The organism is Micromonospora sp. WMMD708, assembly GCF_049315245.1.
Lineage (GTDB): Bacteria > Actinomycetota > Actinomycetes > Mycobacteriales > Micromonosporaceae > Micromonospora > Micromonospora wenchangensis.
Map to the genome: position 1 here is coordinate 4,043,997 of NZ_CP186060.1, position 230,686 is coordinate 4,274,682.

At 72.6% G+C, this 230,686-nt stretch carries 206 protein-coding genes, 1 tRNA gene, 3 rRNA genes, 3 pseudogenes and 1 riboswitch (2 of these 214 only partly in view); of the genes and pseudogenes, 46 read left to right on the plus strand and 167 right to left on the minus strand.

Features of this window, described 5'->3' with window-relative positions:
- Together ACN260_RS17895 and ACN260_RS17900 are read right to left on the minus strand one after the other, a co-directional pair.
- Positions 1-1,051: the 5' portion of an ATP-grasp domain-containing protein gene (locus ACN260_RS17895; protein ID WP_422752211.1), read on the minus strand. Its footprint begins 170 nt before the window's first position; the window shows 1,051 of its 1,221 coding nt (coding positions 1-1,051); it begins with the start codon at positions 1,049-1,051; the stop codon falls past the left edge of the window.
- The gene (locus tag ACN260_RS17900) at positions 1,048-2,001 is read right to left on the minus strand and encodes a glycosyltransferase family 2 protein (protein WP_422752212.1); all 954 of its coding nucleotides are present in this window, start codon (positions 1,999-2,001) and stop codon (positions 1,048-1,050) included. Before ACN260_RS17900 ends, ACN260_RS17895 begins: the two co-directional genes overlap by 4 nt.
- Before the next feature lie 284 nt (positions 2,002-2,285).
- On the opposite strand from ACN260_RS17900, the gene ACN260_RS17905 reads away from it, so the two are divergent.
- From ACN260_RS17905 to ACN260_RS17925, 5 genes and pseudogenes are all read left to right on the plus strand, one after another.
- Positions 2,286-4,067, plus strand: coding sequence for a carbamoyltransferase (locus ACN260_RS17905; protein WP_422752213.1), 1,782 nt, complete (start codon positions 2,286-2,288; stop codon positions 4,065-4,067).
- The gene (locus tag ACN260_RS17910; RefSeq protein ID WP_422752214.1) at positions 4,064-4,741 is read left to right on the plus strand and encodes a hypothetical protein; all 678 of its coding nucleotides are present in this window, start codon (positions 4,064-4,066) and stop codon (positions 4,739-4,741) included. Before ACN260_RS17905 ends, ACN260_RS17910 begins: the two co-directional genes overlap by 4 nt.
- Positions 4,742-4,812: 71 nt before the next feature.
- Positions 4,813-5,079: pseudogene (locus tag ACN260_RS17915) on the plus strand (hypothetical protein); the annotation flags it as partial.
- Between the two features lie 154 nt (positions 5,080-5,233).
- The gene (locus ACN260_RS17920) at positions 5,234-5,374 is read left to right on the plus strand and encodes a hypothetical protein (RefSeq protein WP_422756885.1); all 141 of its coding nucleotides are present in this window, start codon (positions 5,234-5,236) and stop codon (positions 5,372-5,374) included.
- 415 nt (positions 5,375-5,789) lie between these two features.
- On the plus strand, positions 5,790-6,968 hold the full coding sequence (locus tag ACN260_RS17925; protein WP_422752215.1) for a PKD domain-containing protein: 1,179 nt from the start codon (positions 5,790-5,792) through the stop codon (positions 6,966-6,968).
- A 179-nt stretch (positions 6,969-7,147) separates the two neighbouring features.
- Here the strand turns inward: ACN260_RS17925 and ACN260_RS17930 are convergent, their stop codons facing one another.
- Positions 7,148-8,242, minus strand: coding sequence for a UDP-galactopyranose mutase (locus tag ACN260_RS17930; protein ID WP_422752216.1), 1,095 nt, complete (start codon positions 8,240-8,242; stop codon positions 7,148-7,150).
- Positions 8,243-8,411: 169 nt separating this feature from the next.
- On the opposite strand from ACN260_RS17930, the gene ACN260_RS17935 reads away from it, so the two are divergent.
- Positions 8,412-9,434, plus strand: a complete 1,023-nt coding sequence (locus ACN260_RS17935) for a hypothetical protein (RefSeq protein ID WP_422752217.1) — start codon at positions 8,412-8,414, stop codon at positions 9,432-9,434.
- Here ACN260_RS17935 and ACN260_RS17940 read toward each other — a convergent pair.
- From ACN260_RS17940 to ACN260_RS17955, 4 genes are all read right to left on the minus strand, one after another.
- Complete coding sequence (locus tag ACN260_RS17940) at positions 9,406-10,719, minus strand: phenylacetate--CoA ligase family protein (RefSeq protein ID WP_422752218.1); 1,314 nt, start codon at positions 10,717-10,719, stop codon at positions 9,406-9,408. The two genes, ACN260_RS17935 and ACN260_RS17940, sit on opposite strands and share 29 nt — an antisense overlap.
- Before the next feature lie 92 nt (positions 10,720-10,811).
- On the minus strand, positions 10,812-14,726 hold the full coding sequence (locus tag ACN260_RS17945) for a helix-turn-helix domain-containing protein (protein ID WP_422752219.1): 3,915 nt from the start codon (positions 14,724-14,726) through the stop codon (positions 10,812-10,814).
- A 212-nt stretch (positions 14,727-14,938) separates the two neighbouring features.
- On the minus strand, positions 14,939-15,400 hold the full coding sequence (locus ACN260_RS17950; protein ID WP_422752220.1) for a hypothetical protein: 462 nt from the start codon (positions 15,398-15,400) through the stop codon (positions 14,939-14,941).
- A gap of 405 nt (positions 15,401-15,805) precedes the next feature.
- Positions 15,806-16,453 (minus strand): DUF998 domain-containing protein, encoded by a 648-nt coding sequence (locus ACN260_RS17955; protein WP_422756741.1) that lies wholly within the window; start codon positions 16,451-16,453, stop codon positions 15,806-15,808.
- 180 nt (positions 16,454-16,633) lie between these two features.
- Between ACN260_RS17955 and ACN260_RS17960 the strand changes: the two genes are divergently transcribed.
- Complete coding sequence (locus tag ACN260_RS17960) at positions 16,634-17,224, plus strand: TetR/AcrR family transcriptional regulator (protein WP_422752221.1); 591 nt, start codon at positions 16,634-16,636, stop codon at positions 17,222-17,224.
- Between the two features lie 66 nt (positions 17,225-17,290).
- Here the strand turns inward: ACN260_RS17960 and ACN260_RS17965 are convergent, their stop codons facing one another.
- The 27 genes from ACN260_RS17965 to ACN260_RS18095 form a co-directional block, all read right to left on the minus strand.
- Positions 17,291-17,803: a Pycsar system effector family protein gene (locus ACN260_RS17965; RefSeq protein WP_422752222.1), complete on the minus strand. Its 513-nt coding sequence runs from the start codon at positions 17,801-17,803 to the stop codon at positions 17,291-17,293.
- Complete coding sequence (locus tag ACN260_RS17970) at positions 17,800-18,231, minus strand: hypothetical protein (RefSeq protein WP_422752223.1); 432 nt, start codon at positions 18,229-18,231, stop codon at positions 17,800-17,802. The genes ACN260_RS17965 and ACN260_RS17970 overlap by 4 nt, the downstream gene beginning before the upstream one ends.
- A complete protein-coding gene (locus ACN260_RS17975) occupies positions 18,206-20,182 on the minus strand; it encodes a hypothetical protein (RefSeq protein WP_422752224.1) in 1,977 nt (658 codons plus the stop codon). The genes ACN260_RS17970 and ACN260_RS17975 overlap by 26 nt, the downstream gene beginning before the upstream one ends.
- Positions 20,179-20,958, minus strand: a complete 780-nt coding sequence (locus ACN260_RS17980; RefSeq protein ID WP_422752225.1) for a hypothetical protein — start codon at positions 20,956-20,958, stop codon at positions 20,179-20,181. Before ACN260_RS17980 ends, ACN260_RS17975 begins: the two co-directional genes overlap by 4 nt.
- Positions 20,959-21,059: 101 nt before the next feature.
- Positions 21,060-21,731: a Crp/Fnr family transcriptional regulator gene (locus ACN260_RS17985; protein WP_422752226.1), complete on the minus strand. Its 672-nt coding sequence runs from the start codon at positions 21,729-21,731 to the stop codon at positions 21,060-21,062.
- Between the two features lie 498 nt (positions 21,732-22,229).
- A tRNA-Pro gene (locus ACN260_RS17990) sits at positions 22,230-22,303 on the minus strand.
- Between the two features lie 173 nt (positions 22,304-22,476).
- Complete coding sequence (gene der / locus ACN260_RS17995) at positions 22,477-23,874, minus strand: ribosome biogenesis GTPase Der (protein ID WP_422752227.1); 1,398 nt, start codon at positions 23,872-23,874, stop codon at positions 22,477-22,479.
- The gene (cmk, locus tag ACN260_RS18000; protein WP_422752228.1) at positions 23,871-24,551 is read right to left on the minus strand and encodes a (d)CMP kinase; all 681 of its coding nucleotides are present in this window, start codon (positions 24,549-24,551) and stop codon (positions 23,871-23,873) included. Before cmk ends, der begins: the two co-directional genes overlap by 4 nt.
- Positions 24,552-24,742: 191 nt before the next feature.
- On the minus strand, positions 24,743-25,513 hold the full coding sequence (locus ACN260_RS18005) for a pseudouridine synthase (RefSeq protein WP_204962026.1): 771 nt from the start codon (positions 25,511-25,513) through the stop codon (positions 24,743-24,745).
- Positions 25,500-26,510 (minus strand): SMC-Scp complex subunit ScpB, encoded by a 1,011-nt coding sequence (gene scpB, locus ACN260_RS18010; RefSeq protein ID WP_422752229.1) that lies wholly within the window; start codon positions 26,508-26,510, stop codon positions 25,500-25,502. Before scpB ends, ACN260_RS18005 begins: the two co-directional genes overlap by 14 nt.
- Positions 26,510-27,481 carry a segregation and condensation protein A gene (locus tag ACN260_RS18015; RefSeq protein WP_422752230.1) on the minus strand — a complete coding sequence of 324 codons (972 nt, stop codon included), beginning with the start codon at positions 27,479-27,481 and terminating at the stop codon, positions 26,510-26,512. Before ACN260_RS18015 ends, scpB begins: the two co-directional genes overlap by 1 nt.
- A 65-nt stretch (positions 27,482-27,546) precedes the next feature.
- Positions 27,547-28,470 carry a ParA family protein gene (locus tag ACN260_RS18020; RefSeq protein WP_088644512.1) on the minus strand — a complete coding sequence of 308 codons (924 nt, stop codon included), beginning with the start codon at positions 28,468-28,470 and terminating at the stop codon, positions 27,547-27,549.
- Positions 28,471-28,641: 171 nt separating this feature from the next.
- Entirely contained in the window at positions 28,642-29,667 is a 1,026-nt protein-coding gene (locus tag ACN260_RS18025; protein ID WP_422752231.1) for a site-specific tyrosine recombinase XerD, read from the minus strand.
- A 50-nt stretch (positions 29,668-29,717) separates the two neighbouring features.
- On the minus strand, positions 29,718-30,833 hold the full coding sequence (gene ald / locus ACN260_RS18030) for an alanine dehydrogenase (RefSeq protein ID WP_422752232.1): 1,116 nt from the start codon (positions 30,831-30,833) through the stop codon (positions 29,718-29,720).
- Between the two features lie 341 nt (positions 30,834-31,174).
- Positions 31,175-31,780, minus strand: coding sequence for an NUDIX domain-containing protein (locus ACN260_RS18035; protein WP_204962031.1), 606 nt, complete (start codon positions 31,778-31,780; stop codon positions 31,175-31,177).
- Positions 31,777-33,558, minus strand: a complete 1,782-nt coding sequence (locus tag ACN260_RS18040; RefSeq protein WP_422752233.1) for a CTP synthase — start codon at positions 33,556-33,558, stop codon at positions 31,777-31,779. The genes ACN260_RS18035 and ACN260_RS18040 overlap by 4 nt, the downstream gene beginning before the upstream one ends.
- Before the next feature lie 125 nt (positions 33,559-33,683).
- Positions 33,684-36,104 (minus strand): hypothetical protein, encoded by a 2,421-nt coding sequence (locus ACN260_RS18045; protein ID WP_422752234.1) that lies wholly within the window; start codon positions 36,102-36,104, stop codon positions 33,684-33,686.
- Complete coding sequence (locus ACN260_RS18050; protein WP_422752235.1) at positions 36,104-37,279, minus strand: glycosyltransferase family 4 protein; 1,176 nt, start codon at positions 37,277-37,279, stop codon at positions 36,104-36,106. The genes ACN260_RS18045 and ACN260_RS18050 overlap by 1 nt, the downstream gene beginning before the upstream one ends.
- Entirely contained in the window at positions 37,276-38,946 is a 1,671-nt protein-coding gene (gene murJ, locus ACN260_RS18055) for a murein biosynthesis integral membrane protein MurJ (RefSeq protein ID WP_422752236.1), read from the minus strand. Before murJ ends, ACN260_RS18050 begins: the two co-directional genes overlap by 4 nt.
- 1 nt (position 38,947) lies before the next feature.
- Entirely contained in the window at positions 38,948-39,814 is an 867-nt protein-coding gene (locus ACN260_RS18060) for a hypothetical protein (RefSeq protein ID WP_204962036.1), read from the minus strand.
- 58 nt (positions 39,815-39,872) lie between these two features.
- The gene (locus ACN260_RS18065; RefSeq protein WP_422752237.1) at positions 39,873-40,808 is read right to left on the minus strand and encodes a copper transporter; all 936 of its coding nucleotides are present in this window, start codon (positions 40,806-40,808) and stop codon (positions 39,873-39,875) included.
- A gap of 27 nt (positions 40,809-40,835) precedes the next feature.
- Positions 40,836-42,014, minus strand: a complete 1,179-nt coding sequence (gene steA / locus ACN260_RS18070; RefSeq protein WP_422752238.1) for a putative cytokinetic ring protein SteA — start codon at positions 42,012-42,014, stop codon at positions 40,836-40,838.
- 119 nt (positions 42,015-42,133) lie between these two features.
- A complete protein-coding gene (gene recN, locus ACN260_RS18075) occupies positions 42,134-43,891 on the minus strand; it encodes a DNA repair protein RecN (RefSeq protein WP_422752239.1) in 1,758 nt (585 codons plus the stop codon).
- 137 nt (positions 43,892-44,028) lie between these two features.
- Entirely contained in the window at positions 44,029-44,913 is an 885-nt protein-coding gene (locus ACN260_RS18080) for an NAD kinase (RefSeq protein WP_204928604.1), read from the minus strand.
- Between the two features lie 109 nt (positions 44,914-45,022).
- A complete protein-coding gene (locus tag ACN260_RS18085) occupies positions 45,023-45,868 on the minus strand; it encodes a TlyA family RNA methyltransferase (protein ID WP_422752240.1) in 846 nt (281 codons plus the stop codon).
- Positions 45,869-45,886: 18 nt separating this feature from the next.
- Positions 45,887-46,156: a hypothetical protein gene (locus tag ACN260_RS18090; RefSeq protein WP_422752241.1), complete on the minus strand. Its 270-nt coding sequence runs from the start codon at positions 46,154-46,156 to the stop codon at positions 45,887-45,889.
- Positions 46,157-46,178: 22 nt separating this feature from the next.
- Positions 46,179-46,886: a phasin family protein gene (locus tag ACN260_RS18095; RefSeq protein ID WP_422752242.1), complete on the minus strand. Its 708-nt coding sequence runs from the start codon at positions 46,884-46,886 to the stop codon at positions 46,179-46,181.
- A gap of 112 nt (positions 46,887-46,998) precedes the next feature.
- Between ACN260_RS18095 and ACN260_RS18100 the strand changes: the two genes are divergently transcribed.
- Positions 46,999-47,334: an SCP2 sterol-binding domain-containing protein gene (locus ACN260_RS18100; RefSeq protein ID WP_204962042.1), complete on the plus strand. Its 336-nt coding sequence runs from the start codon at positions 46,999-47,001 to the stop codon at positions 47,332-47,334.
- 71 nt (positions 47,335-47,405) lie between these two features.
- On the opposite strand, the gene ACN260_RS18105 is transcribed toward ACN260_RS18100, so the two are convergent.
- From ACN260_RS18105 to tyrS, 7 genes are all read right to left on the minus strand, one after another.
- On the minus strand, positions 47,406-48,425 hold the full coding sequence (locus ACN260_RS18105; protein WP_422752243.1) for an HAD-IIA family hydrolase: 1,020 nt from the start codon (positions 48,423-48,425) through the stop codon (positions 47,406-47,408).
- Positions 48,422-49,531 (minus strand): hypothetical protein, encoded by a 1,110-nt coding sequence (locus ACN260_RS18110; RefSeq protein ID WP_422752244.1) that lies wholly within the window; start codon positions 49,529-49,531, stop codon positions 48,422-48,424. The genes ACN260_RS18105 and ACN260_RS18110 overlap by 4 nt, the downstream gene beginning before the upstream one ends.
- Positions 49,465-51,048 carry a hypothetical protein gene (locus ACN260_RS18115; protein ID WP_422752245.1) on the minus strand — a complete coding sequence of 528 codons (1,584 nt, stop codon included), beginning with the start codon at positions 51,046-51,048 and terminating at the stop codon, positions 49,465-49,467. Before ACN260_RS18115 ends, ACN260_RS18110 begins: the two co-directional genes overlap by 67 nt.
- 308 nt (positions 51,049-51,356) lie before the next feature.
- Positions 51,357-51,473, minus strand: a 5S ribosomal RNA gene (rrf, locus tag ACN260_RS18120).
- A gap of 97 nt (positions 51,474-51,570) precedes the next feature.
- Positions 51,571-54,679: ribosomal RNA gene (locus tag ACN260_RS18125) — 23S ribosomal RNA — on the minus strand.
- Positions 54,680-55,071: 392 nt separating this feature from the next.
- Positions 55,072-56,586, minus strand: a 16S ribosomal RNA gene (locus ACN260_RS18130).
- Together the 16S, 23S and 5S rRNA genes form the textbook arrangement of a ribosomal RNA operon.
- A 925-nt stretch (positions 56,587-57,511) precedes the next feature.
- Positions 57,512-58,798: a tyrosine--tRNA ligase gene (gene tyrS, locus ACN260_RS18135; protein ID WP_422756742.1), complete on the minus strand. Its 1,287-nt coding sequence runs from the start codon at positions 58,796-58,798 to the stop codon at positions 57,512-57,514.
- 116 nt (positions 58,799-58,914) lie between these two features.
- On the opposite strand from tyrS, the gene ACN260_RS18140 reads away from it, so the two are divergent.
- The 4 genes from ACN260_RS18140 to ACN260_RS18155 all read left to right on the plus strand — a co-directional run bounded on the left by ACN260_RS18140 (position 58,915) and on the right by ACN260_RS18155 (position 61,293).
- A complete protein-coding gene (locus tag ACN260_RS18140; RefSeq protein ID WP_422756743.1) occupies positions 58,915-59,289 on the plus strand; it encodes a PaaI family thioesterase in 375 nt (124 codons plus the stop codon).
- A gap of 99 nt (positions 59,290-59,388) precedes the next feature.
- On the plus strand, positions 59,389-60,615 hold the full coding sequence (locus tag ACN260_RS18145) for an NRAMP family divalent metal transporter (protein WP_422752246.1): 1,227 nt from the start codon (positions 59,389-59,391) through the stop codon (positions 60,613-60,615).
- Entirely contained in the window at positions 60,612-60,989 is a 378-nt protein-coding gene (locus ACN260_RS18150) for a hypothetical protein (protein ID WP_422752247.1), read from the plus strand. The genes ACN260_RS18145 and ACN260_RS18150 overlap by 4 nt, the downstream gene beginning before the upstream one ends.
- Complete coding sequence (locus tag ACN260_RS18155) at positions 60,976-61,293, plus strand: PRC-barrel domain containing protein (protein ID WP_422752248.1); 318 nt, start codon at positions 60,976-60,978, stop codon at positions 61,291-61,293. The genes ACN260_RS18150 and ACN260_RS18155 overlap by 14 nt, the downstream gene beginning before the upstream one ends.
- Positions 61,294-61,304: 11 nt before the next feature.
- On the opposite strand, the gene ACN260_RS18160 is transcribed toward ACN260_RS18155, so the two are convergent.
- From ACN260_RS18160 to ACN260_RS18170, 3 genes are all read right to left on the minus strand, one after another.
- Positions 61,305-62,627, minus strand: a complete 1,323-nt coding sequence (locus tag ACN260_RS18160; RefSeq protein ID WP_422752249.1) for a hemolysin family protein — start codon at positions 62,625-62,627, stop codon at positions 61,305-61,307.
- A 213-nt stretch (positions 62,628-62,840) separates the two neighbouring features.
- Positions 62,841-63,479 (minus strand): hypothetical protein, encoded by a 639-nt coding sequence (locus tag ACN260_RS18165; protein ID WP_422752250.1) that lies wholly within the window; start codon positions 63,477-63,479, stop codon positions 62,841-62,843.
- A gap of 9 nt (positions 63,480-63,488) precedes the next feature.
- Positions 63,489-63,992: a GNAT family N-acetyltransferase gene (locus ACN260_RS18170; RefSeq protein WP_422752251.1), complete on the minus strand. Its 504-nt coding sequence runs from the start codon at positions 63,990-63,992 to the stop codon at positions 63,489-63,491.
- A gap of 142 nt (positions 63,993-64,134) precedes the next feature.
- Here ACN260_RS18170 and ppdK point away from each other — a divergent pair, with 142 nt between their 5' ends.
- The 4 genes from ppdK to pflA all read left to right on the plus strand — a co-directional run bounded on the left by ppdK (position 64,135) and on the right by pflA (position 70,427).
- On the plus strand, positions 64,135-66,795 hold the full coding sequence (gene ppdK / locus ACN260_RS18175; RefSeq protein WP_422752252.1) for a pyruvate, phosphate dikinase: 2,661 nt from the start codon (positions 64,135-64,137) through the stop codon (positions 66,793-66,795).
- A gap of 11 nt (positions 66,796-66,806) precedes the next feature.
- On the plus strand, positions 66,807-67,259 hold the full coding sequence (locus tag ACN260_RS18180) for a hypothetical protein (protein ID WP_422752253.1): 453 nt from the start codon (positions 66,807-66,809) through the stop codon (positions 67,257-67,259).
- Between the two features lie 142 nt (positions 67,260-67,401).
- Positions 67,402-69,645 carry a formate C-acetyltransferase gene (pflB, locus tag ACN260_RS18185; RefSeq protein WP_422752254.1) on the plus strand — a complete coding sequence of 748 codons (2,244 nt, stop codon included), beginning with the start codon at positions 67,402-67,404 and terminating at the stop codon, positions 69,643-69,645.
- Positions 69,642-70,427: a pyruvate formate-lyase-activating protein gene (gene pflA, locus ACN260_RS18190; protein ID WP_422752255.1), complete on the plus strand. Its 786-nt coding sequence runs from the start codon at positions 69,642-69,644 to the stop codon at positions 70,425-70,427. Before pflB ends, pflA begins: the two co-directional genes overlap by 4 nt.
- A gap of 17 nt (positions 70,428-70,444) precedes the next feature.
- Here the strand turns inward: pflA and ACN260_RS18195 are convergent, their stop codons facing one another.
- Complete coding sequence (locus ACN260_RS18195; RefSeq protein WP_204961429.1) at positions 70,445-70,666, minus strand: helix-turn-helix transcriptional regulator; 222 nt, start codon at positions 70,664-70,666, stop codon at positions 70,445-70,447.
- A 218-nt stretch (positions 70,667-70,884) separates the two neighbouring features.
- Between ACN260_RS18195 and ACN260_RS18200 the strand changes: the two genes are divergently transcribed.
- Positions 70,885-71,061, plus strand: a complete 177-nt coding sequence (locus tag ACN260_RS18200; RefSeq protein WP_422752256.1) for a hypothetical protein — start codon at positions 70,885-70,887, stop codon at positions 71,059-71,061.
- An 8-nt stretch (positions 71,062-71,069) separates the two neighbouring features.
- Positions 71,070-71,429 (plus strand): hypothetical protein, encoded by a 360-nt coding sequence (locus ACN260_RS18205; protein WP_422756744.1) that lies wholly within the window; start codon positions 71,070-71,072, stop codon positions 71,427-71,429.
- On the opposite strand, the gene ACN260_RS18210 is transcribed toward ACN260_RS18205, so the two are convergent.
- Entirely contained in the window at positions 71,344-71,814 is a 471-nt protein-coding gene (locus ACN260_RS18210) for a cyclic nucleotide-binding domain-containing protein (RefSeq protein WP_067305204.1), read from the minus strand. The two genes, ACN260_RS18205 and ACN260_RS18210, sit on opposite strands and share 86 nt — an antisense overlap.
- Before the next feature lie 324 nt (positions 71,815-72,138).
- Here ACN260_RS18210 and ACN260_RS18215 point away from each other — a divergent pair, with 324 nt between their 5' ends.
- Both ACN260_RS18215 and ACN260_RS18220 read left to right on the plus strand, forming a co-directional pair.
- Positions 72,139-73,023 (plus strand): universal stress protein, encoded by an 885-nt coding sequence (locus ACN260_RS18215; protein WP_422752257.1) that lies wholly within the window; start codon positions 72,139-72,141, stop codon positions 73,021-73,023.
- A gap of 108 nt (positions 73,024-73,131) precedes the next feature.
- Positions 73,132-74,016, plus strand: a complete 885-nt coding sequence (locus tag ACN260_RS18220) for a universal stress protein (protein WP_422752258.1) — start codon at positions 73,132-73,134, stop codon at positions 74,014-74,016.
- Between the two features lie 3 nt (positions 74,017-74,019).
- Here ACN260_RS18220 and ACN260_RS18225 read toward each other — a convergent pair whose 3' ends face one another.
- The 3 genes from ACN260_RS18225 to ACN260_RS18235 all read right to left on the minus strand — a co-directional run bounded on the left by ACN260_RS18225 (position 74,020) and on the right by ACN260_RS18235 (position 76,234).
- The gene (locus ACN260_RS18225) at positions 74,020-74,646 is read right to left on the minus strand and encodes an FMN reductase (RefSeq protein WP_422752259.1); all 627 of its coding nucleotides are present in this window, start codon (positions 74,644-74,646) and stop codon (positions 74,020-74,022) included.
- Positions 74,643-75,788 carry an LLM class flavin-dependent oxidoreductase gene (locus ACN260_RS18230; RefSeq protein ID WP_422752260.1) on the minus strand — a complete coding sequence of 382 codons (1,146 nt, stop codon included), beginning with the start codon at positions 75,786-75,788 and terminating at the stop codon, positions 74,643-74,645. Before ACN260_RS18230 ends, ACN260_RS18225 begins: the two co-directional genes overlap by 4 nt.
- Before the next feature lie 113 nt (positions 75,789-75,901).
- The gene (locus ACN260_RS18235) at positions 75,902-76,234 is read right to left on the minus strand and encodes a hypothetical protein (protein ID WP_422752261.1); all 333 of its coding nucleotides are present in this window, start codon (positions 76,232-76,234) and stop codon (positions 75,902-75,904) included.
- A gap of 183 nt (positions 76,235-76,417) precedes the next feature.
- On the opposite strand from ACN260_RS18235, the gene ACN260_RS18240 reads away from it, so the two are divergent.
- Positions 76,418-76,627 carry a type II toxin-antitoxin system HicB family antitoxin gene (locus ACN260_RS18240; RefSeq protein ID WP_422752262.1) on the plus strand — a complete coding sequence of 70 codons (210 nt, stop codon included), beginning with the start codon at positions 76,418-76,420 and terminating at the stop codon, positions 76,625-76,627.
- A 24-nt stretch (positions 76,628-76,651) separates the two neighbouring features.
- Here the strand turns inward: ACN260_RS18240 and ACN260_RS18245 are convergent.
- Together ACN260_RS18245 and ACN260_RS18250 are read right to left on the minus strand one after the other, a co-directional pair.
- A pseudogene (locus ACN260_RS18245) lies at positions 76,652-76,825 on the minus strand (DNA-3-methyladenine glycosylase); the annotation flags it as partial.
- A gap of 532 nt (positions 76,826-77,357) precedes the next feature.
- Complete coding sequence (locus ACN260_RS18250; RefSeq protein WP_422752263.1) at positions 77,358-78,023, minus strand: hypothetical protein; 666 nt, start codon at positions 78,021-78,023, stop codon at positions 77,358-77,360.
- A 157-nt stretch (positions 78,024-78,180) separates the two neighbouring features.
- Here ACN260_RS18250 and ACN260_RS18255 point away from each other — a divergent pair, with 157 nt between their 5' ends.
- On the plus strand, positions 78,181-78,525 hold the full coding sequence (locus ACN260_RS18255) for a hypothetical protein (protein WP_422752264.1): 345 nt from the start codon (positions 78,181-78,183) through the stop codon (positions 78,523-78,525).
- Between the two features lie 40 nt (positions 78,526-78,565).
- On the opposite strand, the gene ACN260_RS18260 is transcribed toward ACN260_RS18255, so the two are convergent.
- The 3 genes from ACN260_RS18260 to ACN260_RS18270 all read right to left on the minus strand — a co-directional run bounded on the left by ACN260_RS18260 (position 78,566) and on the right by ACN260_RS18270 (position 79,969).
- Entirely contained in the window at positions 78,566-78,799 is a 234-nt protein-coding gene (locus ACN260_RS18260) for a hypothetical protein (RefSeq protein WP_422752265.1), read from the minus strand.
- Positions 78,800-78,936: 137 nt separating this feature from the next.
- Positions 78,937-79,596 carry a DNA-3-methyladenine glycosylase gene (locus ACN260_RS18265; protein WP_422752266.1) on the minus strand — a complete coding sequence of 220 codons (660 nt, stop codon included), beginning with the start codon at positions 79,594-79,596 and terminating at the stop codon, positions 78,937-78,939.
- The gene (locus ACN260_RS18270) at positions 79,541-79,969 is read right to left on the minus strand and encodes a hypothetical protein (protein ID WP_422752267.1); all 429 of its coding nucleotides are present in this window, start codon (positions 79,967-79,969) and stop codon (positions 79,541-79,543) included. The genes ACN260_RS18265 and ACN260_RS18270 overlap by 56 nt, the downstream gene beginning before the upstream one ends.
- A 95-nt stretch (positions 79,970-80,064) precedes the next feature.
- On the opposite strand from ACN260_RS18270, the gene ACN260_RS18275 reads away from it, so the two are divergent.
- Positions 80,065-80,472, plus strand: coding sequence for a DNA-binding protein (locus ACN260_RS18275; protein WP_422752268.1), 408 nt, complete (start codon positions 80,065-80,067; stop codon positions 80,470-80,472).
- Positions 80,473-80,902: 430 nt separating this feature from the next.
- Positions 80,903-81,253: an MmcQ/YjbR family DNA-binding protein gene (locus tag ACN260_RS18280; RefSeq protein ID WP_422752269.1), complete on the plus strand. Its 351-nt coding sequence runs from the start codon at positions 80,903-80,905 to the stop codon at positions 81,251-81,253.
- Between the two features lie 137 nt (positions 81,254-81,390).
- On the opposite strand, the gene argH is transcribed toward ACN260_RS18280, so the two are convergent.
- The 7 genes from argH to argC form a co-directional block, all read right to left on the minus strand.
- Positions 81,391-82,854 (minus strand): argininosuccinate lyase, encoded by a 1,464-nt coding sequence (argH, locus tag ACN260_RS18285; protein WP_422756745.1) that lies wholly within the window; start codon positions 82,852-82,854, stop codon positions 81,391-81,393.
- Positions 82,855-82,942: 88 nt separating this feature from the next.
- A complete protein-coding gene (locus ACN260_RS18290) occupies positions 82,943-83,452 on the minus strand; it encodes an arginine repressor (RefSeq protein ID WP_204927557.1) in 510 nt (169 codons plus the stop codon).
- Positions 83,449-84,378, minus strand: a complete 930-nt coding sequence (gene argF / locus ACN260_RS18295) for an ornithine carbamoyltransferase (RefSeq protein WP_422752270.1) — start codon at positions 84,376-84,378, stop codon at positions 83,449-83,451. The genes ACN260_RS18290 and argF overlap by 4 nt, the downstream gene beginning before the upstream one ends.
- Positions 84,375-85,577, minus strand: a complete 1,203-nt coding sequence (locus tag ACN260_RS18300) for an acetylornithine transaminase (protein ID WP_422752271.1) — start codon at positions 85,575-85,577, stop codon at positions 84,375-84,377. The genes argF and ACN260_RS18300 overlap by 4 nt, the downstream gene beginning before the upstream one ends.
- Positions 85,574-86,500, minus strand: a complete 927-nt coding sequence (gene argB / locus ACN260_RS18305) for an acetylglutamate kinase (RefSeq protein WP_422752272.1) — start codon at positions 86,498-86,500, stop codon at positions 85,574-85,576. The genes ACN260_RS18300 and argB overlap by 4 nt, the downstream gene beginning before the upstream one ends.
- Positions 86,497-87,669 carry a bifunctional glutamate N-acetyltransferase/amino-acid acetyltransferase ArgJ gene (argJ, locus tag ACN260_RS18310; RefSeq protein WP_422752273.1) on the minus strand — a complete coding sequence of 391 codons (1,173 nt, stop codon included), beginning with the start codon at positions 87,667-87,669 and terminating at the stop codon, positions 86,497-86,499. The genes argB and argJ overlap by 4 nt, the downstream gene beginning before the upstream one ends.
- A complete protein-coding gene (argC, locus tag ACN260_RS18315) occupies positions 87,666-88,667 on the minus strand; it encodes an N-acetyl-gamma-glutamyl-phosphate reductase (RefSeq protein ID WP_422752274.1) in 1,002 nt (333 codons plus the stop codon). The genes argJ and argC overlap by 4 nt, the downstream gene beginning before the upstream one ends.
- 218 nt (positions 88,668-88,885) lie before the next feature.
- On the opposite strand from argC, the gene ACN260_RS18320 reads away from it, so the two are divergent.
- Entirely contained in the window at positions 88,886-90,619 is a 1,734-nt protein-coding gene (locus ACN260_RS18320) for a beta-1,3-glucanase family protein (RefSeq protein ID WP_422752275.1), read from the plus strand.
- Positions 90,620-90,705: 86 nt separating this feature from the next.
- Here ACN260_RS18320 and ACN260_RS18325 read toward each other — a convergent pair whose 3' ends face one another.
- The 3 genes from ACN260_RS18325 to ACN260_RS18335 form a co-directional block, all read right to left on the minus strand.
- Positions 90,706-91,503, minus strand: a complete 798-nt coding sequence (locus ACN260_RS18325) for a hypothetical protein (RefSeq protein ID WP_422752276.1) — start codon at positions 91,501-91,503, stop codon at positions 90,706-90,708.
- Positions 91,500-93,620, minus strand: a complete 2,121-nt coding sequence (locus ACN260_RS18330) for a hypothetical protein (RefSeq protein ID WP_422752277.1) — start codon at positions 93,618-93,620, stop codon at positions 91,500-91,502. The genes ACN260_RS18325 and ACN260_RS18330 overlap by 4 nt, the downstream gene beginning before the upstream one ends.
- Positions 93,621-94,024: 404 nt before the next feature.
- Complete coding sequence (locus ACN260_RS18335; RefSeq protein ID WP_422752278.1) at positions 94,025-94,849, minus strand: hypothetical protein; 825 nt, start codon at positions 94,847-94,849, stop codon at positions 94,025-94,027.
- Between the two features lie 171 nt (positions 94,850-95,020).
- On the opposite strand from ACN260_RS18335, the gene ACN260_RS18340 reads away from it, so the two are divergent.
- Positions 95,021-95,899 (plus strand): Crp/Fnr family transcriptional regulator, encoded by an 879-nt coding sequence (locus ACN260_RS18340; protein ID WP_422752279.1) that lies wholly within the window; start codon positions 95,021-95,023, stop codon positions 95,897-95,899.
- 59 nt (positions 95,900-95,958) lie between these two features.
- Here the strand turns inward: ACN260_RS18340 and pheT are convergent, their stop codons facing one another.
- From pheT to ACN260_RS18385, 9 genes are all read right to left on the minus strand, one after another.
- Positions 95,959-98,505, minus strand: a complete 2,547-nt coding sequence (gene pheT / locus ACN260_RS18345; RefSeq protein ID WP_422752280.1) for a phenylalanine--tRNA ligase subunit beta — start codon at positions 98,503-98,505, stop codon at positions 95,959-95,961.
- 40 nt (positions 98,506-98,545) lie between these two features.
- Complete coding sequence (gene pheS / locus ACN260_RS18350) at positions 98,546-99,625, minus strand: phenylalanine--tRNA ligase subunit alpha (RefSeq protein ID WP_422752281.1); 1,080 nt, start codon at positions 99,623-99,625, stop codon at positions 98,546-98,548.
- 171 nt (positions 99,626-99,796) lie between these two features.
- Positions 99,797-100,678 (minus strand): TrmH family RNA methyltransferase, encoded by an 882-nt coding sequence (locus tag ACN260_RS18355; RefSeq protein WP_422752282.1) that lies wholly within the window; start codon positions 100,676-100,678, stop codon positions 99,797-99,799.
- 31 nt (positions 100,679-100,709) lie between these two features.
- Positions 100,710-101,102, minus strand: a complete 393-nt coding sequence (gene rplT, locus ACN260_RS18360; protein ID WP_091087503.1) for a 50S ribosomal protein L20 — start codon at positions 101,100-101,102, stop codon at positions 100,710-100,712.
- A 32-nt stretch (positions 101,103-101,134) separates the two neighbouring features.
- A complete protein-coding gene (gene rpmI, locus ACN260_RS18365; protein WP_026267805.1) occupies positions 101,135-101,329 on the minus strand; it encodes a 50S ribosomal protein L35 in 195 nt (64 codons plus the stop codon).
- A gap of 18 nt (positions 101,330-101,347) precedes the next feature.
- Complete coding sequence (gene infC / locus ACN260_RS18370) at positions 101,348-101,998, minus strand: translation initiation factor IF-3 (protein WP_194822221.1); 651 nt, start codon at positions 101,996-101,998, stop codon at positions 101,348-101,350.
- A 465-nt stretch (positions 101,999-102,463) separates the two neighbouring features.
- Positions 102,464-102,934 (minus strand): PH domain-containing protein, encoded by a 471-nt coding sequence (locus ACN260_RS18375; protein ID WP_422752283.1) that lies wholly within the window; start codon positions 102,932-102,934, stop codon positions 102,464-102,466.
- Positions 102,935-103,191: 257 nt separating this feature from the next.
- The gene (gene hisG, locus ACN260_RS18380; RefSeq protein ID WP_145918948.1) at positions 103,192-104,037 is read right to left on the minus strand and encodes an ATP phosphoribosyltransferase; all 846 of its coding nucleotides are present in this window, start codon (positions 104,035-104,037) and stop codon (positions 103,192-103,194) included.
- A gap of 46 nt (positions 104,038-104,083) precedes the next feature.
- Entirely contained in the window at positions 104,084-104,365 is a 282-nt protein-coding gene (locus ACN260_RS18385; protein WP_204927713.1) for a phosphoribosyl-ATP diphosphatase, read from the minus strand.
- Positions 104,366-104,585: 220 nt separating this feature from the next.
- On the opposite strand from ACN260_RS18385, the gene ACN260_RS18390 reads away from it, so the two are divergent.
- Genes ACN260_RS18390 through ACN260_RS18400 form a run of 3 tightly spaced genes read left to right on the plus strand, consistent with a single transcriptional unit; the run spans position 104,586 to position 107,079 of the window.
- Positions 104,586-105,458 carry an ABC transporter substrate-binding protein gene (locus ACN260_RS18390; RefSeq protein ID WP_422752284.1) on the plus strand — a complete coding sequence of 291 codons (873 nt, stop codon included), beginning with the start codon at positions 104,586-104,588 and terminating at the stop codon, positions 105,456-105,458.
- 5 nt (positions 105,459-105,463) lie between these two features.
- Positions 105,464-106,333, plus strand: a complete 870-nt coding sequence (locus ACN260_RS18395; protein ID WP_422752285.1) for an amino acid ABC transporter permease — start codon at positions 105,464-105,466, stop codon at positions 106,331-106,333.
- Between the two features lie 2 nt (positions 106,334-106,335).
- Positions 106,336-107,079 carry an amino acid ABC transporter ATP-binding protein gene (locus ACN260_RS18400; RefSeq protein WP_422752286.1) on the plus strand — a complete coding sequence of 248 codons (744 nt, stop codon included), beginning with the start codon at positions 106,336-106,338 and terminating at the stop codon, positions 107,077-107,079.
- A 121-nt stretch (positions 107,080-107,200) separates the two neighbouring features.
- On the opposite strand, the gene ribH is transcribed toward ACN260_RS18400, so the two are convergent.
- From ribH to rpe, 7 genes are all read right to left on the minus strand, one after another.
- Positions 107,201-107,701 carry a 6,7-dimethyl-8-ribityllumazine synthase gene (gene ribH, locus ACN260_RS18405; protein WP_422756746.1) on the minus strand — a complete coding sequence of 167 codons (501 nt, stop codon included), beginning with the start codon at positions 107,699-107,701 and terminating at the stop codon, positions 107,201-107,203.
- Positions 107,702-107,703: 2 nt separating this feature from the next.
- Entirely contained in the window at positions 107,704-108,981 is a 1,278-nt protein-coding gene (locus tag ACN260_RS18410; RefSeq protein ID WP_145918945.1) for a bifunctional 3,4-dihydroxy-2-butanone-4-phosphate synthase/GTP cyclohydrolase II, read from the minus strand.
- A complete protein-coding gene (gene pnuC, locus ACN260_RS18415; RefSeq protein WP_422752287.1) occupies positions 108,978-109,673 on the minus strand; it encodes a nicotinamide riboside transporter PnuC in 696 nt (231 codons plus the stop codon). The genes ACN260_RS18410 and pnuC overlap by 4 nt, the downstream gene beginning before the upstream one ends.
- Positions 109,670-110,335, minus strand: a complete 666-nt coding sequence (locus ACN260_RS18420; RefSeq protein WP_422752288.1) for a riboflavin synthase — start codon at positions 110,333-110,335, stop codon at positions 109,670-109,672. Before ACN260_RS18420 ends, pnuC begins: the two co-directional genes overlap by 4 nt.
- Before the next feature lies 1 nt (position 110,336).
- On the minus strand, positions 110,337-111,398 hold the full coding sequence (gene ribD / locus ACN260_RS18425; protein WP_422752289.1) for a bifunctional diaminohydroxyphosphoribosylaminopyrimidine deaminase/5-amino-6-(5-phosphoribosylamino)uracil reductase RibD: 1,062 nt from the start codon (positions 111,396-111,398) through the stop codon (positions 110,337-110,339).
- A 139-nt stretch (positions 111,399-111,537) separates the two neighbouring features.
- Positions 111,538-111,708, minus strand: a riboswitch (FMN riboswitch).
- Positions 111,709-111,770: 62 nt separating this feature from the next.
- Positions 111,771-112,730: a response regulator gene (locus ACN260_RS18430; protein WP_088645203.1), complete on the minus strand. Its 960-nt coding sequence runs from the start codon at positions 112,728-112,730 to the stop codon at positions 111,771-111,773.
- Between the two features lies 1 nt (position 112,731).
- Complete coding sequence (rpe, locus tag ACN260_RS18435; RefSeq protein WP_422752290.1) at positions 112,732-113,412, minus strand: ribulose-phosphate 3-epimerase; 681 nt, start codon at positions 113,410-113,412, stop codon at positions 112,732-112,734.
- A gap of 256 nt (positions 113,413-113,668) precedes the next feature.
- Here rpe and ACN260_RS18440 point away from each other — a divergent pair, with 256 nt between their 5' ends.
- Complete coding sequence (locus ACN260_RS18440; RefSeq protein WP_422752291.1) at positions 113,669-114,559, plus strand: septum formation family protein; 891 nt, start codon at positions 113,669-113,671, stop codon at positions 114,557-114,559.
- 144 nt (positions 114,560-114,703) lie between these two features.
- Here the strand turns inward: ACN260_RS18440 and ACN260_RS18445 are convergent, their stop codons facing one another.
- The 18 genes and pseudogenes from ACN260_RS18445 to pyrR all read right to left on the minus strand — a co-directional run bounded on the left by ACN260_RS18445 (position 114,704) and on the right by pyrR (position 135,987).
- Positions 114,704-116,230 (minus strand): RsmB/NOP family class I SAM-dependent RNA methyltransferase, encoded by a 1,527-nt coding sequence (locus ACN260_RS18445; RefSeq protein WP_422752292.1) that lies wholly within the window; start codon positions 116,228-116,230, stop codon positions 114,704-114,706.
- A complete protein-coding gene (fmt, locus tag ACN260_RS18450) occupies positions 116,227-117,153 on the minus strand; it encodes a methionyl-tRNA formyltransferase (RefSeq protein ID WP_422756747.1) in 927 nt (308 codons plus the stop codon). Before fmt ends, ACN260_RS18445 begins: the two co-directional genes overlap by 4 nt.
- An 8-nt stretch (positions 117,154-117,161) precedes the next feature.
- On the minus strand, positions 117,162-117,722 hold the full coding sequence (gene def, locus ACN260_RS18455) for a peptide deformylase (protein WP_422752293.1): 561 nt from the start codon (positions 117,720-117,722) through the stop codon (positions 117,162-117,164).
- Positions 117,723-117,832: 110 nt separating this feature from the next.
- Positions 117,833-118,816: an AAA family ATPase gene (locus ACN260_RS18460; RefSeq protein ID WP_422752294.1), complete on the minus strand. Its 984-nt coding sequence runs from the start codon at positions 118,814-118,816 to the stop codon at positions 117,833-117,835.
- Between the two features lie 191 nt (positions 118,817-119,007).
- Positions 119,008-121,074, minus strand: coding sequence for a primosomal protein N' (locus ACN260_RS18465; protein WP_422756748.1), 2,067 nt, complete (start codon positions 121,072-121,074; stop codon positions 119,008-119,010).
- The gene (gene metK, locus ACN260_RS18470; protein WP_422752295.1) at positions 121,071-122,264 is read right to left on the minus strand and encodes a methionine adenosyltransferase; all 1,194 of its coding nucleotides are present in this window, start codon (positions 122,262-122,264) and stop codon (positions 121,071-121,073) included. Before metK ends, ACN260_RS18465 begins: the two co-directional genes overlap by 4 nt.
- 89 nt (positions 122,265-122,353) lie before the next feature.
- Positions 122,354-123,562, minus strand: coding sequence for a bifunctional phosphopantothenoylcysteine decarboxylase/phosphopantothenate--cysteine ligase CoaBC (gene coaBC, locus ACN260_RS18475; protein ID WP_422756749.1), 1,209 nt, complete (start codon positions 123,560-123,562; stop codon positions 122,354-122,356).
- A gap of 14 nt (positions 123,563-123,576) precedes the next feature.
- A complete protein-coding gene (gene rpoZ / locus ACN260_RS18480) occupies positions 123,577-123,840 on the minus strand; it encodes a DNA-directed RNA polymerase subunit omega (protein ID WP_007075826.1) in 264 nt (87 codons plus the stop codon).
- Between the two features lie 61 nt (positions 123,841-123,901).
- A pseudogene (locus ACN260_RS18485) lies at positions 123,902-124,433 on the minus strand (guanylate kinase); the annotation flags it as partial.
- 25 nt (positions 124,434-124,458) lie between these two features.
- Positions 124,459-124,776: an integration host factor, actinobacterial type gene (mihF, locus tag ACN260_RS18490; protein ID WP_067309448.1), complete on the minus strand. Its 318-nt coding sequence runs from the start codon at positions 124,774-124,776 to the stop codon at positions 124,459-124,461.
- A gap of 174 nt (positions 124,777-124,950) precedes the next feature.
- Positions 124,951-125,790, minus strand: a complete 840-nt coding sequence (pyrF, locus tag ACN260_RS18495; protein WP_422752296.1) for an orotidine-5'-phosphate decarboxylase — start codon at positions 125,788-125,790, stop codon at positions 124,951-124,953.
- 89 nt (positions 125,791-125,879) lie between these two features.
- Positions 125,880-127,154: an adenosylmethionine--8-amino-7-oxononanoate transaminase gene (locus tag ACN260_RS18500; protein WP_422752297.1), complete on the minus strand. Its 1,275-nt coding sequence runs from the start codon at positions 127,152-127,154 to the stop codon at positions 125,880-125,882.
- A gap of 82 nt (positions 127,155-127,236) precedes the next feature.
- Entirely contained in the window at positions 127,237-128,286 is a 1,050-nt protein-coding gene (locus ACN260_RS18505; protein WP_422752298.1) for a quinone-dependent dihydroorotate dehydrogenase, read from the minus strand.
- 64 nt (positions 128,287-128,350) lie between these two features.
- Complete coding sequence (gene carB / locus ACN260_RS18510; RefSeq protein WP_422752299.1) at positions 128,351-131,746, minus strand: carbamoyl-phosphate synthase large subunit; 3,396 nt, start codon at positions 131,744-131,746, stop codon at positions 128,351-128,353.
- Positions 131,739-132,938: a glutamine-hydrolyzing carbamoyl-phosphate synthase small subunit gene (gene carA, locus ACN260_RS18515; RefSeq protein ID WP_245854753.1), complete on the minus strand. Its 1,200-nt coding sequence runs from the start codon at positions 132,936-132,938 to the stop codon at positions 131,739-131,741. Before carA ends, carB begins: the two co-directional genes overlap by 8 nt.
- Positions 132,939-133,059: 121 nt before the next feature.
- Positions 133,060-134,391, minus strand: a complete 1,332-nt coding sequence (locus ACN260_RS18520) for a dihydroorotase (protein ID WP_422752300.1) — start codon at positions 134,389-134,391, stop codon at positions 133,060-133,062.
- Positions 134,388-135,356, minus strand: coding sequence for an aspartate carbamoyltransferase catalytic subunit (locus ACN260_RS18525; RefSeq protein ID WP_422752301.1), 969 nt, complete (start codon positions 135,354-135,356; stop codon positions 134,388-134,390). Before ACN260_RS18525 ends, ACN260_RS18520 begins: the two co-directional genes overlap by 4 nt.
- A gap of 49 nt (positions 135,357-135,405) precedes the next feature.
- A complete protein-coding gene (gene pyrR, locus ACN260_RS18530; protein WP_422752302.1) occupies positions 135,406-135,987 on the minus strand; it encodes a bifunctional pyr operon transcriptional regulator/uracil phosphoribosyltransferase PyrR in 582 nt (193 codons plus the stop codon).
- 287 nt (positions 135,988-136,274) lie between these two features.
- Between pyrR and ACN260_RS18535 the strand changes: the two genes are divergently transcribed.
- Positions 136,275-136,763, plus strand: a complete 489-nt coding sequence (locus tag ACN260_RS18535) for a transcriptional regulator (RefSeq protein WP_013285505.1) — start codon at positions 136,275-136,277, stop codon at positions 136,761-136,763.
- A 92-nt stretch (positions 136,764-136,855) separates the two neighbouring features.
- Here the strand turns inward: ACN260_RS18535 and nusB are convergent, their stop codons facing one another.
- The 25 genes from nusB to ACN260_RS18660 form a co-directional block, all read right to left on the minus strand.
- Complete coding sequence (gene nusB, locus ACN260_RS18540; protein ID WP_204927718.1) at positions 136,856-137,266, minus strand: transcription antitermination factor NusB; 411 nt, start codon at positions 137,264-137,266, stop codon at positions 136,856-136,858.
- A 23-nt stretch (positions 137,267-137,289) separates the two neighbouring features.
- Entirely contained in the window at positions 137,290-137,847 is a 558-nt protein-coding gene (efp, locus tag ACN260_RS18545) for an elongation factor P (protein WP_088645221.1), read from the minus strand.
- A 140-nt stretch (positions 137,848-137,987) separates the two neighbouring features.
- On the minus strand, positions 137,988-138,431 hold the full coding sequence (aroQ, locus tag ACN260_RS18550; RefSeq protein WP_422756750.1) for a type II 3-dehydroquinate dehydratase: 444 nt from the start codon (positions 138,429-138,431) through the stop codon (positions 137,988-137,990).
- Positions 138,432-138,442: 11 nt separating this feature from the next.
- Positions 138,443-139,519 carry a 3-dehydroquinate synthase gene (gene aroB / locus ACN260_RS18555; protein WP_422752303.1) on the minus strand — a complete coding sequence of 359 codons (1,077 nt, stop codon included), beginning with the start codon at positions 139,517-139,519 and terminating at the stop codon, positions 138,443-138,445.
- Between the two features lie 108 nt (positions 139,520-139,627).
- Positions 139,628-140,134, minus strand: coding sequence for a shikimate kinase (locus tag ACN260_RS18560; RefSeq protein ID WP_422752304.1), 507 nt, complete (start codon positions 140,132-140,134; stop codon positions 139,628-139,630).
- Positions 140,135-140,162: 28 nt separating this feature from the next.
- On the minus strand, positions 140,163-141,341 hold the full coding sequence (gene aroC, locus ACN260_RS18565; protein ID WP_422752305.1) for a chorismate synthase: 1,179 nt from the start codon (positions 141,339-141,341) through the stop codon (positions 140,163-140,165).
- A 97-nt stretch (positions 141,342-141,438) separates the two neighbouring features.
- The gene (locus tag ACN260_RS18570; protein ID WP_422752306.1) at positions 141,439-142,326 is read right to left on the minus strand and encodes a sulfotransferase domain-containing protein; all 888 of its coding nucleotides are present in this window, start codon (positions 142,324-142,326) and stop codon (positions 141,439-141,441) included.
- A gap of 13 nt (positions 142,327-142,339) precedes the next feature.
- Positions 142,340-143,938, minus strand: coding sequence for a lipopolysaccharide biosynthesis protein (locus ACN260_RS18575; RefSeq protein WP_422752307.1), 1,599 nt, complete (start codon positions 143,936-143,938; stop codon positions 142,340-142,342).
- Positions 143,935-146,022, minus strand: coding sequence for a hypothetical protein (locus ACN260_RS18580; protein ID WP_422752308.1), 2,088 nt, complete (start codon positions 146,020-146,022; stop codon positions 143,935-143,937). Before ACN260_RS18580 ends, ACN260_RS18575 begins: the two co-directional genes overlap by 4 nt.
- Positions 146,023-146,029: 7 nt before the next feature.
- The gene (locus ACN260_RS18585) at positions 146,030-146,959 is read right to left on the minus strand and encodes a glycosyltransferase family 2 protein (RefSeq protein WP_422752309.1); all 930 of its coding nucleotides are present in this window, start codon (positions 146,957-146,959) and stop codon (positions 146,030-146,032) included.
- The gene (locus ACN260_RS18590; protein WP_422752310.1) at positions 146,952-148,592 is read right to left on the minus strand and encodes a Wzz/FepE/Etk N-terminal domain-containing protein; all 1,641 of its coding nucleotides are present in this window, start codon (positions 148,590-148,592) and stop codon (positions 146,952-146,954) included. Before ACN260_RS18590 ends, ACN260_RS18585 begins: the two co-directional genes overlap by 8 nt.
- Positions 148,593-148,781: 189 nt before the next feature.
- The gene (locus tag ACN260_RS18595) at positions 148,782-150,788 is read right to left on the minus strand and encodes a delta-60 repeat domain-containing protein (protein ID WP_422756751.1); all 2,007 of its coding nucleotides are present in this window, start codon (positions 150,786-150,788) and stop codon (positions 148,782-148,784) included.
- Between the two features lie 134 nt (positions 150,789-150,922).
- Positions 150,923-151,867, minus strand: a complete 945-nt coding sequence (locus ACN260_RS18600; protein ID WP_422752311.1) for a glycosyltransferase — start codon at positions 151,865-151,867, stop codon at positions 150,923-150,925.
- 89 nt (positions 151,868-151,956) lie between these two features.
- Entirely contained in the window at positions 151,957-152,796 is an 840-nt protein-coding gene (locus ACN260_RS18605; protein ID WP_422752312.1) for a hypothetical protein, read from the minus strand.
- A gap of 318 nt (positions 152,797-153,114) precedes the next feature.
- Positions 153,115-154,350 (minus strand): hypothetical protein, encoded by a 1,236-nt coding sequence (locus tag ACN260_RS18610; protein WP_422752313.1) that lies wholly within the window; start codon positions 154,348-154,350, stop codon positions 153,115-153,117.
- Between the two features lie 115 nt (positions 154,351-154,465).
- Positions 154,466-155,866 carry a family 16 glycosylhydrolase gene (locus tag ACN260_RS18615; RefSeq protein ID WP_422752314.1) on the minus strand — a complete coding sequence of 467 codons (1,401 nt, stop codon included), beginning with the start codon at positions 155,864-155,866 and terminating at the stop codon, positions 154,466-154,468.
- Positions 155,867-156,189: 323 nt separating this feature from the next.
- On the minus strand, positions 156,190-156,999 hold the full coding sequence (locus ACN260_RS18620) for a shikimate dehydrogenase (RefSeq protein ID WP_422752315.1): 810 nt from the start codon (positions 156,997-156,999) through the stop codon (positions 156,190-156,192).
- Positions 156,996-158,231: an endolytic transglycosylase MltG gene (mltG, locus tag ACN260_RS18625; protein WP_422752316.1), complete on the minus strand. Its 1,236-nt coding sequence runs from the start codon at positions 158,229-158,231 to the stop codon at positions 156,996-156,998. Before mltG ends, ACN260_RS18620 begins: the two co-directional genes overlap by 4 nt.
- On the minus strand, positions 158,228-158,689 hold the full coding sequence (gene ruvX / locus ACN260_RS18630) for a Holliday junction resolvase RuvX (RefSeq protein WP_422752317.1): 462 nt from the start codon (positions 158,687-158,689) through the stop codon (positions 158,228-158,230). Before ruvX ends, mltG begins: the two co-directional genes overlap by 4 nt.
- A gap of 72 nt (positions 158,690-158,761) precedes the next feature.
- On the minus strand, positions 158,762-161,440 hold the full coding sequence (gene alaS / locus ACN260_RS18635) for an alanine--tRNA ligase (protein ID WP_422752318.1): 2,679 nt from the start codon (positions 161,438-161,440) through the stop codon (positions 158,762-158,764).
- A complete protein-coding gene (locus tag ACN260_RS18640; RefSeq protein WP_067312326.1) occupies positions 161,437-161,742 on the minus strand; it encodes a hypothetical protein in 306 nt (101 codons plus the stop codon). Before ACN260_RS18640 ends, alaS begins: the two co-directional genes overlap by 4 nt.
- 33 nt (positions 161,743-161,775) lie before the next feature.
- On the minus strand, positions 161,776-162,237 hold the full coding sequence (locus ACN260_RS18645) for a DUF948 domain-containing protein (protein ID WP_088647310.1): 462 nt from the start codon (positions 162,235-162,237) through the stop codon (positions 161,776-161,778).
- A 148-nt stretch (positions 162,238-162,385) separates the two neighbouring features.
- Positions 162,386-162,985: a hypothetical protein gene (locus ACN260_RS18650; RefSeq protein WP_422756752.1), complete on the minus strand. Its 600-nt coding sequence runs from the start codon at positions 162,983-162,985 to the stop codon at positions 162,386-162,388.
- A gap of 3,185 nt (positions 162,986-166,170) precedes the next feature.
- Positions 166,171-167,670 (minus strand): replication-associated recombination protein A, encoded by a 1,500-nt coding sequence (locus ACN260_RS18655; protein ID WP_422752319.1) that lies wholly within the window; start codon positions 167,668-167,670, stop codon positions 166,171-166,173.
- A gap of 75 nt (positions 167,671-167,745) precedes the next feature.
- Complete coding sequence (locus ACN260_RS18660) at positions 167,746-167,958, minus strand: hypothetical protein (RefSeq protein WP_067307861.1); 213 nt, start codon at positions 167,956-167,958, stop codon at positions 167,746-167,748.
- 129 nt (positions 167,959-168,087) lie between these two features.
- On the opposite strand from ACN260_RS18660, the gene ACN260_RS18665 reads away from it, so the two are divergent.
- Positions 168,088-168,831: a GNAT family N-acetyltransferase gene (locus ACN260_RS18665; protein ID WP_422752320.1), complete on the plus strand. Its 744-nt coding sequence runs from the start codon at positions 168,088-168,090 to the stop codon at positions 168,829-168,831.
- Here the strand turns inward: ACN260_RS18665 and ACN260_RS18670 are convergent.
- The 8 genes from ACN260_RS18670 to ACN260_RS18705 all read right to left on the minus strand — a co-directional run bounded on the left by ACN260_RS18670 (position 168,802) and on the right by ACN260_RS18705 (position 178,259).
- Positions 168,802-170,091 carry an MFS transporter gene (locus ACN260_RS18670; RefSeq protein WP_422752321.1) on the minus strand — a complete coding sequence of 430 codons (1,290 nt, stop codon included), beginning with the start codon at positions 170,089-170,091 and terminating at the stop codon, positions 168,802-168,804. The genes ACN260_RS18665 and ACN260_RS18670 overlap by 30 nt on opposite strands.
- Positions 170,088-170,693 carry an ArsR/SmtB family transcription factor gene (locus tag ACN260_RS18675; RefSeq protein ID WP_422752322.1) on the minus strand — a complete coding sequence of 202 codons (606 nt, stop codon included), beginning with the start codon at positions 170,691-170,693 and terminating at the stop codon, positions 170,088-170,090. Before ACN260_RS18675 ends, ACN260_RS18670 begins: the two co-directional genes overlap by 4 nt.
- A 91-nt stretch (positions 170,694-170,784) precedes the next feature.
- Positions 170,785-171,108: an NAD-dependent epimerase/dehydratase family protein gene (locus tag ACN260_RS18680; protein WP_422752323.1), complete on the minus strand. Its 324-nt coding sequence runs from the start codon at positions 171,106-171,108 to the stop codon at positions 170,785-170,787.
- 198 nt (positions 171,109-171,306) lie between these two features.
- Positions 171,307-173,112, minus strand: a complete 1,806-nt coding sequence (gene aspS, locus ACN260_RS18685) for an aspartate--tRNA ligase (RefSeq protein WP_422752324.1) — start codon at positions 173,110-173,112, stop codon at positions 171,307-171,309.
- 164 nt (positions 173,113-173,276) lie between these two features.
- Positions 173,277-174,329, minus strand: coding sequence for a S1 family peptidase (locus ACN260_RS18690; protein WP_422752325.1), 1,053 nt, complete (start codon positions 174,327-174,329; stop codon positions 173,277-173,279).
- An 809-nt stretch (positions 174,330-175,138) separates the two neighbouring features.
- Positions 175,139-176,074: an acyl-ACP desaturase gene (locus tag ACN260_RS18695; protein WP_422752326.1), complete on the minus strand. Its 936-nt coding sequence runs from the start codon at positions 176,072-176,074 to the stop codon at positions 175,139-175,141.
- A 73-nt stretch (positions 176,075-176,147) separates the two neighbouring features.
- Complete coding sequence (hisS, locus tag ACN260_RS18700) at positions 176,148-177,470, minus strand: histidine--tRNA ligase (RefSeq protein WP_422752327.1); 1,323 nt, start codon at positions 177,468-177,470, stop codon at positions 176,148-176,150.
- Between the two features lie 69 nt (positions 177,471-177,539).
- Positions 177,540-178,259: an MBL fold metallo-hydrolase gene (locus ACN260_RS18705; RefSeq protein WP_422752328.1), complete on the minus strand. Its 720-nt coding sequence runs from the start codon at positions 178,257-178,259 to the stop codon at positions 177,540-177,542.
- A gap of 261 nt (positions 178,260-178,520) precedes the next feature.
- Between ACN260_RS18705 and ACN260_RS18710 the strand changes: the two genes are divergently transcribed.
- Positions 178,521-179,405: a peptidylprolyl isomerase gene (locus ACN260_RS18710; protein WP_422752329.1), complete on the plus strand. Its 885-nt coding sequence runs from the start codon at positions 178,521-178,523 to the stop codon at positions 179,403-179,405.
- A gap of 61 nt (positions 179,406-179,466) precedes the next feature.
- Positions 179,467-180,309, plus strand: coding sequence for a peptidylprolyl isomerase (locus ACN260_RS18715; RefSeq protein ID WP_422752330.1), 843 nt, complete (start codon positions 179,467-179,469; stop codon positions 180,307-180,309).
- Between the two features lie 82 nt (positions 180,310-180,391).
- Here ACN260_RS18715 and ACN260_RS18720 read toward each other — a convergent pair whose 3' ends face one another.
- The 12 genes from ACN260_RS18720 to ACN260_RS18775 all read right to left on the minus strand — a co-directional run bounded on the left by ACN260_RS18720 (position 180,392) and on the right by ACN260_RS18775 (position 194,002).
- Complete coding sequence (locus ACN260_RS18720) at positions 180,392-182,848, minus strand: RelA/SpoT family protein (RefSeq protein ID WP_422752331.1); 2,457 nt, start codon at positions 182,846-182,848, stop codon at positions 180,392-180,394.
- Between the two features lie 254 nt (positions 182,849-183,102).
- On the minus strand, positions 183,103-183,669 hold the full coding sequence (locus ACN260_RS18725; RefSeq protein ID WP_088644004.1) for an adenine phosphoribosyltransferase: 567 nt from the start codon (positions 183,667-183,669) through the stop codon (positions 183,103-183,105).
- A 99-nt stretch (positions 183,670-183,768) separates the two neighbouring features.
- Positions 183,769-184,965, minus strand: coding sequence for a protein translocase subunit SecF (gene secF / locus ACN260_RS18730; protein WP_422752332.1), 1,197 nt, complete (start codon positions 184,963-184,965; stop codon positions 183,769-183,771).
- A 1-nt stretch (position 184,966) separates the two neighbouring features.
- The gene (gene secD / locus ACN260_RS18735; protein ID WP_422752333.1) at positions 184,967-186,889 is read right to left on the minus strand and encodes a protein translocase subunit SecD; all 1,923 of its coding nucleotides are present in this window, start codon (positions 186,887-186,889) and stop codon (positions 184,967-184,969) included.
- Positions 186,890-187,118: 229 nt separating this feature from the next.
- The gene (gene yajC, locus ACN260_RS18740) at positions 187,119-187,484 is read right to left on the minus strand and encodes a preprotein translocase subunit YajC (RefSeq protein WP_422752334.1); all 366 of its coding nucleotides are present in this window, start codon (positions 187,482-187,484) and stop codon (positions 187,119-187,121) included.
- Between the two features lie 120 nt (positions 187,485-187,604).
- On the minus strand, positions 187,605-188,669 hold the full coding sequence (gene ruvB, locus ACN260_RS18745; RefSeq protein ID WP_204927624.1) for a Holliday junction branch migration DNA helicase RuvB: 1,065 nt from the start codon (positions 188,667-188,669) through the stop codon (positions 187,605-187,607).
- A 34-nt stretch (positions 188,670-188,703) separates the two neighbouring features.
- Complete coding sequence (gene ruvA, locus ACN260_RS18750) at positions 188,704-189,306, minus strand: Holliday junction branch migration protein RuvA (protein ID WP_422752335.1); 603 nt, start codon at positions 189,304-189,306, stop codon at positions 188,704-188,706.
- Positions 189,303-189,830, minus strand: a complete 528-nt coding sequence (gene ruvC / locus ACN260_RS18755; RefSeq protein WP_422752336.1) for a crossover junction endodeoxyribonuclease RuvC — start codon at positions 189,828-189,830, stop codon at positions 189,303-189,305. The genes ruvA and ruvC overlap by 4 nt, the downstream gene beginning before the upstream one ends.
- Before the next feature lie 97 nt (positions 189,831-189,927).
- The gene (locus tag ACN260_RS18760) at positions 189,928-190,536 is read right to left on the minus strand and encodes a TetR/AcrR family transcriptional regulator (RefSeq protein WP_422752337.1); all 609 of its coding nucleotides are present in this window, start codon (positions 190,534-190,536) and stop codon (positions 189,928-189,930) included.
- A gap of 12 nt (positions 190,537-190,548) precedes the next feature.
- A complete protein-coding gene (locus ACN260_RS18765) occupies positions 190,549-192,114 on the minus strand; it encodes an MFS transporter (protein ID WP_422752338.1) in 1,566 nt (521 codons plus the stop codon).
- A 136-nt stretch (positions 192,115-192,250) separates the two neighbouring features.
- The gene (locus tag ACN260_RS18770) at positions 192,251-192,874 is read right to left on the minus strand and encodes a transcriptional regulator (protein WP_422752339.1); all 624 of its coding nucleotides are present in this window, start codon (positions 192,872-192,874) and stop codon (positions 192,251-192,253) included.
- Positions 192,875-192,964: 90 nt separating this feature from the next.
- Positions 192,965-194,002: an aminotransferase class V-fold PLP-dependent enzyme gene (locus ACN260_RS18775; RefSeq protein ID WP_422752340.1), complete on the minus strand. Its 1,038-nt coding sequence runs from the start codon at positions 194,000-194,002 to the stop codon at positions 192,965-192,967.
- A gap of 151 nt (positions 194,003-194,153) precedes the next feature.
- Here ACN260_RS18775 and ACN260_RS18780 point away from each other — a divergent pair, with 151 nt between their 5' ends.
- Positions 194,154-195,014 carry an SPFH domain-containing protein gene (locus ACN260_RS18780; protein WP_422752341.1) on the plus strand — a complete coding sequence of 287 codons (861 nt, stop codon included), beginning with the start codon at positions 194,154-194,156 and terminating at the stop codon, positions 195,012-195,014.
- A gap of 36 nt (positions 195,015-195,050) precedes the next feature.
- On the opposite strand, the gene dnaE is transcribed toward ACN260_RS18780, so the two are convergent.
- The 3 genes from dnaE to ACN260_RS18795 all read right to left on the minus strand — a co-directional run bounded on the left by dnaE (position 195,051) and on the right by ACN260_RS18795 (position 201,110).
- A complete protein-coding gene (gene dnaE / locus ACN260_RS18785; RefSeq protein ID WP_422752342.1) occupies positions 195,051-198,581 on the minus strand; it encodes a DNA polymerase III subunit alpha in 3,531 nt (1,176 codons plus the stop codon).
- A 284-nt stretch (positions 198,582-198,865) separates the two neighbouring features.
- A complete protein-coding gene (locus ACN260_RS18790) occupies positions 198,866-200,446 on the minus strand; it encodes an MDR family MFS transporter (protein WP_422752343.1) in 1,581 nt (526 codons plus the stop codon).
- A 10-nt stretch (positions 200,447-200,456) separates the two neighbouring features.
- Positions 200,457-201,110, minus strand: a complete 654-nt coding sequence (locus ACN260_RS18795; protein ID WP_422752344.1) for a TetR family transcriptional regulator — start codon at positions 201,108-201,110, stop codon at positions 200,457-200,459.
- Between the two features lie 150 nt (positions 201,111-201,260).
- On the opposite strand from ACN260_RS18795, the gene ACN260_RS18800 reads away from it, so the two are divergent.
- A complete protein-coding gene (locus ACN260_RS18800; protein ID WP_422752345.1) occupies positions 201,261-201,800 on the plus strand; it encodes an RNA polymerase sigma factor in 540 nt (179 codons plus the stop codon).
- The gene (locus tag ACN260_RS18805; protein ID WP_422752346.1) at positions 201,793-202,323 is read left to right on the plus strand and encodes a hypothetical protein; all 531 of its coding nucleotides are present in this window, start codon (positions 201,793-201,795) and stop codon (positions 202,321-202,323) included. The genes ACN260_RS18800 and ACN260_RS18805 overlap by 8 nt, the downstream gene beginning before the upstream one ends.
- Here the strand turns inward: ACN260_RS18805 and ACN260_RS18810 are convergent.
- A complete protein-coding gene (locus tag ACN260_RS18810) occupies positions 202,320-203,720 on the minus strand; it encodes a protein kinase domain-containing protein (RefSeq protein WP_422752347.1) in 1,401 nt (466 codons plus the stop codon). The genes ACN260_RS18805 and ACN260_RS18810 overlap by 4 nt on opposite strands.
- 134 nt (positions 203,721-203,854) lie before the next feature.
- On the opposite strand from ACN260_RS18810, the gene ACN260_RS18815 reads away from it, so the two are divergent.
- From ACN260_RS18815 to ACN260_RS18825, 3 genes are all read left to right on the plus strand, one after another.
- Positions 203,855-204,469 carry a hypothetical protein gene (locus tag ACN260_RS18815; protein ID WP_422752348.1) on the plus strand — a complete coding sequence of 205 codons (615 nt, stop codon included), beginning with the start codon at positions 203,855-203,857 and terminating at the stop codon, positions 204,467-204,469.
- Between the two features lie 117 nt (positions 204,470-204,586).
- Positions 204,587-204,928 (plus strand): PadR family transcriptional regulator, encoded by a 342-nt coding sequence (locus tag ACN260_RS18820; RefSeq protein ID WP_422752349.1) that lies wholly within the window; start codon positions 204,587-204,589, stop codon positions 204,926-204,928.
- On the plus strand, positions 204,925-205,884 hold the full coding sequence (locus ACN260_RS18825) for a permease prefix domain 1-containing protein (protein ID WP_422752350.1): 960 nt from the start codon (positions 204,925-204,927) through the stop codon (positions 205,882-205,884). The genes ACN260_RS18820 and ACN260_RS18825 overlap by 4 nt, the downstream gene beginning before the upstream one ends.
- Before the next feature lie 122 nt (positions 205,885-206,006).
- Here ACN260_RS18825 and ACN260_RS18830 read toward each other — a convergent pair whose 3' ends face one another.
- From ACN260_RS18830 to pgsA, 7 genes are all read right to left on the minus strand, one after another.
- Positions 206,007-206,759 carry a YebC/PmpR family DNA-binding transcriptional regulator gene (locus ACN260_RS18830; protein ID WP_422752351.1) on the minus strand — a complete coding sequence of 251 codons (753 nt, stop codon included), beginning with the start codon at positions 206,757-206,759 and terminating at the stop codon, positions 206,007-206,009.
- 315 nt (positions 206,760-207,074) lie between these two features.
- Complete coding sequence (gene pdxT, locus ACN260_RS18835; protein WP_422752352.1) at positions 207,075-207,680, minus strand: pyridoxal 5'-phosphate synthase glutaminase subunit PdxT; 606 nt, start codon at positions 207,678-207,680, stop codon at positions 207,075-207,077.
- A 31-nt stretch (positions 207,681-207,711) separates the two neighbouring features.
- Positions 207,712-208,629 (minus strand): pyridoxal 5'-phosphate synthase lyase subunit PdxS, encoded by a 918-nt coding sequence (pdxS, locus tag ACN260_RS18840; protein ID WP_422752353.1) that lies wholly within the window; start codon positions 208,627-208,629, stop codon positions 207,712-207,714.
- A 171-nt stretch (positions 208,630-208,800) separates the two neighbouring features.
- The gene (locus tag ACN260_RS18845) at positions 208,801-209,304 is read right to left on the minus strand and encodes a hypothetical protein (protein WP_422756753.1); all 504 of its coding nucleotides are present in this window, start codon (positions 209,302-209,304) and stop codon (positions 208,801-208,803) included.
- An 8-nt stretch (positions 209,305-209,312) separates the two neighbouring features.
- Positions 209,313-210,482, minus strand: a complete 1,170-nt coding sequence (locus ACN260_RS18850) for a glycosyltransferase family 4 protein (RefSeq protein ID WP_422752354.1) — start codon at positions 210,480-210,482, stop codon at positions 209,313-209,315.
- A 14-nt stretch (positions 210,483-210,496) separates the two neighbouring features.
- A complete protein-coding gene (locus ACN260_RS18855; RefSeq protein WP_422752355.1) occupies positions 210,497-211,438 on the minus strand; it encodes a phosphatidylinositol mannoside acyltransferase in 942 nt (313 codons plus the stop codon).
- Positions 211,435-212,055, minus strand: a complete 621-nt coding sequence (gene pgsA / locus ACN260_RS18860; RefSeq protein ID WP_145918868.1) for a phosphatidylinositol phosphate synthase — start codon at positions 212,053-212,055, stop codon at positions 211,435-211,437. The genes ACN260_RS18855 and pgsA overlap by 4 nt, the downstream gene beginning before the upstream one ends.
- Before the next feature lie 251 nt (positions 212,056-212,306).
- On the opposite strand from pgsA, the gene ACN260_RS18865 reads away from it, so the two are divergent.
- Positions 212,307-214,457: an elongation factor G-like protein EF-G2 gene (locus tag ACN260_RS18865; RefSeq protein WP_422752356.1), complete on the plus strand. Its 2,151-nt coding sequence runs from the start codon at positions 212,307-212,309 to the stop codon at positions 214,455-214,457.
- On the opposite strand, the gene ACN260_RS18870 is transcribed toward ACN260_RS18865, so the two are convergent.
- The 5 genes from ACN260_RS18870 to thrS form a co-directional block, all read right to left on the minus strand.
- A complete protein-coding gene (locus ACN260_RS18870) occupies positions 214,454-215,368 on the minus strand; it encodes an IS5 family transposase (RefSeq protein ID WP_422756754.1) in 915 nt (304 codons plus the stop codon). The genes ACN260_RS18865 and ACN260_RS18870 overlap by 4 nt on opposite strands.
- Positions 215,369-215,601: 233 nt before the next feature.
- Positions 215,602-216,660: an aldo/keto reductase gene (locus ACN260_RS18875; RefSeq protein ID WP_422752357.1), complete on the minus strand. Its 1,059-nt coding sequence runs from the start codon at positions 216,658-216,660 to the stop codon at positions 215,602-215,604.
- Between the two features lie 142 nt (positions 216,661-216,802).
- Entirely contained in the window at positions 216,803-217,441 is a 639-nt protein-coding gene (locus tag ACN260_RS18880) for a CG0192-related protein (RefSeq protein ID WP_422752358.1), read from the minus strand.
- Between the two features lie 103 nt (positions 217,442-217,544).
- Complete coding sequence (locus ACN260_RS18885; RefSeq protein WP_422752359.1) at positions 217,545-218,117, minus strand: HIT family protein; 573 nt, start codon at positions 218,115-218,117, stop codon at positions 217,545-217,547.
- 80 nt (positions 218,118-218,197) lie between these two features.
- Positions 218,198-220,201 carry a threonine--tRNA ligase gene (thrS, locus tag ACN260_RS18890; RefSeq protein WP_422752360.1) on the minus strand — a complete coding sequence of 668 codons (2,004 nt, stop codon included), beginning with the start codon at positions 220,199-220,201 and terminating at the stop codon, positions 218,198-218,200.
- A 210-nt stretch (positions 220,202-220,411) separates the two neighbouring features.
- Between thrS and ACN260_RS18895 the strand changes: the two genes are divergently transcribed.
- A complete protein-coding gene (locus tag ACN260_RS18895) occupies positions 220,412-221,314 on the plus strand; it encodes a DUF1775 domain-containing protein (RefSeq protein ID WP_422752361.1) in 903 nt (300 codons plus the stop codon).
- Between the two features lie 17 nt (positions 221,315-221,331).
- On the opposite strand, the gene ACN260_RS18900 is transcribed toward ACN260_RS18895, so the two are convergent.
- Entirely contained in the window at positions 221,332-222,255 is a 924-nt protein-coding gene (locus tag ACN260_RS18900; protein WP_422752362.1) for an ADP-ribosylglycohydrolase family protein, read from the minus strand.
- Positions 222,256-222,328: 73 nt separating this feature from the next.
- On the opposite strand from ACN260_RS18900, the gene ACN260_RS18905 reads away from it, so the two are divergent.
- Together ACN260_RS18905 and ACN260_RS18910 are read left to right on the plus strand one after the other, a co-directional pair.
- A complete protein-coding gene (locus tag ACN260_RS18905) occupies positions 222,329-223,018 on the plus strand; it encodes a response regulator transcription factor (RefSeq protein ID WP_422752363.1) in 690 nt (229 codons plus the stop codon).
- 29 nt (positions 223,019-223,047) lie between these two features.
- Positions 223,048-224,451 carry a HAMP domain-containing sensor histidine kinase gene (locus ACN260_RS18910; RefSeq protein WP_422756755.1) on the plus strand — a complete coding sequence of 468 codons (1,404 nt, stop codon included), beginning with the start codon at positions 223,048-223,050 and terminating at the stop codon, positions 224,449-224,451.
- Between the two features lie 226 nt (positions 224,452-224,677).
- Here ACN260_RS18910 and ACN260_RS18915 read toward each other — a convergent pair whose 3' ends face one another.
- Together ACN260_RS18915 and ACN260_RS18920 are read right to left on the minus strand one after the other, a co-directional pair.
- Positions 224,678-225,697 (minus strand): adenosine deaminase, encoded by a 1,020-nt coding sequence (locus tag ACN260_RS18915; protein WP_363654931.1) that lies wholly within the window; start codon positions 225,695-225,697, stop codon positions 224,678-224,680.
- Positions 225,694-226,488, minus strand: coding sequence for a trans-aconitate 2-methyltransferase (locus tag ACN260_RS18920; RefSeq protein ID WP_422752364.1), 795 nt, complete (start codon positions 226,486-226,488; stop codon positions 225,694-225,696). Before ACN260_RS18920 ends, ACN260_RS18915 begins: the two co-directional genes overlap by 4 nt.
- An 85-nt stretch (positions 226,489-226,573) precedes the next feature.
- Here ACN260_RS18920 and ACN260_RS18925 point away from each other — a divergent pair, with 85 nt between their 5' ends.
- Both ACN260_RS18925 and ACN260_RS18930 read left to right on the plus strand, forming a co-directional pair.
- Positions 226,574-227,557: an aldo/keto reductase gene (locus tag ACN260_RS18925; RefSeq protein WP_422756756.1), complete on the plus strand. Its 984-nt coding sequence runs from the start codon at positions 226,574-226,576 to the stop codon at positions 227,555-227,557.
- Between the two features lie 88 nt (positions 227,558-227,645).
- Complete coding sequence (locus tag ACN260_RS18930) at positions 227,646-227,840, plus strand: hypothetical protein (RefSeq protein ID WP_422752365.1); 195 nt, start codon at positions 227,646-227,648, stop codon at positions 227,838-227,840.
- Between the two features lie 160 nt (positions 227,841-228,000).
- Here ACN260_RS18930 and ACN260_RS18935 read toward each other — a convergent pair whose 3' ends face one another.
- From ACN260_RS18935 to ACN260_RS18955, 5 genes are all read right to left on the minus strand, one after another.
- On the minus strand, positions 228,001-228,204 hold the full coding sequence (locus tag ACN260_RS18935; protein WP_011905669.1) for a cold-shock protein: 204 nt from the start codon (positions 228,202-228,204) through the stop codon (positions 228,001-228,003).
- 347 nt (positions 228,205-228,551) lie between these two features.
- Positions 228,552-228,824, minus strand: a complete 273-nt coding sequence (locus ACN260_RS18940; protein ID WP_422752366.1) for a DUF4235 domain-containing protein — start codon at positions 228,822-228,824, stop codon at positions 228,552-228,554.
- Entirely contained in the window at positions 228,821-229,180 is a 360-nt protein-coding gene (locus ACN260_RS18945; RefSeq protein WP_422752367.1) for a DUF3618 domain-containing protein, read from the minus strand. Before ACN260_RS18945 ends, ACN260_RS18940 begins: the two co-directional genes overlap by 4 nt.
- Positions 229,177-229,611: a phage holin family protein gene (locus ACN260_RS18950; RefSeq protein ID WP_145918853.1), complete on the minus strand. Its 435-nt coding sequence runs from the start codon at positions 229,609-229,611 to the stop codon at positions 229,177-229,179. The genes ACN260_RS18945 and ACN260_RS18950 overlap by 4 nt, the downstream gene beginning before the upstream one ends.
- Before the next feature lie 194 nt (positions 229,612-229,805).
- Positions 229,806-230,686 carry the 3' portion of a mechanosensitive ion channel family protein gene (locus ACN260_RS18955; RefSeq protein WP_422752368.1) on the minus strand. The gene runs 358 nt beyond the window's last position, so 881 of the gene's 1,239 nt are visible here — the last part of the coding sequence; its start codon lies off the right edge, out of view; its stop codon occupies positions 229,806-229,808.

The window sequence follows — 230,686 nt, forward strand, 5'->3', positions numbered from 1 at the left end:
GACGGACCGCGAGGATGAAGTCGACCAGGCCGGGCAGTGCCCGTACCGTGTCGTCGCCGCGGACGGCGACCAGCTTGCCCGGCCGGGCCGCGCGCAGCACCCGCATCGCCGCGCAGGCCGGCTCACCGGGGGTCAGGTCGGGTCGCTCGCCGACGGCCATCGCCACGTACGCGGCGGTGACGTCGACGCCGTGTACGAGGCCGAGCAGTTCGGCGGAGCCGTTGCCGCCCAGACGTGCCCCCAGTTCGATGACGATCACCCGGTGGTCGCGGTCGACGAGCAGGTCGGCGTTGAGCGATCCCCACCGGTAGCCGAGCGCGGCGACGATCTCCTCGGTGGTGGCCCGGCAGCGGGCGACGAGGTCCGCGTCCGCCCCGGGCATGACGTGTTCGAGGGTGACGAAGTGCGGTGGCTCGGTGAGCGTACGTGCGCCGAGCCCGAAGAGCACGATCTCGCCGTCGGCGACCACGGCCTCCACCGCGTAGTGCTCGCCGTCGAGGAACTCCTCGACGATCACGATGCCTGCGGCGGAGTACGCGGCGGCGGCGTCCACGGCGGCGGGCACCTCGGCGGGGGAGGTGCACAGGCTGATGCCGCGTCCGCCGCTGGAGTCGGTCGGTTTCACGATCACCGGGTAGCGCAGGTTCCCGCACCCGCTCACCACGGCCTCGGGCCGGTCCTGCACGAACCTGGGGCCGGGTTGGCCCAGCCGGTCGCAGACCTCGCGGAAGTATCCCTTGTCGACGGAGGCGCGCAGCGCCTGCGGGGAGAGCCCGTTGGGGAGGCCGAGCAGCTGCGACAACTGGTACTGGGCGGGCAGGTTGACGTCACTGGCGGGAGAGACGACGCCGGCGAGGTCGTCGCGCGCGGCGAGCGCGGCGGCGACCACGGGCACGTCACGGGTGCTCAGGTTGAGAAATTCCGCGGCGTAGGCGGTCGCGGGGGCGTCGGTACGCGCGTCGATGCAGATGGTGTGCAGTCCGAGGCGCGCCGCCGTGACGAGGGTGGTGATGGCCCCGTCCGCGCCGCCGAGCACGGCCAGGGTTCTCATGCCGCGGGTTCCGGCAGGGGTAGCGGTGCGCGGGCCGGCCGCGCCGGGGGCGGCGCGAGCGTGTCCTCGGCGGCGGTCGGGATGTTGGCCTCGCGGATCAGGAACTGCGGCAGCCGGCCCGGCGGCCGGGCGATGTGCAGCAGGTACCGGGTGGCGACGGCCAGGCCGGTCAGGCCGGCGGCCAGCGCCAGCCCGAGCAGGGCCGCCGCGGCGGGCAGGCGGCCGGGCAGCAGGGCGCAGACCGCGCCGGCCAGCGCCAGTGCGGCGGCGGCGAGGCTGACCTGCCCGGCCGCGACGACCGGGCGCGCAGAGTGGGACATGAACAGCTCCACGGCGTGCCGCGCCAGACCGCGTACGGTCACCTTGGCCTCGCCGCTGCGACGGGCGCGGTGCGCGGTGGGGACGGTCGTCCAGGCACCGGTCAGCCGGGGCAGGGTCGCCATGAAGTAGGGCGTGGCCAGGCGCAGGTCCACGACCCGGCGGGCGACGTCGGTGCGCAGCAGCCGGAAGCTGGTGCCACCGGCGGGGATCTCGATGCGCAGCAGCCGCCGGGCGATCAGATCGTGCAGCCCGGACGCGGCCCGACGCAGCAGGCGGTCCTGCCGGTCCACCCGGATGCCGAAGACCGCGTCGTAGCCCTCGCGGGCCCGTTCGATCAACTTGTGCGCCTCGGCGGGCGGGAACTGCAGGTCGGCGTCCAGGTGCAGGATCCAGGGGTGGCGGGCGTAGCGGTAGCCCGCCGAGAACGCCGCTTCCAGCCCGAAGTTGCGGGTGAAGGAGAGGTAGGACACCGCTGGGTCCTTTTCCGCCAGCGCGCGGAACCGGTCCAGGGTGGTGTCGGTGCTGCCGTCGTCGATGAACAGGATCTCCAGGCCGGCGTATCCGGACAACTCGGCAACAATTTCCCGGTGGACCGCGTCGATATTGTCCGCCTCGTTCAGACATGGCACGACAACGGTCAGGGCGAATCCGTCGCCGCCATGGTTGATATCCGGCAATACGGCCGCCTTTCCGGCACATCGTCGCGCCACCGGTGGCGCCGGCACAGGTGAAGCCGGCACGCAAACGACCCCCACAATAGCGGTATGCTTCGATTCCCCATACCCCCTGCCCGAATTCAGGTATCTCAGTGGATATGCCCTCCGAATAGGAAAATGACAGCTCGACAAATGTTGTCGAAGCCGCCGTTAGGCGGCAAGCTCAAGCATCCAGTCGATCGGGATCGGAGAATCGCATGTACGTGCTGGGCATCAACCAGCATCACGACTCGGCAGCCGGGCTGGTGCACGACGGCCGCATCGTGGCCTTCGTGGAGGAGGAGCGGGTCTCCCGCGTGAAGCACGACGGGACCTTCCCGGCACGGGCCATCCGCGAGTGCCTGGCGACAGCCGGCATCACCCTGGCCGAGGTGGACCACGTCGCCTACTTCTGGCAGGCCCGCAAGGAGGTCACGCACGCGCTCAAGCACTTCGTCACGCACCTGCCGGCGACGCTGGCGGTGCTACGCAACGACGCGGGCACCTACGGCGGCAGGGCGTCGGGGATCGCCGCCACCCTCCGTTCCGCAGGCGTGCAGTCGCACTCCGACGACTACCACGTCGGCGGCGCGCTCCTGCTGCACCTGCGCCGGTCGTACACGATGAAGAAGATCCTGTGCGAGGCGGTCGGCCACACCGGGCCGGTGCGCTTCAAGGTGCACCTGGTCGACCACCACCTGTCCCACGCGGCCAGCGGGTACCTCCTGTCGCCGTGGGACCACGCGGCGATCATCACCTGGGACGGCATCGGCAGCGACGGCACGTCGACCTACCTCGCCGTCGGCGAGGGCGACCGGATCCGCGACGTGCGCCGGGTGCGCTTCCCGCACTCACTGGGCGCCCTGTACGCCTGCGTCACCAGCTACCTCGGCTTCCACCCCACCCGCGACGAGGGAAAGGTGATGGGACTGGCCGCCTACGGCGAGCCGACCCACGTCGAGGCGATGCGGGAACTGGTCCGGCTGCTGCCCGACGGGCACTACGAACTCGACCTGAGCTGGTTCCGCCACCACGCCACCGGCAAGCACCAGATGTCGGCGAAGTTCCTGGAACGGTTCGGCCCGCCGCGCCCGCGTACCCGTGACGAGGTGCCCCAGTACTACGCCGACATCGCGTACGGCCTACAGACCACCCTGGAGGAGGCGGGCCTGCACGTCGCCCGCTGGCTGCAACGGCACACCGGGGAGACCCGTCTGGTCACCGCGGGCGGGGTGGCGCTCAACAGCGTCATGAACGGGCGGATCCTGCTGGAGACCCCGTTCGAGGACTTCTTCGCCCAGCCCGCCGCAGCCGACGACGGTTCGGCGCTCGGCGCGGCGTTGCAGGTCGGCGCGAGCCTCGGCCAGCCCCGGCCCACCGGCGGTTACATCTTCCTCGGGACGCAGTACACCGAGGCGGAGATGGAGAAGGCGCTGGCCGATGCGGGTCTGCCCTACCGGCGCGCCGACGACATCACCGACACGACCGCGCGGGCCCTGGCCGACAGCAGGATCGTCGGCTGGTTCCAGGGGCGCATGGAGTGCGGGCCGCGGGCGCTGGGCAACCGGTCGATCCTGGCCGACCCGCGTGGCAAGGACACCAAGGACCGGCTCAACGAGAAGGTCAAGCACCGGGAGCCGTTCCGGCCGTTCGCGCCCTCCTGCCTGGCCGAGCGCTCCGGGGAGTACTTCGCCTCCGACTACCCGTCGCCGGTGATGCTGCTGGTCTTCGACGTCCTGGAACACCAACGCGAGCGGGTGCCGGCGATCACCCACGTCGACGGGACGGCCCGCGTGCAGACCGTCTCGGCCACCGACAACCCCCTCTACCACCGGCTCATCACCCGGTTCGACGAACTCACCGGAGTGCCGATGGTGGTCAACACGTCGTTCAACGACAACGAGGAACCGATCGTGCGGACCCCGGCCGATGCCGTGCGGTGCTACCTGCGTACCGGCATGGACGCCCTGGCCCTCGGCCCCTTCTGGACCGAGAAGTGATTCGCCGCTGGTGGTGGCTGCTGCCGGCCACGGTGGGCGGCGGCCTCGCCGCGCTGATCATGCTGGTGCTGCCGCCGGACCGCACCATCGACCACCTGGGCGAGGTGCTGCTCAAGACCGCGCCGCTGCTGTGCGCGGTGCTCGCGGTCGCCTACTTCCCCCAGCGCCCGGGGCTCGGCCTGGCACTGCTGGCGGTGCTGTTCGTCGGCTACATGGGATTGGTGGACACCCTCAACGTCGACCACATCTTCGGCTACGCCGAAGCCGCCGACCAGGACGCCGCGTTTCCCCGGCTGTACCAGTGGACGATCTTCCTCAACGCGTTCACGGTGCTCGCCGTGCTCTTCGCCTACCGGCTCGGTGGCGCGTCGGCGGGCCGGGTGCTGCGGGCGGGCCTGGCCGCGGTCCTGGTCCTGATCTCCGGCCTCAACGACCTGTCGTTCTACTACACCAACGACTGGAACGGCCCCAGACCACGGGTGCTGCACTGGGCGTCACACATCACGGTGTTCGTCGGTGGTCCGCCCACCGCGACCGTCGCGATCGTGTTCTGCGCGGTCCACCTGCTGCTCGCGGCAGTCATCCTGACGCTGCCGCTGGACCGGTGGGCGGCCCGCTTCGACGGCTGGGCGGTGACGCCCACCCCGGCCGAACGCCCACCCGCCACGCCCTAGGGCCTGTGTCGGAGTCGGTGCCGGGGCTTGAGCTGGTTTGAGGATCTTCGCGTGTCGGAGATCGAAAGACAGTGAGGTCTCCGGTAGATGGTTCAGCGACCAAGCAGACCCTGAATAGCCGGAGACCTCGTGGACACCCTAGCGGTGACGAGGCGGTTCGACCTGACTGCGCCGGCGCGGACCGTCGAGACCTGTTACCTGGTGCTGGAGCTGGGGCGCGCGGCATCGGGCACACCGCGTACCTGACCGAGATCGCCCCACCCACGGTCGGTGTCGTCACCCGGGTCGGGCACGCGCACCTCGGCGAGCCCGGGTCGGTGGAGAACATCGCCCGGGCCAAGGGGGAGCTGGTGGTGGCCTTGCCGCCCGCCGAGGACGACGGTCTGGCGGTGCTCGACGGCAACGAGCTGGTCACCGCGATGGCGGCCCGCACTGCCGCCCGGCTGCTACGCCGCCAGGGCCGCCGGCGACGGCGTGGTCGTGGACCGCGCGGTGGGTGTACCCGAGGCGTGGGAACTGCTGCGCGACGGGCTGCGGCCGGGCGACGTCGTCCTGTCCACGGCGGCCAACAGCGCCGGACTGGTGGCCCTGGCGAGCCGGCTGATCGAGGAACCCGGGTCCGTCACCGCCTGACGGTACGGTGGTCGGGGCGTGAGGGTCGGCCGAGGTGCGCGGCGTGTCCCACGATCTGACGTACGCCGGCTCCTGGACGCGGCCGACTGATCGGTACGATCCGCCCCTTCATCGACGCTGACGACGAACACCACCCACCGTTCGTCCGCATCAGTACGCCCATCAGCTTCCCACGGGTGCCGACCGTCGAACGAATGCAGACATTGGTGCGTTGAGATATCACTCGATCTCGGCGGTGTGGCGAACCATCACTGATACATAGGCAATGCCGCATCCCATCCATAATCGGATGCGCACTGGAATGAATCATGAATGAGCCGTACCCCGCGATACGCATCATCACTCCGGGCAATGCGCTCTGCTAACCTGACACGGCCTACGGAGCGAAACCGGACGCTTATCGCAAGGAGTCGCAATGATCAAACCGGTGGTACTGAGACTCTCCCTGGTTCTGGCTATTCTGACCGCGCTGGTCGGTGTCCGGCCGACAGCGGCCTTCGCCCAGCCCGCGAACGACGAATTCGCCAGCGCCACGACGGTCAGCAGCCTGCCCTTCCAGACAACGCAGGACACCAGCAGCGCCACCACCGATCCGGCGGATCCCGGGGAATGCGGAGACTATCAGTCCGTCTGGTTTACTTTCACCCCCACCAAGGACACGCTGATCCAGGCAAGCACCCTCGGGAGCGACTACAGCACGGTCCTGTCCGCCTGGAGTGGCCCCTCCGGGTCGCTGGACCTCGTAGCCTGCAACGAAAGCTACGGCGACGCGGATTCCCGGATCACCTTCACGGCCACCGCGGGCACCACCTACCACTTCATGGTCACCTCGTACTTCGAGGCGGAGGCCGGTGAGCTGACCTTCTCCCTCAAGCGGGCCAACCGGCCGAAGAACGACAGCTTCGCCGCCGCCAAGGTGATCAACAAATTGCCGTTCTCACGCGCGGTGGATCTGGACACCGCCAGCATGGAGGTCGGCGAACCGACCGCCTGCCTCAATGCGAAGCAGACGCGCTGGTACTCGTACACCCCCACGGTCACCCGCTCCATCACCGCCTCAGCGGGCTACTGGGGCTCGGTCGCCGGCTACAGCGGGACGTCGTTGACGAACTTGACCCTGCTGGGCTGCTCATACCGGTACAACGTCCCGTTCACCTTCCGGGCGGAAGCTGGCACGACCTACCTGTTCCAGGTCGACCTGCGGTGCTGCCCGACCGAACCGAGCACGGGGCCGGCCGAACTCGACGTCCACGTCACGCCGAACCCGAATGCGGATTTCTCCTACAGCCCCACCGATCCGAGCACCCTGGACACCGTCTCCTTCCATGACTACTCGTTCGACCCCGGCAGGGTGGAATTCGCCTCACGGCTGTGGAAATTCGGTGACGGAACGACGTTCGAAGGGCTCTCCCCCACCCATCGGTACGCGGCCGACGGTGACTACCAGGTAAGTCTGACCGTGACGACCCTTGATGGCCGAAAAGGGAAGACGACCAAGGTCGTTTCGGTACGGACCCACGACGGGGCGGTCACCCGCCCGGCCGTACCGGCCACGAGTCGGCAGGACAGTCGATCAAGGTCGAAGACACAGTGACGGCCCGAGACCAGACTGCGGGAGGAATCGCGTTCCGCGCCGACGCCACGCCTGTTGACACGCCCGACGCGCTCCCTGCCGACACCAGCTTGCTTTCGCGCACCATAAAGCGTTCTGAGCCTTACCAGCAGTAGACCGATCTGCCGTCGGAGTTCCGTCGACTGACTTCGACACACAGCCTAGACCTCGCCGAGGATCCGGCGGGCGGTGTTCAACGCCTGACGGACGACCTGGTCCATGTCGATGTAGGTGTACGTGGCCAGCCGCCCGGCCACGTAGCGGGGCGGGCCGGGCAACCCCGCCAATTCCTCAAGGTAGCGGCGGGCCAGCGCCCGGTTGGCCCCCTGCACGTCGTCGATCGGGTAGTGGCGCGCGGGCGCACCCGGATACTCGTAGCTGACCACGGTGCCCGGCCCGGTCTGGCCGCTCATCCACTTCGTCTCGATGGCCCGGGTGTGCGCCTTGAGCGGGCTCGGGGTGTTCACCACCCCGCACGTCAGCACGTGCTCCACCCCCGGCAGGTAGTGGTTGACCAGCCGCACCCCCCGCCAGGGCAACCGTCCCAGGTGCTCGGCGAAGAACTCGTCGAGTGCGCAGGTGACCACGACCGCGTCCGCGCCCGCGCACACCTCGTCCCAGTCGTCGACGGTGACCCGACGGCCCATGACCACCGGTACGTCCCGCAGCAGCGCGTCGACCAGCCGCGGGTAACCACCCTCCGGCCAGCCCTGGTGCGGGTCACGGAACAGATCGGTGTAACCGTCGTCGCGCAGCTCGATACGCTTGGGCGCCCACCCGGCCGAAAGGTTGCGGGGATCCTCGCCCCACTGCTTGCGGGTGTACCCCTCGATCAGCTCGCGGTACAGCGTCTCCCCCAACAGACCCATACACCAGGACTCGAAGTTGGCGGCGTCGGGCCGGGCCGGACGGGCAGCCAACTCACGCGCGATCTGCGGCCACCGGGGCAGGGTACGCAGCTCCGACAGCTGCGGCGGCCAGCTGAGTTCGCGGTCGAACGCCTCGGTGCGTACGGTGTGCCGGTACGGTAGGAAGCGGACCAGGCCCGTCACCAGCCGCCACACCTCGACGTCGGCGGTGTGGAAGATGTGCGCCCCGGCCGGCTCGTAGAGAATGCCCGCGGCCGAGGCCGTACGGAGCTGGCCGCCCCAGGTGGGATCGCCCTCGACGACCTCGACGGCACGGCCCGCCACGTGCAGGAGATGAGCGACGGTCGCGCCGGCCAGCCCCGCCCCGATCACCCGCACGCAACCCATCGCCGGATGGTAGTGGGTCGCGCGCGTCGCCGGGGTCCACGCCCTCACCCACCCGCCGCCGCCCGGCCGACCGCCGTGCCACCGCCCGGCCGCCTTACCACGGACGAGACGGCACCGGGAGCCCTGGCCGACGGACGGTATGGTCGGCGGATATGAAGGCGGGGGGGGCATGAACGACGGGCTCACGGTCACCCTGCACGATCCCCACCTAGCCGACGCCCCTGCGGGCTGGGACGCCTTCATGGCCGAGGAACACCTGATGGCGGCGTGGTCCTGGCCGCTCGTGCGGGCGGCGGCGAGCCGACGGACGGTCATCGCCGCAACCGTCCGGTATGGACCCGACGTCGTCGGGCTGATCACCGGCCGCTTCCACGGGCCACGGACGGGCCGCTCCACGGTCCCGTGGGCCGGGATCGTCGACGTCGACAGCCTCTCCTCCAGCACACTGCCGGGCATCACGCTGGCTGCCGGGGCCGACGGGGCCGCGCTGACCGACACCATCGGCGCGCTCCGGTCCGCGCTGCGGGAGGCCCACGGCGGGCGGGTACGCGGCCTGATGTTCCGTCAGGTGTCCGCCGAGACCCTGCCCGCGTTGCTGACCCGACCGGCGATCGTCCGGGAGGGCGGCCCCATCGCGTGGTTTCCCAACCGGTTCGCCTCGTTCGAGGACTACCTGCGGTCGCTGGGCCGGCGCCGACGCTACGACCTGCGCCGGATCCTGGCCGGAGTCGCCGCGTCGGACCTGCACGTGGCCAGCACGCTGCGGAGGGAGCCGGTCCAGGTCCAGCCGGCACAGCTGTGCGAGCTGATCGCGAGCGTCGTGAACCGCCACCACGACAAGTGGTGGCTACCCAAACGGCTCATGTCCCCCGCCATGGCCGCCGCGCAGCTCACCACGCCCGGCGTCCACCTCAACGGCTACCGCGACGGCGACCGGCTCATCGCCCTCAACGTGATCTTCGACCATCCGGAGCTGCCGCTCTCGGCCGGCTGGGGCGCGTTCTCGGTGGCCGAGGGCGGCCGTCGGGACCTGTGGTACCACAACAACCTCGAACTGGCCCGCTGGTGCATCGACACCGGCCGCCGTGGCTTCCTCAGTGGCCAGGGCAGCCTCGTGGAGAAGCGCCGTCTCGGCCACGAGATGATCCGCCAGTGGGCCGTGCTCATCCCCCTTCCGCGCGGTCCCCGGTGACCCCCGGCCGGTAGGCCGACTCGACGAAGCGGCCCTTGCCGCCCGGTGTCAACGCGATCCGCTCCGCCCGCACGAACCGCAGTACGACGGGGGCGTCCACCGCCTCGCCCAGGGCCTGCTCGAATGCGACGCACGCGGCGGCGAAGGCCGTCTCGCCGGGAGCCTCGGGCACCAGGTGCACCGTGACCTCGCCGGCCTCGTCCTGCCGGACCATGCACTCCGCCACACCGGGCGTGTGCATCGCCAACGCGAGGAAGACACCGCTGTACACGCGTCGACCGCCGGGCAGCGTGACGAAGTCGTTGGTGCGCCCGTCGACCAGCCGCATCCGGCGGAACCGGCTACCGCACGGGCAACCCGCCGGCAGGAGGTACGCCCGGTCACCCAACTGGTAGCGCGGCAACGGCATGGCACGCTCACGGAAGTGCGTCACCACCACCGAACCGGTGACCCCCTCGGGGACCGGCACGCCCGCCTCGTCCACGATCTCCAGCCACACCCGGTCCTCGTCGACGTGCATCGCGCCCGCCGCACAGCCGCTCGATACCGTCAGCACCTCGTACGCCGAGTACTCGTCGTACACCGGCACCCCGAACCGCTCGGTGAACTGCGCGGCGACCTCGTCGGTCAACAGCTCCGAGTCGGTCATCACCAGCTTGAGACCGCGCCGTAGCCGGGCCAGCTCACCGTGGTCGAGGGCGCGCAGCAGACCCCGCAGGACCACCGGATAGCCCATGATCAGTTGGGGTCGGACGGCGAGGACCGCCCGCGCTATCGCCGCGTCGGACTGGCCGGCCGGCACCACCACCCGCGGGAACAGGCCCAACCGCTGGAACCAGCGCACCGGCCGGGGGAACGGCTTGATGTGCGCGATCCGCCACCACGGACGGTAGCCCGACAGCAGGAAACGCCGCAGTACGGTCGCGCCGTGATAGCCGTACGCGTCGACGTCGTGGCGGATGTGCAGCCGCGTCCCGGTGGTACCGCTGGTGACGTCCGTCCGGTAGGCCCCGGCGGCGAGTCCCCGGGTGTGAAAGGACTCCACGCCCGCGTCGAGCACGGCGCGTTTGGTCAGGATGGGCAGCCCGGCCAGCTCGTCCAGGCTCGCCAGGGGCCCGGCCGGATAGTCGGCGAAGGCCGGCACCCGCTCACGACAGTGTCGCAGCAGCGCGTTGACACCCTCCAGCGCCAGCGCGCGGGTGCGTTCGGGGGAACGATGCGGTGCCCGCCAGACCGCCGGCAGGTGCCGCAGCTCGCGTACGGCGACGGCGAGGCCCCCGCTCATCGGAGCGCATGGATGTCGGTAGGTGGCACCACGCCACCGTAGCGGGTCGCCGCCCGGGCGTCAGGCGCCCGACGGTGCAGAGCTGGGCCTGGTCAGCAGGGTGGGTGGTACGGGATGCTGGACAGGTACTGCTCCCATTCAGCTCGGCTGATGGGTTCTCCCATGGTGGAGCAGATCGATTCAGCGGCCCGTTGCGGGTCGGTCTCCCAGAGTCGGACGGTGCCGTCGGCGCTGCCGGCGGCCAGGGTGTGTCCGTCGGGCCGGTAGGCGACCACGTAGTAGGCCTGGTCGGCGTGGCTGAGGGTGGCCACCACGTTGGGCCGGTTCAGGTGGCTGATGTCCCAGATCCAGAGGGTGCCGTCGGTGCTGGCGGCGGTGATCAGGCGGCCGGACGGGTGAAAGCTCACCCAGTACACGTAGCTGGTCGGCCCGCGCAACGGGCGGGGCAGCGCCATCGGGTGGGCCGGGTCGGACACCTGCCACAGCCGTAGTGTCTTGTCGGCGCTGCCGACGGCGAGCAGGCCGCCGTCCGGGCTGAAGGCCACGCTGTAGGCGTACCCGGCCAGCCCGCGAAGCGGCGGGCTGGCCGGGGCCGGTCGGGTCGGGTCATGGAGGTCGATCAGCCGTACGACGCCGTCGGTGTCGGCGACGGCGAGTACCGGTGACCTCGGGTGGAACGCCAGGGACAGCACGATCGACCCGGTGCCGGCGACCGTGGCCAGCAGGGTGGGCCGCTCCGGATCGGACACCCGCCACAGATAGGTGGTGCTGTCGTCACCGGCGACGGCCAGGAGTGATCCGTCCGCGCTGAAGGCCACCGTCTGGATGAGCGCGGTCGCCCCGGTGAGCGCCGGTCCTATCCGCTTCGGTCGCGCCGGTCGACGGATGTCCCAGAGGTCCACCGCGCCGTCGCGTCCGCCGGCGGCCAGTAGTGTCCCGTCGGGGCTGAGTGCGGCAGTGCCTGCGTACCCCTGCTGACCGGCTGGCCGGCTCAGCGGCGCACCGAGCGGCTCCGGCCGGCGCGTGTCATCCACCTGCCACAACCGGATCGTCCGGTCCCGACCGGCTTCGGCGAGTACGGTGCCGTCCGGCGTGAACCCGGCGCTGAACACGGCTCCGCCCGCGCCGACGAGCAGCGGGCCGGGAAGCCCCCAGTACCGCACGTAGCCGTCAGTGCCGGCGCTGGCCAGGGTGTGCTGGTCGGCACCGAAGGCGAGTGCCGTCACCGGGGTCGGCTGGGGCAACGATCGCAGTTCGCGGTGGGTGGCCACGTCGTACAGCAGGACTCGTTTGTCGGACGTGCCGGTGGCGAGGGTGGCGCCGTCGGGACTGAACGCGAGCGCGTTGATCCAACTGGTCGCTGCGGGCAGGGCGGTACCCCGCTTCGCCGGCCGTTGCGGGTCGACGACCGACCACATCCGGACGGTCTGGTCGCCACTGCCGCTGGCCAGGAGGTCTCCGTCGGGGCTGAATGCCAGCGCCAGCACCTTGCCGGTGTGTCCGGCCAGTGGTGCCAGCCGGGTCGGGTGGGTGCGGTTCCCGAGGTCCCACAGCCGTACGGTGCTGTCGGCACTGCCGGCGGCCAGCAGCCGCCCGTCGGGGCTGAACGTCACCGCCTGCACGGCGTCGTCCGGCCCGGTCAGCGCCGGCAGCGGCTGGCTGGCGTTCGATCCGGTGCCGGCGGTCGTCGCCGGCCCCGCGTTGTTCAGCGCCCACCGCCACACCCGGTGGTCGGCACTGCCGGCGGCGAGTATGCCGCCGTCCGGGCTGAACGCGAGCGCGTACACGGTGGATGTCGGCCCGGTCAGCGGTGGCAGCGCCTGCGGGTGCGCCGGATCGTCCAACCGCCACCGGTACACCCTGCCGTCCGCGCCGCCAGCGGCCAGCAGTGCGTCACGGGGGCTGAACGCTACGGTGAACACCGTGCCGGTCGGGCCGGCCAGTACGCCCCCGAGCGCGGTGGGCACCGGATCGGAAGCCCGCCACAGGCGCACCCTTCCCTCGGCACCACCGGCGGCCAGCAGCCGCCGGTCCGGGCTGAATGCCACCGCCTGGACGGCACCGTCGGTGCCACCCAGCCGAGCGGCCGTCGGGGTCGCAGCGGCGTCGAGCAGGCTGGACCGGGCCTGGACGGTCGGTGAGATCTGGTACGCCGCCAGCGCCACCTGTCGGGCCAGGCTGACGTCCCGCCCGCGCAGCCAGTCGGCCTGGCCCGCGACCAGCCGCGACACCGCCTCGTTACGTTCCATGGTGGCCGTCTGGCGTTGCTGACTGGCGGTAGCACGCTGCTGGAAGGCGTACCCGGCGAGCAGCCCGCTGCTGAGCAGCAGTGCGGACAGCGCGGCGACCAGCTGATGGAGCTGGCGGGTGTGGCGGCGGGCGTGTCGCCCGCTGGCGACCAGAAACTCCCGCACCAGCGCAGACTGCTCATCCGGGTGCTCGGCCGCCCAACCCTGGGCAGCGGCCAGGCGGGTGCCCCGGTACAACGCGGCAGGGTCGCAGCCCTCGGCCCGCCACGCCGCCGCGGCGGTGGCGAGTTGCTGACGCAGCACCAACCCGGCCCGGTCGCTGCTCAGCCAGCCGCGCAACGCGGGCCACGCGGCCAGCAACGCGTCATGGCTCAGCTGTACGGTGTCGCGCTGCGCGGTGATCAGCCGCTGAGTGATGAACCGGTCCAGGACCCGCTCCACCTCGACCGCATCCGACCCGAACTCGGCCAACAGTTCGCCGAGAGGCACGATACGCCGGGTGTCTCCGGTATCGGTCCCGACGTGGACCAGACGCAGCAGCAGCCGGCGGGCCAGGCGCCGCTGGTCCGGGGTCAGCCGGTCGTACGCCTCGCTGGCGCTGGACGCGATCGCCTCGCGCACCCCGCCGACCCGCCGGTAGCCCTGACAGGTCAACCGTCGACCCTGGTCGTGATGCCAGGTGGCGAACAGCGCGTGCGACAGCAGCGGCAGGACGCCCGGCCCGGCACGGTCCGGCTCCGCTCCGGGTGGCGTCAGGTCGGCCAGGAGCAGCTCGACCAGCCCGTCCTCCAACTCCACCCCCGCGCGAAGGGCGGGTTCCACGATCGCCGCCCGAAGTTCGTCACGGGTCATCGGCCCCACCGTGACCTGCCTGTCCTGGGCCGCCCGCAGCAGCGCCGGGTGGCGCAACGCGTGGCCGTAGAAGTCGGCACGCAGGCCGAAGACCACCACCAGTCCCGCGGTCCGCTCGCACAGCATGTTCAGGTCGGCGAGGAACACCGCCGGATCCGCGTGGCCCGGCCCGCTGACGAACACCTCCTCGGCCTGATCGATCACCAGCAGCCTCGGGCCGGGCGCGGCCCGTAGTCGCTGCGCCCGTGCGGCCAGCTCCGCTGTTGGATCGGCGCCGGGAGTCATCAGCTCCACCCACCAGCCGTTGTCCGGACCGGACGGATCATCGGTCGCCGGTCCATCCGTCGGGACCGGTGCGGTCGCCCGGTCCGGCGCGGAGCGAAGTCGCGCGATCAGCCCGGCCCGTAGCAGTGAGGACTTCCCCGAACCGGAGGCACCGACCACGAGGAACAGCCCACCACCGGCGGCGTGCAGCCGGGTGACCTGTTCGACGAGTTCAGTGGTGAGCTGCTCCCGGCCGAAGAACCACCCGGCGTCCTGCGGCTGGAACGTGGCCAGACCCTTGTACGGCTCAAGGTGCCGGGGTCGCGGCCCGGGGCCGCGGCGCACACGCAGCCAGGCCGCGATCCAACCATCCATCATGGTGGGCCGTACGCCGCACACCGTCAGCACCCGCACCAGCAGGTCCTGTGAACTCAGCGCCGGCAACCCACGCCCGGCGAACCAGTCTCCGATGGTGCTGTGCGCGCTGTACGCCCCGGCCTTCGCCGCCACCTGGCGGACGGTCAGCCCGGCCCGCTCCCGCACCGCGGTCAGCGCCGCCGCGAACTCGACCCGCCCACCGATCCGGTCGGGGTCCGGCCGACCGTCGGATTCAGGCGCTGATGTCGGCTGGCTACCCGACACTGCCTCACCTCGTCGACCGACGACACGGAATGTGATGCGAACGCTACTCATCCCCGGTTAGGGTGGCGAGTTCCGGTCGGAGTTCCGACGTGTGGGTTGCGGCGGCCCGGTTCAACAACCACCGACGGTGGCGTTCCCGGGCGAACGGGCGGTGCAGGGCCAGCACCCTGGCCCTGCACCGCGCTGCTCTGCGCAGGGGACGCTCGTTCAGGTCAGTAGTTGCACAACGGCACGCGGTAGTCCCGGTACGGGTAGGAGGAGACGCCGGTGTTGACGTACCAGTCGGAGACGTAACCCTCGCCGGATCCGTGCCGCGACGTGGCCGGATACAGGACGTAGTCCCAGTAGTAGTCGCCCTGCGGGCCGACGCCGTCGCCTGGATACTGACACACCAGCCGCACCCGCAGGTGCGCTTCGAGGGTGGCCTGCAGGGTGCACCACGATCCCGGCCACGCCTTCTTGGCGGGGTGGTAGCAGTCGCGCACGTTCACATCGGAGGCCCCGATCGTCACGTCGACGTTGGCCATCGCCGCGGACGGCGCGACAGCGGCACCACCCAGCACGGCGAGTGCGAGGAACAGCCCGAGAAGCGAGCGGCGAGGCAGCCGCCGACGGGCCCGGGTCGGGACGTCGGGAGACGGGGTGTTGCGTTTCGGTGCGAGCCTTCTGATCACGTTCCGTACCTCCGTCAAGGTCATTGGCCGGCGGTGACCGGCGATGACCTGACCGTGGACCGCGGTCGAGCAGGCCACCAGGGCTGGCCGGGTTGTCCGGACAGGATCGGACGATGCGTCCGGTTGTCCGGACGGGTCCGTACACCGGCCTCCGTCGCCATCGACGACAGCCACCCGGGCAGGCCTACGCCCGGTCCGACCGTGACGTCACGCCTTCACGGGCGGGTGTCGACCGACGGACCAGCAGGATCCGGGGGCCTCACGCCCGGCCACCGCCAGCCGGCGACGAGGGCCGCCTTCCCGGGCGACGTAGCGGCGTCCGGATCTGCCGATGAGCGCGCGTCTGATCTTGTGCCCGCGGGCGACCGGGTTGCTCGGGGGTCTGTCGCGGGTCTCGGTGGCCGTCTACACGTTGCTGGCCGGCGACCGCCGATTGCCCTTCCAGACGGACCTGCCGGCGCAGATGAAGCCGATCAGGAGGGGATAGACCGCGCAGCGTTCGACCAGGCCGATCAGGCCGGCTGATGAGCCGGCGATGGTCATGAAGCCGACCAACGAGAGAAGACCGAAGACCCCGAGGGCGACCATGACCCGGCCGGTGGTGGTGGCGATTCCGGCCTCCCGGTGCGCGCGCCCGAGAATGATGATCACCAGGTTCCCGCTGACGATGCTGGCCAGGGCACCCACCGAGTGAAAGTCGATGGCACCGCTGTCGGGAGCCTCGCCGGTTCCGTGGAAGACGGCCAGCAGCACGCCGCCGGCCGCGATCAGGAAGGCGAGGGTGCGCACTGCCCAACGGCGTGGGCCACGCAGGCCTGCGAGCATGGCGGTGCCGCCGAACAGGACGACCCCGAACAGGAAGAATCCGGTGTTCATGACCCACGCCAGCGGCGAGTACATGAGCTGCCCGAATCCCTGCGTGGGGCCGTGCACGCCGAGGTTGCTGATGTAGTTGTAGGTGTAGCTGTAGGGGGGGGTGCGTCCACGCGGCCGCGGCGATGAACTCCGCGACGAAGAAGACCAGTCCTCCTGCGATGAGCGTGATGCCGGCAGCGGAGCGGTGCCTCTGCTGAGCGTCCACCTGGGCGCGGGTCGCGTTCATGGTTCCTTCTCTCCCGGCATCCCGCCGCTGGTGTCGCCCCCGTCGATCAAATCCCGGTCCGACATCAATACTGTACCGACACCAGTTATGAAGTCAATACATGTAGTGAGCAGGTCCATTACCCTGTCGGCATGAGCGAGGGGCAGCGACCCGGGCGACGGGAGCGCAAGAAGGCAGCGACCCGGGCATCGATCGTGCAGGCCGCCCGGGAGCTGTTCCTCGAACGAGGGTTCGACGCGGTGAGCGTCCGCGAGATCGCCGACCGGGCGGACGTGTCGCCGACCACCGTCTTCACGCACTTCCCGCACAAGGAGGCCCTCGCGTTCGGTGACGAGGAAGTGCGACACGACCGACTCGTCGCGGCAGTATCCGACCGACCGCCGGGCACATCGATCTCCGCCGCGCTCAAGGCGCACTACCTAGCAGAGATCACCGCGCTCGGATCCGAACTCGAGCGGCCAGTCCTCGCCTTGATGGAACAGACACCCGCCCTGGTCGAGTACGCCGAACGCATGTGGTTCCGCCATGAAGACGCCCTGCTAGCGGCGATCACGCGCGAGTTCGGGCTTCCCGAGCCCAGCGACGAGATCCGCTTCTACGTACGCTTCGCCCTCCAGATACAACTCAGTGCAACCCGGGCCGCCAACCCGGAGTCCACCATCGACGCAGGTTTCCGGCTGCTCGACGAAGGCTGGCTGCGCTACCAGGGCATCATCGATTAGGGATCTGCCGAGAAGCCAGTCGACGGCCCGACAGGTTGCCCGAGCATGCTGGAAGGCGTTGTCGCCTCAAGACAGGACCACGAGCGCGAGGAGGGCAACGCCAGCCACGAACAGGCGGATTGACCAGGCCATCTGGGTAAATTTGCGGTTCGCGATGAGGTTCGCCGCCCATATGTGTCCGGCGACCGCTCGCTCGGTACTCTCGTGGTCGGCAGCCGATGCGAGCCAGGCGTCGATGAACCCTTCCCGGTCGGTGTCGAAGCGTCGGGCCACCTGCCTGTAATGGTATAGTGACCCAGATTCGCTTTGCCGCTGGCGCGGCGCCAGGGTAAACAGCGCCAGCAAAGCGCTGAGGACTACGGCGGATGCTGCGGCGATGACGAACCCGCGGGTCCAGACGGAGCTGCTTTGTTCCCAGGAGCTCCGCGCCGTCCACAGCTGGCTCGCAAGGACGCCTGCGGCGGCCAGGACGGCTGCAGCCTTAACATCGGCGAATCGGATCATGTCGTTGGCTTGGTGCAGCGCGGCCCGTCCCGCCTCGCTCGCCCTGGACTGGATGGCGTTGCTGTCCTCTGTCATACCCCCGCCTCCTGGCATCCTTCCTCAGCGATTGCATTCAGCTGATCGGCAAGATCACCTCGTTCGAAACTGCGGAAGACGATGCCCAACTGACGGACGAGATGAGCACGATCGTCTTCGGTGAGCCCACCAATGAAGTTGCCGAGCAGTCCGATAAGCGCGTGGTCAACGCATGGGACGCCTGGCTCTGCCGGCCGCAACTTGTCGGCGATATCGGTGAAGGCGTTACTGGTCAATGCCTGCAGGTCGCCGGGGTGCCGGGTATGCCAGTACATGCGTGCGATGTCGGGCTTCGCGAAGATCTCATCACGCAGGAATTCGAGGTGACGTAGTTCCCGCCGTCGGCTTTCCTGCTCCGCGTTCTTTTGGCGTTGCGCGCGCCTGAACAATTTCCACATTCTATCAGCCTTGACCGAGAGGATCGACATGCGCGAGCGCCTCGCCGATGTAATCGCGAAGGTCACGACGATCGGGATGGTCAACGTCCTCGGCGCTGGGCTGCCAGGTGTACAGCAAGCGCTGGAGGCGGACGATTCGCTTGCTGCCGCCGGACGAGTGCTGGACCACATCGACGAAGAACCGGCCGGTCCGCTCACGGTCGACGTCAGAGCTCAACGCGTTCGTGAGGGTGGCGATACCGAACTCGTCCGTCGCGGCGAGCATCTCCGGGTCTGTCAGTACTTCACCGAATGCCTGGACGAGGGCGCGACGCGTCCCGTCCTGTTTCGTCGCAACGGTGAGGGGATGCACTTCGCTCGCGGCGAGCCGGCAGACGATTCGCCAGGCGGTGCCGCGCCGGCTTGGATCACTCATCCAGGTCGTTACCGCCCGGAGGGCGCGGTCCCGTAGCTGCGGGCGCCTCCACAGGTTTTCCACCGCGGTGACAACCTCCTCCCGCACGGTGTGATCGCGCCGGCCCGCGAGGTGCATTAGGCGGGTCAGGGAGATGCGCGGGTAGAGCTCTGCCATATCACCCGCACAGACCCTGGCGATCACCCGTTGCAACTTCGCGTCGGTCGAGTCAGTTGACGCCCAGTCGTACAACTGGGCCCGCACCTGCGGTCCCACCTCCTCGCTGATGGCGGTTGCCGTGAGCGCCCTGATGACCACGTCGTGCAGATGTTCCTCGTCGGCCCAGCGCTTCAGCTCGTACAGCGGCGCTGGGTCGTGGTGTCTCAGCACGATCTTGACCATCATCTCGGCAACCTGGTTGCCGAGGTCCTGCGCCTCCTGTCGGCTACCGCCGACGGCGAGGCCCACGGCCCAATTCCACAGCCCCGTCCGGAAGCGGGTTTCCCGGTCGCCGAACAGGAAGGAGAGCGTGGCTTCGGCGTAGCCTGGCTTGCGAAATCGCAGCAGGCCATCCTGTATGTCGGCGTCGACGGCATCCTTCAAAGCGTGTAGCCCTGCCGCTGCGAGCCCCTCTGCGCGGTATCCGGGCACCCCGCTTACCTTCTTTCCCAGTTCGTCGAGGACGTCGAGAATCTGGTGCGCAGGTCGGCCCTCGAGCATGGCGGCTGCTGTGAGGAAGAGGCGTTCCCGCAGTCCGTTCTGCTTATCGTCGAACCAGGAGCCGAGGATTTCACGCCATCCCCGGTACGCGCCCAACGCGTCTGTGACCAACTCGTCGACGCTGATGTCCGTGCGTGCCCCAGCCGCGTCCTCGAGGATCCATGCGAAGCGGGCCGCGTCGGCAACCGAGGCGCGGTCCAGCAGGTCGGCGACCTTAGGGTGAGCAAGGACGGCGTTGACATCGACTGCCTTGCTGAACGGATGGTGCCGCAACACCTCGGCTCCGGAGGGCGGAATGGCGTCGAGGACGTGCGGGCCGCCGACGCCGCCAGCGGCCCGCCAGACGTCCGAGGTGGTGGTGACGAGCAGATGAGCGTCGAGCTCCGACAGTGCCGCCGCGTGGCCCCGGATCTCCTCGGCGACGTGTGGCCCGATGAGGTTTGGCTGGCGAGGCAGCCGCAGCAGGTAGATGACACCCCGCTCGGCCGGAAGGTCGGCACCAGTGAACCGACCGGTCTGCTCCTCATCGATGCGAATCCGCTCGAGCCGCCGGCCCTGCTCGCTGGGCTCTTTCAAGAGCGCCTCGGCTGCCGTGCCCACACCCGACGCATGCTCGCCCACCACGACCACAAAGGGTGACCTAGCGAGCAGGGCCGCGGCGCCGGCTCGGTCCAGCTCTGGTCCGGTGGACGGCCGGTAGGTGCGGGGTGCGAACCGCTCGAGCACCTCCTCGATTCGGCCACGGTCGAGCCTTTGCGCCACGATGAGCCGGCTGAGCAAGCGGGTCTCGTGTCTGTGGGTGTGCATGCCGCCGTAGTTGACGCGCGCATACTGCCCGTAGTTGGTCAGTGCCGTCGTCTCGCTCATCGCGTTGTCCCTCCGCTTTGGTGCATGCCACCGTGATTGATTTGGGCAGCCTGCCCGTAGTTGGTTCCGAGGAACGGCGTGGGCCGGACCGTCTCGGCAAAGTGCGTTAGTTCATCGGACTGAGGGGAGCCCTGGGGGAATGGGCGGCCGGGCTGGGCCGGCAGGTGGAGCCAGGCTGGCTGGTCAAAGCCCTTGCCTGCGACTCGGGCCGTAACGGGGACGAAATTGTCGGGATGCAGGCCCGCGTAGCGTTCACGGACTACGTCATCGAATACTCGGTCCGATATGATCATCGCGACCAGAGCGATCTCCGGGCTGACGTCTCGCAGCGCCTCCTTGACCACGTCTGCATCGAGCAATCGGTGCGTGTCGTTGCGGGCTGCGCCGTTACCCGTGCTCGAGGACGCCGCCGGGTCGGCCGGTAAAGGACCCACGTGCAGGCTGACCCGCAGGCGCAGCGGTGCTTCGCCGGGCCGTTCGTTGCGTCGTTGCGCAAGCCGCTCCTGAAGCAGCGCCGGGAACGGGTCGAGAAGGAACGGGAGGATGCGCGGCGGAAGGCCAACGGCGAATCCGTCACCGGTGGCGCCGAAGAAGAAGGGATCGGACCATTCCGCCTCGAGCCCTGCATCGTGCAAGGCACTACCGACGACCGTCTTGATGGCGGCCGAAGTGTCCTCATGGACGCTACCGGGAAGTTTGGTGAAATCCTTGGCATCCACGGCGAGGATCGCCCGATAGGGCGGCAGTGGACGGGATGAAGCACGGCTGGGTTTCATCGATACGGGCCTTCCGATGGTTGCTAGCTGGCCAGACCATCGTCTCTGGCACTGAACCCGTACTCTGCCCACCATTGGGCGCTCGGAAGGTGACGGAGCTATCACCCGCTTGCGCGGCGGCGCAAACCCCTGACGTCCACAATGGTGATGCACCGACGGCCGGTATCGATGAGCCGCTCGGCCCGCAACACGCCCAGAGCCAGGACGACCGCATTGCGCGACGCCCCGATGAGCTCCGCTAGGTCCTGCTGTGGGAGGTCGATGGTCATCCGACCGGGGTCGATCGCCGCAGCGACGTGCAGGCGCAATAGCGCCCGAGCTACCCGTTGCAGGACGGGCAGGACGGCCAGCTCGGTGCGCTGGCTGTCGGACTCCCGCAGTCGGCTGAACGCGTAGCGGGTGAATCCGGCGGCGACCTCCTGCCGTTTCAAGAAACGTCGGAAGTCCGGCGCATGCAGTAGGCGGCAGGTGAGGACGGTGAGCGCGGACACCGAGGCGGATCGCCGGCCGCCGTCGATGGCCGCGATGTCACCGATTATGTCGCCCGCGTATCGGACGGTCAGGACCGCGTGGCCGCCCGCAGCCTCGCTTCGGACCACCTTGACGGCCCCCGACAAGAGTACGAAGACGTGGTCACCGCTGTCGCCCTGCCGGCATAGCTGTTCACCGGGGCGGAATACCCGCTGTACGCCGGATGTCCCGAGATTGACCCAGTCGGCTGCCGAGATGAAGGCACGGAGTCCATTGCCCGCTCGCTCTGCGTCAACTGACACGATCCGAACGTATACCGTCGGTGCCTAGAACTCCTAACGTTGGGTTGGCACCAGCAGATGAGGGCGCGGGCGAGGCTGAGGAAGCCTTCGTGGATGTCGCCGCGGTTTCCCAGGCTGCGCAGGCGGCGGAACCGGTGCAACCAGGCGATGGCGCGCTGATCATCATCAGCGGCGATCGGCACGGCCTGTTCTGCAAAAGGCGGCAGCCGCGAGACGACCCCTGTCCACCAGCTCACCGTGACCACGATGCGGTGCCAGCGGACGGGCCCTGCCGCGAGAAGGAGGATCGCGAGCCAACCGACCAAGGGACATCTGGCGGCAGCTGTAGCACTTTAAGCGACATGCCAGCCCATCGCGCCATTGGCGCGACGGCGCAGGTCGGAGCGGGTGCCGGCGACGGAACTGGCGACCAATCCATGGCGCGGTTACTACCATCGAAGATCATCCGTTACCGGATGTTACCGCCGATACCTGGGAAGATCTCCCCAGGTCAACCGGTCGGGACGGCCGGATTCGAACCGACGACCCCTTGACCCCCAGTCAAGTGCGCTACCAAGCTGCGCCACGTCCCGATGCTCCCCGCGTGGTTTCCCCCGCGGCAGCCGGTACAGCTTAGCGCAGGATCTTCGCACCGCGCGCACAGCCCCCCGCCACGCCGGTGGGCACCGCCACCACCCCTAAGGCATCCTAGGAAAGAGGGCTGCCGTTCCCGAGGTGGGAGCGGCAGCCCTCGTCCGGTGACGGGTCAGCCGTGGGCCTTGCCCCGACCGCCGGGGCCGAGCTTCTTGCGGGGGCGTACCGAGATCTCCACCGGGCTGCCTTCGAAGCCGAACTCCTCGCGGAGCTTGCGCTCGACGAAACGCTGGTAGCCGGCGTCCAGGGGGGCGGTGGTGAACAGCACGAACCGCGGCGGGGAGACACCCGCCTGGGTGGCGAAGAGGATCTTCGGGGCCCGGCCGCCGCGCACCGGGTGCGGGGTGGCCTGCACCAGGGCGGTGAGCCACTGGTTGAGCTGCGCGGTGGGCACCCGGGTCTCCCAGCTCTCCAGCGCCTTGCGCAGCGCGGGGGCGAGCTTGTCGACGGCGCGACCGGTCTGCGCCGACAGATTGAGCCGGATCGCCCAGGGGATGCGGCGCAACTCCCGGTCGATCTCCTTGTCCAGGTAGTACCGGCGGTCGGCGTCGACCAGGTCCCACTTGTTGAAGGCGATCACCAGGGCCCGGCCGGCCTCGACGACCATGGTCAGGATCCGCTGGTCCTGCTCGCTGATCGGCTCGCTGGAGTCGAGCAGCACCACCGCCACCTCGGCCGCCTCGATCGCCCCGGCGGTGCGCAGGCTGGCGTAGTACTCGGTGCCGCTGGCCTTGCCGACCCGCTTGCGCAGCCCGGCGGTGTCGACCAGTTGCCAGGTCTCGCCACCGATCTCGACGAGGCTGTCCACCGGGTCGACGGTGGTGCCGGCGACCGAGTCGACGACCGCCCGTTCCTCACCGGAGAACCGGTTGAGCAGGCTGGACTTGCCGACGTTGGGCCGGCCGACCAGCGCAACCCGGCGGGGGCCGCGCGGCCGGTTCTCGACGATCTTAGGGGCCTCGGGCAGGGCGTCGAGGATGGCGTCGAGCAACTCCCCGGAGCCCCGGCCGTGCAGGGCCGAGACCGGGTGCGGCTCGCCGAGCCCCAGCGACCACAGCGAGGTGGCCTCCAGCTCGATGGCGCTGTTGTCGGTCTTGTTGGCCACCAGGATCACCGGCTTGGCGCTGCGCCGCAGCATCCGCACCGCGGCCTCGTCCACATCGGTCGAGCCGACCATCGCGTCGACCACGAAGATCACCACGTCGGCGGTGAGTACCGCCGTCTCGGCCTGCGCGGCGATCGCCGCCGCCCGGTCCTTCGCGTCCGGTTCCCAACCGCCGGTGTCCACCACCGTGAACGAGCGGCCGTTCCACTGCGCGTCGTAGGGCACCCGGTCCCGGGTCACCCCGGGGACGTCCTCGACGACCGCCTGCCGGCGGCCGATGATCCGGTTGACCAGCGTCGACTTGCCCACGTTGGGGCGGCCCACCACGGCCACCACCGGCTGCGGACCGGTCGGCTCGTCGACCTCGACATCCGGTTCGCGCAGCTCCACCCAGCCGTCGCTCATGCCACTCCCCGCTCGGTGAGCAGCTCACGCAGACGGTCGACGACCTCGTCGATGCCCAGCTCGGTGGTGTCCAGTTCGACGGCGTCGGCGGACTGCCGCAGCGGGTCGACCGTGCGGGTGGAGTCGAGCCGGTCCCGGCGGGCCAGATCCGCGGCGGTCGCCGCGACGTCGACGGCGTCCTCGGCACTGCGCCGCCGGGCCCGGGCCGCCTCGGAGGCGGTCAGGTAGACCTTCAGGTCGGCGTCGGGGGCGACCACGGCACCGATGTCCCGGCCCTCCACGACGATCCGGCCGGCGTGGGTGATCAGTTCCCGCTGCCGGGCCACGAGCAGCGCCCGCACCGCCGGGACGGCGGCCACCGCGGAGACCGCGCCGGTCACCTCGGGACCCCGGATCTCCCGGTCGACGTTCACCCCGTCAACGGTCACGGCGTACCCCTGGGGGTCGGTGCCGATGCGCAGCTCGACCTCCCCGGCGACCTTGCCCACCGCGGCGGCGTCGGCCAGGTCGACGCCGGAACGCAGCACCGCCCAGGTGATCGCCCGGTACATCGCACCGGTGTCCAGGTAGCGGGCACCGAGGCCGGCGGCGAGCCGCCGCGAGACGGTGGACTTACCCGAACCGGACGGCCCGTCCACAGCGACCACGCAGCGCCCGGCCCGTACGTTTTCCTCCACCGTTGTCCTCCTCAGCCCGTACCTCGCGGGTCGCCGGTGCTCCGGCGCCGTTGAGCGGTAGTCCATCGTCGTCAATCATGCCCGCGCCTCGCGGGTGGGTCGCACGCGCCACCGCCGGGGCGACCCGCGCCAGCCGGTGGCCCGTGGACCGCCGGAAAGCCTACCGGCAGCGGTACCCGGTACCGACGGGGTCAGTCACCCACGGCCTTGAACAGTGCGGCGACCTCCGCGTTGGTCAGCCGCCGGATCCGCCCGGTGCGCAGGTCACCGAGCTTGATCGGCCCGATCGAGGTACGCACCAGCCGGGACACCGGGTGCCCGACCTCGGCCAGCAGCCGCCTGACGATGTGCTTGCGTCCCTCGTGCAGGCTCAGCTCCACCTGGGCGGTTCGCCCCAGGGTGTCCACCACCTTGAACGAGTCGACCTTGACCGGCCCGTCCTCCAGCTCGACGCCGGCCAGCAGCCGCTTGCCGAGGTTACGCGGGATCGGCCCGGCCACCTCGGCCAGGTAGGTCTTGAGCACCTGGTACGACGGGTGCATCAGCTTGTGGGTCAGGGTGCCGTCGTTGGTGAGCAGCAGCAGGCCCTCGCTGTCGGCGTCGAGCCGCCCGACGTGGTAGACCCGCTGCTCGACCCGGTTGCCGATGAACTCGGCCAGCTCGTTGCGGCCCTTCTCGTCGGCCATCGTGGTGACCACCCCGCGCGGCTTGTTCATCGCCACGTACACCAGGCGGTTGTCGGCCTGCAGGCGTTCCCCGTCGACGTGGATCACGGCGGTGGCGGGATCGACCTTGTCCCCGAGCTGGGCGACCCGCCCGTTCACGGTCACCCGACGCCGGAAGATCAGATCCTCGCAGGCACGTCGGGAACCGACGCCGGCGGCGGCGAGCACCTTCTGGAGACGCTCGGCGCCCTCGTACACGGGGGCGTCGGGCTTGGGGGAACGGTTATCGCGTGGCATCGGCAAGCTCTTCTACGTCGTCGGGGAGGAACGGGGCTAGCGGGGGCAGGTCGGCGACCGAGTCCAGGCCCAGCTTCTCCAGGAACATCGTGGTGGTCCGGTAGAGGAACGCCCCACTGTCCGGTTCGGTGCCGCACTCCTCGACCAACCCCCGGGAGACCAGGGTACGGAGCACCCCGTCACAGTTGACACCCCGGATGGCCGACACCCGACCCCTGGTCACCGGCTGCTTGTAGGCGACCACCGCGAGTGTCTCCAGGGCGGCCTGGGTCAACCGGACCGACTGCCCGTCCAGCACGAACCGTTCCACGTACGTCGCGTATTCCGGCCTGGTGTACAGCCGCCACCCGCCGGCCGCCCGGCGCAGCTCGAACCCGTGCCCGGCGGCGGTGTAGCCGGCCGCGATGTCGTCGAGTACCGGCCCGATCCGCTCCGGTTTCTGTTCCAGCACCTGCGCCAGCACCAGTTCGCTGACCGGTTCGTCGACCACCAGCAGGATGGCCTCCAACGCGCCGCGCAGCTCCGCGTCGTCGAGTTCGGGTGCCGGCGGCGGGGCGGCAGTCGCCCGCCGTCGCCCGGCCGGCTGCCGCTTCGGTACGGTGCCCCGCTCCCCCGCCGCCTCCGGCCCGGTGTCGCTGCCAGCCGCCCCGCCGGCTGCGGTCACGGCGGCTGCGGTCACGGCGGCTGCGGTCACGTCCTCGTCGGGGGGTCCGGGTTCGGGTGTCCCGTCGGTAGCAGGCTCGGGACCGGCCGTCCCGGCGTCGGCGGTCTCGCCGTCGGCGGTCTCGCCGTCGGCTGTCTCGCCGTCGGCTGCGGGTGGTGCCGCCGCAGCGGGGAGTTCGTCGACGGTGTCCGTTGCCGACGGGACGGGAGCGTCCTCGGCCCCGGAGTCCGGCGCGCCGGGTGCGGGCTTGCGCTGCGGGGCGGGCCGCTCCCACGGGGGAATCCAGGCGGCGGCCTGGTCGGCCAGCGAGTCCCGGCGCTCCTCGTCGCTCATCAGTTCTCCTGCGCAGTCACCGGGCCGGGCGTGGCGGCGGCCGGGGTGTCGGTGGCGGGCCCGGCCGGGTCGGGGTCGGCGGGGCTGCCGGCGTACTCGTCGACGTGCAGTTCGGCACCGCCCTCGGCGGGGCCGGTCCAGCGCACCGTCAGCTCCTCCAGGGCCTCCTCCTGGACGAACGCGACCAGCCCCTCCCGGTACAGCTCCAGCAGGGCCAGGAAGCGGGCAACCACCTCCAGGGTGATCTCGCAGTCGGCGCAGAGCAGGGCGAAGGTGGCGACCCCGGCCCGGCGTAGCCGCTCGGCGATGACCGCCGCGTGTTCCCGCACGCTGACCCGGACCAGGTGCACGTGGGCGATGGACACCTCGGGCACCGGCTTCGGGCTCATCGCCCGCACGGCGAGCTTCAGCAGCCGTTCCGGGCCGATGCCGAGCACCAGGTCGGGCAGGGCCTCGGCGTAGCGGGGTTCCAGGGTGACCGCCCGCGGGTAGCGCCGACCGCCGACCGCCTCCAGCTCGGCGATGTGCGCCGCCGCCTCCTTGTACGCCTTGTACTGCAACAGCCGGGCGAAGAGCAGGTCCCGGGCCTCCAGCAGGGCGAGGTCCTCCTCGTCCTCCACCTCGGCCGACGGCAGCAGCCGGGCCGCCTTCAGGTCGAGCAGGGTCGCGGCGATGAGCAGGAACTCGCTGGTCTCGTCGAGGTCCCACTCGTCGCCCATGGCGCGGAGGTAGGAGATGAACTCGTCGGTGACGGTGTGCAACGCCACCTCGGTGACGTCCAGCTTGTGTTTGCTGATCAGTTGCAGCAGCAGGTCGAACGGGCCGGTGAAGTTCGCCAGCCGGACGGTGAAGCCGCTCTGCCCGGCCTGCGGCACCCCCGCCGGGTCGGTCGCCACGTCGGCGGCGACCTCGGCGGCCAGCACGGGCGGCTGCTGCGGGGTCGTCGGCGGGTCGAGCGGTGGCGCGGTCACCGGACGACCGTAGTCCACGTCCCGGACGTCGTCGCCGACCGGGACGCCCCGGCGTGCACCCCGGCCTACCGGTCGGCCTGGGCCGCGATCACCTCACGGGCCAACTGCCGGTAGTTGCGGGCCCCCGAGGAGGCCGGGTCGAGGGTGGTGATCGGCGCACCGGCCACCGTGGACTCGGGGAACTTGACCGTCTTGGTGATGACGGTCTGGTAGACCTTGTCGCCGAACGCCTCGACCACCCGTTGCAGCACCTGCCGGCAGTGGGTGGTGCGGCTGTCGTACATGGTGGCGAGGATGCCCTCGAGTTCCAGGTCGAAGTTGAGCCGCTCACGCACCTTGTCGATGGTGTCCAGCAGCAGCGCCACCCCGCGCAGGCTGAAGAACTCGCACTCCAGCGGGATGAGCACGCCGTGCGCGACGGTCAGCGCGTTGATCGCCAGCAGACCCAGCGAGGGCTGACAGTCGATCAGGATGTAGTCGTACTCCTTGCGGATGGTCCGCAGCACCCGGGCCAGGGCCATCTCCCGGGCGACCTCGTTGACCAGCTGTATCTCGGCGGCCGACAGGTCGATGTTGGCGGGCAGCAGGTGCAGGCCGGCCACGTCCGTCTTGATCAGGACGTCCTCGGCGATGACGTCGTCCTGCATGAGCAGGTTGTAGACGGACAGGTCGAGGTTGTGCGGGTTGACCCCGAGGCCCACTGACAGCGCACCCTGCGGGTCGAAGTCGACGAGCAGCACCTTACGGCCGTACTCGGCCAGCGCCGCGCCCAGGTTGATGGTGGTGGTGGTCTTGCCCACGCCACCCTTCTGGTTGGCCATCGCGATGATCCGCGCCGGGCCGTGCCGGTCGGTGGGCATCGGCTCGGGGATCGGCTTGCGCATCGTGTAGGCCGCCGGATCGGCCGGGCCCAGGTCGGCGCCGAGCGACGCCTGCTGCTCACGGAGCTCCGACGTCCAGGCGTCGGCACGGTCACCGTTGCCAGCCATGTCCTCGTTGCCCCCTCCCGACGACCACCCGGCGTCGGAACACTCCGACGTCCTTCGCAGCGCCGCTGCGCACCCCGGTTGTCGCCCAGGAGGTCCGCGCCGATGCCGACTCTACGCCACCGACGACCAGCGCGTTCGGCACCGGTCCGGCGTGTCGGGCATAGCGGCCGGTCAGCGGGCCGGCGGGGGGTCCCCGTCGCGGGCGCGGGGGTGCGTGGTGGCGTACACCTCGCGGAGCCGGTCCACGGTGACCAACGTGTACACCTGGGTGGTGGTGACCGAGGCGTGGCCGAGCAACTCCTGCACCACCCGGACGTCCGCGCCGCCGTCGAGCAGGTGGGTGGCGTAGCAGTGGCGCAGGGTGTGCGGGGAGACGGCGTGTGGCCCGTCCACCGGCAGTCCGGCCCGGCGGGCGGCCCGCCGCAGCACCGTCCACGCCCCCTGCCGGGTCAACGGCCCGCCCCGGGCGTTGACGAACACCGTCGGGGTGCCCCGCCCGGCGGCCACCAGCGCCGGCCGGGCCCGCACCAGGTAGGCGCGCAGCGCCTCGACGGCGTACCCGCCGATGGGCACCAGCCGGGTCCGGCCGCCCTTGCCGCGCAGCAGGGCGGTGCCCTCGTCGACGTCCAGGTCGTCGACGGCCGCGCCGACCGCCTCGGAGATCCGCGCGCCGGTGCCGTACAGGAACTCCAGCAGCGCCCGGTCGCGCAGCGCGAGCGCCGCCCCGTCGCCGGTGGCGGTGACCGGGCCGGCGGTCTCCAGCAGCCGGACCACGTCGTCGACCGGCAGCGCCCGGGGCAGCCGCCGGGCCGGGGTGGGCGGGCGCACGTCGCGGCTGGGGTCGTCGCCGGCCAGGCCCTCACGGACGGCGAACCGGTGCAGCCCGCGTACCGCGGACGCGGCCCGCGCGGCCGACGTCACCGCCAGCGGCGGATGGTCGTCGTCACCGGCGCGCAGCCGGGCCAGGTGCGCCTCGACCTGCCGGGCGTCAACAGCGGCCAGGTCGCGTACCCCGGCGGCGGCCAGGGTGTCCAGGTACCGCTCCAGGTCCCGCCGGTACGAGGTGAGGGTGTTGGTCGACAGTCCCCGCTCGACGGTGAGGTGGTCGAGGTAGCCGCGCACGGCCCGCCGCAGGGCCGGCGCGGGCTCCCCGCCCGCCCCGCCCCCGGCACCGCTCGCCCCCGGCACCGCGTCCACGGCCGCTTCGGGCGGGGCGTCGGGTGCCGGGGCGTGCGTCGTGGGCCCGGTCAGGCCAGCACCTCCTCCAGCGGAAGGGTGGCCATGCCGTGTGCCTCGGCGACCGGGCCGTAGACGACCCGACCGTCGTGGGTGTTCAGGCCCAGCGCCAGGGCCGGGTCGTGGCGCAACGCGTCGCGCCAGCCCTGGTTGGCGAGCTCCAGCGCGTACGGCAGGGTCACGTTGGTCAGCGCGTAGGTGCTGGTGTGCGGCACCGCGCCGGGCATGTTCGCCACGCAGTAGAAGATCGAGTCGTGCACCTGGTAGGTCGGCTCGGCGTGCGTGGTGGGGCGGGAGTCCTCGAAGCAGCCACCCTGGTCGATGGAGATGTCGACAAGCACGCTGCCCGGCTTCATCCGGGACACCAGCTCGTTGGAGATCAGCGTCGGGGCCTTCGCACCGGGGACGAGGACCGCGCCGATGACCAGGTCCGCGTCGAGCACCGCCCGTTCGATCTCGTACGCGTTGGAGGCGACCGTCTGCAGGTGGCCCCGGTAGATGGCGTCGGCCTGCCGCAGCCGGGCCACGTTCTTGTCCAGCAGCAGCACCTCGGCCTGCAGGCCCAGCGCGATCGCGGCGGCGTTCATCCCGGACACGCCCGCGCCGATGACCACGGTCTTCGCCGCGTACACCCCGGAGACGCCACCCATCAGGATGCCCCGCCCGCCGCCCTGCCGCTGCAGGTGGTACGCGCCGACCTGCGGGGCGAGCCGGCCGGCCACCTCGGACATCGGGGCGAGCAGCGGCAGCGACCGGTCGGGCAGCTCGACGGTCTCGTAGGCGATGCCGGTGACCTGCCGGTCGACCAGCGCGTCGGTGCACTCCTTGGACGCGGCCAGGTGCAGGTAGGTGAAGAGCACCTGCCCGGCGCGCATCCGGTGGTACTCCTCGGCGATCGGCTCCTTGACCTTCAGAACCAGCTCGGCGGTGTCCCACACCTCGTCGGCGGTGCCGAGGATGGTGGCCCCGGCGGCGGCGAACTCGTCGTCGGTGAGGCTGGACCCGACACCGGCGCCGGCCTCGACGAAGACCTGGTGACCGTGGCGGACGAACTCGTTGACGCCCGCGGGCGTGATCGCCACGCGGTACTCGTGGTTCTTGACCTCGCGGGGGATTCCGACCTTCACGTGAGACACCTTCCTCCGGGGTGCCGCACCCCGGACTGCGCGGTGCCCCGCCGGCCCCGTTGCCGACGCGGTCCACCGTTCCCGCCGGCGGCAGTCTAGGCGTGCCGCCGGCCCCCGACGGGCGGCACAGTGACAACCGGTGCCCGGTGCGCCTGACGGTGTGTCAGGCATACCGCGCGGGCCTGCCGTTCGGCGTCACACCCATCGTCGCACCGCGTGGCCCCGACCGCCGGACGGGAAACGCTCCCGCAACGACGTCGTGACGCACCGGGCCGGCCGGGACGGGCGAACGACGCAGGGGCCGCGCGGCGTACCGCGGCGGCCCCTGTCGGCGTACGGATTCAGCGGTGCAGCGGGGTGTCGGCGCGGCGCAGCACCGACCAGCCGGCGTCGCGGGCCCGCGCGGCGGCCAGCAGCCCGGCCACGCACGGACCGTTGGTGATCTCCCCGGCCAGCGCCATACCGACCGCCTCGTCCAGGTCGATCCGGACGACCTGCAGGTCGGCCTCCTCGTCGTGCCGCTCGTGCCGCTGCCCGACGGGCACCTCGGCCAACTCCCGGGCGAGGAACACCCGGACCACCTCGTCGGAGAACCCCGGCGAGGTGTGCACGTCGACCAGCAGGTCCCACCGGGCGGCGGTCAGGTCGGCCTCCTCGGCCAACTCCCGGGCGGCGGCCACCGGCAGGTCCTCACCGGCGACGTCCATCAGCCCGGCGGGCAGCTCCCACAGGTGCCGGCCGACCGGCTGCCGGTACTGCCGCACCAGCACCACCTGACCGGCATCGTCGAGGGCGACCACGGCGACCGCGCCGACGTGCCGGGCGTAGTCGCGGGTGGCGGTGCCCCCACCGGGCATGGTCACCTCGTCGGTGACCACCGTGAAGATCCGCCCGGCGTACCGCTGCACCCGGGAGCGCAGCTCGTACCGGTGCTCGACGGCGCTCACGACGCGGACGACGCCGTCGCCTGCGCGCCGTTGCGGGACGCGTTCTTCGCCGCCGCCTGCGCCTTCCTCGCCGTCTCGGGCGTCGCCGCCCCGGGGGCCGGGTCGAGGTCCACCGGCAACTGGTCGGCCTGCGAGTACGCCACGGCCGCCTTGACGAACCCGGCGAACAGCGGGTGCGGGCGGGTCGGGCGGCTCTTCAGCTCCGGGTGCGCCTGGGTGGCCACGAAGAACGGGTGCAGACTGCGGTCCAACTCCACGAACTCGACCAGCCGGCCGTCCGGGGAGGTACCGGAGATGTGCAGGCCCGCCCTGGTGAGCTGGTCCCGGTAGGCGTTGTTCACCTCGTAGCGGTGCCGGTGCCGCTCGCTGATCTCGGTGGCCCCGTACGCCTCGGCCACGATCGACCCCTCGGCCAGCGTCGCCGGATACGCCCCCAGCCGCATGGTGCCGCCGAGGTCACCCCGGCCGGCGACGATGTCCTCCTGGTCGGCCATGGTGGCGATGACCGGGTGCTTGGCGTCCTCGTCGAACTCCAGGGAGTTCGCCGCGTCGAGGCCGGCCAGGTGGCGGGCGACCTCGATGGTCATGCACTGCAGGCCGAGGCAGAGCCCGAGCAGCGGCACCCCGTTCTCCCTGGCGTACCGGGCGGTGCCGATCTTGCCCTCGATGCCGCGCACGCCGAACCCGCCGGGGATGACGATGCCGTCCACGCCGGACAGGGCCGCCGCCGCGCCGGCCGGGGTGACGCAGTCGTCGCTGGGCACCCAGCGCAGCTGCACCCGGGCCCGGTGGCCGAACCCGGCGGCCCGGATCGCCTCGCTGACCGACAGGTAGGCATCCGGCAGGTCGACGTACTTGCCGACGACCGCCACGGTGACCGTGTGGTGCGGCTGGTGCACCCGCTCCAGCAGGTCGTCCCAGCGGGTCCAGTCGACGTCCCGGAAGGACAGGCCGAGCCGGCGCACCACGTACGCGTCGAGCCCCTCGCGGTGCAGCACCTTGGGGATGTCGTAGATGCTCGGCGCGTCCGGGGCGGCGACGACCGCCTCGGCGTCCACGTCGCAGTAGAGGGACAGCTTCTGCTTCAGTTTCTCCGGGATCTCCCGGTCGCAGCGCAGCACGATCGCGTCGGGCTGGATGCCGATGTTGCGCAGTTGCGCCACCGAGTGCTGGGTCGGCTTGGTCTTCAACTCCCCCGACGGGGCGAGGTAGGGCACCAGCGACACGTGCAGGTAGAAGCAGTTGTCCCGGCCCAGGTCGTGGCGCACCTGCCGGATCGCCTCCAGGAACGGCAGCGACTCGATGTCGCCGACGGTGCCGCCGACCTCGGTGATCACCACGTCGGGGATCTGGCCGTCGGCGTCCGGGTCGGCCATACCGACGATGCGGGCCTTGATCTCGTTGGTGATGTGCGGGATGACCTGGACGGTGTCGCCCAGGTACTCGCCGCGCCGCTCCTTGGCGATCACGTCGGAGTAGATCTGGCCGGTGGTGACGTTGGCCTTGCCGGAGAGGTCCCGGTCGAGGAACCGCTCGTAGTGCCCGACGTCGAGGTCGGTCTCCGCGCCGTCCTCGGTGATGAACACCTCGCCGTGCTGGAACGGGTTCATCGTCCCGGGGTCGACGTTGAGGTAGGGGTCGAGCTTCTGCATGACCACCCGCAGCCCGCGTGCGGTGAGCAGATTGCCGAGGCTGGAGGCGGTGAGGCCCTTACCGAGCGAGGAGGCGACGCCCCCGGTGACGAAGATGTGCCGGGTCGTGCGTGCTGATGGGGCCAAGGCCTGCTCCCGTGTCGTCCGTAGCGGTCGTGCGAACCGCCGTGCCGATCAAGTGATCACGCGATCCACGGGATTCCACGGTAACACCTCTCCCGGGGCCACCTGGCGTCGCATCCGACCTCGGGCTATCCGGCCCCGACGTCGGGCCGGCCGCCCGCCGCCCCGGTCGCGGTCGACACCACCGGCGTGGCGGTCCGCGCCACCGGCACCCGCGATGCGCTGCGGCCAGCCGGCCGGGCCCCGGCGTCCGGGGCGTCGGCGCCGCCGTCGACCGGCCCGTCCGTCCCGCCACCGTCGCAGGCCGCCGCGGTGTCGGTGCCGTCGGACGCCGCCGCGGCGTCGGTGCCGTCGCCCGCGCGGGCCGACCCACCGTCGTCGGGTCGACCGCCGGAGGGGGTGCCGCCGGACGGACCACCACCCGGGCCGACCGGACGGGGATTGCCGGTGCCCGGCTGGGTACGGTCGGTGGAGTGGTCCAGCACCCGCAGCGAGGCCAGCGCCGCCATCGGCACCACCAGCGCCCCGGCCGCCCCGGCCACGTCCAGCGCGGCACCACCGAGCAGCCCGGCGATCACCGAGGCCAGGGCCGTGCCGGCGAACGCCGCCCGGATCGCCGGGTAGATGCCGAACAGCCGCATCAGCCCACCCCAGGGTTGCAGCAGCGCGAACCACACCAGCAGCACCCCGACCACCGCCAGCACCGTCAACGGGCTGTTCACCAGGGTCTGGAAGTTGGCCGTGCTGGACCGGTGCACGGTCAACCCGCCGGTGCCCTCACCCAGGGCGGTCAGGAACCGGCCCAACGCCCCCCGCTCCTCCACCGGGCGGCGCAGGTCCACCACCGCGAACCCGATGGTCAACGCCAACCCGGCCATGGTCGCCCAGACCAGCCGGCTGACCGTCAACCAGCCGCCGGTGCTGATCGCGGCGGCCACCGCCACCCCGGCGGTCAACGCGATCGCCCCGATCGAGTCGGCCCCCAGGTAGGGGCTGCCGACCACCACCACGGCCAGCCCGCCGACCGCCACCACCACCATCGGCCGCCACTGCCGGCGGACCCGCTGCGCCAGCCAGCCGGCGCTCAGCAGCGAACCGGCGAGGAACACCCCCAGGCCCACGGTGCCGAGGCCGGAGAACCGGCCCCCCTCCAGGGCCGAGTAGCCGACCACCCCGTTGAGCTGCAACCGGGCGCCACTGAGCACGTCCGCGCCGACCACCAGGGTGGCCAGGCCGGCGACCGCGCCGAGCGGACCGAGGGTGCGGTCGTGGCCGGGGGTGAACCGGACCAGGGCCGTCGCGCCGACGATCAAGGCGACCGTCACCACTGCGAAGTACGCCCCCGCGTGGTCGCCCCGCCACCACGGCACCGCGTCGGCGAGCAGCGCCGCGGGCACCGCCAACGCGACGGCGATCAGCAGCAGCTCCACGGCCGCCACGATCCGCGGCGACACCGGCGGCGGGCTGTGCGGGCCGGCCAGCCGCCGCGCCCGACGCAGCAACGGCAGCACCGCGACCGCCAGGATGATCTGGGCGGCGGCGAGCAGCCCGAAGAACCAGCCGGCCACGGCCCGCTGGGCGGCGGCCTCCCGGTCGGCGTCGGCCGGGGCGGCGATGGCAGCGGCCAGGTCGTCCGGGCGACCGTCGACCTTGACTGCCGGGCGGCCCAGGAACAGCCGCTCGGGCAGCGGGCGGCCCAGCGCGGTCAACGCCGTCGGCGCCAGGTCGACCAGTTGCAGGTAGCCCTCCCGGCCGGTGCTGGCGGAGGTGAGCCAGCCGTTCTCCCAGCCCGGACCGTCGGCGACGACCACGTGCAGCCGGGCCGGCGCTTCCGTGTCGGACACCCCGGCGACCAGCACCAGCGACCGCGGCGGTCGGGCCGCCAGCACCTTCGCCAACGCCTCGTCGGCCCGCCGGGCGTCGGCCCGCCGGTCGGCCGGGTCGGTGCCGCTGACCGTGCCCAGGTCGACGATGCTCAGCACACATGAGCCGAGCAGCCCGGACGGGTCGGCCGGCAGCGCCGGGGCGTACCGGTCGACGCGGCCGAAGGGGCGGGCGGCGGCGACGGCGGCTCCGGGGCCGACCGCCACCGAGCAGCGCACCGACTCCGACAGCGAACCGGGCACCGTGCCCCACGGCTGCCGGTCGGCGTTGTAGGCGACCACCCGCTCCTGGTCGGGCAGGTTCGCGCCGATCCCGTCGGGTTGCTCCACGGTCACCGAGGCCGGCGGGCACCCGCCCGGCCGGCGGCTGCCGTTCCAGCCGGCGTAGCTGCCCGCGCCGAGGGTGAGCCAGCCGTCCACCGGGCACGTCGGGCGGTGCGCGGAACGGGTCGACAGCGAACCGATGGAACCCTGCTGGGCCATCCGCCACAGCGTCGGGGTGCTCTGCGGATCGACGTCCGACCAGCGCAACCCCGCCACCCCGGCCAGCACCACGTAGTCGGCGCTGCGCCGGGGTGGGCTGCTGTCGGGGCGGGCGGCCAGGGCGGTGACCCCGAGCGCCACCACGACCAGGGTGAGCAGGACCGGGGTGAATCGGCGCAGCATCAGGCGCGTCCCGTCGAGGGGGTGTCGGTGCCAGGGGTGGACGCCCCGGCGCGGCCGGCCGGGTCGGCGTCCAGCTCGGTGTAGAGGGCCCGCAAGGCGGCGACGGTGTCGGCCTCGGTGGGCCAGGTGGCGGCCCGGGTGGCACCCCGCTTCGCCAGGTCGGCACGCAGGCTCGGGTCGTCCAGCAGCGACCGGACGGCCGCGTCGACCGCGTCCACGTCACCGGGCGGGACCAGCAGCGCGCCGTCGCCGACCAGCTCGGGCAGCCCACCGACGGCGGTCGCCACCAGCGGTACGCCGGCCCGCAGCGCCTCCTGGGCGAACAGTTGCCGCGCCTCCCAGTCGCTGGTCACCACCGCCAGGTCGGCCCCGGCGAGCAGGTCCGCCACGTCGGTACGGTGCCCGAGCAGCGTCACCGGGGCGCGGGCGGCGGAGATCCGGGCGGCCAACGGCAGGTAGGCGGGGCCGCTGCCGGCGATCACCACCACCGGCGGTGGGGTGCGGGTACGCCACCTGGCGGCGGCGTCGACGAGCACGTCGTAGCGTTTCTGCGGGTGCAGCCGGCCGACGGAGAGCACCAGCGGCTGTCCGGCGGCGACACCGAACTCGGCGCGTACGGCGGTGCGGCGGCGACGCGGGGCGGGCAGTGCCGGGGCGGCGACCGGGGCGAGCCGGGCGTCGGTGGCGCCCAGCGCGGCGGCCCGCTGCACCAGGTCGGTGGAGGCGCCCAGGGCCACCCGGGCGGACCGGGCGACGACCCGTTCGGCGAGCCGGGACAGCCGCCCGCGCAACCCGCCGGCGAGCACCGCGTTGTGCCAGGTGACCACGAGCGGCGACTCGGGCCGGGCGAGCGCGGCGACCAGCCCGGCGCGCAGCCCGTGGGCGTGCAGCACCCGCACCCGCTGGCCGGCCAGCGCCCGGCGCAGCGCGGTGACCGCGCGGGCGTCGGCGGGGGTGGGGTTGGCCGAGATCTCCACCGGGGTGAAGCGGGCCCCGGTGGCGGTGAAGTCGAACTGCTCGGCGGTGGCGGCCGGGCCGCAGACCAGCACCGGCTGGCCGGCCTCGACGAGCCCACGCGCCACCGACCGGACGTGCTGGCCCACCCCGCCGGTGCTGGAGGCGAGCAGCAGCACCACCGTGCCCCGGGCGTCGGGGGCGGACGTCGCGTCGGTCATGGGGAGAGGGTCTCCTTCCCGTCACCGGCGTCGCGCGCAACGCCGTCCTGCGGGTCACCCGCCGGTCGCCGGCCGCCCAGCCGACGTCGCACGCCGGTGAGCAGCGGCCCGACGTCCCGCCGGTCCACCAGCCAGGCGACGGCGAGGAACAGCGCGCCGACCACGGCCCCGGACAGCATGCCCTGCACGAGTGCCCCGGCTGTCGTCGGGGTGCCGCCGCCGGCGGCCAGCCGGGCGGTGAGCCCACCGGCCGGGGCGGCGACCAGCGCCGCCAGCAGGCCGGCGGTGGCGGCCCGACCGGCACCGGCCAGTGCCGCCGGCCCGGCACTGCGGCGTACGGCGACGACCAGCAGCGCCCCGAGCAGCAGCATGCCGACGGAGTTGGCCAGGGTGACGGCCAGCACCCGGTCGGCGCGCGGCACCAGCGCCGAAAGCGGGAGCGCGACCAGCGGCACCACCAGCCATCCGGTGGTGATGGCGGCGGTGGCGGCCCGGGTGGCGCCCCGGGCGTAGAGGGCCCGCGACAGCACCGCGAACAGGCCGTAGCCGACGAGGCCGGGGGCGAACCCGGCGATCGCGGCGGCGGTCGGCTCCGCGCCGAGCGGGAAGAACCGGCCGACCGGTTCGGCGGTGCCGATCAGCGCCGCCGCGCCGAGGAAGCCGAACAGCAGCACCCCCCGGGTGGTCGAGGCGACGGTGGTGCGGTAGCCGTCGTCGTCGCCGGTCGCGGCGGCGGCCGACAGGCCCGGGTACGCGGCGACCGCCAGCGGCACCGCCAGCACCGCCCAGGGCAGCAGGTAGATGGTCTGGGCGAGGTTGTACACCTGCGGGGAGCCGGTCGGGCCGCCGGAGACCCGGTTGAGGATGACCACCAGGGCGAGTTGCTGGGCGGTGACGGTGACCGCCCCGGCGACGGCGAGCCCACCGACACGGGCCCGCGCGTCGGCGGGGAACGTGTAGCCGGGCCGCCAGGTCAGCCCGAGCCGACGCAGCGGGACCAGCAGCGACAACGACAGCACCACCACCCCGAGGGTGGTGCCGCCGGAGAGGATCAGCTCACCGGCCCGGCTCACCTGCGCGATGCTCGCGTCCCGCCCCTGGGTGGCACCGAAGACCACGTAGACCACCACGACGGTGAGGCTGGACAGCAGCGGCGCGACGACCGGCCAGGCGAACCGGCGGTGTGCCTGGAGCACCCCGGTGAGCACGATCCCGATGCCGTAGAGGGGTAGTTGCGGGGCGAACACCCGAAGCATCCGCGCCCCGGCGGCCACCTCCGCCGGGGACCGTCCGTCGGAGATCGCCGCCACGATCGGGTCGGCGAGCACCGCCACCAGCGCCGCCAGCGGCACCAGCAGGGTCACCGTCCAGGTCAGCAGCGCCCCGGTGGTCGCGGCCACCGCCCGCCGGTCGCCGGCCGCGACCGGCCCGGCCAGCAGCGGTACGACGAGACTGGCCAGCGCCCCACCGGCCACGATCTCGAAGATGATGTTCGGCACGGTGTTGGCGATGACGTACATGCCGCCGAGGTCGCTGTCCTCGACGACCCAGGTGAACACCGCGGTCCGGCCGAACCCGGCGAGCCGGGCCAGGACGGTGAGCACGGCGATGAGGGCGGCGGCGCCGGCCACCCGACCGGTGCCGGCGAGGGGGGCCGGTCTGGTCACGTCAGTCGGATCGCCGGCCCAGCGCGTCGAGTTCCCGCAGCACCGGGGTGCGCTGGATGACCGCCGTGAAGCTGACCTTCTCGCTGGCCGCGGTGAGCCCGGCGAGGACCGCGAGCAGACCGGCCCGGCCGAGCGGGCCGGTGCGGGCGGCCAGGGCCACCCCCAGCAGCGCGCCGAGCGCGTTGGCCCCGCTGTCGCCGATCATCACCCGCTCGCCGAGGTCCTCGTCGAGCAGCCCGGCGGCGGCGCCGACCGCACCGGCGGCGATACCGGCGTGCGGGCCACCGGCCAGCGGCACACCGAGCAGCACCCCCGACTTCAACGCCCGGCCGGGGCGCAGGTCCAGCAGGTTGAGCAGGTTGGCGGTGCCGGCGACCACCCCCGCGCCGAGCAGCACGTCGGCGGTGCGGCCGAGCGCGCCGTGGCGCTGCCGGCGGGGGTGCGCGGCGACCTTCGGGTCGGCGGCGAGCAGCACGGCCGCGGCGAGCCCGGCCGCACCCACCCCGGCGACCTTGACCATGCCGGCGGTGACCCGACCGGCCCGCAGGGCGGCGAGGTGACCGGCGAAACCCTTGGCGGCCTTCTGCTCCGGACGGGCACCGACCACGTCGTCGTAGAGGCCGACCGCGCCTGCGCCGAGACCCGCGACGAGCACCGCCGCGCCGGCCGGGACACTGGCCGCGCCGAGCGCCCCCGCGCCGGACGCCCCGACGGCCAGCGCCGGCCCGGCGGCGAGGCTGACGGTACGGCCCCGGAAGTTGGTGCGTTCCAGCGCCGGCCCCGCCGGAGAGGTACGGGCCTCCCGCAGCGCGTACCGGGCGGCAGCGGCACCGGCGGCGGCGGCGAGCAGCCGCCCGATCCCGCTCATGCGGCACCGCCGGACGGGGCGGACGGGTGGTAACCGGTCACCGGGGTACGTGGTTCGTTCACTGGGGCAGTCTAGGCACCAACGTGGCGTTGTCGCCGACGCCGTACTGACCCGTCCGCTTCTCGGTGAGCTGTTGCACCAGGGCCAGGCTGGTGACCAGCTGCCCCTGCACGGTGTTGGCGTTGTCGACGGTGGAGATGGTCTGGGCGAGCACCGGGTCGCCACGGACCACGGCCACCAGGTTGCCGCCGGCGGAACCGTTGCCGCCGACGACGATCGCGCCGGTCCGGTCGAACTGCTCGGCGATCTTCACCACCGACTCGTCCTTCTTCGCCGAGTCCTTGTCGACGTACGGCTGCCCGCTGACCACCACCACGGCCTCGGCCGGGCCGGTGACCTTCTCCTCGCTGGTCAGGTAGCCGGCGTTGACGTACGCGGCCAGTACCGCCCGCCGGTCGGCTTCGGTCACCGCGGGGGTGCCCTGCGACCGGTCGAGCAGGACGCTGGCCAGCAGGGCGCTGGAGGTCTCCACGCCGTTGCCGTTGCCGGGCAGCGCCGATGCGGGGGCGGTGGGCCGGGCGGCGGTGACGGCCAACTCCATCAGGCTGGTGTTGTTGTCCGGGTTGACGAACTTGTCCTGGATGTCGACCCGGCCGGTCACGGTGGCCCCGGCGGTCTGGAGCATCTTCAGCACACCCTCGGTGTGCTCCCGCCCGGTGGGCAGGCTGAGCACCATGACCCGCTTGCCGGTCAACTTGCCCGGGAGGATGATCTGCGCCATCTCGGCGGCGAAGTCCTCCTCCATGTCCAGTTCCTTCTGCAGGCTGTTGACCGACTGCCGCATCTGCTGGTTGTCCTTGCGCAGCGAGTTGACGGTCTCCTTGAGCGAGTCGGCGACCGGCCCGTTGAGGGCGGCCGTGCCGACCACCAGGCCGATCGCCAACGCCAGGAAGACCGCGGTCAGGGACACCACGTGGTACCGGAAGTTGATCACGCTTGCAGCCTCTTGATCGATCGGGAGCTAGAAGAGCTGGCCGAGCTGGAACACGAAATTGTCCCACCACTCGGAGACCACACCCAAATACGCCTTGCCGACGGTGGAGACCGCCACGGCCGACGCCATCGCGGCGATCGCCGACAGGACCAGCAACAGCAGCGACGACCCGGAGATGCTCTGCCGGTACAGCCGGCTCACCCCCTTGGCGTCGACCAGCTTCCCGCCGACCTTCAGCCGGGTGAGGAACGTCGAGGCCATCCCCCCGCGCCCCTTGTCCAGGAACTCCACGAGCGTGGCGTGGGTACCCACCGCGACCAGCAGCGAGGCGCCCTTCTCGTCGGCCAGCAGCATCGCCAGGTCCTCGCTGGTCGCCGCCGCCGGGAAGGTGATCGCCGGCACCCCCAGCCCGTTGACCCGGGCCAGACCCGGTGCCCGGCCGTCCGGGTAGGCGTGCACGATCACCTCGGCGCCGCACCGCAACACGTCGTCGGTGACCGAATCCATGTCCCCGATGATCATGTCGGGGGTGTACCCCGCCTCGACCAGCGCGTCGGCCCCGCCGTCCACGCCGATCAGCACCGGCTTGAACTCCCGGATGTACGGGCGCAGCACATCCAGGTCGGCCTTGTAGTCGTAACCCCGGACCACGATCAGGCAGTGCCGCCCCTGCACCGGGGTCTGGATCTCGGGAACACCCACCCCGTCGAGCAGCAGGTCCCGCTCCTGACGCAGGTAGTCCATCGTGTTGGCGGCGAACGCCTCCAACTGCACCGACAGGCCCTCCCGGGCGTCGGACATCGCCTTGGCGACCGTCTCGGCATCCTGGAGGTCACCGTGCGCGACCGGCTCGTCGCCCAGGAAGACGGTGTTGCCCTCGATCCGGACCGTGTCACCCTCCCGGATCCGCTCGAACACCCCCTCGCCGAGGTCGTCGAGCAGCACGATGCCGGCACCGACCAGCACCTCCGGACCGAGGTTCGGGTACCGGCCCGACACCGACGGCTTGGCGTTGAGCACCGCCGCGACACCGACCGCGACCAGCGAATCGGCCGCCACCCGGTCCAGATCGACGTGGTCGATCACCGCGATGTCGCCGGGGCGGAGCCGGCCGACCAGCCGCTTCGTACGGCGATCCAGACGTGCGGTGCCGAGAACTGAGTCCGGTTCCGCGTTCCGGGCCCGGCGCAACGTGGGTAGACGCATCGTGACCATCCTGGCATGGGAGGCAGGCATTTTCGTCGCGACATGCCTGAGCAGGGCCGCCTACCCAGGGAAGCACACCAGAGCGCAGGCCGGTGTGCCTCCGCTCACAATCGTTGCCCTCAGGGCCGCCTTTCCTTCGCCGCGACGGCCAGCAGCTCCTCGGCATGGGCGATACCCAGATCCGAATCCGGCAAACCCGCGAGCATCCGCGCCAGCTCCCGGGCCCGCTCGGTGTCCTCCACCACCCGCACCCCGCTGGTCGTCACCGCACCCCCGGTGTCCTTCGCCACCACCAGGTGCCGGTCGGCGAACGCCGCCACCTGCGGCAGGTGCGTCACCACCAACACCTGGTGACTGCGCGCCAACCGGGCCAACCGCCGACCGATCTCCACCGCCGCCTGCCCACCCACACCCGCGTCGACCTCGTCGAACACCAGCGTCGGCGGACCACCCGAACCGGCGAACACCACCTCGATGGCGAGCATCACCCGCGACAGCTCACCCCCGGAGGCACCCCGCTGCAACGGCAACGACGGCGCACCCGGATGCGCCAGCAACCGCAACTCCACCTCGTCGGCGCCGTCCGGGCCGACCCCGCACTCGACCCCGTTGACCGGTAACGTCGGCTCGGACCGCCCGGCCGGCCGGGGCAGCACCGCCACCTCGATCCGCGCGTGCGGCATCGCCAGACCCGCCAACTCCACCGTCACCTGCTCGGCGAACCGCACCGCCGCCTCCTGCCGGGACACCGACAGCCGCCCGGCCAACTCGGCCACCTCACCGGCCAGCCGCTGCGCCTCCCGGTCCAACTCGTCGAGCAGCTCGTCGGAGGTGTCCAGGTCGGACAACCGGGTCCGGGCCCGCTCCGCCCACGCGATCACCCCGTCGACGTCGTCGGCGTACTTGCGCGTCAACGCCCGCAACGCGGCCCGCCGCTCGTAGATCGTCTGCAACCGGGCCGGGTCGGCGTCCAACGCCGCAAGATACGTCGACAGCTCCGCCGAGACGTCCGCCACCAGGGTGGCCGCCTCCTCCAACCGGCCGGCCAGCTCGCCCAGCGCCGGATCGGTGCCGGCCTGCGCCTCCAGGGTCCGACGGGCCGTGCCCAGCAACGCCGTCGCGTCCGGCGTGTCGTCGGCCGCCTCCACCCCGCCGGCCACGCACAGATGCGCCAACTGCGCCGCCGTCCGCAACCCCTCGGCGTGCTCCAGCCGCTGCACCTCGGCCTTCAACTCGTCGTCCTCACCGGGCTGCGGATCGACCCGGGTGATCTCGTCGAGGCCCAACCGCAGCAGATCGGCCTCCTGGTGCCGGGCACGGGCGTTGCTGCGCCGGTCGGCCAGGTCGTCGACCACCTGCCGCCACCGCCCGTACGCCTCCCGCAGCGCGTCGACCAGCTTCTCGTGCCCCGGCCCGGCGAACCGGTCCAGCGCCGCCCGCTGCTCGGCCGGCCGCAGCAGCCGCAGCTGGTCGGACTGGCCGTGCACCGCCACCACCTGCTCGCCGACCTCACCGAGCATCGACACCGGCATGCTCCGGCCGCCCAGGTGCGCCCGGGACCGCCCCTCCACCGTCACCGTCCGGCTCATCAGCAGCGAACCGTCGTCGTCGGGTCCGCCACCGGCGTCCACGATCCGGGCGTGCACCACGTCGGCCACCCGGCCGGCGAGCCGCAACCGCCCCTCGACCGTCGCCCGCCCCGGCGCGGCCCGCACCCGACCCGCGTCGGCCCGGCCGCCGAACAGCAGGCCGAGACCGGTCACCACCATCGTCTTGCCGGCACCGGTCTCACCGGTGATGACGTTCATCCCGCCGGCCAGCGGCAGGGTGGTGTCCTCGATGACGCCCAGTCCGGTGATCCGCAGCTCTTCCAGCACAGCACCCGACAGTAGACGCGTGCTGCGACAGTTGACCAGCCGGCACGGGGCACCGCACCGGCAGGAAATCCTCCACCGGCGCAGCGCCGCTGGTGGACGGCCCCGCAGGTGACCACGGACACCCGCACCGGCCCCGATCAGCGGCGGCTACCGCGCCAACCCTGCACCGGCAGATCGAACTTCGCCACCAGCCGGTCGGTGAACGGCCGGTCCCGCAACCGCACCACCCGCACCGGCAGCGCACCCCGACGCACCGTCACCGTCGCCCCCGGCGGCAGGTCGTAGACCCGCCGGCCGTCACAACACAGCACCGCCAGCGTGGTGAACGGATCGACCGTGATGACGAACGTCGACGTCGGCGCGGTCACCAGCGGCCGGCTGAACAGCGCGTGCGCGCTGATCGGCACCAGCAGCAGCGCCTCCACCTCCGGCCAGACCACCGGCCCCCCACCGGAGAACGCGTACGCCGTCGACCCCGTCGGCGTGGCGCACACCACACCGTCGCAGCCGTACCGGGACAGCGGGCGACCGTCCACGTCGACCAGCAACTCCAGCATCTGGGCGCGCTCGCCCTTCTCGACGCTGATCTCGTTGAGCGCCCACGACTCGATCGTCGGGCCACCCTCGAACTCGGCCGTGACGTCGAGGGTGAGCCGTTCGTCCACCGTGTAGTTGCGCCCCACCACGTCCCGCACCGCCGTGTCGAGATCGTCGATCTCGGCCTCGGCCAGGAACCCCACCTTGCCCAGGTTGATCCCGAGCAGCGGCACCTTCGCCGGCCGGGCCAGCTCCGCCGCCCGCAGGAACGTGCCGTCCCCGCCGAGCGCGAAGACGATCTCGGCACCCTCCGCCGCCTGGAGACCGTCCACCGGCACCACCCCGGGCAGGTCGAGATCATCGGCCTCCTCGGCCACCACCCGCACCTCGAAACCGGCCGCGATCAGGTCGGCGGCGACCGCCCGCGCGTGCTCGGTGCTGCGCCGCCGCCCGGTGTGCGTCACCAGCAGGGCCGTCCGGCTCACCGGTGCCACCGCCCACGCCGCGCCCGGCCAGCCCCACCATCGTCGAGGTCCACCGGACCCGCCTCCCGTCCGCCCTCGCGGGACACCGTCCCGACGCCACCGACCACGCTCACCCTGCCACCTTCCCCGACACCGGGTCCGGCCCGGGGCCGTTCGGGCCGGCGTCCACCACGGCGCGCACCCGCCCCGGATCGGCCGGCGGCGCGTCCCGGCGCAACCACACGAAGAACTCCACGTTGCCGCTGGGCCCCGGCAGCGGACTGGCCGCCACGCCCGCCAGCCCGAGCCCGAGCCCGGCCGCCGTCGCCGCCACGTCCAGCACCGCCTCGGCCCGCAGCGCCGGATCACGCACCACCCCGCCCGCGCCGACCCGCTCCTTGCCCACCTCGAACTGCGGCTTGACCATCAGCGCCAGGTCCCCGTCGGTACGGGTGCAGCCCGCCAGCGCGGGCAGCACCAACCGCAGCGAGATGAACGACAGGTCCGCCACGGTCAGGTCCACCGCCCCACCGATCACCTCCGGGGTCAGCGTCCGCACGTTGGTCCGGTCCATCGCCCGTACCCGGTCGTCGGTCCGCAGCGACCAGGCGAGCTGCCCGTAGCCGACGTCCACCGCGACCACCTCGGCCGCGTCGGCGCGCAACAGCACGTCGGTGAACCCCCCGGTCGACGCCCCGGCGTCCAGGCACCGCCGGCCCGCCACCCGCAACCCACCGGGACCGAACGCGGCCAGCGCACCGGCCAGCTTGTGCCCACCCCGGGAGACGTACTCCTCGATCGGGTCCGCCCCGGTCACCAGCAGCGGATCGGCCGGGTCGACCATCGCGGCGGCCTTACGCGCGGGCACTCCGCGCAACTGGACCCGACCGGCCTCGATCAACGCACCGGCCTGCTCCCGGGACCGGGCCAGGCCGCGACGGACGAGTTCGGCGTCGAGCCGGGTACGACGTGCCATGGGGGTGGTTCTCTCCGGTCAGGTCTGATCGATGGTGGCGAGGGTTTCCCGCAACGTCTGGTACGCCGCCTCGTACTGCGCGATCTGGTCGGCCGGGGACAGGCCCTCGGCGTTGGCCATCGCCCGCACGGCGGCGTCCACGGCCGGATGCCGGACGTCGTCGACATCGTCGTCGTGCCCGACGGCCGGCGAGAGGCCGGACCGGCCGACCGGCGGCGGACCGGGCCGGGCGGCCGGCGGACCCGGCCGGCCGGCGGGTGGCGGGCCGGGGCGGAACGGACCGGTCACGAACGGCTCCCCGCGGGACGGCTCACCCGGCACCACCGGGGCCGTCGTGGCCGGGGGTCACCTTCCCGGGGCGGGGAGCACCCCTGTCGGCTCCGGTCGACCCGGCGGCCGGCGGGACCGCGTCCGCCGCCGGCCCGGCCTTCTTCGCCGCCGCCTTCTTCGCCACCGTCTTCGGGGCCGTCGTCGCCACCGTCGTCGGGGTCACCGCCTTCTTCGCCACAGCCTTCCTGGCGACGGCCTTCTTCGCCACGACCCCGGTCGGCGGTCGGGTGGTCCCGGCCGCCGCGTCGGCCACCGTCGCGGGCGCAGGCCCGGCCACCGCCGCGGTCCCGGCCTCCATCCCCGCGTCACCGACCGTACCGGCACCACCGGTCGGCGGTACGGTCGTATCCGGTGCCGCGTCACCGACCGGTGACCCGCCCGGTACGCCCTTCGCCTCACGGAGCTGCCGTTCCAGCTCGTGCACCCGGCGGGTCAGCTCGGCGACCTCGTCGGCCGTCGCCAGCCCCACCGCACCGAGCGCCCGGTCGACCTCGAAGCGGACCAGCTTGGTCAACGCCTCCCGGTTCGCCGCGCCGGTGGCGAGAAGTTCCTCGGCGAGCGCCTGCAACCCGACGGCCGTCGCGCCGCCCGTGCCGGCCAACCGCCGGGCGGCGTCCTGGGCCCTCTTCCGGGGCGCCTCCGTCAGGCCCAGGGCCAGCTCCAGGTAGGCGCGCCACGCGTCCTGCATGACTCAAGTCCTTCCGCGGGGGCAGTGTGCGGCCCTCACGCTACCGGGCGCCCCGGGCCGCCCCTTGCGGTACGGTGCCGGAAAACGGCGTGGCGGGTACGAAGGAGACGATGTGGCAAGCGTGGACGAGTGCCGACAGGCCCTGCGGGATCTTGCCGACCGGTTGGACCGGCACGCCGAGGCGTCCAGCAAGATCGATCTGGATCGGACCCTGGCCTGCCGGATCACCGACCTGGAGACCGCGTTCCACGGCCGGATCGAAGGCGGCCGGCTGGTCGATCTCGCCGACGGCGACGACCCGAAGGCGAAGATCGCCCTGGTCACCTCCAGTGACGACCTGGTCGCCCTGGTGCGCGGCCAACTCGACGTCACCAAGGCGGTCGCCGCCCGCCGGGTCTCCATCAAGGCCAGCCCGTTCGACCTGCTGAAACTACGCAAGCTGCTCTGAGCGGCACCCGGCGACGAGCGGGCCGGCACCGATCTCCGGTGCCGGCCCGCTGCGCGTCTGCTGGTGCGCCGTCAGATGGCCAGGCCGAACCCGGCCAACGCCTGCTCCGCCTCCGGCGAGGCCGGGCGGACGGCCGCTCCGGTGCCCGCCTCCCAGGCGACCGCGCACAGCACGGCCACCGCGTCCAACGGCCGGCCGGCACCGCGCAACTCCACCGCACCGTCCACCACCGCCGCCGACCATCCACCAACCTGCGGCGCACCGGGGACCCGGACCACCGCCGTCGGATCGAAGAGCCCGGCCAGGTCCGCCGCCACGTGGGTCGGCCGCCGCTGCTCGGGGGCACCCAACAGCTCGGGTACGTCGCTGACGCCGGTGAGCACCAGCAGGCTGTCCAGCCCGGCCCGGCGGGCACCCTCGATGTCGGTGTCCAGCCGGTCACCGACCACCAACGTCCGGCCGGTGCCGGCCCGCCGGGCGGCCGTGGTGAACAGCGCCGGCTCGGGCTTGCCGACGACCACGTCGGGCGCCCGGTCCAGGGCGTGCCGCAGGGCGGCCACCAGCGACCCGTTGCCGGGTAGCGGGCCCCGTCCACTCGGCAGCGTCCGGTCCGTGTTGGTGGCCACCCAGGTCGCCCCGGCCCGGATCGCCACCGACGCCTCGGCCAGGTCCACCCAGCCGACCTGCGGGCCGTACCCCTGCACGACGGCGACCGGCGCGGCGTCGGCGCGGTCGACGGGGGTGAGCCCGACGGCGCCGATCTCGGCACGCAGCGCCTCGGCACCGACGACGAGCACCGCCGCCCCGGCCGGCAGCCGGTCCCGCAGCAGCTCCGCGGCGGCGGCGGCCGAGGTGAGCACCTCCGCCGGATCAGCCGGTACGCCGATGCCGGTGAGCAGGTCGGCGACCTCGCTGGAGCGCCGCGAGGCGTTGTTCGTGGCGAACGCCACCGACCGGCCCTCGGCCCGCAGCGCGCCGAGGGCCTCGACCGCGCCGGGGATCGGCCGGTCGATCAGGTAGATCACTCCGTCCAGGTCGAAGACGACCAGGGTGTACCCGTCGATCAGCCGGTCCCCGGCGACTGCGGTCATCGCTGGTCCGCCACCGCGCCGTCGACCGGCCGCTGCCCTCCCGGGGCGGTCGCCTCGTCGACGCCGCCGGCCGGGGAGGCGACGGTGCCGGGCCGGTCGTCCGCAGCCGCACCCGCGACGTCCTCGCCGTCCCGTGCGATGCCGGTGGGCAGGTCGTCACCGGCACGGTCGTCCCGGTCAGCGGCGCGGGCATCCTCGGCGGCATCCCGTCCGGCCTCGACGGCGTCCGGCCGAGTCAGCGCGGCGTCCTCGTCCTCGTCGTCACGGTCGTCGTGGCTGTCGCGGGCCTCGCCGTCTACGTCGTCACCGGCGACGTCGTCGTCTCCGAAGTCGTCGTCCTCGTCACGGTCGTCGGCGGCCGGCCGCGCCCCGGCGTCCGGGTCGGTCGACTGCGCGCCGGTGCCGGCGGGCTCCTCGACCGGCTCGTCGTCCTCGTCGTCGCCCTCGATCACCACGCCGTCGAGTTCCAGCAGCCGCTCCGGCGCGTCGGTCTCCCCGTCGGTGTCCACGTCGGCGGCCCGCGAGAACCACTCCCGGGCCTCCTCACGGCGGTCCACCGCGAGCAGCGCGTCGGCGTACGCGTACCGCAGCCGCGCGGTCCACGGCTCAGCCACGTCGGTGGTCAGCTCCGGAACCTGGAGCATCGCCACCGCCGCGTCCTTCTGCCCCAGGTCACCCCGGGCACCTGCGGCGACGATCAGCAGTTCGACCGCGACGGCCTTGTCGAGCTTGTCGTTGTCGGCTCCCCGGAACAGGTCGATCGCCCGCTCCGGCCGCCCCAGCGCCCGCTCGCAGTCGGCCAGCACGGCCAGGTGGCTCTGCAACCCGGTCATCCGGTGGTACGTGCGCAGCTCGGCGATCGCCGTCTGCCACTCCCCCGCGTGGTACGCGGCCAGGCCGACCGCCTCACGTACGGCGGAGATCCGGGCGGCCAGCCGCCGGGCCGCCATCGCGTGGGCCAACGCCTCCGCCGGGTCCTCGTCGATCAGCTGACCGGTGGCCACCAGGTGCCGGGCAACGGTCTCCGCCACCGGCTTGTTCAGCGACAACAGCTCCGCACGGACGGCCGTGTCGAGGTCACTCGCGGAGATCTCGTCCGGCAGCACCGGCGCGACCGCCCGGCCGTCGGTCTCGTCCCGACGCTCCCGGTCGGGGCCGAACCCGCCCTCCCGGCGGCGGTCGTCCCCCCGCTGGTCGTCCCGGCGCGGCCGGTCGTGACCGCCGCGCTCGCCGCCCCGGAAACCACCTTCACGGCGGTCACCGCCGCGCGAGTCGTCGCCTCGGAAGCCACCCTCACGGCGGTCGCCGCCCCGGAAGCCGCCCTCACGCGAATCACCGTCGCGACGGAAACCACCGGGCCGGGAGTCACCGTCACGCGGACCCGACCGGAAACCACCCTCACGACGATCCCCACCCCGGAAACCACCCTCACGGGAGTCTCCCCCACGGAAACCGCCTTCCCGACGATCGCCGCCGAAGCCACCAGGCCGACGGTCGCCGCCCCGGAAGCCGCCTTCGCGGGAGTCGCCACCGCGGAAGCCACCCTCACGCGGGCCTGACCGGAAACCACCACGGTCACCACGCGAATCGCCGCCCCGGAAGCCACCCTCACGACGGTCCCCACCCCGGAAACCACCCTCACGCGAATCACCGTCGCGGCGGAAACCACCGGGGCGCGAGTCACCGTCACGCGGACCCGACCGGAAACCACCCTCACGGCGGTCACCGCCGCGCGAGTCGTCGCCTCGGAAACCACCCTCACGGCGGTCGCCACCACGGAAGCCGCCCTCACGGGAGTCACCGTCGCGGCGGAAACCACCGGGCCGGGAGTCACCCTCACGCGGACCCGACCGGAAACCACCCTCACGACGATCCCCACCCCGGAAACCACCCTCACGGGAGTCGCCACCGCGGAAGCCACCCTCACGCGGGCCTGACCGGAAACCACCACGGTCACCACGCGAATCGTCGCCTCGGAAGCCGCCCTCACGGCGGTCGCCACCCCGGAAACCACCCTCACGCGAATCACCGTCGCGACGGAAACCACCGGGGCGGGAGTCACCGTCACGCGGACCCGACCGGAAACCACCCTCACGACGGTCAGCACCTCGGAAACCACCCTCACGGCGGTCGCCACCACGGAAGCCGCCTTCGCGGGAGTCACCGTCGCGGCGGAAACCACCGGGCCGGGAGTCACCGTCACGCGGACCGGACCGGAAACCGCCCTCACGGCGGTCGCCGCCGCGCGAGTCGTCGCCTCGGAAGCCACCCTCACGACGGTCACCGCCCCGGAAGCCGCCTTCGCGGGAGTCGCCACCGCGGAAGCCACCCTCACGCGGGCCTGACCGGAAACCACCACGGTCACCACGCGAATCGTCACGACGGTCCCCACCCCGGAAACCACCCTCACGCGAATCACCGTCACGGCGGAATCCACCGGGGCGCGAGTCACCGTCACGCGGACCCGACCGGAAACCACCCTCACGACGATCCCCGCCGAAGCCACCCTCACGGCGATCGCCGCTGCGGAAACCGCCGTTTCGGGGCGCGTCACCGTCGCGGCGGAAACCACCATCGCGGCGGTCGCCACCCCGGAAACCACCCTCACGCGAATCACCGTCACGGCGGAATCCACCGGGGCGGGACTCACCGGTACGCGGGGCCGACCGGAAACCGCCCTCGCGTCGATCGCCGCCCCGGGGTCCGCCCCGCGAGGCACCACGGTCGTCGCGGTCGCCACGGTACGACGGACGGTCGTCCCGGCGGGGGCCGGCGTCCCGCCCCTGGTGACGGTCGGAGCGGTCTTCGTATCGCGGACGGTCTCCGCCCTGCGGTCCTGAACTCACAGGTACATCCTTCCTGATTGCGCCACCTACGGCGCGACGCAGTCGAGGGCCGACCCGGATGGGGCGGCCCTCGACTGGAAAGGTTGTCCGGCGGTGTCCTACTCTCCCACACCCTCCCGAGTGCAGTACCATCGGCGCTGGAGGGCTTAGCTTCCGGGTTCGGAATGTTGCCGGGCGTTTCCCCTCCGCCATGACCGCCGTAACACTATGAACATATCAAACAACACACACACCCAGGCTCACACCGGGGGGTTGTTCGATGTTTGTTCAGAGTTACACAGTGGACGCGTAGCAGCCTTGTTATCAAGTCCTCGGCCTATTAGTACCGGTCAACTCAACCCGTTACCGAGCTTACATTTCCGGCCTATCAACCCAGTCGTCTAGCTGGGGGCCTTACCCCCACAAAGTGGGGTGGGATACCTCATCTTGAAGCAGGCTTCCCGCTTAGATGCTTTCAGCGGTTATCCCTTCCGAACGTAGCTAACCAGCCGTGCCCCTGGCGGGACAACTGGCACACCAGAGGTTCGTCCGTCCCGGTCCTCTCGTACTAGGGACAGCCCTTCTCAAGTATCCTACGCGCACGGCGGATAGGGACCGAACTGTCTCACGACGTTCTAAACCCAGCTCGCGTACCGCTTTAATGGGCGAACAGCCCAACCCTTGGGACCTGCTACAGCCCCAGGATGCGACGAGCCGACATCGAGGTGCCAAACCATCCCGTCGATATGGACTCTTGGGGAAGATCAGCCTGTTATCCCCGGGGTACCTTTTATCCGTTGAGCGACACCGCTTCCACACGCAAGTGCCGGATCACTAGTCCCGACTTTCGTCCCTGCTCGACCTGTCAGTCTCACAGTCAAGCTCCCTTGTGCACTTGCACTCAACACCTGATTGCCAACCAGGCTGAGGGAACCTTTGGGCGCCTCCGTTACCCTTTAGGAGGCAACCGCCCCAGTTAAACTACCCACCAGACACTGTCCCTGAACCGGATAACGGTCCGAAGTTAGATACCCAAATCAACCAGAGTGGTATTTCAAGATTGCCTCCACCCATACTGGCGTACAGGTTTCACCGGCTCCCACCTATCCTACACAAGTCCATTCAGATACCAATGTCAAGCTATAGTAAAGGTCCCGGGGTCTTTCCGTCCTGCCGCGCGTAACGAGCATCTTTACTCGTACTGCAATTTCGCCGGGCCTGTGGTTGAGACAGTGGGGAAGTCGTTACGCCATTCGTGCAGGTCGGAACTTACCCGACAAGGAATTTCGCTACCTTAGGATGGTTATAGTTACCACCGCCGTTTACTGGCGCTTAAGTTCTCCGCTTCGCCCCGAAGAGCTAACAGGTCCCCTTAACGTTCCAGCACCGGGCAGGCGTCAGTCCATATACATCGAATTACTTCTTCGCATGGACCTGTGTTTTTAGTAAACAGTCGCTTCCCCCTGCTCTCTGCGGCCATACAACGCTCCACCCGCACGGGGCTTCACGTCTCCGGCCCCCCTTCTCCCTAAGTTACGGGGGCAATTTGCCGAGTTCCTTAACCACAGTTCGCCCGATCGCCTCGGTATTCTCTACCTGACCACCTGTGTCGGTTTGGGGTACGGGCCGCTCGAAACTCGCTAGAGGCTTTTCTCGGCAGCATAGGATCACTGACTTCACCTGAATCGGCTCGGCATCACGTCTCAGCCCTGTGTACCGCGGATTTGCCTACGGCACGGCCTACACGCTTACCCCGGCACAACCACCGGCCGGGATCAGCTACCTTCCTGCGTCACCCCATCGCTTGACTACTACCCGCCAGGTTCCCACGCTCCCCAACATCCGTCCGAAGACATCAGCCAGCTCGGGTGGTTAGCACAACGAGGTTCATCACGGGCGCTCCTTCGCGGGTACGGGAATATCAACCCGTTGTCCATCGACTACGCCTCTCGGCCTCGCCTTAGGTCCCGACTCACCCAGGGCGGATTAGCCTGGCCCTGGAACCCTTGGTCATCCGGCGGAAGGGTTTCTCACCCTTCTTTCGCTACTCATGCCTGCATTCTCACTCGTGCCGCGTCCACAACTAGGTCACCCCGCTGCTTCACCCCCGGCACGACGCTCCCCTACCCATCCACACACCTGCACGCACCATCAAGGGCACGCGAAGTTAAAATGTGAATGCCACAGCTTCGGCGGTGTGCTTGAGCCCCGCTACATTGTCGGCGCGGAACCACTTGACCAGTGAGCTATTACGCACTCTTTAAAGGGTGGCTGCTTCTAAGCCAACCTCCTGGTTGTCTATGCGACCCCACATCCTTTTCCACTTAGCACACGCTTAGGGGCCTTAGCTGGTGATCTGGGCTGTTTCCCTCTCGACTACGAAGCTTATCCCCCGCAGTCTCACTGCCGCGCTCTCACTTACCGGCATTCGGAGTTTGGCTGATTTCGGTAAGCTTGTAGGCCCCCTAGACCATCCAGTGCTCTACCTCCGGCAAGAAACACACGACGCTGCACCTAAATGCATTTCGGGGAGAACCAGCTATCACGGAGTTTGATTGGCCTTTCACCCCTAACCACAGATCATCCCCCAACTTTTCAACGTTGGTGGGTTCGGCCCTCCACGCGGTCTTACCCGCGCTTCAGCCTGCCCATGGCTAGATCACTCCGCTTCGGGTCTAGAACATGCGACTCAAACGCCCTCTTCAGACTCGCTTTCGCTACGGCTCCCCCACACGGGTTAACCTCGCCACATGCCACTAACTCGCAGGCTCATTCTTCAAAAGGCACGCCGTCACCCCGCAAGGCTCCGACGGATTGTAGGCGAACGGTTTCAGGTACTATTTCACTCCCCTCCCGGGGTACTTTTCACCATTCCCTCACGGTACTCGTCCGCTATCGGTCACCAGGAAGTATTTAGGCTTACCAGGTGGTCCTGGCAGATTCACGGCAGATTACAGGAGTCCGCCGCTACTCGGGAACACCCACAGAAGATCAGCAACTTTCACCTACCGGACTCTCACCGACTACGGTTGGCTTTTCCACACCATTCGGCTAGCCACTGACTTTATAACTCCTCGAGTGCATGTCAGTACACTCAGCAGGGTCCCACAACCCCGACCACGCAACCCCTGACAGGTATCACACGCAACCGGTTTAGCCTCAATCCGCTTTCGCTCGCCACTACTCACGGAATCACTATTTGTTTTCTCTTCCTACGGGTACTGAGATGTTTCACTTCCCCGCGTTCCCCCCACACACCCTATGTGTTCAGGTGTGGGTGACACCACATGACTGGTGCCAGGTTTCCCCATTCGGACACCCTGGGATCACAGCTCGGTTGACAGCTCCCCCAGGCCTATCGCGGCCTCCCACGTCCTTCATCGGCTCCTGGTGCCAAGGCATCCACCGTTCGCCCTTGACAACTTGACCACAAAGATGCTCGCGTCCACTGTGTAATTCTCAACAAACAACCAACCCACAACCCCACAGCCCCACACCAGCAACCCCACCCCACCCACAGGCAGAACAGAATCCGGTATGCGAGACCAGGCCATGCCTGGCAACCTCCAGCAGGCTCCCGCCCACCACAAGGCACTGAAACAACAACCCACAGGTTGTTCCTTCAGGACCCAACAGGGTGCTCACATCCACCACCAGCCGCACCAGGTTCTCGTTCCCACCACCCCGAAGAGCAGCTGTACTAGAGGAACCAGGCCGTTGCCGGCACCAGACTTGCCAGTGTCTCCGCCATCCGAGCACCCCGACCCGACATCCGCGGGCCGCGGGCTCCATACCACCTTTCGGTGGATGGTGCTCCTTAGAAAGGAGGTGATCCAGCCGCACCTTCCGGTACGGCTACCTTGTTACGACTTCGTCCCAATCGCCAGCCCCACCTTCGACGGCTCCCTCCACAAGGGTTGGGCCACCGGCTTCGGGTGTTGCCGACTTTCGTGACGTGACGGGCGGTGTGTACAAGGCCCGGGAACGTATTCACCGCAGCGTTGCTGATCTGCGATTACTAGCGACTCCGACTTCACGGGGTCGAGTTGCAGACCCCGATCCGAACTGAGACCGGCTTTTTGGGATTCGCTCCACCTCACGGCATCGCAACCCATTGTACCGGCCATTGTAGCATGCGTGAAGCCCTGGACATAAGGGGCATGATGACTTGACGTCATCCCCACCTTCCTCCGAGTTGACCCCGGCAGTCTTCGATGAGTCCCCGCCATAACGCGCTGGCAACATCGAACGAGGGTTGCGCTCGTTGCGGGACTTAACCCAACATCTCACGACACGAGCTGACGACAGCCATGCACCACCTGTGACCGCCCCCGAAGGACCTCCCATCTCTGGAAGTTTTGCGGCCATGTCAAACCCAGGTAAGGTTCTTCGCGTTGCATCGAATTAATCCGCATGCTCCGCCGCTTGTGCGGGCCCCCGTCAATTCCTTTGAGTTTTAGCCTTGCGGCCGTACTCCCCAGGCGGGGCGCTTAATGCGTTAGCTGCGGCACAGAGAACCGGAGAGGCCCCCCACACCTAGCGCCCAACGTTTACAGCGTGGACTACCAGGGTATCTAATCCTGTTCGCTCCCCACGCTTTCGCTCCTCAGCGTCAGTATCGGCCCAGAGACCCGCCTTCGCCACCGGTGTTCCTCCTGATATCTGCGCATTTCACCGCTACACCAGGAATTCCAGTCTCCCCTACCGAACTCTAGCCTGCCCGTATCGACCGCAGGCTTGGGGTTGAGCCCCAAGTTTTCACGGTCGACGCGACAAGCCGCCTACGAGCTCTTTACGCCCAATAAATCCGGACAACGCTCGCACCCTACGTCTTACCGCGGCTGCTGGCACGTAGTTGGCCGGTGCTTCTTCTGCAGGTACCGTCACTTACGCTTCGTCCCTGCTGAAAGAGGTTTACAACCCGAAGGCCGTCATCCCTCACGCGGCGTCGCTGCATCAGGCTTCCGCCCATTGTGCAATATTCCCCACTGCTGCCTCCCGTAGGAGTCTGGGCCGTGTCTCAGTCCCAGTGTGGCCGGTCGCCCTCTCAGGCCGGCTACCCGTCGTCGCCTTGGTAGGCCATCACCCCACCAACAAGCTGATAGGCCGCGAGCCCATCCCAGGCCGAAAAACTTTCCACCAAACCCCATGCGGAGCAAGGTCATATCCGGTATTAGCCCCCGTTTCCGAGGGTTATCCCAAAGCCTAGGGCAGGTTACTCACGTGTTACTCACCCGTTCGCCGCTCGAGTACCCCGAAGGGCCTTTCCGCTCGACTTGCATGTGTTAAGCACGCCGCCAGCGTTCGTCCTGAGCCAGGATCAAACTCTCCAACAAAAACCTGTCGAACAGCAATCCCGACAACAAACAAATGTTGCCAAAGGAATCCGAAACCAGACAGACCAAAAGCCTGCCCAGCCCGGGGTATAAAACAATTGGCACTGGCTTTACAAGCACCCTGTTGAGTTCTCAAAGAACAACCACACACCACCCGGAAGCCCCGCAACCGCAGAACCCCCGACCTGGGGCATCTCGTTCACCGCACCCCACGCTCCCGCGCTGGGCACTTTTACTACGTTACCCGATGGTATCCGCCATGTCAAACCGCTCTGTAGCGATCCGCACCACTTCCACCACATTTTCCACACACCACGAAAACACCCGGCTCACACCGGAAGCCCTCGCGATTTCCGCCAGGCCGGCCGGTGCGGTCTCCCGCACGCTCGCCCGGTTCCCTGCCGGCGTCACACACTACCCGGTCGGTTTCGCCTCACCAAATCGACCCCCCAGGCCGATCCGGGCACCGCCCGGCCCGTACTCCGCGAAGGACAACCCCGCGAAGCCGGTACCTCACACCGCGCTCCGGCCTTCGAGGCATTCGCCCCGGTTCGTCCGTTCCGCGCTGGCAGAGAGAAAGTTACGCGTCCGCCGAGTTGATCGTCAAATCCGGCGGACGCGTCGCACGTCACACTGCTGCACACCGGCCCACCCGACGCGCAGGACCACCCGTCGAGCGGGGCCATCCGTCGGAGGCCGTCCTCGCCGGGCCACCCACCGGGGGACGGACGGGACCGGCCGAGAACGGCGGGGACGGGGTCGCGCCGCCGGCCGACGACGGTCGGCACAGCGGTCCGACGCCGACCGTCCCCGGGCGAGGGCCATCCACCCAGGGATGATCCTCGGCGGACGGCCCCGCCCGGGATGGTCGGCAACAGCGCCCCGACCCGTGTGAACAGCCCTCCACGCGCCGGGGCCGACCGGGTCAGGGGCGCAGCTCGACCCCGGCGAAGGAGCGCTTGCCCCGGCGTAGCACCAGGTAGCGACCGTGCAGCAGGTCGGCCGGGTCGACGGTGGCGTCGACGTCGGTGACCCGGGTGTTGTTCACGTACGCGCCGCCCTCGGTGATCACCCGGCGGGCCTCCTTGAGCCCGCCGACCAGCCCCGAGTCGCGCAGCAGCCCGGCCACGTCGGGCAGCTCGCCGGTGAGCTGCACCAGGCCGGCCTCGGTCAGCGCGGCGCGCAGCGTCTCCGGGGCCAACTCGTCGAGCGACCCCCGGCCGAAGAGCGCCTGGCTGGCGGCGACGGCCTGCCGGGTCTCCTCCGCACCGTGGACCAGCGTGGTGAGTTCCTCGGCGAGGGCCCGTTGGGCGCCGCGGGCGGCCGGCCGTTCCGCCGTCTCCTTCTCCAGCGCCTCCAGCTCCTCACGGGAGCGGAAGCTGAAGTAGCGCAGGTAGCGGGTGACGTCCCGGTCGTCGGCGTTGACCCAGAACTGGTAGAAGGCGTACGGGCTGGTCATCTCCGGGTCGAGCCAGACCGCGCCGCCCTCGGTCTTGCCGAACTTGGTGCCGTCGGAGCGGGTGACCAGTGGGGTGGTGAAGGCCTGCACCGGGCCGGCCCCCCGGCGGCGGACGTAGTCGACGCCGGCGGTGATGTTGCCCCACTGGTCGGAGCCGCCGTACTGGAGCTGGCAGCCGTGCCGGCGGTGCAGCTCGAAGAAGTCGTTGGCCTGCAGGAGCTGGTAGCTGAACTCGGTGAAGCTGATGCCGGTCTCCAGCCGGGCCCGCACCACCTCGCGGGCGAGCATCTTGTTGACCGGGAAGTGCTTGCCGACGTCCCGGAGGAACTCGACCACCGACATCTCGCCGGTCCACTCCAGGTTGTTGACCAGTTGCGCCGCGTTCCGCCCGGTGTACGACACGAACGGCGCGAGCTGGTCGCGGATGCGCTGCACCCAGCCGGCCACCACCTCGGGCGGGTTGAGGGTGCGCTCGGCGCTCTCCTTCGGGTCGCCGATCTGGCCGGTGGCGCCGCCCACCAGCAGCAGCGGCCGGTGTCCGGCGAGTTGGAGCCGGCGGGCGGTGGTGACCTGCATCAGGTGGCCGACGTGCAGGCTGGGCGCGGTCGGGTCGAAGCCCACGTAGAAGGTGGCCGCCCCGCCGTCGAGCAGTTCGCGCAGCTCGTCGGGGCCGGTGGAGTCCTGGATCAGGCCGCGCCACCGCAGGTCTTCGGTCAGGGAGTCCCGCCCGTGCGGGAGGTTGCTGTCGGTCACGGTCACCGATTCTCCCCCATTGCCGACCTGGGGCCGTACCGGGTTTGCCGCCGGCCGGCGCGGCTAGGCTGGCCGGGCCGGTGCGACGAGGAGGAACAGCCGTGGAGATCCCGGAGATGACGGAAGGCCTGGTCGGTCTGCTGGGGCTGAGTTTCGACGAGGCCAGCGGGGACCGGGTGGTCATCCGCTGGAAGGTGCGGCCCGAGCTGCACCAGCCGGCCGGCATCCTGCACGGCGGGGTCTACTGCGCCGTGGTGGAGACGGTCGGCAGTGTGGGCGGCACGCTCTGGCTGGGCGACCGGGGCAGCGTGGTCGGGGTCTCCAACCAGACGGACTTCCTGCGCGCGGTCCGCGAGGGCGAGCTGGTGGCCGTGGGCAGCCCGGTGCACCGGGGACGCAGCCAGCAGCTCTGGCAGGTGGAGATCACCGACGCGGAGGGACGCCTGGTGTCGCGGGGTCAGGTGCGGTTGCAGAACCTCAGCCGGGACTGACCCGCCGGACGGGAGCGGCGAGCCTGTCCGGTTCGCCCGGTACGAGGGGCACTGCGCCGATATCGTCGCCTCGATGACCGCCGCCGATCCCGTCCGCACGTGAGGAAGCTCCTCGCCGCCACCCTCGGGGTGCTCTCGGCCATCGGCGGTTTCGTCGACATCGGCGACCTGGTGGCGGCGAGTCAGGCGGGGGCACGCTTCGGCATGGCCCACGCCTGGGTGCTGCTGCTCGGCGTGGTCGGCATCTGCGCGTACGCGGAAATGGCCGGTCGGATCGCGGCGGTCAGCGGCCGGGCGGTGTTCGACCTGGTCCGGGAGCGGTTGGGTCCCCGGGTGGCGCTGCTCAACCTGGCGGCGTCCTACCTGGTGACGGTGTTGACCCTGGCCGCTGAGCTGGGCGGGGTGGCGCTGGCGCTGCACCTGGCCTCCCGGGTGAGTTACCTGCTGTGGGTGCCGGTCGCGGCGTTCGCGGTGTGGCTGGTGCTGTGGCGGATGCGGTTCCAGCTGATGGAGCGGGTGTTCGGGCTGGCCGGGTTGACCCTGCTGGTCTTCGCCGTGGCGCTGTTCCGGCTGCCGACGGACTGGGCGGCGCTCGGCCACGGGGCCCTGCACCCCGACCCGGCCGGGCAGGGCTGGGGGGCGTACTGGTTCGTGGCGGTGGCGCTGTTCGCCTCCACGGTCAGCCCGTACGAGGTGTTCTTCTTCTCCTCCGGCGGGGTGGAGGAGAACTGGGGCGCGGCCGACCTGGCCGACGCCCGGTCGAGCGTGCTCATCGGTTTCCCGGTCGGCGGCCTGCTGGCGTTGTCGCTGATCGCCACGGCCGCCGTGGTGTTCCACCCGGGCGGGGTGTCGCCGTCGACCCTCGACCAGGTCGCCGAGCCGGTGGTGCTGGCGTTCGGCGGGGTGGGGCTGGCGGTCGCCGCGCTGGCGTTCTTCGCGGTGACCTTCGGAGCCGCGTTGGAGACCGGGCTGTCGGCGGCGTACGCGGCGGCACAGTACTTCGGCTGGCAGTGGGGCAAGCGGGTCAGCCCCCGGGAGGCCGCCCGGTTCCACAGCGTGCTGCTGGTCAGCGTGCTGGCCGCGACGCTGCTGCTGACCACCACCGTCGACCCGGTGCGGCTGACCGAGTACATGCTGGTCGCCAGCGCGGTGGTGCTGCCGTTGACGTACCTGCCGATCCTGGTCGTCGCCAACGACCGGACGTACCTGGGTGACGACGTGAACGGACCGTGGCTGAACCTGCTCGGTGCGGTGTTCCTGCTGGTGATCGTGGCGGCGTCGGTGGCGGCGGTCCCGCTGGCGGTCGGGACGGGGATGGGGCGGTGAGGGTCCAGCTCGGCCGGCAGGTGCTCGACCGGCAGATCGTCGACGCCGACGGGGTGCTGCTGGGCAAGGTCGACGACGTCGAGTTCGCCATCGACGAGCGGGGCGTGCCGTACGTGGCGTACCTGCTGACCGGGCAGGGCGCGCTGGGGCGGCGGATCGGTGGCCGGGTCGGGCGGCTGCTGGTGGCGCTCGCCGACCGGTTCGCCGAGGAGGCGTCGGCCCCGCTGCGCATCCCGCTGCGCCAGGTGGCCCGGATCGACAGTGCGGTCCGGCTGCGGGCCCGCGCCGACGAGTTGCCCCGCCCGCCGGTGGAGACGTGGCTGCGGCGGCACCTGATCGACCGGATTCCGGGGGCCGACCGTGCGAGCGGGTGAGCTGCTCGGTCGCACCGCGTACGACCTGCACGGCCGGCGGCTGGGGCGGGTGGTGGACGTGGTGGTGCGGGGGGACTTCCCGGACGGCCGGCTGCGGCTGACCGACGTGCTGGTGACCGGGCACTGGTGGAGCCGGGTGTGGGGCCGGTTGATCGGGGCGCAGCGGCACCCGTCCGGCCCGTGGCTCATCCGGGTGACCGCGCGGGCGTTGAGCCGGGACACCCGGCAGTTCCCCACCGACCAGGTGCAGTTGCTGCCCCCGGTGCCGGGTTTCCCGTTCGGCGACCCGACGCCGGCGGACTGACCCGGGGTGGGTCAGGCGTGGGCCTCGTCGGGCACGGGTTCCGGTTCCTCGGCGGGGGTCGCGGTCGGGGCGTGGTGCAGCCGGATCTGGGTGATGGCGCGCTGGTCGACGCCGGTGACGGTGATCTCCCAGTCGTCGATGGTGACCTGCTCCCCGGCGACGGTGGGGATGTGTCCGAGGCAGGACAGCACCATCCCGGCGACGGTGGTGTAGTCACCGGCGGGCCGGTTGGGCACCTCGACGCCGATGTCGGTCAGGTCGTGCACGGGGAAGGTGCCGGGCAGCACCAGCGAGCCGTCGTCCTCGGTGCGCACCGCGCGGACGTCGCGGTCGGTCTCGTCGTAGATCTCGCCGACGATCTCCTCCAGGATGTCCTCCAGGGTGACGATCCCGTCGACCGCGCCCCGCTCGTCGACCACCAGGGCGATGTGCTGGCGTTCGGCCTTGAACTGGCGCAGCGCGTCGACCACCGGCAGCGAGTCGGGCAGCAGCATCGGCGGGCGGGCGCAGTCGTCGACCGGCCGGTCGTCCGGCACCCCCACCAGGTCCCGCAGGTGGATCACACCGACCGCGTCGTCGAGGCCGCCGTGGCGGACCACCGGGGCCCGGGAGTGGCCGGTGGCGGCCAGCAGCAGCCGCGCGGCCTCCGCGGTGGTCCCGCTGTCGAGCGTGAAGACCTGCAACCGGGGTACGAGCACCGCGCGCAGCTGCCGGTCGGCGATCTCCACCGCACCGGCGATGATCGTGCGTTGCTCCTTGGTGAAGCCGTGGTTGCCGGCGACGATGTCGCGCAGCTCGTCCGGGCCGATCTCGTCGGGCTGGTGCTTCGGGTCGACCCCGGCGAGGCGGACCACCAGGTCGCTGGTGGCGCCGAGCAGCCACACCGCCGGGCGGGTGAAGCTGGACAGGATGTCCAGGGGGCGGGCCACCAGCAGCGCCCACCGTTCGGCGCGCTGCATGGCGATCCGCTTCGGGGCCAGCTCACCGAAGACCAGGGTGACGAACGTCAGGACCAGGGTGACCAGCACGATGGCCACCGTCTCGGCGGCCCCGCCGAGGAACCCGAGCAGCGGCACCAGCGGCCGGGCCAGGGAGACCGCGGCGGCGGCCGAGGCGAGGAACCCGGCCAGGGTGATGCCGATCTGGATGGTGGCGAGGAACCGGTTCGGGTCCTTGGCGAGCCGGGCGAGCACCCGGCCGGCCCGGCTGGTGCGTTCCAGCCGCTGCACTTGGCTGTCCCGCAGCGACACCAGCGCCATCTCGCTGCCCGCGAAGATCGCGTTGAGCACCACCAGGACTCCGACCAGGGCCAACTGGCTCCAGTAGCTCTGCACGCCCGGCACTCTCCCTCAGGCAGTGGGCGTCGGCGACACCGCCGACGCCGCCGGACGGAGGACCCGCCCGGCGTAGCCCAGTCTGTGCCCAACCGCGCGGTCCGCGAATCCTCCCGGTGGCCCCGACCGGTGACCGGTGGCGGGTCCGACCGGCACGCCCGGCCCGTACGGGCGGCGGCGGGCGGTCAGCCGTGCCCCGACGGCACCGGGCGGTCAGCCGCGTCCGGCGGTGGCGGGCGTCAGGTCGAGGACGTACGCGTCGCCCTCGGGGCGGAAGCCGAGCCGGTGGTAGTAGGGGGCGACCATGCCCGGTGGGCTGACCACCCGGCGGAACCCCCGGTCGGTGAACAGGCTGCTGCGGCGGTAGACGAACTCGCCGGGGGTGAAGTCGCGGAAGCGGCGGGTGACGTAGTCCAGGTCGATCTGGGCGACGCCGTCGGCCTCGGTATGCGAGAGCACCACCCCGACCACCTCGTCGTCGCGTACCACGAGGAAGGCCGACCGGTCGGCGTCGGCCGCGGGTGGGCGGAAGTCGGGGTTGAACCGGGCGATGTCGGCGGCGTGCACCCGTAGCGTGTGGGCCAGGAACTGGTCGCCGACGCCCACCTCGACCACCTGGTAGGCGCGGTCGTCGTGCCGGGTGGCCAGCATCTTCCGCAGATACCACACGTTGATCACGGCGAGCACCACGTTGAGGCCGACCATCGGCCAGACCTGCACGGCGGCGTTGTAGCCGATCAGGATCAGGCAGCCGACCAGGTTGAGGGCGCGCAGCCGCAGGATGCGCGTCTGCAGCAGCGACCAGACCAGCAGCGCGGAGCCGGCCCAGCCGACGAGTTCGAGCCAGTTCACTCCGCGAGACTAGTGCCCGCCCTGGTCAGCGGGCACGTCGGGCAGCTCCAGCAGCCACTCCTCGACCTCGACGCCCCGGCCGGGGGCGAATCCCGAGTCCTCGCCGACGACGACGAAACCGCACTTGCGCAGCACCGCCAGGGAGGCCCGGTTGTCCTTCGCGGTGCGGGCACGCAGCGGCCGGTGCGGCAGCTCCCGCAGCAGGGCGGTCAGCGCGGCGGTGGCGTGCCCGCGCCCCCACCGGCGCGGGTCGATCCAGTAGCTGACCTCGGTGTGTTCGCCCACCGGGAACGCCGCCACGTGCCCGACCACCGCGCCGTCGACGACCACGGTGCGGTTGACCACCCGGGGGTCGGCGCGGATGCGGGCCCAGTGCGCGTCGAAGGCCGCCCGGTCGGTCGGGTCGGCCGGGCCGAACGCCGCCATCCAGGCCGCCTCCGGGTCCTGCTCGTGGACGAAGAAGTGCGGCAGGTCGTCGTCGCGCACCGGGCGCAGGGACACATCGGTGGTCACCGCCGGAGGATACGCACCGGCGGTGACACGACGGGACCTGTGGCCCGGTCGGCGTACCGTCCGGCCCTGCCGGTGGGCTCCCCGGCGTTGCTACCAACGAGGGGACAGGTCCGACCGGCGAGTGGAGTGGAGGGCCGGGGCCATGACCAGGTACGTCTACGACTTCATCGAGGGTGACCGCAGCAGAGCCGAGCTGCTCGGCGGCAAGGGTGCCAACCTCGCCGAGATGACCCGGCTGGGGTTGCCGGTGCCACCGGGTTTCATCATCGGCACCGACGCCTGCCGGGCGTACCTGGCCACCGGGTCGCCGCCGGAGGGGCTGTTCGCGGAGGTCGACACCCACCTGCGGCGGGTCGAGGAGCAGGTGGGCCGACGGCTCGGCGACCCGCAGGACCCGCTGCTGCTGGCGGTGCGCTCCGGCGGCCGGTACTCGATGCCCGGGATGATGGAGACGATCCTGGACATCGGGCTCACCGACGTCACCGTGGCGGGGCTGGCCGCCAGCACCGGGGACGCCCGGTTCGCGTGGGACTCGTACCGGCGGTTGATCCAGATGTTCGGCCGGACCGTGCACGGGGTGCCGGCGGAGGAGTTCGACCACGAGTGGGCCGCCCTGCGGGCCACAACCGGCCCGGACGGGCCGGACGCGGCGCAGCTGCGCGATCTGGTGTCGACGTACCAGAAGATCTTCCTGCGGGTGGTGGGGCACGAGTTCCCGCAGTCCCCGCAGGAGCAGTTGCGGCAGGCCGTGTGCTCGGTGTTCGCGTCGTGGAACTCGGCGCGGGCCCGGATCTACCGGCGGCGGGAGCACATCCCCGACGACCTGGGCACCGCCGTCACCGTGATGGCGATGGTGTTCGGCAACCTCGGCCCGGACTCCGGCACCGGGGTGGCGTTCACCCGGGACCCGGCCACCGGCCTGCCCGGCGTGTACGGCGACTACCTGCCCGACGCCCAGGGTGAGGACGTGGTGGCCGGCATCCGCAACACCGTCGCCCTGCCCGAGTTGGAGCGGCTCGATCCGGCGAGCTTCCGGCAGCTCACCGGGATCATGGCGACGCTGGAGCGGCACTACCGGGACCTGTGCGACGTGGAGTTCACCATCGAACGCGGCAGGCTGTGGATGTTGCAGACCCGGGTGGGCAAGCGGACCGCCGCCGCCGCGTTCGTGATCGCCGCCCAGCTCGTCGACGAGGGGCTGATCACCCTGGACGAGGCGTTGTGCCGGGTCAGCGGGGCACAGCTGGGTCAGTTGATGTTCCCCGCGTTCGACCTGGCCGGCGCGCCGACGCCGCTCACCGTCGGGGTGGGGGCGTCGCCGGGGGCGGCGGTGGGTCGGGTGGTGTTCGACTCGGTCGCCGCGACCGCCGCCGACGGGCCGGTGATCCTGGTGCGTCGGGAGACCAACCCGGACGACCTGCCCGGCATGATCGCCGCCGCCGGGGTGCTCACCGCGCGGGGCGGGAAGACCTCGCACGCCGCCGTGGTGGCCCGGGGCATGGGCCGCACGTGTGTCTGCGGCGCGGACGCCCTGGTCGTCGACCCGCAGCGGGGCGAGTTCACCGTGGGCGACCTGGTGGTCCGGGCCGGCGAGGTGATCTCGATCGACGGGACCACCGGCCGGGTCTACCCGGGTGCGGTGCCGGTGCAGCCCTCCCCCGTCGCCCGGTACCTCGCCGGTGAGCTGGCCCCGCAGGCCGACCCGCTGGTGGCCGCGGTGCACCGGCTGCTCGGGCACGCCGACGCGGTCCGCCGGCTCGGGGTGCGGGCCAACGCGGACACCGCCGCCGACGCCCGCCGGGCCCGCGCGCTCGGTGCCGCCGGCATCGGGCTGTGCCGCACCGAGCACATGTTCCTCGGCGGGCGGCGGGAACTGGTGGAACGGCTCATCCTGGCCGACGGGCCGGACGCGGTGACCGCCGCGCTGGACGCGTTGCTGCCGTTGCAGCGGGCCGACTTCACCGACCTGCTCGCCGCGATGGACGGCCTGCCGGTGACGATCCGGCTGATCGACCCGCCGCTGCACGAGTTCCTGCCGCCGTTGCACGAGTTGACCGCGCGGGTCGCCCGCGCCGAGGCGTCGGGCCGGGACCCGGGACGCGACGGGGAACTGCTGGCGGCGGTCCGCCGGATGCACGAGGCGAACCCGATGCTGGGGCTGCGCGGGGTGCGCCTCGGGCTGGTGGTGCCCGGGTTGTTCGCCATGCAGGTGCGGGCGGTGGCCGAGGCGGCGGCGCAACGGGTCCGCGACGGCGGCGACCCCCGGCCGGAGATCATGGTGCCGCTGGTGGGTGACGTGCGGGAACTGGCGGCCGTACGGGCGGAGGCCGAACAGGTGCTCGCCACGGTCCCCGACGCGCCGGCCGTGCCGATCGGCACGATGATCGAGGTGCCCCGGGCGGCGCTGACCGCCGGACAGATCGCCACCCAGGCGCACTTCTTCTCCTTCGGCACCAACGACCTGACCCAGCTCACCTGGGCGTTCTCCCGCGACGACGTGGAGGGGTCGTTCTTCGGGGCGTACCTGGAGCGGGGGATCTTCGAGGTGTCGCCGTTCGAGAGCCTCGACACCACCGGGGTGGGTCAGCTCGTGCGGCTGGCCGTGGCGCAGGGGCGGGCCACCCGCCCGGAGTTGACCGTCGGGGTCTGCGGCGAGCACGGCGGCGACCCCGACTCGGTGGCGTTCTTCGCCGACGCCGGCCTGGACTACGTCTCGTGCTCGCCGTACCGGGTGCCGGTCGCCCGGCTCGCGGCGGGCCGGGCCGCCGTCGCCGCCGGCACCGGCACGTCCGACAGCCGATAGGAGGCACCGCCATGACCGCGATCTTCAACCCGACCGGACCCGCCACGCTGGGGCCGCCGCCGGTGCCGCGTACCCCGGTGGAGGCGACCGGGCCGACGGCGGCCGGGCCGGTGGGGCCGGTGCTGGCGCTGCCCGGTTCGCCGGCCGCCGCGCTGGTGCCGGTGACCCGCGACGGGCGGGCCGTCGGGGCGTTCGTGTCCGTTGACGGGCGGGTCCGCTACCGGGCGCTGCCCGACCCGGACCGGGTGCTCACCGCCGCGGCCGGTGCCGCCGCCGTCGCCCTGATCACCGCAGGGGTGGCGGTGGTGGCGCGGCGTCGGCCACCGGCGATCGGCACGGTCACCATGGGCCCCGGCGGCTGGGTCAGCCTGCGCGGCACCCGGGTGCCCGCGCTGCGCGGCGCGACGCCCCGGCCGTGGTGGGCGCGGCTGCTGCGCGCCCAGCGGCTCGTCGTACGGCGCTGACCGGCCGCGGGGGTCTTTGGTCCCGGGCGGGGGTGGCCCTGCGCCTCTGCCCGGGAGCGCCCGGCCCGACGAGGCTGATGGTGCAGGCGCAACACCCCGGCGACCCAGGCCGCCGGACCCGACCAGCGCGGAAGGACCGATCATGACCGGCACCGCACATCTCGACCCGTGGCGCGGCTTCACCGGCGACGCCTGGCGTGACACCGTCGACGTGGCCGCCTTCGTCCGGGACAACCACGAGCCCTACACCGGGGACGCGTCGTTCCTCACCGGGCCCACCTGCCGCACCCTGGAGGTCTGGGGCACGCTGAAGTCGATGTTCGTCGAGGAACGCCGCCGTGGCGTGTACGACATCGACGCCGGCACCCCGTCCACCATCACCGCACACGCCCCCGGGTACATCGACCGGGAGCGGGAGCTGATCGTCGGGTTGCAGACCGACGCGCCGCTGCGCCGGGCCATCATGCCGGCCGGTGGGCTGCGGATGGTGGAGACCGCGTTGCAGGCGTACGGCTACCCTGCCGACCCGCAGGTGCACCGGATCTTCACCACGTACCGCAGGACGCACAACGACGCGGTGTTCGACGCGTACCCGTCCGACGTGCTCGCCGCGCGCCGCTCGCACATCATCACCGGGCTGCCCGACGCGTACGGGCGGGGACGGATCATCGGCGACTACCGGCGGGTGGCGCTCTACGGGGTGGACCGGCTGGTCGCCGAGCGCAGGGCGCTGAAGGCGGCGCTGGACGACCGGCCGTCGACCGACGAGGTGATCCGGGACCGGGAGGAGCTGGCCGAGCAGATCCGGGCCCTCGGCGAGCTGGCGCAGATGGCGGCGGGCTACGGATACGACATCTCCGGCCCGGCGACCACCGGCCGGGAGGCGATCCAGTGGCTCTACTTCGCCTACCTGGCCGCCACGAAGGAGCAGAACGGCGCGGCGATGTCGCTGGGGCGTACCGCCGGGTTCGTCGACGTCTACCTGCGGCGGGACCTGGCCGAGGGGCGGCTGACCGAGATGGACGCCCAGGAGCTGGTCGACGACTTCGTGATCAAGCTGCGGATCGTCAGGTTCCTGCGCACCCCCGAGTACGACCAGCTCTTCTCCGGCGACCCGACCTGGGTCACCGAGGCGCTCGGCGGGATGGGTGCCGACGGCCGGCCGCTGGTCACCCGGACCAGCTTCCGCTACCTGCAGACCCTCTACAACCTCGGCCCCGCGCCGGAGCCCAACCTGACGGTGCTCTGGTCGCCCCGGCTGCCCGTCGGGTTCAAGCGGTTCTGCGCCCAGGTGTCGCTGGACACCAGCGCCATCCAGTACGAGAACGACGACCTGATCCGGCCCGCGTACGACGACGACACGGCGATCGCCTGCTGCGTGTCGGCGATGCGGGTGGGCCGGGACATGCAGTTCTTCGGCGCCCGCGCCAACCTCGCCAAGGCCCTGCTGTACGCGATCAACGGCGGGCGCGACGAGATCACCGGTGAGCAGGTCGCCCCGGCCACCGCCCCGGTCGGCGGGGAGACCCTCGACTACGCCGAGGTGCTGGCCGCCTACGAGCGCACCCTGGACTGGCTGGCCGAGACGTACGTGGACGCGTTGAACGTGATCCACCACCAGCACGACCGGTACGCCTACGAGCGGCTGGAGATGGCCCTGCACGACCACCCGGTACGCCGGTTCATGGCCACCGGCATCGCCGGGCTGTCGGTGGCGGTGGACAGCCTCGCGGCGATCCGCTACGGCAAGGTGAAGGTGCTGCGCGACGATACCGGCCTGGCCATCGACTACGTGGTCGAGGGGGAACCGCCGACGTACGGCAACAACGACGAGCGGGCCGACGCGATCGCGGTGTGGCTGACCGAGACGTTCGCGGCGAAGCTGCGCCGGCAGCGCACCTACCGCGACGCCGAGCTGACCATGTCGGTGCTGACCATCACCTCGAACGTGGTGTACGGCAAGCACACCGGCAACACCCCGGACGGCAGGCGCGCCGGTGAGCCGTTCGCCCCGGGCGCGAACCCGATGAACGGCCGGGACACCCACGGGCTGGTGGCCGCCGCGCTGTCGGTGGCGAAACTGCCGTACGACGCGGCCCGTGACGGCATCTCGCTGACCTCGACGGTGACCCCGGACGGGTTGGGTCACACCCGCGACGAGCGGATCGACAACCTGGCCGGGGTGCTGGACGGCTACACCGATGCCGGCGGGTTCCACCTCAACGTCAACGTGCTGGACCGGGCCACCCTGGTCGACGCGATGGCGCACCCGGAGCGCTACCCGCAGCTCACCGTCCGGGTCTCCGGGTACGCGGTGAACTTCGTCCGGCTCACCCGGGAACAGCAGGAGGACGTGGTGTCCCGGACCTTCCACGGGTCGCTGTGAACGTCCGGCCCGACGACGCCGTCGCCACCGCCACCCGGCGGGGCGACGGCGTGCCGACCGGGGCGGTGCACTCGTGGGACGTCTCGGTCGGGGTGGACGGGCCGGGCACCCGGTTCGTGGCCTTCCTCGCCGGCTGCCCGCTGCGCTGCCGCTACTGCCACAGCCCCGACACCTGGTACCGGCGCAGCGGCCGGCACCGCACGGTGGACGAGCTGATGGCGGAGATCGAGCCGTACCGGCGGTTCATCGCGGTGGCCGGGGGCGGGGTGACGATCAGCGGCGGCGAGCCGCTGATGCAGCCCCGGTTCACCGGTGAGGTACTGCGCCGCTGTCACGACCTGGGCCTGCACACCGCGCTGGACACCTCGGGTTTCCTCGGCGTCCGCGCCGACGACGCCCTGCTCGACGCCACCGACCTGGTGCTGCTGGACGTCAAGTCGTGGGACCCGGCGACGTACCGCCGGGTCACCCGCACCGGGTCGGTCACCCCGACGTTGCGCTTCGGCCGCCGGCTCGCCGACCGGGGCACCCCGATCTGGGTACGGTTCGTGCTGGTGCCGGGCCTCACCGACGCCGAGGAGAACGTGGCCGGGATCGCCGACTTCGTCGCCGGGCTTTCCACCGTGCAGCGGGTGGAGGTGCTGCCGTTCCACCGCCTCGGTGCGCACAAGTACGCCGAGTTGGGGCTCACCTTCCCCCTCGCGCAGACGGAACCGCCCACCCCGGAGCTGGTGGCCCGGGTCCGGGCCCAGTTCGCCGAACGCGGCCTGACCGTCACCTGACGCCCGGCCCAGGGCAGTCAGCCCTGGGTGTCCTCGTCGGCCGGACGGGGCTGCCGGTGGTCCCGGATGTATGCCTCGACGTCGGACCGCAGCCACACCGAGCCGCCCTGCAACGTCTGGAACGGGCGCGGGAACTTGGGGTGGACGACGATCTGGCGCAGTCGGGAGCGGCCCACGCCCAGCATCGCCATCATCTCCGCCGGTCCGACAAGCGGCCCTGGCACCTCCGGCTCACCCATGCGCAACAAGGTAGACATGGGCTTGCCTACCCGATTTATCAGCGCATGATCCGGTCCACCTAACCTAGCGCGCGTGACATGGCCGGGCAATATTAGGTCTACCAGAATTGACAGGGGGGTGACCAAGGGTGTGGAATCGGTGACGCGGTGCCTCCGCCCTGGTGGAGCTGGGCTCGGCGGGGCGGGGTGCCGCGACGACCCCACCCCCGGGAGGCGGAATGTGTCGACGCCGTGCGGTGCCGTACCTGATCGAACTGGCCTGGCGCTGCCTGGACCAGCACCGCGACCGGCGGTGCGAACGGTGCACCGGCACCGGGTTCTGCCCGGCGGTGGAGGCCGCCCGCACCCGGATCAGGGCGTGGCGTCGGTACCGCAGCGTGTTCGGTCGGCGGTGAACGCGCCTCTGCCGAAGGCGGGCGACCTGCTCCTGCTGACCCGGGCGGCAAGCGTCCAGTTCGTCAGGCCGGTCCGGTTCCGGGTGATCCGCGTGCTCGACTGGCCCACGTACGACGGCTGGGTCTGGCTCGACGGCTACCGGCTCGACGCCCGGGACGAGGCGGTGGCCCGCCGGACGGTCTTCGTCCAACCGGCGGGACTGGTCACCGCCGCACGCACCCCCCCGACACCGGCACAGCGGCCCGGGCCGACGCCACCGGGGGTGCCCACCCGGACGCGGGTCAGCTCGCCGCCGAGGTCGGGTAGCCGTACAGGTCGAGCAGCCGGACCCGGGACGCCTGGAGCCGGTCCACCACCACGCTCATGAACCGGGTGGTGAGCTGCCGGCCCAGGGCGTCGTCGGACTCCATCAGCCGGCGTACCCCCTCGGCGGTGAACTCCACGGTCGGGGTCCGTCGGACGGCCACCGCCCCGAACTGCCAGCGGTACGGCGGGAACAGCCACGACCAGCCCAGCACCCCACCCGCCCCGATCGACTCGATACCGACGTCGCCGCGCGCGGGGACCGGGAAGTCCAGCGCCACCTCACCGCCCCGGACCAACCAGAACCGCTCCGCCGGCTGACCGGCGCGGAACAGGCGGTGACCGGGGTGCCAGACCACCGGTCGGGCGTACCCGGTCAGCCGGGGCAGCCACTGCGGCGGCAGCCCGGCGAGGAAGGGGTGCTCGGTGAGCATCTCCAGAGGAGTCATCGGGGTGCCCTTCGCCGGTGGTCGTCACCTCCATGGCACACCCGTCGGCGGCGCAACGGCAGGGCCGTTGGTCCCGTGACCTGCGGCGGATCGCCCGCGCCCCCGGCCGACCCGGGGGTACGCCACGACGACGTGACGCTCGATCAACTCCATGGCACCGAAACAGCGGTGTCCGACGGCTCCGAAACCGCAACTTCGGCGACATTGCGCAGCGCCCACCGCCCGACCGCCCCACCCGGGACCTTGGGCCCGCCGGTCGGGGCGGACGCCCCTGACCGGGCGGGCCGGACCGGACCAGGCTGGAGAGGGACGAAGGAGGACGTGATGACCAGCAGAGCCGGTGCCCCCGTCGTGGTGGGTGTGGACGGTTCCCGATCGGCGTTGGACGCGGTCGGGGTGGCCGCCCGGGAGGCCGTCGCCCGCAACCGCCCGCTGCGGGTGGTGCATGCGTTCGTCTGGCCGCTCTTCGGCGTCCCGCTCGGCCCCGCGCCCGGCGGACCGCCCGACGGCGGGCTGCGCACCGGGGCCGAACGGATCGTCGCCGAAGCGGTCGCCGAAGCCGGCAAGATCGCCCCCGAGCTGACCGTCACCGGCCAGGTGTCCGACGGCCCGCCGACCCCGGTGCTGCTGCGCGAGGCGCGCGAAGCGGCGCTGGTGGTGCTCGGCACCCGGGGGCTGGGCGGCTTCGCCGGGCTGCTGATCGGCTCGGTGGCGGTCCAGGTCTCGGCCCGCGCGGACTGCCCGGTGCTGGTGGTCAGGGGTGAGCCACGGGCCGACGGCCCGGTGCTGGTCGGGGTGGACGGGTCGGCGCTGTCCACCGAGGCACTCGGCTTCGCCTTCGCCGCAGCGGCGCAACGGGACACCGGCCTGCTGGCCGTGCACGCCTGGCTGACGCCGGCACCGCTCGGCCCGGGTGACCTGCTGCCGCTGGTCTACGACGTGGAGGCGGTCGCCGCCGAGGAGGAACGGGTGCTCGCCGAAGCGCTGGCTGGCTGGTCGGAACGCTATCCGGACGTGCCGGTGACCCGGCGGCTGGTGCCCGGCGCGGCGGCGCGGGTGCTGGTCGAGGAGTCGGCGTCGGCCCAGCTCACCGTCGTCGGCGCGCACGGCCGCGGCGCCCTGGGCGGGGTGCTGCTCGGTTCGGTCAGCCACGCGGTGCTGCACCACGGGCACGGCCCGCTGGTGATCGTCCGGCACCGGCCGGGCTGACCGCAGGTGGCGGCGCGCCCGGCCGGGTCACCTGCCGGTGCGGGCGGGCCGGCACGTCGACAATGGGTCGGACCGGCCACGAGGGCTGAACCGATCCTGGGAGGGCTGATGAACCGACCGGTAGTGGTGGGGGTGGACGGATCGCCGGCCAGCCTGGCCGCCGCGGAGCAGGCCGCCCACGCGGCGGTGCTGCGCGGCGCGTCCCTGCACCTGGTGCACGGCTACCTGCACCCGCTCGGGTACGGCGTCCCGCTGAACCCGTACGACCTGGGGGTGCCCGCGCCGTCGCAGGAGGCGCAGCGGATGTTGGAGCGGACCGCCGCCGAGCTGACCGACAGGTGGTCGGGGCTGACCGTGCAGGCGCGGCAGGTCGCCGGTGGGGCCGGAGCGACGCTGGTCGAGGAGTCCCGCCGGGCCGACCTGGTGGTGGTGGGCAGCCGGGGCCTGGGCGGGTTCGCCGGCTTGCTGCTCGGCTCGGTCGGCGCGCAGGTCGCCGCGCACGCGCACTGCCCGGTGCTGGTGGTCCGTCCGGAAACGCCTGCCGGTCGCCCGGACGGGCCGGTGCTGGTGGGCGTGGACGGCTCGCCGGCCGCCGGGGTGGCCGCCGACCAGGCCGCCGCCGAAGCCGTCCGGCGGGGGGTCCCGCTGGTGCTGGTGCACGTCGGCCCCACCCCGCCGGAACGGGACGGGGCCGACACGGAACAGGCCGACACGGAGCAGGCCGAGGCCACGTACCGGGCGCACGCCGTGCGGCTGCTCGCCGAGGCGTCCGCCGCCGTACGCGCCGACCACCCGGACGTGGTGCTGCGGGAGCATCCGGTCCGGGCGGTCGGGGTGGCGCAGGGCCTGGTCGAGGCGAGCGCGACGGCGTCGGTGCTGGCCGTCGGCACCCGGGGGCGGGGTGGTTTCACCGGCCTGCTGCTGGGTTCGGTCAGCCAGGCGGTGGTGCAGCACGCCCACTGCCCGGTGCTGGTGGCCCACCCGTACCGGTGAGGGTCAGTCCTCCCGACCGCCGCCGAGGAGCTGCGCGAAGTCGGTGGTGAGGGCGAACGGGTCGGCCGGCCCGGCGGCAGCCGGCCGGCGGTCGACCTGGTCGGCCAGCTCCCGGCCGGCCCGCTGGATGCGGGACCGCAGCGCGCCCTCGGCGGTGCCGCCGGACCAGTCCTCCGGCGCGGCGAACACCGACGTCGGCAGCACCACCGCCCGCAGGTAGCCGAACATCGGCCGGACGGCGTGCTCCAGGGCCAGCGAGTGCCGGGCGGTGCCGCCGGTCGCGCCGATCAGCACCGGCCGGTCGACCAGCGCCTGGGCGTCCACCACGTCGAAGAAGGACTTGAACAGCCCGTTGTACGACGCGTTGAAGATCGGCGTGACCGCGACGATGCCGTCGGCGCCGGTGACCGCGTCGAGGGCGGCCCGCAGCCCGGTCGACGGGAAGCCGGTGAGCAGGTTGTTCACCACGTCGTGGGCGTGGTCGCGCAGCTCCACCACCCGCAGCTCCACCTCGTCGCCGCGCCGGACCAGCTCGTCGCGGGCGGCCGCGGCGAGCTGGTCGGCGAGCAGCCGGGTGGACGACGGTTGGCTCAGCCCCGCCGACACCACGGCCAGGGTGCGGCGGGTCATCGTCGACCCTCCGCCCCGGCCCCGGCCAGGTCACCGGCGTCGGCCGTCCCGTTGGCCGCCCGGTCGGCGGCGTCGCGGGCGGCGACCAGCGAGGCGTGGGTGGGCGCGACCGGCACGTGCGCCGGACGCAGCGCGTCGAACTCCTTGCGCAGCACCGGTACGACCTCCTCGCCGAGCAGGTCGAGCTGCTCCAGCACCGTCTTCAGGGGCAGCCCCGCGTGGTCGAGCAGGAACAGCTGCCGCTGGTAGTCGCCGACGTACTCGCGGAAGCCGAGGGTACGGTCGATGACCTGCTGCGGGCTGCCCACGGTCAGCGGGGTCTCCCGGGTGAACTCCTCAAGCGACGGCCCGTGCCCGTAGACCGGCGCGTTGTCGAAGTACGGCCGGAACTCGCGTACCGCGTCCTGCGAGTTGCGCCGCATGAACACCTGGCCGCCGAGGCCGACGATGGCCTGCTCGGGCGAGCCGTGGCCGTAGTGGGCGAAGCGCTGCCGGTAGAGGCCGACCATCCGCTGGGTGTGCTCCTTGGGCCAGAAGATGTGGTTGGCGAAGAAGCCGTCACCGTAGTACGCGGCCTGCTCGGCGATCTCGGGGCTGCGGATCGAGCCGTGCCAGACGAACGGCGGCACGCCGTCGAGCGGGCGCGGGGTCGAGGTGAACGACTGCAACGGGGTGCGGAACTTGCCCTGCCAGTCGACGATGTCCTCACGCCACAGCCGGTGCAGCAGCTCGTAGTTCTCGACGGCGAGCCGGATGCCGTTGCGGATGTCCTGCCCGAACCACGGGTAGACCGGCCCGGTGTTGCCGCGCCCCATCATCAGGTCCACCCGGCCGTCGGCCAGGTGCTGGAGCATGGCGTAGTCCTCGGCGATCTTCACCGGGTCGTTGGTGGTGATCAGCGTGGTCGAGGTGGACAGCAGCAGCCGCTCGGTACGGGCCGCGATGTGCCCCAGCATGGTGGTGGGCGAGGAGGGGACGAACGGGCGGTTGTGGTGCTCGCCGGTGGCGAAGACGTCGAGACCGACCTCCTCGGCCTTGAGGGCGATCGCCACCATCGCCTTGATCCGCTCGTGCTCGGTCGGCTCCCGTCCGGTGGTCGGGTCGACCGTGACATCGCCGACGGTGAAGACTCCGAACTGCATGACCAGCTCCTCGCGTCTGAGATACCGGGACCGTTCGTGGTACCCGGACGTCGCGCACAACATAGTTGCAGCGTCAACTATTCCGGCGGCGACCACGCCCGGGGTGGCCCCGGTCACCCCGCCGGCGGCCGCTCCCCCTGCGGGGGCGTACCCGGGCCGGGCTGGTCCGATGCGCCGAGCGGCGGACCGGCGGGGGCCGGCGGAGTGTCCCCGGCGGAACCGGTGGCCGGCGGCGTGGGGTGCGACGGCGCGGCGGGCGGGCCGTACCCGGCCGGGCCGGGCGGGGGCCAGGACGGGGCCGACGGGGGTGGCCCGGGCGGGGTCGGCCGGCGGCGGGCCATCTGCACCGCCACCACGACCACCGCGGCCAGCACCAGCATCGCCAGCAGCGGAATGACCACGCAGGCCAGCCGACCGACCAGTACTCCGGCCTCGTGTGAGTCCATCCCGACCACCTCCAGGGTCATGGTTGCGCGCGAATGCTAACCAACTTCGCCAGGACCGGGCGCCCCCGCCTTGGTGCGACGACGGAAGAACTGCGGCACGCCGTCAGCGGGTCGGCGACGCACGGAAATGTCCGCCGGGCTCGTAGGATGAGCACGGACCGATGTTCTGGGAGAGCGGAAATAGTGAGAACGTTCACGGCCGCTGTCCATCAGGAAGACGACTGGTACGTCGCTCGCTGCCTGGAACTGGACGTGGCGAGCCAGGGCGGGTCGGTCGACGAGGCACTGGTCAACCTACGGGAGGCCGTCGAGGCATACCTTGAGGAGGTCGCGCAGCCCGCCATCGAGGCAACCCCTCTGGTCACCTCCTTCCAGGTCGGCAAAGCCGCGTGAGTCCGGCACTGGCCGATCTGCCGGTCAGGTGCGACGTCGGGGTACGTGCCGGCGGTAGGGGCTGACCGTCGGGTCGCCGGTGATCCAGAACCGCCAGGGCACGTCGTGGGCGGCGGCTACCCCGACCCGGGGGCCGGCGGAGACCTCGGCCCGGGCGACCGGGCTGGTGGGTGGGCTCAGCAGCAGCGGACCGCTCCCTGGTGCCGGTCATCTGCGAGGAGCTGAACGCGACCTTGACGCAGCTTGCGAACTGGTGGGCGGACAACCGGGAGAAGGGAGACCCGAAGCGGTCCCCGGCTGTCGGGGCGCTCGGCGAGCTGCTGTTCATGGGACGCAGCGCCAAGGTCAACGTGATCGGCGTGGCGCAGATACTCACCGCCCGAGCCATCGGTGGACCGGAAAGCCGGGAGAACTTCAGGGTGCGCTGCCTCGCCCGGTACAGAGACGCAGGTGGCCTACCTGACCCCCTCAGAGGCTCGCTCGCTGGCGATGTCCCCGGAGGTGTCCCCTTCCCAGGTCAACAGGCCTATCAAGCCCTGCGGGGACAACAGGCTGACGCTCAAGGAAGCATGCGCAACCGGGGTGCTGCCCTGGTCGTACGAGGCCACCAAGAAGCGGGTGCAACGACGAGCAGGGGACGTGCCCACGCCGCGCAACAAGCGCAACGGGGTTGACGTGTACGACCGGGAAGACTTGGCTCGCTGGGCAGGAGGCAAGTAGTCAAGAGTGATCAGGGACGCCATATCCACGGGACCCGGGCGTCCCCGTTGGCCTGTGGTGGCACGTCTTCCACCTGTTCACGATCAACGATGTATCTCGATATCATTTCTGCCGACATCACTCCCGGCGGCAAAGGTGTTCTCTTGATCAGTTCTTGATAGAAGGGGAGGCCAAGAACCACATGGTGGTCCTTCCCAGAGGCTAGGCTGAACGCCGGAAGTCGATGCTTGAATAGGCGGCCGGTCGAGGCTCGTACCACCACCTGAGCGCGAGCCGTGAAGCTGAACTCGGCCAACTCCTTCGCGGTCAGGGGGAACGTAACGGCCTCACCTGGCTCAAGCCACAGTGGAAGTTCGGCCCATGGGCCGAGATCCCAGTCTGCGCCCTTCTCGCCGTCGAGTTGCGAGACAAGGAGCCTCGATAGCTGGACTTTGACGCGACCGGTGTTCCTGATCTCGATCTCGATCAAGAAGGGTGGACCGTGATCACTCTTGCCGTCAGTCTTCAGCGCCCGGTCGAACACGTTCGCCTCCGCCTCACCATCAATGAAGACAAAAGAGCTTCCGGTGATGACCAGCCTTGGCTTGTTCCCCTGCCAGTAGGTGACGAGCTGCCATGCTGCCGAAGCCGTAGCAACGAGCGCACCGTAGATCGCAACTCCGCCAGCCACATCCATAACTCAAGTATCGGTGCGAGAAGCAAGCCGAACGATCATCTCCGGCGCGCAAGCTCTCGCCCGGAAGGCCCGGGGTGATGTCGACGCATCCTCCGGTCGGCACGGTCAGGGCACCGTGGTCCGGCTGACCTTCCGAGGCGTGCACGCTGGTGTGCCGGTGCTCGGCAAGCTCGACACCAACGACAACAAGGACGCCGCGTACACCCTGCTTCGTGCGATCAAGGACGCCGGCCCTCGGTCGTACCAGCCGACCGGCAGCCTGCGCCGCCTCGAGTACCTGCCGAGCATGGAGGTGGCGCTTCTGGGTTCCGACCGGGTGCCCACCGAGATGGAGGGCGGGATAGTTGCCAGCATGGCGGACCTCCGGGGCGAAGAGCGATGGGTCAAGGCATGCATCGAGGCAATGCTGCGAGACGCAGAGGTCAAGCAGCACGATGACGGGTCCAAACCAGGCATGCACGACCTCGATCTCATTGACCCCACCTCGCCGCTGCTCATGTGAACGCTGAAGCCCGTTGACAGGGAGGGCCTACGCGTGCCGTTCACTGCTCTTCGTCCGGCTTCTCGTCGCGGCGATCAAGCTCCCGGACTACGAACATCGCTCGCCGATGCCGTCGCGCCAACTCGGCAAATAGGCCCGGCGACCGGGGGTACCGCTGAGCCGGCGAACGAGACAGTCGAGACATGCTCTGGATGAACTCGCCGCCGGTGACCAGGAAGATCAGCACGTACGGGATCAAGAGGCACCCAACCAGCGCGCAGAGAGCTTCAAGCATGGGGCGATGCTACGTAGCCAACCGGCTGCCCAGTGACCCCGACAAGACAGACCAGGTCGTCAAGGGTCAGACCAACCCGCGCTCTGCCCATGTCTGCGAGTCGCCGTGCCACCGGGAGCTGCCGAGGTTGGCACGGGTCACGCAACAGACCCGCCGGCCAGTCGACCACGGCGATACGCCGAGACGGTCGGGTCACCCGTCAGCCAATAGCGCCAGGACCGCTCGCTCGCCCGACTGACGCCGACCCTCGGCCCAAAGGACACGGGTCCGACCGGGCTCGTAGGTGGGCCGAGAATGAGGGGGCCACCGGCGAGCAGGTCACTGCCGGTGTGCTCGCGCGTCAGCGCAAGCGCTTGACCGAGGTTACCGGGACCACGGGCGAGCGAGTGCAGGGCGACTCGCTCACCTCGGCGACGCTGCGCCACATCGACCCCGCCGACCACCCGACCAGCCCTGAACAGCACTGCCGACGCCGTACCCTCGGTGCCAGTGACCACGTTGGCGCAGTAGTGCAGCCCGTGGGACAGGTAGACGTAGAGCCTGCCAGCGGGACCGAACATCACCGAGTTGCGGGTGGTTGGACCACGCCAGGCGTGGGAGGCGGGATCGTTCTCGCCCGCGTACGCCTCGACCTCAGTCAGTTCGAGGGTTACCGATCCGTCCGGGGCGCGGTGGGTCAGCGTCCAGCCGATCAGGCGGGGGGCGACCAGCGGGGCGGGTTGCGTCAGGATGGCAAGCAGGTCAGCCGACAATGGGTAAGCCTTCTGTTTTGGAAGTCCGCCAGGTGATCTGGACATCGTCGCCCTTCGGTAGCCCGGCACCCTTCCGCCGTGGCATGAGCCGGATCGATTGGCATGCGGTCTCGATGATCGTGCGGACCTGGTCGACTTCCATTCGGTCGATGGCATCCCACACCGCCTCGGTGTCCGCCAGGTCGACGCCAACCCGTCCGGTGGCGATGCTGGCCAGGCGGTCTCTGATCTCGGCGAGCCTGGCGTCGGCCTTGACCACGCCGGCAGCCAACGCCGCCTGGTCCTCGCCGGTGCCCGCGTACGCCTCGACCTCGGTCAGCCTGACACGGACGCCGCCGGCGGCGAACTCCCAGCCGAGCTGGGTGCGCGCCGTCGCGGCGACCTCGGCGGCGGGGGCGTGCAGCCACGGGTAGTCCACCGGTCCAGGTAACGCCGCCCGACGAAAATCGGCAAACCGACGGATCGTTTGAACGTTTCGTTGACAACGCCTTGTTGATGGGCTGGGATGGGGGCATGAACGACGCCTTCACCGCACCCGACGCGAGCCGCGCCCGGGCCGAACGGACCTACGCCGCACTGCACCGGCTCAGCGAGCGGCATGCCGACACCGATGCCCGACGCCGCCGGCACACCAACCCGCACCTCGCCGACCCGTGGGAGGCGGTCTGCGTGGTCACCGCGCTCGCCGCCGGCGGGATCGTGCCGGACGCCGACGAGGAGCCCGTCGACGGCGCCGACCTGATGGCCGCGCTGACCCTGCTGCCGCACCTGCGGGCCGAACTCGACACGCTGGAGGCGGGCCTGCTGACGACGGCACGGGCCCGGGGACTGACCTGGCAGACGATCGGCCACGGCCTCGGCCTGGGCAGCGCGCAGGCCGCCCGGCAGCGCTACGAACGCCTGGCCACCCGCACCGCCTGACCCCCGCCACGACGATGCCAACGCCGGCCGCCACCCGATGGTGGGGTTGATCAGGCGTCCCCGGCGAACCCACTACGTAGAGTATTTCGCTGGCCGCCGCCACCTCTCCCCCTGCGGCGCTTTGCTCTGCTGACCTCGAAGCGACAGACACCCGGAGTCACGGTTGCTGCTCCAAGCTGCCGCCTCAGCTCCACCGACATTCGCAGCTCAAGCGGGTGGTGCGGAAAGGGCAGCAGAGCAAAGGAGACGAAGGCATGTGGGTGTCCGCAGAGCAGAGGTCACTCAACGTGGTCACGGAGCCATAGTCACCTACCGTGATCACCGTCCCTCCGCCACCGGCGACGCGGCGGCAACGGCCAGAACGACCGACCAGCCGGCGCGGGCCGGGTCGGGGAGACTGGGCCGACCACCACCGCACCGGGAGGACACCGTGACCCGCGAGGAGATGCTGGCGTACTGCCTCGGCAAGCCGGGGGCCTGGCTGGACCGCCCCTGGGAGGGCGACGAGGTGGTGAAGGTGGGCAGCCGGATCTTCGCCTTCCTCGGCGCACCCGACGGCACCGCCCGGGTCGGGGTGAAGTGCGGCCCGAGCCGCGAGGTCGCCGACGAGTGGCTGCACCGGTTCCCCGCCGACGCCCGACCGATGCCGTACGTCGGCCGCTCCGGCTGGAACGCGCTCGACCTGGGCGGCACCATCCCCGACGACGAACTGGTCGAGGCGGTCGACGGCTCGTACGAGGCGGTGGTGGCGAAGCTGCCCCGCCGCGAACGCCCCACCTGACCGGCGGCGCGGCGACCCACCCGCCCCACCTGACCGGCGGCCAATCCACACGACCGGCCGCGACGCGGACCGGCCGGACCACGCCCGGTCGCCCGCGCCCCGGACCACGGGACGACGGACGACCGGCGCGGGTCGGCTCAGCGGGGGACGACCACTTCGGCGGCCCACTCGCGCCAGCCGGTGAGCTGGTCGGACGCGGCGGCGAGCTGGTCGGCGACCGGGCCGGGACCGGTGGAGCCGGGGGTGATCCGGGCGGCCAGCGCCGACCGGACCGACAGCACGTCGCGTACCGACGGGTCGAGGTGCTCGCTGACCGCCGCCAGGTCGGCGTCGGACACGTCCTCGAGGGCACAGTCGCGCGCCGCGCAGAGCGCCACCAGCTTGCCGGTGATCTCGTGCGCGTCGCGGAACGGCACGTTGCGCCGGACCAGCCAGTCGGCGACCTCGGTGGCGAGCGAGAAGCCCACCGGCGCGGCGGCGACCAGGCGGTCCACCCGAACCGTCATCGTGGAGATCATCCCGGCCAGCGCCGGCAGCAGCAGCTCCAGGGTGTCGACCGCGTCGAACGCGGGCTCCTTGTCCTCCTGCATGTCCCGGTCGTAGGTCATCGGCAGGCCCTTGAGCATCGTCAGCACACTCATCAGCCCGCCGACCAGCCGGCCGGACTTGCCCCGGGCCAGCTCGGCGATGTCCGCGTTCTTCTTCTGCGGCATGATCGACGACCCGGTGGCGAACGCGTCGTCCAGCTCCACCCAGCCGAACTCGTGCGACGTCCACAGCACCACCTCCTCGCCGAGGCGGGACAGGTGCACCCCGACCAGCGCGGTGACGAAGAGGAACTCGGCGACGAAGTCGCGGTCGGCGACCGCGTCCATCGAGTTGGCGAACGACGTCCGGAAACCCAGCTCCTTCGAGACCGCCACCGGGTCCAGCGGCAGGCCCGAGCCGGCCAGCGCGCCCGCACCGAGCGGGCTGACCGCCGTACGGTGGTCCCAGTCGCGCAGCCGCTCCAGGTCCCGCAGCAGCGGCTGGACGTGGGCCAGCAGCCAGTGCCCGAAGGTGACCGGCTGGGCGTGCTGGAGGTGGGTCATCCCCGGCGCCGCCGTGTCGACGTGCCGATCCGCCTGCTCCACCAGCGCCTCGGCCAGCTCGACCAGCCGGGCGGCCACCCCCCGGGCGTGGTCACGCAGATAGAGCCGCAGGTCGGTGGCGACCTGGTCGTTGCGGGACCGGCCCGCGCGCAGCTTTCCGCCGAGGCTGCCGAGCCGCTCCAGCAGGCCCCGCTCCAACGCGGTGTGCACGTCCTCGTCGTCGATCGTCGGACGGAACTGCCCGGACGCGCAGGCCGCCTCCAGGTCGTCCAACGCGGCCAGGATCCTTCCCAGCTCGTCGGGGTCGAGCAGCCCCGCGCCGGCCAGCACCCGGGCGTGCGCCCGGGAACCCGCGATGTCGTACGGGGCGAGACGCCAGTCGAACTGGACGCTCACCGACAGCCGCGCCAGGGCCTCGGCGGGGCCACCGGCGAACCGGCCACCCCACAGACTCGTCCGGTTCGTCGCGGCGCTGTTCTCGGTCAGGCTCTTGTCGTCCACGCCGCTCATTCTGGCAGTGCTCACCTTTCGCTCCCCGACGGCGGGGTAGGCCCCGGTGCCGGTCCGTCCGTCGTCTGTGAACCCGTGACCCGGTCGGTCACGGGGTGTTCGTCTCGCCGCCGTCGTCACGGCGGGCCCACCCGGCGAGCTTCTCGCCCAGCGCCGCCCCGCCGTCGGCCTCGCGGGCCACCACCAGGATGGTGTCGTCACCGGCGATGGTGCCGACCACCTCGGCCAGGCCCGCCCGGTCCACCGCGCTGGCCAGGTAGTGGGCCGCGCCCGGCGGGGTGCGCAGCACCGCGATGTTGCCGCTGGAGTCGACCCCGTTGAGCAGTTCCCGCAGCAGCCGGATCAGTCGGGCGGGAGCCGCCTCGGCGTCGCGCAGCGGCCGGTGGCCGTCCTCGGGGATCAGGTAGCCGGCCCGCCCGTCGCCGCCCCGGGCCTTCACCGCACCCAACTCCTCCAGGTCCCGGGAGAGGGTGGCCTGGGTGACCTGCACCCCGTCGGCGGCCAGCAGGTCGGCCAGCTCGGTCTGGGAACGGATCGCCCTGGCCCGGATCAACTCGACGATGCGGGCGTGCCGGGCGGCGCGGGTCGGGGCGGTCATGATGAGGAGGCCTCCAGGAGAAAGGTCAGCAGCGCCTTCTGGGCGTGCAGCCGATTCTCCGCCTGGTCGAACACGACGCTGTGCGGGCCGTCGAGCACCTCGCTGGTGATCTCCTCGTCCCGGTGCGCGGGCAGGCAGTGCAGCACCTTCACGTCCGGCCGGGCGTGGCCGAGCAGCGCGGTGTTCACCTGGTACGGCAGGAACGGGGTGATCCGGTCCAGCCCGTCGTCCTCCTGCCCCATCGAGGTCCAGGTGTCGGTGGCGACCACGTCGGCGTCCCGGACCGCCTCCACCGGGTCGACCAGCGCCCGTACCGATCCGCCGGTGCCGGCGGCGATCTTCCCGGCCCGGTCCAGCACCCCCGGATCGGGCTGGAACCCGGCCGGCCCGGCGACCCGCACGTGCATCCCGGCGGTCGCCCCGGCCAGCAGGTACGAGTGGGACAGGTTGTTCGCCGCGTCCCCCACGTACGCCAGGGTCCGCCCGACGGTGCCGCCGCAGTGCTCGCGGACGGTGAGCAGGTCGGCCAGGAGCTGGCACGGGTGGTAGCCGTCGGTCAGCGCGTTGATCACCGGCACGTCTGCGTGCGCGGCCACCTCGGCGATCCGGTCGTCGCCGTGGGTCCGCAGCACGATGGCGGCGACGTAGCGGGACAGCACCCGGCCGGCGTCGGCCAGCGTCTCGCCCCGCCCGAAGTGGGTGACCTGGGTGTCCACCACCAGCGGATGACCACCGAGTTCGGCGATGCCGGCGTCGAAGGAGATCCGGGTGCGCAGGCTCTGCTTGTCGAACAGCACCGCCACCGAACGCGGCCCGGCCAGCGGGGTGAACCCGAACCGGTCGGCCTTCATCCGGGCGGCCAGGTCGAGCACGGCCGACTGTTCGGCCGGGGTGAGGTCGTCGTCGGCCAGCAGGTGCCGGATCATGTGCGGGTCTCCGTCGGGGTCGGGGTGGGGTGGGGGGCGGCCGCGTCGAGGGCCGCGGGGAGGGCGGCCAGGAACGCGTCGACCTGCCCGGCGGTGAGCACCAGCGGCGGGGCGAGCCGGATCACCCCCGGCTGGACCGGGTTGACCAGGAACCCCGCCGTGCGCAGCGCGTCGGCCACCGGGCCGGCGACCGGCGCGGCGAGGACGATGCCGAGCAGCAGCCCGGCCCCGCGTACCTCGCCCACGAGCGGGTGGCCCAGTGCCTCGATGCCCCGGCGCAGCCGTTCACCGGTGCGCTTGACGTGGTCGAGCAGCCCCTCGCTGGCGATCGTGGAGATCACCGCGAGGGCGGCGGCGCAGCTCACCGGGTTACCGCCGAAGGTGGTGCCGTGCGACCCGGCGCGCAGCAGCTCGGCGGCCCGGCCGAAGGCCAGGCAGGCACCGATCGGCAACCCGCCGCCGAGCCCCTTGGCCAGGGTGATCACGTCCGGTTCGATGCCGTCGGCCTGGTGGGCGAACCAGTGGCCGGTGCGCCCGATCCCGGTCTGCACCTCGTCGAGCACCAGCAGGGCCCCGTGCCGGGCGGTGATCCGCCGAGCCTCGGCCAGGTAGCCGGGCGGCGGGACGACCACCCCGTTCTCGCCCTGGACCGGCTCCAGGATCACCATCGCGGTGGCGTCGGTGACGGCCGCCGCGAGCGCGGTCGCGTCGCCGTACGGGACGTGGTCGACGTCGCCGGGCAGCGGGCGGAACGGGTCGGCCTTCGCCGGCTGGCCGGTCAACGCCAGCGCCCCCATGGTGCGGCCGTGGAAGCCGCCGACGGTGGCGACGACGTGCGACCGGCCGGTGAGCCGGGACAGCTTGAACGCGGCCTCGTTGACCTCCGCGCCGGAGTTGGCGAAGAAGACCCGGCCCGGCCGGCCGGCCAGCGCCAGCAGCAGCTCCGCCAGCGCCACCGGCGGCTCGGCGACGAACAGGTTGGAGACGTGACCGAGGGTGGCGACCTGCTTGGAGACGGCGGCCACCACGGCGGGGTGGGCGTGCCCGAGGGAGTTGACCGCGATGCCGCCGAGCAGGTCGACGTACTCCCGGCCGGCCTCGTCGACGACGACCGCGCCCGAACCGGAGGCCAACGCCAGCGGCGGGGTGCCGTAGTTGTCCATCATGGACTGCTGCCAGCGTTCCACCAGCGTGCTCATGAGCCGACCGTGCCTTCCTGGTTGGTGGACCCGGCCGGGGTGTCGACGACCATCGTGCCGAACCCCTCCGAGGTGAAGACCTCCAGCAGCGTGGAGTGGGCGACCCGGCCGTCGACGACGTGCGCGGCGGGCACTCCCCCGCGCACCGCCCGCAGGCAGGCCTCCATCTTGGGCACCATCCCCGCCTCCAGGGACGGCAACAGCTTCGCCAACGCGTCGGTGCCGATCTCGCTGACCAGGCTGGTGGTGTCCGGCCAGTCGGCGTACAGGCCGGCGACGTCGGTGAGGACGACCAGCTTGCGGGCCTCCAGGGCGATCGCCAGCGCGGCGGCGGCGGTGTCGGCGTTGAGGTTGTGCAGCACCCCGTCGGCGTCCGGCGCGACGGTCGAGATGACCGGGATCCGGCCGGCGGCGATCAGGTCGGTCACCGCCGAGACGTCCACCGACTCCACGTCACCCACCTGGCCCACGTCGACCGCCTCGCCGTCGACCCAGGCGGGCCGGCGCACGGCGGTGAACAGGCCCGCGTCCTCGCCGGACAGACCCACGGCGAACGGACCGTGCGCGTTGATCAGGCCGACCAGTTCCCGGCCGACCTGGCCCACCAGCACCATCCGGACGACGTCCATCGCCTCCGGCGTGGTGACCCGAAGGCCACCCTTGAACTCGCTGGCGATGCCGAGCCGGCCCAGCATCGCCGAGATCTGCGGGCCGCCGCCGTGCACCACGACCGGCTTGAGCCCGGCGTAGCGCAGGAAGACCATGTCGGCGGCGAAGGCCCGTTGCAGCGTCGGGTCGACCATCGCGTTGCCGCCGTACTTGACCACGACGGTGGCCCCGGAGAACCGGGCCAGCCAGGGCAGCGCCTCGATCAGCGTCTCGGCCTTCGCCTGGGCCCGGGTGAGATCCGCGGAGAGGCTCATGTCGAGTACGCCGAGTTCTCGTGCACGTACGCGTGCGACAGGTCATTGGTCCAGATCGTCGCCGCCGCCGCGCCGGCGTGCAGGTCGATCCGGATGGTGACGTCCCGCCCGGTCAGGTCGACCTTGGACCGGTCCTCGGCGGCGGCACCGCCCCGGCACACCCAGATCCCGTTGACCGCCACGTCCACCGCGTCCGGGTCGAACGCGGCGGCCGTGGTGCCGACCGCGGCCAGGATCCGCCCCCAGTTCGGGTCGTTGCCGAACAACGCCGTCTTGACCAGGTTGTTGCGGGCCACCGAGCGGCCCACCTCGACCGCGTCGTCCTCGTCGGCGGCACCGACCACCTCGATGGCGACCTGCTTGGTCGCCCCCTCGGCGTCGGCCACCAACTGCTGGGCCAGGTCGTGGCAGGCCGCGGTGACCGCGGCGGTCAACTCGGCCTCGTCGGGTTCCACCCCGGACGCCCCGCTGGACAGCAGCAGCACCGTGTCGTTGGTGGACATGCACCCGTCGGAGTCGACCCGGTCGAAGGTGACCCGGGTGGCGGCCCGCAACGCCGCGTCCAGCAGCTCCGGCCCGGCCACCGCGTCGGTGGTCAGCACACACAGCATGGTGGCCATGCCGGGGGCGAGCATGCCCGCGCCCTTGGCCATCCCGCCCACGCTCCACCCGGTGCCCCGGGTGACGGTGGTCTTCGGCCGGGTGTCCGTGGTCATGATCGCCTCGGCGGCGGCCGGACCGCCGTCGCGGGCCAGCGCCCGGATCGCGGTACGCACCCCGGGCAGCAGCTTGTCCATCGGCAGCCGCTCGCCGATCAGCCCGGTCGAGCAGACCGCCACGTCACCGGCACCGAGCCGCAGCCGGGGGCTGGACGCGGTGAGCGCCGCGGCGGTGTGCTCGGCGGTGGCGTGGGTGTCCTGGAAACCGGCCGGGCCGGTGCAGGCGTTCGCGCCACCGGAGTTCAGCACCACCGCGCGGACCACGCCGCCCCGGACGACCTGCTGCGTCCAGCGCACCGGCGCGGCCCTGACCCGGTTGGTGGTGAACACGCCGGCCACCCCGGCGTCCGGACCGTCGTTGACGACCAGGGCGACGTCGGTGGCCCCGCCGCTCTTCAACCCGGCCGCGACACCGGCCGCACGGAAGCCCCGAGGGGCGGTGACACTCATGGTGTTACTCCAAAAGTGGACAGGCCGGTGGTTTCGGGGAGGCCGAGCATCAGGTTGGCGTTCTGCACCGCCTGGCCGGCGGCGCCCTTGCCGAGGTTGTCGATGGCGCTGACCACGATCATCCGGCCGGAGTCGACGTCGACGGTGGCCTGGAGGTGGCACGAGTTCGCCCCGGCGGTGGCGGCGGTGTGCGGCCACGCCCCCTCGGGCAGCAGGTGCACGAACGGCGCGTCGGCGTACGCGTCGGCCAGCACCGCACGCGGGTCGGCGTCGCCGGTGGGCACGGCGGTGACGGTGGCGAGGATGCCGCGCGGCATCGGGGCCAGCACCGGGGTCAGCGACAGCCCGGTCGCGCCGGTGGCCTGCTTGATCTCCGGCACGTGCTGGTGGGCACCCACCTTGTAGGGCGACAGGTCCCCCATCACCTCGCTGCCGAGCAGGTGCGTCTTGGCGGCCCGACCGGCCCCGGAGGTGCCGGAGGCGGCCACCACGACCACGTCGGCCGGCGCGACCGCACCGGCGGCGATCAGCGGCGCGAGGGCCAGGGTGATGGCGACGGCGTAACAGCCGGTGTTGGCGACCCGGGTCGCCCCGGCGATCGCCGCCCGCTGGCCGGGCAGCTCCGGCAGGCCGTACGTCCACGCCCCGGCGTGCGGGCCGCCGTAGTAGCGGGACCAGGCGTCGGCGTCACGCAGCCGGTGGTCGGCACCGAGGTCGACCACCCGCACCGACTCCGGCAGCCCGGCGGCGAGCGCCGCCGACTCGCCGTGCGGCAGGGCCAGGAAGACCAGGTCCGCGTCGGCCAGCGTCGCCGGGTCGGTCGCCGCGAACGTCAGGTCCAGGCCCACGAGCTGCGGGTGTACGGCGGTGACCGGCGCACCGGCCTGGCGGTGCGCGGTGGCCGCGACCAGATCGAACTCGGGGTGACCGGCGATCAGGCGCAGCAGCTCGCCCCCGGCGTAGCCGCTCGCCCCGGCGACCGCAACTCGGATACCCATTCCAACCTCCGCATGACTATGCAGAGAAGGCTAGCGACCCACCGACCTTCTGTGCAAGTTAATACAGCCTACTGCATGGACATGAAGAAGTGACCTGGGTCACTCATGTGCATTGACAGCCGTGAGGGTATTGGCCATGCTGAGAGAGCGCTCTCTAGCCGCCCATCAGCCACATACCACCCGCCTGCCGCTTGCGGCCCCGGACGAAGGAGCCGTCCTTGCGTACCCCGAGAAGTTGGGCCACCGCCCTCGCCGCGATCGCGATCGCCGGCGCCACCACCCTCGGCCTGACCACCGCGCCCACCCGCGCCGTCGGACCGTCCCCGCTCCCGCTGACGGTCACCAACAGCACCGGCCGGGCGGAAGCCGTCCACCTCTACCTCCTCGGCGTCGACCTCGCCTCCGGCCGGCTCGGCTACGTGACCGCCGGGGGCGTCTTCACCCCCTGGCCGGCCGGCGGCCAGCCGCCCACCCCCGCCCCCGACGTCGCGATCGCCGGACCCGCCAACGGCGGCTCCGTCACGTTACGGGTCCCCCGTGGCCTCTCCGGCCGGGTCTACTTCTCCTTCGGCCAGAAGCTGCGCTTCTCACTGACCCCGGACGGCCTGGTCCAGCCGGCCCCCTGGACCGCCGGCGACCCCAACCGCGACATCCTGTTCGACTGGTCCGAGTTCACCTACAACGACGCCGGGCTCTGGCTCAACAGCACCCAGGTGGACATGTTCGCCGTCCCGCACGCGGTCAGTGTCACCGGCGCGAACGGCACCACCCGGCGGGCCGGCCAGCTCGTCAACGGCGGCCGGCAGGCCGTCATCGACGCCGTCCGCGCCCAGCCCGGCTGGGCGGACACCGTGCAGACCCGCTCCGACGGCACGGTGCTGCGGGTGCTCTCCCCCGGCAAGGCCGTCGATGCCGGCCGGTTCGCCGCCGGCTACCTCGACCCGTACATCGACGCGGCCTGGCGCTCCTACGCCACCCGGACGCTGACCGTGACCCCGTTCACCGACCGGCCCGACGTGCGCTACCTCGGGCGTACCGCCGGTACCACGATGACGTTCACCGACCCGGCCGGCCGACAGGTCGCCACCTTCACCAGGCCCACCAGCTCCGACGTGTGGGACTGCGACGGCACCCTCGCCGCCCCCAACGACCAGGTGGTCGGGCCGATCGCCCGGACGCTCTGCGCCGCCCTGCACCGCACCACCCTCGACACCATCACCACGCAGCCCGGCGGCGGCCCGGCCGACTTCTACCGGGGCACGCTGACCAACCACTACTCCCGGATCATCCACCGGCACATGGTCGACGGCCGGGCGTACGGCTTCGCCTTCGACGACGTGCTCGCCCAGGAGTCCCTGGTGCACGACGGCGACCCGCGCGCCGCCGGCCTCACCCTCACCCCGTTCACCGGCACGACCAGCCCGACGCCCACCGCCGGCCCGACCCCGACCGCCGGCCCGACCCCGTCCCCCGGCCAGCCGTGGAACGCGACCCGCCACCTCCAGGCCGACGGCACCCTGGCCGGCACCGCCGGACCCACCGGCACGGTCACCCTGGCGGCGGCGAACGGCAACCACGACGGCACCCCCACCAACGCCCGGGTCTTCACCGCCCGTGGGCTCACCGGCACCTGGACCGGCGCAGCCACCACCTTCGACCTGGCCGTCGACGCCGGCACCGCCGTCGGCGACGGCGTCCAGGCCCGGGTGTCCTACGACCTCACCGGCGACGGCACCGCCGACCGGGTCGAGACGTACGCCTACTTCGCCACCGACCCGGTGCCCGGCGTCGAGCGCTACCGGCAGACGCAGGGGCTGCGCTCGGCCACCGGCACCCTCGGCAACCTGCGCGGCGGGACGGTGACCGTGCAGGTCTGGAACGCCATCGGCGGCACCCCGACCACCCTCGGCGTCGGCGACGCCTCCCGCGTCGTCCTGCCCTTCACCGGCTGACCGTGCGGCGTCCTGCGGAGTCCGGGCCGCCTCCGGTCCGTGGGGTGGCCGGGTCCCGGTTGCCGGACCGGGACCCGGCCACCGGCTCAGTTCGCCTGTCCGGCGAGTCCGTGCTGCCGCTGGTAGGTGCGCAGCGCCGCGTCCCATGCCTCGGTGTACTCCGACGGGCCCATGCCCAGATCCGAGTGACCATTCAGCGCCTCACGGAGCAGGCTGACCAACTCGGGCACCGTGTCCCTGCGTTCCTGCACATACCTGGCGAAAACCTCGGCGAAATCATCGCCGGTCAACCGGGCGGCGTGCGAGGTCACCGGATCGTCCTCCAGGTTCTGCAGCAACGCACACCAGCGTCTGGTCAACTCGTCCACCTGCCGCGCCCGGATCTTCTGCAGCTCGTGCTCGCACTCCATCCAGATCCGGTTCTCCCAGTACGGGCGCAACCGCTCCCGGACCCGTTCGTCCGGGATCACCCGGACCTGCACGCCGAAGTGCGGGTCCGGCCCGACCCGGGGCCAGCGCCGGTTGGCGAGCCGCTGGTTGAGGGCCTGTTCCAGTTCGTGCGAGCGGTGCGGCTCGTGGGCACGACCCAGGTCCAACGCGTGGTCCCGCAGGATGCCACCGGCCCACGGCAGGTAGCGCTCCGCCCGGAACCGCAGCTCGTCGTAGCTGATGTTCTGCGCGGTCCAGGAGTAGACCGCGTGCAGCCGGAAGTCGAAGGCGTCGCCCTTCGCCGGCACCAGCAGGGGCGCGGGCACGTCGTGCCGGTACGTCACCCACCCCGTCGGGCGGGCCACCGGCGCCACCGGCGGGAACAGCACGTGCCACCACCGACGTCGCGGGGGCGCGGACGGGCGGATACCGGAATCACCGGCCTGTGTCGTCATCTCTGCTCCTCGTCGATCAGTCGTCGCACGTCGTCCAGCAGGGCGTTGCGGGGCATCACCGGCCGCCACACGTGCTGCAGCTGGTGGTCGAGCCGGTGCCGCAGCGACGGCCTTCCGGTGATCACCAGGCGCAGCAGGTCGAGACAGCGCCCGGCCACCTCGGGCTGCCCGTCCGCGCCGCTGAGCCACCAGCCGAGGGTGCGCCACGACCGGTAGGCGGTCTCCGGCAGGCTCAACGCGGCCGCCCAGAGAGTGGCGAGGTCCGCCATCCCGACGACCTCCCGCCCGGCCAGGCTGAGCAACTCGGGCCAGTGCTCCCGAGGGGGCGGTGCCCACCGTTCGGCGAGCACCCGCAGCGTCCGGGCGGCGTGCAGCCGCGCCTCCGGGCCATCCGACCGGGTCCAGTCGACAAGTGTCGTCAGCAGAAGACCGGGCTGACCGCCGACATGGACCTCGACCAGCCCCCGCACCACCGAGTTGTGCCACCGCTGCATCCGGGCCTGCGCCACCCACCACAGATGGACCAGCGCCGCGTCGGGCCAGAGGCGGGACAGCCCCAGCTCGTACGCCCGGGCGACGGTGTCCCGCAGATGGGCCTCCGATCCGCCGGCCCACTTGTCCAGCTCGGCACGGACCCGGTGCCCCAGGGCCGGCTGCACCGCCATGGCGACGACGGCGACGGCTGCCGCCTGCCGTACCGCGGCCCGAGGTTCCGCAGCCAGTCCTGCGACGGTGGCCAGTGCGGCACCCACATCGCGACCAGCCGACCAGCCCAGCGCCGCCGCGGCGAGCTGCCGGGTCTCCGGCACCTCGGCCCGGGCCAGGCCGGCCAGCCAGTCCAGCAGTTGCTCCGGCAGCCACCAGTCGGCCCAGGCCACCTCCAGCAACACCGACCGGAGCTGCTCGTTGGCGACGTGGAAGGCGATCCGGGTGCCACCGGCTGTCCACTCGTCCTCGATCCGCACGACCCGACGCAGCTCGGCGCCGAGCAGGTTGTCGAGCACCGCACCCCGCATCCGGATGCCGGCCGCCGGTGGACCGCCGCCCTGCTCCGCCCCCGTGACCGGGGCCGGGGTGGCAGCCGGAACCGTCACCGGGGCCGGCGTGACCTGCTCGATCAGCGCCCACGCCGCCTGCCGGATCTCGGCGACCGGCCGGCCGGCCAACACCGCACAGGAGACCCGGAAGGCACGGATCTGCTCGGCGGACCACCCCTCGACCGTCTCCTCGACGTCGAGAATCTGCGCCGCCCACTCCCGCTGGTGCCGGGGCAGCAACCGGGCGAGCCGCGCCCGCAGCGACGCACCCCTCGGAACCCGCGACGCGATGTCCTCCACCAGCGGCGCCAGGTCCTCCGGCCGCGGTTCACTCGTCAGGTACGCGTGCAACTCGGGATGGGTGGTGCACTCCTCGACGTAACCGTCAAGGCACCCTCCTTCGCAGTCGTTCCCGCATTCGCCGACACACCTGCCGGACAGCGCGGACCGCAGCTTCGCCCTGAACACCGCGGCAGCCGCCGCGGGGCGGTGCTCCACCAGGTACCCGGCGAGTTCGTTGCGCCGTCGGGCGAAGTCCCCCACCAGGATGATCGTCATCTTCGCCTTCTCCGCCCGGGAACCAAGCCCCATCAGGGTGGAGCCGTCCACGTCGCGCACCCCGGCATCGTCGAGCCGCAGCACGTAGCCGTACCCGTCGGGCAACGTGGCGTCCGAGGCGAGCAGGTCACCTGGCTGTTTCACCCCACCCAGCAGACGCACACGGGAGGACCCGTGGCGGCGCGCAGCGGCCAGTCGGGCCGAGGTGAACCGGCCGCTGCCGGACGGTCCGGAGAGGCAGACCACGTGGTGCTGTCCGAGCCGCCGGTCCAGTTGCTGGTCGCTCGCAGCCGGGGCGTACGTGTCGGACAGCTCCCGCACGGCGAGCGGTTCGAACCAGATGCGGGCCGACCGACCGTCGCGGGCACCGACGTTCACCGTGCCGATGGCCATCGCACCGTGGCCGGTCGCGTTCTGGCCGGCCACCCGCATGTCACCGGCACTGATCGAGCCATGGCCCAACAGCCCCCGCACCTTCGGGAACACGTCGTCGGCATCGAGTGGCTCCGCCTGCTCCTCCACCGGCGGCTCCTTGTCCGGGGCCCGGTCGCCCGGCTCCCGGTCGAGGCGTTCCGCGCGCTCCGGCCGGTCCCCGCGCTCCGGCCCGTCCGGGTGCTCTGCCCGGTCCCCGCGCTCCGGGTGGGCAGCCCGCTCCGGGCGGTCGGGAGGATCGTGCGCCGGGGTGGATCGACCAGCTTGGACCGGGGCGGACGGGTCGGGGTCCACCGGGGTGGCCGATGGCGTCACCGGTGCGCCGCCGGACACGGCGGGTCGGGCCGGTGAGGTCGGGGCGGACGGATGCGGGTGGAGGGCTTTGGCCGAGCCCTTCGGTGAGGAGACGGGCCCCCCGTTCGGGGCGGGGCCGACCGGGCCCGGTGCACCCGCCGCCGGCGGCGCGGTGGCGGGTGCGCCCGGGTGTGGACCGGTCACCGGTCCCTGCCGTCTCGGTCGGCACGTAGGTTCAGGTCACGGCCGATCTCGCCGATCGCCATCGCACCCGCGCCGATGGCGCTCTGCCCGCGCACCCGGATGTCGCCGGTTCGGATGCCCGGCGCGACCGCCGGGGCGGGGCGGGCCTGCCCCCCGGTGCCGGCCTGTCCGGCAGGTCGCGCATCGACCGGATCCCCGTCGGGAGGGGACGGCCCTTCCGGCGGCGGCCACGACGACATGTCCTCGTCGACCACGTAGAGCCAGGCCGGCTCGCGGAACTCCTTCTCCGGGTGCTCGACCTCGATCCGGCGGAACCGTTCCGGCCGCATCTCCTCCGGGTACTCGCAGACCACGTCGCGGTACATCTCCATCGAGACCACCAGCGCGACGCCCGCGTCGGGGAACGCGGCCAGCGCCTGGCGCACCGGCTTGGCGTCGCAGAGCCGGCAGACGTGCACGACGGCATGGCCGGGGAAACCGTTCGCGCCGTCCAGGTGCACCAGGCCCTGGTGTACGGCCACCCGCAGCCGGATCTGCGCGGGTGGCGTCCGGTCGCTGTTGAACGCGCGCAGCCGCCGGTTCAGCTCCGGCACGAACCGGCCGACGACCCTCGACTCCGGCACGTCGCGGGGCAGGATCGCCAACTCGCCGTCGCCGGCCTGCTGGGTGGTCCAGGTGACCCGGTCCAGACCGACCTCGGTCGCCGCCGCGTGCAGGAGCGTGTGGAAGTTCTGCTGTGCCTCGTACTGCTGAAGATTGCTGCGCCGGCTGTACCGTTCCATGTCCACAGAGATCAGCAGACGCCGTTCGGGATGTCGCATGGGCACACCCTTCGTCGTCAGCCCGCTCGGCGAGCGGGCACCACCGTGCCCATGGAAACCGCCCCGCAGGGCACAGACCCCCTAGAAATACGGCTTCGCCGGGACTGTCGGCATCCGGTCATCCCATCGTGGACAGATGTCGTGCTAGGCCGGGTCGGATCTGCTGGGAACATGTGGACGAACCTGACCGAACTGCTCCTGGCACTCGGGCTCTCCCCGCCCGTGATCCTGGCTCTGGTGGTCGCCGAGACCCTCGCGGTCCGCCGCGGGGCGGTGCGAGCCGTGTCGACCCGGATACGCTTCGGCACCTCTCGTCTGCTGAGGAGGACGCCGGTGCTGATGCGGCAACCCCATGTCCCCACCGACGGCGACTGGCCGTACGGGACCTTCCTGCAACGGCTCGACCACCCGGTACGGGACGCGTTGCTGGCCACCGGCGTCCGCCGGCAGGTGCCCGCCGGACAGATCCTCATCCAGGAGGGTCGCCACGAGGCGTATCTGGTGCTGCTGGAGGACGGCCTGACGAAGGTCACCGCGTCCCTGCCCGACGGGCGGACCGCCCTGCTGGCGTTGCGGGTCGGCGGTGACCTGGTGGGTGAGATGTCGGCGCTCAACGACCGTCCCCGGTCGGCGACGGTGACCACCTGCGGTCCCACCCGGTACAGCGTCATCCAGCCGGCACAGTTCAAGACCTTCCTGCGTGACCATCCGGACGCCGCCCTCGAACTGGCCGCCATGGTCTCCGACCGGCTGCGCTGGTCCAACCGTCGCCGGATCGACTTCTCGTCGTACCCGGTGAAGATCCGGGTGGCCCGGGTGGTGGCCGAGCTGTGCCGCTCGCACGGCCGGCAGGACCGCGACGCGGTGGTCATCGACGTCCGGTTGACCCAACCGGAACTCGCCACCATCTGCGGCGCGGCCGAGACATCCATCCAGAAGGCGCTGCGGGAACTACGCGCCGACGGGCTGGTGGAGACCGACTACCGGCGGATCACCGTCCGCGACCTGGCGGCCCTGCGCGCCTGCGGGGAGATCATTGACGACGCGTGAACACACGACGGCCCCGACCCGGTGACCGGGTCGGGGCCGTCGTCGTCGGCTGTCACGCCTCAGGCGCCACGCAGGGTCGCCCCGAACCGCTGGGCGGCCACGGCCACGGCGGCGTCCCGCGCGGCCACCGCCTCCTCCACGGTCAGCGTCCGGTCCGGGGCGCGGAAGGTGAGCTTGTACGCCAGCGACCGCCGGCCCGCTCCGAGCGACTCCGACGCGTACACGTCGAAGAGCCGGACGTGCTCCAGCAGCTCACCGGCGCCCTCGACCAGCGCGGCCCGGACGTCGGCCGCCGGCACCGTGTCGTCCAGCACCAGCGCCACGTCGATCAGCGCCGGGGGGAACCCGGACACGGTCGGCGCGGACACCACCGGGGCCGCCGGCAGGGCGTCCAGGTCCAGTTCCATGGCGCTGGTCCGGCGGGGCAGTTCCAACGCGGCCAGCACCGCCGGGTGCAGCTCACCGGCGTGACCGACCACCTCCCCGTCGACCAGCAGCGCAGCGCAACGCCCCGGATGCCAGGGTGCCCGTTCGGCGGCCCGCACCTCGATCCGCTCGGCCGGCAGGTCGGCGGCGGCCAGCACGGCCCGGCCGGCCTCCACCGCGTCGGCCCAACCGGCGGCACGGCCCGGCCCCCACCAGCCGGCCGGCTCCACGTCCCCGGTGAGCACCACCGCGACGTGCCGGGGTTGGGCGGGCACCACCGCGTCGGCGGCGGCGAACTCGGCGTCGGTGGGCCGGCGGTCCACCCCCATGGTCGGCGGCGCGCCCACCCCGGAACGCGGGTGGAACACCGCGCCCATCTCGTAGAGCGCCAGGTCACGGTGACCCCGGCCCAGATTGCGCTTGAGAATGCCCAGCAGCGGACCGAGCAGCGTCGTGCGCAGCAGCGGCTCCTCCTCGGACAGCGGGTTGGCCAGCCGTACCGCCGGCCGGCGCGGGTCGTCGGCGGGCAGCCCGAGCTGGTCGGCCAGCTCCGGGGCGACGAACGGCAGGGCCAGCACCTCGACGTAGCCGCGCTCGGCCAGCGAGCGGGCCACCGCCCGGCGGCGACGCTGCTGCCAGGTCAGCCCCCGGCCGGGGGGCGCGGTGGGCAGCACCGACGGCACCCGGTCGTACCCGTCGAGGCGGACCACCTCCTCCACCAGGTCGGCCGGGTCGGTGAGGTCGGGCCGCCAGGTCGGCGGGGTGACGGTGAGCACGTCGCCGCCGCCAGCGCCCGTCGCGACCGTGCCCGCGTCCTCGGCCAGCCGGTCGGTGCCCCGGACCACCGTGCAACCCACCTGCTCCAGCAGGTCGACCACCCGCTGCGGGGAGTAGTCCACCCCGACCCGGCGCGACGGCAGGTCGACCGGGAGGACGACCTGACGCATCGGCCGGACGTGGTCGAGGTCGAGGATCTCCGCGCCGGCCTCTCCCCCGCCGTGGGTGGTGAGCAGCTCGACGGCGCGCTGCAGGGCCACCAGCGGCAGCGCCGGGTCGACGCCCCGCTCCCACCGCTTGGCCGCCTCGCTGAACAGCTTGTGCCGGCGGGCCGTGCGGCCGACCATCACCGGGTCCCAGTGGGCGGCCTCCAGCAGCACGTTCGTGGTGCCGCCGACCACCTCGCTGGTCTCGCCGCCCATCACCGCGGCCAGCGAGACCGGGCCGGTGTCGTCGCAGATAACCATGTCCTCGGCGGTGAGCGAGCGGACCACACCGTCCAGGGTGGTCACCTTTTCGCCCGCCTCGGCCCGGCGCACCACCAGCGGGCCGGTGATCCGGTCGGCGTCGAAGGCGTGCATTGGCTGGCCCAGTTCCAGCATCACGTAGTTGGTGACGTCCACCGCCAGCGAGATGCTGCGCACCCCGGCCACGGTGAGCCGCTGCCGCATCCAGCCGGGCGTGGCCGCCGTCGGGTCGACCCCCCGGACCATCCGGGCGGTGAACCGGTCGCAGCCGACGGTGTCACGCACCTGCACCGGGTACGCCGGCTGGGCCGTACCGGCCGGCGCGGGCATCAGGCCCGGGTCGCGGAAGGCCACCCCGAGGGCGTACGCCAGCTCGCGGGCGATGCCGCGCACGCTCAGCGCGTACCCCCGGTCGGGGGTGATCTCCAGTTCGACCACGACGTCGTCGAGACCCACCACCGGGCGGGCGTCGTCGCCGGGTCGGGCCGGGGTGTCCGGCGGCAGCACGATGATGCCGGAGTGGTCGTCGCCGAGGCCCAGCTCCATCGCCGAGCAGATCATGCCGGCCGACATCCGGCCGTACGTCTTGCGCGCGCCGATGGTGAAGTCGCCGGGCAGCACCCCGCCGGGCAGGATCACCACGACCCGGTCGCCGGGGGCGAAGTTCCGCGCCCCGCAGACGATCTGCTGCAACTCGCCGGTGCCGTTGGCGGTGCCCACGTCGACCAGGCAGTGCCGGATCGGCTTCTTGAACCCGGTCAGCTCCTCGATCTCGCGGACCTCACCGACGACCAGCGGACCGGTGACCGTACGGCGCAGGTCCACCACGGACTCGACCTCGATGCCGAGGTCCACCAGGGCCTGTTCCAGGTCCTCGGTGGGCAGGTCGACGGGGAGGTCGACGTACTCCCGCAGCCAACTGACAGAAACTCGCATGACTCAGACCACCGTCTCCGTGACTCGTACCCGCATCGCCCTACGCCCCGGCCCCGAACGCGCGGGTGAACCGCACGTCGCCCTCGGCCATGTCCCGCATGTCGCTGACCCCGTGCCGGAACATCACCGTCCGGTCGATGCCCATGCCGAACGCGAACCCGGAGTAGACCTCGGGGTCGATGCCGCAGGCCCGCAGCACCCTCGGGTTGACCATGCCGCAGCCGCCCCACTCGACCCAGCGCGGGCCGTCGCGGTGCTCGGGGAACCAGACGTCGAACTCCCCCGACGGCTCGGTGAACGGGAAGTAGTGCGGACGCCAGCGGGTCTTCGCCCCCTCGCCGAACATGGCGCGGGCGAAGTGGTCGAGGGTGCCGCGCAGGTGCGCCATCGTGATGCCCCGGTCCACCACCAGTCCCTCGACCTGGTGGAAGACCGGCGCGTGGGTGGCGTCCAACTCGTCGGTGCGGTAGACCCGGCCGGGCACCACCACGTAGATGGGGGGCTTGCGGGTGAGCATGGTGCGCGCCTGCACCGGCGAGGTGTGGGTGCGCAGCACCAGGCCGGAGGTGTCCGCACCGGGCGGCGGTGCGATGTGGAAGGTGTCCATCAACCCCCGCGCCGGATGGTCGGCGGGGATGTTCAACGCGTCGAAGTTGGTCCACTCCAGCTCGACCTCGGGACCCTCGGCCACCTCGTAGCCCATCCCGACGAACAGGTCGCTGATCTGCTCCATCAGGGTCGACAGCGGGTGCCGGGCCCCCCGGGGCCGCCGGTCGTACGGCAGGGTCACGTCGACCCGCTCCTCGACCAGCACCCGGGCGGCCTGCTCCCGGTCGAGCACCTCGGCGCGGGCCGCGTACGCGGACTCGATCGCCCGACGGGCCTCGTTGACCCGCTTGCCGGCGTCGGCCTTCGCGGCCGGCGGCAGCGCGCCGATCTCCCGGCGGGCCAGCGACACCGGGGACCGGCCGCCGAGGTGCGCGGGGCGCAGCGCGGTCAGCGCGTCGGGGTCGGCGGCGGCGGCGAACGCCTTTTCGGCGTCGGCCACGGCCCCGGCCAGGGCGGCCGGGTCGAGCAGGGCGACCTGCTTCGGGTCGTACGGATCGTTGCGGTAACTCATGGCGTACGGGCACTCCCTCACGGCGGCGCCGGCCCTTCTCAGGCGGCTAGGCGAGTCTACGGACGCGCGGCGGTGCCGCAGCCCGCCGGTGGGAGTTACGCGCGGAGGTAGGTCAGGACCACCGCCCGCCGACACCGGCGGGCTGGCTAAACGAACGCCGTGGCGCGTTCCTCACGTGACCTGCTCCCCTGCTGGGTGTGCGCCTGACCGGGGCCGGCGCAGTGCTCGGGCTGAAGCGTACAGGCAGACGGCGGCGGCCGCAGCCAGGTTCAGGCTCTCGGCCCGTCCGTGCAGCGGCACCCGGACCCGGGCGTCGGCGGCGGCGGTCAGCTCCCCGGGCAGGCCGTGCGCCTCGGCACCGAACAGCCAGCCGGTGGGGGCGGCGAGCCGGCCCCGGTCGGCGAGGTCGTCGAGGTCACTGTCGCCGTACCCGGTGGTGGCAAGGACGGTGAGCCCGGCGGCGCGCAGCGCGTCGACGACGTCCTGCGGGTCGGCGGCGCGGACCACGTCGACGTGGAACAGGCTGCCGGCGGAGGCCCGCACGCACTTGCCGTTGTACGGGTCGACGGTGTCGCCGGCGAAGACCACCGCGCCCGCGCCGGCCGCGTCGGCGGTGCGCAGCACGGTGCCGGCGTTACCCGGGTCACGGATGCCGGCGAGCACCGCGACCAGCCGGGGCGCGCGCGCCAGGGCGTCGTCCAGCGGCACGTCGAGGTGCCGGCAGACGGCGACCACGCCCTGCGGGGTGACGGTTTCGGTGAGCGCGGCCAGGGCCTCGTCGGTGACCTCGGAGACGGGCAGGTCGGCGCGGGCGGCACCGGCCGCCAGGTCGGCGTGCCGGTCGAGCGCGGCCGGGGTGCCGAACAGCTCCAGCACCGTGCCGGTGCGGTCGAGGGCCTCACGGACGGCCTGCGGTCCCTCGGCCAGGAACCGGCCGGTGGCGTCGCGGTCGCGCCGGCGGTGCAGCCGGCGGGCGGCGACCACCCTGGGCGTACGTGGGGTGAACGGCCCGGTGACGGCGTCGAGGCGTCTCCCGCGCGGTGGTGACTGCATGGGAGACGCCTCGATCTGCTGCCGGGGTGGGTCAGGCGGCCTGGGCCGCGGCGCCACCGGTGCCCTCGGCCGCCACGGCGGCGCGGGCCAGCTCGACGATCGCCGCGAACGAGGCGGCGTCGTTGACGGCCATGTCGGCCAGGATCTTGCGGTCGACCTCGATGCCGGCCAGGCGCAGGCCCTGGATCAGCCGGTTGTAGGTCATGCCGTTGGCCCGGGCGCCAGCGTTGATGCGCTGGATCCAGAGCTGCCGGAAGTCGCCCTTGCGGTCGCGACGGTCCCGGTAGGCGTACTGCATCGAGTGCAGCACCTGCTCCTTGGCCTTGCGGTACAGCCGGGAGCGCTGACCGCGGTAACCGCTCGCGGTCTCCAGCAGGGTACGACGCTTCTTCTGGGCGTTCACAGCCCGCTTGACGCGTGCCATCTCAACTCCTTATTCGGTAAAGGTGGCGCGCGTCAGCGGCCGAGCAGCTTCTTGATTCGCTTGACGTCAGCCTTGGCCAGCTCGACCGTGCCGGTCAGCCGCCGGGTCTGGGTGGACGGCTTCTTCTCCAGGTTGTGGCGAAGGCCGGCCTGCTGGGCCACGATCTTGCCCTTGCCGGTCACCTTGACCCGCTTGCCCATACCCGTGTGGCTCTTCATCTTCGGCATGTGGAACGTCTCTCCCTGTTACTGGCCGCTGGGGTCAGCGGTCGGGCCGGCCTCGCCGGCTGCTGCGGTCTCGCCGGCCGCCGGGGTCGCGCCACCTGCCGGGGCGGCCGATTCCTCCGCGGCCCGGTCCCGGGGGCCACCACGGGACGCCGTGGCGGCGACCGCGGATGCCTTGACGGCCCGGTGCGGAGCGAGAACCATGATCATGTTACGGCCGTCCTGCTTCGGAGCGGCCTCGACGTATCCCAGGTCCGTGATCTCGGACTCGAGCCGGCGCAGGAGCCGGTAACCCAGCTCCGGACGGCTCTGCTCCCGACCGCGGAACATGATCGTCACCTTGACCTTGTCGCCGGCCTTGAGGAACCGCACCACGTGACCCTTCTTGGTCTCGTAGTCGTGCGGGTCGATCTTCGGCCGGAGCTTCATCTCCTTGATGACGGTCTGCTGCTGGTTACGCCGCGCTTCGCGCGCCTTGAGTGCGCTCTCGTACTTGAACTTGCCGAAGTCCATGAGCTTGCACACCGGCGGGCGCGCCATCGGCGCAACCTCGACCAGGTCCAGGTCGACGTCCGCGGCCAGCTGCAGGGCGCGCTCCAGCGGGACGATGCCCACCTGCTCACCCTCAGGGCCGACCAGTCGGACCTCACGTGCCCGGATCTGCTCGTTCACGCGTGGTTCGACGCTGATGTGGCCTCCTCGAGTCGAGTCTGCTGCGTGGCCGACCCCGCGCGGCCCCCGGGTGGGGGCGACCCGGAAAGCAGAAGGCCCCGGCGCATGCCAGGGCCCGCTCGACCGGTCGGCACGATCACAGGATCGCGCATCCGGAGCCGGGACGGACCCGGAACCGGTGACCGGACCCGGCCACCTCGGAGGCGACTCGGGTGGGAGCAGGCGCTCCGCTTCGCGACCACCCACACGCCACAGGCGGGGGCAGTCTGGTCGACGTGGCAACACTACACCCCGGCGCAGCCATCCCCCAAACCGGGCCCGCAGGTCAACACGGTGCGAGCACCCGGCAGCCGGCCGGACGGCCAGCGGGCCAGCCGGACTGGCCGGACGGCCAGCGGGCCGGCTGACGCGGCGGCCGTGCCCCGGCCGGGACGACCAGCGGGTCAGGCTCCTCGGCCGGGACGGTCAGCGGGCCGGGGTGCCGCCGAGGCCGGCCAGGTGGGCCTGGTGCAGCCGGCGCAACGCGCGGACCCCGTCGACCGCGATCTCCTTGTCGGCGGCCTGGAGCGCCATCATCGGCAGCAGGTCGTCGTCGTGCAGCTCCAGGCTGGCCCACGGGGCGCCCCGGTCGAAGCGCACCCCCCGGACGACCTCCCAGGGCAGCTCGTACGAGCCGAGGAGGTTGCGCACCCGCACCCCCCGGGCGTCCGCCTCGACCCGGGGCCGGGTGAACAGCAGGATGCCGAGCGCACCGAGCACCCCGAGGCCGACCATGGCGACCTGGTCGCCACGTTGGAAGGTGCCGTAGCCCTCGCCGGTCGCCCCGGTCAACGAGGTGGCCACCAGGCTGAAGACCACCAGCAGGGCGATCGCCGAGGCCCAGCAGACGACCCGGATACGACGCGGCTTCAGGCGGATCAACTCGGTGTCGCTCACCGCTCCAGTCTGCCACCCGACCCGCACGGCGTCGCGTCGCCACCCACCCCCACCAGCCCCGTCCGGGTCGGACTCGCCGGGCCGGCTGGCCGGTCGGGCCGGACGAGACCGGGCCGGACGGGAGGGAGCGATGGGGCCGATACAGCGGTATCCGCGAGGGATGATCCCGCTGTATCGGCCCCGTAGTGGTCGAGCGCGAGGGGCGCGACGGGCACGACTCCGAGCCCGCCGGGCAGCGCGGCGTGCGCCGGGCGGGGTCAGAGGCGGCAGGCGTGGATGTTGGTGACCAGGATGGCGCGGGCGCCCAGCTCGTACAGCTCGTCCATGATCCGGTGGACGTCGTCGCGGAGCACCATCGCCTGCACGGCGACCCAGCCCTCCCGGTGCAGCGGGGAGACCGTAGGCGACTCGATGCCCGGGGTCAGCCCGCTGGCCCGGTCGAGCAGGCCGGCCGGCACGTCGTAGGCGAGCATCACGTACCGGCGGGCCACCAGCACCCCGTGCAGGCGACGCAGCAACTGCTCCGCCTGCGGGTGGGCCGGCGCGCCGGCCCGGCGGACCAGCACCGCCGAGGACCGCAGCAGCGGATCGCCGAACACGACCAGCCCGGCCTGGCGCAGCGTCGCCCCGGTCTCCACCACGTCGGCGACGACGTCGGCGACCCCGAGCCGGATGGCGTTCTCCACCGCGCCGTCGAGCCGGATCACGTCGGCCTTGACGCCCAGCTCGGCCAGATAGCGCTCGACCAGCCCCGGGTACGCGGTGGCGATCCGGTGCCCGCCCAGCTCCTGCACGTCGCCGACGTCCTCGGGACGGGCGGCGAAGCGGAAGGTGGCCCGGCCGAACGCCAGGTCGACCACCTCCTCGGCGGGCGCACCGGAGTCGATCAGCAGGTCCCGGCCGGTGATCCCGACGTCGAGATCACCCGAGCCGACGTAGGTGGCGATGTCCTTCGGGCGCAGGTAGAAGAACTCGATGTCGTTGGCCTCGTCCGGGCAGACCAGGTCCTTGGGGTCGGTGCGCTGGCGGTAGCCCGCCTCGCGCAGCATCTGGGCGGCCTTCTCGGCCAGGGCCCCCTTGTTGGGTACGGCGACACGCAGCATGACGGAGTGCTCCTTCGATCGGATCAGATCAACGACGCGGGCGCACTCACAGATGTCGGTAGACGTCCTTCAGCTCCAGACCGCTGGCCAGCATCAGCACCTGCACCTGGTACAGCAGCTGGGAGATCTCCTCGGCGGTGCGCTCCGGGCCCTCGTGCTCGGCGGCCATCCACGACTCGGCCGCCTCCTCGACGACCTTCTTGCCGACGAAGTGCACCCCCTTGGCCAGGGCGTCGACCGTGCCGGAACCCGGCGTGCCGGCGGCTGCCTTGGCCTGGAGCTCGGCGAACAACTCCTCGAACGTCTTCACGGAACCGGATTCTTCCAGCCACCCACCGACGCCGTGCGCTCCGGGGTCCGGCCGGGTCACCCCGCCCACACCCCGTTCCCGCAGGCTGGGACGCACCCGAGGAGGCCGGGCGCTCCGGCCGGCCGGGGCGCGGGTCACCGGCCACCGGCAACGACCCGGACACGTTTGCACATCGATCTCCCATCTACCTGATGGGACACCCTTCGAGGGATCGGTGGTCTTCTCTATCCTGGCGGCCATGGTCAGCAGCAGCTCACGTACCCGCGCCGCCGCCACCGCCGCCGTGCTCCTCGTCGCCGTGGCCGGATGCGCACCGCAGGACCCCACACCCACCACCCCCGACACCGTCCCCACCGCGGCGTCCTGCGCCAAGGACAGCCTGAAGACCCGCACGCCCGGCAAGCTCACCATCGCCACCGACGAACCCGCGTACGAGCCGTGGTTCAAGGGCGACAAGCCGGACAACGGCGAGGGTTTCGAGTCCGCCGTCGCGTACGCGGTGGCCGAGAAGCTCGGGTACGCCCGCGGGGACGTCACCTGGACCCGGGTGAAGTTCGACACCGCCATCGCCCCGGGCCCGAAGACCTTCGACTTCGACATCAACCAATTCTCCATCACCGAGGAACGCAAGCAGGCGGTCGACTTCTCCGCCCCGTACTACCTGGTGCGCCAGACGGTCATCGCGCTCAAGTCGTCCAAGATCGCCGGGAAGAAGTCGGTGGCGGACCTGAAGAACGCCAAGCTCGGCGCGCAGGTCGGCACGACCAGCTACCAGGCGATCACCGCCCTGATCAAGCCCTCGGTCAAGCCGCAGGTCTACAACAGCAACGACGACGCCAAGAAGGCCCTGCAGAACGGCCAGATCGACGGGCTGGTGGTCGACCTGCCGACCGCGTTCTACATCACCGGTGCGGAGGTCACCGACGCCACCATCGTCGGCCAGCTGCCGCAGGTGGGCGCACCGGAGGCGTTCGGGCTGCTGCTGGACAAGGACTCCCCGCTCACCCTGTGCGTCAGCAGGACGGTGGGTGAACTCGCCGAGGCCGGCACGCTCAAGCAGTTGGAGCAGAAGTGGCTCGCCCAGGTGGCGGGGGCGACCGAACTCCAGTGAGCCGGGTGTCAGCAGGCGACGGCAGCCCGGCGGTGGACGGGCTCCACCGCCCGTCGGTGGCCCAGCGGCGGCGGGCCGCGTACCGGCGTCGGCAGACGACCCGCAGCGTGCTGGTCGCCGCCGCCTCCACGGCGGTGCTCGGCACGCTGCTGGTCGTCGCGGTCACCGGCGCGCCCGGCTGGGACCGGGTCCGCCGGTCGTTCCTCGACCCGACGATCGCCCGCGACGCCCTGCCGGAGGTGCTCACCGGACTGTGGCTCAACGTCCGGCTGCTGGTCTGCTGCGCCGTCGGGGCGCTGCTGCTCGGCCTGCTGGTCGCGCTGCTGCGGACCCTGCGCGGGCCGGTCTTCTTCCCGGTCCGCGCGCTCGCCGCCGGGTACACGTACACCTTCCGGGGTCTGCCGCTGATCATCGTGCTGTACGTGCTCACCCTCGGCGTGCCCGGCCTGCGGTTGCAGGGCATGCCCCCGGTGCTGGTGCTCGGCGGGCTGGCGCTGGTGCTCACCTACGGCGGCTACCTGGCGGAGGTGTTCCGGGCCGGCATCGAGTCGGTCCACCCCAGCCAGCTCGCGGCGGCCCGCTCGCTGGGGTTGACCTACCGGCAGACCATGCGGCACGTGGTGCTGCCGCAGGCCGTCCGGCGGGTCGCGCCGCCGCTGCTCAACGACGTGGTGGCGTTACAGAAGGACGTCGGCCTGGTCTCCCTGGCCGGCCCGATCGACGCCGTCCGGGCGGCCCAGATCGCCACCGCGCAGAGCTTCAACTACACCCCGTACATCGTGGCCGGGGTGCTGTTCGTGCTGCTCGCCATCCCGCTGATCGCGGTCACCGACTGGGTGACGCTGCGCGCGGCCCGACGCCAGTCCGGAGGCTGACCATGGCCGTGCTGACCTGCCGGGGGGTACGCAAGGAGTTCGGCGGGCGGGTGGTGCTCGACGGGCTCGACCTGACCGTCGACGAACATCAGGTGGTGGCCCTGATCGGGGCGTCCGGGTCGGGCAAGTCGACGCTGCTGCGCTGCGTCAACCTGCTGGAGGAACTCGACGACGGGACCATCACGCTCGACGGCGAGGAGATCTCCGACCCCCGGGTCGACCCCGACCGGGTCCGTCGGCGCATCGGCATGGTGTTCCAGTCGTACAACCTGTTTCCGCACCTGAGCGTGCTGGACAACGTCACCCTCGCGCCGCGCCGGGTGCACCGGCGGGCGCGGGCCGAGGCCGAGGCGCAGGCCCGGGAGCTGCTGGCCCGGGTCGGGTTGGCCGACCGGGCGGACGCCTACCCGGACCGGCTCTCCGGCGGCCAGCAGCAGCGGGTGGCGATCGTGCGGGCGCTGGCCAACTCGCCCCGGCTGATGCTGCTGGACGAGGTCACCTCGGCGCTCGACCCGGAGCTGGTCGGCGAGGTGCTGGCGATGATCCGGGACCTCAAGGCCGACGGTATGACGATGGTGCTGGCCACCCACGAGATGGGGTTCGCCCGGGAGGTCGCCGACCAGGTCTGTTTCCTCGACGCCGGCCGGGTGGTCGAGGCCGGGCCGCCCGCACAGGTGTTCGGCGAACCGACCCAACCCCGGACCCGGCAGTTCCTGAAACGGATCATCGAGGCCGGCCGGCTGTAGCGGGACCGCGCCCTCCGGAACGACACGCGTGGGCCGATGTTGCGGGGTCTACGTCCGCCGGACCCCGCAACATCGGCCCAAGAGGCCACAGCCCGCCGGCCCGGCGGGCCCTGGCGGGTGGTCAGCCGGTGAAGCCGACGCGGTGGCCGTTGGCCGTGGACACGGCCCGGACGGCCAGGGCGGCGTCCAGGGCGGCCACCGTCGCCGACCAGCCCTTGTCCTCGGCCGAGCCGGGCAGCCCGGCCCGGTCCCGGGCCTGGTCGAGGTTCTCCACGGTCAGCACCCCGTGCGCCACCGGCTTGCCCTCGTCCAGGGCGACCCGGGTCAGGCCGTCGGTCACCGACCGGCAGACGTAGTCGAAGTGGGCGGTCGCACCGCGCACCACCACGCCCAGCGCCACCACCACGTCGCAGCGCCGGGCCAGGGCCTGCGCCACCACCGGCAACTCCACCGAGCCGGCCACCCGGGCCGTCACCACCCGCGCCCCGCACGCCTGCGCGGCGGCCACCGCCCGGTCGAGCATGTGGTCGGTCAGCTCGCCGTGCCAGCGCGCCGCCACCACCCCGACGGTCAGCCCGGCGGCGTCCACCGGGGTCACTCCGGGTTCACCGAAACCCGCCATCGTCATGCTCCGATCTCGTCGCCGGGGACCGGCCGGCCCATCGGGGCCTCGGTCACCTCGTCCAGCTCGTCCAACAGGTGGCCCATCCGGTCCCGCTTGGTCCGCAGGTAGCGGACGTTCTCCGGGTGCGGCCGGACCGGCAGCCCCTCCCGGCCGGTGACGGTCAGCCCGTACCCCTCCAGCCCGGCCCGCTTGGCCGGGTTGTTGGTGAGCAGCCGCATCGAGCGCACCCCCAGGTCGTAGAGGATCTGCGCGCCGGTGCCGTAGTCCCGGGCGTCGGCCGGCAGCCCCAGGTCGAGGTTCGCGTCCACGGTGTCGCGGCCCTGGTCCTGGAGCTGGTACGCCTGGAGCTTGTGCAACAGGCCGATGCCGCGCCCCTCGTGCCCGCGCACGTAGAGCACCACGCCCCGCCCCTCCCGGGCGACCCGGGCCAGCGACGCCTGCAACTGCGGCCCGCAGTCGCAGCGCAGCGAGCCGAAGACGTCCCCGGTCAGGCACTCGGAGTGCACCCGCACCAGCACGTCCTCGCCGTCGCCCAGCTCACCGAAGACCAGCGCGACGTGCTCGGCCGGGTCGTGTTCGGCCCGGTAGCCCAGCGCCCGGAACACCCCGTACGGGGTGGGCATCCGCGCCTGCGCGACCTGCTCCACCTGCTTCTCGTGCCGCCGCCGGTAGGCCACCAGATCGGCGATGGTGACCAGGGTGAGCGAGTGCTCGGCGCAGAACTTCTCCAGATCCGGCAGGCGCATCATGGTGCCGTCGTCGTTGACCAGCTCGCAGAGCACCCCGGCGGGACGCAGCCCGGCCAGCCGGGTCAGGTCGACCGCCGCCTCGGTGTGCCCGGGTCGGCGCAGCACCCCGCCGGCGCGGGCCCGCAGCGGCACCACGTGGCCGGGGCGGGCCAGGTCCGTCGGGTCGGTGCCGGGGTCGGCGAGCAGCCGGATGGTGTGCGCCCGGTCGGCGGCCGAGATGCCGGTGCTGACCCCCTCCCGGGCGTCCACGGTCACCGTGTAGGCGGTGCCGCGCCGGTCCTGGTTGGTGTGGTGCATCGGCGGCAGGTCCAGCCGGTCGCACTCCGCCTCGGTCAGCGGGACGCAGACGTAGCCGGAGGTCCACCGGACCATGAAGGCGAGCAGCTCCGGGGTGGCCAGCTCGGCGGCGAAGATCAGGTCGCCCTCGTTCTCCCGGTCCTCGTCGTCGACCACCACGACGGGCCGGCCGGCGGCGATGTCCGCCACCGCCTCCTCGATCCGGGCGAAGGTGACCGCCTGGGTGCTCATGCCACGACCTCCGAGTAGGTGGACGGGATCGGTGCCGACACCGCACGGCTGGCCCGCGAGGTGCGCCACCAGGCGGCGAAGCCCCAGCCGCAGAGCGCGCCGTAGACCAGGTACATCGCCGCCGAGGGGTAGAAGCCGCCGCGCAGCAGCAGCGGTACGCCGACCGCGTCCACCGCGATCCAGACCAGCCAGAACTCCACCCAGCCCCGGGCCATCCCGTAGGTGGCCAGCAGGCTGCCGGTGAGGATCCAGGCGTCCGGCAGCGGCCCCCACGAGCCGAGCGCGGCGAGCAGCGGATAGCCCAGCGCGGTGCCGAGCACGGCGGCCAGCAGCAGACCGAGCCGTTCCCGGCCGGTGGCCCAGCGGGGGGTGACCGCCGGGGCGTCCCCGCCCTGGCGGCGGTTGCGCGACCAGCGCCACCAGCCGTAGACGCTGACCGCGAAGAAGAAGACCTGCCGGCCGGCCTGGCCGTAGAGGTCGTGGGCCTGCGGGGTGGCGAACACCCCGCCGAGGAAGACGGTGAACAGCAGCCCGTTGCCGATCATGCCGACCGGCCAGGCCCAGACCAGCCGGCGCAGCCCGAGCAGCGCCGAGAGCAGCCCGAAGGCGTTGCCGACGATCTCCCGGACCAGCACCGGGGAGCCGACGACGTGCACCTGCGCGTCGAGCAGCCAGCCGACCGGGCCGGTCACCGCGCCCCTCCGGTGGCGTCCCCGGGCAGCGCCGGGGCGGTGCCGTCGGTCCCGGCGGGGCCGGCGGGCAGCCGGGCGTCGAGGAGGCGTTCGACGTACTTGGCCAGCACGTCCACCTCCAGGTTGACCGGCGCGCCGACCCCCCGTCCGCCGAGCGTGGTGAGCTTGAGGGTGGTGGGGATCAGCCCGACGGTGAACCAGTCGTCGCCGACCGCCGCCACCGTCAGCGACACCCCGTCGACGGTGATCGAGCCCTTCTCCACCACGTACCGGGCCAGGGTGGTGGGGAGCCGGAACCGCAGCGTCTCCCACTGCGCGGCCGGTTCCCGGGAGAGCACCTCGCCGACGCCGTCGACGTGGCCCTGCACCAGGTGCCCGCCGAGCCGGCTGTTCAGCGCGGCGGCCCGCTCCAGGTTCACCGGGTCGCCGGGGCGCAGCCCGCCCAGCGCCGAGCGGCGCAGCGTCTCGCCCATCACGTCGGCGGTGAACACCCCGCCGTCGACCTCGACCACGGTCAGGCAGACCCCGTTGACCGCGATGGAGTCGCCGTGCCGGGCGTCCGAGGTGACCAGCGGGCCGCGGATCGCGACCAGCGCGGAATCACCCCCGGTGTCGGCGATCCGGACGACCTCGCCCAACTCCTCGACGATGCCGGTGAACATCTCAGGCCTCCCTCTTCCGGGGCAGCGCGGTGATCCTCAGGTCGGACCCGACCCGGGTAACGTCGGTGATTTCCAGATCGATGGCGTCGGCGATGGTCGTCACACCCGCGTCGACCAGCGCGGTCGGACCGGCCCCGAGCAGCTTCGGCGCGACGTACCCGACGATCCGGTCGACCAGGCCGGCGGCGAGGAACGCCCCGGCCAGCCGGGGGCCGCCCTCCAGCAACGCGGCGCGTACCCCCCGGTGGTGCAGCTCGGCCAGCAGGGCCGGCAGGTCGACCCGGCCGTCCGGGCCGGCGCCGACCTCGGCGGCGGTGGCGATCCAGGTCCGGGCGGCGCCGTCGCGGACCCGGGCGTCGGCGGGGGTACGTCCCGCGCTGTCCACCACCACCCGCAGCGGCTGGCGGATCGCCAGGGTGCCGTCACGCAGGTTGCGGGCGGTCAACCGGGGGTCGTCGGCGAGCACGGTGCCGACGCCGGCGATGACCGCGTCGACCGTGCCGCGCAACGCGTGCACGTCCATCCGGGCCGCCTCGGAGGTGATCCACATGCTGCTGCCGTCGGCCGCCGCGGACCGGCCGTCGAGGGTCGCGGCGTACTTCCAGATCAGGTACGGCCAGCCGCGCCGCATCGAGGTCAGCCAGGCGACGTTGCCGGCCTCGGCCTCGTCGGCGCGTACCCCGAACTCGACCCGCACCCCGGCGGCGCGCAGGGTGGCGGCGCCGCCCGAGGCGACCGGGTTGGGGTCGGGTACGGCGATGACCACCCGGGCGATGCCGGCGCGGATCAGCGCGTGACTGCACGGGCCGGTGCGACCGGTGTGGTCACAGGGTTCCAGGGTGACCACGGCGGTACCACCCCGGGCCCGCTCGCCGGCCTGGGCGAGCGCGACGATCTCGGCGTGCGGCCCGCCGGTGTAGGCGTGGAAGCCCTCCCCGACGACGACGCCGTCCGCGTCGAGCAGCACGCAGCCGACGACCGGATTGGGACTGGTGGTGCCGAGGCCCCGCGCGCCCAACTCGATGGCACGACGCATCGCCTCGTCCACGGAGACGCCGCCCATGCCCTGCCCTCTCGCTCGCCGGTCCCCGCGCGGGCGGTACGGGAGCAGGCGGGCAGGCGGCGGCGGAACCGGGAACGGTAGCGCCGCCCCCGGGGAGCCCACGCGGTCGTAAGAGACGCCACGCAGGCCCGCCCCGCCCGCGCGCTGTCTCCCATCCGGACTGTCGGGGGTGCGGACGGACCGCTCCCCCACCGTCGGCCCCGGATTCTCACCAGGTCCACCGGGCGGCACAGCCGTCCGGGTCGCGGGCTTACCACGTCGAGCGTGGATCACCGCCGGTTCGGAATTTCACCGAGCCCCGCCAGCGCGTGGTGGGTACATGCGAAGTCTTACACGTCACCCCGGGGAGTCCGCCACCTCCAGCGTGCTACTTCACACCCCGTCGGCACGTCGCCGGTCGACCGCGACGTATGACCCCGGTTGGCTCTTGGCGACCGTTTTCATCTCGCTGGCCACGGCGATCGCGGCCAGCGGGTCGGTGAAGCGCTTACGGGCGTCGGAGAGCGACACACCGATCGACAGGGTGACCAGGGCCGCCCGCCGGATGTTGCCCCGCCGGTCCTTCAGCTCGACGAAGCCGCGTTCCCGGTCGGTCGGGTCGTAGAGGGTGTCGGCGGTCTTCTCGAAGTCGACCACGGCCCGGGAGGTCAGCGGGCGGATCTGGTCGGGGGCGCAGACGATCACGAAGTCGTCGCCGCCGACGTGGCCGAGGAAGGCCGGCGGCAGCCCGATCGCGACCACCGCCCGGTACAGGCTGCGGGCCAGCGCGGAGATGAACTCGTCGCCCCGCACGAAGCCGTACCGGTCGTTGACGCTCTTGAACCGGTCGATGTCGATGTAGCCGACGGCGTAGTCGACGCCGCTGCGGACCCGGTCGCTGATCTCCCGACGGATCCGGCTGTTGCCGGGCAGGCCGGTCAGCGGGGAGACCTCGCGGAACTCCTTGTTGCGGCGCAACGTGGAGCTGACCCGGGCCACCAGCTCGGCGGTGTCGAACGGCTTGACCAGGTAGTCGTCGGCACCGGCGCTGAGCCCGTGCACCTTGTCCACGGTCATGCCCTTGGCGGTCAACATGATCACCGGCAGGGCCGAGGTGATCGGGTTGGCGCGCAGCCGGCGGGTCAGCTCCAGGCCGTCGATGCGCGGCATCATCAGGTCGACCACGGCCAGGTCCGGCTTGTGCTGCTCGATCATGTCGAGCGCCTCCTGGCCGTCCCCGGCGTGCAGCACCTCGAAGCCGTGCAGCCGCAGGTTGAACTCGACGAAGCGGGCGATGTCCTCGTCGTCGTCGACGACCAGGATCACGTCGGGACGGTCGCCGGTGGGTTCCACCTCAGGCCCCGGCGTCGGCGCGCTCCGCCAGCCCGCGCAGGCGACGGACCGCCTCGGCCGGGTCGTCCGCACCGTACACGGCGGTGCCGGCGACGAAGGCGTCCGCACCGGCCGCCGCGGCCTGCTCGATGGTGTCGGCGGCGATTCCGCCGTCGACCTCGATGCGCAGTTCCAGGTGGCCGCTGTCGACGTGCCGGCGGGCCGCGCGCACCTTGTCCAGCAGTTGCGGGATGAAGCGTTGCCCGCCGAAGCCGGCCTTGATCGTCATGATCAGCAGGGTGTCGAAGCTGGGCAGCAGGTCGAGGTACGGCTCGATCGGCGTGTCCCGGTCGATGGCCAGCCCGGCCTTCGCGCCGGCCGAGCGCAGGTCCTTGGCCAGGGCGACCGGGTCGTCGCACGCCTCGGCGTGGAAGGTCACGTTGTACGCGCCGGCGTCGGCGTAGCCGGGGGCCCACCGCCGCGGGTCGGTGATCATGAGGTGCACGTCGAACGGGAGCCGGGTCACCGCCCGCAGGCTCTGCACCACCGGCAGGCCGATGGTGAGGTTGGGCACGAAGTGGTTGTCCATCACGTCGACGTGCAACCAGTCCGCGGCGTCCTCGACGGCGCGGACTTCATCGGCGAGGCGGGCGAAATCGGCGGCGAGGATGCTGGGCGCGATGATCGACGGCGGTACGGTCACAGGGCAAGTGTACGAACGCGGCCACCCGCCGCGGACAGCGCGGCACCATGAGCGACGCCCTGTGACCCAGGCGTGACCCGTGGTGCACCAACGGCCCCGCTCCCCGGGGGTCCGGGACGAACAGCCGGTGTCGACTGGCCGAACGGCCCGCAAGAGGCAACACTCCATCAGGGACGGTCACGTATGATGCTCGCCCGGCGGCGGGCACGCCGGGCGGGGCACGGCGACGGACCGTCGACCCCGGAAAGGGCGGACGATGCGACGGTGGCTCGTGGCGCTGGCGCTGGCCGGCACCGTGACGGTGGCGCTCAGCGGCTGCGTACCGCAGCACGGTGCCGACGGCGACCTGCTCGACGACTGGCCGGTGCTGCCGGTCGCCCAGTCGTTCGTGCCCGCCACGGACGCCTGCCTGCCCCGGATCACCCCGGTCGTGCAGGCCGGCACCTACGAGACGGTGGACTGCGCGCGCAGTCACCTCGCCGAGACCATCCACGTCGGCACGTTCACCGGCGCGGTGGCCCGGGGTGAGCGGCCCGAGCCGGGCTCCGCCGCGCTGCGTCCCGCCCGTACCGAGTGCGACCAGCGGGCCCGGGACGTCCTCGGTGGCGACTGGCACTCGGCCCGGCTGACGATGAACATCGCGCTGCCGGCGAACTCGGCGTGGAACAGTGGCGCCCGCTGGTTCCGGTGCGACCTCAGCGAGACCGACAGCATCGACAACACCCGACCGGTCAACCGCGTCGGCAGCCTGCGTGGGGCGATGATCGGCGACAATCCGCTCAGCCACCGCTGCTTCGATCCCAAGCTGATCGGCAACAATCTCAACTACATGGCCCCGGTGCTCTGCTCCGAGCCGCACCGCGCCGAGTTCGTCGGCGTCTACCTGGAACGCAGCGACCTGAGCTGGGCCGATTTCAGTCGTGCCAACCAGCGGGTGCACCGGCGGTGCATGGCCCTGATCGCCGGCTTCGCCGAGGTGCCCAACAACAGCGAACTGCCGTACCGGGCCGGGTCGATCTTCTATCCGCCGTCGCAGCGGGAGTGGGAGGAGGGCGACCGGGGCATCCGCTGTTTCCTGTGGAGCGACGACCGGAAGCTGACCCGCTCGATGCGCGGCGCGGGCCCCGAGGGCCTACCCACCATCTGACCCATCTTCCACTCCACGCGCCCACCCCCGCTACCGCCCCGGTGATCAAGAGGTTCGCGTCATCCGCCGACGGATCGTTGACGCAATTCTCTTGATCACCGAGGACAGCCGGGCGGGGCGGCGACGGGAGCAGGGCGGGGCGGGTCAGGTGCGGCGGAGCAGGGCCAGGAACATGGCGTCGGTGCCGTGGCGGTGCGGCCAGAGTTGGACGGTGGGGCCGTCGCCCAGGCCGGGCATGCCCGGCGGCAGGACCGTCCGGGCGTCGACGAAGTCCGCCGGCACCCCCGCGCGCCGGGCCGCCTCGGTGACCGTCACGTGCGTCTCCACGGTGTGCGGGGAACAGGTGACGTAGCCGACCAGACCGCCCGGACGGGCCGCCCGCAGCGCGGCGGAGAGCAGTTCCCGCTGCAACCGGGTCAACGGCGGCAGGTCCGACGGCTGCCGCCGCCAGCGCGACTCGGGCCGGCGGCGCAGCGACCCCAGCCCGGTGCACGGGGCGTCGACGAGCACCCGGTCGAAGTGCCCCTCCGGCAGCTTCGGATCGGCCCCGACCGTGCGCCCGTCGGTGTGCAGCACGTTCACCGGCAGACCCCGGGTGGCCTGCTCGACCAGCCGGGCCCGGTGCTCCGAGACCTCCACCGCGGTCAGCCGGGCACCCCGCTGCGCGGCGAGCGCGCCGAGCAGGCCGGCCTTGCCACCGGGGCCCGCGCACAGGTCCAGCCAGCGGCCGTCGTGACCCTCCAACGGGGCCGTGGCCAGCGCGTTCGCCACCAGCTGGGAACCCTCGTCCTGCACGTGCGCCCGGCCGTCGGCCAGCGCCGGCAGGTCACCGGGCGCGCCACCGGGCAGGTAGACCGCGTACGGCGAGAACGCGCCCGGCGCGCCGCCGACCTCGTCGGCCAGTTCGGCCGGATCGAGGAGGCCCGGACGGGCGCACAGGTGCACCGGCGGGCGTTCGTTGTCCTCGATCAGCAGCCGGGTCACCTCGCCCAGGTCACCGCCGAGGGCGTCGGCGAAGGCCCGCACGATCCACTGCGGGTGGCTGTAGGTGACGGCCAGGTGGCCGATCGGGTCGGCGGCCATCGTCGGGGCGAGCTTGGCCGTCCACGCGTCGACGTCCTGGCCGGCCACCTCGCGCAGCACCGCGTTGGCGAAGCCGGTGGCCCCCTCCCCCACCGTGCGGACCAGGTCGACAGTGGAGGACACGGCGGCGTGCGCCGGGACCCGGGTGTGCAGCAGCTGGTAGGCGCCGAGCCGCAACGCGTCGCGCACCGGCGGGTCGATCCGTGCGACGTCCCGACCGGCGGCGGCGGTGAGGATCGTGTCGAGGGTGCCGAGCTGCCGCAGGGTGCCGTAGGTCAGCTCGGTGGCGAAGGCGGCGTCCCGCCCGGCCAGCCCCTGCTCGCGCAGGATCGCCGGCAACACCAGATTGGCGTACGCGTCGTCGCGGTGCACCGCCGCGACCGCCTGGTAGGCGGCGTACCGGGGCAGGTCGACGGCCGGACGGGCCGGTCGGCCGGGTCGCCCGCCGCGCCGGTCGGCTCCGGCCCGGTCGCCCCACCCGCCGGTGCGGGCGGGGCGGTCGCCCCGGGTGCCGCCGGAGGGCCGCCGGTCGTCGCCGCGCCGGTCGCTGTCGGCCGGACGGTCGGGGCGTGCGGTCGGCCCGGTCACGCGAGTTCCTCCCCGACGGCGACCCGGACGCCACGCGCCCAGTCGGTGGCCGGCATGGCCTTCTTGCCCGCCGCGCGCACCTCACCGAGCTGCACCGGCACGGTCGCCGTGCCGGCCAGCACGCGGGACTTCTCCACCAGCAGTTCTCCAGGTTTCAGGGTGGGGCCGTTGCCGACCGGGGTGACCGGGCCGAGCTTGACCCGGTCGCCACGGAAGGTCGTCCACGGGCCCGGGGCGGGGGTGCAGGCGCGCACCCGCCGGTCGACCGCGAACGCGGGGTCGCCCCACCGCACCCGGGCGTCGTCCACTGTCAGTTTCGGGGCCAGCGAGACCCCGTCGGCGGGCTGCGGTTCGGCCCGGGCGGTGCCCGCCGCGATCGCGTCCAGGACGGCGACCAACAGCCCGGCCCCGGAGTGGGCGAGCCGTTCCAGCAGGTCACCGGAGGTGTCGGTGGGGCGGATCTCGTCGGTGAGCGTGCCGTAGACCGGGCCGGTGTCCAGCCCCTGCTCCAGCTGGAAGACGCTGGCCCCGGTCAGCTCGTCGCCGTGCAGCACCGCGTGCTGCACGGGTGCCGCGCCCCGCCAGGCGGGCAGCAGCGAGAAGTGCAGGTTGACCCAGCCGTGCCGGGGGATCTCCAGCGCCGCCGGGGGCACCAGCGCGCCGTAGGCGACCACCGGCACGCAGTCGGGGGCCAGCGTGCGGAGCCGGTCGAGGAACTCCGGCTCCCGGGGGCGGGCCGGGGTGAGCACCTCGACGCCGTGCTCGTCGGCCCAGAGGCCGACCGGGGACCGCGACACGCCCCGGCCCCGACCGGCGGGCGCGTCGGGGCGGGTCACCACGGCCACCACCTCGTGCCCGGAGGCGTGCACGGCGGCCAGGGCGGGGACGGCGACGGCCGGCGTACCGGCGAAGAGCAGACGCATTCCGGCGGTCACCGGCCCAGGCCGAAGGGGTTACCGGCGGCGTGCGGGCTGAGCTTGACCGTCGGCGGGGCGGCCTCGTCGTACCAGTCGGCCTGGCGGATCGCCTTCATCGCCTCCTTGCGCCCGGCCGGGTCCAGCCGGTCGAGGAAGAGCACCCCGTCGAGGTGGTCGGTCTCGTGCTGGACGCAGCGGGCCATCAGCCCGGTGCCGACGATCTGCATCGGGTCGCCGTAGCCGTTGAAGCCCTTGGCGATCACGTTCTGCCGGCGCTTGGTGTCGAAGTAGAGCCCGGGGATGGACAGACAGCCCTCCGGGCCGTCCTGCTCCTCGGCGTCGGGGAACTCCAGCACCGGGTTGACCAGGTGGCCGAGCACGTCGTCCACCTCGAAGGTGAACACCCGCAGGCCCACGCCGATCTGGGGGGCCGCCAGCCCGGCACCGCTGCGGTCACGCATCGTTTCGGTGAGGTCGGCGATGAGCCTACGCAGCTCGACGTCGAAGTCGACGACCGGATCGGCCGGCGTGCGCAGCACCGGGTCCCCGAACAGACGGATGGGCTGGACGGTCACGCGGGGTGGCTCCTTCGTTGGACGGCGTGGTGCCGTACCAGTCTACGGAGTGCGGCGGGGGCACCGGCCGGCGTACCGCGACGGGTGGTGATCGGGGTGGGACGGCCGGGTCAGACGCCGGCGCCCGGTTCGCCGGCCAGCACGGCGTCCCCGCCGAGCAGGGCGTGCTCGGGCAGCGGCAGCCGGGTGCCGTGGGCGGCCTCCCAGTCGTGCACGAGGCTGGGGCGCACGTGGGCGGCGAAGTAGTCGACGGCGCTCGTCTGCCCGACGACCGGCTCGTCCACCTCGGCGACGAGCTGCGCGGGCACCAGCGGGAAGCCGTTGCGCAGGGCGGCGCTGAGCCGGCGGTGCCCGTCGACGACGAAGAAGTACTCGCCGGTGAAGCCGATCCGCAGCGGGGCGAGGGCCTCGTCGCCGGCCGCCGCCAGCTCCCCGACGAGCCCGGACCCGTCGAGCCCGCGCAGGGTGGCGACGTCCTCGGTCGGGTAGACCCGGGCCGGGTCGAGCAGCAGCAGCGGCGGGGCGTCGCGCAGCACGTCGGGGGCGAGCCGGCCCTCGTACGCGTCGACGATGTGCGTGATGACCTCCTCGGCGGAGGCCCGGGTGGTGTCGCAGACCAGGTCGTAGTTGCGCAGCCGGGCCTTGTCGACGCCGTAGCGGAGGATGAACCGGTTACGCTCGCTGTCGCTGCGTTCGCGCAGTCTGGCCTCGGCCTCGGCCAGCGAGGTGTAGCTCTCGGCCGGCCCGGAGGGGCGCAGCAGCACCCGGCGGGCCGCCTCGGCCGGCTCGGTGATCATGTGCACCTTGAGCGCGTCGGTGAAGAAGTGCCAGGCCAGCCGGGAGTCCATCACCAGCGACTCGCCGGAGGCGGCGATGTCCCGCTGGAGCTGGTCGACGTAGCCGTCGACGGCCTGGTCCAGCTCGGCGTGCAGGTTGAGCTGGAGCGCGGTCATCTGGCGTTCCTGGGCCATCTGCCGGTAGAGGTCACCGACGCTGACCCGGCGCAGGCCCAGCCGCTTGGCGATCTCGACGGAGACGGTGCTCTTGCCGCTGCCGAGGTCACCGTTGAAGACGATCGACTGACGAACGGTCACGACTGGCCCACCCCTGCTCACCGGCTGATTGAGATCATCGATTTGGCGTCGACCCGACGCGTTCCCGCCTTCGTCGCGCCATTCGTGCGCCCGGGCATGAGGGGCGATGCTATCACGCGTACGCCCGCCGGCCGGCGGACCCGGGGTGCGACGGCGGGCTGGCCGGGCACCCGACGGAACTGACCGACGACTCAGAACAGGGCGAGCGGGTCGACCTGGAGGCGGACCGGTTCGGCGGCCCGCCGGGCGCTGCGGACCCCGGCGGCGGTGTGCAGCGCGCCGGCCAGCGCGGCGGCCCGGGACCGGGGCACCCGGACCAGCATCCGTTCCCGGTCCTCGTCGGCGGGGACCGGGCCGAGCACCTCCGCCCCGTCCGGCAGCCGGGCCTGCGCCAGCAGGTCGGCCACCGCCTCCGCTCCCCCGGTGACGCTGGCCATCTTCACCGCCGGTGGGAAGCCCAGTTCCCGCCGCTCGGCCAGCTCCCGCGCGGCGAACCAGCCCGGGTCCCAGCGCAGCAGCGCCTGCACCGGGGCCAGCGCCCCGTCGGCGACCACCACCACCTTCCCGCCGGCCGGGGCGGGACGGGCCAGTGCCGCCGCGGACAGCCACCGCCGCAGCGCCTCCTCGCCGGCCCGCAGGTCGGCCCGGGTGAGCAGCGCCCAGGAGTCCAGCAGCAGAACCGCGCCGTACCCGCCGTCGGCCACCGGCTCGGCACCCGGGGTGGCGATGACCAGCGCCGCACCGGTCGGCACGGTAGCGAGCACCTCGTCGCGGCCCGAGGTGCGCACCGGCACCCCGGGGAACGCCCGGCCCAGCTCCTCGGCGGTCCGACGGGCCCCGGTGACGGCCGCCCGCAGCCGCCGCCCGCCGCACTGCGGACAGGCGTACGCGGCGGTGACCCGGCCGCACCAGCGGCAGGCCGGCGGGGCGTCGGCGGCGCGCAGCGCCAACGGACCCGCGCAGTGCGGGCAGCGGGCCGGGGTGCGGCATTCCGCGCAGGAGACCGAGGGCAGGTAGCCCCGGCGGGGAACCTGGACCAGCACCGGCGCGTCCGCACGCAGGGTGTCCCGGGCGGTGGTCCAGGCCAGGCTGGGCAGCCGGGCCGTCGCCGCGCCCGGGTCGCGGGCCAGTTGCGGGTCGTCCCCGGTCGGGGCGATGGCCGGGGTACGCGCCCGCAGGGTCGCCCGATCCGCCACCACCTCGCGGGCCCACCCCGTCTCCACCAGCAACTGCCCCTCGGCGGTCCGGGTCCAGCCGCCGACCAGCGCGGCGGCGTCGGCGAGCCGGGCCCGGGTGAGCAGCACCTCCCGCGCGTGCGGGTAGGGGGCCCGGGGCTCGGCGTGCAGGTCGTCCCCGTCGTCCCAGATCGCCACCAGGCCGAGCCGGTCGACGGGGGCGAACATGGCGGCCCGGGTGCCGATCACCACCGGCACGTCGCCCCGCCGGACGGCCAGGAAGGCCCGGTAGCGGCGGGCGGGACCGAGCGCGGCGGAGAGGGTCACGTGCCGTCCGGGGCCGAGCAGGGTGGTCAGCGCCGCGTCGAGCCGGTCGAGGTCCCGGGCGTCGGCGACCACCACGACCGCGCCCCGCCCACCGGAGAGGGTGGCGGCGACCGCGTCGGCGTAGCGGGCCGCCCAGTCCTCCCCGGCCAGCGCCGACCAGACCGCCCGGGGGGCCCTCCCGTCGGCGAGCGCCGTCAGGAACGCCGGGCCGGCCGGATAGTCCCGCCAGCCCCGCGGGTCGACCCCGGCCGCACCACGCCGGGCGGGGCCGTCTCCCGCGCCCGGGGCGAGATCCACGGCGGGCGGCGTCGGTCCGTCGTCGCCCGGGTCGGTGCCGGCACGGGCGGAGTCGACCTGCGCGGGGTCGGCACGGGGTTCCTTCTCGACGCGGGCGTGCCGGGGCGGGACGGCCAGCCGGAGCACGTCGGCGAGGTTGCCGGCGTACCGGTCGGCGACCGCGCGGGCCAGCCGGGCCACCTCGGGGGCCAGCACCGGCTCCGGTGAGATCACCTTCTCCAGGTAGGCCAGCCGGCCGTCGTGCGCGGAGCTGTCGACCCGCTCCAGCAGCCACCCGTCGACCAGTTGACCGGCGAACCGGACCTTGACCCGCACCCCGGGGACCGCGTCGTCGGCCAGTCCGGCGGGAACCAGGTAGTCGAAGGGACGGTCGAGGTGCGGCAGCGCGACGTCGACGCAAACCCGAGCGACCGGCGACCCGTCAGCGGGTCGCCGGTCGCTGGGCGTGGTACCGGTCAGGCGCCCGCTACCGACTTCAGGTCGGCGGCCCGGTCGGTGTTCTCCCAGGCCAGCTCCGGCAGCTCCCGGCCGAAGTGACCGTAGGCCGCGGTCTGCCGGTAGATCGGACGCAGCAGGTCGAGGTCCCGGATGATCGCGGCCGGCCGCAGGTCGAAGACCTCGCCGACGGCCCGCTCGATCCGCTCCACCGGCACGTTCTCGGTGCCGAAGGTCTCGATGAAGAGGCTGACCGGGTGGGCCTTGCCGATCGCGTACGCGACCTGCGCCTCGCAGCGCTCCGCGAGGCCGGCGGCGACTACGTTCTTGGCCACCCACCGCATCGCGTACGCCGCCGAACGGTCCACCTTGGACGGGTCCTTGCCGGAGAACGCGCCACCACCGTGCCGGGCGTACCCGCCGTAGGTGTCGACGATGATCTTCCGGCCGGTCAGGCCGGCGTCACCCATCGGGCCACCGATCTCGAACCGACCCGTCGGGTTGACCAGGAGCCGGTAGTCCTCGGTGTCCAGGCCCAGGCTCTCCAGCTCCGGGGCGATGACGTGGTCCCGCACGTCCGGGGTCAGCAGCGAGTCCAGGGAGATGTCCGCGGCGTGCTGGCTGGACACCACCACGGTGTTCAGCCGTACCGGGCGCAGCCCCTCGTACTCGATGGTGACCTGCGTCTTGCCGTCCGGCCGCAGGTACGGGATCGTGCCGTCCTTACGCACCGCCGACAACCGCTGGGCCAACCGGTGGGCCAAGGCGATCGGCAACGGCATCAGCTCGGGCGTCTCGGAGCAGGCGAAACCGAACATCATGCCCTGGTCGCCGGCACCCTGGGCGTCCAACGCGCTCTCCGACGCACCCGTGCGCAACTCGAAGGCGTTGTCGACACCCTGGGCGATGTCCGGCGACTGGGCACCGATGGAGACGCTGACGCCACAGGAAGCGCCGTCGAAACCCTTCTTCGACGAGTCGTAACCGATACCCAGGATCGTCTCGCGGACGATGGTCGGGATGTCGGCGTACGCCTTGGTGGTCACCTCGCCGGCGACGTGGACCTGACCGGTGGTGATCAGGGTCTCGACCGCCACCCGGCTGTGCGGGTCCTGGGTGAGCAGGGCGTCGAGGATCCCGTCGCTGATCTGGTCGGCGATCTTGTCCGGGTGGCCTTCCGTGACCGATTCGGACGTGAAGAGGCGGCGTGTCACGGCACTCCTAAGCTCTTTAGATAATCGTTCCGCAGCAGTCTAGTCACCCTCGCGTACCGCTCACGACCGGGCGAGCCGGCATCCACCGATCAGGAACGGGCGGGCCACCTGTCGCGTACGAGGTCCCAGACCCGGTCGGCCAGATCCTCCTTGGCCTGCTCGGGCAGGCGGTGCACGCTGCCGTCGGCACCGATGACGGTGGCCGCGTTGGTTTCGGCACCGAAGACCTTGTCGACGCCCACCTCGTTGACGACGACGAGGTCGGCGCGTTTGCGGGCGAGTTTGGCCCGGCCGTTGGCCTCGGCGTCGCCGGTCTCGGCGGCGAACACCACCAGCACCTGCTCCGGTCGACGGCGACGGCCCAGCTCGGCGGCGATGTCCGGGTTGGTGACCAGCGCGATGGTCGGCGCGCTGCCGTCGTCCGACTTCTTGATCTTGCCGGTCGCGTAGGTCGCCGGCCGGAAATCCGACGGCGCCGCCGCCATCACCACCGCGTCGGCATTGTCGGCGGCGGCCAGGGTCGCGGTGCGAAGTTCCTCGGTCGTGCCCACCCGGACCAGGTCGGCCCCGGCGGGGTCGGGCAGCGAGACGTTGGCGGCGATCAGCGTGACCCGGGCACCCCGGGCGACGGCGGCCCGGGCGAACGCGTAGCCCTGCTTGCCGGAGGACCGGTTGCCGAGGAAACGGACCGGATCGAGGGGTTCCCGGGTGCCGCCGGCGGTGACCACCAGGTGCCGGCCGGCCAGATCGGCGGGGGCGTCGACGCCCCGGGCGAGGGCCCGGCGGGCGACGGCGAAGATCTCGGCCGGGTCGGGTAGCCGGCCCTTGCCGCTGTCGGCGCCGGTGAGCCGGCCGACGGCGGGCTCGATCACCCGTACCCCCCGCGAGCGCAGGGTGGCCACGTTGGCGACGGTGGCGGGGTGCTCCCACATCTCGGTGTGCATCGCCGGGGCGAGCACCACCGGACAGCGGGCGGTGAGCAGGGTGTTGGTGAGCAGGTCGTCGGCGAGGCCGTGGGCGGCCCGGGCGAGCAGATCCGCCGTGGCCGGCGCGACGACCACCAGGTCGGCCTGCTGGCCGAGCCGCACATGGGGCACCTCGTGCACCGCGGACCAGACGTCGTCGGCGACCGGCTGGCCGGACAGCGCCGCCCAGGTCGGCGCCCCGACGAAGCGGAGCGCCGACGCGGTCGGTACGACCCGGACCCGGTGGCCCGACTCCGTGAACAGCCGCAGCAGCTCGCACGCCTTGTAGGCGGCGATGCCACCGCCGACTCCGAGCACGATCTCGGCGGACATCGGGGGTACGGGGGTTACGGCTGGTCGGTCGGCTCGGCGGTGAGCAGGCCCGCGTTGATCTCGCGCATGGCGATGGAGAGCGGCTTCTCCTGCGGGGTGGTCTCCACGAGCGGGCCGACGTACTCGAGCAGGCCCTCGCCGAGCTGGCTGTAGTAGGCGTTGACCTGACGCGCCCGCTTGGCGGCGAAGATCACCAGCGCGTACTTCGAGGTGGTCTTCTCGAGCAGCTCGTCGATCGGCGGGTTGGTGATGCCCTCGGGGTTGGCGATGGATCCCACGAAATACCTCTGCCTCTGGAGTGGCTGGTCGCTCGGCCGCTTGGCGGCGGCCGGTCGTCCGACCACGATGCTGCGGTCGGACGGGAGCCAGATTAGGACGAACCGAGCAAGCCTACCAGCTCAGCGGCGGCGCGCTCGGTGCGGTCGTGGTGGACGGCGCGCGCGGCGAGGGCCGCCAGGGCCGGGTCCGGGTGGTGTCCCGGCGGCAGCAGCAGCACCAGCCTGCTCTGCGGCAGGGCCGCGCGGACGACCAGCGCCCCGGGCGGGTCCAGCGGCAGCAGCACCGGCCGGCCCCGCGCCAGGCACCCGGCCAGCGGGGCGCGCGGCGTACCCCGCCGGTACGGCCCGGCCCGGGACCACTCCAGCAGCTCGCCCGCGGCGATCATCCGGTCGAACTCGGCCGGCTCCCGGAAGAGCCGGTCGACGCCGTCGGACTCGCCGGTGCGAGGCGCCCGGGTGGTCACCGGGACCGGCACCCACACGGCGGGAGAACGCGCCCGGACCGCCTCGACCACACCGCCCCGGCCGGCACCCGAAGGTCCGGTCAGGACGGTGAGCCGTGCCGCCGGGCACGCCTCCTCATCCGTGCTCACCGCTTGTTTGTACCTGCTGCGGCGGTCAGTTGGCGGCGAACTCTCCAAGCAGCGCCTTACGCTGCTGCTCGCCCAGGCCACGCAGGCGGCGGCTGTCGGCGATCTTGAGCTTCTCCATGATCTGGGTGGCCCGGATCTTGCCGATACCCGGCATCGCCTGCAGCACGGCCGACACCTTGAGCTTGCCGACGACGTCGTCGGACTCGGCTCGCGCAAGGACGGCGGCCAGGGTGGTCTTGCCCTGCTTGAGCTGCTCCTTCAGCTCAGCACGGGCCTTGCGGATCTCCGCGGCCTTTTCCAGCGCGGCAGCGCGCTGCTCGGGGGTCAGTGACGGGAGCGGCACCAGTTCTCCTCAGGTCCCTATCGCGACGGGCGGAACGCACCGCCGCTCTGTGAAACGTGGTGTCGCTGGCAACCAAAGGGGTCCGTGGTTCCCAGCGCGGGGAAAACTAGCGTTCGACGGAGTTTTCGGCAACGTGGACGCGCGATGATCAACGTAAAGTGACCGAGCCGTCAGTCAGTGTCCGGAAGCCAGAATGCGCCGGCAGTCGGCCGCCACCCGGGCCGCGGCGGCCCGCAACGCGTCACCGTCCGGACCCGCGTTGAGCACCTCCCGGGAGTACGACGGCAACACTGCGGACAGGCTCGAACCGAACACGGTGGGTAGATCGGCAGCCGTGGCACCCTGCGCGCCGAGGCCCGGAGCGAGCAGTGGGCCATTGACCCGGGACAGGTCGTGACCGGTGGCGCCGATGGTCGCGCCGACCACCAGCCCGAAGCTGCCCAGCGGCTCGGCACCCCTGTTGAGCTGGGAAATCTCATCGATAACAAGCTGTGCGACGGTGCGTCCGCCGGAGGTGACGGCACGCTGCACCTCCGCCCCCTCGGGGTTCGAGGTGAGCGCTAACACGAAGACCCCGCCACCGTGCGCGGCGGCCGTCTCGAACATCGGGGCCAGCGAACCTACTCCCAGGTAGGGGCTCGCCGTGAGCGCGTCGACATACACCGGGCTGGATGGATCAAGGTACGCGGAGGCGTACGCGGCGACCGTCGAACCGATGTCGCCACGCTTGGCGTCGAGAAGAACGAGCGCGCCAACATCACGCAACTGTCGGATAGTTGACTCAAGAATCGCCACTCCGCGGCTCCCGAATCGCTCGAAGAAGGCCGACTGAGGCTTGAACACCGCAACCCGGTCACCGAGCGCTTCCGCGACGGTCCGGACGAACCGCTCCAGACCGTCGACGTCGTCCTCAAGGCCCCAGCGGGCCAGCAGACCCGGATGCGGGTCGATGCCCACACAGAGCGGCCCACGCTCGGCCACCGCCCGGTGCAGACGGGTTCCGAAGGTCTCCATCCGTTGCTCCCTCTCGTCTCGTGCTCCCCTGCCGCGGGGCGACGGTCGCCGCCCCGGTTCCGGCCCCGGTGCCCAGCCGGCCCCGGTGCTCAGCCGGACGCGACGGCGGCGGCGATCCCGGCCGCGATCCGGGCCACGTCGTCGTCCCCGGTCACGTACGGCGGCATCGCGTACACCAGGTCCCGGAAGGGGCGCAGCCACACGCCCCGGTCCACCGCGGCGGCCGTCGCCGCCGCCAGATCCACCGCGTGGTCCAGCTGCACCACACCGATCGCGCCCAGCACCCGGACGTCCGCCACCCCCGGCGCGCCCCGCAGCGGCTCCAGACCGGCCCGTAGCCCCGCACCCACCCGCGCCACCTCGGCCGCCCAGTCGCCGGCCCGCAGCAGCCCCAGGGAGGCGTTGGCGACGGCACAGGCCAACGGGTTGCCCATGAACGTCGGCCCGTGGGCCAGCACCCCGTCGGCGGAGATGCCCCGGGCCACCTCCGGCGTGCACAACGCCGCCGCCAGGGTGAGGTAGCCGCCGGTGAGCGCCTTGCCCACGCAGAGCACGTCCGGGGTCACCCCGGCGTGCCCGGCGGCGAACATCGACCCGGTCCGGCCGAACCCGGTGGCGATCTCGTCGAAGATCAGCAGCACCCCGTGCGCGCGGGTCACCTCGCGCAGCACCCGCAGGTACCCGGGATGGTGGAACCGCATCCCGCCGGCACCCTGCACCACCGGCTCGACGATCACCGCCGCCAACTCGTCGGCGTGCCGGGCGACCGCGTCGGTCAACGCCGTCACGTACGCCGGGTCGGGCGGGTCGGTGAAGCCGCCGGGCGGCACCGGCGCGAAGACCTGCCGGGGCAGCACGTCACCCCAGAGATGGTGCATGCCGCCCTCCGGGTCGCAGACGCTCATCGGGTGGAAGGTGTCGCCGTGGTAACCGCCCCGCCAGGTGCCCAGCCGACGACGCCGCGGGCGACCGGTGGCCCGCTGGTACTGCAGGCACATCTTGATCGCCACCTCGACCGACACCGAACCCGAGTCGGCCAGGAAGACGTGTTCCAGGCCGTCCGGAGCCAACTCGACGAGCGTCTCGGCCAACCGGACCGCCGGTTCGTGGGTGAGCCCGCCGAACATCACGTGACTCATCCGGCCGAGCTGGTCGGTGACCGCAGCGTCCAGCACCGGATGCCGGTACCCGTGGATCGCCGCCCACCACGACGACATCCCGTCGACCAGTTCCCGGCCGTCGGCCAACCGCAGCCGGACGCCCTGCGCGCTGTGCACCACGTACGGCGGGTGGGCCGGCGGCAGCGCCGCGTACGGGTGCCAGACGCGGGCCCGGTCGACGGTCAGGATCTCCTCGGGCGTCACGCGTGCTCCTCCGTACCCTCGTCGGTGGTGGCGTCGGGGCGGACGGGCGGGCACGGCCGGAACCCCGGACGTGCCCGCCGGCTCACCGGCCGCTCACCGCCCGGTCGACCGGAACCCCGGTCCCGGACGGCACCCGGGCGGCGGCCCGCACCAGGGCCGGACCCCGGTAGATGAACCCGGTGTAGAGCTGGACCAGGCTGGCCCCCGCGTCGAACATCCGGGCCGCGTCGTCCGGGTCGAGGATGCCGCCGACCCCGATCACCGGGAGCCGGCCGGCGGTCTCCCGGTGTACGAACGCGACCATCTCCCGGGCCCGCCCGGTCAGCGGACGACCGGACAGGCCACCGGCCTGCGCGCCACGCTCCCGGTCGGCGGGGGCGAGCCCGTCGCGGGCCAGCGTGGTGTTGGTGGCGATCACGCCGGCCGCGCCCCGGGCCAGGCACACCTCCAGCAGCTCCGCCACGGCCGGCTCGGTGAGGTCCGGGGCGATCTTCACCAGCACCGGCTTCTCCCCCACCAGGGCGGCCAGCAGGGCGTCCAGGTGCGCCCTGTCCTGCAACGAACGCAGCCCCGGGGTGTTCGGCGAGGAGACGTTGACCGCGAAGTAGTCGCCGTACGCGCGCAACGCCCGGTACGAGGTGAGGTAGTCCTCGACCGCGTCCTCCAGCGGGGTCACCTTGGACTTGCCCAGCGAGATGCCCAGCGGCGCCCCCAGCGGGCGGGGCGCGGCGGCCAGCCGGTCGGCCAGGGCCTGCGCCCCGGCGTTGTTGAAGCCCATCCGGTTGATCACCGCCGCGCTGTCGGGCAACCGGAACAGCCGGGGCCGGGGGTTGCCCGGCTGGGCGTGCGCGGTGACCGTGCCCACCTCGACGAAACCGAACCCCAGCGCCGGCCAGGCCGGCAGGGCCACCCCGTTCTTGTCCATCCCCGCCGCCAGGCCCACCGGGTTGGGGAACTCCACCCCGAACACCGTCCGGGGGGCCCGGTGCAGGTTGCGGGCCCGCAGCAGCGCCAGCGCCGCCGGCCGCCGGGACAGGGTCGCCAACCGGCGCAGCGTCCACTCGTGCGCCGCCTCCGCGTCGCCGCCGCCGATCCGGAACAGCGCCCGCCGTACACCCCGCTCGAACATCATGTTCCCTCCCGGCCGACGCCCTCGAGCGGGGGGTGCGGGGTGAGCGGGGGGTGGGGGTCGGGGGTCACTGGGCAGCCCGCAGGGCGGCGTGGAGCTCCTGGAGGGGGCGCACCCGCATGTCGCCCCGGATGCGGGCCTCGATGCCCATCACCGCCGCCGCCACCCCCGGCACGGTGGTGATGCACGGGATGTCGGCCGTGACGGCGGCGCTGCGGATCTCGTAGCCGTCCGAGCGGGCGCTCGCGCCCGACCCCTGCGGGGTGTTCACCACCAGGGCCACGTCACCGGCGAGGATCATCGACACCGCGTCCGCGCCCTCGCCGCTCTGGTAGTGCTTGCGGATCTGCTCACAGGCGATGCCGTGCCGGCGCAGCAGCTCGGCGGTACCCGTGGTGGCGACGATCTCGAAGCCCAGGTCGGCCAGCCGCTTGATCGGGAAGATCATGGCCCGCTTGTCCCGGTTGGCCACCGAGACGAAGATCCTCCCGGTGGTCGGCAGCGAGCCGTACGCGGCGGACTGGCTCTTGGCGAACGCGTGCCCGAAGCTGGTGTCGATGCCCATCACCTCGCCGGTGGACTTCATCTCCGGACCGAGCAGCGAGTCGACACCCTTGCCGGCCGGGGTACGGAACCGCTTGAACGGCAGCACCGCCTCCTTCACCGCGATCGGGGCGTCCGGCGGCGGCTCACCGCCGTCGCCGGTCGTCGGAAGCAGCCCCTCGGCGCGCAGCTCGGCGATGGTCGCGCCGAGCGCGATCCGGGCCGCAGCCTTGGCCAGCGGCACGGCGGTGGCCTTCGAGACGAACGGGACCGTCCGGGACGCCCGCGGGTTGGCCTCCAGCACGTAGAGCATGTCGTCCTTGAGGGCGTACTGGACGTTGAGCAGCCCACGCACCCCCACGCCCCGGGCGATCGCCTCGGTGTAGCGGCGCACCTCGCTCAGGTGCGAGCCGGCCAGCGTGATCGGCGGCAACGCGCACGACGAGTCGCCGGAGTGGATGCCGGCCTCCTCGATGTGCTCCATCACCCCACCGAGGTAGACCTCACCGTCGGCGTCGCAGAGCGCGTCGACGTCGATCTCGATGGCGTCGTCGAGGAACCGGTCGACCAGCACCGGGTGGTCCGGGGAGATGTCGGTGGCCCGCCCGATGTAGTCGCGCAGCGTCGCGTCGTCGTAGACGATCTCCATGCCCCGCCCGCCGAGCACGTACGACGGGCGGACCAGCACCGGGTAGCCGATCTCGTCGGCGATCGCCTTCGCCTCGTCGTACGAGGTGGCCGTGCCGTGCGCCGGGGCACGCAGGCCGGCGCGGGCCAGCAGCGCCCCGAACGCGCCGCGCTCCTCGGCCAGGTGGATCGACTCCGGGGAGGTGCCGACGATCGGCACACCGGCGTCCTTGAGCCGCTGCGCCAGCCCCAGCGGGGTCTGCCCGCCGAGCTGCACGATCACCCCGACCACGCCGGGGCCGCCGGCCGCCCGGCCGGACGAGTCCTCGGCGTGCCAGACCTCCAGCACGTCCTCGAAGGTCAGCGGCTCGAAGTAGAGCCGGTCGGCGGTGTCGTAGTCGGTGGAGACGGTCTCCGGGTTGCAGTTGACCATCACGGTCTCGTAGCCGACGGCACCGGCCGCGTCCGCCGCGACGGCGCCCGCCGTGCCGCGCGGGGCGGCCCGCAACGCCTGGACGGCGTGCACGCAGGAGTAGTCGAACTCGATGCCCTGGCCGATCCGGTTCGGTCCGGAACCCAGGATCAGCACCTTGGGCCGGTCCGACGCGGCGACCTCGGTCTCCTCGTCGTACGTCGAGTAGTGGTACGGGGTGGTCGCCGCGAACTCGGCGGCGCAGGTGTCCACCGTCTTGTAGACCGGGCGGACGTCGAGCCGGTGCCGCAGGGTGCGTACCCCGTCCTCGGCGGCCAGCTCCGGGCGCAGCGCGGCGAGCTGCCGGTCGGACAGCCCGGCCCGCTTGGCCCGGCGCAGCAGCCCGGCGTCGAGCACCGGGGCGGCGACGATCTCGGCCCGCAGCTCGACCAGACCGGCGATCTGGTCCAGGAACCACGGGTCGATCCCGCCGGAGGCCGCCGACACCTCGGCGACCGACGCGCCCAGCCGCAGCGCCCGCTCGACGGTGTAGAGCCGGCCGTCGTGCGGCATCCCCAGCGCGGCGAGGGTGTTCTCCCTCGTCGCGTCCTGCGGGTCCGGCCGGGTCCAGAACCCCGCCGCCGACGTCTCCATCGACCGCATCGCCTTGTTCAGCGCCTCGGTGAAGTTGCGGCCCAGGCTCATCGCCTCACCCACCGACTTCATCGTGGTGGTCAGCTCCGGGTCCGCGCCGGGGAACTTCTCGAACGCGAACCGGGGGATCTTCACCACCACGTAGTCCAGCGTCGGCTCGAACGCGGCCGGCGTCTTGAGCGTGATGTCGTTGGGGATCTCGTCGAGGGTGTAGCCGATGGCCAGCTTCGCGGCGATCTTGGCGATCGGGAAGCCGGTGGCCTTCGACGCCAGCGCCGACGACCGGGACACCCGGGGGTTCATCTCGATCACCACGATCCGGCCGTCGGCCGGGTTCACCGCGAACTGGATGTTGCAGCCACCGGTGTCCACCCCGACCTCACGCAGCACCGCGATGCCCAGGTCACGCAGGTTCTGGTACTCCCGGTCGGTGAGCGTCATCGCCGGGGCGACGGTGACGCTGTCGCCGGTGTGCACACCCATCGGGTCGACGTTCTCGATCGAACAGACCACCACCACGTTGTCGTGCCGGTCGCGCATCAGTTCGAGTTCGTACTCCTTCCAGCCGAGCACGCTCTCCTCGATGAGCACCTCGTGCACCGGGCTGGCGGCCAGGCCGGCCCCGGCGATGCGGTCCAGGTCCTCGTCGGTGTGCGCCATGCCCGACCCCAGGCCACCCATGGTGAACGACGGCCGGATCACCACCGGCAGGCCCAGCTCGGCGACGGTCTCGCGGACCTCGTCCATCGAGTGGCAGACCCGCGAGCGGGGCACCAGCGAGGCCGGGTCGGACAGCCCCAGCCGGACGCCGGCCTTGGCGACGATCTCCTTGAACAGCTGGCGGTCCTCACCCCGGTTGATCGCCTCGATGTTCGCACCGATCAGCTCGACGCCGTACTTGTCGAGCACACCGGCGGCGTGCAGGGCGACCGCCGTGTTCAACGCGGTCTGCCCGCCCAGGGTGGGCAGCAGCGCGTCCGGCCGCTCCTTGGCGATGACCAGCTCGACGAACTCCGGGGTGATCGGCTCGACGTAGGTGGCGTCGGCGAACTCCGGGTCGGTCATGATGGTCGCCGGGTTGGAGTTGACCAGGCTGACCCGGATCCCCTCGCTGCGCAGCACCCGGCAGGCCTGGGTGCCCGAGTAGTCGAACTCGCAGGCCTGCCCGATCACGATCGGCCCGGAGCCGATCACCAGGATGTGCTTGAGATCGTCGCGCTTAGGCATTCGTGCGCCCCTCGCTGTGGTTCCGGCCCGCGCCGGGCTGCCCGTCCGGGCCACGGCCCTCGATCAGCTCGGCGAAACGGTCGAAGAGGTAGTCGGCGTCGTGCGGGCCGGCTGCCGCCTCCGGGTGGTACTGGACGGTGAAGGCGGGCACGTCCACGGCCCGCAGCCCCTCGACGACGTTGTCGTTGAGGCAGACGTGCGACACCCGCACGCCACCGAACTCGGTGTCGATGACCTGGTCGGGGACGACCGCGCCGGCCGGCCCGTCGCCGTGGCCCGGCCAGGCCACCGCGAAACCGTGGTTGTGGCTGGTCACCTCGACCTTGCCGGTGGCCCGGTCGAGCACCGGCTGGTTGATGCCCCGGTGGCCGTAGCCGAGCTTGTAGGTGCCGAAGCCCAGCGCCCGGCCGAGGATCTGGCTGCCGAAGCAGATGCCGAACAGCGGAATCCGCCGGCTCAGCACCTCCCGGGCCAGCGCCACCGGCCCGTCGGCGGTGGCCGGGTCACCCGGGCCGGGCGAGAAGAAGACCGCGTCCGCGCCGGTGGCCAGCAGGTCGTCGATGGTGGACCCGGCGGGCAGCACGTGGGTGGTGACCCCCCGGGCGGCCAGCCGGCGCGGCACGTTGCGCTTGATGCCCAGGTCCAGCGCCGCGACGGTGTACCGGTGCTCACCCTCCGCCTCGACCACGTACGGGGCGGCGGTGCTCACCTCGGCGGACAGGTCCGCGCCGACCATCTGCGGGGACTGCCGGACCCGCTCCAGCAGGGCGCGCGGATCGTCCTCGACGCTGGAGATGCCGACCCGCATCGCGCCACGCTCACGCAGGTGCCGGGTGAGTGCCCGGGTGTCCACCCCGGCGATGCCCACCACGCCCTCCACGCCGAGCCGGTCCTCCAGCCCGCCGGTGGCCCGCCAGTTGGAGCCGATCCGGGCCGGGTCACGGACCACGTACCCGGCGACCCAGATCCGGTCGGACTCGTCGTCCTCGGTGTTCACCCCGGTGTTGCCGATGTGCGGGGCGGTCTGCACCACCACCTGCCGGTGGTAGGACGGATCGGTCAGGGTCTCCTGGTAGCCGGTCATGCCCGTGTTGAAGACCGCCTCGCCGAAGGTCTCCCCGACACTGCCGTACGACTCACCGTGGAAGGTGCGCCCGTCCTCCAGCACGAGGATCGCGGACCTACGTTTCACCATGCTGCACCTCCTCCGATCCGGACTGCGGGACTCCGCTCCGCTACGTTCCTCGCTCGGATCACGCGCCCTCCTCCGATCCGGACTGCGGGACTCCGCTCCGCTACGTTCCTCGCTCGGATCACTTGACAGCCTTTCCGTCCAGGACCGTCGGCTCGCCGCGCAGGAAGGTCGCCACGATGCGACCCGGCAGCGTCATGCGGGCGTACGGGGTGTTGCGACTGCGGCTGGCCAGCTCCGCGGGCTCGACCACCCGGCGGGCGGCCGGGTCGACCAGGGTGAGGTTCGCCGGCACCCCGGGCGCCGGGTCGAGCCCGTGGTCGTCGAGGCCGGCGATCCGGGCCGGGGTCCGCGACATCCGGTCGGCGATCAGGTCCCACCGGGGGCCGAGCACGTCGAGGGCGATGGACAGCGCCGTCTCCAGGCCGAGCATGCCCGGCCGGGCGTACGCCCACTCGCACTCCTTGTCCTCCACGGCGTGCGGGGCGTGGTCGGTGGCGACGACGTCGATGACGCCCTCGGCGAGCGCGGCGCGCAGCGCGGCGACATCGGTGCCGGTGCGCAGCGGCGGGTTGACCTTGAACACCGGGTCGTAGCTGGCCGTCGGGCTCCAGTCGGCCCCGAGCGCGGGGCTGGCCAACGCGCCACGCCCGGCCACCACCTCGTCGGTGAGCAGCAGGTGGTGCGGGGTGACCTCGGCGGTGACCCGTACCCCGCGCGCCTTGGCCTGGCGCAGCACCTCGACGCTGCCGGCGGTGGAGACGTGGCAGACGTGCAGCCGGCTGCCGACGTGCTCGGCGAGCAGCACGTCCCGGGCGATGATCGCCTCCTCGGCGACGGCCGGCCAGCCGGTCAGCCCGAGCCGGGTGGAGACCTCACCCTCGTGCATCTGCGCGCCCTCGGTGAGCCGGGGCTCCTCGGCGTGCTGGGCGATGATCCCGTCGAACGCCTTGACGTACTCCAGGGCCCGGCGCATCAGCTTCGGGTCGGCGACGCAGTGCCCGTCGTCGGAGAAGATCCGCACCCGGGCCGGCGAGTCGGCCATCGCGCCCAGTTCGGCCAGCCGCTCGCCGGCCAGGCCGACGGTGACCGCGCCGATCGGCTGCACGTCGACCAGCCCGGCCTGCCGGCCGAGCCGCCACACCTGCTCGACCACGCCCGCGGTGTCGGCGACCGGCGAGGTGTTCGCCATCGCGCAGACCGCGGTGTAGCCGCCGAGCGCCGCCGCCCGGGAGCCGGACTCCACGGTCTCGGCGTCCTCCCGGCCGGGTTCACGCAGGTGGGTGTGCAGGTCGACCAGGCCGGGCAGGGCGACCAGGCCGGTGCCGTCGACGACGGCGGCGTCCGGCGCGTCCAGCCCGGAGCCGGTCTCGGCCACGACGCCGTCGCGGATCAGCAGGTCGGTCGGCGCGCCGCCGACGACGCTCACGTTCTTGATCAGGTACGCGGTCACCGGTTGTTCCCTCCGAGCAGCAGGTAGAGCACGGCCATCCGCACGGAGACCCCGTTGGCGACCTGTTCGACGATGGTGGAGCGGGGCGAGTCGGCGACCTCGGGAGTGATCTCCATCCCCCGGTTCATCGGCCCGGGGTGCATGACGATCGCGTGCTCGGGCAGCCGGCGCAGGCGCGGGCCGTCCAGCCCGTAGCGGCGGGCGTACTCGCGGGCCGAGGGGAAGTAGGAGTCGTTCATCCGTTCCCGCTGCACCCGCAGCATCATCACCACGTCCACCCCGGGCAGCACCGCGTCGAGGTCGTAGCAGACGTCGGTGCCGGGGTGGGGCGCGGCCGGGTGGGTGTCGGTCACCGGCGGTGCGACGCCCGCGCGGGCGGCCCAGTCGACCGGGATCAGCGTCGGCGGGCCGACCAGGGTGACCTTGGCGCCGAGGGTGCTCAGCAGCAGCACGTTGGAGCGGGCCACCCGGGAGTGCAGCACGTCGCCGACGATCGCCACGTGCAGGCCGGCGAGCCGGCCCAGCCGGGCCCGCATGGTGTACGCGTCGAGCAGCGCCTGGGTCGGGTGCTCGTGGGTGCCGTCACCGGCGTTGACCACCGAGCCGTCCACCCAGTTGGCCAGCCGGTGCGGGGCACCGGAGGCGGGGTGCCGGACGACCACCGCGTCGGCCCCCATCGCCTGGAGGGTCAGCGCGGTGTCCTTGAGGCTCTCGCCCTTGGTGACGCTGGAACCCTTGGCGGAAAAGTTGATCACGTCGGCGCTGAGCCGCTTGGCGGCGGCCTCGAACGAGATCCGGGTCCGGGTGGAGTCCTCGTAGAAGAGGTTCACCACCGTCCGACCGCGCAGCGCCGGCAGCTTCTTGACCTCCCGGCCGGCGACGGTGGCCATCTCGGCGGCGGTGTCGAGGATCTCGGTGGCGGTGCCGGCGTCCAGGTCGCCCCCGGAGAGCAGGTGTCTGATCATGAGCGGGGCCGCCTCTCGTTCGGGCCTGCCGGGTGGCGTCGGGTCGGGTTCACCGGGTCCCCCCGCAGAGCCGGACCTCGTCGGCGCCGTCGGTCTCGACGAGGGTGACCTTGACGCTCTCGGCGAGCGCGGTCGGGATGTTCTTGCCGACGTAGTCGGCGCGGATCGGCAGTTCCCGGTGCCCCCGGTCGACCAGGACGGCGAGCTGCACCGAGGCGGGCCGGCCGACGTCGTTGAGGGCGTCGAGCGCGGCCCGGACGGTACGGCCGGAGAAGAGCACGTCGTCGACGAGGACCACCCGCTTGCCGTCGATGCCGCCGGGGGGCAGCTGGGTCGGACCGACCGCGCGGGTGGCGTGCCGGCGCAGGTCGTCGCGGTAGAGGGTGATGTCGAGCACCCCGACCGGGACGTCGACGTCCTCGAAGGTGCTGATCCGGGCGGCGAGCCGCCGGGCCAGCGGGGCGCCCCGGGTGGGGATGCCCAGCAGCACGGTGTCGGCGGCGCCCTGGGTCTTCTCCAGGATCTGGTGGGCGATCCGGTCGACGACGCGCTGGACGTCGGCGCTGGCGAGGATCACCTTCACCGAGGGTTGCCGCTCAGGCGACGGGTGGGCAACCGGTGGGCAGGCCACGGCGGACCTCCTTCCCCGCCTCACGGGACGGGTCGTTAAAGGATGTCGGGGGTGTCCGGTCGGGTCACGGGGGCCCGACCGGGGTTGGCGGCCACGTTACCAGCGGTCACCTGGCCGTTCGCCGCGACCCACTGATCCCCGGATCAGGACGGTGAAATGCGGACAACTCACCCGCTATCTCCGATGGGAATGTCACGAGCACTTGACCACGTGTCGCAATCCCCGTACCGTCACGCTCCGTAGCGATCGCGGGGAGAACCCCAAAGCACAGCACTGGGAGTGTCCGAATGCCCTCTGAATACGCCAAGTCGCTGGGCGCCCGCCTGCGCTCCATCCGCCAGCAGCAGGGCCTGTCCCTGCAGGGGGTGGAGGAGAAGTCGAACGGACGCTGGAAGGCGGTGGTGGTCGGCTCGTACGAGCGCGGCGACCGCGCCGTCACCGTGTCCCGACTGGCGGAGCTGGCCGACTTCTACCGCGTTCCCGTCTCGGAGCTGTTGCCCGACGGCAGCGGGGTACGGCACGAGCCCACCAGCAAGATCGTCCTCGACCTGGAGCGGCTGTACGACGAGGCCTCCGAGGACCTCGCCTACGTCGCCCGCTACGCCCGTGCCATCCAGCAGCAGCGTGGCGACTACAACGGCCGGGTGCTCTCCATCCGCGCCGACGACCTGCGCGCCCTGGCGATCGTCTACGACGCCTCGCCGTCTGGTCTGATCGAACGGCTCACCGAGCACGGTGTGCTGGTCGCCGACCCGCGGGCGTTCTTCGCCTCCTGATCCGCGGTCACGCAACGAGAAGGGCCCGTGCCGGTCGGCACGGGCCCTTCTCGTCACAGTGCAGGTCCCGCCCGCGGCACGGGCGGCCACGCTCAGCGGGTGGCGTACTCGGCGATCCGGCCGAGGATGCCGTTGAGGAAACGCGGCGAATCGTCGGTGGACATCTGCCGGGCCAGCTCAACCGCCTCGCTGATCGCCACCGCGTCGTCGATCTCGTCGACGTAGAGCAGCTCGTAGACGGCGATCCGGGCCAGGTTGCGGTCGACCGCCGGCATCCGGTCCAGCGTCCAGCCCTCGGCGTAGCTGGCGATCACCTCGTCGATCCGGTCGAGGTGCCCGGCCACCCCCTCGACCAGACCGATCGCGTAGTCCAGGTGCTCCGGACGCGGCTTCTCGATCCGCTCGACGTAGCCGGCGAGCACCTCGACCGGGGGCCGGTCCCGCAGGTCGGCCTCGAAGAGCACGTCCAGCGCCCGCTTGCGCGCCTTGCGGCGCGCCGGCATCTGCTGCTTGGCGCCCTCAGCCATCAGGCTCGGCCGAGGTAACGGCCGTCGCGGGTGTCGACCTTGATCTTCTCGTCGGTGGTGATGAACAGCGGCACCTGCACGGTCGCGCCGGTCTCGACGGTGGCCGGCTTGTTGCCGCCGGTCGACCGGTCGCCCTGCAGACCCGGCTCGGTGTAGGTGACCTGGAGCACCACGCTGGTGGGCAGCTCGATGTAGAGCGGCACACCCTCGTGGGTGGCGACGGTCGCCTCGGCCTCGGGGAGGAGGTAGTTGGCGGCCTCGCCGACGGTGCCGCCGGGGACGGTGATCTGGTCGAACGTCTCCAGATCCATGAAGACGTAGTCCTCACCGTCGGCGTAGAGGTACTGCATGGTGCGCTTGTCGACGGTGGCGGTCTCGACCTTGGTGCCCGCGTTGAAGGTCTTGTCGACGACCTTGCCGGACAGCACGTTCTTCAGCGTCGTGCGGACGAACGCCCCACCCTTACCGGGCTTGACGTGCTGGAACTCGACGACGGACCACAGCTCCCCGTCGAGGTTGAGTACCAGGCCGTTCTTGAGGTCGTTGGTGGATGCCATTTCCTGCCTTGATCATCAATTGGCGGACAGACCTGACAAGTCTACTAGCTGCGTCTAATCGGCGGCGGGGCCGTCAACGGGGGGCCCGCCACACCCCCCATACACCAGGCCAACAATCACACAGAGTGACGGTTTGTGGTTCAGTCGGCCCCGGCGGGCCGGGTGGCGAGGTGCCGCAGCGCGAGCCGGTAGCCGTCCACACCCAGACCGCAGATCACCCCGGTGGCCACCGCCGACACCACCGAGTGGTGCCGGAACTCCTCCCGGGCGTGGATGTTGGAGATGTGCACCTCGACCAGGGGTGCCCGCAGCAACGCGCAGGCGTCGCGGACCGCGATCGAGTAGTGCGACCAGGCCGCCGGGTTGAGCACCACCGCCGCGCCCTCGTCCGCCGCCCCGTGCAGCCAGCCGACGAGTTCGTGTTCCGCGTCGGTCTGCCGCACCACCACGTCCAACCCCAGCTCGCGGCCCGTCTCGACGCAGAGCGTCACCAGGTCGGCGTAGCTGGTCACGCCGTACACGTCGACCTGGCGGGTGCCCAGCCGGCCCAGGTTCGGCCCGTTGAGCACGTACACCCGGGGGATGTCGGGGCCGGTCACCGGCTCACCTCCCGGTAGGCGGCGTGCAGCAGCTCGTCGTCCGGGCCGTCCAGGATCGCCGGGCGGGCCAGGCCGTCGAGCACCACGAACCGCAGCCGGCTGCCCCGGGCCTTCTTGTCCACCCGCATGGCCGCCAGCAGCTCCGGCCAGGCGTCCGCCGGGTAGCTGGTCGGCAGGTCCAGCGCGGACAGCACCCGGCGGTGCCGCTCGGCGGTCGCCGCGTCGAGCCGCCCGGCCAACCGGGCGAGGGTGCCGGCGTAGACGGTGCCGACGGAGACCGCGTGCCCGTGCCGCCAGCGGTACCCCTCGACCTTCTCGATCGCGTGCGCCAGCGTGTGCCCGTAGTTGAGCACCTCCCGCACACCCGACTCGCGCAGGTCACCGGAGACCACGTCGGCCTTCACCCGGATCGCCCGCTCGATCAGCTCCCGGGCCACCGGGCCGGTCGGGTCGACGGCGGCCGCCGGGTCCGCCTCGACCAGATCCAGGATCACCGGGTCGGCGATGAACCCGCACTTGACCACCTCGGCCAGCCCGGCGGCCAGATCGGCCGGCGGGAGGCTGTCCAGCGTGCCCAGGTCGGCCAGCACCCCGACCGGCGGGTGGAAGGAGCCCACCAGGTTCTTGCCGGCCGCCGTGTTCACCCCGGTCTTGCCGCCGACGGCGGCGTCGACCATGCCGAGCAGCGAGGTCGCCACCGGCACCCACCGCACCCCCCGCAACCAGCAGGCCGCGACGAAGCCGGCCAGGTCGGTCACCGCGCCGCCGCCCACCCCGACCACCGCATCGGTACGGGTGAAGCCGGCCGCCCCGAGCTGCTCCCAGCAGTCGGCGGCCACCTCGACCCGCTTGCCCGCCTCGGCGTCGGGCACCTCGATCGCCAGCGGGGTGATCCCCGCCCCGGCCAACCGCCCGCCGATCTCCTCGGCCAACGCCCGCAGGGGCGGCGCGTACAGCACCGCCGTCCGGGTCGCGTCGGGCAGCAACGCGGGCAGCTCGGCCAGCAGGCCCCGCCCGACCAGTACGTCGTACGGCCGTTCGCCGCCGACCGGAATCCGGGTCACCTCGTCCATCGCCGGCAGCCTAGTCCAGCACCGGCGCCGGCACGGGGAGTGTCCACCTGATGGCGGCCCGGCCTCCCGGCATGACCCGACGGCCGGACCGGCGTCGGGTGGGCGCGGTCAGGGCTTGAGCAGGGCGACGATCTCGGCGGCGATCTCCTCCGGTGCCCGGCCGTCGGTGACCACCGTCGCCGTCGCGACCTCCGCGTAGAGCGGCCGACGCTGGTCCATCAGGTGCTTGAGGGTGGCCCGCGGGTTGACCGACAGCAGCGGCCGGCCGGCACCGAGCCCGACCCGCTTCACCGCGTCGGTCAACTCCACCGACAGGTGCACCACCGGGTGTCCGACCAGCGCGGCCCGGTTCTCCTCGGCGAGGATCGCGCCGCCGCCGAGGGCCAGCACCCCGGCGTGGGAGGTCAGCGCCGCCAGCACCGCGGCCCGCTCCAGGGCCCGGAAGTGCGCCTCACCCTCGTCGATGAAGATCTCCGGGATCGGCTTGCCCGCCATCTGCTCGATGTCGGTGTCGGTGTCCCGGAACGCCACCCCGAGCAGGGTGGCCAGTTCCGCGCCGACGGTGCTCTTGCCGGAACCGGGCGCGCCGACCAGCACGCAGACAGGCTTCGTCACCGGGTTGACCTTTCTTGCCAGCCGCTGTTCACCTGATGATCAGGCTGTCGAGGTAGCCGGTCACGTTGCGGCGGATCTCGGCCACCGAGTCACCACCGAACTTCTCCACCACCGCCTCCGCGAGGACCAACGCCACCATCGCCTCCGCGACCACCGCCGCCGCCGGCACCGCACACACATCCGACCGCTGATTGATCGCCGTCGCCGCCTCACCGGTCGTGACATCAACCGTGGACAGGGCCCGGTTCAACGACGAGATCGGCTTCATCGCCGCCCGCACCCGCACCGGCTCACCCGTCGTGATACCACCCTCCAACCCACCCGCCCGATCCGTCACCCGACGCACACCCGTCGCCGTCGGCACGATCTCGTCATGCGCCTCCGACCCCCGCGACCGCGCCTGCACCCACCCGTCCCCGATCTCCACACCCTTGATCGCCTGAATCGACATCAACGCCGTCGCCAACCGGGCATCCAACTTCCGATCCCACTGCACATGACTACCCAGACCCGGCGGCACCCCATAGGCAAGAACCTCCACCACCCCACCCAACGTGTCCGCAGCCTTCTTCGCCGCATCCACCTCCGCCACCATCCGCGCACTCGCATCCGGATCGAGGCACCGCAACGGATCCGCGTCGATCCGCTCCGCATCCTCCGGCACCGGCCGCAGCCCCGGCTTCGCGGCCACCGAACCGAGCTCCACCACGTGCGACACGATCTCGATACCGACCGCCTGCCTCACCAGGGCCTTCGCCACCGCACCCACGGCCACCCGAGCGGCGGTCTCCCGGGCGCTGGCCCGTTCCAGGATCGGCCGGGCATCGGTATGACCGTACTTCTGCATGCCGGCCAGGTCGGCATGACCGGGCCGGGGACGCGTCAACGGCGCGTTGCGGGCCTGACCCGCCAACTCCTCCGCATCGACCGGGTCGGCGGCCATCACCGTCCGCCACTTCGGCCACTCCGAATTACCCACCCGCACCGCCACCGGACTACCCAGGGTGACACCGTGCCGCAGACCACCGACGACCTCGACCTCATCCTGCTCGAACGCCATCCGCGCACCCCGGCCATAACCCAACCGACGACGCGCCAACTCACCCGCGATATCGGCAGAAGTCACCGCCACCCCGGCCGGCACCCCCTCCACCAACGCCACCAGAGCCGGACCATGCGATTCACCTGCAGTCAGCCAACGCAACACCGCGTCAGTCTGTCACGCCCGGTCCCGGCAACGGCACCGTGCCCGACCCGTCCCGCCCTGCGGACGACGAGGTCCGCCGGCGGGGCACCGGCACCGGTCACGACCAGTCGAAGCGCATCCCCAGCCGCTGTTCCAGCGCCGCGTTGTGCGGGGCGAAGTGGGCGCTCAGCTCGGCCCGTACCTGCTCGGGCATGGCGCTGCTGCGTCGGTGGTTGTGCGCCTCGTACGCGGCGAGCCGGTGCGGGGGCAGGCCGAGGAAGTCCAGCACCCGGGCGTACGTGGCGGCCGGCTCGGCGTACAGCGTCTCGCTGGGCAGGATCAGCAGTTGTGCGCGGTCGAACCGGTCCAGCCACGGCGTCAGGTGCTCCAGGTAGCGGCCCCGGGCGCGGTAGGTGTACCAGTCGTACGCCTCGCTGAAGTACGTCGGGTCGGCGATCAGCTTCTCCCGCTCCCCCGCCGTCCGTTCCTCCTCCCGGGCCAGCGCCTCGGCGAAGTCCAGCGGCTCCCGGCCCTCGGTGCGCCGTTCCTTCCAGTGCGAGTACGCCCGCTCCACCGGGTCCCGGAGCAGGAAGATCAACCGGACGTCGGGCATCAGCTCGGCGACCCGCTGCGGGACGAGCGGGTGGAACATGTACAGCGGCGCGGCCTCACCGACGCGGACCGGCCCACCGTGCCGGCGTTGCAGGGCCTGCCGGTGCCGCACCGTCGGAAAGTGCGACCGGTACCACGCCTCGCCCCGGCCCCAGTTCTCCTCGAAGTAGTGCGAGGTCTTGGTGTTCCAGGCCGGGAAGAGCCGGGGCACCAGGGGGTGCGCCAGCAGGTACCGCCACAGTGAGGTGGTGCCGCCCCGCTTGGTGCCGGTGATCAGGAAGTCCGGCAGCGGCCGGCGGTCGCTGGTGCGTTCGCCGTACCGGACCAGCGAGCTGCGCACCTGGTGGGTGACCTGGTGCGGAACCACACCCTTGAGGCGGTCGCGGATCGTCATCGTCTCCCTCTCGTCACGCCGGTTTCGGCCTGAGCATCGTCACGGCGGCCCGGACCGTACGCCGGACCCGCCGGTCCAGCAGCAGCCCGACGGCGACGACCGCCAGCACCACCAGGGCCAGCGCCAGGCCGGCCACACCCCGGCCGGCGACCAGCGCGCTGAGCACCGCCACCACGGCCGCGCCGCCGCCGGCCCCGACCGCCGCCCAGCCCACCGAGCGGGTGAGCAGCGGCTCGCCGATCGCCACCCGGGCGGCCACCGCGGCCAGCACGTTCTCGGCGACCACGCCGGCCGTCCAGGCGTACGCCGCACCGAGCGCGCCGTGGTCGGGGATGAGCAGGAAGCCCAGCCCGACGGTGAGCGCCAGCCCGACCACGGTGGCCTGGAGGTGCCGGGCACTGTTGCCGCTCATCAGCAGCATCGTCTGCACGATGCCCACCCCCGAGTTGACAAGCATCGCCCCGGCGAGCACCGCCAGTGGGGCGGCCCCGACGGTGAACCCGTCGCCGAAGAGGCTGAGGAACCCCGGTGCGAACACCGCCAGCAGCAGGTACGCCGGCCAGGACAGCAGGATGATCACGACGGTGACCCGCCGGTAGACCAGCGCCGCTTCGGCGGTGCGTCCCTGTCCGAGCAGCCGGGACAACTGGGGTGCGACGGCCACCCGCAACCCCTGCATGATCAGCAGCCCGGCCAGGGCGTACCGGCCGACCGCGCCGAAGACCCCCGACTCGTCCGCGCCGGCCAGCGCCGAGGTGAGCAGCACCCCGACCCACATGCTGCTGGCATCGATGGCTGCCGACACCGCCCGGGGCAACGCGAAGCCCCAGAGGGTACGCCAGTCCGCGCCGTCCGGCCGTAGCCGTGCCCCGGCGAGCAGGCCGAGCGGCCGCAGCAGCAGGACGGCGGCGGCGACCACGGCCAACGCCACCGGCAGCAGCCAACCGCCGAACCCGACGACCACCCCGGCACCGGTGGCGACCGCCGCCAGCAGCAGGGCGGGCCGGGCCAGCGGCACCAGCACGTACTGGATGCCGACCACGGCGGTCACCGGGCGGACCGCCCGGACGGCGGCGAGCAGCACGGTCATCGCCACCGTGAACGGCAGGGCGACGAACGCCAGCCGCAGCAGCGTCGGCCCGTCCGGGCGGGCGAAGAAGACCGGGGCGAGCCGGTCGGCGCTGAGCGCGCCCACCGCCGCCACGACCCCGGTGAGCAGGAGCACCGGCAGCAACGCGACAGGCAGCAGCCGGGCGGCGTCGCCGTCGACGCCGATCCGACGTCGGGGCAGCGCCCAGACCAGGGCGGTGTCGGCACCGGCGCAGCAGACCGCGCCCAGGATGGAGACCACGCCGATGGCGGTGAAGAGCGCACCGGAGCCGTCGGTACCGAAGCCGCGCACGATGACCACGGTGAGCAGGAAACCCAATGCGCCGTTGACCGCCGCGCCGACCAACCCGACCGCACCGTTACGGGCGCTGCGCCGTACCTCGCCGGCACCGCCCGTCACATCGGTGGCCGGGCCGGTCGACGGGTGCGCCCCCGGTTCGGCGGAGCGGCGGTCGAGCTGCCGGGGCACCGCCGGAGTGGTTCCGGTTCCCGGTCGTCTCATGCCTGCTCCCTGCCGTCGTCGGTGCGGGTCCGGTCGCCGGTGCTGCTCTGCTCCCCGGCGCGGGGCCGGTCGTCGGCCGGCCTGGTGGGTGGGGGGTTGCCGCCGACACGTGCGGGCTGCACCACCGTCGGCGCGTCCACCCCGCCGGCCGGTCGGGAACCGGCGACAGGTGCCGCCGGGGGCCGAACGGAAGCCGGGGCCGGGGGCCGCGCCGGGGTTGGCGTCACGGCCGGGGGCGGGGCCGGGGCTGGGGTCACGGGTGGAGCCGGGACGCGCGACGGGACCGGGGACGGGGGCGGGGACGACGCCTGACCCGACGCCGGGCCGGGTGCCGAGGGGCGAGCCGGGGCCTTCAGCGGAGGCCAGGACGGAACCGGAGTCTGCGGCGGCCCCGCAGGCTGGTCCGGGGATCGGGGTACGGCCGGGGACTCCGTTGCGGGCGGAGCCGGGACCCGGGGCACGGCCGGGGCTGGAGACACCGTTGCAGGCGTAGCCGGGACGGGGGCCGGGGACGCGGTCGCAGACGGAGCCGGGGAGGCTGGTAGGGGCGGAGCCGGAACGCGGGGCGGGACCGGGGACGACGTCACGGGCGGGGCGGCGGGTGGTACGGCGGCGGTGGCCCTGGTGGGCTGGGGTGGCACGGCGGCGGTGGCCCGGGTCGGCGGGGTCGGGACGGTGGCCGACGCCCGTGCCGGCACGGCGGCCGTTCCGGTCGCCGTGCCGCCGGACGCCACGGTGCCGGACGCCACGGTGCCGGACGCTGGGGACGGCACGCCGGAGCCGGCCGTCGCGGCGCGTGGCGTACGGGCGTCGACGGCCCCCGGCGCGAGGGTCACCGCGCGGTTCACCGGTCCGCTGACCGCCGCCAGTCCGGCCCCGACGGCGAAGAAGATGACCGACATGTTCGGGTCGATGTAGGCGTACACCGGGATCACCACCAGGGCGATCACCGGGATGGTGCTCAGCCACTGCCCGGCCGGGGAGACCGCGCCGGCCAGCCGTTTGGCGATCAGCGCCAGCCAGCCCAGGAAGGCGATCAGGGCCGGGATGCCGTGGCTGTAGAGCACCTGCCAGATCATCCCCTGGGTGCCCAGCGGTTCCTCGGCGAGCGTGGTGTCGACGCTGTTCGGTGCGCCGTACCCGAGCAGGGGTGAGCGTTCGACGGCCTGGAGGGTACGGACGTAGAGGTCCATCCGGTCGACGTTGGTGTCGGTGCTGCTGACCCGGTTGTCGATCAGCTCCTGCACCGGCACCACCAGGCTGACCACCCATACCAGCAGCACCAGTCCACCGATCGAGGCGATCAGCTTGGCGTTGCCGCGTACCAGCGCCCGCAGGCCCAGGTAGGTCAACCCGGCACCGAGGCCGAGGAACATGCCCCGGTTGAGGGTCATGAACGCCGGCACCATCGACAGTGGCAGCGACACCATCAGCACCACCCGGAACGTGCCGGTACGCACCGAGGTCAGGTACGCCAGCACGCACGGCACCAGCAGCGCGTACGCCGTACCCCAGTTGTTGGTGTACGGGTAGGGCGCGGCGGTCCGGTAGATCGGGGCCCGGGAGACCGGGTTGAACTCGTTGGCCCGCACATGGGTCAGCGCCTGGATGAACCGCTCCCCCGACATGCTGCCCGGCAGCAGCATCTCCACCGGGGTGGTGAGCTGGAACCGGGGCGCCAGCACAGCCAGCCAGCCGAGGGCGACCACGCCCAGCCAGTACCAGCCGAGCGGGCGGAGCACCTGGTCCCAGGGGACGCCGTCGCGGACCAGGTTGTAGACGTAGACGCAGACGATCAGCGCGGTCAGCATGAAGCCGAAGCGCAGACCGGAGGTGAGGTAGGCGGTGGCCCGTTCGAGCCGGGTGAAGCTCAGCAGCACCAGGGCGAGCAGCACCAACCAGCAGGCGGTGCCGGCGGGCAGCGCCACCCGGCCCCGGGTGACCATCAGGCCCAGCAGCACCACCCCGAACACCGACCAGCCGAGGTAGAAGCCGCCGAGCATCCACCAGAGCGGGACCAGCCCGAACATGGCCAGCAGCGGCCAGGTGGGCAGCGGCGGCGGCCCGGCGAGTGACCCGGGCACCCGCCGGTCAGACACCCCGGCCCCGGCGCTGGGCGAGCTGGAGCACCCGCTCCCCCGACAGCAGCCCGAGCACCACCGGGACGGTCACCAGCACCCGCTTCTCGCGGGGGTTGAGCCGGATCACCCGGCCGAGTTCCCGCACCGCCTCACCGCGCCGCCGGCCGGAGGCGAGCGCGAACGCGATCTGCCCGTGCAACCGGGCCAGGCCGGTACGGCTGCCGGCCAGCTCGGGGTGCTTGTCGAGCAGGTAGCGGGTGGCCTCGACGATGGTCGCCCAGCGGCCGAAGAAGAACGAACCGCCGTGCCAGTCGACCACCACCAGCACCTCGGGCACGATCACCACCGGGCCGTGCCCGGCGATCCGCAGCAGCCACTCGTAGTCCTCGCCGTAGCCGCCGGGCAGTTCCTCGTCGACCGGGCCGATGGCCTCCCAGGTGGTGCGTCGGATGAGGATGGTGCTGGAGTGCACCTCCATGATCCGGTCCTCGACGAAGTCGGGCAGGCCGACCTCGGCCCGGTCGAGCTGCCGTTCCTTGGCGATGCCCGGCCCCTCCAGCCGGATGCCGCAGCTCGCGGCGGCGGCGTCCGGCCGCTGCGCCAGCAGCTCCACCTGCCGGCGCAGCTTCGCCGGCAGCCAGTGGTCGTCGTCGTCGCAGAAGGCGATCAGGTCGGCGGTGGCGGTGTCGAAGCCGGTGTTCCGGCCGCCGGGCAGCCCTCGCCGGTGGGTGTTGGCGACGTAGCGCAGGGTGCGCCCGGCCGGCACGTCGACATCCAGTTCCCGCAGGTCGGTGTGGTCGTAGACGACGACGCACTCCACCGGCCCGGGGTAGTCCTGGCCGAGCACCGCACGCACGGCCCGTTCCAGCAGACCGGGCCGGTCCCGGGTGGCGATCACCACGGTCACCGGCGGGTACGCGGTGGTGGTCGGCTCAGTCACGCTTCTCTCCCGTCACCACGAACCCGACCGGTTCGACGCCCACCGCGCGCAGCCGCTCCACCAACTGCCCCAGCCGGCCGGTGCGGGTCTTGTCGCGGGCGGCGACCAGCACGGCCCGTCCCTCCCGGGCGGCCCGGACACCCCGTTCGTCGTGCAGGGCGGGCGGGGCGTCGATCACGGTGACCCCGGCGGCCACGGGGGCCTCCAGCGGGACCAGGCGCACCCCGCCGGCGCCGATGCGGACCTGTTCACCGTCGGTGGCGGGGGCCTCCTTGGGCAGCACCCGGGGGATGATCTCGGTCTTGTCCGCCGAGGTGGTGGTGGAGCGGTAGACGCCACCGTTCTTCGGGTCGTCGGTGGGGAACGGCCGGGGCTTGCGGACCGGCGGGATGACCATGGTGTCCTCCGGGTTGCCGCCGGTGGCCGGGGTGGCGGCCGGGGTCGGGACGCTGCTGGGCATCGGCCGGGGGCGGGGCACCCGGGGCCGGGACGGCTCGACGGCCGGATGCCGGCGCTGCGCATCGGTGAGCAGTGCCCGGATGCGCTCCTGGCTCTCCGGGGCGACGCCCAGGCGTACCTCGTGCCCGGCCTGGGCCAGCGCCGCGGCGACCCCGGCGGTGACCTGTTCCCGCTGCTCGTCGGCGGCGCTGGAGAGCAGAACCAGGGGCGGTGGCGTCGGCCCGTCCACCCAGCGGCTCAGGGCCAGCACCAGGTAGCGCAGGTCGGTGTCGGAGAGCCGACCCGAGCGGTCCCGCCCGACGGTGCCCAGCAGCGGGGCGCCGACCAGCACGGAGGCCTCACCGGCGGTGCGGACCCGGCGGTCCATGGACTCCCGGACGAAGGCGACCAGACCACCGACGAGCAGGCCGCCGAGGAGCCCGGCGACCAGGATCAGCGGGGCGGCGTCCCGGCTCGACGGGACGGGCGCGCGGGCGGCGCTGGTGACCGAACCGGGGCTCAGGTCCGCCGAGGCGATCTTGGAACGCTGTTCGGCGAGGGTGGCGAGCTGGTCGTTGAGTGCCCGCAACTGGTCCAGCAGGGCGCTGGTGCGCGGCGACGGGCTCGACGTGCCCTGGTTGGCCGGCAGCGACCGCTGGGTGGTGGTGCGCTGGCTGGTGACCAGGGCGATGGTCTCGTCGTACGACTTGAGCACGGCGGCGCGCTGGTTCTCGTACATGCCCTTGCGCAGTTCGAGGTACGACTCGGCGGCACCGTTCGCGCCGTTGACCGCCTCGGTCTCGCTGTGCCCGGCGTAGCTGAACCGCATCACCTGCCCGCCGACCGGCGTCTCCACGGTGAGCGAGTCGGCCACGGCGGTGGTGTCCCGGCCGGTGATCGAGGCGACCTTGTCGATGACGTCGTTGCTGGTGGCGATCCCGCTCTCGGCGGTCATGTTGACCGCCCGGTCGGCGCCGCCGGAGGGCACCGAGAACGGGTCGGTGACCACCGGGCGGACCACCACGGCCGTGGTGGCGGTGTAGGTCGCCGGAAAGACCAGCAGGTAGGCGGCCACCAGTAACAGCACCAGCCCGGTGACGGCGAGCACCGTGCGCCACCGCCGCAGCGGAATGCGGGCCAACTCGGCCAGGCCGACCGGGCGCTGCCGGGCGGGAGTGACATCGGTCACATCCATCAGTCAGGTCCTCTTGCGATGCGAGGGGTGGGCGGGCCGGTTCGGGCCAGCGACGGCCTCGGTGCGAACCGCTGGTGGTCCCATTGTCGCCGACCGTTCACCTGTGGTCGACAGCCGACCGGTCCCCCTGCGCCGCGGGCGGCCCGCCGGTGTCCGGGACACCGGCGGGCCGCCCGTGGCGGGTGCGGCTCAGGAGGTGGCGAAGAACAGCGTCCTGCTCGACCAGTCCACGCCGCCGCCGGCCGGTGCGATCTCCACCGAGGCGGCGCCGTCGACGGCGGTCTCGTCGAACGGCACGGCCCGCAGGGAGCCGTTGGTGTTGCCGTAGACGATCTTACCGTCGACCCAGGCCATCCCCCGCACGTTGCCCCAGTTCAGGCCCACGCTGGGCAGGGTGAACTCGGTGCAGCCGACGATGTAGCCGTCGGGCTCCAGGTACCGGTAGAACAGCTTGTTGGTACCGGCCTTGGTGTAGTACATCCGACCGTCGAGGTAGAACGCGCCGGCCATCGTGGCGGGGTTGAACCAGTCGTTGTAACCGCTGCTCACCCACGGTGCGCCCACCGTGCCGCCGGTGAACATCGACACACCCAGGTAGCTGCCGCCGGCGGCGGTCGGGTCGGTCTTCGACCAGTAGAGCTTGTTGCCGACCGAGAAGGCCGCGCCCGCCGCGGTGAGGTTCGCCTGCGCGCTGGCCACCGGCGCGCCCAGGGTGCTGCCGTTGAACGACACCTTGGCGGTCTGCCCGTTGCCGGTCCCGACGTACAGGTAGCCCGAGGACGCCGTCGGCGCGTTGGTCGCCGCAACCGTACGGCCACCGGCGAGCGGGAACAGACCCAGCCGCCCGTGGTACTCGTTGCCGAGGCCGTCGGAGTCGAAACCGGCGTAGAGGCCGGTGCTGCCCCGCCACAGCTCCCACATGATCGGGCCCCAGGTGGTGGTGCCCGCCGGGGCGCCCGAACGGGTCGGGTTCCAGACCAGCGGCAGGCCGTTGATCGGGTCCAGCGCGCCGAGCCCGAACCGGTTGATCGCGCCGCTGCCGGCCGAGTCGTTGCCGTTGGCGTTGCTCAGCCAGCGGAAGTGACCGCCGACGTAGACCACGTTGTCGGCCACCTCGACGGAGGTCACCGAGTCGGTGCCGGTGTAGTTGACCCAGGTGGCGTCCATGGCCGTGCCCCGGTCGGCGGTCTCGAACCGGGCGATGGCGTCGCAGTACGCCCCGTCGCCCCGACCACCGTCGGCGATGATCACGAAGTACGTGCCGTCGTCGGAGAAGTCGACGTCGCGGGCGTAGAACGGGAACGAGCCGCTGTAGCAGGGCGCCACGTAGCGCTGGGTGCTCCAGTTCGCGACCGTCGGGGTCCCGTCCAGGTCGACGACCACCACCTGGTTGCGGGGCTGGCCGTTGACCTCGGTGAAGTTGCCCACCGCGACCAGGGTCTTGCCGTCGGGGGCGACGGCCAGGCCCCAGACCAGCTCGCTGCTGGCGCGGGCGACGCTGGCGTCGATCTGGAAGCTCGGGTCGATCGCACCGGTGGTCGCGTCGAGCCGGGCCAGCAGCGAGTGCTCGGTGCCGTTGACCCAGTGGAACGCGCCCGCGATGTAGAGCTTGTTGCCGACCACGACGGTGCGGCGGACCAGGCCGCCGTCGCTGCGGCCGACCCAGCTGGCGACCGTCGCGCCGGTCGCCGGGTCGAGCGCGACGAGGTTCTTGCGGCTGACCCCGTTGACGTTCTTGAACGCGCCACCGACGATCAGCTTGCCGTCGGGGCTGGCGGCGAGGGCGTGCACCGCGCCGTCGAGCGTCGGGCTGAAGTCGGCCTTCAGCGCGCCGCTGGTGCGGTCGTAGGCGAACAGGTAGTTGCGTGAGGTCCAGCTGGTGGCGCCGGCGGCCTTGACCGAGGTGAAGGAACCGCCCACGTAGACCGTGCTGCCGATCTCGGCGAACGCCTTGGTGTCGCCGTCCTGCGCGTGCGGAATGTTGTCCGCCGGGTTGGCCGAGGTGAGGGTGCTGGTTACCGGGGTGAGATCCGCCGCGTGGGCGGGCGCGGCCAGGAGGCCGACCGCGAGCACCGGTGCGGCGAGCGCGGCGAACCACCGCCGCCACACCGGTCGAGACGTTCTGTGAAGCACTGGCGCCCCCAAAAATGAAGTGAGATCGTGCGTAGCTTGCTCTGCCCGGACATTTCCCACCATCAACCGACCGGTCCGGTCGGCCACCGGCTCGGCCCTGTCCTGCCGTACGGGTCGCGTCCGGACGACCCACGCAGGACGAGAATCGCGCATCGACCGGCGGAGCCCACCACCGGGCCGCCCGGCCCCGGTCGGCCTCATGCCGCCTCCGCCCACCGGAACGCCGGGACCGCACCGGTGGCGGTCACCGTCCAGGTAGCCGCCCGGGTCAGGTCGTCGGTGGTGACGGCATCGGCCTCCCGGGCCAGCACCAGTCCGCGCCGGTCGAGTTCCCGGGCCATCTCCACCTGGTGGTCATCGACGTGTTCGCCGTGCCGGGCCCGGCGCGGCACGTAGACGGCGCGGTGGCCGGCGCGCATCGCGGCCAGCGCCGACCCCACCCCGGCGTGGGTGACGATCACGTCGGCCTCCCGCATGGCCTGCTGCATCTCGGCGTACGGCACCTGCCGGCGGGCCCCGGGCGGCATCCGGGGGATCCGGGTCGAGCCGACCTGCCAGAGCACCTCCGCCTCGGCGGGCACCACGTCGACCAGGCGTTGCAGCAGACGCGGGAAGCCGAAGCGGTCCTGGGTGCCGAGGGTCACCACGATCTTGGAGACCGGCCGCGGGGCGGCGGGCGCGGGGGCGTATCCGTCGAAGATGGAGCCCCCGTAGCGCCACCGGCCGTTCGCCCAGCCCGGGTACTGCGTGTAGAGCCGGGTCCGGGGTACCCGGGCGACCAGCCGGCCGGTCAGCGACGGGCCGACGGTGCGGGTGGCGCTCTCGATGTAGTGGCAGTCCAGGCCGTGCCGGGCGGCGGGCAGGAAGAACGACATGGCGACGCTGGCACCGGTGCTGATCACCCGGCGGAACCGCCCGTCGCAGAGCACCCGGCGGGCGGCCAGCAGGTCGCGCAGCGCACCCACCGGGTCGCGGGTGCTCGCCGGCGGCACGTGGATGACCTCGTGCCCGTCGAGCAGCGACCGGCTCTGCGGGGAGTCGAACGTCGCCCAGACGCAGTCGTGCTGCACCCCGAGCCGGGGCAGCAGGTCGTGCAGCTCGGCGAGGTGCCCACCGGTGGAGGCGACGAGGAGGGTGGTCACGTCGGTGGCCCAACTTCTGTGCGAGGAGGGGTGGGGGCCGGGTCCGGACGGCGCGGGGACGGGTCGCGCCCACCGGACGGGGGTACGGGTCAGGTGCCGGTCAACATCCGGTCGTCGTCGGTGGTGGTCGTCGGCGCCGGGGCGGCGGGTCGGCGGACCCGACCGTCGGCGACCAGGACGGCGATCACCATCACGCCGGTCAGCAGGGTGCCGAAGAACCACCCGCCGAACACGTCGGTGAGCCAGTGCTTCTCGGCGTAGATGCGGGTGTAGCCCTCCACCGAGACCAGCACGGCCAGGGCGGTGACCAGGCCGATCAGCACCCGGCGCGGCAGCCGCCAGGTCAGCGCGGCCAGCACCAGGATGGTGCCGAAGGTCATCAGCACCCGGGCGCAGCCGCCGGAGGGGTAGGTGCCCAGGTCGGTCGGCGGGTGGCCCCGGTCGACGACCTTCGCGAGGATCGTCTGGGTGTACTGCTCGACGACGAACTGCAACGGCATCGCCACCAGCGGAATCCACCAGCGGCGACGACGCCAGGCGATGGCGAAGCCGACCGCGGCCACCACGGTCACCCACTTGAGCGGGTAGCGGTCGCCGATCGGGGAGATGAACAGGTTGACGTCCTCCCAGAAGCCGACCCGGTGGGCGTGCACGTAGTCGAAGACCGGGTGGTCGACGTGGGGTTCGAGCCGGGAGATCGCCTCACCGACCGGCCAGCACACGGCGACGACCGCCGCGCAGCCGGCCAGCAGCACCACCACGGCCGCGCCGATCCGACCGAACGCGGCGGTCAGCCCGGCCAGGGCGATCCGGAACCGTTCGGCCGTACGGCCGGTGGCGACGGCCGACATCCAGCGGGACGCCAGCACCGGGACGACCAGCAGCGGCACCAGCACCGCCAGCACGGCCAGCACGTAGACGATGGTCACCGGGGGTCACCACCGCTCGCACGGCCGGTGAGCGGGGCATGGCCCACCCCGGGCTGAATGACACGCGACGATCCCATCGTGCTCCCTGATTGTGCCGGCCGTCGGCCGGGCCTCCCCCACACCCACGCCCCGGACGAGGTCCCCACGTCGTCCCGGGCCGGACCGACCACGCCGTCACCGGCCATCAGTCGTCGAGTGGGGCCACCCTAGTGGAACGTGAGGCGGCTTCGGTAGCGGCGGTGACGGCAGTGTGGGCTTTTCGCCGTTTTTCCGGTCGGGACCCCGACAGTTGTCCCAGTCCCCGGGAGAAACCGCCGGTCAGCGTCGGGATGTGCCCAGCCGGTCGGCGAGCGTGTGCAGCAGCGCGGGGTGCAGTTTCGCACTCCAGCCACCCCCGCCGGCGGCGAGTTCCGCCGTCCGCAACCACAACTCGACGAGATATGCGTCGGCGACGAACCGACACCCCGCCGGGTCCAGGCCGAACGCCGCACCGTGCCGGCCCAACAGCTCGACCATTTCCCCGGTCGCCCCCGCGACGTCCCGGCCGTGCAACGACAGGGCGCTCTGGAACCCCTGGTGGGCGAGATCGAAGCCGAGCGGCCGGTCGGCGCCGCTGTTCTCCCAGTCCCAGACGACCAACCGACCCCGGTGCCGACCGAGGTTCCACGGCACCCAGTCGCCGTGCCAGTGCCCGAACTCCACCGCCCGGTCGCCGTCGCGGGCGGCCAGGGCCGCCAGCGCCCCGACCACCGGACCACCGGCGGTCGCGGCCCGCGCGGTCAGGTTGGCCAGGAACGCCGAACCGCGCAGCGGCCGCGGTGTCGACGGCGGGCCACCGCGCCGGGCAACCGCAATCATCGCGGCCACCTCCGGACGCAGCGGATGGCGCAGACGGCGCACCCGGGCCGGCATCGGCTCGACCAGGGTCACCGCCAGGTCACCCCAACTCACCTCGTCCAGCAGCCGGGGCACGTCCGGGAAATCACCGCCGTCGCGGGGCAGATCCCGCAGCGCGGCGGCCTCCGCGCGCACCATCGCCCGGGTCGCGTCGTTCCACCCGATCTTCGCGTACGCCCGGGCGACGCCCCGGTCGTCGAAGAGCTGCAACGTCGGCTTGTGGTGCGGGTCGGGGGGGCGGATGCCGATCGCGGCGTGCAGTTCTCGGCCCGCCCGCCGACCCAGGTGCCCGGCGAGCAGCAACTCGGCCGGGTCGGCGTCGGCGGGCACCGCCACGGTCAGCACCGGCATCCGGGCCAGCCCGGTCGCCCCGAGGCCGGCCAGCACACCGACGGCCAACCGGTTGGCCCGCACCCGGGGCGGGCGCAGCGCGTTGTAGGCCAGCGTCGACGCCGCGCCGACCCGACGGGAGGCCAGCGGGAGCAGGAACCTGGCCCGCTCCACCGAGGGCACCACGGCGTACCGGACGACCGCGCGGTGGGTGGCGGGCACCGGGTCGGGCGGCATGCCGAGCCAGAGCCGGGGGTCACCGAAGATGGCCCGGGTCACCCAGCCCACGCCGTCCTGCCGGGTCCGTGGGTCCGTCGCCACCGTCATGCCCTCCACCTGTCCCGCCCGACCGCCGTGCGCTCGCGGCCACGATAGGACCGGCGGACAAGCCGCCGCCCGGCGGGCCGTGACCCACCGGGCGGCGCACCCCGTGCCGGGCGGCTCAGCGCTGCCAGACGCGGACGTAGTCGACCCGGAAGTCGGCCGGGAAGCGGGTGGCCGCGTCGGGATCACCCAGCCAGCCGCCCACCTGGAAGTTCAGCCGCAGGTTGAACGGCTTGTTGAACGCCTCGTCGAACCACGGGGTGGTGCTGCGGTCCCGCTGCCAGACCTGGCGGCCGTCGATGTACCAGCGGATCACCCCCGGCTCCCACTCCGTGGTGTACGTGTGGAAGCCGTCACCCGGGTAGCCGGTCGGGAAGTCCCACCGCTGGTCCTGCTTGACCGGCGTGTAGTCGTAGAAGATCGCCTGGGTGGCAGCCCCGTGCAGGGACGCCCCGCCGGGCAGCTCCACCACGTCGATCTCGCCCTTGCCGCCGTCGTCGGGACGCAGCCAGAACGCCGGCCAGAGCCCCTTGGAGTCGGTCGGCCCGTTGGGCGACTTCGCCCGCATCTCGAACCGGCCGTAGGTGAACGACGCCTTGCCGATGGTGTCCAGGTAGCTCTGGGTGTACTGCCGGGTCTGCGAGCTGCACACCGCGGTCTCCCGCTGGGCGCGCAGGGTCAGCACCCCGTCGGCGACGAAGGTGTTGTCCGGGTCGTCGACGTTGCAGCCCTTGTCGATGTCGCGGCCCTCGTTGTCGCGCAGGTTCCACCGCTTGAGGTCGACCGTCGGCCCGGTGAACTCGTCGGACCAGACCAGCCGCCAGCCCGGCACGTCGGTGCCGGGGCGCACGGTCGGCGTCGGGCGCGGGGTGGCCGTGGTCGGTGCGGGCGGGCTGACCGTCCGCGTCGGCTTCGGCGACGGCGGCGGCGACGTACGCGTCGGCGACGGGGCGGCGGTGGTCGGTGCCGCCGTGGTGGCCGGCGGCCGGGTCGGCGTCCGGTCACTGCGCTGGTAGGTCAGCACCAGGCTCGGCCGGATGGCGGCCTTGGTGTTCTCCCGCGAGGCCCAGTAGATCCGGGTGTTCCAGTTCTCCTGGGTCAACGCGAAGGTGACCGGGCCGTTGCCCTTGACGGCGGCGGAGACGTCCCACTCGTTGTAGCCCTGGGCGACCCGGTCGACGGCCGAGAGCACCGGGCCGAGGGCGGGTCGGTAGGCCCATTGGCCGGCGCCGACGGCGGTGCCCTGGGCGGCGTGGGCCCGCACCCGGGACGAGAACTGCTGCCACGCGTACACCCGCAGCGTCGCCTTGACGTCGACCGCGTCGGCGGGCAGGCCCCGCACCTGGAACTCCAGCACCGCGTCGCGCTGGCCGTTACGGTTGCCGTCGCACAGCTGCGGGCAGCTGGCCAGGGTGGTCTTGACCCCGTTGTCGCCGTCCTGCGGCACCTGGGTGACCGTGGTGTCCGCGACGGCGGACAGCGTGATCGGCGGCACCTCGGCGGCGATCAACGGCATCATCGTGGCCGTGATACCGCCGACTGCGGTGACACTCAGGACACTGAGGACGACCGCCTTGCGTCGACCGCTGATGGCCGGAAGTGCGCGGTGGATTCCGTGCCGGCTCAAGGAACACTCCCCGGGTGGGCGACGATTACCCGCAGCAGCGTATCCACCACAGCCGGATGTGGCAGGTTGGAAATCGGAGTGGCGACACGACTTAACCAAAGAATAAGGGAGCAGGGGTTGCTTTTCGGCAGGCGAGCAAACGAATGCCGCTTCGGCGAGGTTACGCCTGATTGACCGGAAAGTCGGCGATGCGGTGACGGCCCGCCCACCGGTGGTCAGCGGCGGGCCGACGCCAGCGCCGCCCGCATCGCGTCGACCGGTGCCGGCACCCCGGTGAACTGGGAGAACTGGCCGACGGCCTGGGCCAGCAGCAGATCCAGCCCGGAGACCACCCGCCGGCCGGCGGCCAGCGCCGAGGCCGCCAGCGGGGTCGGCCACGGGTCGTACAGGGCGTCGAAGAGCACCGTGGACGGTCCCCAGTCGACAGCGGCCGCGACCGGGTCGGCCACCCCCCTGGGCACGGTGGAGACGACCAGGTCGGCCCGGGTGTGCGCGGCGGCGTCGGACCACGCCGCCGGGACCAGTTCCACCCCGACCGCCGACGCCACCGGCCGTAGCTGCGCCACCGCCTCCGCGCGCCGGGCCACCACCGTCACCGTGGTCGCACCGAGCCGGGCGGCGGCGGCCAGGGCGGCGCGGGCGGTGCCACCGGCGCCGAGCACCGTCACCGCGGCACCGGGGCGCACCCCGGCCCCGGTCAGCACGTCCACCATGCCGGTGACGTCGGTGTTGTCGGCGTACCACGAGCCGTCGGGCCGGCGGACCAGCGTGTTGGCCGCGCCGACGGCGGCGGCGACCGGCGACGCGGTGGCGGCCACCGCGAGCGCCGCCTCCTTGCCCGGCATGGTCACCGACAGCCCGGCCCACTCCGGGCCCAGCCCGGTAACCAGCGCCGGCAGCTCCTGCGCCCCGCACTCGATCCGGGTGTACGACCAGCCGTCGAGCCCGGCGGCGGCGTAACCCGCGTTGTGGATCACCGGGGAGAGGGAGTGTGCGATCGGCCTGCCGAGCACCGCCGCCCTCACCGGCAGTTCTCTCCGCTCAGCACGCCGTTGGTGCACATCTGGCGTTGCAGGTTGCGGAAGTCGGCGTCGGTGGTGCCGTAGCCCATGGTGCCCTTCTTGTCGATGGTCATGAAGTAGACCCAGGTGCCGTTGGGCGGGCTCATCGCGCCCTTGAGCGCGTCCTCGCCGGGGTTGCTGATCGGGGTGATGGTCAGCCCGTCCGCACCGTGCGTCCGGTACGGGTTCTTCGGGTCGTTCAGCTCGGACTGCTTGAGGATGTCGGAATCCTTCGGGTTCTTACCCTGCAACCGCAGCCAGTAGTTGATCGCGCTGTCGATCTCCAGGCACTTGCAGTGGTAGCGGTCGGTGTAGACCCGGTTGTAGATCACCCGGGCCACCTTCGGCATGTCCTCGTGGTTCACCGACTCGGCCTGCGCGATCGACGCGGTGATCAACGCCTCGTACGGCGAGATGCCCCGGTCGGTCTCGACCGTCTCGACGAACTTCATCTCCCCGGTCACGTCGAGGAACTTGTCGACCATCAGCGACAGGATCTGCGGGGCGGTCGCCTTCGGCGGCAGCTCGTAGGTGGCCGGGAAGAGGAAGCCCTCCAGGCTGCGCGGCCCCTTCTTGCCGTCCTTGCGGTTGAACCAGAACTCCGGCACGCCCAACTTGACCGGGTCCTTCGCGGCGGCCTTGAACTCGGCGACCGGAATCTTGGTCTCCTTGGCCAGCAGGTCGTAGATGGCCAGCGTGATCATGCCCTCGGGGATGGTGACCCCGTTGACCACCCGGCTCTTCGGATCCAGCAGGAGGGCGAGCGCGTCGGTGGCGCGCATCTCCTTCCTGACCTTGTACCGGCCGACCTGGATGTTCTTGCTCAGCGCGTTGTCGTCGGCCGCCTCGACGAAGGCCTTGGTGCTCTTGACCACACCCGCGTCGTAGAGGGAGTTGCCGATGTCGGTGGCGGTGTCGCCCTGCTTGACGTCGACCAGTGCCTCACCCGTGCCGGGCCCGTCGAAGTCCGGGGTGATGAAGTGGTTACGGATCCGGTCGAAGCCGTAGAAGGCCCCACCACCGATGCCACCCAGCAGCACCAGGGCCATGAACAGGGCGAAGATGGTCTTCCCGAGCCCACCGCCCGACTTGCCCCTGCCCGACGTGCCGTTACGCCGGTTGACGAAGCCGCGCCGGTGCCGGCCCTTCTCCCCCCTCTCCTGCTCGTCGAACCCGAGGTCCAGATCGTCGATCATTCCGTCCGCCTCCGCTGCGCTTCCAGCCAGCTCTGCAGGATCTCGACCGCGGCGGCCTGGTCCACCACCGCACGTTGGCGCTTTCCCCGGACGCCACGCTCGGCAAGCCTACGAGACGCGACGACAGTTGACATCCTCTCGTCGGTGAGGGTCACCGGAACCGGGGCGATCACCTCCGCCAGCCGGCCCGCGTACGCCGACACGTGCTGGGCCGCCGGGCCGTGCCGACCGGCCAGGTTGACCGGCAGACCGACGACCACCTCGACGGCCTCGTGCTCGGTCACCAGCTGCGCGAGCTGGGCAAGGTCGCTGGGCACGGCGTCCGGGCCGGCGGTCAGGTCCCGGGCCAGGGTGACCAGCGGGGTGGCCAGGATGCCGTGCGGATCGGACCGGGCCACCCCCACCCGGACCTGCCCGACGTCGACGCCCAACCGGACCCCACGGGACGACTCACTCACGGATGGTCACCCTCCCCGGTGACGAGCCAGGGCGGACCAGCTCGGGTCCGCCCTGGCTCGGATGCTGTTCCGTCACGCGTCGGCGATCGCCTTCTCGACCGTGAGCAGCAGGTTCGGCGCCTCGGCGGCGGGCAGGCCACCGCCCTGCGCCACGTCCGGGCTACCCCCGCCACGCCCGGAGAAGGCTGCCTTGACCAGGTCGTTCGCCGCCAGACCACGCCCACGGGCCGCCGTGTTCACGGCCACCACCAGGGATGCCTTGCCGTTCGAGCGGGCCGCCACCGCCACCACGGCCGGGCGCGCCGGATCGATCTTGCCGCGAATCTCCTGGGCCAGGGTCCGCACGTCGTTGCCGGCCGCGCCCTCCGGCGCCTCGGTGCCGACGTACGCCACCCCCCGGACGTCCTTCGCCTGCCCGGCCAGCGCCGCCGCCCCACCCAGCACCAGCTGGGCGCGGAGCTTCTCCAGTTCCTTCTCGGCGTCCCGCAGCTGGGTGACGGTCTGCTCCACCCGGTCGGCGACCTGCTCGCCGGGCACCCGGAACAGCTCCGCCAGCCGGGACACCAGCAGATGCTCACGGGCCAGGAAACCGAACGCGTCCATCCCGACCAGCGCCTCGATCCGGCGGACCCCGGAACCGACCGACGCCTCGGAGAGGATCTTCACCAGGCCGAGCTGGGCCGACCGGGCCACGTGGGTGCCGCCGCACAGCTCCCGGGCGTAGTCGCCGACCTCGACGACCCGGACCCGCTCGCCGTACTTCTCGCCGAACAGCGCCATCGCGCCGATCCGCCGCGCCTCCTGCTGGGTGGTGATGAAGGCGTTGACCTCAAGGTCGGCCAACAGCACCTCGTTGACCTGCTGCTCCACGTCGTGCAGCACGCTGGGCGACACGCCGGTCGGGGTGTTGAAGTCGAACCGCAGCCGGCCCGGCGCGTTCAACGAACCCGCCTGGGTCGCCGACTCCCCGAGGAAGTTACGCATCGTCTGGTGCACCAGGTGGGTCGCCGTGTGCGACCGGGAGATCGCCCGGCGGCGGGTCACGTCGATCTCGGCGTAACCGGTCTCACCGGCCCGCACCTCACCCCGGACCACCTTCGCCCGGTGCACGATCAACCCCGGCACCGGCTGCTGCACGTCGAAGACCTCGACCTGGCCGGCGCCGACCGTGATCAGCCCCTGGTCGGGCTGCTGACCGCCGCCCTCGGCATAGAACGGGGTGGTGTCGAGCACCAGCTCGACCGTCTCCCCCTCGACCGCCGCGCCCACCGTCGCGCCACCGCGCAGCAGCGCCCGGACCCGGGACTCCCGCTGCAACTCGGTGTAGCCGGTGAACTCCACCTCACCGCCGTCGTCGCGCACCGACCGGTACGCCGACACGTCGGTGTGCCCGGTCTTGCGGGCCTGCGCGTCGGCCTTCGCCCGGCTGCGCTGGTCGGCCATCAGCCGCCGGAAGCCCTCCGCGTCGACCTGCAGGCCCTGCTCGGCGGCGATCTCCAGGGTCAGGTCGATCGGGAAGCCGTACGTGTCGTGCAGCTGGAACGCCTTCTCCCCCGACAGCGCCGGCTTCCCCGCCGACCGGGTCTCCGCGATCGCCGTGTCCAGGATCGTCGTGCCCGCCCGCAGCGTCGACAGGAACGCGTCCTCCTCGGCGTACGCGTACTGGGAGATCCGGTCGAACTCCTCCGCCAGCTCCGGGTACGACGGGGACATGCAGTCCCGGGCCACCGGCAGCAACTCCGGCAACGCCCGCTCCTGCCAGCCCAGCAGCCGCACCGCCCGGATCGCCCGCCGCATGATCCGGCGCAGCACGTAGCCGCGCCCCTCGTTGCTCGGGGTCACCCCGTCGCCGATCAGCATCAGGGCCGTCCGCACGTGGTCGGCGACCACCCGCAGTCGCACGTCGTCCGGGTGCGACTCGCTGGCCACGTGCCCGGAGTGCGCGCCGTACCGCTTGCCGGTCAGCTCCGCCGCCCGGTCCAGGATCGGCCGCACCTCGTCGATCTCGTACAGGTTGTCGACGCCCTGCAGGATCGAGGCCATCCGCTCCAGGCCCATGCCGGTGTCGATGTTCTGCGCCGGCAGGTCACCCAGGATCGGGAAGTCCTCCTTCCCGCTGCCCGGACCCCGCTCGTACTGCATGAAGACCAGGTTCCAGAACTCCATGTAGCGGTCCTCGTCGACCGCCGGGCCGCCCTCGCGGCCGTACTCCGGACCCCGGTCGTAGAACAGCTCGGAGCACGGGCCGCACGGGCCGGGAATGCCCATCGACCAGAAGTTGTCCGCCTTGCCCCGGCGCACGATCCGCTCGGCCGGCACCCCCACCGACCGCCAGATCTCGAACGCCTCGTCGTCGTCGAGGTAGACCGTCGGCCAGACCCGCTCGCCGTCCAGCCCGTAACCGCCCTCGGCGACCGGCTTGGTGACCAGGTCCCAGGCCAGCGGGATCGCCCCGGCCTTGAAGTAGTCACCGAAGGAGAAGTTGCCGTTCATCTGGAAGAACGTGCCGTGCCGGCTGGTCTTGCCGACCTCGTCGATGTCCGGCGTGCGCAGGCACTTCTGCACGCTCACCGCCCGCCGGTACGCCGGGGTCTGCTGCCCCAGGAAGTACGGGACGAACTGCACCATGCCGGCGTTGACGAACAACAGGTTCGGATCGCTGATGGCGGGCAGCGGAGCGGACGGCACCACGGTGTGCCCGTTCGCCTCGAAGTGGGCGAGGTACCGCCGCTTGATCTCCGCCGTCTTCATCGCTGGGGTTCCTCCGGAAAGATCTCTCGGTCACCGATACGCGGGTCCTCCCGCAGCTCGGCGAACTGGTCGTCGAACGCCTCACCGCGGGCGAACGCCTCGTGGATCTCCTGCTCGCGCTCGGCCATCCCGATCCGTACGTCCTCCACGAAGCTACGCAGCGACTCGACCAGACCGCCAGCGGATTCGGACAGCCCACTGGCGATGCCCGCCGGGGTGTACGCCTGGGCCGTCCGGGTGGCCTTGCGGACCACCACCACGCCCACGGCCAGCCCGATACCGAGCCAGAAAAGTCGCCTCATGTCCCTATCCTCCTGTGCGCCGCCGGCCCGGGGTCAGCGGTTGCCGCGCCGGGCGGCCCGACGCTGCTGCTTGATGGTGTCGCGCACCTCACGCTCGGTCTCCGCGGTCCGCCGCGCCGACGCGGCCCGGCGCACGCCGTACCCGAAGGCCGCCACCTTCACCAGCGGGTTCGCCGCGGCGGCCGAGACGACGGTGGCCAGGTTCGCCACGTTGGCGGTGACGTTCTGCGCGTGGCTGGTCATCGTGTCGACCTTGGCGAGCTGGAGGTTCACCCCGTCGAGGGAGGTCTGCACCTGCTCCAGGGCGACGTTGACGTTCTTCACCGTGGTGTTCACGTCCCCCAGCAGCGGGGCGGTCTGCTCGTTGAGGTCGTTGATCATCCGGGTCGTCGCGTCCACGGTGTGCCGCAGCCGCAGGATCGGCACCGCCAGCACGAGCACCAGCATCAGGAACGCGCCGGCCGCGATCAGCGCAGCGATCTGTCCACCATCCACGCAAGTCCTCCTCAAGCAGGGTTCCGGGGCCCGACGCCCCGGAACACGCGACCCGGATCCCCGCCGTCGCGGCGTGACCCCGCACGGGGTCATCGGGAGCAGGCGGGCCTGCCAGCCCCAGACCCTACCGTCCGTGATGGAAGCCGGCTCAGGATGGTGAGCGTGTCAGATCGCCGAGCGGATCGTCGGTGATCGTCGGGAACGGGTCCTCACCGGTCAGTGACGGGTCGGTGCTCGGCTGTGGCCGGGTCCGCTCGTCGTCGATCGCGTTACGGACCTTGACCGAGACCAACGAGCCGGTGCACTCCCCCGCCGCGGGTGGGACCGGGGTGGCCGGCGGCACCGCCGGGTCACCACTCGCCTGCGGTGCCGCGCAGGTCGGCTCCCGCACCCACAGGTCGAGGGTCAACTCGTCGCGCCGCCAGCAGGTGTAGCTGCCCTTGGCCGGCTGCTCCGGGCAGCGGGTGACCTCCCACCGCCGCCAACCCCCCGTCCGCAGGGCCTGCTCGTAGACCCGGGCGGTCTCCTCCGGTGCCCGGTCGGACTCCACGGTGCGCTCCCGCAGCCGGCAGTCCTGCAGACACCAGCGGCTGCCACTGACGTTGTCCACCGTCTTGGCCGTCGCCCAGCCGGGCACACCCAACTCGTCGAGGGTGTCGAAGACCGGATCCCGGCTCAACGTCCGCATCCCGAAATAGAGCGGGAGCGCGCCGAGGAGCACCACGCTGACCAGTACCAGGACTCCCAGCCGCAGCCGACGCCGCTCCCCCGACCGGCGTCGCGGCCCGGTGCCGGCGGGTGCGTCGGAGTCGACGCCGGACGCCTCCCCCCCGGTGGCCGGGCGCAACGGCCCGCCGGCCGGACCGTCGGCATCGGACCGGACCTCCTCCGGGGCGGCCACCCGGGCCACGCCCGGTCGGTCGACCCGGCCGGCGGCGGGTGGCACGGCGGCGGAACCCGTCGCCTCCACCCGGTCGGCGGGACGCACCGGCGGAGCCGCCCGACCGGCGGATTCCTCCGGTCGTACGCCCGGCGCGGTGGCCCGGGCCACCGCCGCCGTCGCGGCGACCCCACCCGCACCGGCGGGCCGGGGGGCGGCATCGGCAGCAGGTCCGGGCCGTCGGTTCCCCTCCGGCCCCGCCGCACGACGTGGGTCGTCGGCGGGTGCGGGTGGACGCGCGGTGCCGGTGGCGGGGCCGCCCACCCGCGCGGTGCCGGCGGCCGGACCGTCCGGACGCGCCACACCGGTGGCCGGGCGCGCGGTGCCGGCGGCCGGACCGTCCGGACGCGCCACCCCGGCGGCCGGCCGCGCAGTGCCGGTGGCCGGACCGTCCGGGCGGGCGGTGCCACGCGCCGGTGCGCCGGGGCGCGGGGCCCGCGGATCGGGTTCGCCGAGCCGCGGACCGCCCGGACCCGGGACATCGGGGCGGGGGCCGCCACCGGGGGACCCGGCCGGGCGAGGGGCGTTCGGAACCGGCACACCGACCCGGGGAGCGCCGGAGGTGGGTGCCGTGGCGGTCGTGTCCGGACCGGTGGCACCGGCCGGACGTGCCGCCGGTGGGGACGCCGCCGCACGCGGGCCGTCGGCGACCGGCGTGACGCCGGGCACCGGGACAGCCGCAGTGGCACCGGTCCGGGGCCCACCGGGCGGGGTGCCCCGGACCCCGGGGAAGCCGGGACCGTCAGGACCGCCGGGGCCCTGGGCGCGCGGGCCACCCGGCACCGGCGCGCTGCCGGGCACCGGAGCCGGGCCACCGGCCCGGGGATCGGGGACCGCCCCGGCGGCACCGGGACGCGGGCCCCGGGTCGGCTCCGGTGACGGACCGGGACCGGCGTGGGTGCCCCGGGCGGGACGGTCGGGCCCCTGTGCCCCGGGGCCGGCCGGCCGGCCGGGAGCCCCCTCGGGCGGGTTCGGCCGGGCCGTCGCCCGGGTCGGGCCGGGCTGGTCGGGTGCCCGGGTCGGGCCGGGCTGGTCGGGCCAGGACGGCCCGACCGGGCCGCCGGCCGTCTCCGGGCCACCGCGACGGGTCGGGGCGACCGGGGCGGCCGCTGCCGACGGGTCCGACCGGCCGGGCGGCGGGGTCGAGCGGTTCAGCACCCGCAGGGCGGGGTCGGTGTGTGAGGTGCGCCCGGCCTGGCGCAGCCAGTCGGCCGGACGCTCCGGGCGGTCGCCCCGGGGCCGGTCCCCCGGCGCCGGGGCGACCGTCGGCTGGCCGGCCGTCCCGCCCTCGTCGGACCGGCTCCGCCGGCCCGGTGCCTCGTCGGCGTCCGGACGGGCCCGGGAACCGGGGGCCTCGGTGCCGACCGGGTGCCGCCATCCGCCCGACGGCTCCTCGTCGTCGCGGCGGGCCCGACGACCCACGGGTGCGTCGCCCGGCTCGGGGCGGTGGACGGCGGGCTCGTCGTCGGGGCGGGCCCGCAGGCCGGGCGGTGCGGCGACCTCGGTGGGTGGGCGGCGGCGGCCGTTGTCATCGCGGGCGACCGGGCCGGGCCGACCCGGAACGGAGGGGGCGGCCGGTGCACGAGGCGCGGCCTCGGGCAGCGGCGGCGCGTTACCGCTCAGCGGCACCAGTGGCTGCTCCGGCTCGGCCGCGCGACGGCGGCCACCCCGCTCGGCGGCCGGCCGGTCCGCCGGCTCCCGGCCCGCGCCGGTCGCCGCGTCGGCGGGCCGGCCCGGTGCACCGGGTGTGGTCGCCTCGGGACGCGGGCCCACCGGTGCCACGGCGGCGGCCCGTGGGCCACCGGCCGACGGATCCGGAAGCAGTCCGGTTCCGGCCGGGCCAGCAGCCCCGACGCTCGGGGCACCGCCCGGGTCGACGCCGACGGGGGCGGCACCCGGGCCGGGCCGGGCCGGCTCGACCGGTACCGCCCGGCGGCCTCTCGGCCGGTCGTCCGGCACCGTCCGACGGCTACGCAGGGACGGCTCAGCGGGGGTCGCGACGCCCGGCCGGTCCTCCGCAACCGCCCGGCCGGCCGGTGGTCCGGCTGCCGGGCCACCGGGGGCCGTACCACCGGGCCCGGCCCGGCCGACCGGAGGACCCTGAACCGGCGGCGGTGACTGACCTGCGGGGGGTGCCTGACCGACCGGCGACCCCGCCCGGCCGGGCCCCGCGCCGGGGACCGACGCGCGGCCGGGTGCCGGGACGGCGACCCGGGCCGGGCCGGTGCCACCGGTGGCGGGGTCGGGACGGGACGTCTCATCGGGCCGCTGCGGGCCCGGCCGGCCGGGCGGCGCCGGGTCAGGCCACGGCCCCGCACCCGGACGTTGACGCTGCTCCGGGGTCGCGGGCCAGCCCGGCCCACGCACCGGCGGGGCAGCCGGGCCGGCAGGGTGCGGCGGCGGCCCGGCGGAGTGGGCGACCGGCCGTGCCGGCCGGGCCGGATCGTCACCGGCCGGCACCGGACCGGGTCGGGTCATCCCGGCCGGTGGCGGCTCGGCCGGGCCGCCGGGCTGCGGCGGGCGGGCGACACCGGGGGCCGTCGGCTCCCGGCGCGGGCCCGGTTGGCCGGTAAACGGTGCGGCCGGGGGCCCGGGCTGCGGCCGGGCACCCGGCGGTGCCGGCTCCGGCCCTGCCCCGGCAGGCGTCGGGTGCGGTCGGGGATCGTGCTGCGGTGGGCGGGGAGCGGCCGGGTCGGGTCGGAGCACCGGCTGACCTACGCGCGGTGCGACCGGCCCGGACTGCGGCGCGGACGGTTCCCGGCCGACCGGTGGCGCGGCCGGGGGGCGCACGGGCGGAACCGGGCCGCCGTCCGGCCCGAGCTCGGTGCGCTGCTGTTTCGCCGTACGCAGGTCGTCGATCCAGCCGAAATCCTCGCCGACCGGCTCGGGCGGGGTCTCGTCGCCGCCCCGCCCACGACCCCACCGACGTCCCTTGGCGCGAGGTTCACGCCGCTCGTCGGGACCGTCCTGCGGTTGCTCCCCACCTCGCGATGTCACTGCCGAACCTCCCCGGCGGCGTCGCCGCCGTCCTCGTCCGCCCCACCGGCGTGCCCCGTGCCCGACGGCTGCCGGCCGTTGACCACCGGCACCGGACCGTCGGGGCGCGTCGCCGGGGCGGACAGCCCCCGGACGATCCGGCGCAGCAGGGGCAGCCGGGCGGCCACCGACCGCTCGGCCCCGTGCCCGCTGGGCCGGTAGTAGTCGGTCCCGACGAGGTCGTCGGGAGCGTACTGCTGGGTGACCACCCCGCGCTGGTCGTCGTGCGGGTAGCGGTAACCCGTGCCGTGCCCGAGCCCTCGGGCACCGGCGTAGTGCGCGTCGCGCAGCCCGCGCGGCACCGCGCCGCCCCGGCCGGCCCGTACGTCGGCCATCGCCGCACCGAGGGCGGTGGTCGCCGAGTTGGACTTCGGCGCGGTCGCCAGGTGGATCACCGCCTGGGCCAGGTTGAGCTGGGCCTCGGGCAGGCCGACGTACTCCACCGCGTGCGCGGCGGCGGTCGCCACGCTCAGCGCCGACGGGTCGGCCATGCCGACGTCCTCGCTGGCGAAGATGACCATACGGCGGGCGACGAACCGGGCGTCCTCCCCGGCGACCAGCATCCGGGCCAGCCAGTGCAGCGCGGCGTCGACGTCCGAGCCGCGCATGCTCTTGATGAAGGCGCTGGTCACGTCGTAGTGCGCGTCGCCGTCACGGTCGTAGCGCACGGCCGCGACGTCCACCGCCTGCTCGGTGGTGGCCAGGTCGATCCGGTCGACGCCGAGCGCGGTCGCCGAGGCCGCCGCCGCCTCCAGCGCGGTCAGCGCCTTGCGGACGTCACCGCCGGCCAGGCGCACCAGGTGGTCCTCGGCGTCGGTGGCCAGGGTGAGCGTGCCGGCGAGGCCGCGCGGGTCGGTCACGGCGCGGCGCAGCAGCGCGCGCACGGCGTCGTCGTCGAGCGGCTGGAGGGTGAGCAGCACGCACCGGGACAGCAGCGGCGAGATGACGGAGAAGTACGGGTTCTCGGTGGTCGCCGCGAGCAGGGTGACCGTGCGGTCCTCGACGGCGGCGAGCAGCGAATCCTGCTGGGTCTTGCTGAACCGGTGCACCTCGTCGATGAAGAGCACGGTCTGCGGGCCACCGGAGCGGCGCTGGCGGCGGGCGGTCTCGATGACGGCCCGCACGTCCTTGACCCCGGCGGTCAGCGCCGACATGGCCACGAACCGGCGGTCGGTGGCCCGGGCCACCAGGTGGGCGATGGTGGTCTTGCCGCTGCCCGGCGGGCCCCAGAGGATGACCGACAGCGCCGCGCCACCGCCGACGAGCTGCCGCAGCGGCGCCCCGGGGGCGAGGAGGTGTTCCTGGCCGACCAACTCGTCGATGCTCGCCGGTCGCATCCGCACCGGCAGCGGGGCGTCCTGTCCGACGGAGGCGAAGTCGTCGACGCCGACGGAACCCGCGGGGGCGCTGGGCGCCGCGGCGGGTGCACCGAGGGAGAAGAGGGCGTCGGAATCCATCAGGAAGACAGTACCGGGCGCGGCCCACGACGCCGGAATCGCGCCGTGGGCCGCGCCCGTTCTGATCCGTTGCGGTCAGCCGCGGCCCGGCCGACGGCCCCGGTACCACCGGCCGCCGCCACCGCCGCGCGGGCCGCTGCCGACGCCGGCCAGGTAGAGCGAGAGCAGCAGCAGGCCGATCAGGACCAGGGTGTTCCAGTTGAACAGGTCGGGGGCGCCGAAGTTGGTGTTGAGCAGGTCCAGCAGGAGCGCGAAGCCGAACACGACGGCCGCGAGGATCGCGAGCATGGTTATGTCCTCCGGTAGGGGGTCCCAGTAGGTCGGCCCGGATGTACCCAAACGGTCGACTCGTCAATCTCCATCGTGGAGATCGGCGTCGCCGGGGCGTCCCGCCCGGCCGGGTTCTAGGCTGCTTGCATGATCGACACCGACCGGGAACTCACCGGCCGGGCGGCCGTCCTCGCCGCCACCGACCACCACCCGTTCGTCCGCCACGCGCTGCGGCTCGACGACGCGCCCCGCGCCTGGGCCCGCGACGGCGCGGTGGCCTGGCTGCTCCCGACGGCGGGCAACGACCGGGCCGGCGGCGTGGTGGGACCGGTCGACGCGGCGGTGGAGCTGGTCGCGGCGCTGGTCGCCGACGGGGCCGTCCGTCCGGGGCAGTACCTGCAGCTGCCCCGGGCCGACCGGGAACTGCTGGTCGACCGGTTCGCGGCGACCCGGGTCGACGACTGGGATTTCCTCTGGACCACCGCCGTCCCACCCCGGCAGCCCGGGCAGGAGCGGGTGGTCCGCCTCGGTCCGGCGGACCACCCGGCGCTGGCGGCGCTGATCGACGACGCCTTCCCCACCTCCTCGTCGCGCCCGCAGGACCCGACGGTCACCGGCTGGTACGGCATCTGGGACGCCGGCCGCCTGGTCGCCTGCGGTGCGGACCGCAGTCGCGGCGACGTCGGCTTCCTCGCCGGGCTCACCGTGGCCCGCGACCGGCGGGGACGGGGGCTGGGTGCGGCGCTGACCGCCGGGATGACCCGGGCCCTGTTCGCCCGGTACGACCACGTCGCGCTCGGCGTCTACGCCGACAACCTGGCCGCGCTGCGGCTCTACCGTCGGCTCGGCTTCACCGGCACACTACGGCGCAGCTCGGTGTGGCTCGGCTGAGGCCGCCGAACCGGCCGGCTGGACGGCCCGGCGGCCGGCCCACCAGGCGGGCAGGTAGAGCGGGGCGGCCACCGCCAGGGCGACCGCGCCGACCACCATCGCCGTGCCGACCCCGGAGCGGTCGGCCAGGGCGGTGAGCAGCACCGCGCCGAGGGCGAACCCCGGTTGCCCCATCATCGAGTTCAGCGAGATGACGCTGGTCCGGTAGGGTCCGTCGACCTGCCGGTGCAGCAGCCCCAGGTGCAATGGGTTGGACGCGCCGTGCACGGCGTAGCAGGCCAGGTAGGCGACCAGCACCCCGGCGGGCCCGGCGAGCAGCCCCATGCCGAGCACGGTGCCGCCCTGCAGGATCCGCAGCAGCCCGGCGGCGGGGGCGGCGCCGAGCCAGCGCAGCAGCAACGGCGTGGCCGCCGCGCCGGCAGCCGAGACCAGCCAGGCCGCCGAGTTCGCCGGGCCGAGCAGCGCCGCCGCCCGCTCGGGGTCGCCGACCACGTCGGCGAGCCGGACCGGCAGCAGCGACTCGAAGGTGACCATGCCGAAGCCCCAGAACAGCTCCACCGACACCAGCGCCAGCAGCACCCGGGAGCGGCGCAGCAGGCCGACGGCCTGCCCGACCATCCGGGGTGCCGCCGCGACCGAGGCGCGCAGCGCGCCGGCACCCCGGGCGGGGCCGGTCTCGACCAGCAGGACCAGCAGGACGACCAGGGCGACGGCCTGGAGGGCGGCGGCGACCAGCACCGGCACGGTCAGTGCGCTCACCGGCCCGACCGGTCCGAGTGCGATGAGGCCGCCGCTGAGCAGCGCACCCCCGGCGATGGTGACGCCCGCGACGGTGCCGGCGAAGCCGAGGCCGGGCTCGTAGTCGGCGTCGCGGTCGGCGGCCAGGGTGGACTCGACGTACCAGGAGTCGAGCGGGCCGCTGTCGAGCGCCCGGTAGACCCCTTGCAGGGCCCAGACCAGGAAGAACAGCGCGAACGAGTCGGCCACCGCGAACAGCCCGAGCGACAGCAGGCTCACCGCCCAGGCGGTGACCAGGACCACCCGGCTGCCGAGCGCGTCGGCCAGGCCGCCGGTGGGCAGTTCCAGCGCCAGCACGACCAGGCCCTGGGCGGTGGAGACCAGGCCGATCTGGGACAGCGTCAGGCCGCGTTCCTGCATCAGCAGGATCATCACCGGGATGGTCAGGCCGGTGGGCAGCCACCGCAGGCCGTAGAGGGTGAGGTAGCGAAACCGGACCTGGCGTACGGACAGCGCGCTCATCGGGGCCCCTCCAGCAGCGGGTAGGCGGCCAGGAACACCTGCACCGGGCGGGCCTGCGGGTCGACGGGCGCGTGTTCCGCCTCGCGGCGGTACCGCTCCAGCACCTGCCACACCTCGGCCGTGAGCGCCTCGAGCCGGTCCGGTGCGACGGTCAGGAAGATGTCGCTCATGCCGATCGCGTCCCGCCACGCGGGGGTCGCCTGGTGCTGGGTGGCGAACCAGCGTTCGGCGTGCTCGACGAGCAGGCGTACCTGGTCACCCTGGATCCACTCGATCGCGGCCCGCGCGTCGGGGTCGTCGTCGAAGTCGGTCGGTTCCCAGTTGGTGATCTCATGGGCCGCCTGCCACCAGCGCTGCCGGCCGGTGCCCCGGTCGGGGTCCTCGGTGACCAGCCCGACCTCGGCGAGCTGCCGCAGGTGGTAACTGGTGGCGCCGGTGTTGGTGCCGAGCAGTTCCGCCAGGGCGGTGGCGGTGGCGGGCCCCTGCACCCGCAGTGCGCCGAGCAGCCGCATCCGCAGCGGGTGCGCCAGCACCCGCACCTGCCGCTTGTCGATCCGCACCTCGCGCGGAGCGGGTCGGTGGGTGGGTCCGTCGTTCGCCATGACCGCACAATACCTTTGCACAGTTTCTGTGCAAAGGTATTGTGCACAGGAACTGTGCAGCACCACCCTGGGACCGGTGGGCAGGACGGGGTCAGCCGGTGAGGAGTTCGGCGACGCCGCGCAGTCGGGTCCGGAGCAGACCGGCCGCGCGGGAGGAGTCCAGGCGTACCTGTGTCGGGCGGACCAACCCCGACGACGGGTGCACCAGCCGCGCCCCGACCTCGGCCGCCGCGTACACGACGTGCGCCGCCCCGTCGGCGGTGACCGTCCAGTCGTCGGTGCGGTACGCGGTCCCGACGACGACGTCCGGGCCCACCTCGGCGACCAGTCGACGCACCGCGTCCCGGTCGGTCACGTCCAGCCGCCGTGTCCCGACGCCCGGCACGGCGATCCCGCCGCGGTGGCTGGTCCCCACCACCGACCACCCGGCAGCGACCCCCCGCCGGCACACCTCACCCCGAGAAACCCGCTCCCGCCCACCACCAGCATCCGCATCCCACCACTCTCCCGTCACGATCAAGAGGTTTGCGTCACCTCGGCGAGCGATGATGACGCAAACCTCTTGATCAACGATGCCGGGTAGGCCGGACCGGGCCGGGCTCCGGGTGGTGGGTCAGACCGGGTCGGCGACCGGGGCGGCCGGGCCGGCGGTGCCGGTGGAGGCCACGGCGGCGGGCTTGGGCTTGGCGTCGATGCCGGCCTCGGTGCGCTGCTGGGCGGTGATCGGGGTCGGAGCGCCGGTCAGCGGGTCGAAGCCGCCCCGGGTCTTCGGGAAGGCGATCACCTCGCGGATCGAGTCGGCCCCGGCCAGCAGCATGCAGACCCGGTCCCAGCCGAACGCGATGCCGCCGTGCGGCGGGGCGCCGTACCTGAACGCCTCCAGCAGGAAGCCGAACTTGTCCTGCGCCTCGGCGGGGGTGATGCCGAGCAGGTCGAAGACCCGCTGCTGCACGTCGCCCCGGTGGATACGGATCGAGCCGCCGCCGATCTCGTTGCCGTTGCAGACGATGTCGTACGCGTACGCCAGGGCCCGGTCCGGGGCCTGTTCGAACCGGTCGACCCAGTCGGCGTTCGGCGAGGTGAACGGGTGGTGCACGGCGGTCCAGCCGCCCTCGTCCGTGCGCTCGAACATCGGCGCGTCGACCACCCAGCAGAACGCCCAGGCGCTCTCGTCGACCAGCTTGGACCGCTTGGCGATCTCGATCCGGGCCGCGCCCAGCAGTTCCTGCGCCTCCCGGGTGTCCGTGCCGGCGGCGAAGAACACCGCGTCGCCCGGCTTGGCCCCGACCGCGTCGGCCAGCCCGCCCAGGTGCTCGGCGGAGAGGTTCTTGGCCACCGGCCCGCGTGCCTCGCCGGTCTCGGCGTCGAGCACCACGTACGCCAGGCCGCGCGCGCCGCGCGCCTTGGCCCAGTCCTGCCAGCCGTCGAGTTCCTTGCGGGTCTGCGCCGCCCCGCCCGGCATCACCACCGCGCCGACGTAGCCGCCCGCGTCGATCGCACCGGCGAACACCCGGAACTCGGTGCCGCGCAGGTAGTCGGTCAGCTCGGTCAGCTCCAGGCCGTAGCGCAGGTCGGGCTTGTCGGAGCCGTACCGGGCCATCGCGTCGTGCCAGGTGATCCGGGGAATGGGCCGGGAGATCTCGTGACCGGCCAGGTCCTTCCAGAGCGCCCCGACGATCGCCTCGCCGAGGTCGATCACGTCGTCCTCGGTGACGAAGGACATCTCGATGTCGAGCTGGGTGAACTCCGGCTGACGGTCGGCCCGGAAGTCCTCGTCGCGGTAGCAGCGGGCGATCTGGTAGTACCGCTCCATGCCACCGACCATCAGCAGCTGCTTGAACAGCTGCGGCGACTGCGGCAGCGCGTACCAGCTGCCGGGCTGGAGCCGGACCGGGACCAGGAAGTCGCGGGCACCCTCGGGGGTGGACCGGGTCAGCGTCGGGGTCTCGATCTCCAGGAAGTCCCGCTCGTGCAGCACGGTGCGGGCGAGCTGGTTGGCCCGCGAGCGCAGCCGCATCGCCTTCGCCGGACCGCTGCGCCGCAGGTCCAGGTAGCGGTAGCGCAGCCGGATGTCGTCGCCGGCCTCGACCTGGTCGTCCACCGGCAGCGGCAGCGGCGCGGCCTCGGAGAGCACCTCCAGCGCGCTGGCGGTCACCTCGATCTCGCCGGTGGGCAGTTCCGGGTTCTCGTTGCCCTCGGGGCGGCGGGTCACCTCCCCGGTGACCTTGACGCAGAACTCGTTGCGCAGCGCGTGCGCGTCCTCCTCGCGGAACACCACCTGGACCACGCCGGAGCCGTCGCGCAGGTCGACGAAGATGACACCGCCGTGGTCGCGCCGGCGGGCGACCCACCCGGCGAGCGTCACCGTGGTGCCGGCGTCCGTCGCGCGCAGGCTGCCGGCGTCATGGGTACGGATCACGACTTGCGTCTCCTCATCTGCGGTACGGCTGTTCCCCCGCATTGTGTCAGCCGCCCGGTCCGCCCGGTTGCGGGGTGAGCAAGGCCGGCCCGCCCCACCGGACACGCGGAGCGGGCCGCCGGTGTCCCGACGGCCCGCTCCCGGGTTGGATCAACCGAGGTGGATCAGATGATGCTGACGCCGTAGACGCTCAGCGGCTCGGTGACCGGCTGGAAGTAGGTGGTGCCACCGCGGGTGCAGTTGCCGCTGCCGCCCGAGGTGAGGCCGACCGCGCTGCTGCCGCTGAACAGCGAACCGCCGCTGTCGCCCGGCTCGGCGCAGACGTTGGTCCGGATCAGGCCGGAGACCGAGCCCTCGGCGTAGTTCACCGTGGCGTTGATGGCGGTCACCGAGCCGCTCTTGAGGCCGGTGGTGCTGCCGGAGCGCTGCACGCTCTGGCCGACGTAGGCGTTGGCGGCACCGGTGACGTCCCGGAAGCTGCCGTTGTAGAGGGAGACGTTGCCGGTCGCGTTGGCGGCGTTGCTGTGCCGGACGATGCCGTAGTCGTTGCCCGGGAAGCTGGTGCCGGTACGGGTGCCGAGCACGCTGGTCTGGCCGGAGTTCGAGTACCAGGTCGAGCCGATGTTGGTGCAGTGCCCGGCGGTCAGGAAGAAGGTCTGACCGGCGCTGTTGCGGACGTTGAAGCCGAGCGAGCAGCGGCCGCCGCCGGCGTAGATCGCCTGACCACCGGAGATCCGGGTGCTGAGCACACCGGCCTCGGCCTCGACCCGTACGGCACCACCGGTGCGCGCGGCGGCGGCCTTGACCCGCTCCAGCTTGGCGCCGGTGACGGTGCTGTCGACCGACACGACGACCTGGTTGGTGGCGGTGTCGGTCCACCACGCGGTGCCGGGGATCTTGGCCGACCGCTCCAGCTCCGCGGTGGCGGAACGGAGCTGCGCGGCGCCCCGGGTGACCAGCTTCGCGGTGGCGCCGGCGGCGCGGACCTGCTTGGCGGCGGCGGTGTCGGTGACGGCGACGATCATCTTGCCGCTGGCGTCGGCGTAGGTGCCGGCGGCGCGGTCGCCGAGCCGCTCGGCCAGGCTGGCGGCGGCGTCGGGGGATGCGGGCGAGGCGGGGGCCGCCTGGGCGGGGGCACCCATGAGCGCGCCGGTGACCAGGGTTCCGGCCATGGCGACGGCGGCGGCGTGGCGGAGTGAGGACCTCGTGGGTCGCATGCAACAACCTCCGGAAGGGGGTGACGGGCGGCGTCATGCGGACGCACCCGGGGACGACCCGGCCGACCTGGGGAAACCGGCCGAGTGACTGAAGTATTCACATATTTAAGATCGTAATCAAGACATGTGTTTGCCCGGATTCACCCCACCAGCGGATATGACGGTCAGGCAACATCGTCGACACATCCATGTCAGACCCGCTGCCGCCCCGCCCTCGCAGATACACCGCCGACGCACCGACCGGGACCGCCCGCCCCGCACCGTGCGGCGAACTCCGGTGACACCGGCCCGACCACAGCCACGACGGCAGGCCACGACCCGGCCGCAGCCCGGGACGTCCCGTGCCCACAGACCCAGGGGCGGCCGGGAACAACACCCTCGACACCTGCTACCGAGAGTAATCTTCAGGTGCCCCCGCCACCTGACGGTCGCCTCCTTTGCTCTGCCGCCCCCACCGCGACAGTCACTCCGGGTAGCACGTATCAGGCAACCGGCGAACCGCACGTCGCAAGTAGAAGCAGGTCAGGCCGGCGTCGCTTCGATGGCAGCAGAGCAAGCGCGGAAGGGCAGCAACACCAGTGAGGCGCATCAGTCACGGATCGTAACGCCAGCCGATCCATCACGAGCTGTGACCGACGTCGAGGACGGACGGGGCATCCGGGTCGACACGGGCCCGCGCGGCGCGGCGCAGGCCGGGAGATTCCGCGCAGCACACCGGCGCGTCCGCCGCAGCAGGTGGCGACGCGGGCACACACCCGTGCCTGCGGGACGGACACGGGTGTGGTGAACCGCCGACGGGGACGGGCAGGTCAGGCGCGGGCGGCCAGTTTGGCGGCGCGGGCGTCGCGCTTCTCCTCGAAGCGGGACGCGGCCTGCTCCAGTCCGTCCAAATGGGCGGCGATCCGGTCACGGGCGGCCTCACCCTCGGCGCCGAGGCCTGCGACGTTGAACACGTCCCACTGGCGCAGCACCGGGGCTACCACGTCGTCGCGGTGCTGACGCAGGTCGTAGATGCCGGCCAGGGCGATCGTCACCGACTTGCGGGCGAAGCCCTCGATGCCGACGCCGGGCATCTGGAAGTCCTCCAGCACCTCGGCGATCGCCCGCATCGTCTGGTCGGGGGCCACCTCCAGGGCCGCCCCGAGCAGGTTGCGGTAGAAGACCATGTGCAGGTTCTCGTCGGCCGCGACCCGGCTCAGCAGCGCCTCGCAGACCGGGTCGCCGGTGATCCGGCCGGTGTTGCGGTGCGAGATCCGGGTGGCCAGTTCCTGGAACGACACGTACGCCAGCGAACGCAGCATCGACGAGTCGTGCGAGTTGCTGTAACCGGCGGTCATGTGCACCATCCGGGCCCGCTCCAGGGCCACCGGGTCGACCGCCCGGGTCACCGTCAGGTAGTCCCGGATGGCGGTGCCGTGCCGGCCCTCCTCGGCCGTCCACCGGCCCACCCAGGTGCCCCACGCCCCGTCCGGTCCGAACAGGCTGGCGATCTGGTGATGGTACGAGGGCAGGTTGTCCTCGGTGAGCAGGTTGACGATCAGCGCCGTACGGGCCACCTCGGGCAGGGTCGAGTCCCCCTCCGACCACGCCTCGCCGCCGAGCGGGCCGTCGAAGGTGCGCCCCTCGCTCCACGGCACGTACTCGTGCGGGAACCACTCCTTGGCCATCGACAGGTGACGGTCGAGGTTCTTGGCGACCACGGGTTCGAGTTCGTGCAGCAGCGCGGTCTGGCTCAGCTCGGTCACAGGGGCCCTCCCTACGGTGGCGTAACTTACGCCACCGTAGGTCCCCGTCGGCGTACGCGCCAGTAACCCGGGCTCAGCCGATCACCGGAGTCAGGTCCACAGGCGGCGGCGACCACCGGTCCGCCGACGCGTCCACCTGCTCGCCCGAACGGATGTCCTTCACCTGGTGACCATCGGCTCCCGGGAACCACACGTACGGGATGCCGCGCCGCTCGGCGTAGCGGATCTGCTTGCCGAACTTCGCCGCGCTCGGCGACACCTCGGTCGGTACGCCCCGCGACCGCAGGGCCTCCGCCACGGCGTTGCTGGCCGCCCGCTCCTCCTCGGCCCCGACGGCCACCAGTACGCAGGTCGGCACGCTGCGCGAGATCGACAGCGCCTCGGCACCGAACAGCAGGCCGAGCAGCCGGGTCACCCCGATCGAGATCCCCACCCCCGGGTACGACACGCTCCCCGCGCTGGCCAGGTTGTCGTACCGGCCGCCGGAGCAGATCGAGCCGAACCGCTCGTAGCCGACCAGCTGGGTCTCGTAGACGGTGCCGGTGTAGTAGTCCAGGCCCCGGGCGATGCGCAGGTCGGCGACGCACAGCCCCGGCGCGTGCGCGGCGGCCGTCTCCACCACCGCGACCAGCTCGGCGACGCCCTCGTCGAGCAGCGGATCGCGCACCCCGAGGGCGTGCACCGCATCGGCGAAGGAGGCGTCCGGCGCGGAGATCCCGGCCAGCGCGAGGCAGGCGTCGGCCTGCGCCGCGCTCGCCCCCGCCGTTTCGGCCAACAGGTCGGCCACCTTCGCCGGGCCGATCTTGTCGAGCTTGTCGACCGCGCGCAGCGCCGCCTCCGGGTCGGTCAGCCCGATGCCCCGGTAGAAACCCTCACAGATCTTGCGGTTGTTGACTTGGATCAGCACCGGCGGGATGGGCAGCGACCGCAGCGCGTCCCCGATCACCAGCGGCATCTCGGCCTCGTAGTGCGCCGGCAGGGTGTCCCGGTCGACGATGTCGATGTCGGCCTGGAGGAACTCCCGGTAGCGCCCCTCCTGCGGGCGCTCACCCCGCCACACCTTCTGGATCTGGTAACGGCGGAACGGGAACTGGAGCTTGCCGGCGTTCTCCAGCACGTACCGGGCGAACGGCACGGTCAGGTCGAAGTGCAGCCCGAGCGCGTCGTCACCGGCCGGGCCGTCCGCGTCGGCCTGCAACCGGCGCAGCAGGTAGACCTCCTTCGAGGTCTCCCCCTTGCGCAGCAACTGGTCAAGCGGCTCCACCGACCGGGTCTCCAGCGGAGCGAACCCGTACAGCTCGAAGGTGTGCCGGATCCGGTCGAGGACGAACTGCTCGATCATCCGCTGTGAGGTGGTCCATTCCGGGAAGCCGGAGATGGGCGTGGGCTTGCTCATGGCGTACTCCTTGCGGGTCCGCGCCGGGCGCGGAGGATCGACAGGTCCGCGCGCGGCGCGGAGGAACGGCTAGAGGCCGCGGGTGGGCGCGGCCGGGCGCGCACCGCCCGGACCGGCCAGCTCGGCGAGGTACGGGTTGCGTGCCCGCTCCCGGCCGATGGTGGTGGTCGGGCCGTGGCCGGGCAGCACGACGGTGTCGTCGGCCAGCGGGAGGACCTTCTCCCGCAGGCTGGTCAGCATCCGGGGCATGCTGCCGCCCGGCAGGTCGGTGCGGCCGATCGAGCCGGCGAACAGCACGTCACCGGAGAGGCAGAGCTGTTCGGCCTCCCAGGGCGAGCCGGCGCCGGGCAACCGGAACAGCACCGACCCGCCGGTATGGCCGGGCGCGTGGTCGACGGTGATCTCCAGGCCGGCCAGCGCCAGCGTCGCCCCGTCGGTCAACTCCGCGACGTCGTCGGGCTCGGTGTACGGCAGCCGGCCGCCGAACAGCGCGGTGAGGTCCATCGACAACGCCTTGGTCGGGTCGGCCAGCAGTTCCCGGTCCTCCGGATGAACGTACGCGGGGATGCCGCGTGCGCCGCAGACCGGCGCCACGGAGAAGGTGTGGTCGAGGTGGCCGTGGGTGAGCAGCACGGCGGCCGGGTGCAGGCGGTGCTCGGCGAGCACGGCGTCGAGCCGGTCGAGTACCCCGATACCGGGGTCGACCACCACGCACTGCTCCCCCGGCGCGGTCGCCACCACGTAGCAGTTGGTGCCGAAGGCGTCCGCGGGAAAGCCGGCCACGAGCACGTCCGCTCCCCTTCCGTCTCAGTCGTCCGTCTCCTGGGCAGCCTAGTCGTCGGCGCGATCCGATATCCGCGCCCACCCGTACCACGGGCCCCGCACGGCACAGTGACGCACTTTGATAAACCCAGGCCGGCCCTCGTACACCACTTTCACAGCAGGTACCCGTACACTCTGGCGGGCGTGTGGCGTGGCGCACCTGCGGGCACGGCGGGCGCGCACGGCCCGACCGCCGGTGACGACCAGGGTAGAGGAAGGGGAGCACGGGTGGCTTCCAGCAGGGACCGGCAGCGCAAGCTCGCGCGGGAGAAGCTCGACCGGCAGTTGGCCCGGCGGGCCGCCGCCGCCCGCCGGCGTCGACAGATCCAGGCCGGGGTCGGTGCGGCAGTGGTGCTGGTGCTGATCGTGGCCGGTGCGGCGTGGGGGCTGGGTGCCTTCGACCGGGAGCCGGAGCAGAAGGCCGCCGAGGACGTCTGCCTCTGGACGCCGCAGGACGCGACCGCCAACACCAACCTCAAGGACGTCGGCACCCCGGCCACCAGGGACCTGCCCACCACCGGGGTACGCACGATGACCATCGACACCGACCAGGGCGGCCCGATCACCGCAGAGCTGGATCTCGCCGGGGCCCCCTGCGCCGGGGCGAGCATCGCCCACCTGGCCGGGGCGTCGTTCTACGACAACACCAAGTGCCACGAGATCACCACCGAGGGCGCGCTGCGCTGCGGCGACCCGAGCGGCACCGGCCTCGGCGGCCCCACCTACTCGTTCTACAACGAGAACGTGCCGACCGCGCCCGAGGCGAGCCCCTCGGCCAGCCCGGCCCCCGGGCAGCCGCCGACCTACCCCAAGGGCACGGTCGCGATGATCGGCAACCCGCCGGGTGCCAACGGCAGCCAGTTCCTGCTCTTCTTCAAGGACTCCAGCCCGGCCCAGCCCGCGTACCCGATCATCGGCCGGATCACCGGCGGCCTCGACGTGGTGGAGAAGATCGGCGCCCTGCCGACCGTGGACAACGGGGCGGGCGCCAAGGTCAAGCCGAAGACCGACGTGGTGATCCGCAAGCTCACCGTCGGCGAGGCGCAGGCCGCCCCGGCACCGGCGACCGGTTCCCCGGCCGCGTCCCCGGCGGCCAGCCCGAGCGCCGGCTGAGCCGGCCCACAACCCGTACCTGCGGCCCCGCCGCGCCAGAGAAAGCCCAGGAGGAGTGACCGTGACGTCCACGAGAGAGCGGCAGCGCGCGGCGGCGCGGGCCCGACTTGAGCGGGAGATGGCCGAGCGTTCGGCCAGGGCCCGCAAGCGCCGGCAGACGCAGGCGATCGTCGGAGCCGCCGCCATCCTGGTGCTCGTGGTCGCCGGTACCGTCTGGTTGGCGACCAGCCTCGGTGGCGACGACGACGACAGCACGCAGCAGGCCGCCGGCACCGAGGGCTTCTCGCAGTGCACCTACACCGAGACGCCGAAGGAGGGCCGGCCGGCGCAGGTCAAGGACGTCGGGCTGCCGCCGAATCAGCAGGCCAACAAGGGCACCCAGACGATGACCATCGACACCAACCTGGGCCCGATCGTCGCCAAGATCGACCGGACCAAGGTGCCCTGCACCGCCGGCAGCTTCACCCACCTGGCCAGCAAGGGCTTCTTCGACAACACCAAGTGCCACCGGCTGGTGACCGAGGGCATCAAGGTGCTCCAGTGCGGCGACCCGAGCGCGACCGGCAAGGGCTGGCGGCAGACCGACGGCACCGGTGGGCCGAGCTACGGCATGGCCGAGGAGAACCTGCCGACCGACAAGCGGCCCCCCTACCCGGAGGGCGTCATCGCGATGGCCAACTCCGGGCAGCCGGGCAGCACCGGCAGCCAGTTCTTCATCGTCTACGGCGACTCGCAGCTCGACCCGAACTACACCGTGCTGGGCACCATCACCTCCGGCATGGACCTGGTCAAGCAGGTCGGGGCGGCCGGCGACGACAAGGCGTTCGCGCAGCAGGCGGGGGGTGGCCACCCCAAGAAGGAGGTCACCATCACCAAGCTGACGATGAGCGACATCGAGAGCTGACCCGCACCGTACGACGAAGCGCCCGCCGGCTGAACCGGCGGGCGCTTTCGTGTGTCAGGTGCTCGTGGAACGCGGCCGACGGTCAGGCGCCGGAGGTGACCCGGTAGGCGTCGAAGACCCCGTCGACCTTGCGGACGGCGGCCAGCAGGTGCCCCAGGTGCTTCGGGTCGGCCATCTCGAAGCTGAACCGGCTCACCGCCACCCGGTCCCGGGTGGTGGTGACCGTCGCCGACAGGATGTTGACCCGTTCCTCGGAGAGCACCCGGGTGACGTCGGCCAGCAGCTTGTGCCGGTCGAGGGCCTCCACCTGGATGGCCACCAGGAACGTCGAGGCGGAGGTGAGCTTCCAGCTGACCTCCACCACCCGCTCGACCTGGGCCCGCAGGTCCTCGGCGTTGGCGCAGTCGTCGCGGTGCACGCTCACCCCGCCGGAGCGGGTGACGAACCCGAAGACCGAGTCCGGGGGCACCGGCGTGCAGCACCGGGCCAGCTTGATCCAGACGTCGCTGACGCCCCGCACCACGACCCCGGGGTCGCTGCTGTTCTGCCGGCTGTGCGGCGGACGGGTGGCGACGGCGGTCTCGGCGATGTCCTCCGCCGCGCCCTCCTCACCGCCGTACGCGGCCATCAGCTTCTGCACCACTGACTGCGCCGACACCTGGCTGTCGCCGACCGCCGCGTAGAGCGAGGCGACGTCGGCGAGGTGGAGGTCGCGGGCGATCGCCATCAGCGCGTCGGAGGTGAGCATCCGCTGCAACGGCATGCCCTGCTTACGCATCGCCTTGACGATCGAGTCCTTACCGGCCTCGATCGCCTCCTCACGCCGCTCCTTGTTGAAGTACTGGCGGATCTTGGTGCGCGCCCGGGGGCTCTTGACGAAGCTCAGCCAGTCCTGCGTCGGGCCCGCCGTGTCGGACTTCGAGGTGAAGATCTCGATCACGTCGCCGTTGGACAGCGTCGACTCCAACGGCACCAGCTTGCCGTTGACCCGCGCCCCGATGCACTTGTGCCCGACCTCGGTGTGCACCGCGTACGCGAAGTCGACAGGCGTCGACCCGGTCGGCAGCGGGATGACGTCGCCCTTCGGGGTGAAGACGTACACCTCCTGGCTGGACAGGTCGAACCGCAACGCGTCGAGGAACTCCGACGGGTCGGCGGCCTCCCGCTGCCAGTCCAGCAGCTGCCGCAGCCAGGTCATCTCGTCGATGTGCGCCGGCGGGCCGACGATCTGGGTGCCCTTGTGCTCCTTGTACTTCCAGTGCGCGGCGATGCCGAACTCGGCGGTGCGGTGCATCGCGTACGTGCGGATCTGCATCTCCACCGGCTTGCCGGTGGGCCCGATGACCGTCGTGTGCAACGACTGGTACATGTTGAACTTGGGCATCGCGATGTAGTCCTTGAACCGGCCCGGCACCGGCTGCCAGTTGGCGTGGATGACCCCCAGCGCCGCGTAGCAGTCCCGCACCGTGTCGACCAGGATGCGCACCCCGACCAGGTCGTAGATGTCGTTGAAGTCCCGCCCCCGCACGATCATCTTCTGGTAGATCGAGTAGAGGTGCTTCGGCCGGCCGGTCGTCTCCGCCTTGATCTTGGCGGCCTTCAGGTCGGTGCCGACCTTCTGGGTGACCTGCTTGAGCAGCGACTCCCGCTGCGGCTGGTGCTCCCCGATCAGCCGCAGGATCTCCTCGTACCGCTTGGGGAAGAGGGTGCCGAAGGCGAGGTCCTCCAGTTCCCACTTGATCGTGTTCATACCGAGCCGGTGGGCCAGCGGGGCCAGGATCTCCAGCGTCTCCTTGGCCTTCTGCTCCCGCTTGGGCGCCGGCAGGAAGGACAGCGTGCGCATGTTGTGCAGCCGGTCGGCCAGCTTGATCACCAGGACCCGGGGGTCCTTCGCCATCGCCACGACCATCTTGCGGATCGTCTCCGCCTTGGCCGCGTCGCCCAGCTTGACCTTGTCCAGCTTCGTCACACCGTCGACGAGCAGGGTGACCTCGGGACCGAAGTCGACCTTCATCTGGTCGAGGGTGTACTCGGTGTCCTCGATCGTGTCGTGCAGCAGGGCCGCCACCAGCGTGGTGGTGTCCATCCCCAGGTTGCCCAGGATGGTCGCCACCGCCAGCGGATGGGTGATGTACGGGTCGCCGGACTTGCGGTACTGGCCGGAGTGCCAGCGCGCGGCCGTGTCGAAGGCCCGCTGGAGCAGCCGGGCGTCGGCCTTCGGATGGTTCTCCCGGTGGCTGGCGATCAGCGGTTCGAGCACCTCGCTGACCTGTGAGGTCTGCCACGGGGCGTTGAACCGGGCCAGCCGCGCCCGCACCCGACGACCGGTCGGGGCGTTGGAGAGCGCGAAACCACCGCTCGGCGACGGGTCGTCGTCGAACGACACCCCCGCCGCCAGGCCGTCCGGTGTGCCGCCGACGTCGTCGCCGGTCCCCGTCGGACCGGCCGCCGGATCATTCTTCCGAGCGGTCACCGCGCCGTCAGCGTCGCCTGTCGGGTGCACCGTGCCCTCCACCGGAGGGACGACGTCGTGGGACACCGGCCTCCTCACCGATCGCCGGGACCACGCCGGCCGTACGGCCGACGCCTGTATTGCCGAACCGGCCGCCAGGCCGGCGTGTTCCCGCCGGCCGCCGTCGGGCCGATGGCACTGCCCGCCGGCCCCGCGGCCGGCACCTGACCGCCGCCCGGACGGGTGACCGTCCGGTCAGCAATGGGCAATGCTACCCGTACGGTAGGTGCCGTGCCGCTCCGCCGGACGGTCCGTCCCAGGTCGGCGGGACGACCCAGGAATCAAACGGTCAGCAGGGCATGGACCGGACGCCCGGCGAGCCGTTCCCGCCCACCCAGGAAGCCCAGCTCCAGCAGCACGGTGAACCCGGCCACCGTGCCGCCGGCCCGCTCCACCAGCCCGAGGGTCGCCTCGGCGGTGCCGCCGGTGGCCAGCACGTCGTCGACCACCAGCACCCGGTGCCCGGCGGTGAAGGCGTCCTGGTGCACCTCCAGCGTCGCCTCGCCGTACTCCAGGGCGTAGGAGGCCGCGTACGCCGGCCGGGGCAGCTTGCCCGCCTTGCGCACCGGCACCACCCCCAACCCGGTCGCGTACGCGATCGCGGCGGCGATCACGAAACCCCGGGCCTCGATGCCGACCACGATGTCGAAGTTGTCCCGCCCGTGGTGGTCGATGATCCCGTCGATCACCTCACGGAACACGTCGCCGTCGGCGAACAACGGCATCAGGTCCTTGAACATGACCCCGGGCTTGGGGAAGTCCGGCACGTCCAGTACCCGGCTGGCGACCAGCCGGGCCACCTGCGGGCCGCTGTCCCCGCGTACACCGGTGCTGTGGGTCTCCGTCACGGTGGTCGGCTCTCCTTCGATACGACGACGGCGTCCGTCACGCTGCTCGCACAGCATGGCGGACGCCGTCGATCCGACGTGGGGCGGGTCGCCCGTCGGTCAGCGCCGCTTCGCGCCACCGGGCCGGTTACCGCCGCCCCCGGCGGGACGACCGCCCCGGGCGCCGGCCGACCGCTTGGCCGCCGGACGCGCGCCGACCTTCGGCGCGCTGCCGGCCAGGGCCGCCGCCTCCGGGTCGATCGGCTCGTCGGTGGCCTCCTCGGCGGCGGCCTGCCGGGCACCGCGCGGGGTGATCTCGCCCCGGGCGATGGCACCCCGGCGGGCCAGCACCCGCTTGGTGTGCGCGTCGATCCGCGGGTCCTGGTTCTTCAGCAGCACCAGCAGCGGGGTGGAGAGCAGGATCGAGGTCAGGAACGCCATCGCCATACCGACGAACAGCACCAGGCCCAGGTCCTTCAGGGTGCCCGCGCCGAGCAGGCCGGCACCGATGAAGAGCAGACCGCCGACCGGGAGCAGGGCGACCACCGAGGTGTTCAGCGACCGCATCAGGCTCTGGTTGAGCGCCAGGTTGGCCGCCTCACCGTAGGTCTGGTTGTTGTTGGCGGTGATGCCCCGGGTGTTCTCCTGGACCTTGTCGAAGACCACCACCACGTCGTAGAGCGCGAAGCCCAGGATGGTGAGGAACCCGATGATCGTCGACGGGGTGACCTCGAAGCCGACCAGCGAGTAGATGCCGGCGGTGAGGATCAGGTTCATGAACAGCGAGACGATCGCGGCGACCGCCATCCGCCACTCGAACCGCAGCACCAGGTAGGCCGCCACCACCAGGACGAAGATGACCAGGCCGAGCAGCGCCCGGGAGGTGACCTGGCTGCCCCAGGCCTCGCTGACCTGGCTGCCGCTGATCTGGTCGGCGTTGATGCCGAACTCGTCGGCCATCTTGGCCTTGACCGCGTTGGCCTGCTCGGCGCTGAGCTGCGAGGTGCGCAGCTCGTAGTACTCGCCGCTGGTGCTGCCGACCTTCTGCGCGGTCACCACCTCGGCGCCGCCGCCCTCGGCGGCCAGCGCCTCGTTGACCTTGTCCTCGGTCTGGTCCAGGGTGCCGACGCTGGCCGGCACCTGGAACGAGTTGCCGCCGGCGAACTCGATGCCCAGGCTGAAGCCGCGCACCGCGAAGCTGAGCACGGCGATCAGCACCAGCACCCCGGCGACGGTGAACCACAGCTTGCGCCGGCCGACGATGTTGAGACCGGCCTCGCCCCGGTAGAGCCGGGACGCCAGACCACTCTTAGCCATCTCAGGCCTCCTTGACGCGCGGGTTGCGGGCGGTGCCCGGCTCGGCCGAACGGGGTGGCAGGGCCCGACCGAGGCCGCTGACCCGCGGCGACAGGAACGCCGGGGTCCGGGCGAACATCGTCATGATCGGGTGCCGGAACAGGAAGACGACCACCAGGTCGAGCACGGTCGCCAGGCCGAGGGCGAAGGCGAAGCCCTTCACCGTGCCGACCGAGACGATGTAGAGGACCACGGCGGACATCAGGGTGATCGCGTTGGCCGAGATGATCGTCCGGCGGGCCCGGATCCAGGCCCGGGGCACCGCGCTACGTGGACTGCGCCCCTCCCGGATCTCGTCCTTGAGCCGTTCGAAGTAGATGACGAACGAGTCCGCCGCCACACCGAGCGAGACGATCATGCCGGCGATGCCGGCGAGGGTGAGGGTGAAGCCGATCGACCGGCCGAGCACCACCAGCGCGCCGAAGACCAGCAACGCCGAGAGCACCAGGCTCAGGAAGATGACCGAGCCGAGCAGCCGGTAGTAGAAGAACGAGTAGATGATGACCAGCAGCATGCCGATGCCGGCGGCCAGCAGACCGGCCCGCAGGTGGCTGTCGCCCAGCGTCGCGGTGACGTTCTGCTGCTCCTGCGGCACGAAGGTGACCGGCAGCGCGCCGTAGCGCAGCTGGCTGGCCAGCGCGTTGGCCGACGTGTTGTCGAAGCTGCCGGTGATCTGCGAGTCGCCGGTGAGCACGCCCTGGATCTCGGGCGAGGAGACGATCTCGTTGTCCAGCACCACGGCCACCCGGCACTTGCCGTCCTGGCCCAGGGCCGTCTGGTCGCAGCCGCCGCCGGTGTTGTTGAACGCCTCCCGGGTCAGCTCGGTCCACTTGGACTGGCCGTCGCCGGTGAAGTTCAGGCTGACCACCCAGGTGCTGGCCTGGTCGAGGACCGCGTTGGCGTCCTTGACGTCGGTGCCGACCACCTTGGCCTGGTCGAGCAGGTACTTCGCCGCGCCACCCTCACAGGCGACCACCTGCTGCTTCTCGTCCTTGATCGACGCGGGGGGCCGCTTGTCGAGCTGGGCGCAGGTGATGGTCGGCACGTTGAACTGCATCTGCGGGCTCAGCACCGCGACCTCCTGCGGGGAGAGCGTGCCGAACGGCTTGAACGTCTCCGCCAGGGCCGGGTTGGTGCCCAGGTCGGCCGGGGCCTGGAGCCCGCTCGCGGCGGCCCAGGCGGCCGCGCCGACCTTCTTCTCGACGGCCTTGCGCTGCTCCTCGATGCTCTGCGGCACCGGGGCCTCGCTGGCGCTGGGCGAGGCGGCCGGGGCGCTCGGCGAGGCCGACCCGGACGGGGTGGCGCTGGCGCTCGGCGCGGGGGCGCCGCCGCCCTGCCCACCGGCGCTCGGCGAACCGGACACCTTCGGCGAGGCGCTGCCGGAGGCCTTCGGCGAGGCGCTGCCCGACGGGGCGGGCGAGGCGCTGCCGGACGGGGCCGGCGACGCGCTGCCCGACGGCGCCGGGGCGGCGACCGTGCCGCTGCCGTCGGCGGCCTTGAGCACCTTGCGGAAGCGCAGCTCCGCGGCGCTGCCGACGTCGGTCAGGTCACGGTTCTCACCGGGCAGGGAGATGACGATGTTCCGGTTGCCCTCGGTGACCACCTCGGCCTCGGCCACACCGTAGGCGTTGACCCGGCTCTCGATGATCTGCCGGGCCTCCTCCAGGTTGGCCGACGTCGGGGGCTTACCGTCGATGCTGTTGGTCGCCTCCAGCGTCAGCCGGGTGCCACCGATCAGGTCCAGGCCGAGCCGCGGCTCCAGCCGGTCCTTCCAGCCGCCGCTGGCGCCGCCCGAGAAGAACACCAAGGAATAGAGGACGACGAAGATGAACCCGAGCACGGCGAGCTGCCGCCCGGGGCGCATCTGTCCCTGAGGTGGTGCCACGGCTGTCTGTCTCCCTGTAACGGTCGCGCCGCCGGCGCAGCGGCGACGAGGTCGGAGCGGGGTTCCCGCCCCGACGTGCTCTGCGCGGGCCACTCCCGACCGACGGCACGGCGCACCACCGCCGACGTGGTGGCGTCGGGCGGACGGTGCGGGTGCCGACCCTGGGGACCGGCCCACCTATCCAGTTGTCCCGCCGCTACCCGCCCGTGGTGCCGGGCGGGTGGCGGTTTCACTCCTTGACGACTTCCACGTCCTCGGTGACCGGCTCGTCGGCCTCGGGGCGCTCGGCCCGGGTGACCACCCGGGCGATGGCCGGGCGGGCGTAACGGGTCTGCACGCCGGGGGCCACCTCCAGCAGCACGGTGTCGTCCTCGACACCCACGACCGTGCCGTAGAGCCCGCCGATGGTGACGACCTCGTCACCGGGGCCGAGCGCGGACTGCATGGCCTCAGCCTCGCGGCGGCGCTTCTGCTGCGGCCGGATCATCATGAAGTACATGACCCCGAAGAGCAGGGCGATCATGAGGATCGGCGTCAGACTGCCGGCGCCTCCGCCGGACTGTGCTGCGTAAAGCACGGTGTGCGACCTTCCCATTGGCCCCCGTCCCGGCACGTGCGCACCGGAGCGGAGGCGGATATTCACATCCTGTACAGACCGCGGCGAGTCTAATCCCTGCACCTGGGAACGCCGAATGCGGCGCAGATCACGTTCAGATCACGGTGGATCGGGTGCGTTCGAGAAGAGATCGGGCACGGCGGGGGCTTCCACGCCAAATGTACCATTTGGTGGAGTGCGGCCGAGGTGTCGCCAGGCGGCCTCGGTGGCCACCCGGCCCCGGGGCGTACGGGCCAGCAGCCCGGCGCGGACCAGGAACGGCTCGCAGACCTCCTCCACCGTGTCCGGCTGCTCCCCCACCGCCACCGCCAGGGTGGACAGGCCCACCGGGCCACCCCGGAACGAGTCCACGAGCGCGGTCAGCACCGCCCGGTCCAGCCGGTCCAGGCCGAGGGCGTCCACGTCGTACACGGTCAGGGCGGAGCGGGCGGTCTCCAGGGTGACCACGCCGTCGGCCCGGACCTCGGCGTAGTCGCGCACCCGGCGCAGCAGCCGGTTGGCGATCCTGGGGGTGCCCCGGGACCGGCCGGCGATCTCCACCGCCCCCTCCGGGGTGATCGGCACGCCCAGGATGCGCGCCGAGCGGTGCAGCAGCGCCTCCAGGTCGGCCGGGGAGTAGAAGTCGAGGTGCGCGACGAAGCCGAAGCGGTCCCGCATCGGGCCGGTCAGCAGGCCGGACCGGGTGGTCGCGCCGACCAGGGTGAACGGCTCCACGTCGAGCGGGATCGCGGTGGCCCCCGGCCCTTTGCCGACGATCACGTCGACCCGGAAGTCCTCCATGGCGCTGTAGAGCAGTTCCTCCGCCGGCTTGGCGATCCGGTGGATCTCGTCGATGAACAGCACGTCGCCCTCGGCGAGGCTGGTCAGGATGGCGGCCAGGTCGCCGGAGCGCTCGATCACCGGCCCGCTGGTCACCCGGATGCCGGAGCCCAGCTCGGCCGCCACGATATTGGCCAACGTCGTTTTACCGAGGCCTGGCGGCCCCGACAGGAGGATGTGGTCGGGTGGGGCGCCGCGCCGCATCGCGCCCTGCAACAGCAGGTCGAGCTGGTCGCGGACCCGGTGCTGGGCGATGAACTCGTCCAGCCGCTTCGGCCGGACGCTGACCTCCGCGTCCCGCTCCGCGTCGTCGGCGTACGCCGAGACCAGGCCGTCGCCGCTCATGCCGGCCGCCCCGGCCGCGACCGTGCCACGCCGGTCACCGGGTCCGGCCGAGCAGTCGGATGGCCTGCTTGAGCAGGACCGGCACCGGCGGGGTGGGCCCGTCCACGGTCTCCGCCACGGCGGCCACCGCCTGGTCGGCCTGGCCGGCCGTCCAGCCGAGCCCGACCAGCGCCTGGCGGACCTGCTCCGGCCAGGCGCCCACGGTCACCCCGGCCGCGCCGTCGGGGCCCACCGGGACCGGGCCGATCCGGTCACGCAGCTCCAGGACCAGCCGTTCGGCGCCCTTCTTGCCGATCCCGGGCACCCGGGTCAGGGCGGCGGTGTCGGCGTTGGCGATGGCCTTGCGCACCGCGTCGGGGGTGTGCACGGCCAGCACCGCCTGGGCCAGCCGCGGGCCGACCCCGCTGGCCGTCTGGAGCAGCTCGAACAGCTGCTTGGCGTCGTCGTCGGCGAAGCCGTAGAGGGTGAGCGAGTCCTCCCGGACCACCAGGCTGGTGGCGAGCCGGGCCGGCTGACCGACCCGCAGCTCGGCCAGGGTGCCCGGGGCGCACTGCACCGCCAGACCGATCCCCCCGACCTCCACCACCGCGTGGTCCGGGCCGGTCGCGGTCACCGTGCCGCGCACACTGGCGATCATCGTGCTCCTCCTCGTCGTGCCCGGTCGGCGGCCTCGGCCAGCTTGGAGCGGGTGCCGCCGCGCCACACGTGGCAGATGGCCAGCGCCAGGGCGTCGGCCGCGTCGGCCGGTTTGGGGGGCTCGGCCAGCCGCAGCAGCCGGGTGACCATCGTGGTCATCTGCTTCTTGTCGGCCTGGCCGGAGCCGGTCACCGCGGCCTTGACCTCGCTCGGGGTGTACGTCTGCACCGGCAGCCCGGCGCGCGCGCCGGCCAGCACGGCGATGCCGCTGGCCTGGGCGGTGCCCATCACGGTGCGGACGTTGTGCTGGCTGAACACCCGCTCGACGGCGACCGCGTCGGGCCGGTGCTCGGCGACCAGGTCGGTCAGCGAGCGGTCCAGGTGCAGCAGGCGCAGTGACAGGTCGTCGGTGGGGTCGGTGTAGACGACGTAGTAGGCGACCAGCGTGCAGGGGCGGCCCGGCACGCCCTCGACCACGCCGACCCCGCACCGGGTCAGCCCCGGGTCGACGCCCAGCACACGCACGCCGTCTCCTCCAGGCCCCTCGACAGTACGGGTGTTCGACACCCTACTGGTCCGCCCCGACACGCCGGTGGGCGGACACGCCGCCCGGCGGTGGGGCTCAGCGGGCCCGCAGCCCGTCGAGCACGCCGTCGACGACCTTCTCGGGCAGCAGCCGGTCGTCCAGCTCCGGGTGCCAGCGCAGCAGCCGCTGGATCAGCATCGGCCCGGTGAGCAGCGCCATCGCCACCTCGATGTCGAGGTCGGCGCGCAGTTCGCCTGCGGCCACGCCCCGGCGGAGCACCTCCCGCATGATCTTGCGGCGGGGCTCGATGATGTTCTGGTAGAGCTGGAAGTGGTCCGGGCTGCGGTTCACCTCGGGCACCAGGCACGGCATGATCCGCTCGGCCCGGGGGTCGATGTTGTGCCCGACGGCACCGACCAGCAGCACCAGGTCGTCGCGGACGGAGTGCCCGGCCGGCTGGGCGACCACCCCCTTGAGCCGGCGCAGCGCGTCCAGCAGCAGGGCGTCCTTGCCGGGCCAGCGGCGGTAGATGGTGGCCTTGCCCACCCCGGCGCGGGTGGCGATCGACTCGATCGACAGGGCCTCGATGGTGCTGCCCTCGGCGAGCAGGTCCAGGGTGGCCTCGATGATGGCCTCGTCCGCGCGGGTGCTCCGCGGTCGCCCGGGCGACCGCGGAGCATCGGCGGTGGGGTTCAGGTCGGACATCGTTCTGCGAACCTACGTGGTTCCGGCCAGTTCCCGCTCCGCCACCGGCGTGGCGGTGACGGCCGCGTCGGGCCGGCCCGGCATCCAGCGCAGCACGATGATGATGCCGAGGGCGGCCACCACGGCGGAGATCGCCGCCGCCCAGTGCATGGCCGAGACGAAGGCGTCGTTGGCCGCCGCGATCAGCCGCGGGGCCGCCGGGCCGAGCTGGGCCGCCGCCGCGTACGCCCCGGAGACCGACTCGGTGGCCGCCTCCCGCGCCGGTGCGGGCAGGGCGTCGGCGACCGTGGCGATGTCCTGCCGGTAGACCGCGGAGAGCACCGAGCCGAGCACCGCGACGCCCAGCGCACCGGCGACCTGGCGGACGGTGTTGCTCACCGCCGAGCCGACGCCTGCCTTCTCCCGGGGCAGCGCCGACATGATCGACTCGGTGGCCGGCGGCATGATGTTCGCCATCCCGACACCCTGGAGGAAGAAGGCCACCAGCACCACCCAGATCGGCGTGGTGGCGTCGATGAAGGCGAACGCGGCCAGCGCCACGGCGGTCAGCACGAGGCCGACCGTGGCGACCGCCCGGCCGCCGTACCGGCGCACCATGGCGGCGCTGCGCGGCGCGAAGACCAGCTGGGCCCCGGCGAACGGCAGGAAGAACAGGCCGGTCTCCAGTGGGCTGTAGCCGCGGACGAGCTGCATGTAGAACGAGCTGAAGAACATCACGCCCATGGCGGCGAAGAAGACCAGCCCGACGATCGCCACCGGGGCGGCGAACCGGGGCACCCGGAACAGCCGCACGTCCAGCGAGGGGTGGTCGCTGCGCCGTTCGTGCGCGACGAACCAGGCCAGCACCGCCACACCGCCGAGGATCGCGGCCCACACGGTCGGTCGGCCGAAGCCGTGCTCGCCGCCGTCGATGATGCCGTAGGTCAGCGCGACCAGGCCGACGACGGAGAGCAGCACGCCGAGGATGTCGACCCGACCCGGGCTGGGGTCCCGCGACTCGGGCACCAGCAGGGCCACCAGCAGCACCCCGAGCGCCACCACCGGCACGTTGATCAGGAAGACCGAACCCCACCAGAAGTGCTCCAGCAGCGCGCCGCCCAGGATCGGGCCGATCGCCACCGCCAGGCCGACCGCGCCGGCCCAGACGCCGATGGCGCGGCCCCGTTCCCGGGGGTCGAAGACGTTGGAGATGATCGACAGGGTCACCGGCATGATCGCCGCGCCGCCGACGCCCATCAGGGCGCGGGCCGCGATCAGCTGGCCGGGGCTCTGCGCGTACGCCGAGAGCAGGGACGACAGGCCGAACAGGACCAGGCCGACGAGCAGGAACCGGCGTCGGCCGGCCCGGTCGCCGAGGACACCGAAGGTGAACAGCAGACCGGCGAAGACGAGGGTGTAGGAGTTGATCGCCCATTCCAGCTCGCCCTGGCTGGCCCCGAGGCCGTGCACCGGGTCGGCCAGGGTGCGCAGGGCGACGTTGAGGATGGTGTTGTCGAGGACGACGACGAGCAGGCTGACCACCAGCACGCCGAGGATCGCCCATCGTCTCGGATGTCCGGTGTTCTCGTGCGGTTGCATACGCTCCGGTGCTCCCCCCGGTTGCACCCGTACCGTGGAGATACGGAACGGGTCAGACTCGTAACGGTGCTCACCTTACGAGCCTCATGTTTCGATACGGCACCGGTTCGTATCGAATGTGGTGCGGGTCACCCGGTCAGGCCGGCGGCCCGCAGGCGGCCAGCGCGGCGGAGAAGCTGGTCAACCGGGTCGCCGGGGGTGCGAGGGGCTCGATCCAGCCCGGCCCGGCGGCGTACACGCGTACCCCCGGGAAGTCGCGACCGAAGCGGACCAGGCGGTACGCGCGGCCGGTGACCGGCGTCTGCGACCACACCACCACGACCCGCGGGCGGGCCCGCAGCACGGCGGAGCCCAGCGCCACCCAGGGCAGCGCCGGCCCCAGGTGCAGGCAGCCCCGACCCTGCTCGCGCAGGGCGGCGGCCACCGCGTGCAGGCCCAGGCAGTGCGCCTCGTTCTCGGCCCCGGCGAGCAGCACCCCGTCGGTGCGCAGCCGCCGGCCGGGAACCCGCCGGTGCACGTCCAACCCGATCCGGATGCCCTCGGACAGGGCGTGCTCGACGGCGATCTCGGCAGCGTCGCGCCCGCGCAGCCCGGCCAGCAGCGGCACGCACACCGCCTCCCACACCGCCGCCACCCCGGCGTCGGCGGCGAACTCCAGCACCAGCGCGGCGACCAGGTTCGCATCGAGGTCCTCGGCGGCGGCCGAGAGCCGCTTGTGGGCCGTCTCGACGGCCTCGACCGGCATCGGATCCGACAACACCAGACGCACCCCCCGGGTAGGACACCGTTACCAGGGGGTTCGCCCGGACGGGGCGGTTCGGATGCGCCGTCGGGGAAAAACCGCGGTGGTTCAGCCGGCGAGCGCCTCCAGCGCCAGGTCCACGTCCGCCTCGGTGGTGTAGAGGTGGAACGCGACCCGGACCCGGCCGGCGCGCACCGCCGCCCGGACCCCGGCGCGCGCCAGCCGCCGCTCCGCGTCGGGCACCTCCACCACGACGATCGCGCTGTCCCCCGGCGGCCGGCCCAGCCCGGCCAGGAACCGGTTCGCCAACGCCACGTCGTACGCCCCGATCGTCGCCGGGCCGAGCGCGGCGAGAAGTTCCAGCGCCGGGGCGGTGCCCACCCAGCTGAACCAGGCCGGGGAGCTGTCGAACCGGCGGGCGTCGTCGGCCAGCCGCAGCGGCGGGCCGTAGTAGCTGGACAGCGGCTCCTTGCCGGCGAACCAGCCGGCGGCGTCCGGGCGCATCCGCCCGCGCAGCGCCGGGGCCAGGTAGGCCAGCGCCGAGCCGCGCGGCGACACCAGCCACTTGTACGTCCCGACCGCGACCGCGTCGGCCAGCGCCGCGTCGAACGGCAGCCACCCGCACGCCTGGGTGGCGTCCACCACCACCAGCGCGTCGTGCGCGCGGGCCGCGGCCACGATCTCCGCGTACGGGGCGACGGCCCCGTCGGCGGACTGCACCAGGCTGAACGCGACCAGGTCGGTGTCGGCGTCGATCGCCTCCCGCAGGCCGGCCAGCGGCACGGTGCGCACCCGCACCCCGCGTTCCTCCTGCACCAGCCAGGGGAAGAGGTTGGCGGTGAACTCGACCTCGGGGACGACCACGGTGGCCCCGGCGGGCAGGGCGGCGGCGATCGGCCCGAGCAGCTGCGACACGCTGCCGCCGACCGCGACGTCGGTCACCGGCACCCCGACCAGGCCGGCGAACGCCTCCCGGGACCGCCCGGTGGCCTCCTCCCACACCTCGTGGGAGGTACGCCCCACCCGCCAGTCGGCCAGCGCCTCCTGCACCGCCGTCCAGACCGGCTCGGGCGGGAGCCCGTAACTGGCGGTGTTCAACCAGCCGGGTTCCGCCCGCCACAGCTCGCGTGCCTGCGCCAACTCCATGCGTCGAGGCTAGTGACACCCCCGCGCGCCCGGTCAGCACCAATCCGCCGGTGGTGGCCCGCACCCGCCGGCCACCGACCGACACCGGCTTGACCCGCTGACCTACGTTGATGATCTACACAGCGACGCTCCCCTGGAAGGGTGATGCCCCGTGCCCGTCGGCTTCACGTTCGCCGTCATCCTCGCCATCGGGGCGGCCGTCGCCGGAGCGGTCCGGCTCCTCGCCCGGTACCCTGCGGTCAGGCGCACCAGCACGCTGGTCGCGCTCGGCTGCCTGGCCGGCGCGCTGCTGTTCGGGGTCGGCTCCAGCGCGCACTCCGTGCCGATCCGCTCGGTCGGCATCGTCACCAGCTTCAACAAGCCGACCGGCGAGGTCACCGGCTCCGGGCTCAAGTGGGTCGCCCCCTGGCAGAAGGTCGGCGAGTGGGACGCCGGCCGGCAGAAGTACGACCACATCGGCGGCGACCAGTGTGTCCGGGTCCGCACCGGCACGCTCGCCGACGCCTGCGTCGAGGTGCTGGTCGAGTGGCAGGTCAAGCCGGAGAACGCGCCGAAGCAGTTCATGGACTACAAGGGCGACTTCGAGAGCTTCCGGGGCCAGCGGGTGGGGGTGCAGCTCGACAGCGCGGTCAACGACGCCTTCACCACGTACAACCCGCTGGAGAAGATCGACGCCCGGACGGGGAACCTGAACGTCGACCTCAAGCCGTTCGCCGAGAGCATCCGGAGCAACGCCGAGGGCCGGCTCTCCGGCGACGTCGACATCCTGTCCGTCACCATCACCCGGGTCAACCACGACGACAAGACCGAGGGCAACATCAAGGCATTCCAGGACAAGCTCGCCCAGACCCGCAACCTCGAACAGGACCGCCGCAACGCCGACATCCAGCGGCAGATCACCGAGACCAACGCCAAGGTCGACAAGGTGTCCCGCTGCCTGGAGATCGCCGAGAAGAACGGCAGCACCCCCGGACTGTGCATCAACCCGGGGATCGTCACCGGCGGCAAGTGACCTGGGCGCCGGGCGGTGGTGGCCACCGCCCGGCGGTCAGCTCACGTTGGCCGGGCCGAGGACGCTCTTGAGGTCACCCATCAGCGCGGTGGTGGCGGCCACCCGGAACGGGCCGAGCCGCAGGGTGGTCACCTTGCCGCCGTTGAGCAGCTTGACGTGCACCTCGGTGTCGCCCGGGTGCAGCACCAGGGTCTCCTTCAGCCGTTCCACCAGCGGCGGCGTGCACCGGTGCACCGGGATGGTCAGCGTCACCGGCTTGCTGCCGGGGGCGCTGGTGACGTCCGGCATGGACATGTCCATCGCCATGATCCGGGGGGTGTCGTCGCGCCGGTCCACCCGGCCCTTGACCACCACGATCGCGTCCTCGGCGATGTACTGGCCGATCACCTCGTAGGTGTTCGGGAAGAACAGCGTCTCCACCCCGCCGGCCAGGTCCTCCAGCGCGGCCGAGGCCCAGGCCCGCCCCTGCTTGGTGACCCGGCGCTGCACGCCGGAGAGGATGCCGGCCAGGGTGACCACCGCGCCGTCGGGCACGGTGCCCTCCTCCGACAGCGCGGCGATGGTGGTGTCGGCCGCCGCACCCAGGACGTGCTCCAGGCCGAACAGCGGGTGGTCGGAGACGTAGAGGCCGAGCATCTCGCGCTCGAAGGCGAGCTTGTCCCGCTTGTCCCACTCGGCGTCGCCGATGGTCGGCATCACGGTGGTGCTGCCGGTGTCGGCGTCACCGAAGCCGGCCCCGAACAGGTCGTACTGGCCGACGGCCTCCTTGCGCTTGACGTCGGCGAAGGCGTCGATGGCGTCAGCGTGCACGGCGAGCAGGCCCTTGCGGGTGTGCCCCAGCGAGTCGAACGCACCCGCCTTGATCAGGGATTCGATGGTCTTCTTGTTGCAGACCACCGCGTCGACCTTGGACAGGAAGTCGTAGAAGTCGGTGTACTCGCCCTTCTCGTCGCGACACCGCATGATCGCCGCGACCACGTTCGCCCCGACGTTGCGCACCGCCGCGAGGCCGAATCGGATGTCCTTGCCGACCGGGGTGAACGGGCCGGCGGAGGTGTTCACGTCCGGCGGCAGCACCTGGATGCGCATCCGGCGGCACTCCGACAGGTAGAGCGCCATCTTGTCCTTGTCGTCACCGACGGAGGTCAGCAGCGCCGCCATGTACTCGGCCGGGTAGTGCGCCTTGAGGTACGCCGTCCAGTACGACACCAGGCCGTACGCCGCCGAGTGGGCCTTGTTGAAGGCGTACCCGGCGAACGGCACCAGGACGTCCCACACGGCCTGGATGGCCTCGTCGGAGTAGCCGCGCTCGCGGCAGCCGTCGCGGAACGGGATGAACTCCTTGTCGAGGATCTCCTTCTTCTTCTTGCCCATCGCCCGGCGCAGCAGGTCGGCCTGGCCGAGGGTGTAGCCGGCGAGGATCTGCGCGGCGCGCTGCACCTGCTCCTGGTAGACGATCAGGCCGTGGGTGGGCGCGAGGATCTCCCGCAGCGGCTCCTCCAGCTCCGGGTGGATCGGGGTGATCTCCTGGAGGCCGTTCTTGCGCAGCGCGTAGTTGGTGTGCGAGTCGACGCCCATCGGGCCGGGCCGGTAGAGCGCCAGCACGGCCGAGATGTCCTCGAAGTTGTCCGGCTTCATCAGCCGCAGCAGCGAGCGCATCGGCCCGCCGTCGAGTTGGAACACCCCGAGGGTGTCACCCCGGGCGAGCAGTTCGTAGGCGGGCTTGTCGTCCAGCGGCAGGCCCAGCAGGTCGAGTTCCCGGCCGTGGTTGAGCTGGATGTTCTTGACCGCGTCGTCGATGATCGTCAGGTTGCGCAGGCCGAGGAAGTCCATCTTCAGCAGCCCGAGCGACTCGCAGGTCGGGTAGTCGAACTGGGTGATGATCACCCCGTCGGCGTCCCGGCGCATCAGCGGGATGTGGTCGATGATCGGCTCGGCGGACATGATCACGCCGGCGGCGTGCACGCCGGTCTGCCGGATCAGCCCCTCGATGCCCTTGGCGGTGTCGATCACCTTGCGGACGTCCGGGTCGGTCTCGTAGAGGCCGCGGATCTCGCCGGCCTCGGCGTAGCGGGGGTGCTTCGGGTCGAAGATGCCGGTGAGCGGGATGTCCTTGCCCATCACCGCCGGGGGCATCGCCTTGGTGATCCGGTCACCGACCGCGTACGGGAAGCCGAGGACCCGGGCCGAGTCCTTGATCGCGGCCTTCGCCTTGATCGTGCCGAAGGTGGCGATCTGGGCGACCTTGTCCTCACCCCACTTGTCGGTCACGTACTTGATCACCTCGCCGCGCCGACGCTCGTCGAAGTCGATGTCGACGTCCGGCATCGAGACCCGCTCGGGGTTGAGGAACCGCTCGAAGATCAGCCCGTGCGGGATCGGGTCCAGGTCGGTGATGCCCAACGCGTACGCGACGAGCGAACCGGCCGCCGAGCCACGGCCGGGGCCGACCGCGATGCCCTGGCTCTTGGCCCACTGGATGAAGTCGGCCACCACCAGGAAGTACGACGGGAAGCCCATCTGGTTGATGACGCCCAGCTCGTACTCGGCCTGCACCACGTGCCCCTCGGGGATGCCCCCCGGGTAGCGGCGGGCCAGCCCCTTGAAGGTCTCCTTGCGGAACCAGGACTCCTCGGTCTCCCCCTCGGGCACCGGGAACCGCGGCATCAGGTTGTGGAACTCGAACATCCCGCTCGGGTCGACCTTCTCGGCCACCAGCAGGGTGTTGCGGCAGCCCTGCTGCCAGAACTCCGAGGAGTCGACCGCGCGCATCTGGTCGGCGGACTTGACGAAGTAGCCGCCGCCCTCGAAGCGGAACCGGTTCGGGTCGGCGACGTTGCTGCCGGTCTGCACGCAGAGCAGCACGTCGTGCGCCTCGGCCTGCGCCTCGTGGGTGTAGTGCGAGTCGTTGGTGACCACCGGCGGAATGTCCAGCTTGCGGGCGATGGTGATCAGATCGTCGCGGACCCGCTGCTCGATGGAGAGCCCGTGGTCCATGATCTCCAGGAAGTAGTTCTCCTTGCCGAAGATGTCCTGGTAGGCGGCGGCGACCTTGAGCGCCTCGTCGAACTGGCCCAGCCGCAGCCGGGTCTGCACCGCGCCGGACGGGCAGCCGGTGGTGGCCATGATGCCCTCGGCGTGCTCGGCGATCAGCTCCATGTCCATCCGGGGCCACTTGACGTAGTGCCCCTCCATGGACGCCCGGGAGTTGAGGGTGAACAGGTTCTTCAGGCCCTGCGCGTTGCGCGCCCACATGGTCTTGTGGGTGATCGCGCCGTTACCGGAGACGTCGTCGCTCTTCTGCTCGGGGCGGCCCCACTTGACCCGGGCCTTGTGGAAGCGCGACTCCGGCGCCACGTACGCCTCGACGCCGAGGATCGGGGTGATGCCGGCGGCCATGGCCTGCTTGTAGAAGTCGTTCGCGCCGTGCATGTTGCCGTGGTCGGTGATCGCCACCGCCGGCATCCCCAGCCGGTTGGCCTCGGCGAAGAGGTCCTTCAGCCGGGCCGCCCCGTCGAGCATCGAATACTCGGTGTGCACGTGCAGATGCGCGAACGAATCACCCATGCGTGACGCCCCCCGGCGGTGTGGATCAGACCAGCTGTCGGTTCGACCGGCCCACCCTACCGGCCGGCCGGAGAGCGCCCTGCACGCCGCTCCGGGGCGGTCCCGGCCGGTGCGACCGGGCCGCTGCGCAGCCGTCCGGGCCGGCGCGACCGGCCCCCCGGTCCCAGCCGGCGCGACCGGCCCCCCGGTCCCAGCCGGCGCGACCGGCCCCCCGGTCCCAGCCGGCGCGACCGGCCCCCCGGTCCCAGCCGGCGCGGACGCCGGCCGGGACCCCGGCGGGGCGGCTAGTGCATCGCGGTCAGGGCCGCCGCCTCCTGCTCGGCGCGCTCGTCGCCGCTGACCTCGTGCAGCGGCTTCTCCCTGATGAACAGGACCGCGACCAGGGCGAGCAGGGCGATCGGGGCACCGATCAGGAACAGCTCCGAGGTGGCCGTGGCGTACGCCTCCTGCACGATCGCCAGGACCGGGGCGGGCAGCGCGGACAGGTCGGGCACCTCGGTGGTGCCGCCGCCGGTGGCGCCGGCCGCGGGGCCGAGCTGCTCGGTCATCAGGCCGGTGACCCGGTTGGCCAGCACCGCGCCGAGGGCGCTGACCCCGATCGCACCACCCATGCTGCGGAAGAAGGTCAGCACCGAGGTGGCCGCACCGAGTTCGTGGGCGGGCACGTCGTTCTGCGCGGCGAGGACCAGGTTCTGCATGAGCATGCCCACGCCGGTGCCGAGCACCGCCATGTAGAGCGAGAGCAACGGCACGCCGGTGTCGGCGTCGATGGTGCTCAGCAGCAGCATCCCGACGGTCATCACGGCCGCCCCGGCCACCAGGTAGACCTTCCACCGGCCGAACCGGGTGATGAGCTGACCGGCGACCGTGGAGGAGACCAGCAGGCCGAGGATCATCGGCAGGCTCATCAGGCCGGCGACGGTCGGCGACTTGCCCAGCGAGGTCTGGAAGTACTGCGACAGGAAGACCGTGCCGCCGAAGAGGGCCACCCCGACCAGCACGCTGGCGACCGTGGTCAGCGTGACCGTACGGCTGCGGAAGATCCGCAGCGGGATGATCGGCTCGGGCACCTTCGACTCGACCCAGACCGCCAGGGCCAGCAGCACCAGCCCGCCGACGACCATCAGCGCCGTCCAGCCCGAGGCCCAGGCGAACCGGTGCCCGGCCAGCGACGACCAGACCAGCAGGGTGGACACGCCCGCGGTGATCAGCAGCGCGCCCCACCAGTCGATGCGGGCCCTGCGGCGGACCACCGGCAGGTGCAGGGTGCGCTGGAGCAGGACGATCGACAGCAGGCTGAACGGCACGCCGATCAGGAAGCACCAGCGCCAGCCGAGCCAGGAGGTGTCGACCATGACGCCGCCGATCAGCGGGCCGGCGATCGTGCCGACGCCGAACACGGCGCCGAAGATGCCGGCGTACCGGCCCAGTTCCCGGGGCGGGATCATGGCCGCCATGACGATCAGCGCCAGGGCGGTCATCCCACCGGCGCCGACGCCCTGCACGATCCGGCTGGCCAGCAGGGTCTCCACGTTGCGGGCGAGCCCGGCGATCAACGAGCCGACCACGAACAGGCCGAGCGAGAGCTGGATGAGCAGCTTCTTGCTGTAGAGGTCGGCCATCTTGCCCCACAGCGGCACGGTGGCGGTCATCGCCAGCAGCTCGGTGGTGACGATCCAGGTGTAGACGGTCTGGCTGCCGTTGAGTTCGGCGATGATGCGCGGCAGCGCGTTCGCCACCACCGTCGAGGCGAGGATCGCCACGAACATGCCCACCATCAGGCCGGAGAGGGCCTGGAGGACCTCGCGGCGGGACATCCGGCCGGTGCCCGCCTCGGGCGGGGTCGACGCGGCAGTTGCGGTCATGGACGTTTCCTTACCGGGTTCGATGCACGCCCGGCGCGGTCGCGCCGGGCCGGTCGGGGGTACGGGGGTCGGGAAGCCCGGCGGCGACGGCGGCGAACGCCTCGTCGAGCAGTCCGGCCAGCGGGCGGGACCCACCGCCGGTGGCCCAGCGGACCATCGCGGTGCGCAGCGCGGCCCCGGTGACCGCCACCACCAGGGCGGGATACCCGTCGTCCGGGTCGTGACCGGTGCGCGCCGCGAGTGCCTCGACCATGGCCTGCTCGGTCGTCGCGTTGCCGGAGACCAGCCGGGCCAGCAGCATCGGGTGCTGCATCACCACCTGCATCCGCAGCAGCCACAGCGCGGCGTCGCCCTCCACGTCGTCGATCACGCCGGCCAGGGCCGACCGGATCGCCGTCAACGCCGGCACCTGCGCCGGTACGGCGGCCAGCGCCCGCAGCACCCGTTCCCGGTCGCCCGCGGTGTCGCCGACCAGCGCGTCGTCCTTGCTGGCGAAGTAGTTGAAGAAGGTCCGGGCGGAGACGTCCGCCGCTTCGGCGATCTCCTCGACGGTGACCTGGTCCAACCCCCGCTCGGCGACCAGTCGCAGCGCGGCGGCGGCCAGTGCGGCGCGGGTCTGCCGCTTCTTGCGGTCCCGCCGTCCGAGTCCCTCGTCCCTGGTCACGCAGGGAGCCTACGAACAAAAGTGCAGTGCCTGCAAACTTGCGCAGTGTGACATGAAACTCGACCGGGGCCACGCCGGTCCGGGGTGGCCCGGCTGGGTCCCGGCGGCATAGCCTCGACGGCACCACACCACGGCGGTCGGGGGACGGCCATGCTCCTCGCGGACGACATCGACGACCTGGCCCGCGCCGCCGCCCGGGGCGAGCCGGGTGCCCTCGACGCGCTGCTGACGGCGGTACGCCCCGAGGTGCTGCGGCTGTGCGGCCGGCTACTGCCCCACCGGGAGGACGCCGAGGAGGCCTGCCAGGACGCCCTGCTCGCGGTGGCCCGGGGCATCGGACGCTTCGAGGGCCGCTCGTCGTTCCACACCTGGCTGTACCGGCTCACCGCCAACCGGGCCCGGTCGACCTACCGGGCGCTGCGCCGACGCTGGCAGGTCGAGACCGGCGGGGTGCCGCTGCCCGACCCGCCGGACCCCCGGCGCACCAGCGTGGTCGCCGGCACCCGGCTCGACCTGCTCGACGCGCTGGACGCGGTCCGCCCCGAGGCGGCCGAGGCGCTGACCCTGCGCGACCTGCTCGGCCTGCCCTACCCCGAGATCGCCACCCTGCTCGACGTGCCGGAGGGCACCGTGAAGTCCCGCGTCCACCAGGCCCGCCGCCAGGTCCGGGAACGGTTGACCGGTGACTGAACGGACCGGCCGGTGGCTGGCCGCCGCGCTGCTGCTCGTACCGGTGACCGGCTGCTCGGCCCCGGTCGCCCCGCTCCCGGTCCGGCCACCGACGTCGACCACGGCGATCCCGACGAGCACCCCGGCGACCACCGTGGCCCCGACCCCGACCGCCCCACCCCGGGGCACCGTGGCGGCGGTGCCGACGCGGGCCGCGCCGGCACCGTCCACCCCCGACCGGACCCCGGCCACCCGGCCACCGTCGGCGAGCCCCCGGCCGAGCGCCTGCCTGGGCGCGGTCCGCTACGACCTGGTCCTCGCCGACACCGAGCTGGCCCTGCTGACGTCGCTGTGCCTGGGCGTAGGCGGGGTGCTCCGGCTCCAGGGGATCGGACCCGGCGAGGTCACGGTGGACCGGGAGGACCTGGTCGACCGGAACTACGAGGCCGGCGTGGTCGACCTCCGCTTCCTGCGCGCCGGCACGGTCGGGGTGACCATCCCGTACGACGGGAGGACGTACCTGGTCACGGTGGTGGTCGTCTAGACCGGCCGGACGACCACCCCGGCCAGCAGCGCGTCGACGACGTCCGGCCCGCTGCCCGGCGGCGGGACGACCTGGGCGTAGAGCAGCCCGGCCCGGCCGGCACGGGCGGCGGCCTCGACCAGTACCGGACGGCCCTGCGGGCAGGCGAACCGGGCGACCACCCAGACCGTCGCGCCCCGGCGGACCCGCCGTACCGGGGCGGCCACGCAGTCGGCGTGCGGACGCTGCGCGACGAAGTCCGCCGGGGTGGAGCGTCGGCCCAGGGTCGCGGAGAGGCCGACGAAGGCCCCCGGTACGGTCGGGTCGGTCGCCCACCGGCCCGGGTCGGGCGAGACGACGAGCGCCGGTTCGAGCCGCCCCCGCGCGTCGTACCGGCCGGCCCAACCCGTCCCGGCGGCCCGCCACCCGGCCGGCAGGAGCACGCTCACCGGCCCGCTGCGGCCCCACCGGCCGTCGGCCGTGGGCCGGGCGGCGTCACCGCCGGTGACACCCACCGCGACCATGATCAGGGCACCGGCCCCGGCCAGGCCCAGCCGGCGCGCCACCCGGGGACCGGCGGCCGACCCCGCCCGGGCGACCCGCCGCACCTCCCCAGCCGGGAACGCCTTGCCCGGTCGCGGGGTGGCGGGGCCGGCGGGTGGCCCGGCGGCCCGGCACAACGCCGCCCGGAAGGCGTCCGCGTCGGGGTAGCGGTCGGCGGGACGGGGCGCGGTCGCCCGGCGCAGCACCGCCACCACCGGCGCGGGCACCCCGTCCAGGTGCGGCCGGGGGCCGGGGCCACCGAGCAACCGCAGGCCGAGCCGACCCAGCCCGAACACGTCGCAGCGGGTGTCCACCACGGCCAGCGGATCGTCCTGTTCGGGCGCCATGTAGCCGGGCGTGCCCGCGCGCGCGGTCAGCCCGGAGGCGGCGGCGAGCGCCTTGGCCAGCCCGAGGTCGGCGATGACCACCCGTTCCCCGTCGGCGGTCGAGGTGAACAGCACGTTGCCCGGGGTGAGGTCACGGTGCACCACCCGCTCCCGGTGCAGCACGGCGACCCCGGCGGCGATCTCGTCGAGCAACTCCAGGGCCGGTGGCACCGGGGGTGTCCCGGCGGCCAGCCGGTCCCGCAGGCTTCCGCCGTCGGCCAGGGCCAGCACGGCGTACGGCCGGCCGTCGGGTAGTTCGCCGACCGCGTGCACCCGCACCAGCCGGGGGTGGTCGAGCCGCCGCAGCAGCCGGGCCTCGTCCCGGAAGCGTTCGCGGACCCGCAGGTCGTGACTCCAGTTCTCGGCCAGCACCTTGATCGCCACCCGGGAGTCGAGAGCGGGATCGTGACCGAGCCAGACGGTCGCGAAGGAGCCCGCACCGAGCAGCCGTTGCACCCGGTAGGGCCCGATCCACGCCGGAGTGCCCATCGTTCCACCCCCACCGCACGGTACGGCGTCGGCGGGTGCCGGTGTCCACCGGAGCCGGTCGGAAAACCGACGAACGGATTCCGGTCCGGCGGAGACCAACAGAACGACAGACCCGTACCCGCGAAGGAGTTGTCATGCATCGTCTCCGCACCATCCTGCTCACCGGCGTGCTGGCCCTGGCCGTCGTCGCGCCGGCGGTACCGGCCGGGGCGCATCCGGGCGTCCGGTCGGGGTCCACGGTGGACTTCGCACCCGGGGTCACCGCCGAGCCGCGGTCGGGCGGCCTCCCCGGGCGCTCGACCGGCGGCACCGACCTGCTCAGCGTCCGGGGGGCGGGGCCGTTCCGGATCGGCGCGTCACTGACCCGGCTCACCGCGGCCGGACTGATCGACTGGACGGCCGTCGACTGCCGGGGCGTGGTCACGGCCGGCGTCACCGGCGAGTGGGCCGGGAAGATCATGGTGGCCTTCCGCAACGGACGGCTGGTCGAGATCGGTACCGCCACCGCACCGCCCCGCTCGCCGGCCGGGGCGGGCGTGGGCATGTCCTTCGCCGACGTGGCGCGGATCTACGGCCCCCGGGGCGAGTTCATCCACAACGACGCCGGGGACGACACGGCGTACCTGGTGCGGTTCGGCACCCGGGTCGAGCTGTTCACCGGGCACCCGATCCGGCCGGGCGTCGGCTACTTCCAGGTCGGGCTGGCGGATCACGTCGAGCGGGCCTTCCGGCAGGGCCACCCCTGCTGACCAGCGCATCGGAGCCGGGGCGTCGGGGTTTCCCCGACGCCCCGGCCCGCATGGTGCCGGTTCCCACATTGCTGCATCGCTGGACATTAGTGTGTGGCACACAGTATGGTGTGACGCATGGTCAACGACGAGGTTCTGCGGACCCACCTCCAGGAGCTGCGCCGCGGCACGGTGGTGGTCGCCAGCCTGCTGGCCCTGCGCGAACCCGACTACGGCTACGCGCTGCTGCAACGCCTCGCCGGGCACGGCTTCCCGGTCGACGCCAACACCCTCTATCCGCTGCTGCGGCGACTGGAGGAACAGGGGCTGCTGACCAGCGAGTGGAACACCGAGGAGAGCCGGCCGCGCAAGTTCTACCGGACCAGCGCCGACGGCGAGACGGTGCTGGCCCGGCTGCTCGACGACCTCGCCGCCGTGCAGACCTCCGTGACCGGGCTGATCGAAGGAGTCGACCGATGAGCACCCTGACCGACCGCTATCTCGCGGCCACCCTGCGGGCGGTGCCGGCGCCCCGGCGGGAGGAGATCGCCACCGAGTTGCGGGCCGCCATCGCGGACATGGTCGACGACCGGGTCGGCGGCGGACAGGACCCGACCACCGCCGAACGCGAGGTGCTCACCGAACTGGGCCACCCGGAGCGGCTGGCCGCCCGCTACGCCGACCGCCGGCTCCAACTCATCGGGCCCGCCTACTACCTGATCTGGCAACGACTGCTGCGCCGGCTGCTGACCGTCATCCCCGGCGCGGTAGGCGTCGTCGTCGGCGTGGCGCAGGCGACCATCGGCGACAACCCGGGCGGGGCCATCGGGTCGGGCATCACCGCCGCCTTCCAGACCGCGGTGCAGATCGCCTTCTGGGTGACCCTGAGCTTCGCGATCCTGGAACGCACCAACGCCCGCCTCGACCTGCCCGAGTGGAACGTCGACCAGCTACCCGAAGCCCCGGTGGAGCGCGAATTCCGGCTCCCCGACACCTGCGCCTCGGTGGCGATGATCCTGCTCACCCTGGCCTTCCTGCCCTGGCAGCACTTCCGGTCCTGGGCCCGGGACACCGACGGCACGCGCATCCCGCTGCTCGACCCGGCGCTGTGGACGTCCTGGCTGCCGGTGCTCGCCGCCCTACTGGTGGCCAGCGTGGCACTGGAGTTGGCCAAGTACCGCACCGGCCGCTGGACCTGGCCGCTCGTCGGGGCCAACGCCCTGCTCGACCTGGCCTTCGCCGTACCGATGATCTGGCTGCTGCTCACCGACCGGCTGCTCAACCCGGACCTGGTCGCCCGGTTCGGCTGGCTGCGCGACGGCGGCCTCGACGTCGCCGCCCGGGTCACGGTCGTGGTCATCGTGGCGGTCACGCTCTGGGACCTCGTCGACAGCGCGCTGAAGGCGCGTCGATCCGCCACCCGGATCGACGCCTGAGAACCCCGGTCCCGGTCCGACGCACACGGGGGCGTCGGACCGGGACCGGCACCACGCACAACGGGCCGGTCGGCGGGGACGTACTCCCCGCCGACCGGCCCGCCGGCGTCACTGCGCCGCCGTCAGGCGTCCACCGCCGCCATGACGTCGTCCGGGACGTCGAAGTTGGCGTAGACGTTCTGCACGTCGTCGCAGTCCTCCAGCACGTCGATCAGCTTGAAGATCTTGCGCGCGCCGTCCTCGTCCAGCGGCACGTTGACGCTGGGGATCAGCGAGGACTCGGCCGACTCGTACTCGATCCCGGACTCCTGCAGGGCGGTACGGACCGCGATCAGGTCGGTCGGCTCGGAGACCACCTCGTACGCCTCACCGAGATCGTTGACCTCCTCGGCCCCGGCGTCGAGGACCGCCATCATCACGTCGTCCTCGGTGGTGTCGGCCTTGGGGACGATCACCACCCCCTTGCGGGAGAACATGTACGACACCGAGCCGGCGTCGGCCAGCGAACCACCGTTACGGGTCAGCGCGGTACGGACCTCGGTGGCGGCCCGGTTGCGGTTGTCGGTCAGGCACTCGATCAGCATGGCCACGCCGTTCGGGCCGTACCCCTCGTACATGATGGTCTGCCAGTCGGCGCCGCCGGCCTCCAGGCCGGAGCCGCGCTTGACCGCGCGGTCGATGTTGTCGTTCGGCACCGAGCTCTTCTTGGCCTTCTGGATGGCGTCGAAGAGGGTCGGGTTGCCGGCCGGGTCGCCGCCGCCGGTACGGGCCGCCACCTCGACGTTCTTGATCAGCTTGGCGAACATCTTACCGCGCTTGGCGTCGATGACGGCCTTCTTGTGCTTGGTGGTCGCCCATTTAGAGTGGCCGGACATCTCGTACCTCCGTCTGTTGACTCACGCCTCGCGTCGGCTGGCCGCGCCGACTCCGGGCCAGCACCGGCCGCGTTGGAGGGCTGCGACGGGCAGTGCCCGCGCCGAACCGCGGCAATCCTACCGAGAGCACCGACCCCGCCGTCACACCCGGCGCGTCACCACCACCGAGTCACCGGCAAATCACCACGAATGACCGTTTTCTCACGCGGACCGGCCGGGTCGGGGCCGCGCCCGGCCCAGGCCCGGTCGCGAGGGCCCGCCACCGTCGGGAGACCGGCCGGCCCAGCGGCCGGGCGACCCGGCCGGACGGCCGTCTCAGCGGGCGGCGGCGACCAGGTCGGCGAAGTAGCGGTGCAGGCGCAGGTCGCCGGTCAGCTCCGGGTGGAAAGAGGTGGCCAGCAGGTTGCCCTGGCGGACGGCGACCACCCGGTCGACCGCCGGCCCACCGGTGACCCGGCCCAGCACCTCGACGTCGGGATCGACCCGCTCGACCCACGGGGCCCGGATGAAGACGGCGTGGAACGCGGGCCCGTCGACCCCGGCGATGCGTACCGGGGCCTCGAACGAGTCCACCTGGCGACCGAACGCGTTGCGCCGCACGGTCATCCCGATGCCGGCGAAACCCCGCTGGTCGGGGCGGCCGTCCAGCACCTCGGCGGCCAACATGATCATGCCGGCGCAGGAGCCGTAGACCGGCATCCCGGCGGCGATCCGCTTGTCGACCGGCTCCCGCAGGCCGAAGATGTCCACCAGCTTGCTCATCGTGGTGGACTCCCCGCCGGGCAGGACCAGCCCGTCGACCGCGTCCAGCTCGGCCGGTCGGCGCACCGGGCGGGCGTGGACACCGACCCCGGCCAGGGCGGTGAGGTGCTCACGGACGTCCCCCTGCAACGCCAGCACCCCGATCACCGGTCCGCGCACGGCTGCCCCTCCCGACGTCGTGCCCCCGGGGTCACCAGCCGCGCTCGGCGAGCCGGTGCGGCTGCGGGATCTCGTCGACGTTGATGCCGACCATCGCCTCGCCCAGCCCCCGGGAAACCTTGGCCAGCACGTCCGGGTCGTCGTGGAAGGTGGTGGCCTTGACGATCGCGGCGGCCCGCTGGGCCGGGTTGCCCGACTTGAAGATGCCGGAGCCGACGAAGACGCCCTCCGCGCCGAGCTGCATCATCATCGCGGCGTCGGCCGGGGTGGCGATGCCGCCCGCGGTGAACAGCACCACCGGCAGCTTGCCCGTCTCGGCGACCTCCCGGACCAGCTCGTACGGGGCCTGCAACTCCTTGGCCGCGACGAACAGCTCGTCGGCCGGCAGCGAGCTGAGCCGGGCGATCTCCTGCCGGATCCTCCGCATGTGCATGGTGGCGTTGGAGACGTCCCCGGTGCCCGCCTCACCCTTGGAGCGGATCATGGCCGCGCCCTCGGTGATCCGGCGCAGCGCCTCGCCCAGGTTGGTCGCGCCGCACACGAACGGGACGGTGAACGGCCACTTGTCGATGTGGTTGGCGTAGTCGGCCGGGGTCAGCACCTCGGACTCGTCGACGTAGTCGACGCCGAGCGACTGGAGGATCTGCGCCTCGACGAAGTGGCCGATGCGGGCCTTGGCCATCACCGGGATGGAGACGGCCCGGATGATGCCGTCGATCATGTCCGGGTCGCTCATCCGGGACACGCCGCCCTGGGCCCGGATGTCGGCCGGCACCCGCTCCAGCGCCATCACGGCCACCGCGCCCGCATCCTCGGCGATCTTGGCCTGTTCGGCGGTGACCACGTCCATGATCACGCCGCCCTTGAGCATCTCGGCCATGCCCCGCTTGACGCGGGCGGTGCCCCGGGCCTGGGCGTCACCGGCGTTCGGGGAGGTCGTTTCGGGCACGGCTCATCACTCCTCGGACGTGCTGGGGGTGGGTTCCGGCTGATGCTACGACCGCCGCGACGCCGTTCCGACAGCCAATCGGCCCCACGGTGGCCTGCCCTGTGGCCCGCGTCACCCGACAGCGCAGCGCCACCGGCGGCCCGGACCGCCGCCCTGCCGGCACGCCGTGGGTCAGCCCGTCGGGACGTCGGCGGGCAGGGCCAGGGTGGGGTCGTCGATGTCGAAGTAACGCGGCCACGGGTGGCGGCGGCCCATCCGGCACAACCGCACCAGCGGCCGGCTGCGCGCGGAGCGGGCGTCCCGGACCAGGTCGGTGTGCACCTGCCGGGACAGCGCCAGCCGCCGGCTCGCCGCGATCACCGCCTCGCACGCCGGATCGGCCGGGTCGAGCCGGACCGCCCGCAGTTGCCGGGTGAGGTCGTTCTCGGCCGCCTCCCGCTCCTCGGGAACGGCGTCCAGGGCGATCCGGGCCGCCGCGTACAACTCGACGCCGTAGCGTTTCTCGGCCAGCACCGCCGCGGCGGCGGCCCGGCGCAGGAGGTGCGCGTCGAGGGCGCGCGCCGCCGACTCCGCCCGGGTCTGCAACCGCTCGACCCGGCCGGCCGTCCAGACCAGGTAGACCGCCAGCAGGGCGACCAGGACCGCGGTGGCCAGCACCGCCCACAGGTGCGGCAGCGTACTGCTCACCCGGGACCACCCAGCCCCGCCCACTCCTGGTCGATGACCCGGCCGTCGGTGGCCTCGATGGCCGCCGCATAGACCTCCACCACCCGGCGGGCCACCACCGGCCAGTCGAAGTGGGCGACCACCTGGTCGCCACAGGCGGTCAACGCGGCCCGCTGCGCCGGGTCGTCGAGCAGCTCCGCCAGCGCGGCACGCAGACCGGCCGGGTCACCGGTCGGGAAGAGCCGGCCGGCCCGTCCGCCGTCGAGCACCCGACGGAACGCGTCCAGGTCGCTGGCGACCACGGTGGCGCCGGCCGCGAGCGCCTCGGTGAGGATCATGCCGAACGACTCGCCGCCGGTGTTCGGGGCGACGTAGAGGTCGACGCTGCGCAGCATCCGGGCCTTGTCGACCTCGGAGACCAGGCCGAGGAACGTCACCCGGTCGCGCAGCTCGGCCGGGAACCGCCCGAACAGGTCGTCCGGGTCGCCGGGCCCGGCCACCAGCAGGCGCAGCCCCGGCCGGTGCGGGGCCAGCGCGACGAAGGCGTCCCGCAGGATCGGGAAGCCCTTGCGGGCCTCGGTGAAGCGGCCGAGGAACCCCAGCGTCCCGCCGCTGCCGGTGGCGCACTCCCCCGGCCAGCCGGGCAACGGCTCGACCCCGGCGAACTTCGCCACCGCCACCCCGTTGGGGATCTCCACCGCACCGCCGTCCATGTGCTCGACCTGCACCTTGCGGGCCAGCGCGCTGACCGCGATCCGGGCGGTGATCCGCTCCAGCAGGATCTGGAGCACCCCCTGGGCTGCGGCGAGCACCCGGGAGCGGGTCATCGCGGTGTGGAAGGTGGCCACCACCGGCCCCCGGGCGGAGAGCACCGCCAGCATCGACAGGCTCGGGGTGAGCGGTTCGTGCACGTGCAGCACGTCGAAGTCGCCCCGGGTGAGCCAGCGCCGCACCCGGGCGGTGGAGACCGGCCCGAACGCGATCCGGGCCACCGAGCCGTTGTACGGCAGCGGCACCGCCCGGCCGGCGGAGACCACGTACGGCGGCAGCGTCGACTCCTCGTCGGCGGGGGCCAGGACGCTCACCTCGTGCCCCAGCCCGAGCAGCGCCTCGGCCAGGTCCATGACGTGGTTCTGCACCCCGCCGGGGACGTCGAAGGAGTACGGGCACACGATGCCGATCCGCACTGGCGCCCCCTCCCTCAGACCGATCCGGCGCTGGCCGGGGGCGGCGGCGCGGTGGACCCGCCGTCGGTGGAGCCCCGCTGGTCCAGCCACATCCGCTGCAACATGTGCCAGTCTTGCGGATGACGGGCGATGCCCGCCGCCAGACGGTCGGCAATCCGCTGGGTCAGCACCCGGACCCGCTCGTCCAGGGGTGCGCTGTCCGGTTCGGGGACCGGCAGCGGGCCCTCCAACTGCGCGCGCGGCATCTCCGGTTCGTACCACAGCGAGGCAACGTAGAGCGGGGCGCCGGTGCGGATGGCCAGCAGGGCGGGGCCGGCCGGCATCTTGGTCCGCGCGCCGAAGAAGTCCACCTCGATGCCCCGGGCCGAGAGGTCCCGGTCGGCCAGCAGCGGCACCACCGCACCGCTGTGCAGCCGGTCCACCAGCACGTCGAAGGCGGGTCGGGCACCGCCATGGGTGGGCAGGATCTCCATGCCGAGCGTCTGCCGGAACGCCAGGAACCGCTGGTAGACGCCCTCCGGCTTGAGCCGTTCGGCGACGGTGGTGATCGGCCAGCCGGTGGCCGCGACCCAGGCACCGGCCGCGTCCCAGTTGCCGGCGTGCGGCAATGCCACCACCGCACCCCGGCCGGCCGCCACGTCGGCGTCGAGCATGTCCGCCCCGCCCAGGTGGAACCCGTCGAGGATCTGCTGACGGCTGAGCGACGGCAGCCGGAACGCCTCCATCCAGTACCTGGCGTACGACCGCAGCCCCTGCTTGACCAACGCGTCCAGCTCCGGCTCGGGCAGTTCGGGGCCGACCACCCGGCGCAGGTTGGCGCGCAGCCGGGTGACGCCCTTGCCCCGGCCCCGGTAGGCGTGGTCGGCCCCGGCCCGGAAGGCGGCGGCGACCACGGGCCGGGGCAGCGCACGGGCCAGCCGCCAGCCGGCGACGTAGCCGAACTCGGTGAGGTTCACTCCCGGCCGACCAGTTGCGCCTGCCGGTACACGTGGGCCACCCGCTGGCCGACCGTGAAGATCGACACGGCGGCGAGCAGCCAGAGCGAGATCTCCAGGGCCGGGCCGACCCCGAGGCCGGTGAGCAGCCCGCCGACGCCGACGATCAGCAGCCGTTCGGTACGTTCCGCGACGCCGACGTTGCCGCTCATCCCCAACCCCTCGGCGCGGGCCTTGACGTAGGAGACCAGCCCTCCGGCGGCCAGGCAGACCAGCGCGGCGGCCACCCCGGAGTGGTTGCCCTCGGTGGCCAGCCAGTAGGCGACCGCGCCGAAGACCGCACTGTCGGCGACCCGGTCCATCGACGAGTCGAGGAACGCGCCGAACCGGGTCGAGCCGCCGCTCATCCGGGCCATCGTCCCGTCGAGCATGTCGGTCAGCGCGAAGAACGTCACGATCAGCGCTCCGGCGACGAGCTGGCCGCGGGCGCCGAAGCCGAGCGCGCCGACGAGCACGCCGACGGTGCCGGCCACGGTGACCGCGTTGGGGGACACGCCGGCGCGGAGCAGACCGCGCGCGACCGGCTCCACGACGCGGGTCATCCCCGCGCGGGCCGTCACTTGGAAGATCTTCGCCATGGCGGTCCCACGATAACGGCCGGCAGCGGCGGGCGGTACGGCCGGTCGCCCGACCCGCCCGGGAAGCTTGTGCCGGCCCCCCGCCGGGTGTGAGATCGGGGTGGAAGGTGAGCCAGCTCACCGTCGAGGCTGTTGACCGTGGTCCGGCCGACGGGTCACCGGAGGATAGCGCCGCGGCACCCGCACCGGGCCCCGCTTCCCGTCGCGCGCGGCGGTCGCCATCCACCACCGGCTGAGGGAGGTGCGCCGCGATGGCGCAGAGGAACCACGACAGGGGAGCCACCGACGTGCCGGCGGTGACCGACCCCGGCACCGTACGCAACGTGGTGCTGGTCGGGCACTCGGGGGCCGGCAAGACGACCCTGGTCGAGGCGTTGCTCGCGGCCAGCGGCACGATCGACCGGGCCGGCAGCGTCGCCGCCGGCACCACCGTCGGCGACCACGACCCCGCAGCGGTACGCCAGCAGCGTTCCGTCGCCCTGTCCTGCGCGCCGCTGGTGCACGCCGGGGTGACGGTGAACCTGCTGGACACCCCCGGGTACGGCGACTTCGTCGGCGAACTGCGGGCCGGGCTGCGGGCCGCCGACGCGGCGTTGTTCGTGGTGTCCGCCGTCGACGGGATGGACGCCGCCACGGCCGCCCTGTGGGAGGAGTGCGCCGCGGTCGACCTGCCGCGTGCGGTGGCGGTCGCCCGGCTGGACCATCCGCGTGCCGACTTCGACGAGGCGGTGGCGCTGTGCCAGCGGGTCTTCGGGGACAATGTGCTCCCGCTGCACCTGCCGATGCTCGGTGACGACGGCGAGTCGGTCGCCGGCCTGCTGGCGCTGGTCACCCGGCGGGTGCACGACTACTCGGCGGGGCTGCCCGCCACCGTACGCGACCCGGACCCGCAACACCTGCCGGCGATCACCGAGTCCCGGGGCGAGCTGATCGAGGGGATCATCGCCGAGAGCGAGGACGAGACCCTGATGGACCGCTACCTCGACGGCGAGGAGATCGACACCCAGGTGCTGGTCGCCGACCTGGAGAAGGCGGTGGCCCGGGGTCACTTCTACCCGGTGGTGCCGGTCTGCGCCGCCACCGGCGTCGGGTTGGACGTGCTGCTCGACGGCCTGGTGTCGGCCTTCCCGTCGCCGCTTGCGCGGCCGGTGCCGGCGGTCACCGGGCTGGACGGCTCCCCCCGCCCGCCGCTGGACTGCGATCCGGACGGCCCGCTGGTCGCCGAGGTGGTCCGGACCACCGTCGACCGGCACGTCGGCCGGGTCTGCCTGGTCCGGGTCTTCTCCGGCACGCTGCGCCCCGACCAGACGGTGCACGTGTCCGGGCACGGGATGGCCGACCGTGGTCACCCCGACCACGACGCCGACGAGCGGATCGGCCACGTCTACCGCCCGCTCGGGGCGGCCTTGCGGGAGGTGGACGCCTGCGTCGCGGGTGACATCTGCGCGATCACCAAGTCGGGCAGCGCGGAGACCGGCGACACCGTCTCGGCGCGCGACGAGCCGCTGCTGATCGCGCCGTGGGAGATGCCGGAGCCGCTGCTGCCGGTGGCGGTGGTGGCCCGCAGCCGGGCCGACGAGGACGCCCTCGCCCGCAACCTGGGCCGGCTGATCGTGGGCGACCCGACGCTGCGGCTGGAACGCAACCCGCAGACCCACCAGCTGGTGCTGTGGTGCATGGGCGAGGCGCACGCCGACGTGGTGCTCGACCGGCTCCGGGCCGGCGGGGTGGAGCTGGACACCGAGCCGGTGCGGGTGCCGCTGCGGGAGACGTTCACGGTGGCCGCCACCGGGCACGGGCGGCACGTCAAGCAGTCCGGTGGGCACGGCCAGTACGCGGTCTGCGACCTCACGGTGGAGCCGTTGCCCCGGGGCGCGGGGATCGAGTTCGTCGACCGGGTGGTCGGCGGGGCGGTGCCGCACCACTTCGTACCGTCGGTGGAGAAGGGCGTACGGGCGCAGTTGGCGCGGGGGCTGGTCGCCGGCCACCCGGTGGTGGACGTGCGGGTGACCCTGGTCGACGGCAAGGCGCACAGCGTCGACTCGTCCGACGCCGCGTTCCAGACCGCCGCCGCGCTCGCCCTGCGCGACGCCGCCGGGCGGGGCGAACCGACGCTGCTGGAACCCGTCGACGAGGTGGTGGTCCGGGTGGCCGACTCCTCGGTCGGCGCGGTGCTGGGCGACCTGTCCGGCCGGCGGGGCAAGGTGCTCGGCACCGAGGCCGACCCGGACGCCGAGGGCCGCACCCTGATCCGGGCCGAGGTGCCCGCCCTGGAACTGCTGCGCTACGCGGTGGAGCTGCGCGCCCTGACCGCCGGTACCGGCACCTTCCGCCGGGAGTTCGCCCACTACGACCTGATGCCCGCCCACCTGGCCGCCCCCTCCACCCCCACCCCGAACTAGGCCGTGTTTCGTAGGGCGCGGAGCCATTGGTTGATGGCGGCGATGGTGAGGGTGGCTTCGTAGCGCACGGCGAGTTTGTCGTAGCGGGTGGCCATGGCGCGGTGTTGTTTGAGCTGGTTGATACCGCACTCCACGGCGTGACGTAGGCGGTAGAGGTCGGGGTCGAAGGCGGGCGGACGTCCGCCTTTGGACCCTTTGGCTTTGCGGTGGGCGTCCTGGTCGGTCTTGCTCGGGATGCACGCGCGGATGCTGCGGGATCGCAGGTGGGAGCGGTTGGCCTTGGACGTGTACGCCTTGTCGGCCAGCACCATGTCGGGACGGGTCCGTGGCCGGCCGCCACCGGCGCGGGGGACCCGGACCTTGGCCAGGACGGGGATGAACTGTGGGCTGTCGCCGCGTTGTCCGGCGGTCACCACCACAGCCATCAGTTTGCGGCCCTGCTCGCAGGCCAGATGGGCCTTGGTGGTCCAGCCGCCCCTCGATCGGCCGAGCCCATGATCTGCCGGTTCGGTCTGCACGCCACCGGGCGGCTCCTTCTGCGCCTGCCCATCCCGGCGGGCCCCGGCGGCGTGGTGATGGGCTCGGCTGATGGTCGAGTCCACGCTCACCGTCCAGCCGATCAGCCCCGCCGCGTCCGCGCTGGTCTGCAACGAGGTGAGAATCTGAGACCAGACGCCGTCACGCTGCCAGCGCCGGAACCATCGGTACAAGGTCTGCCAGGGCGGGTAGGGCGCGGGTACGTCCCGCCACGGTGACCCGGTCCGGACCCGCCAGCGGATCCCGTCGATGATCAGTCTCATGGTCCATCTGCGCGGCCGAGCATGACCCGTTCCCGCAGGCAGCAACGGTTCCAGTACCGCCCACTGCACGTCGGTCAGGTCATGTCGCCTCGCTGCCGCTACGCTCGGCACGAGGTCTCCGGTGTGAAGTTCTGCTTGGTCGCTGAACCAACTACCGGAGACCTCTCCCATTAGCGACCACCGCCACGCCGCCAACCGCTACGAAACACGGGCTAGCCTCACCCATCCCACCCACCCGCCCAGCCCGCAGCGTCGATCATGGAGTTGCGGTGGGGGTTCAGCCCCGATATGCGACTTGTGCGGAGCCCCACCACTCCATGATCGACGGGGGTGGGGGTGGGGGGTCAGGGGCGGGCGGCGGGGATGGGTGGGAGCGGCCAGTGGGGGCGGTCGGCGTCGCGGAGGGCGGCTGTGCGCAGCGCGGCGAGCTGCCGTTCCACCTCGGCGAAGTGGTCCGGCGTGAGCGGGCCGAGGCGCAGCGCGGCGGCGTTCTCCTCCACCTGGGCGACGGTACGGCAGCCGGGGATCGGCACCGCCCGGCCGCTGCGTGCCCAGATCCAGCCCAGCGCGCCCTGGACCAGGGTCCGACCGTCGGCGGTCAGCGCGCCGCGCACGGCGGTGACCCGGCGCAGCCACTCCGGCGCGGGCCGGCCGCCCCGGAACCACTCCAGCCAGCCGGGGGTCATCCCCCGCACGTCGTCGCGGGGCAGGGTGGAGGCCGCCGTGTACTTGCCGGTGAGCAGCCCCATCCCCAGCGGCCCCCGGTTGACGCTGGCCAGGTCGTACTTGTCGCAGGTGGCCAGCATCGCCGGCGCGTCGCGCAGCACCGACAGGTTGTGCTGGATCGCGGTGGCGTGCGGGGCCACCTGGGCGAACCCGGCGGCCCGGTCGGCCCGGTCGGTGCTCCAGCCGTACGCCCGGACGAGGCCGTCGGCGACCAGGTCCTCGCAGGTGCCGACCAGCGTCTCCACCCGGGGTAGCGGCAGGTCGCCGAGGTGCAGCTGGTAGAGGTCGATCCGGTCGGTGCCCAGCCGGCGCAGGGAGTCGACCACCGCCCGCCGCAGGTACGCCGGGGAGGCGTCCTCGCCGGTGGCCTGTCGGGTCCGTTCGTCGAAGGTGTACCCCCACTTGGTGGCGATCACCGCCTCGTCCCGGCGGCCGGCCAGCGCCCGCCCGAGGACCCGTTCACCGTGCCCGGCGCCGTACGTGTCGGCGGTGTCGAAGAGGGTCACACCGAGGTCGAGGGCGCGGCGGACGGCCCGCACCGACTCCTCGTCGTCGACCGCGCCCCAGCCCAGCGGTTGGGATCCTTCGGCCCAGGGGCCACCGATCGCCCAGCACCCCATGCCCAGAGCGCTGACCTCGATGCCGCTGCGACCCAACACCCGTGTCGTCACTGCCATCGCCGCATCGTGTCACCTTCCGGACGGGTGGGGAGACGAAGCTGACGCATCGTGCCCGATCGACCACAAGCGACACCCCCGGCGCGGACACCGGCGGCGACCCGCCCGGCCCATCCCGTGGTGCCGGGACTCCGCCGGGTGGTCAGCGGGGCCGGACGCTGGCCAGCGGCACCGGGGTCGACTGCCCCGGCCAGCGGCCGGTCAGGGTGGCGGCCGCCGGCCCGCCGTCGGGCAGTCCGGCACCGGGCAGCCGGCGCGCGACGAGCAGGTCGACGGTGTCGGTGCCGATCCGGGTCGGGTCGCCGTCGACCACCTGGCGTACCGCGCCGACGACGGGGGCTCCCCCACTGCCGGTGGTGGCCACCGTCATGGACGGCTCGCGGATCTCCCGCACCCCGTCGACCTCGAAGTACTCCTGCGCCTGACCGGTCCCGGTGAGGATCGCGGCGGTCAGGGCAGCGGCGTAGACCGGGTCGCCGCACCCGTCGTAGACCCAGCGGGGGCCGAGCACCGAGTGATGGGTGGTGCCCACCAGCCACTCGTCGGCGTCGGCCAGCGGCGCGTCCCGGTAGGTGAGTGGGACCTGGTGGACCGGGCCGGCGTCGACCCGTACCAGGATCGTCTCGATGCCGACGGCACCGGCGGGGTCGTCGAACCGGTAGGCGGCCACCCGGACGGGCTCGCCGGCGGCCGGGCCCGAGTACCACCGTCGGCCCGGCAGCCAACCGGCCAGGAGTTCGAGTTTCGTGGGGCGGATCTCCGCCCGGTGCAGCAACGCCATGATCACATCCTAGGAGCCGGCACACCGGCCGCCGCCCCGTCACGCGGACCGGTTGACCGGCCCGCGCCGTGTCCGGGCGGGTGTGCCGTTCCCGGGCCGGCGGTCAGGACGGCCAGGCGCGGGCGAGCAGTTCGCGGGTGTCGGAGAGCAGTTGCGGCAGCACCTTCGTCCGGCCGATCACCGGCATGAAGTTGATGTCACCGCCCCACCGGGGCACCACGTGCTGGTGCAGGTGGGCGGCGATGCCGGCGCCGGCCACCCCGCCCTGGTTCATCCCCAGGTTGAACCCGTGCGCGCTGCTGACCTGCCGGACCACCCGCATCGCGGTCTGGGTGAACGCCGCAAGCTCCACCGTCTCGGCCTGGTCGAGTTCGGTGTAGTCGGCCACGTGCCGGTAGGGGCAGACCAGCAGGTGCCCCGGGTTGTACGGGTAGAGGTTGAGCACCGCGAAGACGTGCGCGCCGCGGGCCACCACCAGGCTCCGCTCCGGCGGCAGGCCGGGGGCCAGGCAGAACGGGCAGCCGGCGGGCTTCTCGTAGCCCCCCTCGGGGCGGTCCTCCCCGGAGATGTAGGTCATCCGGTGCGGGGTCCAGAGCCGGTCGAGCCCGTCGGCCAGGCCGTCGTCCGCCGGGCCGTGGTCCGTGTCGCCGTCGAGGTGCCGCTCCGCCCCAGTCACACCGCCGATCCTACGATCTCCCACCACGACCGCCACCGGCCCGTCGGTACGGGGGCCGGTGGCGGGTGGGTGGGGTCGGGTCAGCCGGCGGCGGACGGCCCCGCGTTGGCCCGCGAGGAGACCACGTCGAGCACGTGGTCGACCGCCTCGGCGACCGGCACCCCGTTGCGCTGGGAACCGTCGCGGTAACGGAACGACACGGTGCCGGCGGCCACGTCGTCGTCCCCGGCGATCACCATGAACGGGATCTTCTGCTGCTGGGCGGTGCGGATCTTCTTCTGCATCCGGTCGTCACCGGCGTCGACCTGGGCCCGGATGCCCTTGGCGCGCAGCGCCGCGACGAAGCCGTGCAGGTACTCGGTGTGGTCCTCACGGATCGGGATGCCGACCACCTGCACCGGGGCCAGCCAGGCCGGGAACGCCCCCGCGTAGTGCTCGGTGAGCACCCCGAAGAACCGCTCGATCGACCCGAACAGCGCCCGGTGGATCATCACCGGCCGCTGCCGGCTGCCGTCGGCCGCCTGGTACTCCAGGCCGAACCGCTCGGGCAGGTTGAAGTCGACCTGGATGGTGGACATCTGCCAGGTCCGCCCGATCGCGTCCTTGGCCTGGACGGAGATCTTCGGCCCGTAGAACGCCGCGCCGCCCGGGTCGGGCACCAGGTGCAGGCCGGACTCCTCGGCGGCCGACCGCAGCGCCTCGGTGGCCCGCTCCCAGTTCTCGTCGGTGCCGACCGACTTGTCCGGGTTACGGGTGGACAGTTCCAGGTAGAAGTCGTCCAGGCCGTAGTCGCGCAGCAGTTCCAGGACGAAGGCGAGCAGCGACTTCAGCTCACCGGCCATCTGCTCCTCGGTACAGAAGATGTGCGCGTCGTCCTGGGTCATGCCCCGGACCCGGGTCAGGCCGTGCACCACGCCGGACTTCTCGTACCGGTAGACCGTGCCGAACTCGAACATCCGCAGCGGCAGCTCCCGGTAGGAGCGGCCCCGGGACCGGAAGATCAGGTCGTGCATCGGGCAGTTCATCGGCTTGAGGTAGTAGTTCGCCCCCTCCACCTCCATGGGGGGGAACATCCCGTCGGCGTACCAGTCGAGGTGCCCGGAGACCTCGTACAGGTGGCCCTTGGTGATGTGCGGGGTGTTGACGAACGAGTAGCCGGCCTCCTCGTGCTTGACCCGCGAGTAGTTCTCCATCTCCCGGCGGATGATGCCGCCCTTGGGGTGGAAGACCGCCAGGCCGGAGCCCAGCTCGTCGGGGAAGCTGAACAGGTCGAGGTCCACCCCGAGCTTGCGGTGGTCGCGCCGGGCGGCCTCCTCCAGCAGCTTCAGGTACGCCTTCAGCTCGTCGCGGGTCGGCCACGCGGTGCCGTAGACCCGCTGGAGCTGCGGGTTCTTCTCGCTGCCCCGCCAGTACGCGGCGGCCGAACGCATCAGCTTGAACGCGCCGATCAACCGGGTGTTCGGCAGGTGCGGGCCCCGGCACAGGTCCGACCAGCAGACCTTGTCCTCGGTCGCGGCGAGGTTGTCGTAGATGGTCAGCTCGCCGCCGCCCACCTCCATCACCTCGCTGGTGTCCAGCCCCTCGCCCTTGACCTCGATCAGTTCCAGCTTGAACGGCTCGGCGGCCAGCTCGGCCCGCGCCTCGTCCAGGCTGCCGAAGCGGCGACGGCGGAACCGCTGGCCGGACTTGACGATCTCCTGCATCCGCTTTTCCAGCTTGGTCAGGTCGTCGGGCTGGAACGGCTTGTCGACGGCGAAGTCGTAGTAGAAGCCGTTCTCGATCGGCGGGCCGATGCCGAGCTTCGCCTCGGGGAAGACGTCCTGCACGGCCTGGGCGAGCACGTGCGCGGTGGAGTGCCGCAGCACGTTGAGCCCGTCCGGCGAGTCGAGGCTGACCGGTTCGACGGTGGTGTCCTCGGCGGGGGCCCAGTCCAGGTCGCGGAGCTGGCCCTGCGGGTCGCGGACCACCACGACCGCCTTCGGGCCGGCGGCGGGCAGTCCGGCCGCGGCCACCGCGTCGGCCGCCGTCGTCCCGGCGGCCACGACGACGGGGTCGGCCACGACGGGGGTACGGGGTGCGGACACGGTGAACTCCTCAACGGCAGGCGGCACGGATGGGCCGGACGCGCCGGCTGCTTCGATGCTATCGGTCCCGCCGTCGCCCCCGGTCGCCGGGAAAGGAAGCCCGGTGGCGGCATCGGCCGCACGGGCGTTGAACCTTTTCGGCCCGCCGTCCGAACTACCCGGTGTGGCCGGAGCCGGTGTCGGCCACGGCGAGACGGATGGGGGCGGAAGATGACGACGACCCGTGGTGACGTCCGGCGGCGTCGGGGCGTGCTGGTGCTGGCGGCGGTGGCGGCCGGGGTGTTCGGTGCCCCGGGCGCGGCGCTGGCGGACGGGCTGTCGGCCAGCCCGAGCCAGGCGGTGCAGGGCGACGCGGTGGAACTGACGTTCGTGGTGCCCGAGCAGCGGCCCGGCGCGCGCACCGAGAAGATCGAGTTCAGGATGCCGCCGGACGCCCCGATCGGCGAGGTGTACCCGCTGTCGGTGGACGGCTGGGCGCCCCTGATCACCTCCCGCGAGCTGGCCGCGCCGGTGGCCGGCATCCACGCCCCGTCGGTGAGCACGGTGACCTCGGCGGTGGTCTGGACCCGGGGTGCCGGGCCGGCGGTCCCGGGTCCGGCCCGGCTCTCGGTGGCGATGGGTCCGCTGCCGCAGACCGACCGGATGACTTTCGAGGTGGTGCAGACCTACTCCGACGGGACGGTGGTGCGCTGGGCCGACCCGGCCGGGGGCGGGCATCCCGCCCCGACACTGGCGCTGGTGCCGCCGGCTCCCGGTGCGGCGACCGGGCACCACGGCGGCGCGGCCGACGGGACGGACGCCCAGGCGGCCCCGGCCCAGGACGCCACGCCGGCCGACGACGAGGGCGGTCCCAGTGCGGACCTGCTGCTCGGCGGTGGCCTGCTGGTCGGGTTGGGCGGCGGTGCGGCGATCGGGTGGGTGGCGAGCCGGTCACGCCGCCGGGCCGCCGCCGAGGACGCGCGGGTCGACGATCCGACGGCGGATCCCGGCTCCGCCCCCGGCGAGCGGGGCTGGCGGCTCGACGGGCACGCCCCGCAGGACCGCGCCGACGCCGAGCGGGTCGACCCGGGCGACAGGTCCGGCACCGACGCTGCGCGGGTGTCGGCGCGCTGAGCGTCGGCCGGGTCGGCTCAGTCCAGCCAGTCCGGCAGCGGCTCCCGGGCGGCCACCCAGTCGGCGGGCACCCCGCCGGGCGTACCGACCCCGGTGTGGCCGCCGATGATCCCGCCGACGATCGCGGCGGTGGTGTCGACGTCCCCGCCGGCCTCGACGCAGGCGCGGATGGCGGCCGGGTAGTCGGCCAGGTGGGTGGCGACCACCCAGAGGGTGAACGCGACCGTGTCCTGGGCGGTCACCCGGGCACCGTTGCCCAGCGCCGCGACGGCCTCGTCGAGGCCGCGACCGAGCAGGCCGATCGCCCGGCGTACCCCCCGGTGCACGGCGCTGGCCGGGTCGATCGCCCCGGCGACGGTGGTGAGCAGCCGGGCCACGTCGGGGCGGGGTTCCCCGTCCAGCCGGGCCCGGGCGGCGAGGGAGGCGGCGACGGCCACCGCGACCGCGCCCGCGATCCCCTCCGGGTGGGCGTGGGTGACCTCGGCGCTGAACCGGGCCCGGGACGCGGCACGGGTGGTCGAGTCGGCGTACCAGGCGCCGAGCGGGGCGACCCGCATCGCCGCACCGTTGCCGCAGGAGCCCTGGCCGTCGAAGGCCGACGCGGCGGCCACCGGCCACGGGGTGCCGGTGCGGATCAGCCGTAGGATGCCCACCGCGCCCGGCCCGTAGCCCCGGTAGGGCTCGGCCCGGGTGGCGAAGGCCAGCGCCAGCCGGTCGGCGTCGATGTCGCCGTGGGTGGCGAGCTCGGCCAGCACCGAGCAGGCCATCTCGGTGTCGTCGGTCCACTGCCAGGGTGGCGGGGGCAGTCGCCCGGCCGTGAGGTCGTCGGGTCGCCGGCCCGGGACGAAGAACTGTGAGCCGAGGGCGTCGCCGACGGACAGCCCGGCGAGGCTGTCCCGGGCCAACGCCAGCCGGGCGTCGGGGAACAGGGTGAACGGCATCGTCGTACCATTTTGCCCGGTTCGTCGATGCGCCGCAACGCGCCCGACTTGCCACGGGCAGTACGGTGCTGACGTGGCCACCGTGCTCCTGGTCGAAGACGACCACGTCGTCCGTGGCGCGATGCTGCGGTCGCTCAGTGAACGGGGGCACGCGGTGCACGCGGTCGGCACGGCGCTGGACGCGCTGCGTCGGGTCGCCGCCGAGACCCCCGATCTGGTCGTGCTCGACCTGGGCCTGCCCGACCTCGACGGCTCGGACGCGCTGCGGATGCTGCGCGGCATCACCGACGTGCCGATCATCATCGCCACCGCCCGCGACGACGAGCAGTCGGTGGTCCGCCTGCTGCGGGCCGGCGCGGACGACTACATGGTCAAACCGTTCACCGGCGCCCACCTGGACGCCCGGATCACCACCGTGCTGCGCCGGGTCGGCCGGGCCAGCCGTACCGTCGCGCCGGCCGTGCACGCCGTCGGCGGGCTGCGGGTGGACGTGGGTGAGCGCAGCGCGGTGCTCGACGGGGAGCCGCTGGCGCTCACCCGTAAGGAATTCGACCTGTTGGCGTATCTGGCGGCGCGGCCCGGCCGGGTGGTGTCCCGGCGGGAACTCTTGGAGGAGGTATGGCGCCAACCGTCGGTCGGCGAGGACCAGACCATCGACGTGCACCTGTACTGGCTGCGCCGAAAGATGGGAGAGTCCGCGGCGAAGCCGCGCTACCTGCGCACCGTGCGGGGGGTGGGGTTCCGGCTGGTGGCCCCCGACTGAGGCCGGCGCTGGCCGCGTTGACGGCCGGCATGTGCGCGCTGGTCGCGTCGGCGTTCCTCGTCCCGCTCGGGTTGACCCTGCGGGAGGAGGTGCGCGAGGAGGCGCTCGCCGACGCGGCGCGGCGCGGGGCGCTGGTCACCGGCGCGCTCGCCGTCAGCGCCGAGCCGGCGGCGGTCCGCCGCGCGGTCGAGGCCACCGGGGACGACCCGGCGACCCGTCCGGTGGTGCACGGCCTGGCCGGGGAGCAGCCGGCCGGGCGGGCGTCGGCCGACGACCTGGAGCGGACCCGGGCCGGGAAGCAGTCCCGGGTGGTCGACGTCGACGGCGGGTTGCTGCGGCTCGACCCGGTGGTGCTCGACGGCCGGGTCGCCGTGGTCGAGGTCTTCGTGCCCGACACCGTCCTCGACGAGGGGGCGGGCGGCACCTGGCTGCTGCTCACCGGGGTGGCCGTGGCGCTGGTCGGGGCGGCGGTGATCGTGGTGGACCGGGTCGCCGGGCGGGCGGTCGACTCCACCCGGGCCCTGGTCCGCGCCGCGCTCGCCGTGGGCGACGGTGACCTGGGGGTACGGGTCGAGCCGAGCGGCCCGCGCGAGCTGGCCGAGGCGGGGTACGCGTTCAACCGGATGGCCGACCGGCTGGTCGCCGCCCGCACCGACGAACGGGAACTGGTGGCGGACCTGTCGCACCGGCTGCGTACCCCGTTGACGGTGCTGCGGCTCGACGCCGAGGGGCTGGACTCCGACGACACCAGCGTCGGCTCGTTCAGCGCGGCGGAGCTGGACCGGCGGCGGACGATCCGGCGCATCCGGCAGGCGATCGTCACCCTGGAGGGCGAGATCGACGTGCTGATCAAGACGACCCGCAAGGCGGTGGCGCACGAGGCCGGGCCGGCCGAGTGCGACGTCAGCGAGGTGGTCCGGGACCGGATGGTGTTCTGGTCGGCGTTGGCCGGCGACCAGAACCGCCCGCACCGGGTCAGCGGCGCGCAGTTCCGCATTCCGGTGCCGGTGCCCCGGGCCGAGCTGGCGGCCGCCCTGGACGCGGTGATCGGCAACGTCTTCCGCTACACCCCGCAGGGCACCGCGTTCGAGGTGGCCGTCTCCCGCCGGGACGGGTACGTGGCGATCCGGATCGACGACGCCGGGCCGGGCATCGCGAACCCGGACCGGGCGTTGCGGCGCGGGGCCAGCGACCAGGGCTCGACCGGGTTGGGGTTGGACATCGCGCGGCGGGTGGCGTTGCAGGCCAACGGCTCGGTCAGCCTCGACCGGGCCCACCTGGGCGGGGCGAGTGTGGTGATGCTGCTGGCCGATCCGCAGGCCACCCCCCGGCAGGTCAACCGGTTCGGGCTGGTGGGCCGGATGGCGCGGGAGGCCCGGGAGCAGAAGGGCGGAGGCCGCCGCTGGCCCCGGCAGCGGCCCACCGACGGCTGAGCGACGGGCGCTGGCTGTGCTGTGCCGCAAGGTTTCCTTAGATCCGGATTAACGACGGCGACGCGGGGCGGGTGGGCTGACAGGATCGGGGCCGAACCCATCGGTTCCACCGGCCTGTCGCCCCTGACACCCACCGGCCGGTGGATCGGTACGCGCGGCGGGGGCACGGTCCCCCACACCAGCTCCCGCCGCGTGTACACCACTTTCCCGGACTTGACCCCTGCGGTCAGCGGGTCGCCACGAAGGCGTCGATCTCGGCGATGATCCGGGCCTGCCCGGCCGGGTCGAGGAACGACGCGGACACCGCCTCCCGGGCCAGCGCCGCGAGCCCGTCGGGGCCGGCGTCGAGCAGTCGGGCGGCGACGGCGTACTCGTCGTTGAGGGTGGTGCCGAACATCGGCGGATCGTCGGAGTTGATGGTGACCCGCACCCCCGCGTCGACGAGTCGCCGCAGCGGGTGCTCCTCGATCCGGGCGACGGCCCGGGTCCGCACGTTGGACGTCGGGCACACCTCCAGCGGGATGCGCCGCTCGGCCAGGTACGCGAGCAGTTCCGGGTCCTGGGCGGCGGAGATGCCGTGGCCGATCCGCTCGGCGCCCAGCTCGCGCAGGGCGTCCCAGACGGTCTGCGGGCCGGTGGTCTCCCCGGCGTGCGGCACGGACCGCAGCCCGGCCGCCCGCGCCTGGTCGAAGTACGGCTTGAACTGCGGCCGGGGCACCCCGATCTCGGGGCCGCCGAGGCCGAAGGCGACCAGCCCGTCGGGGCGTTCGTCGAGGCTGATCCGCAGGGTCTCCTCGGCGGCCGGCAGGCCGGCCTCGCCGGGGATGTCGAAGCACCAGCGCAGCGCGATGCCGAAGTCGGCCTCGGCACGGCGGCGGGCGTCCTCGATGGCCTCGCAGAACGCCGGTGCGGGGATGCCCCGGCGCACGTGCGAGTAGGGGGTGACGGTCAGCTCGGCGTAGCGGACCTGCTGGCGGGCCAGTTCCCGGGCCACCTCGTGGGTGAGCAGCCAGACGTCGTCGGGGTCGCGGATGAGGTCGACGACGCTGAGGTAGATCTCGACGAAGTGGGCGAAGTCGCGGAACGCGAAGTAGTCGGCGAGCGCGTCCGGGTCCGCCGGTACGGGGCTGCGTCCCTCGTGCCGGGCGGCCAGTTCGGCGACGATCCGGGGGGAGGCGGAGCCCACGTGGTGCACGTGCAGCTCCACCTTGGGCAGTTCGGCGATGAAGGCGGACAGGTCGGTCACTGCTGCTCCTTGTGCCGGGCACCCGTACGGGCGACCACGAAGATCCGACGGAACGGGAAGTACACCTGACCCTGCCGTACCGGGTACGCGCGGGCCAACAGATTCCCCAGCGCGGCGCGGAACGCGGCGAGGGCGGTGTCGTCCAGCACCGCCCGCACGGGGCGCAGGGCGGTGCCGTCCAGCCAGGTCAGCACGGGGTGTTCGGCGTCGGCGGGGGCGGGCAGCCGGTGCAGGTAGGTGGTCTCCCAGGCGTCGACCGTGCAACCGGCGGCGGTCAGCGCGGTGGCGTACCCGACCGGGTCGTCGACGGGGTCCTCGCGCAGCAGCGGCCGGACGGTGGCCGCCCAGCGGGGGTCGGCGGCGACCTCGCGTAGCGCCCGGTGCGAGGGGCCGGCGAAGTTGCCGGGCACCTGGAACGCCAGCCAGCCGCCGGGCGGTAGCGCGTGCGCCCAGCGGCGCAGCAGGGCCGGGTGGTCGGGCACCCACTGGAGCACGGCGTTGGCGACCAGCACGTCCACGTCGGGGGCGGGCCGCCAGTCGGTGACGTCGCCGACGGTGAACGTGACCGGGGTGTCGAGCGTGCGGGCCCGCCCGATCATCTCGGGGGAGGAGTCCAGGCCGGTGATCCGGGCGTCCGGCCAGCGTCGGGCGAGGGTCGCGGTCAGGGTGCCCGGCCCGCAGCCGAGGTCGACCACCGCGCGTGGCCGGTCGGCGTCGACCCGGGCGAGCAGGTCGTGGAACGGGCGGGACCGTTCGTCGTCGTAGCGCAGGTACGTGCCCGGATCCCACATGACCAACCCCCAAACCGTACGTACGTTTTGTTACAAGGTACGGCCGGCGCTGCGCCCCGGCAAGCAGGTCACTAGGCTCGACGGCATGGAACAGCGCAGCTTCGACCGGCTCGGCCGGCAGGTGGGTGTGGTCGGCCTCGGGGCCTGGCAGCTCGGCGCGGACTGGGGACAGGTCAGCGAGAGCGACGCCCTGGCCGTCCTCGCCGCCGCCGTGGAGTCCGGCGTCACCTTTCTCGACACCGCCGACGTCTACGGCGACGGCCGCAGCGAGCAGCTGATCGGGCGGTTCCTGCGGGACAACCCCGGACACGGGCTCACCGTCGCCACCAAGATGGGCCGCCGGGTCGAGCAGACGCCGCAGGCGTACACCCTGGACAACTTCCGGGCCTGGACCGACCGGTCCCGGGCCAACCTCGGCGTGGACACCCTCGACCTGGTGCAGCTGCACTGCCCGCCCACCGAGGTCTTCGCCGACGACCGGGTCTTCGACGGCCTCGACACCCTCGTCGCCGAGAAGCGGATCGCCGGGTACGGCGTCAGCGTCGAGACCTGCGACCAGGCGCTCACCGCGATCGCCCGGCCGGGGGTGGCCAGCGTCCAGATCATCCTGAACGCGGTCCGGCTCAAGCCCCTCGACGAGGTGCTGCCGGCCGCCGCCGCGGCCGGCGTCGGCATCATCGCCCGGGTGCCGCTGGCCAGCGGCCTGCTCTCCGGCCGGTACGACGAGCACACCACCTTCGCCGCCGACGACCACCGCACCTACAACCGGCACGGCGAGAGCTTCGACGTCGGCGAGACCTTCTCCGGCGTCGACTTCGACCTCGGCCTGACCGTGGTGCGCCGGCTCGCCCCGCTGGTCGGCGACGGGCGCACGATGGCCCAGTTCGCCCTGCGCTGGGTCATCGACCAGCCCGGGGTGACCGTGGTCATCCCCGGCGCCCGCAACCCGGAGCAGGCCCGGGGCAACGCCGCCGCGGCCGGGTCCCCCGCGCTCACCGGGGCCGAGCTGGACGCCGTCCGGTCGGTCTACGACGAGCTGGTCCGGCCCCGGGTGCACGACCGGTGGTGAGCCACGCCGGCCGGGTCGTCGCGTCGGTGCCGTCCGCCCGGCATCCTGGTGACCGGGCCGGGTCGACCGGCCCACGGAGGGGGGACCGGTGAGGGGATGGCTCACGCTCACCCTGGGCCTGCTGGCCGTGGTGGTCGGCGCCGTCTGGACGGTCCAGGGCCTCGGATACGTCGACGGCAGCCTGATGAGCGACCAGCGGGTGTGGGCCGTCGTCGGACCGCTGCTCGTGCTGGCCGGCCTGGTGCTGCTCTGGCGTGGCCTGCGGGCCCGCCGGCTGCCCTGACCGGCCCGGCGAGCTGCGGGGCATGGCCGCTGCCCTGACCGGCGTACGCCGACGGGGAGAGGGACCGATGCGGAAAGCCCCGCGTCCTGGGAGGACACGGGGCTTTCCGTCGATCCGGCTGGCCGGACCACCCGAGCCGGCGAACGCCGACCGGCTTCGCTCAGAGGGGGCGGACCTGCTCGGCCTGCGGACCCTTCTGACCCTGGGCGATCTCGAACTCCACCCGCTGGTTCTCCTCCAGCGTGCGGTAGCCGCTGGTCTGGATGGCCGAGAAGTGGACGAACACGTCAGCACCCCCGCCGTCGACGGTGATGAAGCCGAAGCCCTTGTCAGCGTTGAACCACTTCACGGTTCCCTGCGCCATGTGTATCTCCTTCTAAAACCGGCGGCCGAGCACGCTGTGCGGCCGATTGGCCGTGTGCGGGCGGCGACCACCCGGGCGGACCCCCACAGCGGGAGACCGCTCCGTGCCGACACCGTCTCGCAACAGCGGGGATCAGCAAACCACGTACCCAAAAACCTTGCACAGCCTAATCGGCGAAATTCTCCGACATGTGACCTGACGGATGCCCGACGCACGCTGCCCGGGTCGACCGACCCGGGCGAAAGGCCCCCCGTCCGTCGATGCGTACGGGGGGCCGCAGGTCGTCGTCACCATCCGGCAGGACAGCCGTCACGGCTGGTCAGCGGGGTTGCCTCCGGTCGGGCGGGTCAGTCGGGCCAGCGCCCGGTCAGCCGCCGGACGCCGACCGCGCCGCCCCGGTCCACCGCCGCCCGGACGACCGAGAAGATCGCCCCCTGCAACGCCGCCGCCGCGAGGATCTCGCCCCAGCGGCGGTCCTCGTCGGTGGGGTTGGGCGCCTCACCGTCCCCGGCGGTCGCCTTCCACACCTGTCGGAAGATCGTCCCGGCCAGCGCACCGGCCGCCAGTCCCAGCAGCACCCCGACCGGCTTGTAGGCGGTCCTGCTGATGCCCTTGCTCACCTGCGCCTCCCCCGAATGATCAACAACACCACCACGGCGGCCACCGCACCGGCCGCTATCGTCGCCCACGGCACCGGATCGCGCCGCACCGCCACCGACGTGTCGTACGCCTGGGTCCGGGCCCGGTCGACGCTCTGGGCCGCCTGCCCCCGCACCCGGGCCACTGTCGACGCGGCCTGCTCGCGCACCCGCTCGCGCGCCTGTTCCGCCGAGTCCTTCAGCCGGGCCTTGACGTCGGCCTTGGCGGCCAGCAGTTCCATGGTCTCGCCCAGCTCCACCCGGGTACGCCGGATCTCCTCGCGCAGCGCCTCGGTGTCGCCGGTGCCGTTGCCGTTGCTGCCTGTCGTGCCGGTCATGCCCGTCCCCTGTCCTTCACCGCGGCGGCGACCGTGTCCACGTCCGCGCGTACGCTGCGGACCGTCGCCTCCGGCATCGGGGGGACCGCGTGGCTGACCTGCTTCTTCCCCACCAGGGCGAGCACCCCGGCGACGAGGAAGAGCACCACCGCCACGATCAGCGCCGCCGCCCACGCGGGCAGCACCAGGGCCAGCAGCAGGATCACGGCGGTGACCAGTGCGCCGAGCCCGTACAGGGCCAGCGCCCCGCCGCCGCCGAAGAGGCCGATCCCGATCCCGGCGTGCTTACCCTTCTGGGTCAGTTCCGCGCGGGCCAGGGCAAGCTCGTCCCGGACCAGTCGGGAGACCTGCTCGGTGGCCCGCTGCACCAGTTCGGCGGTGGACGGCTCGCTCCCGGTCCGGGACGTACGGTGGTTCGCGACGTCAGCCATGCTGTCCTCCTTTCGTCATCACCGCGCTGTATGCCCGGAGCCGCCGTCCGTCAATCCTGCGTACGGTGACCAACCACATCTGACCGCAGGTCGGGCCGGGACGTCCGGCAAAACGCCGAAGCGGGTACGACGAGCCAGCCCCCGCGACCGGCGGTCGCGGGGGCTTGTCGGGGCTGAGCGGGGCTGCGGGTGGCTCAGCGGCGGGCGTCGCCCCCCGGGTCGGCCCCGACGGTGACGGTCTCGCCCCGGGTGTCCTGGTCCGGGCCGACGAACGCCTCGCTGCGGGCGTCGCCGTCGTCGCTGCCGCCGAAGACCCGGGCGTCGTCGGGCAGCTCGCCCTCGGCGCGGCGGCGGACCTGCCGCCGCGGCGGCACCCACTGCCAGGGCAGGCTGCCGGCGCCGTCGCCCACCTCGGCGCGGGTCCGGGGCAGCGCGGTCGGCCGGTTGTCGCGCACCCAGCCGACCAGGTGCTCCCGCACCAGGCACCGCAGGTCCCACAGGCTGCCGGCGTCGGCGGCGCTGACCAGGGCGCGCACCTTGATCGCGCCGCCGGTGGCGTCGGTGACCTGGAGCACGCAGACCCGGCCGTCCCACAGGTCGGTGCTCTCCACCAGCCGGCGCAGCTCCTCCCGCATCGACTGCACCGGCACCGACCAGTCGAGGTGGAACTCGGCCGTGCCGAGCACCGCCGCCTCGGTCCGGGTCCAGTTCTGGAACGGGGTGCTGGTGAAGTACGAGGTGGGCAGGATCAGTCGCCGGTCGTCCCAGATCTGGACCACCACGTAGCTGAGCGTCAGCTCCTCGATCCGGCCCCACTCCCCCTCGACCACCACCACGTCGTCGAGGCGGACGGCGTCGCTGAAGGCGAGCTGGAGGCCGGCGATGACGTTGCCGAGCAGGCTCTGCGCGGCCAGCGCGGCGACCACACCGACCACACCGGCGCTGGTGAGCACGCCCGCGCCGACACCGCGTACCGCCGGGAAGGTCATCAGCATCACACCGACGGCGAGCACCACGATCACCACGATGGTCAGCCGGCGCAGCAGCACCACCTGGGTGCGTACCCGCCGGACGT

Excerpts from the sequence above, each read along its gene's own strand:
- ACN260_RS18945 (WP_422752367.1), bottom strand. The coding sequence starts at position 229,180 with ATGACCGGCACGACAGGCAGCAACGGCAACGGCACCGGCGACACCGAG.
- ACN260_RS18200 (WP_422752256.1), top strand. The coding sequence starts at position 70,885 with ATGTGTCGACGCCGTGCGGTGCCGTACCTGATCGAACTGGCCTGGCGC.
- carB (WP_422752299.1), bottom strand. The coding sequence starts at position 131,746 with ATGCCTAAGCGCGACGATCTCAAGCACATCCTGGTGATCGGCTCCGGG.
- ACN260_RS18045 (WP_422752234.1), bottom strand. The coding sequence starts at position 36,104 with ATGCTGCGCCGATTCACCCCGGTCCTGCTCACCCTGGTCGTGGTGGCG.
- ACN260_RS17970 (WP_422752223.1), bottom strand. The coding sequence starts at position 18,231 with ATGTCGATCCTCTCGGTCAAGGCTGATAGAATGTGGAAATTGTTCAGG.
- ACN260_RS18260 (WP_422752265.1), bottom strand. The coding sequence starts at position 78,799 with ATGCTTGAAGCTCTCTGCGCGCTGGTTGGGTGCCTCTTGATCCCGTAC.
- ACN260_RS17960 (WP_422752221.1), top strand. The coding sequence starts at position 16,634 with ATGAGCGAGGGGCAGCGACCCGGGCGACGGGAGCGCAAGAAGGCAGCG.
- ACN260_RS18325 (WP_422752276.1), bottom strand. The coding sequence starts at position 91,503 with ATGACGACACAGGCCGGTGATTCCGGTATCCGCCCGTCCGCGCCCCCG.
- ACN260_RS18440 (WP_422752291.1), top strand. The coding sequence starts at position 113,669 with ATGCGACGGTGGCTCGTGGCGCTGGCGCTGGCCGGCACCGTGACGGTG.
- ACN260_RS18925 (WP_422756756.1), top strand. The coding sequence starts at position 226,574 with ATGGAACAGCGCAGCTTCGACCGGCTCGGCCGGCAGGTGGGTGTGGTC.
- ACN260_RS18225 (WP_422752259.1), bottom strand. The coding sequence starts at position 74,646 with ATGACCCGCCGCACCCTGGCCGTGGTGTCGGCGGGGCTGAGCCAACCG.
- ACN260_RS18095 (WP_422752242.1), bottom strand. The coding sequence starts at position 46,886 with ATGCAGGACGCGTGGCGCGCCTACCTGGAGCTGGCCCTGGGCCTGACG.
- ACN260_RS18900 (WP_422752362.1), bottom strand. The coding sequence starts at position 222,255 with ATGCCGTTCACCCTGTTCCCCGACGCCCGGCTGGCGTTGGCCCGGGAC.
- dnaE (WP_422752342.1), bottom strand. The coding sequence starts at position 198,581 with ATGGGTGATTCGTTCGCGCATCTGCACGTGCACACCGAGTATTCGATG.
- mltG (WP_422752316.1), bottom strand. The coding sequence starts at position 158,231 with ATGATCGACGATCTGGACCTCGGGTTCGACGAGCAGGAGAGGGGGGAG.
- ACN260_RS18005 (WP_204962026.1), bottom strand. The coding sequence starts at position 25,513 with ATGCCACGCGATAACCGTTCCCCCAAGCCCGACGCCCCCGTGTACGAG.
- argC (WP_422752274.1), bottom strand. The coding sequence starts at position 88,667 with ATGGGTATCCGAGTTGCGGTCGCCGGGGCGAGCGGCTACGCCGGGGGC.
- pyrF (WP_422752296.1), bottom strand. The coding sequence starts at position 125,790 with ATGGAGACCTTCGGAACCCGTCTGCACCGGGCGGTGGCCGAGCGTGGG.
- ACN260_RS18660 (WP_067307861.1), bottom strand. The coding sequence starts at position 167,958 with ATGCTCGCGATCCTCGCGGCCGTCGTGTTCGGCTTCGCGCTCCTGCTG.
- ACN260_RS17975 (WP_422752224.1), bottom strand. The coding sequence starts at position 20,182 with ATGAGCGAGACGACGGCACTGACCAACTACGGGCAGTATGCGCGCGTC.
- ACN260_RS18810 (WP_422752347.1), bottom strand. The coding sequence starts at position 203,720 with ATGGGCACTCCGGCGTGGATCGGGCCCTACCGGGTGCAACGGCTGCTC.
- ACN260_RS18760 (WP_422752337.1), bottom strand. The coding sequence starts at position 190,536 with ATGTCCGACCTGAACCCCACCGCCGATGCTCCGCGGTCGCCCGGGCGA.
- ACN260_RS18335 (WP_422752278.1), bottom strand. The coding sequence starts at position 94,849 with ATGCGACATCCCGAACGGCGTCTGCTGATCTCTGTGGACATGGAACGG.
- ACN260_RS18300 (WP_422752271.1), bottom strand. The coding sequence starts at position 85,577 with ATGAGCACGCTGGTGGAACGCTGGCAGCAGTCCATGATGGACAACTAC.
- yajC (WP_422752334.1), bottom strand. The coding sequence starts at position 187,484 with ATGGGAAGGTCGCACACCGTGCTTTACGCAGCACAGTCCGGCGGAGGC.
- ACN260_RS18595 (WP_422756751.1), bottom strand. The coding sequence starts at position 150,788 with ATGGTGGGAAATGTCCGGGCAGAGCAAGCTACGCACGATCTCACTTCA.
- argF (WP_422752270.1), bottom strand. The coding sequence starts at position 84,378 with ATGATCCGGCACCTGCTGGCCGACGACGACCTCACCCCGGCCGAACAG.
- pheT (WP_422752280.1), bottom strand. The coding sequence starts at position 98,505 with ATGCGAGTTTCTGTCAGTTGGCTGCGGGAGTACGTCGACCTCCCCGTC.
- ACN260_RS18355 (WP_422752282.1), bottom strand. The coding sequence starts at position 100,678 with ATGCAGTCACCACCGCGCGGGAGACGCCTCGACGCCGTCACCGGGCCG.
- ribH (WP_422756746.1), bottom strand. The coding sequence starts at position 107,701 with ATGGCGGGTTTCGGTGAACCCGGAGTGACCCCGGTGGACGCCGCCGGG.
- ACN260_RS18250 (WP_422752263.1), bottom strand. The coding sequence starts at position 78,023 with ATGGATGTGGCTGGCGGAGTTGCGATCTACGGTGCGCTCGTTGCTACG.
- rpmI (WP_026267805.1), bottom strand. The coding sequence starts at position 101,329 with ATGCCGAAGATGAAGAGCCACACGGGTATGGGCAAGCGGGTCAAGGTG.
- ACN260_RS18020 (WP_088644512.1), bottom strand. The coding sequence starts at position 28,470 with ATGGCTGGCAACGGTGACCGTGCCGACGCCTGGACGTCGGAGCTCCGT.
- ACN260_RS17905 (WP_422752213.1), top strand. The coding sequence starts at position 2,286 with ATGTACGTGCTGGGCATCAACCAGCATCACGACTCGGCAGCCGGGCTG.
- ACN260_RS18910 (WP_422756755.1), top strand. The coding sequence starts at position 223,048 with ATGTGCGCGCTGGTCGCGTCGGCGTTCCTCGTCCCGCTCGGGTTGACC.
- pflB (WP_422752254.1), top strand. The coding sequence starts at position 67,402 with ATGACCGGCACCGCACATCTCGACCCGTGGCGCGGCTTCACCGGCGAC.
- ACN260_RS18665 (WP_422752320.1), top strand. The coding sequence starts at position 168,088 with ATGATCGACACCGACCGGGAACTCACCGGCCGGGCGGCCGTCCTCGCC.
- der (WP_422752227.1), bottom strand. The coding sequence starts at position 23,874 with ATGAGCGACGGCTGGGTGGAGCTGCGCGAACCGGATGTCGAGGTCGAC.
- ACN260_RS18535 (WP_013285505.1), top strand. The coding sequence starts at position 136,275 with ATGCCCTCTGAATACGCCAAGTCGCTGGGCGCCCGCCTGCGCTCCATC.
- ACN260_RS18220 (WP_422752258.1), top strand. The coding sequence starts at position 73,132 with ATGAACCGACCGGTAGTGGTGGGGGTGGACGGATCGCCGGCCAGCCTG.
- coaBC (WP_422756749.1), bottom strand. The coding sequence starts at position 123,562 with ATGTCCGCCGAGATCGTGCTCGGAGTCGGCGGTGGCATCGCCGCCTAC.
- ACN260_RS18235 (WP_422752261.1), bottom strand. The coding sequence starts at position 76,234 with ATGGACTCACACGAGGCCGGAGTACTGGTCGGTCGGCTGGCCTGCGTG.
- ACN260_RS17935 (WP_422752217.1), top strand. The coding sequence starts at position 8,412 with ATGAACGACGGGCTCACGGTCACCCTGCACGATCCCCACCTAGCCGAC.
- ACN260_RS18690 (WP_422752325.1), bottom strand. The coding sequence starts at position 174,329 with ATGCGACCCACGAGGTCCTCACTCCGCCACGCCGCCGCCGTCGCCATG.
- ACN260_RS18400 (WP_422752286.1), top strand. The coding sequence starts at position 106,336 with ATGGCCGTGCTGACCTGCCGGGGGGTACGCAAGGAGTTCGGCGGGCGG.
- ACN260_RS18265 (WP_422752266.1), bottom strand. The coding sequence starts at position 79,596 with ATGTCCAGATCACCTGGCGGACTTCCAAAACAGAAGGCTTACCCATTG.
- ACN260_RS18920 (WP_422752364.1), bottom strand. The coding sequence starts at position 226,488 with ATGTGGGATCCGGGCACGTACCTGCGCTACGACGACGAACGGTCCCGC.
- ribD (WP_422752289.1), bottom strand. The coding sequence starts at position 111,398 with ATGGGCGGCGTCTCCGTGGACGAGGCGATGCGTCGTGCCATCGAGTTG.
- ACN260_RS18830 (WP_422752351.1), bottom strand. The coding sequence starts at position 206,759 with ATGTCCGGCCACTCTAAATGGGCGACCACCAAGCACAAGAAGGCCGTC.
- ACN260_RS18420 (WP_422752288.1), bottom strand. The coding sequence starts at position 110,335 with ATGTTCACCGGCATCGTCGAGGAGTTGGGCGAGGTCGTCCGGATCGCC.
- ACN260_RS18290 (WP_204927557.1), bottom strand. The coding sequence starts at position 83,452 with ATGACCGCCCCGACCCGCGCCGCCCGGCACGCCCGCATCGTCGAGTTG.
- ACN260_RS18050 (WP_422752235.1), bottom strand. The coding sequence starts at position 37,279 with ATGACCGACGCGACGTCCGCCCCCGACGCCCGGGGCACGGTGGTGCTG.
- ACN260_RS17965 (WP_422752222.1), bottom strand. The coding sequence starts at position 17,803 with ATGACAGAGGACAGCAACGCCATCCAGTCCAGGGCGAGCGAGGCGGGA.
- alaS (WP_422752318.1), bottom strand. The coding sequence starts at position 161,440 with ATGAAGACGGCGGAGATCAAGCGGCGGTACCTCGCCCACTTCGAGGCG.
- ACN260_RS18210 (WP_067305204.1), bottom strand. The coding sequence starts at position 71,814 with ATGACTCCTCTGGAGATGCTCACCGAGCACCCCTTCCTCGCCGGGCTG.
- argB (WP_422752272.1), bottom strand. The coding sequence starts at position 86,500 with ATGAGCCTCTCCGCGGATCTCACCCGGGCCCAGGCGAAGGCCGAGACG.
- ACN260_RS18140 (WP_422756743.1), top strand. The coding sequence starts at position 58,915 with ATGACGGAAGGCCTGGTCGGTCTGCTGGGGCTGAGTTTCGACGAGGCC.
- ACN260_RS18655 (WP_422752319.1), bottom strand. The coding sequence starts at position 167,670 with ATGGATTCCGACGCCCTCTTCTCCCTCGGTGCACCCGCCGCGGCGCCC.
- ACN260_RS18085 (WP_422752240.1), bottom strand. The coding sequence starts at position 45,868 with ATGGCACGTCGTACCCGGCTCGACGCCGAACTCGTCCGTCGCGGCCTG.
- ppdK (WP_422752252.1), top strand. The coding sequence starts at position 64,135 with ATGACCAGGTACGTCTACGACTTCATCGAGGGTGACCGCAGCAGAGCC.
- ACN260_RS18820 (WP_422752349.1), top strand. The coding sequence starts at position 204,587 with ATGGTCAACGACGAGGTTCTGCGGACCCACCTCCAGGAGCTGCGCCGC.
- scpB (WP_422752229.1), bottom strand. The coding sequence starts at position 26,510 with ATGAGCGACGAGGAGCGCCGGGACTCGCTGGCCGACCAGGCCGCCGCC.
- ACN260_RS18640 (WP_067312326.1), bottom strand. The coding sequence starts at position 161,742 with ATGAGGCGACTTTTCTGGCTCGGTATCGGGCTGGCCGTGGGCGTGGTG.
- ACN260_RS18775 (WP_422752340.1), bottom strand. The coding sequence starts at position 194,002 with ATGGAGTTGGCGCAGGCACGCGAGCTGTGGCGGGCGGAACCCGGCTGG.
- pheS (WP_422752281.1), bottom strand. The coding sequence starts at position 99,625 with ATGAGTTACCGCAACGATCCGTACGACCCGAAGCAGGTCGCCCTGCTC.
- ruvB (WP_204927624.1), bottom strand. The coding sequence starts at position 188,669 with ATGAGCGGCGACGGCCTGGTCTCGGCGTACGCCGACGACGCGGAGCGG.
- ACN260_RS18570 (WP_422752306.1), bottom strand. The coding sequence starts at position 142,326 with ATGACGATCCGCGACCGCCTCAAGGGTGTGGTTCCGCACCAGGTCACC.
- ACN260_RS18195 (WP_204961429.1), bottom strand. The coding sequence starts at position 70,666 with ATGGGTGAGCCGGAGGTGCCAGGGCCGCTTGTCGGACCGGCGGAGATG.
- ACN260_RS18215 (WP_422752257.1), top strand. The coding sequence starts at position 72,139 with ATGACCAGCAGAGCCGGTGCCCCCGTCGTGGTGGGTGTGGACGGTTCC.
- ACN260_RS18525 (WP_422752301.1), bottom strand. The coding sequence starts at position 135,356 with ATGATCAGACACCTGCTCTCCGGGGGCGACCTGGACGCCGGCACCGCC.
- ACN260_RS18105 (WP_422752243.1), bottom strand. The coding sequence starts at position 48,425 with ATGACCGCAGTCGCCGGGGACCGGCTGATCGACGGGTACACCCTGGTC.
- ACN260_RS18575 (WP_422752307.1), bottom strand. The coding sequence starts at position 143,938 with ATGAGACGACCGGGAACCGGAACCACTCCGGCGGTGCCCCGGCAGCTC.
- ACN260_RS18410 (WP_145918945.1), bottom strand. The coding sequence starts at position 108,981 with ATGAGCACCCAGGCGGTCACCTTCGCCCGGATCGAGGAGGCGGTGGCG.
- ruvA (WP_422752335.1), bottom strand. The coding sequence starts at position 189,306 with ATGATCGCCAGTGTGCGCGGCACGGTGACCGCGACCGGCCCGGACCAC.
- ACN260_RS17930 (WP_422752216.1), bottom strand. The coding sequence starts at position 8,242 with ATGGGTTGCGTGCGGGTGATCGGGGCGGGGCTGGCCGGCGCGACCGTC.
- ACN260_RS18615 (WP_422752314.1), bottom strand. The coding sequence starts at position 155,866 with ATGATGCCGTTGATCGCCGCCGAGGTGCCGCCGATCACGCTGTCCGCC.
- ACN260_RS18590 (WP_422752310.1), bottom strand. The coding sequence starts at position 148,592 with ATGGATGTGACCGATGTCACTCCCGCCCGGCAGCGCCCGGTCGGCCTG.
- ACN260_RS18765 (WP_422752338.1), bottom strand. The coding sequence starts at position 192,114 with ATGCAACCGCACGAGAACACCGGACATCCGAGACGATGGGCGATCCTC.
- efp (WP_088645221.1), bottom strand. The coding sequence starts at position 137,847 with ATGGCATCCACCAACGACCTCAAGAACGGCCTGGTACTCAACCTCGAC.
- ACN260_RS18390 (WP_422752284.1), top strand. The coding sequence starts at position 104,586 with ATGGTCAGCAGCAGCTCACGTACCCGCGCCGCCGCCACCGCCGCCGTG.
- ACN260_RS18610 (WP_422752313.1), bottom strand. The coding sequence starts at position 154,350 with ATGACGGTGGCGACGGACCCACGGACCCGGCAGGACGGCGTGGGCTGG.
- ACN260_RS18950 (WP_145918853.1), bottom strand. The coding sequence starts at position 229,611 with ATGGCTGACGTCGCGAACCACCGTACGTCCCGGACCGGGAGCGAGCCG.
- ACN260_RS18895 (WP_422752361.1), top strand. The coding sequence starts at position 220,412 with ATGACGACGACCCGTGGTGACGTCCGGCGGCGTCGGGGCGTGCTGGTG.
- ACN260_RS17980 (WP_422752225.1), bottom strand. The coding sequence starts at position 20,958 with ATGAAACCCAGCCGTGCTTCATCCCGTCCACTGCCGCCCTATCGGGCG.
- pgsA (WP_145918868.1), bottom strand. The coding sequence starts at position 212,055 with ATGGCGAAGATCTTCCAAGTGACGGCCCGCGCGGGGATGACCCGCGTC.
- ACN260_RS17940 (WP_422752218.1), bottom strand. The coding sequence starts at position 10,719 with ATGAGCGGGGGCCTCGCCGTCGCCGTACGCGAGCTGCGGCACCTGCCG.
- ACN260_RS18815 (WP_422752348.1), top strand. The coding sequence starts at position 203,855 with ATGCATCGTCTCCGCACCATCCTGCTCACCGGCGTGCTGGCCCTGGCC.
- ACN260_RS18180 (WP_422752253.1), top strand. The coding sequence starts at position 66,807 with ATGACCGCGATCTTCAACCCGACCGGACCCGCCACGCTGGGGCCGCCG.
- ACN260_RS17925 (WP_422752215.1), top strand. The coding sequence starts at position 5,790 with ATGATCAAACCGGTGGTACTGAGACTCTCCCTGGTTCTGGCTATTCTG.
- argH (WP_422756745.1), bottom strand. The coding sequence starts at position 82,854 with ATGAGCGGCGTGGACGACAAGAGCCTGACCGAGAACAGCGCCGCGACG.
- argJ (WP_422752273.1), bottom strand. The coding sequence starts at position 87,669 with ATGAGTGTCACCGCCCCTCGGGGCTTCCGTGCGGCCGGTGTCGCGGCC.
- secF (WP_422752332.1), bottom strand. The coding sequence starts at position 184,965 with ATGGCTAAGAGTGGTCTGGCGTCCCGGCTCTACCGGGGCGAGGCCGGT.
- ACN260_RS18800 (WP_422752345.1), top strand. The coding sequence starts at position 201,261 with ATGCTCCTCGCGGACGACATCGACGACCTGGCCCGCGCCGCCGCCCGG.
- aroB (WP_422752303.1), bottom strand. The coding sequence starts at position 139,519 with ATGGACGAGGTGACCCGGATTCCGGTCGGCGGCGAACGGCCGTACGAC.
- ACN260_RS18825 (WP_422752350.1), top strand. The coding sequence starts at position 204,925 with ATGAGCACCCTGACCGACCGCTATCTCGCGGCCACCCTGCGGGCGGTG.
- ACN260_RS18880 (WP_422752358.1), bottom strand. The coding sequence starts at position 217,441 with ATGGCGTTGCTGCACCGGGCGGAGATCCGCCCCACGAAACTCGAACTC.
- hisS (WP_422752327.1), bottom strand. The coding sequence starts at position 177,470 with ATGAGCAAGCCCACGCCCATCTCCGGCTTCCCGGAATGGACCACCTCA.
- ACN260_RS18670 (WP_422752321.1), bottom strand. The coding sequence starts at position 170,091 with ATGAGCGCGCTGTCCGTACGCCAGGTCCGGTTTCGCTACCTCACCCTC.
- rplT (WP_091087503.1), bottom strand. The coding sequence starts at position 101,102 with ATGGCACGCGTCAAGCGGGCTGTGAACGCCCAGAAGAAGCGTCGTACC.
- steA (WP_422752238.1), bottom strand. The coding sequence starts at position 42,014 with ATGCGTCTACCCACGTTGCGCCGGGCCCGGAACGCGGAACCGGACTCA.
- nusB (WP_204927718.1), bottom strand. The coding sequence starts at position 137,266 with ATGCCGGCGCGCCGCAAGGCGCGCAAGCGGGCGCTGGACGTGCTCTTC.
- ACN260_RS18340 (WP_422752279.1), top strand. The coding sequence starts at position 95,021 with ATGTGGACGAACCTGACCGAACTGCTCCTGGCACTCGGGCTCTCCCCG.
- ACN260_RS18865 (WP_422752356.1), top strand. The coding sequence starts at position 212,307 with ATGGCGCAGAGGAACCACGACAGGGGAGCCACCGACGTGCCGGCGGTG.
- hisG (WP_145918948.1), bottom strand. The coding sequence starts at position 104,037 with ATGCTGCGTGTCGCCGTACCCAACAAGGGGGCCCTGGCCGAGAAGGCC.
- ACN260_RS18790 (WP_422752343.1), bottom strand. The coding sequence starts at position 200,446 with ATGACCGCAACTGCCGCGTCGACCCCGCCCGAGGCGGGCACCGGCCGG.
- ACN260_RS18275 (WP_422752268.1), top strand. The coding sequence starts at position 80,065 with ATGAACGACGCCTTCACCGCACCCGACGCGAGCCGCGCCCGGGCCGAA.
- ACN260_RS18675 (WP_422752322.1), bottom strand. The coding sequence starts at position 170,693 with ATGGCGAACGACGGACCCACCCACCGACCCGCTCCGCGCGAGGTGCGG.
- ACN260_RS18060 (WP_204962036.1), bottom strand. The coding sequence starts at position 39,814 with ATGAGCGGGATCGGGCGGCTGCTCGCCGCCGCCGCCGGTGCCGCTGCC.
- ACN260_RS18935 (WP_011905669.1), bottom strand. The coding sequence starts at position 228,204 with ATGGCGCAGGGAACCGTGAAGTGGTTCAACGCTGACAAGGGCTTCGGC.
- ACN260_RS18875 (WP_422752357.1), bottom strand. The coding sequence starts at position 216,660 with ATGGCAGTGACGACACGGGTGTTGGGTCGCAGCGGCATCGAGGTCAGC.
- ACN260_RS18230 (WP_422752260.1), bottom strand. The coding sequence starts at position 75,788 with ATGCAGTTCGGAGTCTTCACCGTCGGCGATGTCACGGTCGACCCGACC.
- fmt (WP_422756747.1), bottom strand. The coding sequence starts at position 117,153 with ATGCGTCTGCTCTTCGCCGGTACGCCGGCCGTCGCCGTCCCCGCCCTG.
- ACN260_RS18505 (WP_422752298.1), bottom strand. The coding sequence starts at position 128,286 with ATGATGTTCGAGCGGGGTGTACGGCGGGCGCTGTTCCGGATCGGCGGC.